The organism is Rhizobium sp. G21, from assembly GCF_014158035.1.
In the GTDB taxonomy this organism is placed as follows: domain Bacteria; phylum Pseudomonadota; class Alphaproteobacteria; order Rhizobiales; family Rhizobiaceae; genus Rhizobium_E.
Genome location: NZ_JACFXW010000001.1, coordinates 1815070 through 2042417 on the forward strand (window position 1 = coordinate 1815070; position 227348 = coordinate 2042417).

198 protein-coding genes, 2 tRNA genes, 1 other RNA gene and 30 pseudogenes (2 of these 231 only partly in view) are annotated in these 227348 nt (G+C 62.8%); 132 read left to right on the forward strand and 99 right to left on the reverse strand.

What is annotated here, in order from left to right; genetic code table 11:
- A protein-coding gene (locus H2O14_RS09260) for a calcium-binding protein (protein WP_182827419.1) crosses the window boundary here: on the forward strand, nt 1-486 show its end. Its footprint begins 492 nt before the window's first position; 486 of the gene's 978 nt are visible here — the last part of the coding sequence; the start codon falls outside the window, past its left edge; the stop codon is at nt 484-486.
- A 63-nt stretch (nt 487-549) separates the two neighbouring features.
- Here the strand turns inward: H2O14_RS09260 and H2O14_RS09265 are convergent, their stop codons facing one another.
- From H2O14_RS09265 to H2O14_RS09285, 5 genes are read right to left on the reverse strand one after another with little or no spacing between them, the layout of a single operon-like run.
- Nucleotides 550-1332: a heme ABC transporter ATP-binding protein gene (locus tag H2O14_RS09265; protein ID WP_182827420.1), complete on the reverse strand. Its 783-nt coding sequence runs from the start codon at nt 1330-1332 to the stop codon at nt 550-552.
- Between the two features lie 7 nt (nt 1333-1339).
- Nucleotides 1340-2428, reverse strand: a complete 1089-nt coding sequence (locus tag H2O14_RS09270; protein ID WP_182827421.1) for an iron ABC transporter permease — start codon at nt 2426-2428, stop codon at nt 1340-1342.
- A 10-nt stretch (nt 2429-2438) separates the two neighbouring features.
- The gene (locus H2O14_RS09275; protein ID WP_182827422.1) at nt 2439-3314 is read right to left on the reverse strand and encodes a hemin ABC transporter substrate-binding protein; all 876 of its coding nucleotides are present in this window, start codon (nt 3312-3314) and stop codon (nt 2439-2441) included.
- 9 nt (nt 3315-3323) lie between these two features.
- Nucleotides 3324-4376: a hemin-degrading factor gene (locus H2O14_RS09280; RefSeq protein ID WP_182827423.1), complete on the reverse strand. Its 1053-nt coding sequence runs from the start codon at nt 4374-4376 to the stop codon at nt 3324-3326.
- 38 nt (nt 4377-4414) lie between these two features.
- The gene (locus tag H2O14_RS09285; RefSeq protein ID WP_182827424.1) at nt 4415-4603 is read right to left on the reverse strand and encodes a hemin uptake protein HemP; all 189 of its coding nucleotides are present in this window, start codon (nt 4601-4603) and stop codon (nt 4415-4417) included.
- Nucleotides 4604-5373: 770 nt separating this feature from the next.
- Between H2O14_RS09285 and H2O14_RS09290 the strand changes: the two genes are divergently transcribed.
- From H2O14_RS09290 to H2O14_RS09325, 8 genes are all read left to right on the forward strand, one after another.
- Nucleotides 5374-6075, forward strand: a complete 702-nt coding sequence (locus tag H2O14_RS09290) for an energy transducer TonB (protein ID WP_182827425.1) — start codon at nt 5374-5376, stop codon at nt 6073-6075.
- A gap of 196 nt (nt 6076-6271) precedes the next feature.
- Nucleotides 6272-6523 carry an acyl carrier protein gene (locus H2O14_RS09295; protein WP_182827426.1) on the forward strand — a complete coding sequence of 84 codons (252 nt, stop codon included), beginning with the start codon at nt 6272-6274 and terminating at the stop codon, nt 6521-6523.
- Nucleotides 6523-7704 carry an acyl-CoA dehydrogenase family protein gene (locus H2O14_RS09300; protein ID WP_182829319.1) on the forward strand — a complete coding sequence of 394 codons (1182 nt, stop codon included), beginning with the start codon at nt 6523-6525 and terminating at the stop codon, nt 7702-7704. Before H2O14_RS09295 ends, H2O14_RS09300 begins: the two co-directional genes overlap by 1 nt.
- A 5-nt stretch (nt 7705-7709) precedes the next feature.
- On the forward strand, nt 7710-8618 hold the full coding sequence (locus tag H2O14_RS09305; RefSeq protein WP_182827427.1) for an amino acid--[acyl-carrier-protein] ligase: 909 nt from the start codon (nt 7710-7712) through the stop codon (nt 8616-8618).
- A 54-nt stretch (nt 8619-8672) separates the two neighbouring features.
- On the forward strand, nt 8673-9590 hold the full coding sequence (locus H2O14_RS09310; protein ID WP_182829320.1) for a DUF1839 family protein: 918 nt from the start codon (nt 8673-8675) through the stop codon (nt 9588-9590).
- Between the two features lie 69 nt (nt 9591-9659).
- Nucleotides 9660-12131, forward strand: a complete 2472-nt coding sequence (locus H2O14_RS09315) for a glycoside hydrolase family 2 protein (protein ID WP_182829321.1) — start codon at nt 9660-9662, stop codon at nt 12129-12131.
- A 103-nt stretch (nt 12132-12234) separates the two neighbouring features.
- On the forward strand, nt 12235-13281 hold the full coding sequence (locus tag H2O14_RS09320; RefSeq protein WP_182827428.1) for a glycoside hydrolase family 5 protein: 1047 nt from the start codon (nt 12235-12237) through the stop codon (nt 13279-13281).
- The gene (locus tag H2O14_RS09325; RefSeq protein WP_182827429.1) at nt 13278-14441 is read left to right on the forward strand and encodes a glycosyltransferase family 4 protein; all 1164 of its coding nucleotides are present in this window, start codon (nt 13278-13280) and stop codon (nt 14439-14441) included. Before H2O14_RS09320 ends, H2O14_RS09325 begins: the two co-directional genes overlap by 4 nt.
- A 1-nt stretch (nt 14442) precedes the next feature.
- Here H2O14_RS09325 and H2O14_RS09330 read toward each other — a convergent pair whose 3' ends face one another.
- Complete coding sequence (locus H2O14_RS09330) at nt 14443-15444, reverse strand: hypothetical protein (RefSeq protein ID WP_182827430.1); 1002 nt, start codon at nt 15442-15444, stop codon at nt 14443-14445.
- 162 nt (nt 15445-15606) lie between these two features.
- Between H2O14_RS09330 and H2O14_RS27315 the strand changes: the two genes are divergently transcribed.
- The gene (locus tag H2O14_RS27315; RefSeq protein WP_246697340.1) at nt 15607-15921 is read left to right on the forward strand and encodes a hypothetical protein; all 315 of its coding nucleotides are present in this window, start codon (nt 15607-15609) and stop codon (nt 15919-15921) included.
- Nucleotides 15867-18911 (forward strand): polysaccharide biosynthesis C-terminal domain-containing protein, encoded by a 3045-nt coding sequence (locus H2O14_RS09335; RefSeq protein WP_246697341.1) that lies wholly within the window; start codon nt 15867-15869, stop codon nt 18909-18911. The genes H2O14_RS27315 and H2O14_RS09335 overlap by 55 nt, the downstream gene beginning before the upstream one ends.
- Nucleotides 18912-18964: 53 nt before the next feature.
- Here the strand turns inward: H2O14_RS09335 and dnaJ are convergent, their stop codons facing one another.
- From dnaJ to H2O14_RS09355, 4 genes and pseudogenes are all read right to left on the reverse strand, one after another.
- Nucleotides 18965-20113, reverse strand: coding sequence for a molecular chaperone DnaJ (gene dnaJ, locus H2O14_RS09340; protein ID WP_182827431.1), 1149 nt, complete (start codon nt 20111-20113; stop codon nt 18965-18967).
- Between the two features lie 130 nt (nt 20114-20243).
- On the reverse strand, nt 20244-22154 hold the full coding sequence (dnaK, locus tag H2O14_RS09345) for a molecular chaperone DnaK (RefSeq protein WP_182827432.1): 1911 nt from the start codon (nt 22152-22154) through the stop codon (nt 20244-20246).
- Between the two features lie 269 nt (nt 22155-22423).
- Nucleotides 22424-24680: pseudogene (locus H2O14_RS09350) on the reverse strand (transglycosylase domain-containing protein).
- Between the two features lie 174 nt (nt 24681-24854).
- Nucleotides 24855-26240, reverse strand: a complete 1386-nt coding sequence (locus H2O14_RS09355; RefSeq protein WP_182827433.1) for a dipeptidase — start codon at nt 26238-26240, stop codon at nt 24855-24857.
- Between H2O14_RS09355 and H2O14_RS09360 the strand changes: the two genes are divergently transcribed.
- The 7 genes and pseudogenes from H2O14_RS09360 to H2O14_RS09390 all read left to right on the forward strand — a co-directional run bounded on the left by H2O14_RS09360 (nt 26224) and on the right by H2O14_RS09390 (nt 32115).
- Nucleotides 26224-26370: a hypothetical protein gene (locus H2O14_RS09360; RefSeq protein ID WP_182829473.1), complete on the forward strand. Its 147-nt coding sequence runs from the start codon at nt 26224-26226 to the stop codon at nt 26368-26370. The genes H2O14_RS09355 and H2O14_RS09360 overlap by 17 nt on opposite strands.
- A gap of 49 nt (nt 26371-26419) precedes the next feature.
- Nucleotides 26420-26803, forward strand: coding sequence for a methylglyoxal synthase (locus H2O14_RS09365; RefSeq protein WP_182827434.1), 384 nt, complete (start codon nt 26420-26422; stop codon nt 26801-26803).
- An 89-nt stretch (nt 26804-26892) separates the two neighbouring features.
- A pseudogene (locus H2O14_RS09370) lies at nt 26893-27836 on the forward strand (glucokinase).
- Between the two features lie 86 nt (nt 27837-27922).
- Nucleotides 27923-29695: an ABC transporter ATP-binding protein gene (locus tag H2O14_RS09375; protein ID WP_409526913.1), complete on the forward strand. Its 1773-nt coding sequence runs from the start codon at nt 27923-27925 to the stop codon at nt 29693-29695.
- The gene (gene dapB / locus H2O14_RS09380) at nt 29695-30522 is read left to right on the forward strand and encodes a 4-hydroxy-tetrahydrodipicolinate reductase (RefSeq protein WP_246697342.1); all 828 of its coding nucleotides are present in this window, start codon (nt 29695-29697) and stop codon (nt 30520-30522) included. The genes H2O14_RS09375 and dapB overlap by 1 nt, the downstream gene beginning before the upstream one ends.
- A gap of 27 nt (nt 30523-30549) precedes the next feature.
- Nucleotides 30550-31185, forward strand: coding sequence for a 2,3-bisphosphoglycerate-dependent phosphoglycerate mutase (locus H2O14_RS09385; protein WP_182827435.1), 636 nt, complete (start codon nt 30550-30552; stop codon nt 31183-31185).
- Nucleotides 31186-31245: 60 nt separating this feature from the next.
- On the forward strand, nt 31246-32115 hold the full coding sequence (locus H2O14_RS09390; protein ID WP_182827436.1) for an aldose 1-epimerase family protein: 870 nt from the start codon (nt 31246-31248) through the stop codon (nt 32113-32115).
- Here H2O14_RS09390 and H2O14_RS09395 read toward each other — a convergent pair whose 3' ends face one another.
- Nucleotides 32116-33000 carry a bifunctional helix-turn-helix domain-containing protein/methylated-DNA--[protein]-cysteine S-methyltransferase gene (locus H2O14_RS09395; RefSeq protein WP_182827437.1) on the reverse strand — a complete coding sequence of 295 codons (885 nt, stop codon included), beginning with the start codon at nt 32998-33000 and terminating at the stop codon, nt 32116-32118.
- A 70-nt stretch (nt 33001-33070) separates the two neighbouring features.
- On the reverse strand, nt 33071-33574 hold the full coding sequence (locus tag H2O14_RS09400; protein WP_182827438.1) for a DUF2244 domain-containing protein: 504 nt from the start codon (nt 33572-33574) through the stop codon (nt 33071-33073).
- A 70-nt stretch (nt 33575-33644) separates the two neighbouring features.
- Between H2O14_RS09400 and nth the strand changes: the two genes are divergently transcribed.
- Entirely contained in the window at nt 33645-34346 is a 702-nt protein-coding gene (gene nth, locus H2O14_RS09405; protein ID WP_182827439.1) for an endonuclease III, read from the forward strand.
- A 5-nt stretch (nt 34347-34351) separates the two neighbouring features.
- Here the strand turns inward: nth and H2O14_RS09410 are convergent, their stop codons facing one another.
- Entirely contained in the window at nt 34352-35062 is a 711-nt protein-coding gene (locus H2O14_RS09410) for a sulfate transporter family protein (protein WP_182827440.1), read from the reverse strand.
- Nucleotides 35063-35147: 85 nt separating this feature from the next.
- Here H2O14_RS09410 and H2O14_RS09415 point away from each other — a divergent pair, with 85 nt between their 5' ends.
- A complete protein-coding gene (locus H2O14_RS09415; protein WP_182827441.1) occupies nt 35148-35465 on the forward strand; it encodes a SelT/SelW/SelH family protein in 318 nt (105 codons plus the stop codon).
- 49 nt (nt 35466-35514) lie between these two features.
- On the opposite strand, the gene H2O14_RS09420 is transcribed toward H2O14_RS09415, so the two are convergent.
- Nucleotides 35515-35910 carry a BA14K family protein gene (locus H2O14_RS09420; RefSeq protein WP_182827442.1) on the reverse strand — a complete coding sequence of 132 codons (396 nt, stop codon included), beginning with the start codon at nt 35908-35910 and terminating at the stop codon, nt 35515-35517.
- Between the two features lie 309 nt (nt 35911-36219).
- On the opposite strand from H2O14_RS09420, the gene H2O14_RS09425 reads away from it, so the two are divergent.
- Nucleotides 36220-36304, forward strand: a tRNA-Leu gene (locus H2O14_RS09425).
- Between the two features lie 136 nt (nt 36305-36440).
- Entirely contained in the window at nt 36441-37319 is an 879-nt protein-coding gene (locus H2O14_RS09430; RefSeq protein WP_182827443.1) for a helix-turn-helix domain-containing protein, read from the forward strand.
- 7 nt (nt 37320-37326) lie between these two features.
- Here H2O14_RS09430 and H2O14_RS09435 read toward each other — a convergent pair whose 3' ends face one another.
- The 3 genes from H2O14_RS09435 to H2O14_RS09445 are packed head-to-tail and all read right to left on the reverse strand — an operon-like array spanning nt 37327 to nt 39252.
- Nucleotides 37327-37827: a heme-degrading domain-containing protein gene (locus H2O14_RS09435; protein WP_182827444.1), complete on the reverse strand. Its 501-nt coding sequence runs from the start codon at nt 37825-37827 to the stop codon at nt 37327-37329.
- A 58-nt stretch (nt 37828-37885) separates the two neighbouring features.
- Nucleotides 37886-38851: an NAD(+) diphosphatase gene (gene nudC, locus H2O14_RS09440; protein ID WP_182827445.1), complete on the reverse strand. Its 966-nt coding sequence runs from the start codon at nt 38849-38851 to the stop codon at nt 37886-37888.
- Nucleotides 38851-39252: an HIT domain-containing protein gene (locus H2O14_RS09445; protein WP_182827446.1), complete on the reverse strand. Its 402-nt coding sequence runs from the start codon at nt 39250-39252 to the stop codon at nt 38851-38853. The genes nudC and H2O14_RS09445 overlap by 1 nt, the downstream gene beginning before the upstream one ends.
- A 101-nt stretch (nt 39253-39353) precedes the next feature.
- Here H2O14_RS09445 and ffs point away from each other — a divergent pair.
- From ffs to H2O14_RS09460, 3 genes are all read left to right on the forward strand, one after another.
- An RNA gene (gene ffs, locus H2O14_RS09450) (signal recognition particle sRNA small type) lies at nt 39354-39451 on the forward strand.
- A gap of 112 nt (nt 39452-39563) precedes the next feature.
- A complete protein-coding gene (locus H2O14_RS09455) occupies nt 39564-41375 on the forward strand; it encodes a DNA polymerase III subunit gamma/tau (RefSeq protein WP_182827447.1) in 1812 nt (603 codons plus the stop codon).
- Nucleotides 41376-41390: 15 nt separating this feature from the next.
- The gene (locus H2O14_RS09460; protein WP_182827448.1) at nt 41391-41714 is read left to right on the forward strand and encodes a YbaB/EbfC family nucleoid-associated protein; all 324 of its coding nucleotides are present in this window, start codon (nt 41391-41393) and stop codon (nt 41712-41714) included.
- Here the strand turns inward: H2O14_RS09460 and H2O14_RS28835 are convergent, their stop codons facing one another.
- Nucleotides 41715-41987 carry a hypothetical protein gene (locus tag H2O14_RS28835; RefSeq protein WP_312858582.1) on the reverse strand — a complete coding sequence of 91 codons (273 nt, stop codon included), beginning with the start codon at nt 41985-41987 and terminating at the stop codon, nt 41715-41717.
- A 131-nt stretch (nt 41988-42118) separates the two neighbouring features.
- Nucleotides 42119-42604, reverse strand: coding sequence for a hypothetical protein (locus tag H2O14_RS28840; protein ID WP_312858583.1), 486 nt, complete (start codon nt 42602-42604; stop codon nt 42119-42121).
- A gap of 78 nt (nt 42605-42682) precedes the next feature.
- Here H2O14_RS28840 and H2O14_RS09470 point away from each other — a divergent pair, with 78 nt between their 5' ends.
- Entirely contained in the window at nt 42683-43255 is a 573-nt protein-coding gene (locus H2O14_RS09470) for a TetR/AcrR family transcriptional regulator (RefSeq protein ID WP_182827449.1), read from the forward strand.
- Between the two features lie 14 nt (nt 43256-43269).
- Here the strand turns inward: H2O14_RS09470 and H2O14_RS09475 are convergent, their stop codons facing one another.
- Nucleotides 43270-43887: an MOSC domain-containing protein gene (locus H2O14_RS09475; RefSeq protein ID WP_182827450.1), complete on the reverse strand. Its 618-nt coding sequence runs from the start codon at nt 43885-43887 to the stop codon at nt 43270-43272.
- A 55-nt stretch (nt 43888-43942) separates the two neighbouring features.
- Here H2O14_RS09475 and recR point away from each other — a divergent pair, with 55 nt between their 5' ends.
- The 14 genes and pseudogenes from recR (at nt 43943) to H2O14_RS09545 (ending at nt 59816) form a co-directional block, all read left to right on the forward strand.
- Nucleotides 43943-44548, forward strand: a complete 606-nt coding sequence (gene recR, locus H2O14_RS09480; RefSeq protein ID WP_182827451.1) for a recombination mediator RecR — start codon at nt 43943-43945, stop codon at nt 44546-44548.
- A 62-nt stretch (nt 44549-44610) separates the two neighbouring features.
- A complete protein-coding gene (locus tag H2O14_RS09485; RefSeq protein ID WP_182829324.1) occupies nt 44611-45834 on the forward strand; it encodes a lytic murein transglycosylase in 1224 nt (407 codons plus the stop codon).
- A gap of 152 nt (nt 45835-45986) precedes the next feature.
- Nucleotides 45987-46589 carry a ribosome maturation factor RimP gene (gene rimP, locus H2O14_RS09490; RefSeq protein WP_182827452.1) on the forward strand — a complete coding sequence of 201 codons (603 nt, stop codon included), beginning with the start codon at nt 45987-45989 and terminating at the stop codon, nt 46587-46589.
- 50 nt (nt 46590-46639) lie between these two features.
- Nucleotides 46640-48271, forward strand: a complete 1632-nt coding sequence (gene nusA, locus H2O14_RS09495; protein ID WP_182827453.1) for a transcription termination factor NusA — start codon at nt 46640-46642, stop codon at nt 48269-48271.
- 20 nt (nt 48272-48291) lie between these two features.
- Nucleotides 48292-48938, forward strand: a pseudogene (locus H2O14_RS09500) (RNA-binding protein).
- Between the two features lie 69 nt (nt 48939-49007).
- Entirely contained in the window at nt 49008-51794 is a 2787-nt protein-coding gene (gene infB, locus H2O14_RS09505) for a translation initiation factor IF-2 (RefSeq protein WP_182827454.1), read from the forward strand.
- A 690-nt stretch (nt 51795-52484) separates the two neighbouring features.
- Nucleotides 52485-52697 carry a hypothetical protein gene (locus H2O14_RS09510; RefSeq protein WP_182827455.1) on the forward strand — a complete coding sequence of 71 codons (213 nt, stop codon included), beginning with the start codon at nt 52485-52487 and terminating at the stop codon, nt 52695-52697.
- A 124-nt stretch (nt 52698-52821) separates the two neighbouring features.
- The gene (rbfA, locus tag H2O14_RS09515) at nt 52822-53232 is read left to right on the forward strand and encodes a 30S ribosome-binding factor RbfA (protein WP_182827456.1); all 411 of its coding nucleotides are present in this window, start codon (nt 52822-52824) and stop codon (nt 53230-53232) included.
- Between the two features lie 7 nt (nt 53233-53239).
- The gene (gene truB / locus H2O14_RS09520; protein WP_182827457.1) at nt 53240-54169 is read left to right on the forward strand and encodes a tRNA pseudouridine(55) synthase TruB; all 930 of its coding nucleotides are present in this window, start codon (nt 53240-53242) and stop codon (nt 54167-54169) included.
- 166 nt (nt 54170-54335) lie between these two features.
- Complete coding sequence (gene rpsO, locus H2O14_RS09525) at nt 54336-54605, forward strand: 30S ribosomal protein S15 (RefSeq protein ID WP_137156911.1); 270 nt, start codon at nt 54336-54338, stop codon at nt 54603-54605.
- A 226-nt stretch (nt 54606-54831) separates the two neighbouring features.
- Nucleotides 54832-56973: a polyribonucleotide nucleotidyltransferase gene (gene pnp, locus H2O14_RS09530; RefSeq protein WP_182827458.1), complete on the forward strand. Its 2142-nt coding sequence runs from the start codon at nt 54832-54834 to the stop codon at nt 56971-56973.
- A 118-nt stretch (nt 56974-57091) separates the two neighbouring features.
- Nucleotides 57092-58107 (forward strand): annotated as a pseudogene (locus tag H2O14_RS09535) (class I SAM-dependent methyltransferase).
- 237 nt (nt 58108-58344) lie between these two features.
- The gene (locus H2O14_RS09540) at nt 58345-59358 is read left to right on the forward strand and encodes a helix-turn-helix domain-containing protein (RefSeq protein ID WP_312858584.1); all 1014 of its coding nucleotides are present in this window, start codon (nt 58345-58347) and stop codon (nt 59356-59358) included.
- 212 nt (nt 59359-59570) lie between these two features.
- The gene (locus H2O14_RS09545) at nt 59571-59816 is read left to right on the forward strand and encodes a LuxR C-terminal-related transcriptional regulator (protein ID WP_182827460.1); all 246 of its coding nucleotides are present in this window, start codon (nt 59571-59573) and stop codon (nt 59814-59816) included.
- A 184-nt stretch (nt 59817-60000) separates the two neighbouring features.
- Here H2O14_RS09545 and fabI read toward each other — a convergent pair whose 3' ends face one another.
- From fabI to fabA, 3 genes and pseudogenes are all read right to left on the reverse strand, one after another.
- Complete coding sequence (fabI, locus tag H2O14_RS09550; protein WP_182827461.1) at nt 60001-60810, reverse strand: enoyl-ACP reductase FabI; 810 nt, start codon at nt 60808-60810, stop codon at nt 60001-60003.
- A gap of 5 nt (nt 60811-60815) precedes the next feature.
- Nucleotides 60816-62038, reverse strand: a pseudogene (gene fabB, locus H2O14_RS09555) (beta-ketoacyl-ACP synthase I).
- Between the two features lie 49 nt (nt 62039-62087).
- Nucleotides 62088-62603 carry a 3-hydroxyacyl-[acyl-carrier-protein] dehydratase FabA gene (gene fabA, locus H2O14_RS09560; RefSeq protein WP_182827462.1) on the reverse strand — a complete coding sequence of 172 codons (516 nt, stop codon included), beginning with the start codon at nt 62601-62603 and terminating at the stop codon, nt 62088-62090.
- A gap of 232 nt (nt 62604-62835) precedes the next feature.
- On the opposite strand from fabA, the gene irrA reads away from it, so the two are divergent.
- Nucleotides 62836-63261, forward strand: coding sequence for an iron response transcriptional regulator IrrA (gene irrA, locus H2O14_RS09565; RefSeq protein WP_182827463.1), 426 nt, complete (start codon nt 62836-62838; stop codon nt 63259-63261).
- A gap of 53 nt (nt 63262-63314) precedes the next feature.
- On the opposite strand, the gene H2O14_RS09570 is transcribed toward irrA, so the two are convergent.
- Nucleotides 63315-63950 carry a trimeric intracellular cation channel family protein gene (locus tag H2O14_RS09570; RefSeq protein WP_182827464.1) on the reverse strand — a complete coding sequence of 212 codons (636 nt, stop codon included), beginning with the start codon at nt 63948-63950 and terminating at the stop codon, nt 63315-63317.
- A 105-nt stretch (nt 63951-64055) separates the two neighbouring features.
- Here H2O14_RS09570 and H2O14_RS09575 point away from each other — a divergent pair, with 105 nt between their 5' ends.
- Nucleotides 64056-64538: a hypothetical protein gene (locus tag H2O14_RS09575; RefSeq protein ID WP_182827465.1), complete on the forward strand. Its 483-nt coding sequence runs from the start codon at nt 64056-64058 to the stop codon at nt 64536-64538.
- An 8-nt stretch (nt 64539-64546) separates the two neighbouring features.
- Here H2O14_RS09575 and H2O14_RS09580 read toward each other — a convergent pair whose 3' ends face one another.
- Together H2O14_RS09580 and H2O14_RS09585 are read right to left on the reverse strand one after the other, a co-directional pair.
- Complete coding sequence (locus tag H2O14_RS09580; RefSeq protein ID WP_182827466.1) at nt 64547-65332, reverse strand: YdcF family protein; 786 nt, start codon at nt 65330-65332, stop codon at nt 64547-64549.
- Nucleotides 65268-66527, reverse strand: coding sequence for a TMEM43 family protein (locus H2O14_RS09585; protein WP_182827467.1), 1260 nt, complete (start codon nt 66525-66527; stop codon nt 65268-65270). The genes H2O14_RS09580 and H2O14_RS09585 overlap by 65 nt, the downstream gene beginning before the upstream one ends.
- Before the next feature lie 194 nt (nt 66528-66721).
- Here H2O14_RS09585 and H2O14_RS09590 point away from each other — a divergent pair, with 194 nt between their 5' ends.
- Nucleotides 66722-68710, forward strand: a complete 1989-nt coding sequence (locus H2O14_RS09590) for a hypothetical protein (RefSeq protein ID WP_182827468.1) — start codon at nt 66722-66724, stop codon at nt 68708-68710.
- Nucleotides 68711-68989: 279 nt separating this feature from the next.
- Here the strand turns inward: H2O14_RS09590 and H2O14_RS09595 are convergent, their stop codons facing one another.
- Nucleotides 68990-69544: a c-type cytochrome gene (locus tag H2O14_RS09595; RefSeq protein ID WP_182827469.1), complete on the reverse strand. Its 555-nt coding sequence runs from the start codon at nt 69542-69544 to the stop codon at nt 68990-68992.
- 147 nt (nt 69545-69691) lie between these two features.
- Here H2O14_RS09595 and H2O14_RS09600 point away from each other — a divergent pair.
- From H2O14_RS09600 to H2O14_RS09610, 3 genes and pseudogenes are all read left to right on the forward strand, one after another.
- Nucleotides 69692-70440: pseudogene (locus tag H2O14_RS09600) on the forward strand (3-deoxy-manno-octulosonate cytidylyltransferase).
- A 30-nt stretch (nt 70441-70470) separates the two neighbouring features.
- Entirely contained in the window at nt 70471-71325 is an 855-nt protein-coding gene (locus H2O14_RS09605) for a prephenate dehydratase (RefSeq protein WP_182827470.1), read from the forward strand.
- Nucleotides 71326-71339: 14 nt separating this feature from the next.
- The gene (locus H2O14_RS09610) at nt 71340-71579 is read left to right on the forward strand and encodes an Lrp/AsnC ligand binding domain-containing protein (RefSeq protein ID WP_182827471.1); all 240 of its coding nucleotides are present in this window, start codon (nt 71340-71342) and stop codon (nt 71577-71579) included.
- On the opposite strand, the gene H2O14_RS09615 is transcribed toward H2O14_RS09610, so the two are convergent.
- Complete coding sequence (locus tag H2O14_RS09615) at nt 71566-71874, reverse strand: hypothetical protein (protein WP_182827472.1); 309 nt, start codon at nt 71872-71874, stop codon at nt 71566-71568. The genes H2O14_RS09610 and H2O14_RS09615 overlap by 14 nt on opposite strands.
- Before the next feature lie 169 nt (nt 71875-72043).
- Between H2O14_RS09615 and H2O14_RS09620 the strand changes: the two genes are divergently transcribed.
- The 3 genes from H2O14_RS09620 to H2O14_RS09630 all read left to right on the forward strand — a co-directional run bounded on the left by H2O14_RS09620 (nt 72044) and on the right by H2O14_RS09630 (nt 74085).
- The gene (locus tag H2O14_RS09620) at nt 72044-72670 is read left to right on the forward strand and encodes a ribonuclease D (protein WP_182827473.1); all 627 of its coding nucleotides are present in this window, start codon (nt 72044-72046) and stop codon (nt 72668-72670) included.
- A gap of 160 nt (nt 72671-72830) precedes the next feature.
- Nucleotides 72831-73496, forward strand: a complete 666-nt coding sequence (locus H2O14_RS09625) for a triacylglycerol lipase (RefSeq protein ID WP_182827474.1) — start codon at nt 72831-72833, stop codon at nt 73494-73496.
- Nucleotides 73432-74085 (forward strand): hypothetical protein, encoded by a 654-nt coding sequence (locus tag H2O14_RS09630; protein ID WP_182827475.1) that lies wholly within the window; start codon nt 73432-73434, stop codon nt 74083-74085. Before H2O14_RS09625 ends, H2O14_RS09630 begins: the two co-directional genes overlap by 65 nt.
- Here H2O14_RS09630 and H2O14_RS09635 read toward each other — a convergent pair.
- A complete protein-coding gene (locus tag H2O14_RS09635) occupies nt 74075-74401 on the reverse strand; it encodes a DUF6665 family protein (protein ID WP_182827476.1) in 327 nt (108 codons plus the stop codon). The genes H2O14_RS09630 and H2O14_RS09635 overlap by 11 nt on opposite strands.
- A 172-nt stretch (nt 74402-74573) precedes the next feature.
- On the opposite strand from H2O14_RS09635, the gene H2O14_RS09640 reads away from it, so the two are divergent.
- Nucleotides 74574-76322 carry a hypothetical protein gene (locus H2O14_RS09640; RefSeq protein WP_182827477.1) on the forward strand — a complete coding sequence of 583 codons (1749 nt, stop codon included), beginning with the start codon at nt 74574-74576 and terminating at the stop codon, nt 76320-76322.
- Nucleotides 76323-76403: 81 nt separating this feature from the next.
- On the opposite strand, the gene rpsA is transcribed toward H2O14_RS09640, so the two are convergent.
- From rpsA to H2O14_RS09665, 5 genes and pseudogenes are all read right to left on the reverse strand, one after another.
- Nucleotides 76404-78107 (reverse strand): 30S ribosomal protein S1, encoded by a 1704-nt coding sequence (gene rpsA, locus H2O14_RS09645; protein WP_182827478.1) that lies wholly within the window; start codon nt 78105-78107, stop codon nt 76404-76406.
- Nucleotides 78108-78238: 131 nt separating this feature from the next.
- Nucleotides 78239-78865: a (d)CMP kinase gene (gene cmk / locus H2O14_RS09650; protein WP_182827479.1), complete on the reverse strand. Its 627-nt coding sequence runs from the start codon at nt 78863-78865 to the stop codon at nt 78239-78241.
- A 138-nt stretch (nt 78866-79003) separates the two neighbouring features.
- Nucleotides 79004-80960, reverse strand: a pseudogene (locus H2O14_RS09655) (MacB family efflux pump subunit).
- A 2-nt stretch (nt 80961-80962) separates the two neighbouring features.
- Nucleotides 80963-82192, reverse strand: coding sequence for an efflux RND transporter periplasmic adaptor subunit (locus H2O14_RS09660; protein ID WP_182827480.1), 1230 nt, complete (start codon nt 82190-82192; stop codon nt 80963-80965).
- Between the two features lie 170 nt (nt 82193-82362).
- The gene (locus H2O14_RS09665) at nt 82363-82971 is read right to left on the reverse strand and encodes a glutathione S-transferase family protein (protein ID WP_182827481.1); all 609 of its coding nucleotides are present in this window, start codon (nt 82969-82971) and stop codon (nt 82363-82365) included.
- Between the two features lie 301 nt (nt 82972-83272).
- On the opposite strand from H2O14_RS09665, the gene H2O14_RS09670 reads away from it, so the two are divergent.
- Entirely contained in the window at nt 83273-83662 is a 390-nt protein-coding gene (locus H2O14_RS09670; RefSeq protein WP_182827482.1) for a TIGR02300 family protein, read from the forward strand.
- Between the two features lie 137 nt (nt 83663-83799).
- Nucleotides 83800-83875 (forward strand) — tRNA-Ala (locus H2O14_RS09675).
- Nucleotides 83876-84144: 269 nt separating this feature from the next.
- Here the strand turns inward: H2O14_RS09675 and H2O14_RS09680 are convergent.
- A complete protein-coding gene (locus H2O14_RS09680) occupies nt 84145-84639 on the reverse strand; it encodes a DUF1003 domain-containing protein (protein ID WP_182829325.1) in 495 nt (164 codons plus the stop codon).
- A 475-nt stretch (nt 84640-85114) separates the two neighbouring features.
- Here H2O14_RS09680 and H2O14_RS09685 point away from each other — a divergent pair, with 475 nt between their 5' ends.
- Nucleotides 85115-85783 carry a class I SAM-dependent methyltransferase gene (locus H2O14_RS09685; protein WP_182827483.1) on the forward strand — a complete coding sequence of 223 codons (669 nt, stop codon included), beginning with the start codon at nt 85115-85117 and terminating at the stop codon, nt 85781-85783.
- A gap of 191 nt (nt 85784-85974) precedes the next feature.
- Complete coding sequence (locus tag H2O14_RS09690; protein ID WP_182827484.1) at nt 85975-86688, forward strand: DNA helicase; 714 nt, start codon at nt 85975-85977, stop codon at nt 86686-86688.
- 25 nt (nt 86689-86713) lie between these two features.
- Here the strand turns inward: H2O14_RS09690 and H2O14_RS09695 are convergent, their stop codons facing one another.
- Nucleotides 86714-88138, reverse strand: a complete 1425-nt coding sequence (locus H2O14_RS09695) for a mannose-1-phosphate guanylyltransferase/mannose-6-phosphate isomerase (RefSeq protein ID WP_182827485.1) — start codon at nt 88136-88138, stop codon at nt 86714-86716.
- A 190-nt stretch (nt 88139-88328) separates the two neighbouring features.
- Here H2O14_RS09695 and lnt point away from each other — a divergent pair, with 190 nt between their 5' ends.
- From lnt to trmB, 4 genes and pseudogenes are all read left to right on the forward strand, one after another.
- Nucleotides 88329-89915: an apolipoprotein N-acyltransferase gene (gene lnt / locus H2O14_RS09700; protein ID WP_182827486.1), complete on the forward strand. Its 1587-nt coding sequence runs from the start codon at nt 88329-88331 to the stop codon at nt 89913-89915.
- A 147-nt stretch (nt 89916-90062) separates the two neighbouring features.
- Complete coding sequence (locus tag H2O14_RS09705; protein WP_182827487.1) at nt 90063-90485, forward strand: helix-turn-helix domain-containing protein; 423 nt, start codon at nt 90063-90065, stop codon at nt 90483-90485.
- A gap of 266 nt (nt 90486-90751) precedes the next feature.
- A pseudogene (gene metK, locus H2O14_RS09710) lies at nt 90752-91992 on the forward strand (methionine adenosyltransferase).
- Entirely contained in the window at nt 91989-92702 is a 714-nt protein-coding gene (gene trmB / locus H2O14_RS09715) for a tRNA (guanosine(46)-N7)-methyltransferase TrmB (protein WP_182827488.1), read from the forward strand. Before metK ends, trmB begins: the two are co-directional and overlap by 4 nt.
- Nucleotides 92703-92904: 202 nt before the next feature.
- Here the strand turns inward: trmB and H2O14_RS09720 are convergent, their stop codons facing one another.
- The gene (locus H2O14_RS09720) at nt 92905-93162 is read right to left on the reverse strand and encodes a DUF1150 family protein (protein WP_182827489.1); all 258 of its coding nucleotides are present in this window, start codon (nt 93160-93162) and stop codon (nt 92905-92907) included.
- A 52-nt stretch (nt 93163-93214) separates the two neighbouring features.
- Nucleotides 93215-93648: pseudogene (locus H2O14_RS09725) on the reverse strand (Hsp20 family protein).
- A 163-nt stretch (nt 93649-93811) separates the two neighbouring features.
- Between H2O14_RS09725 and H2O14_RS09730 the strand changes: the two are divergent.
- The gene (locus tag H2O14_RS09730; RefSeq protein WP_182827490.1) at nt 93812-94756 is read left to right on the forward strand and encodes a nucleoside hydrolase; all 945 of its coding nucleotides are present in this window, start codon (nt 93812-93814) and stop codon (nt 94754-94756) included.
- A gap of 231 nt (nt 94757-94987) precedes the next feature.
- Here the strand turns inward: H2O14_RS09730 and groL (H2O14_RS09735) are convergent, their stop codons facing one another.
- Together groL (H2O14_RS09735) and groES (H2O14_RS09740) are read right to left on the reverse strand one after the other, a co-directional pair.
- A complete protein-coding gene (gene groL, locus H2O14_RS09735; RefSeq protein ID WP_182827491.1) occupies nt 94988-96628 on the reverse strand; it encodes a chaperonin GroEL in 1641 nt (546 codons plus the stop codon).
- Between the two features lie 59 nt (nt 96629-96687).
- Nucleotides 96688-96984: a co-chaperone GroES gene (gene groES / locus H2O14_RS09740; protein WP_137153803.1), complete on the reverse strand. Its 297-nt coding sequence runs from the start codon at nt 96982-96984 to the stop codon at nt 96688-96690.
- Between the two features lie 164 nt (nt 96985-97148).
- On the opposite strand from groES (H2O14_RS09740), the pseudogene chrA reads away from it, so the two are divergent.
- From chrA to H2O14_RS09755, 3 genes and pseudogenes are all read left to right on the forward strand, one after another.
- Nucleotides 97149-98512 (forward strand): annotated as a pseudogene (gene chrA / locus H2O14_RS09745) (chromate efflux transporter).
- Between the two features lie 54 nt (nt 98513-98566).
- The gene (locus H2O14_RS09750) at nt 98567-99268 is read left to right on the forward strand and encodes a pyrimidine 5'-nucleotidase (protein ID WP_182827492.1); all 702 of its coding nucleotides are present in this window, start codon (nt 98567-98569) and stop codon (nt 99266-99268) included.
- A gap of 145 nt (nt 99269-99413) precedes the next feature.
- Nucleotides 99414-99932, forward strand: a complete 519-nt coding sequence (locus tag H2O14_RS09755; protein WP_182827493.1) for an EF-hand domain-containing protein — start codon at nt 99414-99416, stop codon at nt 99930-99932.
- Nucleotides 99933-99965: 33 nt separating this feature from the next.
- On the opposite strand, the pseudogene H2O14_RS09760 reads toward H2O14_RS09755, so the two are convergent.
- A pseudogene (locus H2O14_RS09760) lies at nt 99966-100840 on the reverse strand (LOG family protein).
- An 86-nt stretch (nt 100841-100926) separates the two neighbouring features.
- On the opposite strand from H2O14_RS09760, the gene dapD reads away from it, so the two are divergent.
- From dapD to H2O14_RS09775, 3 genes and pseudogenes are all read left to right on the forward strand, one after another.
- Nucleotides 100927-101784, forward strand: a complete 858-nt coding sequence (gene dapD, locus H2O14_RS09765; RefSeq protein ID WP_182827494.1) for a 2,3,4,5-tetrahydropyridine-2,6-dicarboxylate N-succinyltransferase — start codon at nt 100927-100929, stop codon at nt 101782-101784.
- 88 nt (nt 101785-101872) lie between these two features.
- Nucleotides 101873-103067 (forward strand): annotated as a pseudogene (gene dapE, locus H2O14_RS09770) (succinyl-diaminopimelate desuccinylase).
- Nucleotides 103024-103650, forward strand: a complete 627-nt coding sequence (locus tag H2O14_RS09775) for a hypothetical protein (protein ID WP_182829474.1) — start codon at nt 103024-103026, stop codon at nt 103648-103650. The pseudogene dapE and the gene H2O14_RS09775 overlap by 44 nt, the downstream one beginning before the upstream one ends.
- Here H2O14_RS09775 and truA read toward each other — a convergent pair.
- From truA to H2O14_RS09795, 4 genes are read right to left on the reverse strand one after another with little or no spacing between them, the layout of a single operon-like run.
- Entirely contained in the window at nt 103636-104430 is a 795-nt protein-coding gene (gene truA, locus H2O14_RS09780; RefSeq protein WP_182827495.1) for a tRNA pseudouridine(38-40) synthase TruA, read from the reverse strand. The two genes, H2O14_RS09775 and truA, sit on opposite strands and share 15 nt — an antisense overlap.
- Complete coding sequence (fmt, locus tag H2O14_RS09785; protein ID WP_182827496.1) at nt 104430-105365, reverse strand: methionyl-tRNA formyltransferase; 936 nt, start codon at nt 105363-105365, stop codon at nt 104430-104432. Before fmt ends, truA begins: the two co-directional genes overlap by 1 nt.
- Before the next feature lie 48 nt (nt 105366-105413).
- Nucleotides 105414-106145: an AraC family transcriptional regulator gene (locus tag H2O14_RS09790; RefSeq protein WP_182827497.1), complete on the reverse strand. Its 732-nt coding sequence runs from the start codon at nt 106143-106145 to the stop codon at nt 105414-105416.
- Entirely contained in the window at nt 106145-106468 is a 324-nt protein-coding gene (locus H2O14_RS09795; RefSeq protein ID WP_182827498.1) for a hypothetical protein, read from the reverse strand. Before H2O14_RS09795 ends, H2O14_RS09790 begins: the two co-directional genes overlap by 1 nt.
- 142 nt (nt 106469-106610) lie before the next feature.
- Between H2O14_RS09795 and H2O14_RS09800 the strand changes: the two genes are divergently transcribed.
- Entirely contained in the window at nt 106611-107354 is a 744-nt protein-coding gene (locus tag H2O14_RS09800) for a hypothetical protein (RefSeq protein WP_182827499.1), read from the forward strand.
- On the opposite strand, the gene def is transcribed toward H2O14_RS09800, so the two are convergent.
- Both def and H2O14_RS09810 read right to left on the reverse strand, forming a co-directional pair.
- Nucleotides 107355-107867, reverse strand: coding sequence for a peptide deformylase (gene def / locus H2O14_RS09805; RefSeq protein ID WP_182827500.1), 513 nt, complete (start codon nt 107865-107867; stop codon nt 107355-107357). It abuts the gene before it with no gap.
- Nucleotides 107868-107937: 70 nt separating this feature from the next.
- Nucleotides 107938-109449 (reverse strand): globin-coupled sensor protein, encoded by a 1512-nt coding sequence (locus tag H2O14_RS09810; protein ID WP_182827501.1) that lies wholly within the window; start codon nt 109447-109449, stop codon nt 107938-107940.
- Nucleotides 109450-109779: 330 nt separating this feature from the next.
- On the opposite strand from H2O14_RS09810, the gene H2O14_RS09815 reads away from it, so the two are divergent.
- From H2O14_RS09815 to H2O14_RS09835, 5 genes are all read left to right on the forward strand, one after another.
- Nucleotides 109780-110988, forward strand: coding sequence for a DNA recombination protein RmuC (locus tag H2O14_RS09815; RefSeq protein WP_182827502.1), 1209 nt, complete (start codon nt 109780-109782; stop codon nt 110986-110988).
- 54 nt (nt 110989-111042) lie between these two features.
- Complete coding sequence (locus H2O14_RS09820; RefSeq protein ID WP_182827503.1) at nt 111043-111939, forward strand: ribokinase; 897 nt, start codon at nt 111043-111045, stop codon at nt 111937-111939.
- Nucleotides 111940-112129: 190 nt separating this feature from the next.
- Nucleotides 112130-114361, forward strand: a complete 2232-nt coding sequence (locus tag H2O14_RS09825; RefSeq protein WP_182827504.1) for a methyl-accepting chemotaxis protein — start codon at nt 112130-112132, stop codon at nt 114359-114361.
- A gap of 727 nt (nt 114362-115088) precedes the next feature.
- Nucleotides 115089-115517 carry a hypothetical protein gene (locus tag H2O14_RS09830; protein WP_182827505.1) on the forward strand — a complete coding sequence of 143 codons (429 nt, stop codon included), beginning with the start codon at nt 115089-115091 and terminating at the stop codon, nt 115515-115517.
- A 174-nt stretch (nt 115518-115691) separates the two neighbouring features.
- A complete protein-coding gene (locus H2O14_RS09835) occupies nt 115692-116117 on the forward strand; it encodes a DoxX family protein (protein WP_182827506.1) in 426 nt (141 codons plus the stop codon).
- A 74-nt stretch (nt 116118-116191) separates the two neighbouring features.
- Here H2O14_RS09835 and H2O14_RS09840 read toward each other — a convergent pair whose 3' ends face one another.
- Nucleotides 116192-117019, reverse strand: coding sequence for an NAD(P)-dependent oxidoreductase (locus H2O14_RS09840; protein WP_312858664.1), 828 nt, complete (start codon nt 117017-117019; stop codon nt 116192-116194).
- 132 nt (nt 117020-117151) lie between these two features.
- Here H2O14_RS09840 and H2O14_RS09845 point away from each other — a divergent pair, with 132 nt between their 5' ends.
- The 3 genes from H2O14_RS09845 to H2O14_RS09855 are packed head-to-tail and all read left to right on the forward strand — an operon-like array spanning nt 117152 to nt 120258.
- Nucleotides 117152-118351: an FkbM family methyltransferase gene (locus H2O14_RS09845; protein WP_246697570.1), complete on the forward strand. Its 1200-nt coding sequence runs from the start codon at nt 117152-117154 to the stop codon at nt 118349-118351.
- Nucleotides 118348-119433: an FkbM family methyltransferase gene (locus H2O14_RS09850; RefSeq protein ID WP_182827509.1), complete on the forward strand. Its 1086-nt coding sequence runs from the start codon at nt 118348-118350 to the stop codon at nt 119431-119433. The genes H2O14_RS09845 and H2O14_RS09850 overlap by 4 nt, the downstream gene beginning before the upstream one ends.
- Before the next feature lie 12 nt (nt 119434-119445).
- On the forward strand, nt 119446-120258 hold the full coding sequence (locus H2O14_RS09855) for a cephalosporin hydroxylase family protein (RefSeq protein ID WP_182827510.1): 813 nt from the start codon (nt 119446-119448) through the stop codon (nt 120256-120258).
- 73 nt (nt 120259-120331) lie between these two features.
- Here the strand turns inward: H2O14_RS09855 and H2O14_RS09860 are convergent, their stop codons facing one another.
- The 7 genes from H2O14_RS09860 to rfbF form a co-directional block, all read right to left on the reverse strand.
- Nucleotides 120332-121408: a radical SAM/SPASM domain-containing protein gene (locus H2O14_RS09860; protein ID WP_182827511.1), complete on the reverse strand. Its 1077-nt coding sequence runs from the start codon at nt 121406-121408 to the stop codon at nt 120332-120334.
- A 95-nt stretch (nt 121409-121503) separates the two neighbouring features.
- Entirely contained in the window at nt 121504-122739 is a 1236-nt protein-coding gene (locus tag H2O14_RS09865) for a glycosyltransferase (protein WP_182827512.1), read from the reverse strand.
- A gap of 39 nt (nt 122740-122778) precedes the next feature.
- Nucleotides 122779-123999 (reverse strand): glycosyltransferase, encoded by a 1221-nt coding sequence (locus H2O14_RS09870; RefSeq protein ID WP_182827513.1) that lies wholly within the window; start codon nt 123997-123999, stop codon nt 122779-122781.
- 90 nt (nt 124000-124089) lie between these two features.
- On the reverse strand, nt 124090-125316 hold the full coding sequence (locus H2O14_RS09875; protein ID WP_182827514.1) for a class I SAM-dependent methyltransferase: 1227 nt from the start codon (nt 125314-125316) through the stop codon (nt 124090-124092).
- The gene (locus H2O14_RS09880; protein WP_312858585.1) at nt 125313-125663 is read right to left on the reverse strand and encodes a dTDP-4-dehydrorhamnose 3,5-epimerase; all 351 of its coding nucleotides are present in this window, start codon (nt 125661-125663) and stop codon (nt 125313-125315) included. The genes H2O14_RS09875 and H2O14_RS09880 overlap by 4 nt, the downstream gene beginning before the upstream one ends.
- 54 nt (nt 125664-125717) lie before the next feature.
- Nucleotides 125718-126956 (reverse strand): CDP-glucose 4,6-dehydratase, encoded by a 1239-nt coding sequence (rfbG, locus tag H2O14_RS09885; RefSeq protein WP_246697344.1) that lies wholly within the window; start codon nt 126954-126956, stop codon nt 125718-125720.
- Entirely contained in the window at nt 126956-127726 is a 771-nt protein-coding gene (gene rfbF, locus H2O14_RS09890) for a glucose-1-phosphate cytidylyltransferase (protein ID WP_182827515.1), read from the reverse strand. Before rfbF ends, rfbG begins: the two co-directional genes overlap by 1 nt.
- A gap of 285 nt (nt 127727-128011) precedes the next feature.
- Here rfbF and H2O14_RS09895 point away from each other — a divergent pair, with 285 nt between their 5' ends.
- Complete coding sequence (locus H2O14_RS09895) at nt 128012-128482, forward strand: GyrI-like domain-containing protein (protein ID WP_182827516.1); 471 nt, start codon at nt 128012-128014, stop codon at nt 128480-128482.
- Between the two features lie 2 nt (nt 128483-128484).
- Here the strand turns inward: H2O14_RS09895 and H2O14_RS09900 are convergent.
- Nucleotides 128485-130477 (reverse strand): annotated as a pseudogene (locus tag H2O14_RS09900) (CocE/NonD family hydrolase).
- Nucleotides 130478-130632: 155 nt separating this feature from the next.
- Nucleotides 130633-131582: pseudogene (locus tag H2O14_RS09905) on the reverse strand (LysR substrate-binding domain-containing protein).
- A gap of 130 nt (nt 131583-131712) precedes the next feature.
- Here H2O14_RS09905 and H2O14_RS09910 point away from each other — a divergent pair.
- Entirely contained in the window at nt 131713-132000 is a 288-nt protein-coding gene (locus H2O14_RS09910) for a DUF1127 domain-containing protein (RefSeq protein ID WP_182827517.1), read from the forward strand.
- 147 nt (nt 132001-132147) lie between these two features.
- Here H2O14_RS09910 and H2O14_RS09915 read toward each other — a convergent pair whose 3' ends face one another.
- A complete protein-coding gene (locus H2O14_RS09915; RefSeq protein WP_246697571.1) occupies nt 132148-132564 on the reverse strand; it encodes a hypothetical protein in 417 nt (138 codons plus the stop codon).
- 329 nt (nt 132565-132893) lie between these two features.
- On the opposite strand from H2O14_RS09915, the gene H2O14_RS09920 reads away from it, so the two are divergent.
- The 6 genes from H2O14_RS09920 to H2O14_RS09940 are packed head-to-tail and all read left to right on the forward strand — an operon-like array spanning nt 132894 to nt 137202.
- Nucleotides 132894-133229 (forward strand): hypothetical protein, encoded by a 336-nt coding sequence (locus H2O14_RS09920; protein WP_182827519.1) that lies wholly within the window; start codon nt 132894-132896, stop codon nt 133227-133229.
- Nucleotides 133230-133261: 32 nt separating this feature from the next.
- Nucleotides 133262-134074 (forward strand): hypothetical protein, encoded by an 813-nt coding sequence (locus tag H2O14_RS09925; protein WP_182827520.1) that lies wholly within the window; start codon nt 133262-133264, stop codon nt 134072-134074.
- Between the two features lie 4 nt (nt 134075-134078).
- Nucleotides 134079-135359, forward strand: coding sequence for a D-arabinono-1,4-lactone oxidase (locus H2O14_RS09930; protein ID WP_182827521.1), 1281 nt, complete (start codon nt 134079-134081; stop codon nt 135357-135359).
- Nucleotides 135356-136228, forward strand: coding sequence for an alanine racemase (locus H2O14_RS09935; protein WP_246697345.1), 873 nt, complete (start codon nt 135356-135358; stop codon nt 136226-136228). The genes H2O14_RS09930 and H2O14_RS09935 overlap by 4 nt, the downstream gene beginning before the upstream one ends.
- 8 nt (nt 136229-136236) lie before the next feature.
- Nucleotides 136237-136518 (forward strand): hypothetical protein, encoded by a 282-nt coding sequence (locus H2O14_RS27320; protein WP_246697346.1) that lies wholly within the window; start codon nt 136237-136239, stop codon nt 136516-136518.
- 18 nt (nt 136519-136536) lie between these two features.
- Nucleotides 136537-137202 (forward strand): metallophosphoesterase family protein, encoded by a 666-nt coding sequence (locus H2O14_RS09940; protein WP_182827522.1) that lies wholly within the window; start codon nt 136537-136539, stop codon nt 137200-137202.
- On the opposite strand, the gene H2O14_RS09945 is transcribed toward H2O14_RS09940, so the two are convergent.
- Nucleotides 137199-138899 (reverse strand): long-chain-fatty-acid--CoA ligase, encoded by a 1701-nt coding sequence (locus tag H2O14_RS09945; protein ID WP_246697347.1) that lies wholly within the window; start codon nt 138897-138899, stop codon nt 137199-137201. The genes H2O14_RS09940 and H2O14_RS09945 overlap by 4 nt on opposite strands.
- A gap of 151 nt (nt 138900-139050) precedes the next feature.
- Here H2O14_RS09945 and H2O14_RS09950 point away from each other — a divergent pair, with 151 nt between their 5' ends.
- On the forward strand, nt 139051-140106 hold the full coding sequence (locus H2O14_RS09950) for a lactonase family protein (RefSeq protein ID WP_182827524.1): 1056 nt from the start codon (nt 139051-139053) through the stop codon (nt 140104-140106).
- On the opposite strand, the gene H2O14_RS09955 is transcribed toward H2O14_RS09950, so the two are convergent.
- From H2O14_RS09955 to H2O14_RS09985, 7 genes and pseudogenes are all read right to left on the reverse strand, one after another.
- Nucleotides 140100-141059 carry a 2-hydroxyacid dehydrogenase gene (locus H2O14_RS09955; protein WP_182827525.1) on the reverse strand — a complete coding sequence of 320 codons (960 nt, stop codon included), beginning with the start codon at nt 141057-141059 and terminating at the stop codon, nt 140100-140102. The two genes, H2O14_RS09950 and H2O14_RS09955, sit on opposite strands and share 7 nt — an antisense overlap.
- A 10-nt stretch (nt 141060-141069) precedes the next feature.
- Nucleotides 141070-142697, reverse strand: a pseudogene (locus H2O14_RS09960) (ABC transporter ATP-binding protein).
- The gene (locus H2O14_RS09965; RefSeq protein WP_182827526.1) at nt 142694-143194 is read right to left on the reverse strand and encodes a PIN domain-containing protein; all 501 of its coding nucleotides are present in this window, start codon (nt 143192-143194) and stop codon (nt 142694-142696) included. Before H2O14_RS09965 ends, H2O14_RS09960 begins: the two are co-directional and overlap by 4 nt.
- Nucleotides 143191-143373 carry a hypothetical protein gene (locus H2O14_RS09970; RefSeq protein WP_182827527.1) on the reverse strand — a complete coding sequence of 61 codons (183 nt, stop codon included), beginning with the start codon at nt 143371-143373 and terminating at the stop codon, nt 143191-143193. Before H2O14_RS09970 ends, H2O14_RS09965 begins: the two co-directional genes overlap by 4 nt.
- Before the next feature lie 144 nt (nt 143374-143517).
- Nucleotides 143518-144641 (reverse strand): annotated as a pseudogene (locus H2O14_RS09975) (ABC transporter permease).
- Between the two features lie 2 nt (nt 144642-144643).
- On the reverse strand, nt 144644-145729 hold the full coding sequence (locus H2O14_RS09980; RefSeq protein WP_182827528.1) for a microcin C ABC transporter permease YejB: 1086 nt from the start codon (nt 145727-145729) through the stop codon (nt 144644-144646).
- A 121-nt stretch (nt 145730-145850) separates the two neighbouring features.
- A pseudogene (locus H2O14_RS09985) lies at nt 145851-147688 on the reverse strand (extracellular solute-binding protein).
- A 201-nt stretch (nt 147689-147889) separates the two neighbouring features.
- Between H2O14_RS09985 and mepA the strand changes: the two are divergent.
- The 9 genes from mepA (at nt 147890) to H2O14_RS10030 (ending at nt 155688) form a co-directional block, all read left to right on the forward strand.
- Nucleotides 147890-149023, forward strand: coding sequence for a penicillin-insensitive murein endopeptidase (gene mepA, locus H2O14_RS09990; RefSeq protein WP_182827529.1), 1134 nt, complete (start codon nt 147890-147892; stop codon nt 149021-149023).
- 76 nt (nt 149024-149099) lie between these two features.
- On the forward strand, nt 149100-150596 hold the full coding sequence (gene guaB, locus H2O14_RS09995; protein WP_182827530.1) for an IMP dehydrogenase: 1497 nt from the start codon (nt 149100-149102) through the stop codon (nt 150594-150596).
- Between the two features lie 207 nt (nt 150597-150803).
- Nucleotides 150804-151085 (forward strand): hypothetical protein, encoded by a 282-nt coding sequence (locus H2O14_RS10000; protein WP_182827531.1) that lies wholly within the window; start codon nt 150804-150806, stop codon nt 151083-151085.
- Nucleotides 151058-151849 (forward strand): calcium-binding protein, encoded by a 792-nt coding sequence (locus H2O14_RS10005; RefSeq protein ID WP_409526948.1) that lies wholly within the window; start codon nt 151058-151060, stop codon nt 151847-151849. The genes H2O14_RS10000 and H2O14_RS10005 overlap by 28 nt, the downstream gene beginning before the upstream one ends.
- Nucleotides 151850-151970: 121 nt before the next feature.
- The gene (locus H2O14_RS10010) at nt 151971-152312 is read left to right on the forward strand and encodes a hypothetical protein (RefSeq protein ID WP_210275435.1); all 342 of its coding nucleotides are present in this window, start codon (nt 151971-151973) and stop codon (nt 152310-152312) included.
- Nucleotides 152309-152572, forward strand: coding sequence for a hypothetical protein (locus H2O14_RS10015; protein WP_182827533.1), 264 nt, complete (start codon nt 152309-152311; stop codon nt 152570-152572). The genes H2O14_RS10010 and H2O14_RS10015 overlap by 4 nt, the downstream gene beginning before the upstream one ends.
- 178 nt (nt 152573-152750) lie before the next feature.
- Nucleotides 152751-153863, forward strand: coding sequence for a patatin-like phospholipase family protein (locus tag H2O14_RS10020; RefSeq protein WP_182827534.1), 1113 nt, complete (start codon nt 152751-152753; stop codon nt 153861-153863).
- Nucleotides 153864-153889: 26 nt separating this feature from the next.
- Nucleotides 153890-154672, forward strand: a complete 783-nt coding sequence (locus H2O14_RS10025; RefSeq protein ID WP_182827535.1) for a 3-hydroxybutyrate dehydrogenase — start codon at nt 153890-153892, stop codon at nt 154670-154672.
- Between the two features lie 137 nt (nt 154673-154809).
- A complete protein-coding gene (locus H2O14_RS10030; RefSeq protein WP_182827536.1) occupies nt 154810-155688 on the forward strand; it encodes a dienelactone hydrolase family protein in 879 nt (292 codons plus the stop codon).
- 5 nt (nt 155689-155693) lie between these two features.
- Here the strand turns inward: H2O14_RS10030 and H2O14_RS10035 are convergent, their stop codons facing one another.
- Nucleotides 155694-155930 carry a sulfurtransferase TusA family protein gene (locus H2O14_RS10035; protein WP_182829327.1) on the reverse strand — a complete coding sequence of 79 codons (237 nt, stop codon included), beginning with the start codon at nt 155928-155930 and terminating at the stop codon, nt 155694-155696.
- A gap of 125 nt (nt 155931-156055) precedes the next feature.
- Between H2O14_RS10035 and H2O14_RS10040 the strand changes: the two genes are divergently transcribed.
- Entirely contained in the window at nt 156056-156220 is a 165-nt protein-coding gene (locus tag H2O14_RS10040) for a hypothetical protein (protein ID WP_182827537.1), read from the forward strand.
- A gap of 232 nt (nt 156221-156452) precedes the next feature.
- On the opposite strand, the gene H2O14_RS10045 is transcribed toward H2O14_RS10040, so the two are convergent.
- From H2O14_RS10045 to H2O14_RS10060, 4 genes are all read right to left on the reverse strand, one after another.
- Nucleotides 156453-157442 carry a murein L,D-transpeptidase family protein gene (locus tag H2O14_RS10045; protein ID WP_182827538.1) on the reverse strand — a complete coding sequence of 330 codons (990 nt, stop codon included), beginning with the start codon at nt 157440-157442 and terminating at the stop codon, nt 156453-156455.
- A 188-nt stretch (nt 157443-157630) separates the two neighbouring features.
- Nucleotides 157631-158578 carry an acetyl-CoA carboxylase carboxyltransferase subunit alpha gene (locus tag H2O14_RS10050; protein WP_182827539.1) on the reverse strand — a complete coding sequence of 316 codons (948 nt, stop codon included), beginning with the start codon at nt 158576-158578 and terminating at the stop codon, nt 157631-157633.
- Nucleotides 158579-158630: 52 nt separating this feature from the next.
- Nucleotides 158631-159572: a site-specific tyrosine recombinase XerD gene (locus H2O14_RS10055; RefSeq protein WP_182827540.1), complete on the reverse strand. Its 942-nt coding sequence runs from the start codon at nt 159570-159572 to the stop codon at nt 158631-158633.
- Nucleotides 159573-159582: 10 nt separating this feature from the next.
- Nucleotides 159583-159732, reverse strand: a complete 150-nt coding sequence (locus H2O14_RS10060) for a hypothetical protein (RefSeq protein ID WP_182827541.1) — start codon at nt 159730-159732, stop codon at nt 159583-159585.
- A 177-nt stretch (nt 159733-159909) separates the two neighbouring features.
- On the opposite strand from H2O14_RS10060, the gene H2O14_RS10065 reads away from it, so the two are divergent.
- From H2O14_RS10065 to H2O14_RS10095, 7 genes and pseudogenes are all read left to right on the forward strand, one after another.
- The gene (locus H2O14_RS10065) at nt 159910-160506 is read left to right on the forward strand and encodes a shikimate kinase (RefSeq protein WP_182827542.1); all 597 of its coding nucleotides are present in this window, start codon (nt 159910-159912) and stop codon (nt 160504-160506) included.
- Nucleotides 160503-161621 carry a 3-dehydroquinate synthase gene (aroB, locus tag H2O14_RS10070; protein ID WP_182827543.1) on the forward strand — a complete coding sequence of 373 codons (1119 nt, stop codon included), beginning with the start codon at nt 160503-160505 and terminating at the stop codon, nt 161619-161621. Before H2O14_RS10065 ends, aroB begins: the two co-directional genes overlap by 4 nt.
- 162 nt (nt 161622-161783) lie before the next feature.
- Nucleotides 161784-162491 (forward strand): annotated as a pseudogene (locus tag H2O14_RS10075) (transporter associated domain-containing protein); the annotation flags it as partial.
- A gap of 54 nt (nt 162492-162545) precedes the next feature.
- Complete coding sequence (gene pgi / locus H2O14_RS10080; protein WP_182827545.1) at nt 162546-164159, forward strand: glucose-6-phosphate isomerase; 1614 nt, start codon at nt 162546-162548, stop codon at nt 164157-164159.
- A 52-nt stretch (nt 164160-164211) separates the two neighbouring features.
- Nucleotides 164212-165090, forward strand: a complete 879-nt coding sequence (locus H2O14_RS10085; RefSeq protein WP_182827546.1) for a LysR family transcriptional regulator — start codon at nt 164212-164214, stop codon at nt 165088-165090.
- Between the two features lie 148 nt (nt 165091-165238).
- Nucleotides 165239-167140 (forward strand): CASTOR/POLLUX-related putative ion channel, encoded by a 1902-nt coding sequence (locus H2O14_RS10090; protein WP_312858586.1) that lies wholly within the window; start codon nt 165239-165241, stop codon nt 167138-167140.
- 109 nt (nt 167141-167249) lie between these two features.
- A complete protein-coding gene (locus H2O14_RS10095) occupies nt 167250-168248 on the forward strand; it encodes an adenosine kinase (RefSeq protein WP_182827547.1) in 999 nt (332 codons plus the stop codon).
- Here H2O14_RS10095 and H2O14_RS10100 read toward each other — a convergent pair.
- Nucleotides 168238-168780: an SH3 domain-containing protein gene (locus tag H2O14_RS10100; protein WP_182827548.1), complete on the reverse strand. Its 543-nt coding sequence runs from the start codon at nt 168778-168780 to the stop codon at nt 168238-168240. The two genes, H2O14_RS10095 and H2O14_RS10100, sit on opposite strands and share 11 nt — an antisense overlap.
- Before the next feature lie 166 nt (nt 168781-168946).
- Here H2O14_RS10100 and H2O14_RS10105 point away from each other — a divergent pair, with 166 nt between their 5' ends.
- Together H2O14_RS10105 and H2O14_RS10110 are read left to right on the forward strand one after the other, a co-directional pair.
- On the forward strand, nt 168947-169951 hold the full coding sequence (locus H2O14_RS10105) for a D-glycerate dehydrogenase (RefSeq protein WP_182827549.1): 1005 nt from the start codon (nt 168947-168949) through the stop codon (nt 169949-169951).
- 270 nt (nt 169952-170221) lie between these two features.
- Nucleotides 170222-170925: pseudogene (locus H2O14_RS10110) on the forward strand (L,D-transpeptidase).
- A gap of 17 nt (nt 170926-170942) precedes the next feature.
- Here the strand turns inward: H2O14_RS10110 and H2O14_RS10115 are convergent.
- Nucleotides 170943-172158: pseudogene (locus H2O14_RS10115) on the reverse strand (polyhydroxyalkanoate depolymerase).
- A gap of 114 nt (nt 172159-172272) precedes the next feature.
- Here H2O14_RS10115 and H2O14_RS10120 point away from each other — a divergent pair.
- On the forward strand, nt 172273-172926 hold the full coding sequence (locus tag H2O14_RS10120; protein WP_182827550.1) for a glutathione S-transferase: 654 nt from the start codon (nt 172273-172275) through the stop codon (nt 172924-172926).
- A gap of 33 nt (nt 172927-172959) precedes the next feature.
- Here H2O14_RS10120 and H2O14_RS10125 read toward each other — a convergent pair whose 3' ends face one another.
- Together H2O14_RS10125 and rirA are read right to left on the reverse strand one after the other, a co-directional pair.
- Nucleotides 172960-173886, reverse strand: a complete 927-nt coding sequence (locus tag H2O14_RS10125) for a carbohydrate kinase (RefSeq protein ID WP_182827551.1) — start codon at nt 173884-173886, stop codon at nt 172960-172962.
- A 114-nt stretch (nt 173887-174000) separates the two neighbouring features.
- Nucleotides 174001-174462 carry an iron-responsive transcriptional regulator RirA gene (gene rirA / locus H2O14_RS10130; protein WP_182827552.1) on the reverse strand — a complete coding sequence of 154 codons (462 nt, stop codon included), beginning with the start codon at nt 174460-174462 and terminating at the stop codon, nt 174001-174003.
- Between the two features lie 233 nt (nt 174463-174695).
- On the opposite strand from rirA, the gene H2O14_RS10135 reads away from it, so the two are divergent.
- Nucleotides 174696-175685 carry a Fe(3+) ABC transporter substrate-binding protein gene (locus H2O14_RS10135; protein ID WP_246697572.1) on the forward strand — a complete coding sequence of 330 codons (990 nt, stop codon included), beginning with the start codon at nt 174696-174698 and terminating at the stop codon, nt 175683-175685.
- 93 nt (nt 175686-175778) lie between these two features.
- Here the strand turns inward: H2O14_RS10135 and H2O14_RS10140 are convergent, their stop codons facing one another.
- The 4 genes from H2O14_RS10140 to H2O14_RS10155 all read right to left on the reverse strand — a co-directional run bounded on the left by H2O14_RS10140 (nt 175779) and on the right by H2O14_RS10155 (nt 178997).
- A complete protein-coding gene (locus H2O14_RS10140; RefSeq protein WP_182827554.1) occupies nt 175779-177275 on the reverse strand; it encodes a CoA-acylating methylmalonate-semialdehyde dehydrogenase in 1497 nt (498 codons plus the stop codon).
- Between the two features lie 108 nt (nt 177276-177383).
- Nucleotides 177384-177905, reverse strand: coding sequence for a GNAT family N-acetyltransferase (locus tag H2O14_RS10145; RefSeq protein WP_182827555.1), 522 nt, complete (start codon nt 177903-177905; stop codon nt 177384-177386).
- Between the two features lie 9 nt (nt 177906-177914).
- Complete coding sequence (locus H2O14_RS10150; RefSeq protein WP_182827556.1) at nt 177915-178475, reverse strand: helix-turn-helix domain-containing protein; 561 nt, start codon at nt 178473-178475, stop codon at nt 177915-177917.
- Nucleotides 178476-178517: 42 nt separating this feature from the next.
- The gene (locus tag H2O14_RS10155; RefSeq protein WP_182827557.1) at nt 178518-178997 is read right to left on the reverse strand and encodes a hypothetical protein; all 480 of its coding nucleotides are present in this window, start codon (nt 178995-178997) and stop codon (nt 178518-178520) included.
- A 145-nt stretch (nt 178998-179142) separates the two neighbouring features.
- Between H2O14_RS10155 and polA the strand changes: the two genes are divergently transcribed.
- Complete coding sequence (gene polA / locus H2O14_RS10160) at nt 179143-182127, forward strand: DNA polymerase I (RefSeq protein WP_182827558.1); 2985 nt, start codon at nt 179143-179145, stop codon at nt 182125-182127.
- A 13-nt stretch (nt 182128-182140) separates the two neighbouring features.
- Here polA and H2O14_RS10165 read toward each other — a convergent pair whose 3' ends face one another.
- A complete protein-coding gene (locus H2O14_RS10165) occupies nt 182141-183559 on the reverse strand; it encodes a short-chain fatty acyl-CoA regulator family protein (RefSeq protein WP_182827559.1) in 1419 nt (472 codons plus the stop codon).
- Between the two features lie 171 nt (nt 183560-183730).
- Between H2O14_RS10165 and H2O14_RS10170 the strand changes: the two genes are divergently transcribed.
- From H2O14_RS10170 to H2O14_RS29375, 5 genes and pseudogenes are all read left to right on the forward strand, one after another.
- A complete protein-coding gene (locus tag H2O14_RS10170) occupies nt 183731-185263 on the forward strand; it encodes an acyl-CoA carboxylase subunit beta (protein ID WP_182827560.1) in 1533 nt (510 codons plus the stop codon).
- A gap of 152 nt (nt 185264-185415) precedes the next feature.
- Nucleotides 185416-185724 carry a hypothetical protein gene (locus H2O14_RS10175; protein WP_182827561.1) on the forward strand — a complete coding sequence of 103 codons (309 nt, stop codon included), beginning with the start codon at nt 185416-185418 and terminating at the stop codon, nt 185722-185724.
- A 24-nt stretch (nt 185725-185748) separates the two neighbouring features.
- A complete protein-coding gene (locus H2O14_RS10180) occupies nt 185749-186093 on the forward strand; it encodes a hypothetical protein (RefSeq protein WP_246697348.1) in 345 nt (114 codons plus the stop codon).
- Nucleotides 186090-187559, forward strand: a pseudogene (locus tag H2O14_RS27325) (acetyl/propionyl/methylcrotonyl-CoA carboxylase subunit alpha); the annotation flags it as partial. The gene H2O14_RS10180 and the pseudogene H2O14_RS27325, both read left to right, overlap by 4 nt.
- Complete coding sequence (locus H2O14_RS29375) at nt 187544-188092, forward strand: biotin/lipoyl-containing protein (protein ID WP_409526949.1); 549 nt, start codon at nt 187544-187546, stop codon at nt 188090-188092. The pseudogene H2O14_RS27325 and the gene H2O14_RS29375, both read left to right, overlap by 16 nt.
- A gap of 121 nt (nt 188093-188213) precedes the next feature.
- Here H2O14_RS29375 and H2O14_RS27330 read toward each other — a convergent pair whose 3' ends face one another.
- Together H2O14_RS27330 and H2O14_RS10195 are read right to left on the reverse strand one after the other, a co-directional pair.
- Nucleotides 188214-188564, reverse strand: coding sequence for a type II toxin-antitoxin system RelE/ParE family toxin (locus H2O14_RS27330; RefSeq protein WP_182827563.1), 351 nt, complete (start codon nt 188562-188564; stop codon nt 188214-188216).
- Nucleotides 188554-188886, reverse strand: coding sequence for a type II toxin-antitoxin system ParD family antitoxin (locus tag H2O14_RS10195; protein WP_409526914.1), 333 nt, complete (start codon nt 188884-188886; stop codon nt 188554-188556). The genes H2O14_RS27330 and H2O14_RS10195 overlap by 11 nt, the downstream gene beginning before the upstream one ends.
- Nucleotides 188887-188934: 48 nt before the next feature.
- Between H2O14_RS10195 and scpA the strand changes: the two are divergent.
- Nucleotides 188935-191071 (forward strand): annotated as a pseudogene (scpA, locus tag H2O14_RS10200) (methylmalonyl-CoA mutase).
- 8 nt (nt 191072-191079) lie between these two features.
- Nucleotides 191080-191490: a methylmalonyl-CoA epimerase gene (mce, locus tag H2O14_RS10205; RefSeq protein ID WP_182827564.1), complete on the forward strand. Its 411-nt coding sequence runs from the start codon at nt 191080-191082 to the stop codon at nt 191488-191490.
- Between the two features lie 730 nt (nt 191491-192220).
- Here the strand turns inward: mce and groL (H2O14_RS10210) are convergent.
- Together groL (H2O14_RS10210) and groES (H2O14_RS10215) are read right to left on the reverse strand one after the other, a co-directional pair.
- A pseudogene (groL, locus tag H2O14_RS10210) lies at nt 192221-193841 on the reverse strand (chaperonin GroEL).
- Nucleotides 193842-193897: 56 nt separating this feature from the next.
- Nucleotides 193898-194212: a co-chaperone GroES gene (gene groES / locus H2O14_RS10215; protein ID WP_182827565.1), complete on the reverse strand. Its 315-nt coding sequence runs from the start codon at nt 194210-194212 to the stop codon at nt 193898-193900.
- 268 nt (nt 194213-194480) lie between these two features.
- Here groES (H2O14_RS10215) and H2O14_RS10220 point away from each other — a divergent pair, with 268 nt between their 5' ends.
- The gene (locus H2O14_RS10220) at nt 194481-194753 is read left to right on the forward strand and encodes an usg protein (protein WP_182827566.1); all 273 of its coding nucleotides are present in this window, start codon (nt 194481-194483) and stop codon (nt 194751-194753) included.
- Nucleotides 194754-194759: 6 nt separating this feature from the next.
- Here the strand turns inward: H2O14_RS10220 and H2O14_RS10225 are convergent, their stop codons facing one another.
- From H2O14_RS10225 to H2O14_RS10245, 5 genes are read right to left on the reverse strand one after another with little or no spacing between them, the layout of a single operon-like run.
- Nucleotides 194760-195506 (reverse strand): GDSL-type esterase/lipase family protein, encoded by a 747-nt coding sequence (locus tag H2O14_RS10225; RefSeq protein ID WP_182827567.1) that lies wholly within the window; start codon nt 195504-195506, stop codon nt 194760-194762.
- Between the two features lie 48 nt (nt 195507-195554).
- The gene (locus H2O14_RS10230) at nt 195555-195962 is read right to left on the reverse strand and encodes a DUF2177 family protein (protein ID WP_182829331.1); all 408 of its coding nucleotides are present in this window, start codon (nt 195960-195962) and stop codon (nt 195555-195557) included.
- A gap of 24 nt (nt 195963-195986) precedes the next feature.
- Nucleotides 195987-196361 carry a DUF2147 domain-containing protein gene (locus tag H2O14_RS10235; protein ID WP_182827568.1) on the reverse strand — a complete coding sequence of 125 codons (375 nt, stop codon included), beginning with the start codon at nt 196359-196361 and terminating at the stop codon, nt 195987-195989.
- A 49-nt stretch (nt 196362-196410) separates the two neighbouring features.
- Nucleotides 196411-197205 (reverse strand): DUF1365 domain-containing protein, encoded by a 795-nt coding sequence (locus tag H2O14_RS10240; RefSeq protein WP_182827569.1) that lies wholly within the window; start codon nt 197203-197205, stop codon nt 196411-196413.
- Entirely contained in the window at nt 197202-198563 is a 1362-nt protein-coding gene (locus H2O14_RS10245) for an NAD(P)/FAD-dependent oxidoreductase (protein WP_182827570.1), read from the reverse strand. Before H2O14_RS10245 ends, H2O14_RS10240 begins: the two co-directional genes overlap by 4 nt.
- 185 nt (nt 198564-198748) lie before the next feature.
- On the opposite strand from H2O14_RS10245, the pseudogene H2O14_RS10250 reads away from it, so the two are divergent.
- The 3 genes and pseudogenes from H2O14_RS10250 (at nt 198749) to H2O14_RS10260 (ending at nt 201138) form a co-directional block, all read left to right on the forward strand.
- Nucleotides 198749-199572 (forward strand): annotated as a pseudogene (locus H2O14_RS10250) (DUF1295 domain-containing protein).
- Entirely contained in the window at nt 199569-200606 is a 1038-nt protein-coding gene (locus H2O14_RS10255) for a cyclopropane-fatty-acyl-phospholipid synthase family protein (protein WP_182827571.1), read from the forward strand. The pseudogene H2O14_RS10250 and the gene H2O14_RS10255 overlap by 4 nt, the downstream one beginning before the upstream one ends.
- 1 nt (nt 200607) lies before the next feature.
- Entirely contained in the window at nt 200608-201138 is a 531-nt protein-coding gene (locus H2O14_RS10260) for a hypothetical protein (protein ID WP_182827572.1), read from the forward strand.
- Between the two features lie 3 nt (nt 201139-201141).
- Here H2O14_RS10260 and H2O14_RS10265 read toward each other — a convergent pair.
- Both H2O14_RS10265 and H2O14_RS10270 read right to left on the reverse strand, forming a co-directional pair.
- Nucleotides 201142-201860, reverse strand: a pseudogene (locus tag H2O14_RS10265) (response regulator).
- A pseudogene (locus H2O14_RS10270) lies at nt 201857-203079 on the reverse strand (GAF domain-containing sensor histidine kinase). The pseudogenes H2O14_RS10265 and H2O14_RS10270 overlap by 4 nt, the downstream one beginning before the upstream one ends.
- 273 nt (nt 203080-203352) lie before the next feature.
- Here H2O14_RS10270 and H2O14_RS10275 point away from each other — a divergent pair.
- The 5 genes and pseudogenes from H2O14_RS10275 (at nt 203353) to H2O14_RS10295 (ending at nt 208716) form a co-directional block, all read left to right on the forward strand.
- Nucleotides 203353-204369: an ABC transporter substrate-binding protein gene (locus H2O14_RS10275; protein ID WP_182827573.1), complete on the forward strand. Its 1017-nt coding sequence runs from the start codon at nt 203353-203355 to the stop codon at nt 204367-204369.
- Nucleotides 204370-204442: 73 nt separating this feature from the next.
- Nucleotides 204443-205894 carry a sugar ABC transporter ATP-binding protein gene (locus H2O14_RS10280; protein WP_246697349.1) on the forward strand — a complete coding sequence of 484 codons (1452 nt, stop codon included), beginning with the start codon at nt 204443-204445 and terminating at the stop codon, nt 205892-205894.
- Nucleotides 205894-206835, forward strand: a complete 942-nt coding sequence (locus H2O14_RS10285) for an ABC transporter permease (RefSeq protein ID WP_182829332.1) — start codon at nt 205894-205896, stop codon at nt 206833-206835. Before H2O14_RS10280 ends, H2O14_RS10285 begins: the two co-directional genes overlap by 1 nt.
- Nucleotides 206832-207781: pseudogene (locus H2O14_RS10290) on the forward strand (ABC transporter permease). The gene H2O14_RS10285 and the pseudogene H2O14_RS10290 overlap by 4 nt, the downstream one beginning before the upstream one ends.
- Nucleotides 207782-207796: 15 nt before the next feature.
- Nucleotides 207797-208716 (forward strand): annotated as a pseudogene (locus H2O14_RS10295) (SMP-30/gluconolactonase/LRE family protein).
- 186 nt (nt 208717-208902) lie between these two features.
- On the opposite strand, the gene H2O14_RS10300 reads toward H2O14_RS10295, so the two are convergent.
- Together H2O14_RS10300 and H2O14_RS10305 are read right to left on the reverse strand one after the other, a co-directional pair.
- Nucleotides 208903-210435, reverse strand: coding sequence for a UxaA family hydrolase (locus H2O14_RS10300; RefSeq protein ID WP_182827575.1), 1533 nt, complete (start codon nt 210433-210435; stop codon nt 208903-208905).
- A 118-nt stretch (nt 210436-210553) separates the two neighbouring features.
- Nucleotides 210554-211456, reverse strand: coding sequence for a DMT family transporter (locus H2O14_RS10305; protein ID WP_182827576.1), 903 nt, complete (start codon nt 211454-211456; stop codon nt 210554-210556).
- A gap of 204 nt (nt 211457-211660) precedes the next feature.
- On the opposite strand from H2O14_RS10305, the pseudogene moeB reads away from it, so the two are divergent.
- Nucleotides 211661-212415 (forward strand): annotated as a pseudogene (gene moeB, locus H2O14_RS10310) (molybdopterin-synthase adenylyltransferase MoeB).
- A 7-nt stretch (nt 212416-212422) separates the two neighbouring features.
- Here moeB and H2O14_RS10315 read toward each other — a convergent pair.
- The gene (locus H2O14_RS10315; RefSeq protein ID WP_182827577.1) at nt 212423-213127 is read right to left on the reverse strand and encodes a Crp/Fnr family transcriptional regulator; all 705 of its coding nucleotides are present in this window, start codon (nt 213125-213127) and stop codon (nt 212423-212425) included.
- Nucleotides 213128-213393: 266 nt separating this feature from the next.
- On the opposite strand from H2O14_RS10315, the gene bcsA reads away from it, so the two are divergent.
- The 6 genes and pseudogenes from bcsA (at nt 213394) to bcsN (ending at nt 221025) form a co-directional block, all read left to right on the forward strand.
- On the forward strand, nt 213394-215658 hold the full coding sequence (bcsA, locus tag H2O14_RS10320; protein WP_182827578.1) for a UDP-forming cellulose synthase catalytic subunit: 2265 nt from the start codon (nt 213394-213396) through the stop codon (nt 215656-215658).
- Between the two features lie 177 nt (nt 215659-215835).
- Nucleotides 215836-216354 (forward strand): annotated as a pseudogene (locus H2O14_RS28445) (cellulose biosynthesis cyclic di-GMP-binding regulatory protein BcsB); the annotation flags it as partial.
- Nucleotides 216355-216357: 3 nt separating this feature from the next.
- Nucleotides 216358-217875, forward strand: a complete 1518-nt coding sequence (locus H2O14_RS10325) for a cellulose biosynthesis cyclic di-GMP-binding regulatory protein BcsB (RefSeq protein ID WP_409526950.1) — start codon at nt 216358-216360, stop codon at nt 217873-217875.
- Nucleotides 217872-218978 carry a hypothetical protein gene (locus H2O14_RS10330; RefSeq protein WP_182827580.1) on the forward strand — a complete coding sequence of 369 codons (1107 nt, stop codon included), beginning with the start codon at nt 217872-217874 and terminating at the stop codon, nt 218976-218978. The genes H2O14_RS10325 and H2O14_RS10330 overlap by 4 nt, the downstream gene beginning before the upstream one ends.
- Nucleotides 218979-218998: 20 nt before the next feature.
- Entirely contained in the window at nt 218999-220051 is a 1053-nt protein-coding gene (locus H2O14_RS10335) for a tetratricopeptide repeat protein (protein ID WP_182827581.1), read from the forward strand.
- Nucleotides 220051-221025, forward strand: a complete 975-nt coding sequence (gene bcsN / locus H2O14_RS10340) for a cellulose biosynthesis protein BcsN (protein WP_182827582.1) — start codon at nt 220051-220053, stop codon at nt 221023-221025. Before H2O14_RS10335 ends, bcsN begins: the two co-directional genes overlap by 1 nt.
- 4 nt (nt 221026-221029) lie before the next feature.
- Here the strand turns inward: bcsN and tam are convergent, their stop codons facing one another.
- Together tam and H2O14_RS10350 are read right to left on the reverse strand one after the other, a co-directional pair.
- Nucleotides 221030-221797 carry a trans-aconitate 2-methyltransferase gene (tam, locus tag H2O14_RS10345; RefSeq protein WP_182827583.1) on the reverse strand — a complete coding sequence of 256 codons (768 nt, stop codon included), beginning with the start codon at nt 221795-221797 and terminating at the stop codon, nt 221030-221032.
- A gap of 30 nt (nt 221798-221827) precedes the next feature.
- The gene (locus tag H2O14_RS10350) at nt 221828-222742 is read right to left on the reverse strand and encodes a LysR family transcriptional regulator (RefSeq protein WP_182827584.1); all 915 of its coding nucleotides are present in this window, start codon (nt 222740-222742) and stop codon (nt 221828-221830) included.
- Between the two features lie 96 nt (nt 222743-222838).
- Between H2O14_RS10350 and H2O14_RS10355 the strand changes: the two genes are divergently transcribed.
- The 4 genes from H2O14_RS10355 to H2O14_RS10370 all read left to right on the forward strand — a co-directional run bounded on the left by H2O14_RS10355 (nt 222839) and on the right by H2O14_RS10370 (nt 225604).
- Nucleotides 222839-224026 (forward strand): acyl-CoA dehydrogenase, encoded by a 1188-nt coding sequence (locus H2O14_RS10355; RefSeq protein WP_182827585.1) that lies wholly within the window; start codon nt 222839-222841, stop codon nt 224024-224026.
- Between the two features lie 357 nt (nt 224027-224383).
- Complete coding sequence (locus H2O14_RS10360; RefSeq protein WP_182827586.1) at nt 224384-224572, forward strand: hypothetical protein; 189 nt, start codon at nt 224384-224386, stop codon at nt 224570-224572.
- 138 nt (nt 224573-224710) lie between these two features.
- Nucleotides 224711-225172: an RrF2 family transcriptional regulator gene (locus H2O14_RS10365; RefSeq protein ID WP_182827587.1), complete on the forward strand. Its 462-nt coding sequence runs from the start codon at nt 224711-224713 to the stop codon at nt 225170-225172.
- A 237-nt stretch (nt 225173-225409) separates the two neighbouring features.
- Nucleotides 225410-225604: a hypothetical protein gene (locus H2O14_RS10370; RefSeq protein ID WP_182827588.1), complete on the forward strand. Its 195-nt coding sequence runs from the start codon at nt 225410-225412 to the stop codon at nt 225602-225604.
- A 4-nt stretch (nt 225605-225608) separates the two neighbouring features.
- Here the strand turns inward: H2O14_RS10370 and H2O14_RS10375 are convergent, their stop codons facing one another.
- From H2O14_RS10375 to H2O14_RS10385, 3 genes are all read right to left on the reverse strand, one after another.
- Nucleotides 225609-226460, reverse strand: a complete 852-nt coding sequence (locus H2O14_RS10375) for an Ldh family oxidoreductase (RefSeq protein WP_182827589.1) — start codon at nt 226458-226460, stop codon at nt 225609-225611.
- Nucleotides 226461-226759: 299 nt separating this feature from the next.
- The gene (locus H2O14_RS10380) at nt 226760-227125 is read right to left on the reverse strand and encodes a YbaN family protein (RefSeq protein WP_182827590.1); all 366 of its coding nucleotides are present in this window, start codon (nt 227123-227125) and stop codon (nt 226760-226762) included.
- A gap of 126 nt (nt 227126-227251) precedes the next feature.
- Nucleotides 227252-227348, reverse strand: the 3' portion of a protein-coding gene (locus tag H2O14_RS10385; RefSeq protein WP_182827591.1) for a pseudoazurin. It continues 350 nt past the right edge of the window; 97 of the gene's 447 nt are visible here — the last part of the coding sequence; its start codon lies beyond the right edge, outside the window; its stop codon occupies nt 227252-227254.

Genomic DNA, 227348 nt, shown 5'->3' on the forward strand with positions numbered 1-227348 from the left:
TTTGCAGATACGATCAGCGGCGGCAACGGCAACGATACGCTGGGCGGCGGCGCAGGCAACGACAAGATCTCCGGCGGTTCGGGCGTCGACAAACTCAGCGGCGGGACGGGCAACGACACCCTGACGGGCGGTGCGGGCAACGATACGCTCAAGGGAGACGCCGGAAACGATATCCTGAACGGCGGCGCCGGTGTGGATCGTCTCGTCGGGGGCGCCGGCAGGGACTCGCTCACGGGCGGTTCGAGCGCCGACACCTTCGTCTTCGCCAAGGGCGATGGAAAAGACACGATCACCGATTTCGCCGAAGGCGCTGCGGGCAAGGACGTGATCGAATTCGCCGACGGCCTGTTCAAGAACTATGCCGATGTGCTGGATTCCGCCAAGGACACCGCTGACGGCGTGCTCATATCTTATAGCGGCGGCAAGCTGTTGTTGTCGGATGTCGATCTGGCCGACCTGCACAAATCGGACTTCCACATCCTCTGATCCCGGGAAGAATAGAATGATCGAAAGACGCGGCTCGCCGACCGCGTCTTTTTTCGTTCGCCGTCAGGTCGCCTCGTCGGCGGGGAAGATCCTGAGTCGTCCGCCCTCGACGCGCACCGACAATGCGCAACCATAGACCGCTTCGAGAATATCTTCCTTGAAAACATCCGCCGGCGCGCCCTCCGCCGCCAGACGCCCTTGTCTGAGCATCAGCACATGATCGGCGAACAGGGCGGTGAGGTTGAGGTCGTGCATCACCGCGATGACACCGCCGCCGCTTCGCGCGAAATCCCGCGCCGTCCGCATCAGAGCCAGTTGATGCTTCACATCGAGGCTCGCGACGGGTTCGTCCAGCAACAGCCAGCGCGGTTGCCCATCAATCTCGGGACTGCTGATCTGGCAGAGAACGCGGGCCATATGCATGCGCGACTGCTCGCCGCCGGATAAGGCCAGCGCCGAGCGGTTCTCGAAGCCGGTGAGATCGACCGCCCCGAGTCGCTCGGCGATCAGGCGGTCAGCCTCCGCGCGCGAATGGACTTCGCCTGCGACAACCCCCATTTCCAGGACTTCCCGAACCGTGAACGGGAAGCCGAGCTGGATGGACTGCGACATCACGCCCCGGAGCCGAGCCTGTTCGCCCACCGCCAGCCTGGCAAGACTGCGGCCATTGATCGAGATTTCGCCGACATGGCGTCGGTCGCCCGAAATCGCTCTGAGCGTCGTGGTCTTGCCTGAGCCGTTCGGCCCAATGATCGCGGTTAGACGCCCGGGCTTCGCCTCGAAGCTGACATCGTCGACCACGCGTCGACCGCCGAGGTCGACCGATACGGATTGAAGCTTGATCATGACGCCGTCACAGGATGCGGCTCGCACGGCCGCGAAACAGGATCCACAGGAAGAAAGGCGCACCCATCAAGGCCGTGAGAATGCCGATCGGCAGTTCGGCCGGGGCGACCACGATACGAGCCGCGATATCGGCGCCGATCAGCAGCGTCCCGCCCAGCAGCGCAGAGGCAGGCAGAAGAAAGCGGTGGTCGGGCCCGATCGCCAAGCGCAGGATATGCGGCACGATGATGCCGACAAAGCCGATCACCCCACAGAAGGCGACCGCAACGCCGGTCATGGCGGCGACGAGGAAGATGCAGGCCTTCTTCAGCGTCTCGACCGGAACGCCCATATGCATGGCGGCGGCCTCGCCCAATGTGAAGGCGTTCAGGCCGCGCGCGAGGAAAGGCAGCATGATCAGCGAGGGCCCGACGACCCCCAGCGTGATCAACGCCTTGTCCCAACTGGCTCCAGCCAAAGATCCGAGACTCCAGAAGGAGATGTCGCGCAATTGCTGGTCCTCGGCCATATAGACGAGCAGACCCGTTCCGGCCATGGCGAGTGCGCCGATGGCGATGCCGGCGATCAGCAGGGTGGCGACCTGCGTTTCGCCGTCACGCGATGCGATCGCGTAGAGAAGCATGGTCACCGTCAAGCCGCCGACGAAGGCGGCGATCGGAATGAGGAACGGTCCCAGAAGAGAGGCAAGCGGCGCAAGCGCGCTCGCTCCCAGCACGATCGACCCGACAGCGCCGAGACTCGCGCCGGCGGAGACGCCGACGACGCCGGGATCGGCGAGCGGATTGCGGAACAGGCCCTGCATGATCGCGCCGGAGACCGCGAGGCCCGCGCCGGCCATCAAGCCGAGAATGGCTCTGGGCAACCGGATGTCGAGAATCATGATCCGGTCGCGGAGCGCCTCGACGCCGTCTTGCGGCGCGCTGGAGAGCCAATCATACAGGAACCGGGGCAGCGACGCAGAGCTTGCGCCGACCCCGATCGAAAAAACGGTGACGGCGAGAGCCAACGCCACGAGCGCCGCCAGGCCCAGGCGTTGCCGCAGCGGCATGGCGAGCGCTTTGCGGGACCGTCGCAGCCGCGCCGGGCTTGCAGCCATCGCGCTCGCCTCAACCGCCATAGAGCGCCTTCGACAGGGTGCGGATCGCATCCGCGGTGCGCGGACCGAAGCCGAGAGTGGATGCGCCATCCAGGCGCAGCAGCGAACCCGATTGGCCGGCCGGCGTGAGCTTGATGGCCGGATGAGACAGAACCTCTTCATCGGACGCGCCGGGACCGGCGCGGCTCATCATCAGGATCACGTCCGGCGCGGCGGAGATGACCGCCTCGTCATTGATCAGCTTGTAGCCATGAAAATCGCCGGCGACATTGACCGCGCCCGCCAGTTTCAATATGCCGTTCGCCGCCGTGTGATCGCCGGCGGCCATGATCTTGCCGCCCTGAAGGGTGAGCACGAAGAGGACCCGCTTGCGTTTGTCCGCTGGAACCGCATCGGCCGCCTTAACGGCTGCGTCGATATCGACCGAGATTTTCTTCGCCAGCGCTGCGGCCTCGGAGTCTGCGCCAAGCGCGGCGCCGACGGCGAGGATCTTGGCCGTAATCGCTTCGGCGTCATAGCCTTCGGGTACGGTCACCACGGGAATGGAGGACTTCCTGATGACATCGATGGCGGGCTTGGGGCCGCTGCCCTCGATCATCAGGATCGCAGACGGATTGACCGACAGCACGCCTTCCGGAGACAGTTGCCGCATATAACCCACATCCGGCAGCTTCATTGCTTCGCGCGGGAAAAGACTGGTGGAATCGCGGGCGATCAGAAGATCGCCCTTTCCCAGCGCATAAACGATCTCGGTCACCGCTCCGCCGATCGACACTATACGAGAGGGGTCAGCGATCTTCTCGCCCGCCATCCCCTGCCCGAGCGGCAGGAGGGCGAGAGACAGGGCGACGCCGGCGCCTCGGATTGCATTCATAAAAAACGACATGGCTTTCCCTTATGCTGCCTCGGCGGCGCTGGTGGTCGAGAGGCTTTCGACGAGCGAGCGCCATTCCGCCATCTCGGCATTGCCTTCCTTGCGCTTGCCGAAGAACTGGATGATCATTTCGCCATCGGCGTCATAAGCCTCGATCGAGGTGACATGGCCGTCCTTGGTGGGCTTGCGGACTGCCCATGCTTCCGCGATGTGGTCCATGCGCAGATGCAGGTGGAAGGACGGGTCCATGACATTGATCCATGGGCCCATCGGCTGAATGTTCGACACCGGACCGGTATGGATCTGCACAATGCCGCGATTGGCGACGAAGCACATCAGATTGACCTGGGTCTCGACCGACTTCTGGAAAAATTCGGCGATCACGCCATCGGTCAGTTTCCAGGCGAAGTCCTCGCCCACCGCGCGCACGGCGGCGCAGCGGTCGACGTCGAGCTTGCGCAACATGCCGAAGAATTCATGCGTGTCGGTCATCTTGCTCCACTGGTCGCGGAGTGCTGCAACGTCGAAACCGTCCTTGCGGCCGGAAGGAAGCTTCGTGAAGACTTCGGCCGTGAACTCCTGAGACTGATCTTCCAGCCGGAAATCCGCGACCAGGCGCTCATAGCCCTCGAGATTGGATTCCGGACGCAGATGGATCTTGTGGATCGCCTCGCCCGACTTGTCGAAATATTGCAGGCTGCGGCGCACCGTATCGCCGTCGGTCTTGGTCACGGCGAAGGCATGCGCCCAGACCCAATTGAAAATGCGCAGATCGATGTTTTCGCCGAGGGTCAGCGAGGTGCGCTCGCCGATCTCGATCTTCTCATAGACGCCGATCTTTTCGTGCACGGCGCTTTCGTTGCGGCTGAGCGCCATCACGACGCCGAGTTCCGGCGCGCGTTCGAGCATGCGATTGGGACTGGCGTCGATGCGAACGGCTGAAATCCCCACTTCCGCCGCCACCAAAGCCGCCTCGGAGACGCCGAGATTCTTGGCGATATCGCGCTCGCGCAGCTTTGAATTTTCGGTCCGATAGGCGCGGATTTCGGACGGCGTCGGCCCAATGTTGCTCATGTTCGATTCCTTCTATGCAATGTCCGCAGCGGCGGTGCTTATTTGTTGAGAATGAGTTTGCCCTGTTTGGTGATCTTCATCCGATAGGCCGAGCCGGCGTGATGGATGACGATTTCACGGTCGCCCATGAACAGGGTTTTCGTGTCGTATTCCCGCACATTGACATCGAGAGGGGCGGCTTGGGCTGCGCTTTCGCGCCCCGCCGGATCTCTGTCTCCACTCGGCATGATCAGCCTCTTTGTTCAGATCTTTGTTGACTTCCGTAGTCATATTTCTTAATCCACGCAATACCAGTGCGGGATAGTCAAGTTAAAATTTATCGATCGCGCCGTCGAATATTCGACCGCGCGCAGATGCGGGCCGGGGGATCGCTCCGTGTCCGAAAGGAGTGGGTCATGACGCAGACAGCTGACAGCGCGATCGTCCAGCTCAGCTCGCTCCGCTTCAAGCCCGCCAATTCCAATCAGGCCGATCGGTCGGGGTTTCGCATCAGTTCAACAATGTGCCGCGCTGCTCCTTCGCACGCGACGACGGCATCTCGCCCTATCTCGGATCGGAAACCGAGATAGATCGATATCCGTCTTCCGCCGTCGGCCTCGAACCCCTGCATGCGGACATTCCCCATCCAGCGCCCGAACCAGACAAGCCGCGGAGCGGCGCACATCGCAGATTGTTGCGCAGCGGCTTTGCGCTGTCCGTTTTCCTCCATGCCGGCGTCGCCCTGGCGCTGGGCGTGTTTGTCGCAAAAGCTCCGGACGACGCGCTGATCCAAGGCGAAACGGTGATTTCGCTGATCGTCCAGGGCGACGATTCCGACGTCGACGCGCGGGTTTCGGGAGACGAAACCGCCAAGGATCTGGAGGTCGAGGAACCGCAACAGGAAACTGTCGAGAAAGCCAAACCCGATCCTGCCCCTGTACCGAAGCCGGTCGAGCCGCCGCCGATTGCAAAAGTGGAGCCGGAGCCGCCGCCCGTTGTTCCGGCGACATCCGAACAAGTGCTCAAGGACGCGCCGATGCCAATGCTCGGCGCGGCACTCCCCGAGATTTTGACCGCGACGACGCCTGCCGAGGCGAAAGTGGCTGAGATCGCCAAACCGGTCGTTCAGGAGCCGCCGAAAGAGATCGAAGAGATCAAACCCGAGCCGCCCAAACCGATCAATCCACCAAAAGTCGAAACGAGGCCGGTCGAAGAGAAGAAGCCGGAGCCGCCTAAGCCAGTGGAAAAGGAGCCGGAACTCAAGAAGCCCGAGCCCAAGCCGGTGGTCGAAAAGGAAAAGCCCAAGACAAAACCCGTCAAGAAAACGGTGGCCAAGAAGGACCAGAAGAAGCGCAAGGGCCAGAACGCCAAGCAAGAATACAACGCCGATCGCGGCCGGACAGATGCCAAGAGCAGAGGGCAATCCAGCAAGGACGCCTCGAGAGGCGCCGCCAATCGGGAAGTCGGCAATGCGGCGGCCAGCAATTACAAGGGTCTCGTTCAAAAGAAGCTGAGCCGAGCGCAAAAACGCGTCCGGGTCCGCGGCGAAGGAAGCCTTGTGCTTTCATTCACCATAACGGCGAACGGCGGAGTATCAGGCGCACGCATTTCCCGCAGTTCCGGCGACCCCAAACTCGACCAAGCGGCTCTGGCTTTGTTGGATAGAGCCGCGCCATTTCCAGCCATTCCTGCGGAAACAGGCAAAAAAGCTGGAAAATGACCGTGCCGATCGAGTTCCGTTAGTCAAAGCGAGCGGAATGGTTAACGTTTCCTCACTCCGCTCATGAGCATTCGAGCAATCGGGGTCAGCCTCTTCTAACTATATGGATTAGCTAGATCTTATATCCTCCTGCGTATGGTGTGTGCCAATCCGGAATGAACGCCGGAACCACACAATTCCTTGGAGGATGTACGGAATGACCGAGACCATTCGCGAGATTCTGAAGAAGCATGCCAACCTGCCGATCGCCGCAGAGGACCTCGCCGACGGCGCCGATCTCTATGCAGCCGGTCTTTCATCCTTCGCCTCCGTGCAGGTGATGCTGGCGCTGGAGGAGAACTTCGACATCGAATTCCCCGACAGTCTTCTCAACCGCAAGTCTTTCCAAAGCATCGAAGCCATCGCTCGCACGGTGGATTCCATTCTGGACGGCAGAAAGGTGGCATGATGAACATTCCGGTCAACCTGTCGGCCGGCAGCCTTGTCGAGCGCGCCCAGCGCGTCGCGGCTGTCGCCAGGGCCCATGCGGCCGAAGTGGACCATGACGGTCGCTTTCCGGAGGAAGCCGTCAACGCCATGAAGGCGGAGCGCCTTCTGTCCATCCAGATCCCGACGGAGCTCGGCGGCGACGCTGCCTCGACCGGCGAGATCACCGAACTCTGCTCGATCATTTCCCAAGCCTGCTCGTCGGCGGCCATGGTCTTCGCCATGCATCACATCAAGCTTTCCAGCCTGGTGGAGCACGGCATGGACAGCGACTGGCATCGCAGTTTCATGCGCCGCGTCGTCTCCGAGCAGATGTTGATTGCTTCGGCCACCACCGAAGGCGGCATCGGCGGCAATCTGCGCAATTCGATCTGCGCGATCGAGGTCGACGGCGACATCTGCCGGCTGGAAAAGGACGCGACCGTCATTTCCTACGCCACAAAGGCCGACGCTATCCTGATCACCTCGCGCGCTCACAAGGATGCGGCGCCGACCGACCAGGTCATGACCGCCTTCACCCGCGACCAATACACGCTCGACAAGACCCAGGATTGGGACACGCTCGGCATGCGCGGCACCTGCTCGGAAGGCTTCCTGTTCAAGGGCGAAGCGCCCAAGGAGCAGATCTTCCCCAAGCCTTTCGCCGAGATCGCGGCGCAATCCATGCTGGCCAACAGCCATATCCTCTGGAGCGGCGTCTGGTATGGCATCGCGGTGGATGCGGTCAATCGCGCCCAGGCTTTCGTCCGTTCTGCCGCCCGCAAGCAGCCGGGCGTGGTTCCGCCGGGCGCCATTCGTCTCGCTGAGGTCTCCAACCTTCTGCAGATGATGAAGTCCAACGTCGTGGCCGCCATCAAGGCCTATGAAGAGGCGAAAGCCGATCCCGAAAAACTCTCTTCGGTCGCTTTCTCCGTGGCGATGAACAACGTCAAGATCGCCTCGTCCGAGTCGGTTCTGACCATCATCGACCATGCGATGCTGATCTGCGGCATCCTCGGCTACAAGAACGGCACGCCCTTCAGCCTCGGTCGCCACCTTCGCGATGCGCATTCCGCCCGCCTGATGATCTCCAACGACCGGATCCTCGGCAACACATCCACCATGCTCCTGATCCACAAGCAGGACACGAGCCTTCTGGGATAATGACAATGGATATGCAGGTTTCCTTTCTTGATCGCCTTTTTGAATCCGGTCTGCTGATCGACACCGGCGTCGACGGCCTCTATGGCCGCTCCGGCGAATTCGAAGACGTCATCGCCGCTTTCGAGCGGCTGATCGACCGCACCGGCGGCGGCGACGGCGCCGAGGCCATCCGGTTTCCGCCCGGCATGAACCGCGCCTATTTCGAGACCAGCGGTTACATGAAGAGCTTCCCTCAGCTCGCCGGCACGGTTCATTCCTTCTGCGGCAACGACCACGACCATCTGAGCCTGCTGCAATGCATGGAAGAAGGTAAGGACTGGACGAAGGAACAGAAGGCGACCGACATCGCGCTCACGCCGGCCGCCTGCTATCCGCTCTATCCGACCATCGCCAAGCGCGGCCCGATCGCGATGAAGGGCGGCCTCTACGACCTGCAGTCCTACTGCTTCCGGCATGAACCGTCCAAGGACCCCGCCCGCCAGCAGCTGTTCCGCATGCGCGAATATGTCTGCATGGGCACCGAAGCCCATGTGACCGATTTCCGCCAGACCTGGATGGATCGCGGCGTCGAAATGATGAAGTCGGTCGGACTCGATGTCGAAATCGACATCGCCAACGACCCGTTCTTCGGCCGCGCCGGCCGCCTGCTCGCCAACAACCAGCGCGACCAGAACCTGAAATTCGAATTGCTGATCCCGGTGACCTCGCAGGCCAACAAGACCGCCTGCATGAGCTTCAACTATCATCAGGACGCCTTCGGCTCCAAATGGGGTCTCAACCTTGAGGACGGCACGGTCGCGCACACCGCCTGCGTCGGCTTCGGCCTGGAGCGCATCGCGCTTGCGCTCTTCGCCAAGCATGGCCTCGACACCAAGCTGTGGCCGGAAGACGTCCGCAAGGTTCTGTGGGGCTGAGGCGATGGCCGCCGTCTTCCCCATCTCGATCCCCTCGCCTACCGGCCGCATGCCCTGCATTCGGCCGAGCGGGCCTGGCCGGAGACCAATTGCTATGTCGATCTGTGGATCGAGGCGCTGCACGCCATGGGCGCCCCGCCCGAGGCCATGCTCGGCTTCACGCTGACCCAGGATTTCGAGGGCGATCAGTTCACCTTCTTCAAGGTTCCGCTGGAAGACCTCGAAAGCCTCTATGACGTGAGGGTGACGGAACTGGCGATCTTCGACCGCGTCGAGGATCACATCTCCGAACAGATCGCGCGGGGCCGTCTCTGCCTTTTGGAGATGGACAGCTACTACATGCCCGACACGCAGGGCGTGGCCTATCGCACCGAACACGGCAAGACCACGATCGCCATCAATCGGCTGTCGGAGAAAGACAAGTCGATCGACTACTTCCACAATGGCGGCTTCCACCGCCTGGAGGGAGAGGATTTCGACGGCGTGTTCGGCAAGTTCTTGCCCGAAGGCGCAGCGCCCTTCCTGCCCTATACCGAATTCGCCAAACTGCCGGCCCGCTTGCCGGATGCGGCGCATGTCCGGCAGGAGGCGCATCGCCTGCTCCGGCGGCACCTGAAACGCATGCCGGAGCACAATCCGGTCGCCGCCTTCGCGCGGGTGTTTCCGATGCAGGTGAGCGCGCTCGCCGATCGTCCGTTCGAGTATTTTCACAAATACGCCTTCAACACGCTTCGGCAGTTGGGCGCGAATTTCGAACTGGCGGCGACGCATTTCGACTGGCTGGCGCCCGGCGGCGATCTCAAGGCCTCTTCCGACGCCGCGATGACCATCGCCAACACCGCCAAGACGGCGCAGTTCCAGCTGGCGCGCGCGCTGACGCGCAAGAAATACGACACGCTGGGACAGGCGCTGGCGCCGGCGGTTGATGCCTGGGATCACCTTAGGGAAACCATCGCCGCGCATATCAACTGATCCTTAACCATATCAGGAGACATCATGCCCCGGCGCAACGTCCGGGGCATGATTTTGACGGGGAACGACATGGGCGGCAGGGCAGTCATTTCGGAGATCCGGCATTCGCTCGCCGGCGAATGGGCGCTGGTCGTGTCCGATGCCGGCGCCTATGCGACGCCTTCCGACATTCCCGACAAGGCGCGCCAGATCCCGGCCCCCGTGCCCGGAACGGTGGCCGAAGCGCTGGAAAATGCCGGCCGCTTCGATCGCGCCCATCCCGTCAGTCTCAACGACCGCGATTTCTGGTATCTCGCAGCCCTCGACGGCCAGCCGCCCGGCCCGGCCCGACTGTTGCTCGACGGTCTCGCGACCATCGCCGAAGTCTATGTCAACGGTCGGCTGGTGCTGGAAAGCGTGAGCCAGTTCATCGCCCATGACGTTTCGGTTGTTCTCAAGGGACAGGGCCAGGACCAGATCGCCATCTGTTTTCGGGCGCTGAACCCGCGGCTGAAGGCGTCGGGTCCTCGCGCGCGCTGGCGTCCGCAAATGATCACACCGCCCGGCATGCGGCTGATCCGCGCCACCGCGCTCGGGCATATGCCCGGCTGGTGCCCGGATGTGGAGGCGGTCGGCCCCTTCCGTCCGATCCATCTCGTACGCTCCGCCGAAAACGAGATCGATGGCCTTCGCCTATCCGCCGGCCTCGATGAAAGAGGAGCCGGCGTGCTCGAGGTGAGCTTTCGCTTCGCCGCCCGCGCCGTCGATCTGCGCATCGCCTGCGGCGGCGTCTCCGCGCCGGTGCTCATCTCGGCGGAAGGGCTGCTGAACGCGCGTCTCGAAATCCCGGCGATAAAATCGTGGATGCCGCACACCCATGGGGAGCCTCATCTGTATGACGTCGATCTCGTCATCAATGGCGCGACGCACCAGATCGGTCGCGTCGGCTTCCGCAACATCGCGCTCGATCAGGGATCCGACGGCAAGGGCTTCGGCGTCGAGATCAACGGCATTCCAATATTCTGCCGGGGCGCCGTCTGGACCAACGCCGATATCGTCAGGCTGCCGGGTTCCCGCGAGGATTATCGACCGTGGCTCGAAAAGGCGCGCGACGCCGGCATGAACATGATCCGCATCGGCGGCACCATGACCTATGAGACGCCCGATTTCTTCGCGCTCTGCGACGAACTGGGTCTGATGGTCTGGCAGGACTTCATGTTCGCCAATTTCGATTACCCGGCCTCCGACCCGGCCTTCGCCAATCTGGTGCGACAGGAGGCGGTCGACCTCTTGTCGAGCATCCAGGGCTCGCCCTCGCTCACGGTGCTCTGCGGCGGCTCGGAAATGTTCCAGCAGGCGGCCATGCTCGGCATGCCCGAACGTTTCTGGAGCGGGCCTGTTACCGACGAGATCCTGCCTTCGGTCTATGAAGAGCTGCGCCCCGACGTCATCTATGCGCCGAATTCGCCGTTTGGCGGAGCCATGCCCTTTTCGCCCAATGAAGGCGTCACGCATTACTACGGCGTCGGCGCCTATTGCCGTCCGCTCGACGACGCCCGCCGCGCCGGGGTGCGCTTTTCGGCCGAAAGCCTCGCTTTCGCGCATGTGCCCGAGGCCGAGACGCTGGAAGAGCATCTGCCCGTCATGCCCGTGCATGATCCGCGCTGGAAGGCGCGCGTGCCGCGCGACCGAGGGGCCTCGTGGGATTTCGAGGACATCCGCGATAACTATCTGCAACTCCTCTATGGTCTCGATCCGGCGCGGCTGCGGCGCGAGGATGTCGGTCGCTATCTGACCCTGTCGCGCGCGACGACCGTGGAAGTGGTCGAAGCCGCCTATGCCGAATGGCGCCGGCCAGGCTCTCCGACATCGGGCGCGCTGGTCTGGACGCTGCAGGATCTGCTGCCCGGCCCGGGCTGGGGCGTCATCGACGCGACCGGCCTCGAAAAGCCAGTCTGGCATGGTCTGCGCCGGGCATTTCGTCCGGTGACCGTGGTCCTGTCGGACGAGGGGACGAGCGGACTCTACGCTCATGTGATCAATGAAACCGGAGCTTCCCGCGCGCTTACGCTCACCATCGCTTGCCTGCGAGACGGCCAGACGCCTGTGGTGAGCGGCAAGATCGACGTCGATCTGCCGCCCCGGGGAACCGCGAGTTTTGCCGCGACAGAGCTGTTCGGCGCGTTCTTCGACGCCGCCTACGCTTTCCGCTTCGGGCCACCGGGGCATGATGTCACTGTTGCACAGCTTTTCGATCGCACGATGGGCGATGAAATCGCCGCCACTTTCCATTTCCCTCATCAACGGAGTGCAGCCTTACACAAGGCGACCCTTTCGGCGCGTCTGACATGGGAAGCGGAGGTATGGACGCTTTATCTCTCGACGGATCGTCTCGCCCAATCGGTGCATTTCGACATGCCGGGCTGGCGCGCGTCGGACAACTGGATGCATCTTGCCCCAGGCCACGAGAAGCGGCTGACATTGACGCCGCAGGGCGAGACGCCGTCAGGCCAGCCCAGCGGTGCGATCAGGCATCTTCACGGCGGAGAGATCAGGTTTTGACGGATGGAACATTTCAGGGACCCGACACCGACATGCCGTTCATGACGGACGGATGGTCATGCGCCGCGGTTGACGCGGCCAACATTGAGAGAGGACGACCGGCATGCGCATGATGAGCTTTGCTGCCTTGGCTCTGGCGGCGACATTCGGCTTTCAGAGCTCGGCTCTGGCGGCCAAGGGATGCTTCCGGGGGATCAACCTGTCGGGTGCGGAATTCGGCGAACTCGGCGGCAAGGTCAACAAGGCCTATGTCTGGCCTTCCGACAAGACGGTGTCCTATTTCGCCGCCAAGGGCTTCGACACCGTGCGCCTGCCCTTCATGTGGGAACGGCTTCAGCCCAAGCTGATGGCGCCGTTCGACCCGGCGGAAGAGGGCCGGCTTCGAGAAAGCGTGGAGCTGATCAAGTCGCATGGCATGCGCGTCATTCTCGACCCGCACAATTACGCGCGCTACCAGGGAAAGCTGATCGGCTCCCCCGACGTTCCGCATGCGGCTTTCGCGGATTTCTGGGTCAAGCTCGCGACGCTCTTCGCCAATGACCCCGCGATCTATTTCGGGCTCATGAACGAGCCGAACAAGATGCCGGTGGCGCAATGGGTCGAGGCCGCCAATGCCGCCACCCTCGCAATCCGGCTCGAGGCGAAGGCCGGAAATCTCATCTTGGCGCCGGGCACCGCCTGGACAGGCGCCCATAGCTGGATGAAGGAGATCGACGGCGAACCAAACGGCGTGGCGCTGCTCAAATACAAAGACCCGAGCGACAATTTCGCCTTCGAGGTGCATCAGTATCTCGACGACGACTTCTCCGGCACCAAGGGCAACTGCTCGCGCGCCGATGACGCCGTCACGGCGATCAAGGATTTCACGAAATGGCTGAAGAGCAACGGATTCAAGGGCTTTCTCGGCGAATTCGGCGCACCGGGCGAACCGGCCTGCGTTGCGGGCCTTCAGGCCATGATCGACGTCGTCGAGGCGGACAAGGAGGTCTGGACGGGCTGGACCTATTGGGTCGCCGGCGATTGGTGGTCTGAAAGCGAACCGCTGAACATTCAGCCGACGCCGAACGGCGATCGGCCGCAACTGGCGGCAATGACGCCCACGCTCAGCGATTTCTCCGCCGAGGGCCGGAATTGCCCTTCGCTCCGATGAGCGCGCGCGACCTGGAGCCGCAAACGAACGAGCCTGCGGCCGCGCAGGGTCGGCTCGTAGTGCATGTGGTGCGTCAGTTCTGGCCCAATCGCGGCGGGCTGGAAGACGTGGTGCTGAATCTCTGCCGCCGCGCGGTCGACGCCGGCTATCGCATCCGTGTCGTCACGCTGAATTCGCTGTTCAGCGATCCCGAGCGTGCGCTTGCCGCCCGGGAAATGCTCGGCGATATCGAGATCGTGCGTATTCCATGGCGCGGATCCAGCCGCTACCCCATCGCGCCGTCGGTGCTCGATCATATTCGCGACGCCGATCTCGTGCATGTCCACGCCATCGACTTCTTCTTCGATTTTCTCGCCTTGACGAAAGCGCTGCATCGCAAGCCGATGATCGCCACGACCCATGGCGGCTTCTTCCACACGAAAAAATTCGCCGCCATCAAGTCGATCTGGTTCAATACGCTGACACGCTTCTCGTCGAGCCGCTACCGCTACATCGTCGGATGCAGCCGATCCGATATGGACATGTTCGCGCCGGTGGCGCGCCGTAACCTGCGTCTGATCGAAAATGGAGCCGATCTCTACAAATTCGCCGATCGCAGTTCGGCCCTGCCCCGCAAGACGATCGTCAGCATCGGCCGCTTTTCCGTCAACAAGCGGCTGGATCTGCTGATCGAAACGCTCGCGGTGCTCCGGCGGAGCGATCCTTCGTGGACGCTGGACATCGTCGGCCTGAATTCCGATCTGACCGCGCGCGACTTGGAAGACTCGGCGTCGAGCCTGGGCGTGCGAGACGCCGTCCATCTTCATGTCGGCCTGACGAACGAGGCCGTGGCGGAGATCATCGGTCGCGCTTCGATCTTTGCATCCGCCTCGAATTATGAAGGGTTCGGGCTGGTGGCCATCGAAGCCATGAGCGCCGGACTGATCCCGGTCCTTCAGCCGAACGCCGCCTATGAAGCGCTGGCAAAGAGGCATGACATCGTCAGACTCGCCGACTTCAGCGCGCCCGCCGCTGCAGCCCACACGCTCGAATCGATCTGGACGGATTTGCAAAAGGACGGGGCGCGCTTGCGCCAGGAGGCCATGGCCCAGGTGGCGCCGTATAGCTGGACGTCGGTCGCCCGTGATTATCTCGATCTCTACGAGCGCGCTCTTTCGTAACTCAGCGCATGGTCCGTTCGTAGAGCTCAAGATGCGCGCGCGCGATTTCGCGCCAATCTCTCGCCTTCAGTTCCCGCGCCAGAATGTCGGGGGCAGGCTGACGCTCCATCTGGCCCGACAGAAGCCGATCGACGACGCCCGACGCGTCGGCGGCGTCGGCAATGGCCAGCGTCGTTTGCCTCAGCCAAGCCGGCGTTTTGTCGGACTGCGTCGTCAGGAGTGTGACGCCATGGTCGAGGCATGCGAGCGCCGACCCTCTCTTGTCGGAGACGCCGTCCGGGAACGGCAGGAGCGCGATGCTCGCGGCGAGCAACTCCCGGGACACGTCGTCGGGAGGCAGATTGAGACGAAGCGTGACGCCCAGATCGCGGCTCCGATCCTCGACCATGGCCCGGAATTCGCCGTCGTCCTCGACCATCGCCCCGATCATCCGAACGTCGATCGGCGCCACCTTGCGTTTAAGATCGGCGACGGTGTCGAAAAAGATCTCGATGCCCTTGTTGCGGGAAATCTGCCCGAAATAGACGAGCCGTTCGCGTTGCTCCACGACTTCATCGACTTTGAGGATGTTGTTGCCGATCGGCAGCACGTGGAGAGGCGCATGACCGAAAGGAAAGGCGCTGTGGAAACCATCGCGCTCGGCTTCGTTGGAAAACAGGATGGTCCGGGCTTTCAACGCGTAAGGCAGGAAGATCAGTTTGCGCGGCAGGCTGAAGAGGCGAAACTCGTGGAGCGTCACGTAAACATCGGGCTCTATGACGGGCAACATGGCGGGAGCGAGGGAGTTTCCCATGGTGAGCGAAGGATATTGCAGATGCAACGCGGCCCCATGCCCGTGGTGTCGGCGTCGAATTCTGGCGATCTCGCCGGCCGACCATCTGCGCGGGCGTTCGATCACCGCCTCCGCGCCGATATCGAAAAACGCCTGCGCCAATTTCTCCGTGTAATCCGCGACGCCGCACATGAGATCGCCGGGTGAGGTGACGAGGAGAACGATCTTCAAGGTCTCGACTTTTCCTAAGGGTTTCTTGACTCTGACTTAAGACAGGCCCGCTTAAGATGGGGTAAAGTCTGCGCGTGCGAGCCTGCAAACCTCATGCATTGACCAAAATTTCAGCTCTAGCGCATAGACCACGCGAGCAGACACGGAATACAAGGCTGACGCATGTCTAAAAACATCATGGCGAACTCGATGCTCAATGCCGCGGCGGGTATGCTGCTGCTTGTCACCGGTTTTGTCTGCTCGATCGTCGCCGCGCGCCTGCTCGGCCCGGAAGCCAATGGCGTGATCGCCTTCTCGCTATGGTTCGCCACCACCGGCGCTCTCGTCGCCGAGCTCGGCACGGGCGTGCTGCTGATGCGCATGCTGCCCAAACTCAAGGTCGAGGGCTATGACGAAAAGCGGCGGCGCGGCTTCGCCGCCCTTTGCTCACCCCGACGCTCATTTCCACGGTGGTGCTGGCCGCGCTCTACGGCGTGATATTCCTCGGCTCGGAGGAGCTTCACTGGATCGACACGGGGCCCGAGGTCGCGCTGCTGACCGGCGGTCTGTTCGTGCTTCAGTCGATCGGGGCCTTCACCAAGAATTACCTGATCGGCGAACAAAGGCTCGGAGCCTTTTTCAAGCTTACCGCCATCGCGTCGGTGGTTCAGTTGACCACGGTGGCGGCCGGCGCGGTCTTTCACGGCGTCGAGGGCGCGCTGCTCGGTTATGCGGCCGGCCAAGCGGTCATGTTTCTCTACACATTGACGCTGATGTTCGAGCGCCGCGACTTCTGCGACACGCCGGCCAAATTCCTGGTGTCGTCGTCGCTGGCTTTGTCGGCCGGCTATGTGATCGACTCGGTGTTTCTCAACCGGATCGAGATCCTGTTCCTGCAGCAGTTCTGGGACGTGAAGATGGTCGGCTTTTACGCCGTCAGCCTGTCGCTCGCCAATCTGGCGCTACAGCTTCCGGTGCAGCTGACGGGAAGCCTGTTGCCCTATTACGCCGCCCAACGCCAGTCGAACAACGGCCAACAGATGAACGCCGATGTCTTCACATCCGTCATTCGCGCCCTGTTCTACCTCACCTTGCCGATGAGCCTCGGCTTGGCCGGGGTCGCAACCCCGCTGGTAACGTCGGTGTTCGGCGAGGAATTCGCGCCGGCCGGTCCGATGGTGGCGCTGATCGCGCTGTCGGCTCCGGCCTATGTGATGATGCAGATCCTCACCCAATATCTCTTTTCGCTCGACATGATGAAGAGCCGCTTGTTTGCGGGCCTGATCGGCAGCGTGGTGATCGTTGTCGGCTGCTTCGTCGCCGTTCCCGCTTTCGGAGGCGAAGGCGCGGCCATCGCTCGCCTCGCGGCCTTCACCCTGATGTGCATGGCGATGATCCGGATGACCGGCTTCGGCAAGAACCTCCACGGTCTTTACAGCGTGCTCGCCAAGGTGACGATCGCCTCGGCTCTGGTGGGCGGCGTGGCTTATGTCGTCTCCGATTTCGTTCCGGGCATCACGGGTCTCGTGCTCGCCATCGCGATCGGCTTCGTCGTCTATCCCGTCGCCCTCAGATTGACGCGGGCGATCCCGAGGGAAGACGGCGCAATGCTGCGCGCGCTCGCGGGCCGCGCGCCGGGAAAAGCGGGAAAAGCCGCCGGCAAAATCGTGCGCTGGGTGGCGCCGCGCACATTGGATGCGTCGTCGCCGCAGCCTAGCCTCGCCTTGGAAGCTCCCGGCGCAGGCCGTCAGGCAGCCCACGCCGTGGCCTTCGAGGGCAATGCGGGGCTCTACCAGCCGGAAGCCGAAGGTGTCGCCCGGCGTGACGCCGCAGTCCTTCTGCTCTCGCCCTGGGGGTTCGAAGAACTCTGCAGCCGCAAATTCTACCGTATTCTCGCCGAAGACCTTTCCGAAGCCGGCCTGCCCAGCCTGCGGTTCGACTATCCGGGCACAGGCGATTCCCGTGACCTGGCAGATCATGAAGGCATGGAGGCCTGGGAGGCTTCGATTATCGCCGCCGCGGCGAAACTCAGGGCGCTCACCGGGCTCGACCGCCTCATACTGATCGGCCAAGGTCCCGGCGCGGCGCTTGCCCAAAAGACGGCCGATCGGCTCGGCGAGATCGGCGCGATCGTGATGCTGGCGCCGATGCTGAGCGGCAGACTCTACCTCCGGGAAACGGCTCTGATGTCGACGGCGGTGGATCAGGCTCTCGGCCTTCGCGAAGATCAACGCGACAAGGTCCATGTGAGTATCGCCGGCTTCAAATTGCCGGAGGCGATCGCGACAGCGTTGAAAGCGATAAATTTCGGCTTGGCGCCGAAAGCGACGGCTCCGCACTATCTCTTGCTCTCTAAGCCTTCGTCCGGCGCGGAAGCGCAGCTCGCCGAGGCGCTCCGCCAGCAAGGCGCGTTCGCCGATGTCGAACCATTCACCGGTTATGAGACGCTGGTCGCCAACCCGACCATCCAGGTCATGCCGCTTCAGACGATCACGCGCATTGTGGATTGGGCGCTCGACAAGACGGGGCCGACACAGACACGCAGTGCCCGACCGGCCGGCGCCGATACTGTCAATACGGACGACTATGTCGAGACGGGCGTACGTTTCGGCGACGGCGAGCGGCTGCACGGAATCCTCTGCGAGCCCGTGGATGCACCGAACGGACTTCGCGCGCTCATTCTCAGCACCGCCTATGATCGCGCCTCGGGCTGGGGCCGAAGCGGGACGGACCTGTCGCGGAGTCTCGCGAAAGCCGGCATAGCCTCGCTGCGCTATGACGCCGCCAATGTCGGGGACAGCCCGCCGGTTTCGGGCGCCGCGCCGCAGGTCCTCTATTCTCCGGACCAGATTGTCGATGCGCGCCAGGCGATCGATGTTCTCGAAGCGCGATTGGGCGCGGGACCGCTGATCCTGTCCGGACGGTGCAGCGGCGCCTATGTCGCCTTGAGAACGGCCCATGCCGATCCGCGCGTCAGCGCCTTCATGGCCGTCAATCCCTATACCTATTACTGGGACCCGACCAAACCGGTGGACGGCGCGCTGACTTTCGTGCCCCGCAGCCTGGATGATTACGGCCAGAGGCTCGCAAGGGTCGATACGTTCAAGCGCCTCATGAAGGGCGATATCGACGTGCCCGCGGCGGCGCGCAACATCTCATTGGCGCTCTACAGGCGCCTGCTGGCGAAGCTGAAGCCTGTGTTGCGCTTCATCGATTCGGCCGGCCCCGTGCATCACGAGACCGTCGAGATGTTCCGCACCTACGCCCTGCGCGACACTTCGGCGATTCTCGCCTATAGCGAAGGGGATGTGGGCGTCGAGGCCCTGCGCAAGCATTTCGGCGACAATGGCGAAAAGCTTGCGGCCTTTCCGAACGTGAAGCTGGTGATGATTCCTGACGCCGATCACAATCTGACGCCGCAGGCAGCTAAGGATCAGGCCATGGCGGAGCTGATGGAGCTCGCGCGGCTCCATGCCGCTCCCAAATGAAAACGGCGGGCCGTTGACGGCCCGCCGCATCCTTTTCGAAAATCGCTGCGACGTCAGTCGCTCAGCGTGTCGAAGAAATCCTTCATCTTGGCGAAGAAGCCCGTGGATTCCGGATTGTTTTCCTTGGACGAGATCTTCTGGAATTCCTCCAGAAGCTCCCGCTGGCGCTTGGTCAGCTTCTGCGGCGTCTCCACCACGATCTGCACATAGAGATCGCCGGTCTGGTGCGAGCGCAAAACCGGCATGCCCTTGCCCTTCAGGCGGAACTGCTTGCCGGTCGGCGTGCCCTCGGGAACAGTGACGCGCGACTTGGTGCCGTCGAGCGTCGAGATCTCGAATTTGCCGCCGAGCGCCGCCGTCGCCATGGGAATGGTGACCATGCAATAGAGGTCGGCGCCGTCGCGTTTGTAGAAGGAATGCGGCTTGACCGACATGAAGATATAGAGATCGCCGGCGGGCCCGCCGCGCAATCCGGCCTCGCCCTCGCCCTGCAGGCGAATGCGGGTGCCGTCTTCGATGCCGGCCGGAATGTTGACCTGCAGCGAGCGCTCTTCCGTGACGCGGCCCTGGCCGTGACACTTGGTGCAGGGATCGCTGATGGTCTGGCCGCGGCCGTGACAGGTCGGGCAGGTCCGTTCGATCGAGAAGAAGCCTTGCGTCGCCCGGACCCGGCCGGAGCCGTGGCAGGTGCCGCAGGTCGTCGGCTTTGTGCCGGGCTTGGCGCCGGTGCCGGTGCAGACGTCGCAGGTGATGGAGGTCGGCACGCGAACCTGCGCCACCTTGCCCGCGAAGGCTTCCTCGAGCGAAATTTCCATATTGTAGCGGAGGTCGTCGCCACGCTCGCGGCCCTGAGCGCCGCCGCCGGCGCCGCGACGTCGCCCGCCGCCCATCATTTCCCCGAAGATATCCTCGAAGATGTCGGAGAAGCCTCCGGCGCCCGCGCCGAAGCCTGCGCCCGGACCGCCGCCGCCGCCCTGCTCGAATGCCGCGTGACCGAAGCGGTCATAGGCGGAACGCTTCTGCGGATCCTTGAGGGTTTCGTATGCCTCGTTGATTTCCTTGAACTTCTTCTCGGCGGCCGCATCGCCCGGATTTTTGTCGGGATGCCACTTCATCGCGAGCTTGCGGAAGGCGCTTTTCAGCTCCTTCTCGTCCGCCGTCTTGCTCACGCCGAGCGTCTCGTAAAAATCAGCTTTTGCCATGTTTGAAAACCATGCGCGCTAGCCGCGCATCACCACGTGGATTGAGGAACCGCCTCCGATCGGGCCCGACCCGAAGGGAAGCGGATTTGAAGAGGCCTGCAAGCTGGGCTTGCAGGCCGGCATTTCAGGTTCAGGCCGACTTCTTCTTGTCGTCGCTGACATCCTCATAATCCGCGTCGACAATGCCGTCGTCGTCCTTTTCGGCGCCGTCGCCGGCGCCGCCTTCGGCCTGCTGGGCCTCATACATCGCCTGACCGAGCTTCATGGACACTTCCAGAAGGTTCTGGGTCTTGGCCTTGACGTCTTCAGGATCGATATCCGCGCCTTCGATCGAAGACTTCAGAGCCTCGATAGCGGCCTGGATCGCGCCGCGGTCGGCTTCGGTCACCTTGTCGCCATAGTCCTTGAGGGACTTCTCGGTCGAATGAACAAGGCTTTCGGCCTGGTTCTTCGCCTCGACGCCCTCGCGACGCTTCTTGTCGGCCTCGGCATTGGCTTCGGCGTCCTTGACCATCTTTTCGATGTCGGCGTCGGACAGACCGCCGGAAGCCTGGATGCGGATCTGGTGCTCCTTGCCGGTGCCCTTGTCCTTGGCCGAAACCTGCACGATGCCGTTGGCGTCGATATCGAAGGTGACTTCGATCTGCGGCACGCCGCGCGGCGCCGGCGGAATGCCGACGAGGTCGAACTGGCCGAGCATCTTGTTGTCGCCCGCCATTTCGCGCTCGCCCTGATAGACGCGGATCGTCACGGCCTGCTGGCCGTCTTCGGCAGTCGAGAAGACCTGGCTCTTCTTGGTCGGGATCGTCGTGTTGCGATCGATCAGACGGGTGAAGACGCCGCCGAGGGTTTCGATGCCGAGCGACAGCGGGGTCACGTCGAGCAGCAGCACGTCCTTGACGTCGCCCTGGAGAACGCCGGCCTGGATGGCCGCGCCCATGGCCACGACTTCATCCGGATTGACGCCCTTGTGCGGCTCCTTGCCGAACAGCTGCTTGACGATTTCCTGCACCTTGGGCATGCGGCTCATGCCGCCGACGAGCACGACCTCGTCGATCTCGGCAGCCGAAACGCCGGCGTCCTTGAGCGCAGCCTTGCACGGCGCGACCGTGCGCTGCACGAGATCGTCGACCAGGCTTTCGAACTTGGCGCGGGTCAGCTTCATGGTCAGGTGCTTCGGACCGGTGGCGTCCGCCGTGATGAACGGCAGGTTGATTTCGGTCTGCTGCGAGGACGACAGTTCGATCTTGGCCTTTTCGGCGGCTTCCTTGAGGCGCTGCAGGGCGAGCTTGTCGTTCTTGAGCTCGATGCCCTGCTCCTTCTTGAACTCGGTCGCGAGATATTCGACCAGACGCATGTCGAAGTCTTCACCGCCCAGGAAGGTGTCGCCATTGGTGGACTTCACCTCGAACACGCCGTCGCCGATTTCGAGGACGGAGATATCGAAGGTGCCGCCGCCCAAGTCGTAGACGGCGATGGTCTTGCCTTCATTCTTGTCGAGGCCGTAAGCGAGCGCGGCCGCCGTCGGTTCGTTGATGATGCGCAGGACTTCGAGACCGGCGATCTTGCCGGCGTCCTTGGTGGCCTGACGCTGGGCGTCGTTGAAGTAGGCCGGAACGGTGATGACGGCCTTTTCGACCTTCTCGCCGAGATAGGCTTCGGCGGTTTCCTTCATCTTCTGAAGGATCATGGCGGAGACCTGCGAGGGCGAGTAGCCCGTGCCGCGGCTCTCGACCCATGCGTCGCCATTGCCGGCCTTGATGATCTTGTAGGGAACGAGGCCCTTGTCCTTTTCCACGGTCGGATCGTCGTGACGGCGGCCGATGAGGCGCTTCACGGCGAAGACGGTGTTTTCAGGGTTGGTGACCGCCTGGCGCTTGGCAGGCTGACCGACGAGACGCTCGCCTTCTTCCGTAAAGGCCACCATCGACGGGGTGGTGCGGGCGCCTTCGGAGTTTTCGATCACCTTTGCATCCTTGCCATCCATGATGGCGACGCAGGAATTGGTGGTTCCGAGGTCGATACCGATAACTTTTGCCATTTTCACTTCTCTCCTTGTAGCAGGCTGCAGGGACCCTTCAGGCGGCGTTCCCTCGCAACCCCCGTTTGGATGGGTACATTTGCGAATTTTTCGGAGCCGGAGCTCCTTGTATGCGGGGTATATAAGGAGGCATTTTTGCCTGTGCAAGGCGTCCACACAGGCTCGCCAAACCAATTTTCCTGCAAAGAAGCCAGAAAATCACGGCGGTTAGGCAAGCTCCCCCGCGAGCTTGCGCGGAGCTTTAGGCAAGGTCGCGCATGCGGCCGCGGCTATTGTTGCATGATGACGTCTAGCAGCGTCGAATTGGCGCGTCGCTGGGGCTGGCCGCCGGCGTTTTCACCGACATCCATGGGCGGCGTCAGGCCCGGATCGGCGTCGTTGCGTTCCTGGCGGATGACCTGTTCTATGTCTTGCGTCGGCAATCCCTGCGGGTCGACCTGCCGCCGACCGCCCGGCTGCTGCTGCTGCTCGCCATCGGCCCCGCCCAGGGCATGACTGATCATGTCGAACAGGCTGTCGCGGCGCTGCTCGTCGCCGCCGGTCGAAGCAATGAGGTCGGAGGAATCGCCGCCGATGCCCGGCAGCGGCTCGGGCTTGAGCCCCTGATGGGCGGCGGTCATGAACTGGCTCCAGACCTCGGCCGGCAGGCCGCCGCCCGTGACCTTCTTCATCGAGGCGCCGTCGTCATTGCCGAACCAGACGCCGGTGGCGAGATTAGAGGTGTAGCCCACGAACAGCGCGTCGCGGAAGGACTGCGTCGTGCCGGTTTTTCCGGCCGCCTGCCATCCGGCGAGTTTCGCCTTCTTGCCCGTGCCCTTGGTGATGACGCCCGCCATCATCATGTTCATTTCGGCGGCGATCTGCGGCGACAACACCTTGGGCGGCGTCTCGTACTTGTTCTCGTAAAGCACCCTGCCGGAGGCCGTGGTGATGCGACGGATGAGGTGCGGCGTCGCCTTGTAGCCGCCGTTCATGAAGGGCGCGTAGGAGGCGGTCAATTCGACCAGCGACACTTCCGATGTGCCGAGCGCAATGGAGGCGTTGTCCTGGATATCGGACTCGATGCCCATGCGATGGGCGAATTTCACGACATTGGCCGGCCCCGCCGTCATCACCAGTTGTGCTGCGATGGTGTTGAGCGAGTTGGCGAGCGCGTTTGCGAGAGACACAGGCCCACGATATTTGTTGTCGTAATTCTCAGGCGTCCATTTTCCGATGCGAACAGGCGCGTCGTTGAGAACGGAGGCCGGCGTCAGGCCGCGCTCGAGGGCTGCAGCGTAGACGAAGGGCTTGAAGGCGGAACCTGGTTGACGCTTGGCCTTGAAGGCGCGGTTGAATTGGCTTCTGGCGTAGTCGCGGCCGCCGACCACGGCGCGAATTGCGCCGGCGCCGTCGATCGACACCAGCGCGCCCTGGGAGACGCCCAGCCGTTTGCCATCCTTGGAAAGCGCCGCCTGCACCGCTTTTTCCGCAGCGCGCTCCAGCGTCCGGTCGAGCGTGGTGTCGACGACGACGTCCTCTTTCACGTCGCCGATCAATGCAGGCAGTTCGTCCATCACCATGTCGGCGGCGTAATGCTCGGCGCCGGACCAGTAGCTCTTGGCCTTGGGCGGCTGCTGGCTGGTGGCCATCTTCATGTCGTCGGCGCTGATATAGCCTTGCTCTTCCATCGCAGCGAGCACGAGCCTGGCGCGCTCCATGGCGCCCTTGGGATTCTTGGCCGGCGACAGCGCGGAAGGCGCCTTGAGCAGAGCCGCGAGGATCGCCGCTTCGGTGAGATTCACATCCCGGGCGGATTTGTTGAAGTAGCGGCGCGAGGCCGCCTCTACGCCATAGGAATTCGAGCCGAAGAACACGCGGTTGAGATACATCGCAAGGATCTGGTCCTTGGTGTATTTGCTCTCGAGCCAGAAGGCGAGCAGCACTTCCTGCACCTTGCGCTCCAGCGTCCGGTCCGGCGTCAGGAACATGTTCTTGGCGAGCTGCTGGGTGATGGTCGAGCCCCCTGCACCATCCGCCCCGACATGATGTTGCGCGCCATGGCGCGGGAGAAACCGATCGGATCGAAGCCGAAATGCGAATAGAAGCGCCGATCCTCGATCGCGATCACCGCCTCGGGAATATAGGGAGACATGGCTTCGAGGGGGATGGCCTCGCCGCCCGTCGAACCGCGATTGGCGAGCAGTTCGCCGTTGACGTCGACGATCTTGATGTTTGGCGGCCGGTCCGGCATGGCCCAGCTTTCGGCGTTGGGCATTCGTGAGCCGTAATAGATCAGCACGCCGGCGGCGGCGATGCCGCCCCAGAGGCAGAGAACCAGCGACCAATAGATCGCCCTGCGGATCAGCCCGAAAAAGCCGCCGCCGGATGAACGGGAGCGTCCGCGCACGGTTTTCGTCCGCTTCTTCACCGGCGCACGCCCTCCCCTCTCGCGGGGATCGGCGCGCAGCTCGTCGTCGCGACGTGCGCGTGAGCCCCCTCGAAGGAAGGTTCGATTCGTGTGCCGTTTCTAGATTTTCCCGCCATCAGATCCGATGTTTCGCTTGCCCGTGTCGTTGTCGACGGCCTGAACTTTAAATGTGGCGATTTAACGGGTCGTTAACTCTCGGGCTCAGCGAGAGCTTTGCCGCCGAAAGCATGCCGCCGCCCCGACCTCGCGATCGCGGCGACGATGTTTCAAGACGGTGCAATGTCGGTCGCTCAGGCGGCCAGCGCCGCCATGATGCGGATCCAGGAGCGAATGCCCTTGTGGAAGGAGCGCAGCTCATATTTTTCGTTCGGCGAATGAATGCGGTCGTCCGACAGGCCGAATCCGGCCAGCAGCGATTCCATGCCGAGCATGCGCTGGAAATCGCCGACGATCGGGATGGAGCCGCCCATGCCGATCATCACGGCGGGCTTTTCCCATTCCGCCGTCAGCGCCTCGCGCGCCTTGTTGAGCATCTGCGAATCATAGGGCAGCTGAATGGCGGGCGAGCCGCCATGCTGATGGAACTCGACGGAGCAATCAGCCGGGATCTTGGACTTCACGAAGGCGCGGAAGCTGTCGCGGATCTTGTCCGGATCCTGCTTGCCGACGAGGCGGAAGGAGACCTTGGCGGAGGCCTGGGCCGCGATGACGGTCTTGAAGCCCTCGCCGGTATAGCCGCCGGTGATGCCGTTGACCTCGGCCGTCGGCCGCGCCCAGGTGAGCTCCATGACGCTGCGGCCCTTTTCGCCCGAGGGGACGGAGAGACCGATTTCGCCGAGGAACTTGTCCGACGTCATGCCCAGGGTTTCCCACATGGCCTTGACGTGATCGGGCGTCTCCTCGACGCCATCATAGAATCCGGGCAGCGTGACCTTGCCGGTCTCGTCGTGCAGGCCGGCGAGGATGTCGGCGAGAATATGGATCGGGTTGGCGGCCGCGCCGCCGAAATAGCCCGAATGCAGATCGCGATCCGCGGCCTTGACCACGATCTCCTCGCCCACGAGGCCGCGCAGGCCGGCGGAGATGGCCGGCGTCTGGCTATCCCACATATTGGTGTCGCAGACGAGCGCAAAATCCGCCTTGAGCTCAGTGGCGTTGGCTTCGAGGAAGGGCTTGAGCGAGGGCGAACCGGATTCCTCTTCGCCTTCGAACAGGATGCTCACCTTCACCGGCAGCGCGCCATGCGCCTCCTTATAGGCGCGGCAGGCTTCGACGAAGGTCAGAAGCTGGCCCTTGTCGTCGGAGGTTCCGCGACCCGAAATCACCTTGCGGCCGTTGAGCTCGCGAATCTGGGGCTGGAACGGATCGGTTTCCCAGAGATTGACGGGATCGACCGGCTGAACGTCGTAGTGACCATAAAACAGCACGTGCGGCGCATCTTCCCGCGCGCCGGCATGATGGGCGACGACCATCGGATGGCCGGGTGTGGCGCGCACGGAGGCCTCGAAGCCGAGCGCCTTGAGATCGTCGACCAGCCATTGGGCGGCCGCCGCGCACTCGTCTTTATAGGCCGGATCGGTCGAGATCGACTTGATGCGGCACAGAGCAAACATTTTCTCGAGGCTGGAATCGAGATTGGCGTCGGCTTTGGACAGGACGGTGTCGATCATGCTCATGGCGATCCTCGCTGGTCGGAAACTGATTTGCCCTTGTTTAGCCGATCCGTCCGGCATTTTCGCCCTTGGCCACGGAAATTTTCTCCTGCTCGACTTTGCTCTTCTCAAATCGATTGAAATTCCTTTTTGAACTCATGGACAAATCCGATATAGGCTCAGGCTCGGACAGGGAGAGGCCGATGACGGTTCGCAAAACCATAGCGCTCATCGCGCATGACCAGAAAAAAGACGACATGGCCGCTTTCGCCAGCGAGCATCAGGCCGAACTCATGCGGTTCGACATCGTGGCGACCGGGACGACCGGAGGTCGGATTCTCGACGCATGTCCGACGCTCGCGGTCCAGCGCCTGAAGAGCGGCCCGCTCGGCGGCGACCAGCAGATCGGCGCGATGATCGCCGAAGGCAAGGTCGAGATGCTGCTGTTCTTCACGGACCCCCTCACCTCCATGCCGCATGATGTGGATGTCAAAGCCTTGACACGGCTCGCCACGGTCTATGACATACCGATGGCGCTGAACCGCGCCACGGCAGAGCTTCTCATCACCTGCTTCGACAAGGCATAATTTCCAGGCGGACACTTCATGGCGAGACAAGACGAACATTCCCCTTCCCTATTCTGGTGGGGGACATCGGCGGCACGAATGCGCGCTTCATGCTGCTGACGGACGCCGCCGCCGAGCCGCAGGTCTTCCCGATCCTGCAAACCGCCAAATATGACACGATCGACGACGCGATCCGTCAGGGGTGTTGCCCGAGGCCTTGGCTGCGCCGCGCTCGGCGATCCTCGCGGTGGCGGGACCGATCAACGGCGATGAAATTCCGCTGACCAATTGCCCTTGGGTGGTTCGTCCCAAGGCGATGATATCCGAACTCGGCTTCGTCGATGTCATGGTCGTCAACGATTTCGAGGCGCAGGCGCTGGCGGTCTCCACGCTCGGCGGCGACGATCAGGTCAAGCTCGGGCCGGGCGAGCCGCTCGAGGGTCATTCCAAAGTCGTGCTCGGTCCCGGCACCGGCCTCGGCGTCGGCGGCCTCGTGCATGCGCTCGACGCCTGGATCCCCGTGCCCGGCGAAGGCGGACATGTCGATCTCGGGCCGCGCAGCAAGCGCGATTACCAGATCTTCCCGCATGTCGAAGAGCTGGACGGTCGTATCTCCGCCGAGCAGATCCTATGCGGCCGCGGCCTCGTCAATCTCTACCGCGCCATCTGCATCGCCGATGGCCAGGAGCCGATCTTCACCGATCCCGCCGACATCTCGACCCATGGCCTGGCCGGCGACAACAAGGCGGCGTCGGAAGCGCTGTCGCTGTTCGTGACCTATCTCGGCCGCGTGGCCGGCGACATGGCGATGATCTTCATGGCGCGCGGCGGCGTCTATCTCTCGGGCGGCATTCCTCAGAAGATCCTGCCGGCGCTCGAAAAGCCCGAATTCCGCGCCGCCTTCGAAGACAAGGCGCCGCATCAGGCGTTGCTCGGCTCGATCCCGACCTATGTGGTGACGCATCCGCTTGCCGCATTGGCCGGCCTCTCGGCCTATGCCCGCGCGCCCGAGCGCTTCGGCGTGTCCACCGCCGGTCGTCGCTGGCGGAAATGACTGTTCAAGCGCCCGCGCCGGGGCTATAGCCCCGGACGCATCAGGCGAGGATAAAAAGCGTTGAGCGAAAAAAGCCGAACCAGACGGTGGACAGGGCGAAGATCTTCCCGGTGATCAAGCGCGTCTTCGCGGAGAACGCGCGTGATCACATCGCCGGCTACGCCTTCGCAATCGCCTGCCTGGTCACGGTGGCGGGCTCGACGGCCTTCACCGCCTGGATCATGGAATCGGTCATCAACGAGACTTTCGAGAACAAGCGCGCCGATCTCGTCTGGATCATCTGCCTGGCGATCTTCGTCGCCTTCGCGCTCAAAGGTCTCGCATCCTATGGGCAGGCGGTCGCGCTGCAGAAAATCGGCAATTCCATCGTGGCGCGGTACCAGAAGCGCCTGTTCAGCCATATGATGGCGCTGGACATCGGCTATTTCTCGGAATCCCGCTCGTCGCGTCTGTCGGCGACGGTCGCGCAGAACGTCAACGGCATCCGCGACACGCTCAACCTCACCATCACGTCGATCGCGCGCGATGCGCTAACCTTCGTGGCCCTGGTCGGCGTGATGATCTCCAAGGATCCGCTGCTGTCGATGGTGTTCTTCGCCGCAGCGCCTCCGCTATTTCTCGCCATGCGCGCCATCGCCAAGAAGCTGCGCGTCGCCTCCAAGGAAGCGGTGGAATTCAACGCGCATGTGATCGGCGCCATGCAGGAGACGATCCAGGGGCTGGCCATCGTCAAGGCCTTCACCATGGAAGACCAGTTGCGCCAACGGGTTTTCCGATTGATCGAGATGGCGGAGGGGCGCAGCAACCGTATCGCCCGCCTGTCGGAACGCACCTCGCCGCTGACGGATTCCTTCGCCGGGGCGGCGGTGTCGCTGGTCATCGGTTACGCCGCCTATCAGTCAATCTATCAGGGCCAGTTGCCGGGCGCCTTCATCGCCTTCATCACCTCGCTGCTGCTCGCATATGATCCCGCGCGGCGGCTGATCCGGGTGCAGGTGCAAATGGAGCGCGCCTACGTCAACGCCAAGATGATCTACGACATCCTGGACACGCCGATCCCGATGCGCGAGGAGCCGGACGCCAAGCCGCTCACCGTCACCGAGGGACGGATCGAATTCGAGAATGTCGTCTTCGGCTATGGCGACGAAGAGATCCTGCATGGCGTGTCCTTCACCGCGGACGGCGGCCGGACCACCGCCTTCGCCGGGCCCTCCGGCGCCGGCAAGTCCACCATCATCAGTCTCATTCCGCGCTTTTACGATCCGCGCGCGGGACGCATCCTGATCGACGGCCAAGATCTCCGTTATGTGACCAAACAGTCTCTGCGGGAAAAGCTCGCTTATGTGTCGCAGGCGGCGCTGCTGTTCGAAGGCACGATCCGCGACAATATCCGCTATGGCCGGCCCGACGCCACCGACGCCGAGATCGAGGAAGCGGCGCGGCTGGCTTACGCGCATGATTTCATCAGCGCCCTGCCCAGGGGATATGACACGCCGGTGGGCGAAAACGGCGCCAATCTCTCCGGCGGCCAGCGCCAGCGCCTGTCGATCGCCCGCGCGCTGGTTAGGAACGCGCCGATCCTGTTGCTCGACGAGGCGACTTCGGCGCTCGACAATGAATCGGAAGCCGCCGTCCAGAAAGCCTTCGACAACGCCATGAAGGGCCGCACTGTCGTGGTGATCGCCCACCGGCTGTCGACCATCGCCGGCGCCGACAAGATCATCGTCATGGAAGACGGCCATATCGCGGAACAGGGCACGCATGAAATGCTTGCGAAGGAAGAAGGCGGTCTCTACGCTCGCCTCAACCGGCTGCAGGGAAGACGAGACGAGCCGCGGATCGCGGCAGGGATAGAATGATGACCGAGACGAATACCAATATGAAGCTGGTCGTGGTGGCGGGCGCCGCCGGCCGGATGGGGCAGACGATCATTCGCGCCGTGCAGTCGACGCCGGGCCTCAAGCTGCATGCCGCGATCGAGCGCGAAGGCTCCAGCGCCACCGGCAAGGACGCAGGCGAAATCGCCGGCATCGGCCCGATCGGCGTGCCCGTGACCAATGATCCGCTAAAGGCTTTTCTCGATGCGCATGCCGTCATCGACTTCACCACGCCGGCCTCGACGATCGAATTTGCAGCGCTGGCCGCGCAGGCGCGCATCGTGCATGTGATCGGCACGACCGGCTGTTCGGAAGAAGACGAGGACAAGATCCGCGCCGCCAGCCGCCATGCCCGCATCGTCAAATCCGGCAATATGAGCCTCGGCGTCAATCTTCTGGGCGTGTTGGTGCGCCGCGCCGCGGCCGCGCTGGCCGCCGCCGACTGGGATATCGAGGTGCTGGAAATGCACCACAACAAGAAAGTCGACGCGCCCTCGGGCACCGCCCTGCTGCTCGGCGCAGAAGCCGCCAAGGGCCGCGGGATCGACCTGCTCGCCAACGCGGTGAAGGTGCGCGACGGCCATACCGGCCCGCGTGAAGCCGGATCGATCGGCTTCGCCACACTGCGCGGCGGCGGGGTCATCGGCGATCACTCCGTCATCCTGGCCAGCGATTCAGAAATGGTGACGCTGTCTCACCGCGCCGGCGACCGGTCGCTGTTCGCCAAGGGTGCGCTGAAGGCCGCCGAATGGGCTTATGACAAGAAGCCCGGACTTTACGACATGCTCGACGTGCTCGGGCTGGATTGATTTATAAACATCGAAGAGAGGAATCCCATGAGCGGAACTTTGGTGCTCGTCCGTCACGGCCAGAGCGAATGGAACCTGAAGAACCTTTTCACCGGCTGGCGCGACCCCGACCTGACCGAGCTCGGCGTCAGCGAAGCCACGGCTGGCGGTGAAGCACTTGCCGCCACCGGCATCAAGTTCGACGTGGCCTATACGTCGGCGTTGACCCGCGCGCAGCGCACCTGCCAGATCATTCTGGATTGCGTGGGCCAGAGCAGCCTCGAAACGATCAAGGACCAGGCGCTCAACGAGCGCGATTATGGCGATCTCTCCGGCCTCAACAAGGACGACGCCCGCGCCAAGTGGGGCGAAGAGCAGGTGCATATCTGGCGCCGCTCCTATGACGTTCCGCCTCCCGGCGGCGAAAGCCTGAAGGACACCGGCGCCCGCGTCTGGCCCTATTACATGACCGACATCCTGCCGCAGGTGCTTTCGGGCAAGACGGTGCTGGTGGCGGCGCATGGCAACTCGCTGCGTTCGCTGCTGATGGTGCTCGACCGTCTCGACCGCGAGAAGATCCTCGGCGTCAACCTCGCCACCGGCGTGCCGATGGTCTACAAACTGAATGCGGATTCGACCGTCAAATCCAAGGACGTGCTGGGCGATATGTCCGGCGCCCACTAAGGTTTCGAGGCGGGCTCCGGCCCGCCTTTTCGTTTCAAGCTCCGTCCGAAGGAGATCATTATGCCGAGCCTCACCCGCATCGAAAATCATGCGCTCGCAATCGAGGTGTCCTCGCTCGGCGCGGAGATGCAGCGCGTTACGTCCCGCGACGGCCGCAACTGGCTGTGGAACGGCGACGCCGCTTATTGGAACGGCCGCTCGCCGATCCTCTTCCCGATCGTCGGCAAGGCGATCGACAATCGGGTCGGCATCGGCGGCAAGGCTTATGAGATGAACCAGCATGGCTTCGCCCGCCGCAGCGAATTTACGCTCGCGGACGCAACGGAGACCGCTTGCCGCTACGAACTGACGGCAAGCGCCGCCACCCGCGCCGTGTACCCCTTCGATTTCCGGCTATCGCTCACCCATGCGCTGGAAGGCCATGCGCTGACGGTCGAGACCGTGGTCGACAATCTCGGCGACGAGGCCATGCCATTCGGCCTCGGCTACCATCCCGCCTTCGTCTGGCCGCTGCCGGGCGCCGAGGGCAGGCCGCATATGGTGAGCCTGGAAAATGCTGCAGAGCCGGGGCTATCGACGCTCGATGGCGGGCTGCGCAAGCCTGGTCTCTTCCCTTCGCCCTTCAAGGATGGCCATCTCGTGCTCGACCACGCGCTGTTTGCCGACGATGCGCTGGTGTTCCCCGAAGGCGCAGGCGACGTGCTGACCTACGCCGCCGAGGGCGGGCCGACCCTCAGATTCCGGTTCGAGAACCTGCCCAATCTCGCGCTCTGGACCAAGCCCGGCGCACCCTTCCTCTGCATCGAGCCCTGGCATGGCACAGCGCCCATGGTCGGCGACGGCGACGCGCTGGAGACGCGGCCCTATACGATGACGCTCGAGCCGGGCGGCTCGGCGCGCTTCGCCTTCAGCGTCGAATTCCCGCTCTGATCAGAGCTGGGCGGCTTCCCAGCCCAGCATCGCCCGCTTGCGGGTCAATCCCCAGTGATAACCCGTGAGCGCGCCGGATTTGCCGATGGCGCGATGGCAGGGCACGACGAAGGAAACGGGATTGCGCCCAACGGCGGCGCCGACGGCGCGAGAAGCTTTTGGCGCGCCGATCTTGCAGGCGATGTCGGAATAGGTCGAGAGACCGCCGAGCGGGATGTCCAGCAATTGCTCCCAGACCCGCACCTGGAAATCGGTGCCGATGAGGACGACGCGCAACGGCTCTTCCGCTCGCCAGCGCGCCGGATCGAAGATACGGGCGGCGTAAGGCGACAACGCCGGCTCGTCGGCGATGAAATGCGCCTCCGGCCAGCGTTGCGTCATATCCGACAGCGCCGCCTCGTCGCCGGCGGCGTCGGAGAAGCCGAGGCCGCATAATCCGCGATCCGTCGCCATCAGCAAAGCGCGGCCGAACTGCGAGGGGAAGAAGCCGTAGCGAATCTCAAGCCCGCGTCCTTGCGTCTTCCATTCGCCCGGCGACATCGCCTCATGGGTGACGAAGAGATCATGCAGGCGACCGGGGCCGGATAGCCCCAATTCGAAGGAGGCGTCGAGCAGAGGCAGACGCTCCTGGCCCAGGAGCCGTTTGGCGTGATCGAGGGTGACCGCCTGCAGGAACGCCTTCGGGGAAAGCCCCGCCCAGCGGGTAAAGGTCTTCTGTAATTCCTGCGGATCGCGGCCGATCGCGCGACCGATATCTTCGAGCGTCGGCTGGGCGCGGTAGTGATCGGTCAAATGGGCGATGACGCTGCAGACGGTCGTGTAGTCGTCTCCCTCCGGGGTGACGTCGAGCGCGGTGGCGGCATCAAAATGCGGGGCGATGGTCATGGGTTCATCCTCTCTCGCCCTGTTGTGGCACGGGCGCAGGAAGGCCGCCACCCGATTTGCGCAAACGCGGTCAGACGCGGCGCTTGATGTCGGCGAGCGCTGCGGTGAAAGCCTTTGCGAAGCTATCGCGCTCTTCGGGGCCGAGGAACTTGCCGAGCGTCGTGCGCCTGGCGCGCTCGACGACCGCCATGTCGGTAATGCCGAATTCTGCATGCCGCGCCACATCGAAGCGCGCCCAGAACGGGTTGTATTGGCTCTTGCGCACGAACCCGGCCGGGGTGACTTTGTGGATATCGAGTTGGTTGCGGCTCAACCGAACGATCTCCCTGGCCCGCGCAGCCCGATAGTTCAGCCAGAAAGCGCCGTAGAGAAGCGCGAGGTCCAGCCCGAAAAACATGGCGACCGGCAGCGCATTGGTGGCAAGGAAAAAAACCACGTTGATCAGCGTCACCGCTACGGACAGACCCATCAACACCCGAAAACCGATAGGGCCGAGAGAACGATGCGGCTTGAGCTCGGCGGTGAACACCGCCGGCTCCCCGTTGAACCCGCTTTCGACAGTGGCTAGAGTCATGGGCAAACTATAGGGCAAATATGACAAACAGCAAGACGACCGCCGCCGCCAGGCCAGCGACAAAAAGCCCGTGCGGAAGAAGAAATTCCGCTGTCCCTACGCGCCCGAGGAGATCGAGGAAATCTTCCGTCGCTTTTCCATCCAGCGGCCCGAACCGAAGGGCGAGCTCCATCACACCAACGCCTTTACGCTGTTGGTGGCGGTGGCGCTATCGGCGCAGGCGACCGACGCCGGCGTCAACCGCGCCACACGCCCGCTCTTTCCGCTGGTGGACACGCCGGAAAAGATGCTGGACTTCGGCGAAGAGCGACTGCGCGAGGCGATCAAGACGATCGGCCTCTTCCGCAACAAGGCGAAGAATGTCATCGCGTTGTCCCAGAGGCTGGTCGCCAATTTCGGCGGACAGGTGCCGCGCACCCGGGAGGAACTGGTGACGCTGCCGGGCGTGGGCCGCAAGACGGCCAATGTGGTGCTGTCGATGGCCTTCGGCATACCCTCGCTCGCCGTCGACACCCACATTTTCCGCATCGGCAACCGCTTGAAGATCGCGCCGGGCAAGACGCCCGACGAGGTCGAGGATAAATTCTTGTCGATCATCCCCGACCACTATCTTTTCCACGCCCATCACTGGCTGATCCTGCATGGCCGCTATTGCTGCAAGGCGCGCAAACCCGAATGCGAGAAATGCGTGATCGCCGATATCTGCAAATCGCCCGAGAAGAGCTGGGATGTGCCCGCTCCCCTCGTGGAGCTGCCGCCGCAGGTGTTTTGAGGCAATCAGCGGACCGCAGGCGATGTTGCCCTGAGCGCCTTGTGCAGATGGATCATCGTGGCGGCGGCAAACAGCGGCGTCAGCAGATTGAGGATGGGGATGAATAGGAACAGCGCGACCAGCAGGCCGGCCATCATGACCGAACCGCGATTGTTCTTTCGGAATTGACGCGCGCCTTCTACGCCGAGATGGCGCGACGCGGCGAATTCGAAATATTCGCGGCCGATGAGATAGCCGTTGACGACGAAGAAAATCACCAGATTGACGCCCGGCACGAGCAGCAGGAACAGCGCCAGGATGTTTGCTGCGACGACGACCAGAAAGAACTGCAACGACGACCAGAGAGACTGTCCGAGCGGCAGCGCCACGCCTGGCGCTTCACCGGGATAGTCGCGCTTCTCGATGATCTCGGCGGCGTCATCCAGGAAGAAGCCGGCGACGATGGCGCTGATCGGCGCTATGAGCATGGCGAGCGCGGCGGCGAGCCCCAGCGCCGCCAGCAGACCGGCGACGAAGGTCAGCCATCCAGCCCAGGACGGCAGGTCCGGCAGATAGGCCGCGACCCAGGGCATGATCACGTCCATGAAGACTTCCCGCAGGCCGAGCCACAGCGCCGCGAGCGCCAGAATGGTCAGGCCGAGCACTTTCCAGAACACGCCCCGGATTTCCGGCGCGAAAAGATCGGCCAGGGCGCGGCTGGCGGCAGTGAGGATCATCAGGCGTCTCCAACTTGATTTTCGGCAGATGTCGGCGCCCGCCCGCGGCTTTGCAAGGGCGCTTGGGTGATGGTATCACCGCGCCATGACTGAAAAACCTCGCATCACCATTCTCTACTGCACCCAATGCAACTGGCTTCTCCGGGCCGGCTGGATGGCGCAGGAGCTCTTGCAGACCTTCGGCCAGACCCTGGGCGAGGTGGCGCTCATTCCGGGCACAGGCGGAAATTTCGAGATCCGGGTCGATGAAGACCTCGTCTGGGAGCGCAAGCGCGACGGCGGCTTTCCCGGCCCCAAGGAACTCAAGCAGAGGATCCGGGACATTGTCGAGCCCGAGCGCGACCTCGGCCACACCGATCGCGCCGACAAGAACGCAACGTCGGCGTCTACGGGCGACCAATAAAAAGAGCGGCGTTTTGCGCGCCGCTCCCTCAGTCGTGTTGAGCCGCGCCTCAGCGATAGGGCGAACGGCAGACCTTGTAATAGCCGTCATAGGCCAGGAAGCGGTTGGTCGCGGGATTGTAGGACTGATAGCGATTGAGGCACCAGCGCACATGGGCGTTGCCGCCGGTGCGGACGATCACCCGCGGAGCCGGTCGCACGATCACCCGCGGCGCCACATAGACGGTGCGCGGACGATAATAACGCGGCCGAATCACGACGCGCGGGCCGGGACGATAGACGCGGCGGCAATTCCAGCGATTGCAGACCACTCTCGCCTTGGTGACGTCCGTGGTCTTTTCGACCTGGAGCGGCTGCATGGACGGCTGGGCTTCCGCGATCGTCACGGGAGCGGCTCCTGCCAGCGCGAGAACGCCGGCGATGATGAATTTGCTCAAATTCGGCATTTCAGATCCTCTCTTATTGTGAAGCGTTCCGCTTCTAGGTGTCCCTTGCGCCAGACGTTTGGCCGTCCCTTGTTATTCGCGGGAATATTCTTCCTGCGCTCAGCCTTTGCAACACAAATGTACCCGTCTTGGTTCCAAATATCACACGTCGGACATTTAGCATTTGCTTCAGATCATGGACGCAAAATTTTTTTGCGCCGCGGAAGTCTGGAAATCTCGACCCTCGGGTTCGATCGCCTTTTCGCAGCGCACATTTCTGCAAATTGTCTGTTGACACAAAACGGTCACGCGGCTACACGCTCCCTCGTCGCCCAGATGGCGGAATTGGTAGACGCGCAGGTTTCAGGTACCTGTGCCGCGAGGCGTGGAGGTTCGAGTCCTCTTCTGGGCACCAAATTCCCACCTATTTTCAATAGGTTAAAAAGCCCGCCGAAAGGCGGGCTTTTGCTTTGACATTTGTCATTTGCCTTGCGCGCCGACACGTTTCGCGCAAGATATCGTCATTACCCTCGCCACGGGAGAGCCGTGACATGCAAGACGCAAACATATTGGATCTCGATTTCCGCGAACCCGAATCGACGCCAGACTTCGAGCGTGTGGTCAACTGGCGCGGCTTCGCGCTTCAGCACACCAGCATCATGCTGCCGACCGAGTATGAATTCACCTGGACCGGCGCGACGCATTATTTCGCCGCCCATGATCTCGTCCTCGAGAGAGGCGAAATGCATGTCGACGGACTGGAGCCGATCTCCGGACGCGATCTGCGCAACAAGATGACCTATATTCCGGGCGGAAACTCGCTTTCCGGCTGGGCGGCGCCGGTCAACCGCAAAAACAGCTTCACCATCGTCAATTTCGAACCTGCGCTGATTGCCGAAGAACTGGAGCGCGACTTCTCGGAAAGCGCCTTCAAGCCGCAGGTTTATTTCGAAGACGAGCGCCTGGCCTCGACGATGCGCAAGATCGAGCGGCATCTGATCGAAGGCGGCTCGAATCTGCACCTCGAGACGCTCGGTCTGCTGGCCACGCTGGAGATCGCCGAATTCATGGTCGCGGAGACGCGTCACGTCTCCTTCCGCCGCGGCGGGCTCAATCGGATGCAGATGAAGATGCTCACCGAATATATCGACGCCCATCTGGCCGAAGACGTATCGCTCGACCGTCTGGCGGGTCTCGTGCGATTGAGCCGCTTCCATTTCTCCCGATCGTTCAAATCGGCGTTTGGCGTCTCGCCGGTGAAGTTCGTCACCGGTCGCCGGCTCGCCAAGGCGAAGCTGCTGCTGGCGGGACCGCGTCTTGGCCTTTCCGAAGTGGCCGCCGCCGTTGGTTTCGGCAGCGTCCAGCAATTCATCAAAGTGTTCCGCGAGGACACGCGGATGACGCCCGGCGAATATCGTCGGAGCCTTTGAACGGGTCTCAGATCTGCGGCAGATCGATCTTCAGATAGGCCGCGATCGCCTCCACCGCCATGCGGTGATCGTCGCGTTGCGGCAGGCCCGAAACGGTGAGCGCCGCGACGACCAGGCCGCCGCGTGAGAGGCGGATCGGGAAACTGCCGCCATGCGCCGCATAGTCCATGAGATCGAGGCCGATGTCCGGCCCGACGCTGCGCTGCTTCTCCGCAAGCGACTGGCCGTAAAGCAGGGAGGACTGACTGAAGCGCAGGGTGATATTGCTCTTGCGCCGCACCCATTCGTCGTTGTCTGCAGCCGAACCCTGCAGGCTGGCATGAAAGAGAATGCGGTTGGGCGTGCGAATATCGACGACCACGGGCGCGTGCTGCGTCCGGGCGATGGCCATGGTCATGCAGCCGAGATCGAAGGCGTCGTCTTCACTGAAATGCTGGAACACGGCCAGCTTTTCCTGTCGCTTCAGCGTTTCGAGCAACTCTGCTCCGGCGTCTTTCGTCTTGCTCATACAATCCTCCTCGGTAGCGTCTGCAATCCTGGCGCGACGATCTTCAAGATCTGCGGCGTCAAACCGATGGCCAATCCAGCCAGTCGCGAATCAATCGATAGGCCACCGCGCCGCTGACCGGAACGGTGATGTCTTCAGGGTGGACGCCGGCGATCATCGCGACCACCTCGTCCCGCGAAAACCAGCGGCAATCTTCCAGCTCCCGGGTGTCGCGAGAAATGGCCAGCGTGGCGGCTTCGGCGTAGCAACCGATCATCAGCGAATGCGGCATCGGCCAGGCTTGGCTGGCGTGATACCGCACGCAATCGGTTTCAATGCCTGACTCTTCCAGCGTCTCGCGGCGAACCGCCGCCTCGATGGTTTCTCCCGGCTCCAGAAAGCCTGCGAGGCAGGAATACATGCCGGGCGGAAAATGCGGCGAACGCCCCAACAGGCACCGATCGCCTTCGACGTCGATCGCCAGCATGATCACCACCGGATCGGTGCGCGGGAAATGCTCGGCGCCGCAGCCCGTGCATTTGCGCCTGTAGCCGCCGGCCTTCGGCTCGGTCTTTGCGCCGCAGCGGCCGCAAAAGCGCGCGCCGAGCGACCAGGCCATCATCGCCGAAGCCTGAGCCGCCTCGCCCAGCGCCGCGTCATTCAACAGCGCCTCACGCATCAGGGCCCTGCAATCGGCGAATTTGAGATGGTCGAGGGGTGTTTCGGGATCGACGCCGACCGGCGCCGCGAGCCGAGGCGCGCCGCTTTCCTCGAAACCGAGCAGGATCGCTTCATCGAAGTCCGGCTTCAGGTCCGGCAGTTCATAGGGCGCGAACAGGGGATCGATCACCTCGTTCTCATGCTTGAGGACGAGCTTGGCCCCCGCCAACGCATAAAATAGCGCGCCGTCGATGCGAATCGCAGCCTCGATACAATCGTCATCGCGATGCTCGGAGCGGCGATCGAGACGATTGCCGGAGAATGCGACGAGGCTCGAGGCTTCGGGATGCGGCCGGGGACTGTCGAAAATACTGCGGCTGCGCATCAGATCGCCTCCAGGATGCGGTTGGCGAAGGCGTCGATCTCTTCGGCGCCATAGGGTTCGCGGACGCCGTAGCCCCAGACCGGCGCCGGCCAGTTGGGATCGCCCGCATTGCGGGCCACGACATGCACATGCAGTTGCCGGACGATATTGCCGATCGCCGCGATGTTGACCTTGTCGCAGCCGGTGACTTTCTTCAAGGCCGCGCCGACCAGATTGGTTTCGAAGGTCAGCATGGCCTGGTCGAGCGGCGCGAGGTCGAACAATTCCGACAAACCGTCGCGCTGGGGAACCAGGATGAGCCACGGCCAACGACGATCGTTCATCATCCGGAGCTCACATAGTCCGATGCGAACGATCAATACGGAATCATTCGACAATCTCTCATCCAGCGTGAACGCCATGGGGACCCTTTCCCTATCCTGATCTTCTTTTTCCTCTCCAGATATCAGATAATTTCAAGATTGGCTTGCAATCAGAAAAGATATTGACGATATGGACGGCGGGAGGCTGGTGGTGGACGCGCCACTCGCCAACTTGGTCAGGTCCGGAAGGAAGCAGCCACAACGAGCTTCGGTACGGGTCATCGTGCCGGCCTCCCACCCTCTCTTTTCCCGTGGATCACAAGCAGGAACGGCCCGGCGGAATTTCCATTTTCCGCTCGGATGCTTTAGCCTGCGCCGGCGAAAAGATCGCGATCAAAGGCGGATGAAGCTTGAGCGCAGAGACTGACAAGACCGGCTACCGGGTTCTCGCCCGAAAATATCGCCCGAAGGACTTCTCCGACCTGATGGTCGGCCAGGAGGCGATGGTCCGCACGCTCACCAACGCGTTCGAGACAGGGCGCATCGCGCAAGCCTATATGCTGACCGGCGTCCGCGGCGTGGGCAAGACCACCACCGCCCGCATTCTCGCCCGCGCGCTCAATTACAAGACCGAAACGATCGACAAGCCGACCATCGACCTGCGCGAGCCGGGCCTGCATTGCCAGGCGATCATGGAAGGCCGCCATGTCGACGTGATCGAAATGGACGCCGCCTCCCATACCGGCATCGACGACATCCGCGAGATCATCGAGCAGGTGCGCTACAAGCCGGCCTCGGCCCGCTACAAGGTCTATATCATCGACGAAGTGCATATGCTGTCGACGGCCGCGTTCAACGGATTGTTGAAGACGCTGGAAGAGCCGCCGGAACATGTGAAATTCATTTTCGCCACCACCGAAATCCGCAAGGTGCCGGTGACCGTGCTGTCGCGCTGCCAGCGCTTCGACCTCAGGCGCATCTCGGCGGCGGATCTCACTCATCTGTTCAGCACCATCGCCGGGAAGGAAGGCATCCAGGCGGAGACCGAGGCTCTGGCGCTGATCGCCCGCGCCGCCGAGGGCTCGGCGCGCGACGGCCTATCGCTGATGGATCAGGCGATCGCGCATGGCGCGGGCGTGGTGGAGACGGACGCGGTGCGCGCCATGCTCGGTCTCGCCGATCGCGCCCGCATCGCCGATCTCTTCGGCCATGTCGTCAAGGGCGATGTGGCCGCCGCGCTCAACGAGTTTTCCGAACAATACGCCGCGGGCGCCAATCCGGTGGTGGTGCTGAACGATCTGGCCGATTTCACCCATCTGGTGACCAGGCTCAAATATATTCCCGACGCCGCCAACGACCCCTCGCTCTCCGAGATCGAGCGGGTGCAGGGGGCGGACTTCGCCAAATCCATCGCGGTGACCGCGCTGTCGCGGATCTGGCAGATGCTGCTCAAGGGCATTCCGGAAACGGAAAACGCCTCTCGCCCGTTCGGCGCGGCGGAGATGGTTTTGATCCGGCTCGCCCATGCCGGCTCGCTCCCCTCGCCCGAAGACGCCGCGCGGCGGCTGGCCGGCATGATCAACGGCGACGTGGGCTCACCGGCGCCCGCGCCGCGCGGCGGCAATGGCGGCGGCGCCCTGGCCATGGCGGTGTCGGACAACAGAAACTATCAATCCATGGCTCCATCGTCTCCGTCCGGCGGCGCGACCATGTTGCGCGCCGTTCCCTCATCCTCGCCGCAGCCGATGCAGGAAATGCGACCCTCGCCGGCCCCCAAGGCCGACGACGCGCCGAAAATCAATCTTCGCTCTCTCGCGGACGTCGCCCAGCTCGCCGGCGACAAACGGGACATGAAACTCAAAGCGCAGTTGCGTCAATTCGTGCGGCCGGTGCGCATGGAGCCCGGCAAGATCGAGCTGGCCTTGTCGCCCGACGCGCCGAAAAGCCTGGTCGGCGAGCTTTCGACGCGCCTGCGCGAATGGACCGGACAGCATTGGCTGGTGGTGATCTCGCGGGAACCCGGCGGGCTCACCCTCGTTGAGGCCGAAGCGAAGGAGCGCGACGACCGCGTGGCCGATGCGCGCGCCGACCCCGATGTCGCCGCCATTCTGGCGCGCTATCCGGGCGCGAAGATCACCGATGTGCGCGTCACGGCTGCGCCCGATGACGACAATGAAGACGCCGTCGCCGCTGACGAGGCGCTGGACGATTTCGACGAATAATAACAGGAGCGAATGATGAAAGACCTCATGGGCATGATGGGCAAGGTCAAGGAGATGCAGGCCAAGATGGAGAAAGTCCAGGCCGAGATCGCCGCCATGAGCATCGAAGGCAAGGCGGGCGGCGGACTGGTGACGGTCGTGCTCGACGGCAAGGGTCACATGACCTCGCTCAAGATCGATCCGTCCTTGTTCAAGGAAGACGATGTCGAGATCCTCGAAGACCTGATCGTCGCCGCCCATAAGGACGCCAAGGACAAGGGCGAAGCCCAGGCCCAGGAAAAGATGTCTGCGCTGACAGCCGGCATTCCGCTGCCGCCCGGCATGAAGTTCCCGTTCTGATCATTCTATCCGGCGATTGGGCCAGGGATTGACGCCCTGGCCCAGCCACAACAGCGTGTCGAGCCAGAAGCCCGCGGCGTGGTGGGCGCGAAACAGGTCGAAATGGCCGACCGACGCCTGGCCGAGATCATCGGGCTCCAGCATGACCGCCAGCCGGTCCGCACTGGTGTAGTAGGATAGAGACCGCCGCACCGCCGCAGGCGTGGCGAAGTCGTCGTCGGAAACGGTCACCGCCAGGATCGGCGCCGAAACGGCGGCGAACCGACCGCGCATATTCCGCTTTTCTCCTTCTGACGCTCCTCTTTCGATCTCTTTTCCTCGCAGCGCCCATTCGAGCGCGACGCCGCGCGGCAGGTCTTCGAGCCACCCTAACTTTCGTCCCGGAAAATAACCTGCCGCCATCGTCAGCATCGGCATGACGACATGCCATTTGAGAAATAGCGCACTGCGCCGCCCGGCGCGATAATCCGGCCAATAGGCATATTGCGCGCCGACAGTGAGCATACGGCTGATCTGGCCGGCATTATCGGCATAGCCGGGCAGAAAGCCGCCGATGGAATGCCCGACCACCAGAACCGGCAGATCCCACGCCGTCTGACGGACATGGGCGAGAACGGCCGCGAAATCCTTCTCCCCCAGTCACGCCAGCGATAGCCCGATCCGCGCAACCGCTCCGGACGCGAGAGGCCGATGCCGCGATAATCATAGGTCAGCACATGATAACCGTGTTCGGCGAGAAAGCGGGCATAGGCATGGTAGAAACGCGCCTGAACGCCGGTGGCGCAATTGACGACTACGACGCCCTGTTCATCGCCGAGCCGTCTCGGCCACCAGTGGCCGCCGAGGCGCATTCCGTCCTCACAGACGATCTCGACTGCTTCTGGCTCCATTCCGCACCTCCCCTCGCCTCTTCCAGAGTGGCGGAAATGGCGGCTTGTGTATACTCACTGGTCAGTATACTTTCGGCTATGACCGAGACAGACACGCGTGAAAAGATCATTGCCGCCGCCAACCGGCTGTTTTACCGAGAGGGCATTCGCGCCGTCAGCGTCGATGCGGTGGCGGCTGAAGCCGGCATTACCAAAAAGTCGCTCTATTATCACTTCAAGAGCAAGGACGACCTGGTCGCCGCTTATCTGGACTATCGCGACCAGCCGAGCCTGGGCGCGTTTCAAAAGCGGTTCGAGGCTTCAAAGGGCGCGCTGCCTGAGAGGATCGCCGGCCTGTTCGATCACCTCGCTGTCGCCGCCGCCGATCCGAAATGGAAAGGCTGCGGCTTCCTTCGCACGTCCGTGGAACTCGCCAACCTGCCGGGCCACCCTGCGATCGTGAGCGGCGCAGCCCACAAGAAGCGGCTGGAGGCTTGGCTTCAATCTGTTTTCGATGACGCCGGGCTGGCCGACGCCGAGGCGCTCGCCCGCCAGATCCGTCTTTTGATCGACGGGTGCTTCGCCGTAGTGATGCTGCATCGTGACCCCGGCTATATGCGCGAGGCCGGCGAGGCCGCGCGCTGTCTCGTCAATGCCGCTCTGGCGAAGTGAACGGGGTAGAGCCGCTATTTCGCGAGGATCATCACGCGCAGCCTTTCACCGATCGGCGCGGCGAGGAAGCGGCGCTTGGCATCCTCGTCCAACCGCTTGCCATGGGTGCGCATCAGTTCGGGCATGCCGATGCGGTCTCCGGCGACCGGCATGTAATCGACAGTGTCGCCTGCACGCACCACGCCCTCTTCGAGAACGCGGGCATAGGCGCCGGGGCGGGCCGCGGCGGCGTAGCGCTTGACCATCAGCGGATCGCCCATATGCGCGGCGAACGTGGCGCAGGGCGTGCGCGCGGATGTGATTTCGAGCAGCACGTCTCCGATCCGAAAACGGTCGCCGACCGCGACGTGGCGATTGTCGAGGCCTTCGATCAGCAGGTTCTCGCCGAAGGTTCCGGCAGGCAGGTCCCGCCCCAACTCCGACCGCCACCAGTCGTAGTCCACCGACCCCTCGATATAGACCGCCTGGTCGGCGCCGCCATGATATTTGCGGTTGATGATCCGGTCGCCGGCCAATCCCTCACGGCCGATCATCACGGGATGGTCGACGGGGCGTTTGTCGATGCCGCTCCTGCCGGAGGATTTCCCCGCCACGGGTTTGGCGTCGCCGATCGAAACTGCGAGCAGGCGCATGGTTTTTCCTCCGGGTGATTCACAGATCCTCGATAGATGCGCTAAAAGCCTCGGCATGGCAAAACGAGTCACCGGCCCCGAAATCGAAAAACTGATCCAGCTGCTGGCGAAAGTGCCGGGCCTCGGCCCGCGTTCGGCCCGGCGGGCCGCGCTGCATCTCGTCAAGAAGAAGGACCAGTTGCTGGGTCCCCTGGCCGGCGCGATGGCGGAGGCGCATCAGAAGGTGCGGATCTGTTCCTGCTGCGGCAATGTCGACACGATCGACCCGTGCACCGTCTGCACGGATGAGCGGCGCGACCACACCGTCATCATCGTCGTAGAAGACGTTTCGGACCTCTGGGCGCTCGAACGCGCCGGGGCCATGAACGCCGCCTATCACGTGCTCGGCGGCACGCTGTCGCCGCTCGACGGCGTCGGACCCGATGACCTCAACATACGTGGGCTGATCGAGCGGGTCATGGGCGGCGCGGTGAAGGAAGTCATCATCGCGGTGAACGCGACGGTGGAGGGCCAGACCACCGCTCATTACATCACCAGCCAGTTGGCTGGACTGGATGTGAAGATCACCCGGCTCGCACATGGCGTGCCGGTGGGCGGCGAACTCGATTATCTCGACGAAGGCACGCTGACGGCCGCGCTGCGCTCACGCACGTCGATCTGAGGAGGATTGCGATGAATTTTCCTGCCCGCTTCCGGGATGCGTCCGCATTGGCGAGAGGCTTGATGCTCGGCCTTACCCTGGCCATCGCCGCCACGGCGTCACCCGCCTCAGCAGTCTCACAGGCTGCGGTGGAAAAGCAGTTCAACGCCTGGATCGAGACGGAAATCTGGCCGGAAGCCGCCGCCGAGGGGATCTCCCGGCAATCCTTCGAACGCGCCTTCGCCGGCGTGCGCATCAACTGGAAACTGCCCGATCTCGTGCCGCCGGGAACCAAGCCGCCGAAAAAGAAGGCGCAGACGCAGGCCGAGTTTTCGAGCCCCGGACCTTATTTCAACGAGAAACGTCTGGCGGGCCTCGCCGCGACCGGCCGCGCCTATGCGGGATCGCACAAGCGGCTTCTTGCCCGCATCGACCGCGAATTCGGGGTGCCCGGCGAGATCGTGCTGGCGATCTGGGGTCGCGAAACCGGCTATGGCAGGGCCAAGATCACCGCGTCAGAAATGGACGTGCTGGCGACCATGGCCTTCATGTCCGAGCGCAAGCCGCTGTTCCGCAAGGAGTTGATCGCAGCGCTCACGATGGTCGAGCAGGGCGTCGATCCCGCTGTGATGAAGGGCTCCTGGGCGGGCGCGATGGGCCAGCCGCAATTCATGCCGACCTCCTACCTGAAATATGCGGTGGATTTCGACGGCGACGGCAAGAAGGACATCTGGAATTCCGTACCCGACTCGCTCGGCTCGATCGCCAATTATCTCCGGCTGAAGGGCTGGGAGGCACATCGCAGTTGGGGTTTTGAGGCGTCCATCCCGGCGAAAGTCTCCTGCGCCCAGGAAGGGCCGGATCTTTCCAAACCGATTGCCGATTGGGCCGCGACCGGGATCACCCACGTCACCGGCAAGGATTTCCCGCGCGACGAGATGAAGCGCGCCGGCATGATGCTGGTTCCGGCCGGGCGCCATGGTCCGGAGTTCATCGTCACGCCGAATTTCTACGTGATCAAGGAATACAACAATTCCGACCTCTATGCTCTGTTCATCGGCAATCTCGCCGATCGCATCGCCTATGGCTCAGGCGCTTTCCGGGCGGAATGGGGTTCGGTCGGCCATATGCTCCGTTCGGATGTCCTGGCGATGCAGAAGCGGCTCGCCGCCAGGGGTTACGATGTCGGAAAGGTCGATGGCCTGCCTGGCTACAAGACCCGCCGCTCCATCGGCATGTGGCAGCAGAAAGCGGGCCTCTCGCCCACCTGCTATCCGGACGAAACTCTGCTGAAGAAGATCCGCTGATCACGTTATGATCACTCGGACTGGCCGCCTCTTGCTTTTCGCTGCGCGAAAGAGTAAACAAACCTCAAATCTTGATCACGTCGATGAAGAGTGGGCCCCGCAAGGACCCGCTCTTTTTTATTAGCTCCGGTCTGCCGGGGAAACGAGCGCTTATGAACGATACGGTTATCGAACCGAGACTGATAGTCGAAACAGGCATCGATGCGCGCGTGGCGCAGATCATCGAGCCGGTCATTATGGAGCTGGGCTACCAGCTCGTTCGGGTGAAGCTGTCCAACCAGAACGGCCTGACCCTGCAGGTCATGGCCGAGCGGCCGGACGGCACAATGACCGTCAACGACTGTGAAGCGATCTCCATGGCGATCTCGCCGGTGCTCGACGTCGAAGATCCGATCGACAAGCAGTATAATCTCGAAATCTCCTCGCCCGGTATCGACCGCCCGATGGTCCGCAAGGGCGACTTCCTGAAATGGCAGGGCCACATCATCAAGTGCGAAACCTCGGTGATGGTCGAAGGGCGCAAACGCTTCAAGGGCAAGATCCTCGAGGTCACCGAAGAGGGCTTCGTGCTCGAACGCGACCAGATCGGCTACGGCGAAGAGCCGCAGGTGGCCATTCCTTTCGCCTCGCTGGCCGAAGGCCGGCTCATTCTCACCGACGACCTGATCCGTGACGCGCTCAAGGCCGACAAGGCCGCCCGCGCCGCCGCCAATCAGAACGACGCAGACGATGAAGACATGGAGGACGAAGGCTGATCGCCTTCATTCTCGATAGAAACTGACCATCAGAACGGAGACTTAAGACGATGGTAGTGAGTGCAAACAGGCTGGAACTCCTTCAGATCGCCGACGCGGTTGCGCGTGAAAAGTCGATCGACCGCGAGATCGTGCTGGCCGCCATGGCCGACGCGATCCAGAAGGCGGCGCGCTCGCGCTATGGCACGGAGTCCAACATCAAGGCCGACATCAACCCCAAGACGGGCGAGATGAAGCTGCAGCGTCTCCTGGAAGTGGTCGAACATGCGGAGGATTATTCCCGCGAGATCCCGCTTCTGCTCGCTCGCGACCGCAACCCCGACGCCCAGATCGGCGACTTCATCGCCGATCCCTTGCCGCCGATGGATTTCGGCCGCATCGCCGCCCAGTCCGCCAAGCAGGTCATCGTCCAGAAGGTGCGCGAAGCCGAACGCGACAAGCAGTTCGACGAATATAAGGACCGCATCGGCGAGATCATCAACGGCACCGTCAAGCGCGTCGAATACGGCAATGTGATCGTCGACCTCGGCAAGGGCGAAGGCATCATCCGCCGCGACGAAATGATCCCGCGCGAAGCCATGCGTCCGGGCGACCGCGTCCGCGCCTTCGTCTACGACGTGCGCCGCGAACAGCGCGGTCCGCAGATCTTCCTGTCGCGCACCCATCCGCAGTTCATGGTCAAGCTCTTCACCATGGAAGTGCCTGAGATCTACGACGGCATCATCGAGATCCGTTCGGTCGCCCGCGATCCGGGTTCCCGCGCCAAGATCGCCGTGATCTCCAACGATTCGTCGATCGATCCGGTCGGCGCCTGCGTCGGTATGCGCGGCTCCCGCGTCCAGGCCGTGGTCGGCGAGCTTCAGGGCGAAAAGATCGACATCATTCCCTGGTCGAACGATCCCGCCACCTTCATCGTCAACGCACTGCAGCCGGCGGAAGTCGCTAAGGTCGTGCTCGATGAAGACGCCGAGCGCATCGAAGTTGTGGTGCCGGACGAGCAGCTGTCGCTGGCCATCGGCCGCCGCGGCCAGAATGTCCGTCTCGCATCGCAGCTGACCGGCTGGGACATCGACATCATGACGGAGGCGGAAGAATCCGAGCGCCGTCAGAAGGAATTCAACGAACGCACCAAGCTGTTCATGGACGCCCTCGACGTCGACGAAATGGTCGGCCAGGTGCTCGCGTCGGAAGGCTTCGCGCAGGTCGAGGAACTCGCCTTCGTCGACTCCTCGGAAATCTCCTCGATCGATGGTTTCGACGACGAGACCGCGGAAGAGATCCAGAGCCGCGCTCGCGACTTCCTCGACCGTCTCGAAGCGGAAATGGACGCCAAGCGCCGTGAACTCGGAGTCGAGGACGAGCTCTACAAGATCGACGGTCTGAACGCGAGCATGCTGGTGGCGCTCGGCCAGGACGGCATCAAGACCATCGAGGACTTCGCCGGCTGCGCCGCCGACGACCTCGTCGGCTGGACGGAAAAGAAGAACGGCGAGACCAAGCGCTATGAAGGCTTGTTCTCGAAGCTCGACATTTCCCGCACCGACGCCGAGGCCATGATCGTCCAGGCGCGTCTCGCCGCCGGCTGGATCACCGAAGAAGATCTCGCTCGCGAGCAGGAAGCGCTCGCCGCCGAAAGCGGCGACGAAGGCGAAGACGACGCGGAAGAGCAGCTCGAAGGCTGAAGCCGAAGGAACGACAGCCGATGAAGGCCGACAGCGCCGAACAGGACGATGATTTCGTGAGCGAGCGCATGTGCCTCGTGACCCGCGAAACTCTGCCGGCCGAAGAGATGATAAGGTTCGTCGTCGCCCCTGACGGGGCGGTGACGCCGGATCTCAAGAAGACGCTGCCGGGACGCGGCTGTTCGATCAAGGCCGAGCGGGCGCTGGTGGAAAAGGCGGCGCGCAAAGGACTGTTTGCGCGCGCCTTCAAGAAAGAGGTCAAGGCGGGCCCGGAGCTCGCCGACCTTGTCGACCGTCTTCTCGTGACCCATATGACGGGCATGATGAACATGGCGCGAAAGTCAGGGAAATTCCTGTCGGGCGCCACGCGCGTGGACAACGCCGTACGCTCCGGCGAGGCGCTGGCCGTGTTTCACGCCACCGATGCGGCCGCCGACGGCGTGCGCAAAATCGCTCAGGCGCGCAAGGCCTGGGCATTGACGATGGAAGAAGAGGAGCCCCCGTCTTCCAGCTGCTTTCTTACCAGGAAATGCAGGAACTCTTGGGCGATAATGCATTTATCCACGCCGTAGCGCTTGCAGGGCAGGCCGGTGAGGGTGTAGTGAAGCGCGCGAAACTGCTCGATACCTATCGTGGCGGCAGTCGGCCTATTGCTTCAATCGAATGATGCCGCGATATCAGTAAGGCGAAGGGCGCCCGTGAACGCACGGTTATGCTCTGGAAAAACGGGACCGGAATGACGGACAACAACGACGACAAGACCCTCCATGTAACAGGCAAGAAGACTCTGACACTGAAACCGTCGGGCCTGAGCCAGGGAACGGTGCGCCAGGACATGGGTCGCGGGCGCACGAAGGCTGTTGTCGTGGAAACGCGCAAGCGCCGTCCCACGCGTCCTGAAGACGAAAAGCCCGTAACGCCCGTCGTTGCAGCCGCTCCCGCAGCGCCGCGCCCGCCGCAGCCGCAGGCCGCCGCGCAGCAACCCGCGCCGCGCATCCAGTCCGAGCCGCAGCGCCGTCCCGACCAGGGCCAGCAGCGCCGTCCGGACCAGAACAATCAGCAGCGTCGTCCCGACAATCAGCAACGCCGTCCCGATCAGGGCCGCCCGCAGCAGCGCACCGGCAATGTGTTGAAGGATCTGTCTCCGGGCGAGATCGAAGCACGCCGTCGCGCGCTCGCCGAGGCCGCAGTCCGCGACGCCGAGGAAGCGCGCCAGCGGGCCGAAGAAACCGCGCGTCGTGAAAAGGCCCTGGCTGAAGAAGCGGCGCGCCGCGCCGTCGAAGACGCCGAACGCGCCAAGATCGAAGCCGAACGCGCCGTCGAGGAAGCCAAGGCTCCGCCCGCCGCCGACGTCGCCGCTCCGGCGCAGCCGGCCCCGGTGGTCGCCCAGCCGTCTGCCGAACAGCCCCGTCGTGCGGACGCCGCTCCGCAGGTCCGTCGTCCCGACAGCCGCGCTCCGGCCGCCGCGCAACCCGCTGCGCCCGCCAAGACGCCGACTGGTCCCGCTCGCGGCCCGGCCGGTCGTGGTCGCCCGCAGGATGACGAAGAAGAACGTCGTGGCGGTCCCGCTCGCGGTAAGGTCGCCTCGCGCGTCGAGGCGCCGAAGCCGACCCGCAAGGTCGAAGACAACAGGCGCGCCCCGGCGAAGGTCGTCGTGACGGGAGACGACGACGACGGTTCGCAGCGCGGACGCTCGCTGTCGGCCATGCGCCGCCGGCAGGAGAAGTTCCGCCGCAGCCAGATGCAGGAAACCCGTGAAAAGGTGATGCGCGAAGTGATCCTGCCCGAGACGATCTCCATCCAGGAACTGTCTCAGCGCATGTCCGAGCGTTCGGTCGACGTCATCAAGTTCCTGATGAAGGAAGGCCAGATGCTCAAGCCTGGCGACATCATCGACGCCGACCTGGCGGAACTGATCGCCGTCGAATTCGGCCACACCGTCAAGCGCGTCTCCGAATCCGACGTCGAGACCGGCATTTTCAACCGCGAGGACGACGAAGGCGAAATGCTGCCGCGCGCTCCGGTGGTCACCATCATGGGCCATGTCGACCACGGCAAGACCTCGCTGCTCGACGCCATCCGCAACGCCAATGTCGTCTCCGGCGAAGCCGGCGGCATCACGCAGCACATCGGCGCCTATCAGGTCGAGAAGAATGGTCACAAGATCACATTCATCGACACGCCCGGCCACGCCGCCTTCACGGCGATGCGCGCCCGCGGCGCCCAGGTGACCGACATTGCGGTTCTGGTGGTTGCGGCAGACGACAGCGTCATGCCGCAGACGATCGAATCCATCAATCACGCCAAGGCGGCCGGTGTTCCGATCGTCGTGGCGATCAACAAGATCGACAAGCCGACTGCGAACGCCCAGAAGGTGCGCACCGAACTGCTTCAGCACGAAGTCTTCGTGGAAAGCATGGGCGGTGAAGTGCTCGATGTCGAAGTGTCGGCCAAGACCGGCCTCAACCTCGATAAGCTTCTCGAAGCCATCCTGCTGCAGGCCGAAATCCTCGACCTCAAGGCCAATCCGAACCGGACGGCCGAAGGCTCGGTGGTGGAAGCCAAGCTCGATCGCGGTCGCGGCTCCGTCGCAACCGTTCTCGTACAGAAGGGCACCCTGAAGCCCGGCCAGATCATCGTCGCCGGCGACCAGTGGGGCCGTGTGCGCGCGCTCGTCAACGATCGCGGCGATCACATCAAGGACGCCGGTCCGGCCATGCCGGTCGAAATTCTCGGTCTTCAGGGCACGCCCCAGGCCGGCGACAAGTTCGCCGTGGTCGAGAACGAAAGCCGCGCCCGCGAGATTGCCGAATATCGCCAGCGTCTGACGCGTGAAAAGGCTGTGGCCCGCCATGCCGGCCAGCGCGGTTCGCTCGAACAGATGATGACGCAGCTGACCGCCGCCGGCGTTAAGGAATTCCCGCTCGTGATCAAGGGCGACGTGCAGGGCTCCATCGAAGCCATTGCCGGCGCGCTGGACAAGATCTCGACCGACGAAGTCAGGGCCCGGATCGTTCATTCCGGCGCCGGCGCCATCACGGAATCGGATATTTCGCTCGCCGAAGCATCCAACGCCGCGATCATCGGCTTCAACGTCCGCGCCAATCCTCAGGCGCGCGACGCTGCGGAACGCGCCGGCATCGAGATCCGCTACTACAACATCATCTACGACCTGACCGACGACGTGAAGGCGGCCATGTCCGGCCTGTTGTCGCCGGAACGCCGCGAAACCTTCCTCGGCTATGCGACGATCAAGGAGGTGTTCAACATCACCAAGGTCGGCAAGGTCGCAGGCTGCCAGGTCACCGAAGGCAAGGTGGAGCGCGGCGTGGGCGTTCGCTTGCTGCGCGACAACGTGGTCATCCACGAAGGCAAGCTCAAGACCCTCAAGCGCTTCAAGGACGAAGTCTCCGAAGTGCAGGTCGGTCAGGAATGCGGCATGGCCTTCGAGAACTACGAAGACATCCGCGCGGGCGACGTCATCGAATGCTTCCGCGTCGAGCACATCACCCGCACGCTGTAACAGGCGTCGGTCAGAAACAATCAATGGCGGCTTCGGCCGCCATTTCTATTTGTGCAGAGCGCCTTATCGAGGGTCGAACTGACGGCGTCTGCGTTTTCCTCGACCGCCTCCCGGCCGCTGCACTGCAAGATCTTGCAATCCCGGCGCAAGCCTCGCGCGATGCAAGAGGGGTAATGTCTCTCTTGCGGCGTCTGGCGCCTGGAACATGATGATCCACCCCTATCAATGCCTGACGCCGCCAATTCATCGTTCAGGGGAAATCATCAATGCGTTACCAGGCTTGGCAACGGGTATTATCGGCTTCGTTCGAACGCCAGCCGAATGAGCATGCGGACGTCATCCTGTCTTCGGGCAACCGCTTGTCCTCGACGCGGGCGCCCCGCCTCAATCTCTTCACGGTCGGCGTCGCCACCGCATTCGGCCTTGCCATCGGGGCCGCGCTGGAGGCCTACAGGCGCTTCATCCTGCCGGACCTCGTCGGCCTGGACTCGGTGCCGCCCCTATCCGTCATCCTGCTGCAACTTCTGCCATTCCTCCTGTTGATTTCCGCCCTCATCCTGGGTCGCGCCTATTATCTCGAAGGCTTGAAGAAGCTTTCGCTCGCTTCGGAGATCGCCCCCGGGCGCCTTCATCGATATCGACGTCTACGAGACCGGCGTCGAGACGTCGTCCGGCGAAACCACTATATGGATGCCCTGGACCTCGATCCGCGAGATCAATGTCGGCAAGAAACGGATCGAACTGGTCGGTGACGGCTTCACCGCCTACTTCCCGGAACGAGCCTTTTCCGACAAGGCCGCCTATAGCGACGCCCTGCTGACATTTTCCAAGCTGCACCGGGCCGCCCGAAAGGCGTCGGACCAGCGCCTGGAGCCCGCTTTCGATCTTGCGCCGGCCGAATAAGCGCCAGGCAGCGCCCGCCGCCCAACCTAAACAGACTGCCTGCCTTGACGTTCAGCGATAAAAGGTTCATTGGACCCAGCTTGTAAGAAGTGGCGACCAAGATCGCCCGCTAGCCGGAAACACCATGACCAAAGCCACCACCTCGGCTCCCTCGCAAAGAATGTTGCGAGTGGGCGAACAAGTCCGTTCCGCTCTGACGCAGATTCTCCAGCGCGGAGATGTTCTGGATCCCGTGATCGACGGCGCGGTCGTCTCGATCACCGAAGTCCGCATGTCGCCGGATCTCAAGATCGCCACGGCCTATGTCGCGCCGCTCGGCGCCGCGAGCCACGACGCCGTCGTCGCCGCACTCAATCGCAACGCTCGCTTCATTCGCGGCAAACTGTCGCCAGCGCTCCGCCAGATGAAATATATGCCGGAAGTCCGTTTCCGCGACGACACCAGTTTCGAGAACTTCCGCAAGATCGACGAACTGCTGAAATCGCCCGAGGTCGCCCGCGATCTCGATCGTGACGACGCCGACGCAGACGAGTAAGCCTTCCATGTCCAAGCCCAGAAAGCCCAAAGGTCGGCCGATTTCCGGCTGGCTCATTCTCGACAAGCCGGTGGATTTCGGCTCGACCGAAGCGGTCTCCAAGATCAAGTGGTTGTTCAAAGCCCAGAAGGCGGGGCATGCCGGCACGCTCGATCCGCTGGCGTCGGGCATGCTGCCCATCGCTCTCGGCGACGCCACGAAGACCGTGCCTTACGTGATGGATGGCCGCAAGATTTATGAGTTCACCGTCGCCTGGGGTGAGGAGCGAACGACCGACGATCTCGAAGGAGAGGTTTCGAAGACCTCCGACAACCGCCCCGGCGAATCCGACATACGGGAGCGTCTTGCGCATTACACCGGCGTCATCGAGCAGATCCCGCCGCAATTCTCGGCCATCAAGATTGCCGGGGAGCGGGCCTATGATCTGGCCCGCGACGGCGAAATCGTGGATATTCCGGCCCGGGAGGTCGAGATCCACCGCCTCACTTTGTTGAAGGCCGAGACGGATCGCGCCTATTTCGAAGTCGAATGCGGCAAGGGCACCTATGTGCGGTCCCTCGCCCGCGATCTCGGCCGCGACCTCGGCTGCTACGGCCATATTTCGGAATTGCGTCGCACCTATGTCGCCCCTTTCGACGAAGACAAGATGACGCCGTTGGCCGACCTCGTCGCGCTCGAGGAAATCGAGGATATGGACGAACGGCTCGCGGCTCTCGACGCCTATCTCATCGACACGGCCGAGGCGCTTGCCGCCCTTCCCCACCTTCCCGTCAACGAGGATCAGGCGCGGCGCATCAAGTCCGGCAACCCCATCATTCTGCGCGGGCGCGATGCGCCGCTCCCCGCCCCCGAGGCCTACGCCACGATCAAGGGCGAATTGCTGGCCATCGGGGCGATCGAAGAAGGCGAGTTCAGGCCCAAGCGCGTGTTCGGCTGAGAACAGATGCAGATCGAGGGGCCGCGCGAGCGGCTCTTCCTTTTGTGACGTTTTCGTTTATACGCCGCGCAGGTTTGGGGAACTCCCGCTCCTGTTCACTGGCCAATGCTGGACGACATCCCGGCTTTGGGCGTCTTTCAAATCCAAAAAATGAAAGGATTTACCGATGTCGATCACTGCTGAGCGCAAGGCCGCCCTCATCAAGGAATACGCCACCAAGGAAGGCGACACCGGCTCTCCGGAAGTCCAGGTCGCGATCCTCACCGAGCGCATCAACAACCTGACCGAACACTTCAAGGGCCACAAGAAGGACAACCACTCTCGTCGTGGCCTTCTGACCCTGGTTTCCAGCCGCCGTTCGCTTCTCGACTACCTCAAGAAGAAGGACGCGGCCCGTTATCAGAAGCTGATTTCGGCCCTCGGCATTCGCCGCTAAGACTACCGGCGGGAGGCGCAAGCCTTCCGCCGTCTGCTTTTCCGGCCAGAAGCCGGAGCCACCGGGCGCAGATAGGCTGTCGCCCGGCACACTCACCGCCCATCATGGGGCAGGATTGCAGTCGGTTTCGCTCCATCGGGAAACCCGCCGCTGTCTTGCCCGTGATGTGCACTACTGGCGTCCCGCCGCGCAAGCCGCGAAAGGCCGCACACACGAAGGACCAACTATGTTCGAAACCCACAAGGTCGAAATCGAATGGGCAGGCCGCCCGCTGATCCTGGAAACGGGCAAGATCGCTCGCCAGGCTGACGGCGCCGTGCTCGCCACCTATGGCGAAACCGTCGTTCTCGCCACCGTCGTGTCCGCCAAGGAACCGAAGCCCGGCCAGGACTTCTTCCCGCTGACCGTGAACTATCAGGAAAAGACCTATGCCGCCGGCAAGATCCCGGGCGGTTACTTCAAGCGCGAGGGACGTCCGAGCGAAAACGAAACGCTCGTTTCCCGCTTGATCGATCGTCCGATCCGTCCGCTGTTCGCCGAGGGCTACAAGAACGACACCCAGGTCGTCGTCACGGTGATGCAGCATGACCTCGAAAACAATCCGGATGTGCTCGCTATGGTCGCGACCTCGGCGGCCCTGACGCTGTCGGGCGTTCCCTTCATGGGTCCGGTCGGCGGCGCCCGCGTCGGCTACATCAACGGCGAATATGTTCTGAACCCGCATCTCGACGAGATGGACGAAAGCGCGCTCGACCTCGTGGTCGCCGGCACGTCCGACGCCGTGCTGATGGTGGAATCGGAAGCCAAGGAACTCAACGAAGAGATCATGCTCGGCGCGGTCATGTTCGGCCATCGCGGTTTCCAGCCGGTGATCGACGCGATCATCTCGCTTGCGGAAGCCGCCGCCAAGGAGCCGCGTGATTTTACCGCTCCGGATCATTCCGCTCTCGAAGCCGAAATGCTCAAGCTGGTGGAAGACGAACTGCGCGCCGCCTACAAGAACACCGAAAAGGCCGTTCGCTACAGCGCCGTCGACGCCGTCAAGGCCAAGGTCAAGGCGCATTTCGTCGACGCCGAAGGCGCCAGCACCTACACGTCCGACGTCATCGGCTCCGTGTTCAAGGAGCTGCAGGCCAAGATCGTCCGCTGGAACATCCTCGACACCAAGAGCCGCATCGACGGCCGCGACCTGGAAACCGTTCGTCCGATCGTGTCTGAAGTCGGCATTTTGCCGCGCACCCATGGTTCGGCGCTGTTCACCCGCGGTGAAACGCAGGCGATCGTCGTCGCCACGCTCGGCACAGGCGAAGACGAGCAGTATGTCGATTCCCTGACCGGCATGTACAAGGAACGCTTCCTGCTGCACTACAACTTCCCTCCCTACTCGGTTGGCGAAACCGGCCGCATGGGTTCGCCCGGCCGCCGCGAAATCGGCCATGGCAAGCTCGCCTGGCGCGCCATTCGCCCGATGCTGCCGACGGCTGAGCAGTTCCCCTACACGCTGCGCGTGGTCTCCGAAATCACCGAGTCGAACGGCTCGTCCTCGATGGCCACGGTATGCGGCACCTCGCTCGCGCTGATGGACGCCGGCGTTCCCTTGGCGAAGCCGGTCGCCGGCATCGCCATGGGCCTCATCCTCGAAGGCGACCGCTTTGCGGTTCTCTCCGACATCCTCGGCGACGAAGACCACCTCGGCGACATGGACTTCAAGGTCGCCGGCACCGCCGACGGCATCACCTCGCTGCAGATGGACATTAAGATCGCCGGCATCACCGAGGAGATCATGAAGGTCGCTCTCGGCCAGGCTCAGGGCGGCCGCAAGCATATTCTCGGCGAGATGGCCAACGCCATTTCCGAGAGCCGCGGCCAGCTCGGCGAATTTGCTCCACGCATCGAAACGATGAGCATCCCGGTCGACAAGATCCGCGAAGTCATCGGCACGGGCGGCAAGGTGATCCGCGAGATCGTCGAAAAGACCGGCGCGAAGATCAATATCGAAGACGACGGCACGATCAAGATCGCCTCCGCTTCGGGTAAGGAAATCGAAGCGGCCCGCAAGTGGATCCATTCGATCGTCGCCGAACCGGAAGTGGGTCAGATCTATGAAGGCACGGTCGTCAAGATCGCCGATTTCGGCGCCTTCGTGAACTTCTTCGGTCCGCGCGACGGTCTCGTCCACATTTCGCAGCTCGCCTCCGAACGCGTCGCCAAGACCGGCGACGTGGTCAAGGAAGGTCAGAAGGTCTGGGTCAAGCTGCTCGGCTTCGACGAGCGCGGCAAAGTGCGCCTGTCCATGAAGGTCGTCGACCAGACGACCGGCAAGGAAGTCGCCGCCGAGAAGAAGAAGGACGGCGAAGACGCCGAATAAGCGTCTCTGTCCCTCATGACTTTGGGCGCGGGCTTCGTCTCGCGCCCTTTTGCTATCTATCATCGCGGCGAACCTGCGCGCAGGCGCGAGCGTGAAGCCCCGGAGGCCAGACACCCACATGACAAGAGACGCCGTCAAAACCCTTTTCCACCCCTTCGTGATCGACATGTTGACGCCGCCGATCGATGGCGAACGCACGCTCTTCCTCGGCGCCGAGACCGGCTACGACCTGCCCGAGGGCTTCTGCCCCGATATCCTCGCCGTCCAGCCCTTCAAGCCGCTGTACGAGGCGCTGAAGCGTCGAGGCGTCAATGTTCAGGCGGAAGTCGAGGGCGATGGCTACGACTACGTCCTGATCCTGATGAGCCGGCATCGCGGAGCCAACGAGAACTCTGTCGTGGATGCGCTCCGTCGATCCAATCCCGGTGCGCGCATCGTGCTCGCCGGGGCCAAGGAAGACGGCTCGCAATCGCTGCGCAAGCGGCTGAATGGGCTCGGCGTCGAGACCGAACATCTGGCCAAGCATCACGCCCAGGCTTTCTGGTTCACGCGGCCCGACGACATAGCGCCGCTGGCCGCAGCCTTGTCGACGCCGGACGTGGTGGTCGAGGGCAAATTCGTGACCGCGCCCGGCATGTTCTCGCATGCGGAAGTCGACGCCGGATCGCGCTTCCTGGCCCGCTACCTGCCGGAAGGCTATCGCAAGGCGGTCGCCGATTTCGGCGCCGGCTGGGGCTATCTGTCGGATGCGCTGCTGCAGAAATCGCCCGGCGTCGAGCGGGTCGATCTCTATGAGGCGGACTTCGCATCGCTGGCGGCCGCCCGGCGCAACCTGACCGCCGTCGGTTCCGCTTCCAATGTGCGTTTCTTCTGGCACGACCTAGCGCGGGAAGAGGTCAAGCATCACTACGATCTCATCATCATGAACCCGCCCTTCCACGAAGGGCATGCGACCGAACCTGGTCTGGGCCAGACCTTCATCAAGACCGCCGCCAAGGCGCTGAAGGGGGCGGCGAGTTGCTGCTCGTCGCAAATCGCGGCCTGCCCTACGAATCACTACTCGCCGAACTCTTCAAGAGCTCGGAAGAAGTGGCGCGCAACGCCCGATACAAGGTTCTGAAAGCGCGTCGTTAGGCGCGGCGGGCGGGGTCTGTCCACAGGCCTCTCCTCGCCTATCTGAGAGAAACCCTGGCGGGCGCTGAATCGGCAGCGCCCGTTTTCGTTGGTAAATAAATACATCTAATTGATTTATATATTTGTTTTGCGCGTCCTCGAAAAATCACACATGGACAGGATCAGTAACTTAGGATATTCTCATCTTACGCCAATAAATTAGCAGAACGCGCCATGTATCGGGGATCTCGCACCGAAGTGGATAAATATTCAGCGCCGTCCGGCCTCGCATCGTCGATCGGGGCAACGGCGGCCGAGTATGGCATCGACATCGTGCCGATCTGCAAAGCGCTCGAACTCGATCCCAACTCGTTCACCGATCTGACCGGCCGCGTCAGCATCGACCGAATGTGCCGCCTTCTGGAAACCTGCGCGCTTCTCGCTCACGATGAGGCGTTCGGGCTCAAGGCCACTGACAAGTTTGTGCCGGGCTCGACCGGTCCATATGGTTACGGCCTGATGATGGCGCCGACGGCGCTGGATTTCTTTCGCTTCATGGGCGCGCATCAGCAGTTCATCGCCGACACATCCTATTGTCGTTTCGTCGTCGACCGCACCTGCGCGGAGCTCACTTATACATTCTCGCCGCTGATCGTGAAGCGCGATCAGTATGTCGATTTGGGCCTGGCGCTGGTGCTGCAACGGCTGCGCACTTTTCTCGGACCGCAAACGGATTTGGTCGAAGTCGGGCTGGAGCGAAATAAACCTTCCGATCCGTCGCTTTATCGGGAAAAAATGTCCCGGAAAGTGGTGTTTGGACAGAGAATGAACTGGCTGCGTCTTCCGGCCGAGCTGTTTGATTTCCGTAATCCTTACGGCGACGAGAAGCTTTTCAGGTTGATGGATCTGCAGTGCCGCAGCCTTCGTCCGGAGCGCAGCGACACATTGAGCTTTCGTGACGAGCTCAAGGAATTCATCCTGTCGCGGGTCACGGACAATGCGATCGGCCTTGCCGAAGCCGCCGGTTATTTCCGCGTCTCCGAGCGAACGCTGCAACGCCGACTGGCGGAAGCGGGCACCAGCATCCATGATCTCCGCGACGAAGTGCGCAGGGAATTGGCGGAGCGGCTCCTGTCGCATACCGAGCTGAGCGCCGGGGAAATCGCGCATCGTCTCGGCTACTCCGCGCCGAGCGCCTTTTCGCGGTCGACGGTTCGCTGGTTCGGACAGACGCCTCGAGACTACCGGAAACACCAGGCCGGCAACGCCTGAGGTTAGACCCGAAGAGCCTAATCCGTCGGCAAAAGCTCAAAATAATGGCGCGCGCAGTCAATGAATTCCGCCGCGTCTTGAATTAGGACAGCCCGTATCGAAACGGGACGCTTACACTCCACCGACAAGACGAACGTTTCCAGCTGCCGAGCCCAGCTCGTCCAGCGCCGCATTGGGGAGGAATTAAAACAGACCAAGTAGATGGTAGAGTTATGAACAATCAAAACCGCGCATTGTCGATGCGCAGCACGCCTGATCTGAGTGACGCCGAACTGAATATTCTGCGTCTTGCCGCGAATGGCTACAATACCAACCGCATCGCCGAAGAGATCGGTCTGGAGTTCGAGCGAGTAAAGGCTGCGATGCAGTCGGCTCAATTCAAGCTCGGCGCCAAGAACGGCCTGCAGGCCGTCAGTATCGCCATCCGGTGCGGATATATCGGGATGGAGCGCCGTTAGCTCGATAACTGTCATCCCGTTGGCGTCGTGGGCGCCTTCCCATCGTCGCATCCACTCCTCCGGACTGCGACAGGAATGGTCCGAAGGCGGCGGACCGCCCACGCGTCCATAAAGAACCCGGCTCGCGCCTCCCGGCGGGCCGGGTTTCTTTGAACCCTGCAGACTCTCGAGACCCGCCTGCGGATCAGGATTCCTGATCGGCGCTTCGCAACTGTTCCAGCACCGGCATCGAGGTGATGTTGTAGCCGGAATCCACATAGTGGATCTCACCGGTCACACCCGTCGACAGGTCCGAAAGAAGATACAGCGCAGAACCGCCGATCTCGTCGATCGTGACGGTGCGGCGCAGCGGCGAATGCTTCTGCTGCCAGCTATACATGGCGCGGGAGTCGGAAATGCCGGCGCCGGCCAGCGTGCGCACGGGACCTGCCGAAATAGCGTTCACGCGAATGCCGCGCGGACCATAATCATTGGCGAGATAGCGAACGGACGCTTCCAGCCCTGCCTTGGCGACGCCCATCACATTGTAATTGGGCATGACGCGGGTGGAGCCGCCATAAGTCAGCGTCAGCATCGAGCCGCCGTCATTCATCATCTCGGCCGCCCGGCGAGCGATCTCCGTGAAGGAGAAGCAGGAGATGACCATGGTGCGCACGAAATTCTCGCGCGTGGTGTTGGCGTAGAGACCCTTGAGCTCCGACTTGTCGGAAAAGCCGATGGCGTGGACGATGAAATCCAGCTTGCCCCAGCGCTCGGCCAGCGCGTCGAACACGGCATCCACCGAGGCGACATTCTCGACATCGCATTCGAGCAGGAAATCGGAACCGATCTCCGCCGCAAGCGGACGGACGCGCTTGCCCAACGCCTCGCCCTGGAAGGTGAAGGCCAGTTCGGCGCCCTGGGCTGCCAGCGCCTTGGAAATGCCCCAGGCGATGGAGTGATTGTTGGCGACCCCCATGATGAGGCCGCGCTTGCCCTGCATGATCCCCGTCATCGCACTCATCCGTCGAAGCGTTCGAAAACGAGCGTGGCGTTGGTGCCGCCGAAGCCGAAGGAGTTCGACAGCGCCGTATCGATCTTGGCGTCGTCGATGCGGCTGCGCACGATCGGCATGCCTTCGAACTCCGGATCCAGCGTCTCGATATGAGCGCTTTCGCCGATGAAGCGGTTCTGCATCATCAGGATCGAATAGATGGCTTCCTGCACGCCGGCGGCGCCGAGAGAATGGCCGGTCAGCGACTTGGTGGACTGGATATGCGGGGCGTCGGCGCCGAACACTTCGCGGATCGCGCCGATTTCCTTGCTGTCGCCCACCGGCGTCGAGGTGCCATGGGTGTTGATGTAATCGACCTTGTTCTTCACGGTCGACAGCGCCTGGCGCATGCAGCGGATCGCGCCCTCGCCCGACGGAGCCACCATGTCGTAACCGTCCGAAGTCGCGCCATAGCCGGTCAGTTCGCAATAGATCTTCGCGCCGCGCGCCTTGGCGTGCTCCAGCTCTTCGAGGATCAGCACGCCCGCGCCGCCGGCGATGACGAAGCCGTCGCGATTGGCGTCGTAAGCGCGCGAGGCCACATCCGGCGTCTCGTTGAATTTGGACGACATCGCGCCCATGGCGTCGAACAGGTTGGACATCGACCAGTCGAGATCTTCGTGGCCGCCGGCGAACATCACGTCCTGCTTGCCCCACTGGATCATTTCGGCGGCGTTGCCGATGCAATGCGCAGACGTCGAGCAAGCCGAGGAAATCGAATAGTTGACGCCGTGAATCTTGAACCAGGTCGCCAGCGTGGCCGACGCCGTGGACGACATAGCCTTGGGCACCGCGAAGGGGCCGACGCGCTTGGGACTGTTGTTGTTGCGGGTGATGTCGGCGGCCTCGACGATCTGCTTGGTCGAAGGGCCGCCGGAGCCCATGATGATGCCCGTGCGCTCGTTATTGCCGATGTCGCCTTCTTCCAGGCCGGAATCGGCGATGGCCTGCAGCATGGCGACATGGTTCCACTGGCCGCCGGTCGACAGGAAGCGGGTGGCGCGGCGGTCGACCATGCCGGTCAGGTCGATCTTGGGTGCGCCCCAGACCTGGCACTTGAAACCATGTTCGGCGAAGTCGGGCGCATGAGTGATGCCGGACTTGGCGTTGCGCAGGAGTCGGTGACCTCAGCGGCGTTGCTGCCGATGGACGACACGATTCCCAGACCTGTGACGACGACACGTCTCATGATTTCAAACCTTCATCTATTGGTCATGGAGCCGGAGCGAGGAATTCGCTCAGGCCGCTTTTTCCTGGAAGAGACCCACGCGCAGGTCGCTCGCCTTGTAGATCACTTCGCCATCGGCCTTCATCCAGCCGTCGGCGATGCCGAGCACGAGACGGCCGCGCATGACGCGCTTGAAGTCGATGCCGTATTCCACCAGCTTGGTCTTAGGCGTCACCATGCCGGTGAACTTCACTTCGCCGGTGGAAATGGCGCGGCCCTTGCCGGGCTCGCCGAGCCAGCCGAGATAAAAGCCGGTCAGCTGCCACATGGCGTCGAGACCCAGGCAACCCGGCATGACGGGATCGCCCTCGAAATGGCAGGGGAAGAACCAGAGATCCGGCGTGATGTCGAATTCGGCGCGAATGAAGCCCTTGTCGTTGGGTCCACCGGTTTCGGAAATCTCGGTGATGCGATGAAACATCAGCATCGGGGGCAAGGGCAGCTGCGCATTGCCGGGCCCGAACATCTCGCCATGCGAGCAGGTGAGAATTTCCTCATAGGTGTAGCTGGACTTCTGAACGGCCATTAACGGCAATCCCCCTTGTGTATTTCCATGTCTTGGTCGCCGGGGCGACGAACGCCCGGGCGGATCTTGCTGCCGCCAATATAGGAAGAGAGGATAAAAAGCCAACCCAAAACACGGCTTTCCCGAGCGCGGCAGGGGCTTGAGGCCCGAATCCTGTTGAAAGCAGCGCAGCGAGAGGCTATATCGTTGACCAAAATAGTCTAAATATAGGCGGCTCGCGGAGCAGGCATTGATGGTCATGGAAGCTAAGACGATGACGGAAGCGAAATTGCGGGAGGCGGGGCTTCGGCCGACGCGGCAACGCGTCGCGCTCGCCGCCTCGCTGCTCTACGCCAAGGGCGACCGCCACCTGACCGTCGAGGAATTGCATGCCGAAGCCCAGGACGCCGGCATCGACGTGTCTCTGGCCACCGTCTACAACACGCTGCACCAGTTCACCGAAGCGCGCATGATCCGCGTGCTCGCCGTGGAAGGCAGCCGCACCTATTTCGACACCAATGTCTCCGACCACCATCACTTCTTCGTGGAAGGGCGCAACGAGGTGCTCGACATTCCGCAGAACAACATTTCCATCAACAATCTGCCGGCCCCGCCGGAGGGAATGGAAATCGCGCATGTGGACGTTGTGATTCGCCTTCGCGAGAAGACGAGAGCCTGACAGTCGGAATATCTCGGATACCAAAGCCGCCGTTTCCGGCGGCTTCGTCGTTTCTACAGGATATCGTTTGGGTTTCTGCCTGGCCGCGCTCTGTATACCGGGAAGGTCCAGCCGAAAATCAATGCGCCGCCGCGAATGACCAGGCATGTGGCCATCGCCGCGGCAAAACAGCTGAGTTGACTCATCCCCAGCGCCGAAGCTCCGGTAAACACCGCCGCGCCCGCCAAGGCCGCCGAAATGTAGATTTCCGGGCGCAACAGTACGGAGGGCTCGCCGGCGACGATATCGCGGAGCACGCCGCCGAACGCCGAGGTCAACATGCCCGTGACGATGGCCACGACGGGCGAGCCGGTGGCCGCCAACCCTTTGGCCGCGCCGAGCGCCGCATAGGCCGACAGCCCGATGGCGTCGAGCCAGAGCAACAGCTTGTAACGGCTTTCCAGAAGATGGGCGGTGAAATAGACGAGGATGCCCGACCCCAGGCAGACCAGCATGTAATTGGGATTTCTCACCCAGAACACCGGCAACTGACCGAGGATGACGTCGCGAAACGTGCCGCCGCCGATGCCGGTCAGCGCCGCCAGGAAAATGAACCCGACGATGTCGAGCTGCTTGCGGCTCGCCGACAGCGCGCCGGTGGCGGCAAACACCGCAATCGCCAGGTAATCGAGAAATTCAAGAATCGACATCGTCGCGCTCCCCGTCTCATCAGGCGCTTCTCATGCGCGATGTCAATTGCTTCGCGCAAGGCCGATATTGTCTGATGGCGCAGCCGAGCCGAGGAGATCTCAAGAATGGCGAGAACGGGACTATTCAACATCGCACGGCCTTTAGCCCTGGTCGCCGCTCTGTCGAGCGGCCCGATGACTGCCGTCGCCGATGAAGCGGACGCCGTGCGCGATCGCGAGCGGCAGGATTATGCCGTGTCCTGCCAAAGCGTGAAATTCATGCCCGAGGCGATCTGGACGGGCGACGTCAACAAGGATGGACTGACAGACGCCGTGGTCAAATCCTCGGCGATCGCCTGCGACAATAGCATCGGCGTCGAGTGCAACACGCTCGGTTGCCCGATCCGAATCTATGTCCAGACCGATGATGGACGGATGGCCTATATCGGCCAGGTCCGCGGCTTCGGCTACGAAGTCAGCTATCGCTACGGCATCCGCATTCTGGAATTCCGCATCGCCGGCAATCGCTGCCAGAAGGTCAACGCCGCAAAGTGCCTGATGGTGGCCCGCATCGACGGCCGCAAGCTGGTGACACTATCGACCGAATAAATCACCGCTCACGAGGGCTGTAGCCGCGGGCTTGATCCGCCCAGCTTGGCGCGCATGATGGCGAGCCATTCGCGCAGCGCCGTCGCGGTCAGTTGCGCATTCAGCGTCGGCTGGGTGAAATCGAGACCGAGGGCCACGCGGCCGCTGGAGCGGTAATCGCTCGGCCAGGGCGTAACGGTCACGCCCTGCGCCTCGAAAAACGAAACCGCGCGCGGCATGTGATAGGCGGACGTGATCAACAGACAGGACGACAGGCCGTCGCGCGCGAGCAGCGTCTTGGTGAAAGCGACATTCTCGGCGGTGTTGCGGGATGCGTCTTCGCGGACAAGACGGCTGGGATCGACGCCCATGGCCGCGAAAAAGGCCGGCGCGAGCTCGGCGTCGCCGGCGTAGTCGCCAGAAAAGGACCCGTCGCCGCCGGACACCAGGATTTTCGCCTCTGGACGCAGACGCGCGATGCGGGCCGCTTCGATGAAACGGTCGGCGGACTGGTTCATCTCCATGCCGCCGCGGCCGGCGGTCACTTCCAGGTCGAAGGCGCCGCCCAGCACGATCATGCAGGCGAGCGGCTCGGGCAGGTCCGGTCGCAGATAGACGGCTTCCAGACGCTGGAGCGCCCAGGCGCCGGTAGAGGTGAACAGCGTGACGAACATGATGCCGGCCGCGATCGAGGTAAGCGCGAAAGCCAGCCAGCGCCGCCCGAAAGCAAGGGCGGCGATGGCGAGGAGCTTAAACAGGAACGCGAGAGACAGGGGTTGGGCGACGAGCCAAAGGATCTTTCCCGCAACGAACATCCCGTCTCCCTTTCATTCCGTCAGGCGCGGCCGAAATTCGGCTCTGAAGCCGGCGCCGATTTCCGCCGGAGATAGCCGATGCCGAGGCGATCGCAACGCCGCCGCCGATGATGGCGAGCGCGAGCAGCGGCCGATAGGCGAACCAGCCGATCGCGATCACGGTGGGACCGACGATCAAGGTGAGGATGAGCGCGATCACACCGGTGCCGAAGCCGACGATAGACCCCAAGAACGGCAGGATGTCGGCGATGATGCTGAACAGGCCGAACAGCAGATTGAATCCGATCAACAGACCGATCATGCCGGCAGCCCGGATGATCCAGGTGATGATGGTGTTTTCAGTCTGGGCATGATCGAACATCGCCGCCGCGTCCTGGCGGCCGGCCTCGCTCAGGAAGATCTCACGACCGTTCGAGGTGGTGTAGGGCAGGATCTCGTCACCTTGCTGGCGTCCCACGAAACTCGCCTCCTTGAGATCGATGCGCTCGAAGGTGACCCGCATGTCGCCGACTTGCGGGGAAGTCGCGGAATTGCCGACATAAAGGCCGCCCTGGTTGAGCTTGACGGGACGGCTGGTGGCGATATTGGCGCCGATGCGCTCGGCGTCTTCCGCCGTCAGCGCCATCTTCGTGTTGTCGCCGAGATTGGCCGCCTCGTCGCCGGTGATCCGGAAGGCGCCCAGGCCCGCCTGATCGACGACGGAGCGGGCTCCGTCCACGGCGAAGGGCGGGTTTTCGTGACCGGACACCTTGAAGTCGGAGGAATCGACCGACGAACCCTTCCATTCCTTTTCATAGGAATAGGTCGTGGTGGTGGTCTCGCTGCCGCCGACACTCTTTTCCGACTTTGACTCGGATTTTTCCACCCATTGATACATTTCCACCTGGCGGGCGACGCCCACCGCCCCCGGCGCGGAAATGCCGAAATCGGGGTCTTCGACGGTGGATTGCACCGACACTGGCCCTGAAACATGGATGAGCTTGCCGTCATTGGCGCTGTCGATGCTGTTGGCGTCGATGGACACCACCAGCCCGGCGCCTTCGACCAGCGCGCGATAGGTGTTGATCGCCCTGCCCTCGTTGGTGAACAGGAAATAGATGGACACAAGGATGACGATGACGCCGATCAGGGTGCCGATCACACCGTTTTTCAGACGTGTGAACCACGACGTGGTGGTAGTTTCCGTATAGCTCATGACTTTCCCCATATGAAGCCGCCCGTGCCGATCGTTCGGCGCTTTGCCGAAACGTGTGTGGCGCTTCGATTATTCTGCCTTGCGCCAAGCTTACGGGATTCCCGTCTCTCAGGCGTTGCCTGAACGAATCCTATTGCAAACCACAAAAAGAGTTTCAAATAGAGATTCACTTTCTTTTTTGGGGACATCAGTAAATGGGCACGCAAATCGACCGATGGGTCGCCGTGATCAACGGCTTCTTCACCCGCTGGCACGGCGTCCTCTATGCCGTCTCGGCCTTTCTACTGGGCATATTTCTGAGTTGGCGGATCCTGTCGCTGGCGACGCCGCTCGGCGGCGTCGAAATCGCCTTCCTGGTCGTCTGCCTGGCGGGACTGGCGATCGGCCTGTGGATGCGCGGCGGCGAGATGCGCTTTCTATCCGTGCTCGCCGTCATCGCCGTCTATGCCGGCGGTTTCGCGCTGGCCGTCGCGATATGGCGCACGCTTCAGAAGGACTCCCAGGCGATCGAGGAATGGCAAGTCTGGCTGATCTTCACGTCGATCTTCATCTGCTGCTATTACGTGGCGATGACGTGGTTCCGTCCATCCCGGCGGCTCGACGGCATGACGCCGGATGAGCGCGAGGAGTATCTCGCCGCGCGTCGGGAGGAAACGCGCCGCAAGGCCGAACTCCGCAATCTCCCATCGCATGGCTGGTACCAGATTGCCTCCTTCGTCACGGGCGCTGCGATGATCGGCTCCTTCGCTACGACGGCGATCGGCTTCTATCACGAAATCGTCGATCCGCTCGATCCGCCGCTGGTGCAATACGGCATTCCGGTGGGCCTGTCGGCGCTTGCGGCGCTGATCATCTGGGCGGGATGGAACTTCGTCTTCCTGCGCATCCGTCTGGCGTCGAACATGGTCTCGCGCCTGTTCGGCTTCACGGTCGGCCTGATCGTGCTAGTGCCGCTGACGCTCGCCATCCACACCGTGTTCGGCATTATCGGCGTCGGCGGCGCCGAAGGGGTACGCGCTCACAATCTCTGGTATGCGGATGTGCTCGACGCCTATGAGCGCCGGGTCGACGGCGAGCGCGCCATCGAGGCCAATCGCCTGGCGGGCGCGCTTCAATATATGTCGAACCAGCTTCAGGCGGCCGCTCTGAACGAGGAGCGCACGGGCCAGGGCTGCGGCGCCGGCAAGGGCTCGCTCTGGACCTTCTACACCGACTCCGCCTCGCGCACCCAGACGATCGTCGACATCGTCACCACCCGCAAGAACGCCAATCAGGATATCAAGGCCAAGGTCGAGGATCTGCGCGCCCGCATCCGCCGTCCGGAAGCCAAGATCGAGGTCATCCAGCCGGAACTCGCCGCACAAGCCGACCAGATCCGCAAGCAGATCATGGAAACGGACAATTCATCGGCCATCCCCAGCGTCCGCACCTTCATCACCGAAACCCGGGCCACGGTGAATTCCGACGCCTTCTTCTCCGGCTGGTCGGCCTGCACGCTCGCCAAGAAGGACGTCATTCTCGCCCAGATCAACACGCTGATCGATTCGGTGGAGGAATCGATGCGCAGCGCCGAAAACGAGATCCGGGCGAAGAAGAACAGTACCGAATTCCGGATTCCGCCGGAGAACCGCATCGAGACGATTCCGTTTATCGACCGCTATTTCCATGGCGATCGGCGCGAACCGGTGCAGACGCCCGCCCAGGCCGCCGGCGACGTGCCGGTCTTCGTGCCGATGCGGCCCTTCTGGTCGGTGGTCTCCTATGCCGGCAGCCTGATGGGCTATATCGCGCTCCAGCTGGCGCTCGACTTTTCGCCGGCGGTGCTGGGCCTGCTGTTCGCCCTGCTCGCGCCCTTCCCGCGGGCCCGTACGCGGCTCGGCAGGGCCTGGGAAAACTATTGGGCAAAACGGATGGAGCGCTGGGCCCCGGTCGAGGACGAGCCAGCTTCCGTCACGCCACCCAAACCGGCTCCGCAAGAGCCCGCGTCGGAAAAAGAAGAGGCCGCTCCCCTCCAAGAAGCCGATATTCGCACGCAGGCGGAGGCTCCAGCCCCGCCAGCGTCAACGAGCCCCGAGCCCACGACTGCGCCACAACAGCGGCGGGAACCTTCTCTCGATTCGGAACCGACCATACCGGCCGAGACCATCGAAGGTCGTGACCGCAGCGACGACATCAGGCTTTGAGCGTTGAGGTGTTGTGAGGGCGCCGCACGGCGCTCCTCATCCGCATCCACCACCCGTCGGGCTGCGACGCTCTCAGCTTGCACGGAAACGGGCGGAAAGCCGCAGGGCGCACCAATCGTTCGGTAACACAATAATACGCCACCGGATGATCGTCGGCGCCCAGCCTCCCCGCCTTCGAAAACTCCGTTTGTCCCCATCATGTGAGCGTGGGTGGGAAACGTGGAAAGGCCCCGGGAACAACCCGAGGCCTTGAAAATCAGATCAGTCTTCGACTGCGGCTTACTTGGCCGGCGCAGGCAGCGGCGCATCGGACTTGGAGTTCAGGAAAGCGATGATGTCGGCGCGTTCCTGATCCTTCTTGTCGCCGGCGAAGCCCATGGCGGTGCCCTTGATGTACTTCTTCGGCGCGAGCAGGAAGTGGTTCAGGTGGTCGAAGCTCCAGACTTCCTTGCCGCCCTGCGAAAACTCCTTCATCGCACCGGAATAGCTGAAATCGGCGAGATGCGCGATGGGACGACCGACGACGCCGTAGAGGTTGGGGCCGACTTTGTTGCCGCCGCCCTTTTCGGTGCTATGACAGCTCGCGCATTTCTTGAACAAGGCTTCGCCGCGCGCCGCATCGGCGGTCGCCATGAGATCGGCAATCGGAACCATGGCGGGGGCGGCGTCGGCGGCCGGCTCTCCGCCTTCGGTGGGTTCGGCGGCGGCGATCTCAAAACCCGGCTTTTCCGGCACTTCCGAATGGAACAGGCCCTCCGAGGCGATCGAAACCGACATCAGCACGAAAACAGTCCCCAACAACGCGCCGATACCCATATTCACGTAAGAATTCATCTCGCAGAGCTCCCCTGTTGCCAGATCCCGTCCGGCGCACCTTGAAATCGCGCGGAACCTATGTCTTTTGGCTCCCATGCGCAACAGTAGTCAACCGTCAACGGTGAGACTAATTGACACTATTCTCGTGGAAAATGAAGGCCCGGCATGACGAATCCTGCGTATGAAAACACTCTCATCCTCATTCCGGCGCGGATGGCCTCCACGCGCTTGCCGGGTAAGCCGCTCGCCGATATTGGCGGGGCGCCGATGATCGTACAGGTTGCGCGACGCGCCACAGAAAGCGGCGTCGGCCGCGTAACGGTCGCGGTGGACCATCCCGACGTGTTCGAGGCCGTGCGAAGCGCGGGCTTCGACGTGGTGATGACCAGGGTCGATCACCAGTCGGGCTCGGATCGGATTTTCGAGGCGCTCGGGCACGCCGACCCCGAGGGCAAAGCCGAATTCATCGTCAATGTGCAGGGCGACCTGCCGACCATCGAGCCGGAATCGATCCGCGCCAGCTTGCGTCCGCTGGCGAATGCGGCAACCGACATCGCCACACTGACGGTCGAGATCAAGGACGAAGAAGAAAAGATCAATCCCAACGTGGTCAAAGTGGTTGGCTCGCCGCTGTCGGAGACGCGCCTGCGCGCGCTCTACTTCACCCGCGCCACGGCGCCCCATGGCGCAGGCCCGCTTTATCACCATATCGGCCTCTACGCCTATCGCCGCGCCGCGCTCGAAAAATTCGTCGCTTTGTCGCCTTCGACTCTCGAAAAAGGGAATCGCTCGAGCAGCTCCGGGCGCTGGAGGCGGGCATGCGCATCGATGTCGAAATGGTTGACGCGGCCCCGCTCGGCGTCGATACTCCCGCCGACCTCGAAAAGGCCCGGGCGATCCTCGCCGCGAAATAACAGCAAGAAGATTGGGCGGAAGCGCATATCATGATCACCACCACAAACCGCATCGCGTTCCAAGGCGATTACGGCGCCAATTCCGACATGGCCTGCCGGGACCAGTTTCCGGACATGAGCCCGCTTCCCTGCCCGACATTCGAAGACGCCTTCATTGCGGTGGAAACCGGCGACGCCGATCTCGCGATGATCCCGATCGAGAACACGCTGGCCGGCCGCGTCGCGGATATCCACCGGCTGCTGCCGGAATCGCGGCTGCATATCGTCGGCGAATATTTCATGCCGATCCGTTTCCAGCTGATGGTGCTGCCGGGCGTCACGCATGACGAGATCCGCACCGTGCACAGCCATATCCACGCGCTGGGCCAATGCCGCAAGATCGTGCGCCTGAACGGCTGGAAGCCTATTGTCGCCGGTGACACCGCGGGCGCCGCCAAGCTGGTCTCGGAGGAAGGAGATCGCTCCATGGCCGCGCTCGCGCCGCGCCTGGCCGCCGACCTTTACGGCCTAGACATCATTCAAGAAAATGTGGAAGACGCGGAAAACAACGTCACGCGCTTCGTGGTTCTGTCGCACAAGGCTAGGTCGATCCAGCGCGAAAGCCGCGATGAGAAGATCATCACAACCTTCATCTTCAATGTCCGCAACATTCCGGCCGCGCTTTACAAGGCGCTCGGCGGTTTTGCGACCAACGGCATCAACATGACCAAGCTCGAGAGCTATCAACTCGGCGGCAAGTTCATCGCCACCCAGTTTTATGCGGATATCGAAGGCCATCCGGACGATGAAAACGTCAGGCAGGCGATGGAGGAGCTGAAATTCTTCTCGACCGAGGTCCGGCTGCTCGGCACCTACAAGGCGCATCCCATGCGCGACACGCTCTGACCGGAGAGGAACCCATGACAACCTGCGTCTTCGTCCAATTGCAGTGCAAGCCGGGAAAGGCCTACGACGTCGCCGACCGCGTCTATGAGCGCGAGATCGCCTCGGAGATCTATTCGACCAGCGGCGAGTTCGACCTGCTGATCAAGCTCTATATCCCGGACGGGCAGGACATCGGCCATTTCATCAACAACAACATCCTGGGTATCGACGGCATATCGCGCTCGCTGACCACGATGACCTTCAAGGCCTTCTGACGATCCCGTCCGCGCCTTTATAGACGTTCCAGTCGTACAGGCGCGGCGGGTCGCGCGACTCCACCGTCACGCCGTTTTCCTCGCAGCGATAAATCCGCTCGACGACCGGGCCGGAGCGCCAGCTCCGGACGCCGACGCCGTCATGCACATCCCTGAGCGCCGTGGTGCAATTGAGCGACGGCTGCGGCTTGTCGTCGGGATCGACGACTCCGGGCAGGTTGGTGAAGGGATAGTCGCCGGCCATGGCGAGTCCCGGCGCGGCGGACAGAAGAGCGACAATCAGCAAGGCGCGCATGCGCGTGAACTCCGGTTTCCGCGTCCTATGTATGACGACCGGCTCCGCCATCCAATATGCTTTCGAACAACATCGATAACCTTTCGGTGAGGCTGCCGCGCGAAGCAGCATTCCGTTTCTTCATGCAATCGCATATATCCGAATGATGACACAGAAAACTGGAGCCGCCATGTCCGCCGACATCCGCCTGCACAAAGGCGACATTTCCACCGAGGCCGCCGCACGCTATGCCGGCGCGATCGCCATCGACACGGAAACGCTCGGTCTCGTGCCGCGCCGCGACCGGCTCTGCGTTGTGCAGCTCTCTTCCGGCGACGGCAGCGCCGACGTGATCCAGATCGCCGCAGGCCAGACCGAAGCGCCGAATCTCGTGGCCATGCTGGCCGATCCCGCGCGACAGAAGATCTTTCATTTCGGCCGCTTCGACATCGCCGTGCTGTTTCATACCTTCGGCGTGACGACGTCCCCCGTTTTCTGCACCAAAATCGCCTCGCGGCTCTGCCGCACCTATACCGACCGGCATGGCCTTAAAGACAATCTCAAGGAAATGCTGGAGATAGACGTCTCCAAGGTGCAACAGCAATCGGATTGGGCGGCGGAAACGCTGTCGCAGGCGCAGCTGGACTATGCGGCCTCCGACGTGCTGCATCTGCATGCGCTCCGCGACAAGCTGACGGCGCGTCTGGAGCGGGACGGCCGCATGGCGCATGCCGAGGCCTGCTTTCAATTTTTGCCGACCCGCGCCAAGCTCGATCTGCTCGGTTGGGAGGAGACCGACATTTTCGCGCATAGTTGAGATCAGGCGGCGTCCTTGGTCAATCAGTCCGCCGCGATCGACATTTCTTGGGTGAAACGCCGCGAACAGGCTATAGTCGACGCTCCATATCAGGGAGGTCGATATGTTTTCGAAATCTTTTCAAATGCTTGCGGCTGTTCTTACGCTCTCCGGCTTTCCCATGTCATCCCAGTCCAACGATTATCCTCCTGTCGTGTTCGTTCACGGCGACAGCGACACGGCCGGCCTCTGGATGGTCCAGATGTGGCGTTTCGAGAGCAACGGCTATCCACGCGACCGGCTTTTCCCCGTCGACATCCCCCATCCTTCGGCGCGCGGAGATGACGGAAAGGCGGAGCAGAACCGGTCCTCCACGGAAGATGCGGCGCGCGCCGTGGCGGCCACGGTCGACGAGGCGCTCGCGAGAAGCAAAGCCGGCAAGGTGGTGTTGATCGCCAATTCGCGCGGCTGCCAGACCTCCCGGAACTTCGTGAAGAACTTCGGCGGCGCGGACAAGGTCGCCGCCATGATCCTTACCGGCTGCGTGCACCGCGGCGTGTTCGTTGCGCCGGACTTCGCGCAGGGCTCCGAATACAACGGCGCCGGCGCCTTCCTGAAGGCCCTGAACGAACCGCCGGTGATCCCCGACGGCGTCCCGGTCACCATCATCAGATCCGACAGGTTCGATCTTTATTCCCAGCCGGACGGCAAATTCATCGGCAAGCCCGGCAAGCCGACGGGAGCGAATTTCGATTCGCCCGAGCTCGAGGGCGAGCAACAAAGTGATCGCCGGCGCGGATCATCGGGAGACCGGCTATTCGCCCGAGGCCTTCGCCATCATGTATAAGGCCATCACCGGCGCGGAGCCGGAAACCACCGCGATCGCGCCGGAGAACGCGCCGGTGCTTTCAGGCGTGGTTTCGGGTTTCGACAATGCGGCGCCGACCAATCTGCCGCTCGTTGGAGCGCGGGTCGCGATCTTCGAGACGGACAAGGCGACCGGAGCCGAGCGAGGCGAAGCCGTCTATGAGGCTTCCGTCGGCGAGGATGGCCGCTGGGGTCCGTTTACGGCCAAGCCGGGCCAGACCTATGAATTCGTCATCCGCGCGCCGGGTCTGCCGGTCCACCGGATCTATCGCTCCGCTTTCCCGCGTTCATCCGACGTCGTCAACATCAGGCTCTATCCCGCAGAGGGCGGCGACGGTCCCGGCATTGGAGTGATGCGGCCACGCGGCTACTTCGGACCGGATGACGCCGCCACCGCCAACGGCGCGGCTTTTGCCGAAATCGACAAGAGCGAGCCGGTGCCGCATGTATGGAAAGCCCGTGTCGCGGGCTCGCCGGGAGAGAGCGTGGTCGCCCGGTTCAACGAAGAAATGCTGGCGGGGCGGATTCCCGCCGCCGGCGAAAACGCCTGGATCGAACTCAGCTATTAGCCGCCGGACGCTTGACGCCGAGCCGGGCGATCACCTCGCCCGGTATGGCGTAACGCGCGATGATGTCGCGACCATTGCGCAATCCGCAGACTTCGCGCTGGATGAACAGCGCCTGCACCGCCTCGGCCGCGTCGTAGAGGAGTTTTTCGCGTTCAGCGCCGTCCGCGTGGCCCAGGCGCGCCAGCAATGCTTCCACCTTGAGCCCCGCCCGTCCCAGGCTGTCGGCGCGCTCCGACATCAACTCATATTCCAACAGGCCGAGAGCGGTTTCTCCCTGACGGGAGGGGGCGAGCGATTGTGGCGGACGAACGGACATGGCGTTAGCATTCCATTAAGCATAGTTTGCTAGTCTGTCCGACAGATATAGGCTTACCCAGGCGCGATGCAACTGCGCCGCCGCTAGTCAGCAGGAGGGATAGCCGGGGGCGACATGAGCCGCCCTAATGTCCCACCCCATGTTCCCCTTCCTCTCCATCGGGAGCAATGTGATGCTGACGCCTTTCAGTTCGGGCGTGACGCCCACTGCCAGTTTGAAGACCAACAACTCGGACCAGCGCATGTCGCCGGCTTTCTCGGGCGCGCAGCCGCTCGCCGAAGGCCCGACGCCCATCCAAATCGCACAGCCGATAATCGGCCTCGAACCCGAAGCTCTTCTGGCGAACGTCAAGACCGAAACCGCGACCGCGCTCAATCAAACCGTATTGCAGACCCTCGCCGCGGCCGTCGCGGCGCGAATGGGTGTCGAGCGCCTTCCGGACGAATTGCTGGAAGCATTCTTCGTTCGGCTGGCCGCGGCGATCGAACGCAAACCTTCGGCCGAGCAGGGAAAGATTGAAACCCGGGCTGGTCTAAAACCTTTGCAGATCCCGCTTTCCGACCTCGCCCCTGCGCTGAGGGACCCTTCCGGCCCGGTCGCGGCGCGCCTGACGGCCAAGGCGGAAGCGCCGATGGCGGCGCCGCAGAAGACGGCTGCCGCCGGCATAACCGATTCCTACCTCCAGACCGGTTCCACCCCGGCCCGCAGCGCCGAAACGGTCGCCATGAGCGAGCGCAATCGCCTGTCGACAGACACCGGAAACCTGCTGTTTCAGAACGCCGCGCCGAAGACCGGAGACGGCGAAGCCGACAACGCGTCGCAGACGCAATTCAGGACGCTGTTTGCGCCGGATGCGGCCGGCTTCGAGCGCGACGCGCCGAGGACGGCGCCGGCCCATGATGTGGCGAGACCCAACACGGTTGCGCGAAGGGGCGCGGGACCGGCGGCGAGCGGCCCAGAGGGCCCATCCGTCGCCGGTCCGGAGATCCCCCTCCCTGACGCGTCTGAAGAAAAGGTTACAGTCACAGGCGCGCCGGCGCGGAGCAACAAAACCGAAGCCGCCCCGCAGAGCACGCCGATCGCCCTCCCCGCAACGCCGGAAGCCGAGTCGAAGACAGCGCCCGTCGAAACACGACAAAGTCCCGTAGATAAAGAGCGGCCGACGCTTCAAGCCAAGCCGTCGTCCATATCTCCGGAACTCCAGCAGGCCTCCCCAGCGCGGGCGGACATCGCCGAGGCACAAGCAAAGACCGGGAGCGTCACGCCCATGAAAGACGCGCCCCGTGCGGGCGAGCGCCTCGCGCTGCCCGACATTCCTCCCCTCGATCCGCAGACGGAATTCGGAGAAAAAGTCGAGGACAATGACCTGCAGCGGAGGCTCTTTCGGATGCTGACGTCTGCGCCTGCGGCATTGGAGGATCGGTCGCCCGCCCTCCCGGATTTGCCGAACGTCCTAAGGGGCCGAAGCCAAGCCGAACTCAGGGAGACGACGGCCATGACGGAATCGGGCGAAGCGCTCGAACCTGCGGCCGAACGATCGGCGCGCTCACGTGACGTAATTTCCTCCACACTGCTGCCAACCTCGACCACGACATCACAGCCGGAGGCGACGCAACGGGCAGCCGCCGCGTCGCAGTTCGGCGTGCCGTTCGGATATGTGACGACGCCGCCCGGCAAGGATGCGTTCGAAGCCCGCAAGGCCGAAGACGGCGAAGGGCGACATCGGGAAGACGAGTCGAGCGACGAAGACGCCGACCAGAATCCGGAGACGCCGGACGAGCGTCGCGAGCGCCTGGCGCGCGAAGGCGTCGATCGTCTCCTGCAGCCTGAGGCGGAGCCGTCGCAGGAACTGACGGTCAATCGGGATTCGACCGAAGCCGATCGCGCCTTCGCCTATTATCAGCGCCTCGCCGGTTTCTGACGCGAGACCTGAAAATCTCCAAAAAAGAAAACCCCGCCGGCGGAAAGCCGGCGGGGTTCGCATGTCTCAGATCAGCAGAGCTTATTCGCCGCCGCGGTTCTTCAGAGCCGCGCCGAGAATGTCGCCGAGCGACGCGCCGGAGTCGGACGAGCCGAACTGAGCGACGGCTTCCTTCTCTTCAGCGATCTCGAGAGCCTTGATCGACAGCTGAACCTTGCGGTCCTTCTTGGAGAAGTTGGTGACGCGTGCGTCGACAACTTGACCGACCTGGAAGCGCTCGGGGCGCTGTTCGTCACGGTCGCGCGACAGGTCGGCGCGGCGGATGAACGACACCAGCTCTTCGTGGTTGACCAGCTTCACTTCGATGCCGCCATCGTTGATGGCGAGGACTTCGCACGAGACGACGGCGTTCTTGCGCAGATCGCCGGAAGTCGCGGCTTCGCCGACAGCGTCGCGGCCGAGCTGCTTGATGCCGAGCGAGATGCGCTCCTTGTCGACGTCCACATCGAGAACGACGGCCTTGACGACGTCGCCCTTGTTGAACTCTTCGATGACCTGTTCGCCCGGACGGTTCCAGTCGAGGTCGGAGAGGTGCACCATGCCGTCCACGTCGCCGTCGAGGCCGATGAACAGACCGAATTCGGTCTTGTTCTTGACTTCGCCTTCAACGACTGCGCCAGCCGGATGAGCGTTGGCGAATGCAGCCCACGGATTCTCGAGCGTCTGCTTGAGGCCGAGCGAGATGCGGCGCTTGGACGGATCGACTTCCAGAACCACGACGTCGACTTCCTGCGTGGTGGACAGGATCTTGCCGGGATGGACGTTCTTCTTGGTCCAGGACATTTCGGAGATGTGGATGAGGCCTTCGATGCCCGGCTCCAGTTCCACGAACGCGCCGTAGTCGGTGATGTTGGTGACAGTGCCGGTGATCTTCTTGCCGACCGGGTACTTCGCGCCGATATCGCCCCAGGGATCGGACTCGAGCTGCTTCATGCCGAGCGAGATGCGATGGGTTTCCTGGTTGATGCGGATGATCTGAACCTTGACCTGCTGGCCGATGGACAGGATTTCCGACGGATGGTTGACGCGACGCCATGCCATGTCGGTGACGTGCAGCAGGCCGTCGATGCCGCCGAGATCCACGAATGCGCCGTAATCGGTGATGTTCTTGACGACACCCTCGACAACCTGGCCTTCTTCGAGGTTCTGGACGATTTCAGAACGCTGCTCGGCGCGGGACTCTTCGAGAACCGTGCGGCGCGACACGACGATGTTGCCGCGACGCTTGTCCATCTTGAGGATTTCGAAGGGCTGCGGAACATGCATCAGCGGGGTGACGTCGCGGATCGGACGGATGTCGACCTGCGAACGCGGCAGGAAGGCGATGGCGCCGTCGAGATCGACGGTGAAGCCGCCCTTGACCTGGTTGAAGATCACGCCTTCGACGCGTTCGCCGGCGTTGAACTTGACTTCCAGCTTGGTCCAGCTTTCCTCGCGGCGAGCCTTCTCGCGCGACAGGACAGCCTCGCCCATGGCGTTTTCGATGCGATCGACGTAAACTTCGACTTCGTCGCCGACCTTCAGCGTGCCGTCCTTGGCGCGGGCGCCGAATTCCTTGAGCGCGATGCGGCCTTCGACCTTGAGGCCGACGTCAACGATGGCGACGTCCTTCTCGATGCCGGTAATGATGCCCTTGGTCACATAGCCTTCGGCGAGGTCGACCTTGGAAAAGGATTCTTCGAGGAGGGACGCGAAGTCCTCCTTCAGGGAGTTAGCTGCGGACATTGGTTCTCCAAACGGGCGACGTCTTGTCCAGAAGTCGCCGAAAGCGCCGGGGTTAGTGGTTAAACACAGGCCTTCCCCATAGTCCGGCCCTCAAAAACGGGGCAGATCCGGCGCGCGGAATACAGGAAAACCTATTTCAAGCGCTCGTCGATAATCGCTTTCGCTGCCTGAAACGCCGCCTCTATACCCATTTCGGACGTATCAATCAAGTGCGCATCAGCCGCTGGTTTCAACGGACTGTCGGCGCGGCCCATGTCGCGCGCATCGCGCCTGACGAGGTCGGCGAGTACGGTGTCGAAATCGCCCGAGCCGCCATTGGCGTGGATTTCATCCAGGCGACGCTGGGCGCGAACCTCGGGAGACGCCGTCACATAGAGCTTCACATCGGCATCGGGGCAGACCACAGTGCCGATATCGCGTCCATCGAGCACCGCGCCGGGCTCGCGACGGGCGAAACGGCGCTGCGCCTCGACGAGTTCGCGACGCATGTCCGGCATCACCGCAATGCGGGAGGCGGCTTCGCCGATCGCATGCTGCGACAGTACGGTCCGGTCGAGGCTGGACAGATCCAGCCGTCGCGCGGCATCCGCCGCCTGCGCCTCGCTGTCGAGCGGCAGCCCCTGATCCAGCATGGACTTGGCCACGGCGCGATAGGTCAAGCCCGTATCGAGATGATGAAAGCCATAGGCGTCCGCGATTTTCCGGGACAGCGTTCCCTTTCCAGCAGCTGCGGGGCCATCGATGGCTATTGTCGGCATTCCCAAACCCTGATCGTGGCAAGAATCATGAAACTGTCGCACTCACGCGGGTGTTTTCATAGGCAGAGACATGGGCCTTGCCAAGCGCAGGCGCAAAAATGCCGGGGCGACGCATCGTTTGTCGCGGCTACGGACGCGTCACGCCCGACTGAGGGCGACCACCGGATCGAGCCGCGACGCGTTGCGCGCCGGAAGGAAACCGAACAGGATTCCGATCAGCGTGGACACCACGAAAGCGCCGATGATCGACGGCGTCGAGTAGATGAACGCGAATTTGTCGGTGAGCAGCGAGACCAGTCCGCCGAGCCCGAAGGCCGTCGCCACCCCGAGAAATCCGCCGACGAAACAGACCAGCACGGCTTCCGTCAGAAATTGCTGCAGGATATCGGAGCGCCGCGCGCCGACCGCCATCCGCACCCCGATTTCCTGCACCCGTTCCGACACCGACACCAGCATGATGTTCATGACGCCGATGCCGCCGACCACCAGCGAGATCACCGCGATGGCCGCCACCAGCAAGGTCAGCGTCTCCGCCGTGGCCGTGATCGTCTGGCGGATCTGGTCGGTGTTGAAGATGAAGAAGTCCTTGGTTCCGTGGCGCGCCAATAGAAATTCCGTCGCCGCCTGTTCGGCGAGCGTGGTGCTGGCGTCGTCGGACACTTTGAGGAGAATCGAGCGAAGGCTCGTCTCCCCGTCAGCCGCGCCTGAACCGTGGTGAAGGGCAGATACACATTGAGATTGCCCGACCCGCCGAAGCTTTGTTCCTGCGGTTCGATGATGCCGATGATGCGGCAGGGCACCGCGCCCACGAGCAGGATCTGCCCGACCGCGTCCTCATCCGGAAACAGCGTCTTTCGGGTGTTGTCGTCGATGACCACGTCCTGGGCGCGGGCGTTCACGCTCGCAACATCGAAAAATCGGCCCGACGCGAGCGCGGCGTTGCGGACGCCGAAAAAGCCGGGGCCGACGCCGTTGACCAGCGCCGAGGCTTCCTGCGATCCACGCCGCAGGGTGAGACTTTTGGTGACCGTGGGTGTGACGCCGGCTGCGTAAGGCTGGGTCGCCAGCGCCTCCGCATCGGCGAGGGTGAGAGTCTGAACCTTTTCGGAGCGCACGTCGCCGAAATTCTTGCCGGGAAAAATCTCCAGCGTATTGGCGCCGAGACGCGATATTTCCTGCAGCACCAATTGTTGCGAGCCCGCGCCGATCGCCACCACGCTGACGACGGACGCGATGCCGATGATGATGCCGAGCATGGTGAGAAACGTGCGCAGACGATGCGCGTTCATCGCGATCAGGGCCATGCGGAAGGCTTCGCCGAACCGATCCAACCCGGCCATGACGGCGTTTCCCGCCGAAACTTTTCGTCGGGAATCTCCATCGGACACCGCCTCGGCCGCATCCGCCTCTTCCGTCCGGCGATCCGAAACGATCCGTCCATCGGAAATTTCCACCACGCGATGAGCGCGTCGGGCCACGGCCATGTCATGCGTGACGATGATCACCGTGTGGCCCTCGGCGTTCAGTTCTTCGAGGATCTTCAGCATCTCCTCGCCGGTCCTGGTGTCGAGCGCGCCGGTCGGTTCGTCGGCGAGGATCACGTCGGCGCCATTGATGAGAGCGCGCGCGATCGAGACCCGCTGTTGCTGGCCGCCCGACAGCTGGCCCGGACGGTGGCTCAGGCGCTCGCCCATTCCCAGCCGTTCCAGCATCGCCCTGGCGCGGCTGCGCCGCTCGGACGCCGACATGCCGGAATAGATCGCCGGGATCTCGGCGTTGGACAGGGCCGAGAGTTCGCCGAGCAGGTGATAGCGCTGGAAGATGAAACCGAAATGCTCGCGTCGAAGCTGGGCGAGTTCGTCCGGATCGAGATCCGAGGTGAGCCTGCCGCCGATGCGGTAGCCGCCGCCGCTCGGCCGGTCTAGGCAGCCGAGAATGTTCATCAGCGTCGATTTGCCCGATCCCGAGGGTCCGATGATCGCCACGAATTCGCCGGCCGCGATATCGAGATCGACATCTTTGAGCACCGTGATCACATCTTCGCCTGCGGGAATTCGCGGCGGACCTTGGTCAGGGAAATGAGCGGGTCGGTCATGGTCAGAGCCTCATCGGAGGCCGGCCGACGCCGTCCGTCGCAGCCGTCGTCGAGCCTCGGCTGGTCACGATCACGTCGCCTTCTTCCAGCCCTGACTTGATTTCCGTGCGCAGCTTGTCGCTCAGGCCGGTCTCCACCTCGCGGAATGCGATCGTCTTGTTCGGCCCGACCACCTCGACACGGCTCTTGCCTCCGGGTTTTGCCGGCGGCTGGATCGCCGAGGCCGGCGCCAGGATCACATTTTCGGCGCGCCCGAGCACGATATGCACCTGCGCCGTCATATAGGTCTTGAGAACGCCGTCCGTGTTGGGAACCGTGAAGCGGCCGAAATAATAGATGGCCTCCGACGTCGACGACGAACTGCCGACGCTGCTGGAGGAACTGGAGGTCGAGATCTCCGAATCCGAGCGCAGGCTGTCCGGCGCCGGGTCGATAGAATCGAGCTTGGCTTCCCAGCGACGCGCGCCGTCGCCGAGCACGGTGAAATAGACGTCCTGGCCCGGCTTCACATTGACGACATCGGCTTCCGAGATCTCGGCCTGGATCAGCATCCGGTCGATCTGGCCGAGGACGACGATGGTCGGCGCGGTCTGGGCGGCGTTGACCGTCTGCCCCTGTTGCGCCACGACCAGCAGGACGGTTCCATCCATCGGCGCGGTGACGCGGGTGTAACCCAGATCCACCCTTGCGCTGGCGACCGCCACTTGCGCCTCGGCGATCTGCGCATCGAGGGCGGCGATCTGCGCCCGCGCCGTAGACACCGCCGTCTGGGCGTTCTCGAATGCGTCTTGCGAGGTGGCGCGGCTGGCCAGCCCCTGTCGCGATCTCTCGAGCGCCGATTCGGCGTAAGTGAGCGTGGCCTGCTTTTCGGTGCGTTGCGCCCGCACATTGGCGAGCGCGGCCTCCGCCGTCTTCAATGCGTTCTGCTGGGTGAGACTGTCGATTTCGGCGACCAGATCGCCTTCCGAGACTTTCTGGCCGAGCGTCACATGCAGATCGGTGATACGGCCCGACGCCTGCGCGCCCACCGCCACGAGCCTTGCCGGCCGCACCGCGCCGGTCGCCAGGACCGCGACTTCGATGTCGCCCCGGGTGACCTTGGCGGTGATGACATTGGCGAGGGGATCGCCGGTTTCGGCCCTGTTGAGCCAGATATACCCCCGGCTGCCGCAATCAGCAGGATCGCCAGCGTCAGCCAGCCCGCCCATTTCTTCATCGTATTGGTACTCCATGGCGTCCGGCGCGACCGGTCCGCTCGTCCATGATCGCCGGGATGCGACCGGATAGTTCGGGACGAAACGCGCATTGTGTCTTGGATGGGATGTAGGCAGAGGCTTGGGGCGCGTCAAAGGCGAAGGCGAAACTCTTACAAAACTTTACCTCGTCGCGGCCGAACTTCGCTTCAGGCGAGCGCCCGGCGCACGGCGGGACGTTCTCCCATTCGGCGGTAGTGCTCGGCGATGCGCGGGAAGCCTGCGATATCGACGTCGTCGCTTTCCAGCCAGGTCGCGACGGTGAAGAGATAGGCGTCCGCCACGCTATAGGCTTGTCCCATTACGCAAGGGCCGCGAAACAAATCGCGCTCGATCAGCGTCATGCAGGCCGCCATGGTTTCCGGCACCTTGCGCTTCATGTCCTCCAGCGAGGACGGTTCCGACGCCCAGCGCGCGCCTCTCCTGCCATGGGCGTGTGCGACATGCACGGTCGAGGCGAGGTAGGCATTGAACGCCTGCATCTCGGCGAAGGCGAAGGGATCGTCGAGCGGCGCCAGCCCCGCCTCGGGAAATGCCTGTGCGAGATAGGGCAGCAACGCCGCGGTCTCGGTGAGCACGCCGCGATCCGTGACGAGCGCAGGCACCCGCCCCTTGGGATTGACCGCGAGATAGTCGGGCGAGGTCTGCTGTTGCGTGGAGAAATCCACACGGACCAGTTCATGGGGCGCCCCGATTTCTTCGAGGACGATTCGGACGGCCAGCGCGCAGGTGCCGGGCGTGAAGAAGAACGTGTACATGATCGGCCTTTCTCGGTATGGCGTCCATCCTTATCCTCCGAGGCGTCGGCATCGGCAAGAGCTGCGACGCCCGACGATAGGCCATAGACGCCGGAGACCGGAGAAAGCCGTATCGGCGGCCCCTGACTTTCGACCATAATCGAGGCGCGCCGCTGATTCGCGGGGCGATTAGGCTTTGACAGACGCGCCCAACAAAGATAAGGGCGTGATCCCTGAAAATGACCATCGCCGTTCGTGGCGCCCGCCGTTTCCGGCATTTCGGACGGCTTCTTTTCAAGCTTACCACTCAAGAGGTCTAGACGTGGCAAAACCCGAACTCGGAACCAAGCGCATCGACCCGGAAACGGGCAAGAAATTTTACGACCTGAACCGCGATCCGGTCGTGTCGCCCTATACCGGCAAGTCCTACCCGCTCTCCTTCTTCGAAGAGCATTCCGTCGCCAAGGTTCTGGAGAAGGACGAGGAAGAGGATGTGGCGGAAGTCGACACCGAAACCACGGAAGTCGAACTCGTCTCGCTCGAGGAAGCCGACGACGAAGCAGCCGGCTCCGAGGAAATTCCGGATCTCGGCGACGACGACGTGGATATCGGCGACGATGACGACGACACCTTCCTCGAACAGGACGAGGATGAGGACGAAGACGACATGACCGGCCTGATCGGCGTCGGCTCCGACGAAGACGAAGTTTGATTTTGCTGACTTTTCCGGGCCGATAAAAAAATCGGCCCGATTTCATTTTATCGCTTGCCAATCCGAATAAGCGACAATATACAGCGCCCACCGACACGGAAACGAGGTCGGGACCACCCGCCGGACACGGCAAGGATGGGGCTATAGCTCAGCTGGGAGAGCGCTTGCATGGCATGCAAGAGGTCAGCGGTTCGATCCCGCTTAGCTCCACCAAATTTTCTTCCCAGAACTCTCCGAAACTACGCCAGAATGGCACGACATTTTCGTCGGTTAGTCCCTCACATGCACCGGTGAACGCCGACCGCTCGCCGGCATCTCCCAAAGAGTATGCGCTTCCGCCTCGTCCGTCTTCCAAGCTGGGCTATACGGGCATCCGCGGCACGCCGATCTTCGCACGATGACTTCTCCCATCGCTTCAGCCGCGCCATGATCATCGACGGCTGCGTATCCACACTCCACGCCACGTCCCCTGTCGATTCCGGTCAGCGGGTCTGTTTTTCGATTTCGGACAGCACCTGTTCGGGCGGCACGTTCTTCTTGAGGTCCGTGAGTTCGTGAGCAGCCACCGTCACCGGCGCGTCCAGATGGCGCGAGATCGATTCGACCATGCTGATCAGCCGCGTCGTTTCATGTTCGGCGAGCAACGAAATCTGCAGGCTCAGTTCGGCGCGCTTGTCTTCCAGCGCAGCCATGCGGTTCTGGTTGATCATCACGAAGGTCGAGATGAAGATCGCCTCGACAGAAGCGACCATGGCGAGCGCCACGAAGGTGGGATCGAAGGCGGGAATCAGAGGCAACCAGCCGAGATTGACGACGATCCACAGTCCGAAAATCACGATGTGCAGATAGACGAAGGTCATGCTGCCGGCAAATGCGCTGATGCCAGCCGCGATTCGGGTCTGACGCGACCGTTTGCGGTCGTCTTCAGCCTTCCTCTGCGTCAGCGCTTCGATGTTGCGGGCGAGGATCGTGGACATGTCTTCGCCCGAGCCGCCGGCGGGGCTCTTGTCTGCGCGCGTCTCGAGGGCGTCCTGGGTCATGCGGTTTTCCGGTTTGGCTTTCACTCCGCACAACGCCTCGGGCCGACGGCCGTTCCCGCCACGGCGTTTTCCCATTGCGCACCGTTATTTTTTGGAGATGGCGGGCGACGCACGACTAGGGAGCAGTCGCCTGAAGCCGCGGTTCGGCGCGCGGTCTCGGCTTCCCCCGATCAGGCGCATGTCGCGCGGAGCTACACCAAATTCGAGTCGCACCCGCGCCCCCAAGACAGGCGAAGCTTGTGCGTTTGCATGACTATTTCGGAGACGGATTTTCTTGGTATGCCGCGCGCGGGCGCTTATAAGAAAAACTACATTAACGACTTGTATAGTTTTCTTAAGTCTTCATTTACCATGTTTGTTTACTTTTTGTCTCAGCGATCGACAGGGCGATCGCTTCACAGGGGCAAGTCCAATGGCCGCGCAGGCAACGAAAAGAATCATCTCTTCCGAGATTCAGCCGGAAACCTATTCACTTGAAGCGAAATACGCACGCTTCGACAAATTCCTGAAAAGCCTATGGAAGGACGTCTATCCCGAGACGGCCACCGAGCTTCACGACTCCATCACCGCCTCTTCCTACAAGGCGCTGAAAGAGGAGCATCCGTTGCCGCAAGGCGCCAAGGTTCTCGACATCGGCTGCGGCCAGGGCGTCGCGCTCAAGCATTTTGCGGCCGACAAGCTCGACGCCGTCGGCATCGCCATCGGCGAGGATGTGCGGATCTGCTGCGAAAAGGGCTACAACGCCGTCGAAATGGATCTGTCCTTCCTGGATTTCGAAGACGAGACCTTCGACATGGTCTGGTCGCGGCATGTGCTGGAGCACAGCATTTTCCCCTATTTCTCGCTGGCCGAAACCTATCGCGTGCTGAAGCCCGGCGGGGTGCTCTATATGGAAGTTCCGGCGCCCGACACCGCAGCCAACCATCAGACCAATCCCAATCACTATTCTGTGCTCGGTCGCTCGATGTGGCTCGAACTGATCCGCCGTGTCGGCTACTCCTCGGTGCGCGTCCGCGAAATCGGCTTCAACCTCGCCGCCGGCCCGGATCGGTACTGGAGCTTCACGGTCCGCAAAAAGTAACGGGGCGGACCGAACCGACACGATCCACCCGCTGGCGAAGCGGCAGTGAATCGCTTAAGCATCAGGCAGGCGCGGCCCGCGCCTCCCTCCCTCCGCCGGGGAAGCATGATCATGCCGGGCGCTTTTCGTTGGAACAGCCACGAGCGCTGCATAAGGAGGGGTTGCGGATCCGCTCGCTATGCGAGGTTCCGATGATTTATCCGATCTTTCTGCTCAAACGTCAGGCGCGGCGGCTGTCGCGCGCAAAGAATATCCCACTGCATGATGCGCTCGACGAGATCGCCCGGCGCGAGGGCTTTCAAGCCTGGAGCCATCTCTCATCCGCGACCATGCGAGACAGCGTACTCGAACCCGAGCTCGTTTCCGATCCCGGCGAATTGTTGTTGATCGCCGCGAGACCCGGCCATGGCAAGACATCGATGGGCCTCATCTGGGCCGCCGACGCCGTTCGATCCGGCCAAAGCGCATTCATCTTTTCACTGGAGGAGACGGAGCCCGCCATAAAGGCCCGTCTGGAGCGGCTCGGCCGCCCGGATGTCGCGGCGTCCGAACGGCTCAAGATCGATCTGACCGATGGGCTCGACGCCGATCACATCATCTCACGGCTCGACCACGCCCAACCCGGCGATGTCGCCGTCATCGATTATCTGCAACTCCTGGACCAGGACAGACGCTCCCCGCCGCTTGAGGCGCAGATCGCCCATCTTCGGGATCATGCGTTGTCCAAGCGCCTTCGGCTGGCATTCCTGTCGCAGATCGACAGACGATTTGAGCTTTCGGGCAAAGCTCTGCCCGACTATTCGGATGTCAGGCGGCTCGACAGGCTGGGGGCCAACCAGTTCGACAAAGCCTGCTTTCTGCACCGAGGCAGAACGAGCCTCGTGCGACTGTCGCCATGTAGCTGAACGGGCATTTCAGCGCGGGCGGACCTCAGATCCGCCCGAACGTGTCCTCGATACGGACGATGTCGTCCTCGCCGAGATAGGATCCCGTCTGAACCTCGACGAGCTCCAGCAGGATCTTGCCGGGGTTGGAGAGACGGTGCAACTCGCCCTGCGGAATATAGATCGACTCGTTTTCGCGCAGCATCTGCTTGGTGTCGCCGATCTGCACATCCGCCGTGCCGCGCACTACGATCCAATGCTCTGAGCGGTGGTGATGCTTCTGCAGCGAGAGCTGCTTGCCGGGCTTGACGAAGATGCGCTTCACCTGGAAACGTTCGCCCATCAGCACGGAGGTGTATCCGCCCCAGGGACGGTAACTGGTGCGATGCTCTTCCGTCAGCTTGGCGGTCGCCGGGTTCTTCATCAGATCCTTGACGACCTTGCCGACATCCTGCGCATCGGTGAGCTTGCCCACATAGACCGCGTCCTCCGACACCAGCACCACCGCATCCTCGACTCCATTAACCGCGACATGGGCGCTTTCGGAGAAGACGAAGGAATTCTTGGTGTTGTACAGATTGACCGGTCCGCGCGCGACATTGCCGTCCGCGTCGCATTCGCTTTCCTTCCACACCGCGTCCCAGGCGCCGAGATCCGACCACTGGATCGGCGACGGCGCGACCGAGGCGAGCTTGGTGTGTTCGAAGATCGCATAGTCGACGGAGATGTCGGGCGATTTGGCGAACTCGGCTTCGCCGAGCCGGACGAAATCGAGGTCGATGCGGGCATTGTCGACCGAGGCCTTGGCGGCCGCAAGGACGTCGGGCGCGAAGGCGGCGCATTCGCTGAGGAACACATCCGAGTTGAACAGGAACATGCCGGAGTTCCAGTAGTAGTTCCCGGTCGCCAGCATTTCCTTGGCGCGCTCTTCATTCGGCTTTTCGACGAAGCGCTGCACGACATGGGCGCCCGTGGCTTCCTTGGCTCCAGCCTCGATATAGCCGAAGCCCGTGGCGGGCGAGGTCGGCGTGATGCCGAAAGTGGCCAGCCGTCCGGCGCGCGCGGCGGCCGTGGCGGTGTCGATCGCCGTCACATAGGCGTCGTCGACGCGGATATTGTGATCCGAGGCCAGCACGTGCACGAGCCTCGGCCCATTTTTCGCGGCGATCAGCGCCGCGGCGGCGATCGCGGGCGCCGTGTTGCGGGCGATCGGCTCCAGGACCACCGCTTCGAGTTCGACACCGGCTTCCAGCGCCTGTTCGGCGACCAGGAAACGATATTCGGAATTGGTGACGACGATCGGCTTGCCATAGCGCTGGGGATCCTTGAGCCGCTTCAGGGTGAGCTGGAACAGGCTGTCGTCGCCGGTCAACGCCAGAAACTGCTTCGGCCGCGCCGAACGCGACATGGGCCAGAGCCGCGTGCCCTTGCCGCCGGCCAGAATAACCGGGACGATGAGATCTTGAGACATGTGAACCTTGCTCCCAATGAGGCCCGATCCGCTGCGCGGCAGGAAAGACGCAAGCAGACGGCCAAATCACGTTTCCAATCTTCATTGGCATATTCTTGCCTGTCGAAACAAGCATCTGCGTCAGACGGGACAAAGTGCGGCGAATGCTGCAAAACTTCGGCAATTGATTCGCATTTGAGGGAAAACGGGCATGGAGCGCATCGCGGCGATGGTCATGTTGAGCGCCGGATGGAGGCGTTTGGCGATCGCTCTCGCGGCGGGAGCGTTCGCGGCGTTGATGTTGCCGCCTTTCGGCCTGTTTCCAGCCGGCTTCGTGTCTTTCTCGGTTCTGGTCTGGCTGATCGACGGCGCGTCCGGAAATCCGGATCGCGGCGTCATCCTCAGGCGCTGGCCTTCTTTCCTGATCGGCTGGACCTTCGGGCTCGGCTATTTCGTCGCGAGCCTGTGGTGGACCGCCAATGCCCTCCTGGTGGACGCCGACGAATTCGCCTGGGCGGTGCCGCTGGCGGCTGTCGGGCTGCCCGCCTATCTCGCGATCTATCATGGCCTGGCGGCGGCGCTAGCCCGAATGCTCTGGACCGACGGCTTTCTGCGCATCGTGGCGCTCGCTGCGAGCTTCGGCCTCGCCGAATGGCTGCGCGGCGTCGTCTTCACCGGCTTCCCCTGGAACGCGGTCGGCCAGGGCCTGACCCCCTTCCCGCTGATGATGCAGAGCCTTGCTTTGGTCGGCGGACACACGATGAACATGGCGGCGGTGTTTGTCTTCGCCGCCCCGGCGCTGTTCGCCTCGTCTCGAGGCCGCGCGGCAGGCCTCAGCCTTGCAGCGCTGCTGTTTGCCGCGCATCTCGGCTACGGCGGTTATGCGCTTTACATCGCACCGCAGCCGGCGCAGACCGACCGCGTGGTCCGGCTCGTCCAGCCGGCCATTTCGCAGGCCGATAAGCTGGATGACGACCAGCGCGCTGCGGTGTTTCAGGCGCATCTCGATCTCACCAAGGCGCCGCCGGCCGAGGGCGGCAAGGCGCCGCGGTTGATCGTCTGGCCAGAGACCTCCGTGCCCTTCATTCTGACGCAGAGCCCGGATGCGCTGGCGCTGATCTCGGACGCGCTCGAAGATGGCCAGATCCTGTTCGCCGGAGCGGTGCGGGTGGAAGGCGGCGGGGCCGAGGAGCGCTATTACAACTCGATCTATATGATCGATTCCCAGGGCCAGATCATCGGCGCCGCCGACAAGGTGCATCTGGTGCCCTTCGGCGAGTTTCTGCCGTTCGAGGATTTCTTCCGCAAGCTGAACCTGCAGGCGGTCGCCGCCATGCCGGGCGGCTTCTCCGCCGCCCTCCAGCGCGGCATGCTGACGCTGCCCGACGGTTTCAAGCTGTTGCCGCTGATCTGCTACGAGATCATTTTTCCCTCGGAGATCACGGCTGAGGGCCCCGATGCGCCCGATGTGATCCTCAATATCACCAATGACGAATGGTTCGGCGTCAGTCCCGGTCCGTGGCAGCATTTCCTGCAAGCGCGTTTGGCGGCGGTGGAAACCGGCCTTCCGGTGATCCGTGACGCCAATAGCGGCATTTCCGCCGTCATCGATCCGAGAGGGAGAGTCACGGCCGGTCTCGCTTTTGGCGCAAAAGGTTTCATCGATACAACCATTCCGGCCAAGATCGACACAATTGTGCCAAAAGCCTACCGCACACTCCTCTTCGGGTTGTTGCTATTATCTAGTTTTTTGATTGTAATGCTTGCTCGCATGGGTTTTGTTTTCGAACGCAATTGACCAAAAACCCATGGAAAGGCATAGTGTAATCGACGAGTTCAGGAAAATGCTGGAACACGTCATCGATTAACGACATGCAACGTTCGGTTTGCGAATCCTCCCGTATTGGCGGCAGAACTGCAGGGCACACATCACCGGAACCAAAAAATGATAGAAAACAAGAAGAAACCGAATCCGATCGACATTCACGTGGGAAGCCGGATTCGCCTTCGCCGCACCATGCTGGGCATGAGCCAGGAAAAGCTGGGCGAGAGCCTGGGAATTACCTTCCAGCAGATCCAGAAATACGAGAAGGGCACCAACCGCGTCGGCGCCAGCCGGCTGCAGGCGATTTCGGGCATTCTCAATGTGCCAGTGTCATTCTTCTTCGAAGACGCTCCCGACGGAAATCCGGCCAATACCGCGTCGGGCATGGCGGAAGCCTCCAGCTCGAACTACGTCGTCGATTTCCTGTCGTCCTCCGAAGGTCTGCAGCTCAACCGCGCTTTCGTGAAGATCACCGATCAGAAGGTTCGCCGTAAGCTCGTCGACCTCGTCAAGGCTCTCGCCGCAGAGGCGGAAACCGAATAACGCCGCATCTGGATCGCGGGTTTCCGAAGCGAAGCCCGCATCCGGCCGCATCTGCGCGCGCCACCCTGTCGCAAACGAACATCCCGAAATCGCTGGTCCCTACACGCCGCGTCGCCTTCGACGCAGCGGTGAAACCGCCTCGCACCCCTCTCCGTTAACGAAGCGTATACAGCCTCATATAAAGATATATTTATGTCCTTCTACGCTTGTTTTTCCACAGGCGAATGACTACACATGCTTCGGTCTTTCATTGAGGGGAATCCCGCATGCGCTCCAGCTATCTGTTCACCAGCGAGTCGGTATCTGAAGGTCATCCAGACAAGGTCTGCGACCGTATTTCCGACGAAATCGTCGATCTCGTCTATCGTGAAGCCATCAAGACCGGCATCGACCCCTGGTCGGTCCGGATCGCCTGCGAGACGCTCGCCACCACCAATCGCGTGGTGATCGCCGGCGAAGTGCGGCTCCCCCGAGCCTGATGAAAAAGGACAAGAACGGCGTCGACCAGATCAATCCGTCCAAGTTCAAGGCCGCGGCGCGAAAGGCAATCCGCGACATCGGCTATGAGCAGGACGGCTTCCACTGGAAGACCGCCAGGATCGACGTGCTGCTGCATTCGCAGTCGGCCGACATCGCCCAGGGCGTCGACAACGCCGCCGACAAGCAGGGCGAGGAAGGCGCGGGCGACCAGGGCATCATGTTCGGTTACGCCTGCAGCGAAACGCCGGACCTGATGCCGGCGCCGATCTACTACTCCCACCGCATCCTGCAACTGCTCTCGGAAGCTCGCCGCAAGGGCGAAGGCGACGCCGGCAAGCTCGGCCCCGACGCCAAGAGCCAGGTGACGGTGCGCTATGTCGACGGCAAGCCCGCCGAGGCGACCTCCATCGTCCTTTCGACCCAGCATCTCGACGCGTCCTGGGATTCCCAGAAGGTCCGCAGCGTCGTGGAACCCTTCATTCACGAGGCTCTCGGCGACCTGCCTGTCGCCGAGGACTGCGCCTGGTACATCAACCCGACCGGCAAATTCGTCATTGGCGGACCCGACGGGGACGCCGGCCTCACCGGCCGCAAGATCATCGTCGACACCTATGGCGGCGCGGCCCCGCATGGCGGCGGCGCGTTTTCCGGCAAGGATACGACCAAGGTCGACCGTTCCGCCGCCTATGTCGCGCGCTATCTCGCCAAGAATGTCGTGGCGGCCGGTCTCGCCGATCGCTGCACGATCCAGTTGTCCTACGCCATCGGCGTGGCCCAGCCGCTGTCGATCTATGTCGATCTGCACGGCACCGGCAAGAAGGTCACCGAGGATCAGGTCGAGGCTGCGATCCGCAAGGTGATCGATCTGTCGCCGACCGGCATTCGCCGCCATCTCAACCTCAACAAGCCGATCTACGCGAAGACCTCGTCCTATGGCCATTTCGGCCGCAAGGCGGGCCGTGACGGGTCCTTCTCCTGGGAGAAGCTCGATCTCGTCAAGCCGCTCAAGGAAGCCCTGGCTTCGTGAGCGCGTCCGACGATCAGAACGAGCGCCCTTCGCGCGCGACCGAAGCGTTCTTCGGTCGGCGCAAGGGCAAGGCGCTCAGAGTCAACCAGCTTCGCGTGATGGACGAAACCCTGTCGGCGCTGAAACTCGATCTCTCCAAGCCTGCTCCATCTTCGCTGGCCGCTCTGTTTCCAGTTCCCGTTACGCAGATCCGGCTCGAAAGCGGCTTCGGCGGCGGAGAACATCTCCTTCATCGCGCGCTGGAAAATCCGGAGACGGGATTTATCGGCGTCGAGCCCTTCGTCAATTCCATGGCGAAACTGCTGGCGCGGGTCGAGGAGCAAGACATTCGCAACATCCGCGTCTTCGACGACGATGCGACGCTGGTGCTCGATTGGCTGCCCGAGGCCTCGATCGACCAGATGGATCTGCTCTATCCCGATCCCTGGCCGAAAAAGCGCCATTGGAAGCGCCGCTTCGTGTCGGACGTCAATGTCGAGCGGTTCCATCGCGTCATCAAGCGGGGCGGACATTTCAGCTTCGCGTCCGACATCGACACCTACGTGAACTGGACGCTCGAACATTTCGACCGCCATCCCGGTTTCGAATGGACGGCGCGCAACGCCGGCGACTGGCTGACGCCCTTTCCCAATTGGCCGGGCACACGATACGAAGCAAAAGCCCGGCGTGAAGGTCGCTCCTCGGCCTATCTCACCTTCCGTCGCCTCTGATTTTCATTCTATCGAAATCTGGAAACGCTTCGCGCGGCCGCATCATCCCGTGCGGCTGCCTTTTCGGCGCGGCATGATCCATCACGCCATCGTCGCCCTGCCCGCCCGTCGCGCCATCCAGCAGTTGAGGCGCGAGCATGGGATCGGGTCCGTCGGGAAGACCGCATGCCCGGCATATCGACCGGGCTGCGGCAATTCTCTGTCAGTGAAGGCTGACTGTCTGCAGATCATCCTCTGCGGCCTTGAAGAAGGTCGAGGAGCGGTTGTCAGTCAGCAGGATCGGCGTGCCGTCGGCGCCGAACAGCGCCCAGAGATCGAGGCCCGGATTGAGGTTCGGGGCTTCCGGGAAAACGCGCGACACGTCTTCAGAACGCATCTTGCGGATATAGCCGAGCTTACCAGCGCCGAGATGCGCGAACTCGCTACGTGTCAAGCTATCCAGTGTGGGTCTAGCGGCCATTCTATTGCCTCCTTCATGCTTCGGAAGACGCGGGGCCAATCCCGTCCAACCATCATTCTGAAACAGAGATGTTAATTTTTCGCACAAGTTTTTCGGGTTCCGGCCTGATGAGGTCGACCGAGAGAAGTCCGTTCTTGAGGCTGGCCCCGATGACCTGCATTCCATCCGCCAGCATGAAGCAACGCTGGAACTGGCGGGAGGCGATGCCGCGATAGAGAAACTCCCGCTCGCCCTGTTCGGCCTGGCGACCGCGGATGATCAACTGGTTCTCTTCGGTGGTCACATCGAGATCGTCTTCGCCGAAACCCGCCACGGCGAGCGTGATGCGCAGGCGTTCGGGCTCGCCGGCGGGGGCGTCGGCCTTCAGACGTTCGATATTGTACGGGGGTAGCCGTCATTGTTCTTGGCGAGACGCTCCAGCGTCTTCTCCATGGCGTCGAAGCCCAGAAGAAGCGGGCTGGCGAAAGGGGCAATGCGCGTGTTCATTCCGTTCATGTCCTTGGCTGCAAGCGACAATCGCCGGGCCTCGTTCAAGCGTCCGGCAGAACGACATATGGTGACTTGGCGATAGAGTTGCAAGACGCTTGCGCTCGGGGCGCCCACAGGCAATAGTCGCCGAGAAATCAATAAGAAGAGGACCGGCGCCGACATGGCCAATCCGAGAAAGATCATCATCGACACAGACCCCGGCCAGGACGATGCAGCCGCCATCATGCTCGCGCTCGGCTCGCCGCAAGAGCTCGACCTTCTCGGCGTCACGACGGTCGCCGGCAATGTGCCGCTGTCGCGCACGCAGACCAACGCCCGCATCGTCTGCGAGTTTGCCGGTCGTCCCGACGTGAAGGTCTTCGCCGGCTGCGAGCGTCCCTTGAAGCGGCCGCCGGTGACGGCGGAATATGTCCATGGACCGACCGGCCTGGATGGTCCCGAACTCTTCGAACCCACCATGCCGCTGCAGGCGATGAACGGCGTCGACTTCATCATCGACACGCTCCGGACGCATGAGGCGGGGACCGTGACGCTCTGCACGCTCGGGCCGATGACGAATGTGGCCACCGCCTTCCAGCGCGCGCCCGACATCATCGCGCGCGTGAAGGAAGTGGTGATGATGGGCGGCGCCTATTTCGAAGTCGGAAACATCACGCCGGCGGCCGAGTTCAACATCTATGTCGATCCGGAAGCCGCAGACATCGTTTTCAAGTCCGGCGTGCCCATCGTGATGATGCCGCTCGACCTGACGCACAAGGTTTTGACGTTGAAAGCGCGTGTCGAAAAGATCCGCGCGCTGGGCAACCGCGCGGGCGTGGCGCTCGCCGATATGCTCGATTTCTTCGAGCGTTTCGACGTCGAGAAATACGGCTCCGACGGCGGGCCGCTGCATGACCCGACCGTAATCGCCTATCTCATCAAGCCGGAAATCTTTTCGGGTCGCCACTGCAATGTCGAGATCGAACTTGCTTCTGAACTGACGCTGGGCATGACCGTGGTGGACTGGTGGCGCGTGACCAAGCGCGAGAAGAACGCCATGGTGATGAAGGATATCGACGCCCAGGCCTTCTTCGACCTGTTGACGGAGCGGGTCGGACGCCTTTGATTGCATCCGTAAGCGAGTTAAAGCGGTCTCAGGAAACTGGGGCCGTTTTTTTATGCCAACAAATGAAAAGGGAGCGGCCCGAAGACCGCTCCCCAATTCTGATCGGCAGATCAGAGTGATAGGCTTGCGCCTATCACATCATGTCCATGCCGCCTGTTCAGCGCGCTTGACGCGCTGAACCATCCCAGTTGATGGGCGGCTTTATGGACGTGTGTGATAGGCTAGCGCCTATCACATCATGTCCATGCCGCCCATGCCGCCCATGCCGCCCGGCATGCCGCCGGCAGCTTCCTTCTTCGGAAGTTCGGCGATCATGGCTTCGGTGGTGATCAGCAGCGAAGCAACCGAAGCTGCGTTCTGCAGAGCGGTGCGGACAACCTTGACCGGGTCGACGATGCCCATGGTGATCATGTCGCCGAATTCGCCGGTCTGGGCGTTGTAGCCGAAGTTGTCGTTGTCCTTTTCGAGGATCTTGCCGACGATGATGGAAGCTTCGTCGCCAGCGTTGTCTGCGATCTGGCGAACCAGGGACTGCAGGGCGCGACGGACGATGTTGATGCCAGCTTCCTGGTCGTCGTTGACGCCCTTGACGGTGATCTTGGTCGAGGAGCGCAGGAGAGCGGTGCCGCCGCCGGGGACGATGCCTTCCTGAACGGCAGCGCGGGTCGCGTTGAGCGCGTCGTCGATGCGGTCCTTGCGTTCCTTGACTTCGATTTCCGTGGAGCCGCCGACGCGGATCACGGCAACGCCGCCAGCGAGCTTGGCAAGACGTTCCTGCAGCTTTTCGCGGTCGTAGTCGGAGGTGGTTTCTTCGATCTGGGCCTTGATCTGGGCGACGCGGCCTTCGATGTCGGACTTCTGGCCGGCGCCGTCGACGATCGTGGTGTTTTCCTTGGAGATCGAAACCTTCTTGGAACGGCCCAGCATGTCGAGGGTGACGTTTTCAAGCTTGATGCCGAGGTCTTCGGAGATCACGGTGCCGCCCGTCAGGATGGCGATGTCTTCGAGCATGGCCTTGCGGCGGTCGCCGAAGCCAGGAGCCTTGACGGCGGCGATCTTCAGGCCGCCGCGAAGCTTGTTGACGACGAGGGTGGCGAGAGCTTCGCCTTCGACGTCTTCAGCGATGATGAGCAGCGGCTTGCCGGTCTGGACGACGGCTTCGAGCACCGGCAGCATGGCCTGGAGGTTCGAGAGCTTCTTTTCGTGCAGCAGGATGTAAGCGTCGTCGAGATCGGCGATCATCTTTTCTGCGTTGGTCACGAAATAGGGGCTGAGGTAGCCGCGGTCGAACTGCATGCCTTCGACGACTTCGAGTTCGGTTTCGGCGGTCTTGGCTTCTTCGACGGTGATGACGCCTTCGTTGCCGACCTTCTGCATGGCTTCGGCGATATCAGCGCCGACCTGCTTGTCGCCGTTGGCGGAGATCGTGCCGACCTGGGCGACTTCTTCCGACGTGGAGATCTTCTTGGCCTTGGCCTGGAGATCCTTGACGACTTCCGAGACGGCGAGATCGATGCCGCGCTTCAGGTCCATCGGGTTCATGCCGGCGGCAACGGCCTTGGCGCCTTCGCGAACGATGGCCTGGGCCAGAACGGTGGCGGTGGTGGTGCCATCGCCGGCGATGTCGTTGGTCTTGGACGCGACTTCGCGGACCATCTGGGCGCCCATGTTTTCGAACTTGTCTTCGAGTTCGATTTCCTTGGCGACAGAGACGCCGTCCTTGGTGATGCGCGGAGCGCCGAAGGACTTGTCGATGATGACGTTACGACCCTTCGGGCCGAGCGTGACCTTTACAGCGTCAGCGAGGATGTCGACGCCGCGCAGCATCTTTTCGCGCGCGTTACGGCCAAACTTGATTTCTTTAGCAGCCATTTTGGAAAACTCCCGGGCTCATTGCCCATTGGTTTGCTTGAATTTGACGAGATCGGCAATCAGCCGATGATGCCCATGATGTCGGATTCCTTCATGATCAGAAGGTCTTCGCCATCGAGCTTGACTTCGGTGCCCGACCACTTGCCGAACAGGACGCGGTCGCCGGCCTTGACGTCGAGAGCGACGAGATTGCCCTTGTCGTCACGAACGCCGGAGCCGACGGCGACGATTTCGCCTTCCTGCGGCTTTTCCTTGGCGGTGTCGGGGATGATGATGCCGCCCTTGGTCTTTTCTTCGGATGCAACGCGGCGAACGACGACGCGGTCATGAAGCGGACGGAAATTGGTGCTTGCCATTGTCTGTTTCCTCGATCAAATGACATTACCGGGTCAGGCCCGGGGAAAGGTTGTTAGCACTCCCTCCTGTGGAGTGCTAGCGGCCTGGATTTAGGTTCGAGGCGGGCGAGAGTCAAGGTTCCGCCGTCGGAAAAATATTTCGACAAGGTAAATGCGGGACCAGAATGAGCGATCTCGAACAGCTCCCCGCACGCCCCGCCCATCCGAGTTTCGGCGACGCCGTGCGCGTCTGGGGCAGGATCGGCGTGCTCAGCTTCGGCGGCCCGGCCGGACAGATCGCCCTGATGCATCGCGAACTCGTGGACGAGCGGCGCTGGATCTCCGAAAGCCGCTTTTTGCATGCGCTCAATTTCTGCATGTTGCTGCCGGGCCCGGAAGCGCAACAGCTCGCGACCTATATAGGCTGGCTTCTACATGGCTGGCGCGGCGGTCTGATGGCCGGTCTGCTCTTCGTCGCGCCGGGTTTCCTGGTCATTCTCGCTCTTTCCGCCATCTACGCCGTCTGGGGCCAGACCGGGCTGCTGGACAGCGCCTTCATGGGCTTGAAGGCGGCTGTGCTGGTGATCGTCGTCGAGGCGCTGATCCGTGTCGGCAAACGGTCGCTCAAGAACAATGTGATGCGCGCCGTCGCAATCACGGCCTTCGTTGCGCTCTTCGCCTTCGCGGCGCCCTTTCCTCTGGTGATCCTCGCGGCGGCGCTGATCGGCTATGCCGGCTTCCGCTTCGCGCCAGATGTGTTTTCAGCCGGGGGCATCACGCCGCCGGCGCGGATCTGCCGGCCGTCATCGATGCGGATCATCCGGGACGGCCGGCCAGTTGGCGCGGCTCGCTTCTCGCCACGCTCGTGTGGACGACGCTATGGGCCGCCCCTTTCGGACTTCTCTTCGCCTTCGGCCTCGAATCGAGCGTTTATGTCGACATCAGCCTGTTCTTCTCGAAAATGGCCGTCGTCACCTTCGGCGGAGCCTATGCGGTTCTCTCCTATGTCGCGCAACAGGCGGTCGATCATTACCAATGGCTGAAGCCGGGCGAGATGTTGGATGGACTCGGGCTCGCCGAGACGACGCCGGGGCCGCTGGTTCTGGTGCTGAGCTTCGTCGGTTTCATCGCCGGATTTCGCGGATCAGGCGCGTTGTCGCCGCTCGCGGGCGGCGCGCTCGGGGCGACGCTCACGACCTGGGTGACCTTTGCGCCCTGCTTTCTCTGGATTTTCCTCGGCGCGCCCTGGATCGAGCGACTGCGCGCCAATCGGGCGCTCTCGGGAGCGATGACCGCCATATCGGCGGCGGTCACCGGGGTGATCTTCAATCTGGCGCTCTGGTTCGCAACGCATGTCGTCTTTGGCCGGCATGTCGCGATCGAGGCCGGCCCCTTCCGCATGAGTCTTCCGGACCCGACGTCGGTGAATCTCGTCCAACTTGCGCTGACGATGCTGGCGGCCATTGCACTTTTCAGGTTCAGGCTCGGCGTGTTCAGGACGCTGGCCCTTCTCGCCGGCGCCGGCGTGCTGGTCGGGCAGGCGTTCTGATCGGCGTAGCCGAAGAGACTTGCCAATTTTCCGATCCCTGTCATAACCCGTGGCATGACCGACAAACGCGCCTTGCCTCAAAAATCCGATTTCGCCCATGTCACCGAATGGGTGTTCGACCTCGACAACACGCTCTATCCGCATCACGTCGATCTCTTCGCACAGATCGACCGCAATATGACCGCGTTCGTGGCGGAGCTTCTCGACCTTGCGCCCGAGGACGCGCGCAAGCTGCAGAAACAGTATTATTATGACCACGGCACGACATTGCGCGGCTTGATGCATCATCACGGCATCGAGCCGGCGGCCTTTCTGGAAGCCGCCCATCGCATCGACTATTCGGGGCTGGCCGTGGACGAAGGCCTGAGCGAGGCGATCAAGGCGCTGCCGGGACGAAAATTCATTCTCACCAACGGCACGGTCAAACATGCCGAGGAAGCCGCCCGAGCGCTCGGCATTCTCCATCATTTCGAAGACATCTTCGATATCGTCGCGGCGGATTTCGTGCCGAAGCCGGCCGGTTCGACCTACGACAAATTCGCGAGCCTGCACCGGGTGGAAACCCGAAAAGCCGCGATGTTCGAGGATCTTCCGCGCAATCTCGAAATCCCGCGCGCGCTCGGCATGAAGACGGTGCTGATTGTTCCGCAGAGCAAGGAACATTATCTCGAACGGTGGGAAATCCCCGACGAGAACGATCCGACGATCGATCACATCACGGACAATCTCGCGGATTTTCTCCGCGCCGTCGTCTGATCCCGAAGCTGAACGGGTCATTCAGGCCCTGTTCAGCGCCCTTCCTCTATTCATGTCGTCAACGTCGCAGCCGGATATCTCAGGCGCGGCGATGACAAAGCCGGTTCCTCCCCTGCCCGGCCACGACCAGAGAAAGGTTGACATCATGAACGCCAAGACCCTCATCGCCTCCACACTCGCGCTCGCCGTCGCAGCCTCCAGCGGCGTCGCGTTTGCCGCATCCACCACGCCGACCGGCGCCGCAAAGGATCCCGCCAAGCGCGAACAGCGCGTCGCCTTCATGATCAAGCGGCTCGACGCCGACAAGGACGGCAAGGTTTCCAAGCAGGAAATGCAGGCCGCGATGAACGCCACCCTTTCGGTGGTGGATTCCAACAAGGACGGGTTCCTGTCGAAGCAGGAAGTCGAAGCCGGCAAGGACGCGCTCAAGGCCTATCGCCAGAAGGTGAAGGCCGAACCGAATGCGGCGCCCGTAAAACCGGCCCGGCTGCCGAATGGCGTGATCAAGCATTTCGACCGGATCGACGCCAACAAGGACGGCAAGCTGTCGAAAGAGGAGCTCGACCGCGTCGCCGACCGCATGTTCCAGCGCCGCGACGCCAACAAGGACGGCTTCATCACCGCCCAGGAATTCCTGGCCAAAAAGGGCAAGAAGCAGGGCTGACCCGCTTCAAGCCATGACCTCGCGGCGTCTCCGTCAGGAGGCGCCGTTTTCCTTTTCATAGAAACGCTTCATGATGGCGCAGGCTTCTTCGGCGGTGTTGACGAAGCTGATCAACTCGACATCCTCGGGGGCGATCGTTCCGAATTCGGCCAACGCGTCGAAATCGACGACCCTGCGCCAGAACTGCTCGCCGAACAGGATCAGCGGCACTTTCGCCATGCGACCGGTCTGCATCAGCGTGATTGTTTCGAACAATTCGTCCAGCGTTCCGAAGCCGCCCGGAAACACCGTCACCGCCTTGGCGCGCATCAGGAAATGCATCTTGCGAATGGCGAAATAGTGGAAGTTGAAGCTGAGCTCCGGGGTCACATACGAGTTCGGCGCCTGCTCATGCGGCAGCACGATGTTGAGCCCGATCGACGGCGCGCCGACATCGTCAGCGCCGCGATTGCCGGCTTCCATCACGCCCGGGCCGCCGCCGGTGACCACGACATACTCCTTGTAGTCATGGCCTGCGGACCATTCCGAGCACAGGCGGGCGAATTTGCGCGCTTCTTCGTAGAAAACCGAGGCTGCCTCGAGATTGGCTTTCTGTCCAGCGTTCTTGGCCGCCCAAGCCTTCTGGCCGGGGGCGGGAATGCGCGCCCCGCCGAACATGACCACCGTCGAGCGGATGCCATATTCGGTCAGCATCATCTCGACCTTGAGCAATTCGAGCTGCAGCCGGACCGGGCGGAGCTCTTCGCGGCAGAGAAAATCGTTGTCTGCGAAGGCGAGGCGATAGGCGGGCGACAGCGATTGGGGGTTCCGGGGATGCGCTCGGCGCGCTTGAGGTCGCTGCGGCTGCTGCGCAAGGGATCCCACACGCCGTCCTTGCGCCTGAGTTCGTCGGTTTTCCCCTTTGCCATGCTTATTTCCATCCGCTATAGAGCCGCGACCGGCCCAGTTTTTCGCTATTCTGGCAGGATAATCCTTCAAAGCTTAAGGAATTCCCATGACCGTCCATGACCTCGCCTCGCTCGAAAAGACCATCGACGCCGCCTTCGACAATCGCGATTCCGTCTCGACCTCGACCACGGGCGAGATCCGCGACGCCGTCGAAACCGCGCTGAACCTGCTCGACGCCGGCAAGGCGCGCGTGGCGACTCGCGGCGAGGACGGCTCCTGGACCGTGCATCAGTGGCTCAAAAAGGCGGTTCTGCTCTCCTTCCGCCTCAACGCCATGGAAATCATCAAGGGCGGCCCGGGCGATTCCACCTGGTGGGACAAGGTGCCGTCGAAATTCGACGGCTGGAGCGCCAACGAATTCGAGAAGGCAGGGTTCCGCGCCGTGCCGAACGCCGTCGTCCGTCGCTCGGCCTATATCGCCCCCAACGCCATCCTGATGCCGTCCTTCGTCAATCTCGGCGCCTATGTCGGCGAGGGCACGATGGTCGACACCTGGGCCACCGTCGGCTCCTGCGCCCAGATCGGCAAGCATGTGCATCTTTCGGGCGGCGTCGGCATCGGCGGCGTGCTGGAGCCGATGCAGGCCGGCCCGACCATCATCGAGGACAACTGCTTCATCGGCGCCCGCTCTGAAGTCGTCGAAGGCTGCATCGTGCGCGAAGGCTCGGTGCTCGGCATGGGCGTGTTCATCGGCAAGTCCACCAAGATCGTCGACCGCGCCACCGGCGAGGTGACCTATGGCGAAGTGCCGCCCTATTCCGTCGTCGTCGCCGGCTCGATGGGCAGCGGCAACCTCATGCCGAACGGCGTCGTCGCGCCCAATCTCTACTGCGCCGTCATCGTCAAGCGCGTCGACGCCCAGACCCGCTCCAAGACCGGCATCAACGAATTGCTGCGTGATTGAGGCGCAGCGACGCCATGCGGCGCGCTGCCTGGCGCGCCGTTTTTTTCCCCGTGACAGAGCCGCCGTCATCGGCTAACGCTTGGCCATCATGCCTGTCACCGATCCGATTGAAAATCTTCAAAAGCTCATCCGTTGCCCTTCCGTGACGCCCGACGAGGGCGGCGCGCTGGCGCTGCTCGAATCCCTGCTGACGCCGCTCGGCTTCAAGGTCGAGCGCATGACGATGAGCGAGGCGGGAACGCCCGATATCGTCAATCTCTATGCACGGCTCGGCGATGACGGCCCGCATCTGATGTTCGCCGGCCATACCGATGTCGTGCCTGTCGGCGACGAGGCCGCCTGGAGCCATCCGCCCTTCGGCGCCGAGATCCATGACGGCCTGATGTTCGGACGCGGCGCCGTCGACATGAAAGGCGGCGTCGCCTGCTTTGCCGCCGCTGTCGCCCGCCATATCGAAAAGCACGGGCTCCCCAAGGGATCGATTTCCTTCCTGATCACCGGCGACGAGGAAGGCCCCGCCGTCAACGGCACGGTGAAACTGCTGGAATGGGCGCATGGCCGGGGCGAGCGCTGGGACGGCTGCCTGGTGGGCGAGCCCACCAATCCCGAGCAACTCGGCGACATGATCAAGATCGGCCGTCGCGGCTCGGTCTCGGGCGCAGTCACGGTGCATGGGGTGCAGGGCCATGTCGCCTATCCGCATCTCGCCGACAATCCGGTGCGCTCGGCGCTCGCCATGGCGACCGCGCTGATGGAGACGCCTTTCGATCACGGCACGGATGATTTCCAGCCGTCGAACATGGAAGTGACGACGATCGACGCCGGCAACAAGGCGACCAACGTCATTCCCGCCAAGGTCGGCTTCGCCTTCAACATCCGCTTCAACGACGCCTGGACGGCCGACACCGTCAAAGCCGAGATCGTCCGCAGGCTCGACCAGGCCGCTGCATCCTCGCCCTTGCGGCCCGGCCGCGAGCCGGCGCGCTACGATCTGGGCTGGGCCGAGCGGCCGAGCCATGTGTTCCTGACCCGCGACGAGCGGCTGATCGGCACGCTGTCGCGCGCCATCGAAGCGGCATACGGGGACCACGCCCAAACTGTCGACCACGGGCGGCACGTCGGACGCCCGCTTCATAAAGGATTACTGCCCGGTGGTCGAGTTCGGCCTGGTCGGCCAGACCATGCATATGGTCGACGAGCGCGTGAGCGTGTCGGAACTCGAAGCGTTGACGCGGATCTATGAAACGTTCATCGCCGACTGGTTCAGAGATGCCGGGGCGTGAGGAAGTCATCTATTATCTGAATGGCCTGTGGCTGCTGATCCGCGGCCGCAGCGAGGGCTTTCAGTGGCTCGACCTGAGCGACCGCGGTTTCTGGCGGTCATGGTGGGCGATTTTCTATTGCCTGCCGCCCATTCTCCTCGATCTCTGGGGAACGCGGGCCGTCTATCTCCAGGGCATGCCGGAAAACACCCATCTCGGCAATGGTTTCTGGTCGGGCCTGCTGTTTCTCGACCTTCTGTCCTGGACCGCGCCCTACGCCATTCTCTACGCCGCCATGAGCGCCGCAGGCTATGCCTCGCATTTTCGTCCAGCTGTCGTTCTTCTCAACTGGCTGAGCGTCCCGGTGCAATGGGCGCTGATGGCCATATCCGTCTCGCTGATCGTTGCGCCCGCCAATGTCGATCTGCAAGCCTCGATCGCGCTCGTTCTCTACCTCGTCTCCGGCTATGCGCATGTCATGGTCATGCTGCAGCTGACCGAACGCAAGGCGCTGCCGGCCACGGCTTTCGTCATCGCCATCACGGCAGGTTCGATGCTCACCCAATATTACGCCATCGACGCGCTCGGTCTATCCTTCGGCTGACTCGTCGTCATCGAGCGTCAGAAGCGTCGACAGGTCGCCGTAATCCACCTGCATGAAAAACAGACCATGCGGCGGCGCGACCGGTCCACAGCGGGCGCGATCACGCGCGAGCAGCGCCTCGCGAATGTCGAGTGCGCTCCATTTCCCCTCGCCCACCATCTTCAATGTGCCGGCGAAGGAGCGGATCTGATTGTGCAGGAAGCTCTGCGCCGAGGCGCGGATCTCGACATAGTCGCCGTTGCGCGTGACATCGACCCGCTCGATCGTGCGGCGCGGGTTCTTCGCCTGGCAATGCGACGAGCGGAAGGTGGTGAAATCGTGATAGCCGACGAATTCCTGCGCCGCCTCATGCATGCGCTCCGCATCGAGCGGCTTCTTCACATGCCAGGCGCGCTCGGCGTCGATGGCCGACGGCGCCATGCGGTTGATGATGCGATAGAGATAATGGCGTTTTGTGGCGGAGAAACGAGCGTCGAAGGTGGTCGGGACCTGCTCGGCCGAGAGAATGGCGACCCGCTCCTCCTCCATGGCGAGATGGGCGTTGACGGCATTGGCCACGGTCGCCGCCTTCCAGTCTCGGCTCAGATCGACATGGCAGACCTGGCCGAACGCGTGAACGCCGGAATCGGTGCGGCCGGCGGCGCGCAGCGACACCTCTTCGCCGCTCATCGCGAAAATGGCCTTTTCGATGGCGCCCTGCACCGATTTGCCGTTGTCCTGCCGCTGCCAGCCGACATAGGGCACGCCGTCATATTCGACGATCATCTTGTAACGCGGCATCAGCCGATCCTCGCGCCTGGGGCGATGGGAAGCCCGCGCAGGAAATCGCCCGCGTCGAGCGGCTTGCCTCCCGCCTTCTGCAGCCTCAGCAGGCGCACCGCGCCTTCGCCGCAGGCGATAGTGAGACGATCATCCAGCGCCACGCCGGGCTCGCCCGCGCCCGAGGCGCGCTCGGAGGCTAGCACTTTCACACGCTCGAGCTTGCCGCCGAACTCCGCCTCGAACCAGGCACCCGGAAAGGGCGCAAGGCCGCGGATATGGTTGTGCACCTCGGCGGCGTTTTTCGTAAAGTTGATGCGCGTCTCGTCCTTGCTGATCTTGGCGGCGTAGAGCACGCCGTCTTCAGGCTGCGGCGTGAGCGTCAGTCTTCCCGCCTCGAGCGCAGCCATCGCCTCGACCATCAGGCCTGCGCCGATCTCCGACAAGGCGTCATGCAGTTCACCGGCGGTCATTGTCTCGGAGATAGCGATCTCGCGGGTCATCGCCACCGGGCCGGTGTCGAGCCCCTTGTCCATCTTCATCACCATCATCCCGGTCTTTGCATCTCCGGCCATGATGGCGCGCTGGATGGGCGCGGCGCCACGCCAGCGCGGCAGAAGCGAGGCATGGCCGTTATAGCAGCCCAGCCGCGTGCCCTCCAGGATCGAGACCGGCAGCAGCAATCCATAGGCGACGACGATGGCGACATCGGCCCCGAGCGCCTTGAACGCTTCCACATCCTCGGCCGCCTTGAAGTTTACCGGCGTGCGCACTGGAATGCCCAAATCTTCGGCTGCCTTATGGACCGGCGACGGCGTCAGTTCCAGCCCGCGCCTCCCCGCCGGCCGCGGCGGTTGCGAATAGACGGCGACGATGTCGTGACCTGCGGCGTGCAACGCTTTGAGCACGGGCGCGGAAAAATCGGGCGTTCCCATGAAAATGATTCTGAGCGGCATGGCTGATCTCCGGCTGATCGCCCCTTCAAGCCTCTTGAGCGGAGAAGATCAAGCCCCTTGGCTCCCGACCGCGCGTCGCCAGTCGCTCGGGCTCTGGCCCGAGACGCGCAAAAATTCGCGATTGAAGTTGGATTTGGTCATGAACCCGGCCTCGAGCGCGATCTGCACGACGCTTTCCTCTGTGTCGCGCAACAATCGCTGGGCCTCCTTTACGCGGAAGCCGTTCACATATTGCGAGACGGACACGCCATGGCAGCGATTGACGGCGCGAGAAACGGCGCGGGTGGTTTTGCCGAGCTTGCGCGCGAGCCTGACGAGATTGAGTTCCATATCGCGATAGAGCGCGTTTTTCTCCATCAGCGCGTCGAGAGCGCGTGCGATGGCCCGGTCTTCCTCGTTGGCCGCCGAGGAGGAGGAAGGCGTTTCTCCGCGCTCTCCCTCCCCGCCGGCATCGTTGTCTTCCGGCTTGTCCATCCGCGCCGGATCGACAAGCGCGGCCGCGGTCGACAAGACGATCAGACTGACCGTCGTTCCGAACGAGATGATCGCCCCCGAATACCGGCCGGCGAACACAGCGAGATCGAGACTGATCAGCATGTCGGACAACGCCGAGGCGATCAGCGTCGCCCCCGTGATCTGCAGCGCCCGATAGGACGTGACGACGCCGTCGAGACGCGACGAGATCAGCCGGTCCGGTCCGCCGCGACTCATCGCCAGCAGCAGCACGCCATAGGCGAGGAAATCGAGAATGATCACCGCGCCGACCCAATCCCGCGACATCAACAGCAGACCGGAAACCAATACCGGCCAGAGCGCATGCGGCCAGTCCGCGAGACCCGGCCGCGCCGCTCCCCCGTCAATCCGCGAAACGCCAGGAACGCAGCAGGCGGCAGGATGCTCGCCGTCGTCGCCATCACCGGCTGCAGCGCCGTCGCGCCATATCCCCAACGCGCGCCCACCAGAATGGACTGGAAGGCAAACAGCGTCATCAATGCGACGAAGGCGAATGCGTCGTCGCCCCGCTCACGCGCGATCCGCGCATAGCGAACCGCAAAGACCGCAAGGAACAAGGCGACGACAAAGGGAAGCGGCAGCAGAATCATCGGCAGTCCATCGGCAAATACAGAAGTGCGATGCTTCTGTCCTTAATCGCGATCCTGCGCGACCTCAAACGCGTTTCAGGTCGCCGTTTCCAGCTGCATCGTCATTCTCGTCTCCATTCTTCATCGCAACAGGAGGCGCAGCATGCGCAAGAAAACTCTCTTCCTTGGACTGGCCGCGAGCGTCGCGGCAGTCATCGCCCTCGACGCCGCCGTGTCGCTCTGGACGTCGCAAGCCCGGGCCTCAGATCCCGTCGATCTCTCGAGCGTCAACCGCGTCGAAGTTCGCGGCGCCGCAAGCCGCGTGACGGTGAACACGGACGCGGCCGCTCCGTTCGAAGCCAAACTCTTGGGAACCCGAAGCGGCTGGGGCGCTCTCTGGCGTTCGAGCTGGTTCGACGAGGGTTGCGCCATGACGGGCTCCATGCGCGTCGAACGCGGTTCGCTGATCGTCGACACCGGCGATGCGCCCTTTGACTTCGATTGGGACGATTGCCGGCTGGAGCTCGAGGCCAATCTCAGACCGGACGCCGCCGTGCTGATCGACCAGCGCGCCTCGGCCATCAAGCTCGCCGGCGACTTCTCGGTGCTGGATATCAAGTCTGATGCCGGAGATGTCGATGTCGAAGGGCATGCCGATGCGATCTCACTGTCCGGCGCAGCGCTCAGGGCCCGGATCGCCTTCGACGAGGTGGCTAAATCAGAAACCATCCGACTGATGGGCAAGATGATGGATGCGACGCTGATCTTTCCGGCCGGTACGGCCATCAGCTATGTGGTGCAGTCAGTCGCATCCTATATCGACAGCGCGCTGCCCAACACGCCGGGAGCGAAACCGGAGATCCAGATCCGCGGCGACATGGTCAGGACCACGATCCGCGAGCAATGATCAGGCGCGGAGCTTGGCGGCCTTGGTGAATTTCTTGATCACCATCTCGCGCTTCAGGCGCGAGATATGGTCGATGAAGAGCACGCCGTTCAGGTGGTCGATCTCATGCTGCAGGCAGGTGGCCAACAGGCCTTCGGCCTCGATTTCCTGCGCCTTGCCGTCGAGATCCACGTAGCGAACGCGGATGGTCGCGGGACGTTCGACCTCGGCGTAGTAATCCGGGATCGACAGGCAGCCTTCTTCATAGCTGGACCTGGCGTCGCTCGACGACAGGATTTCAGGATTGATGAAGACCTGCGGCTTCTTTTCCTCGCCCTCTTTGTGAAGGTCGATCACCACGACACGCTTGGGAACGCCGATCTGGATGGCGGCCAACCCGATGCCGGGCGCGTCATACATCGTCTCCAGCATGTCGGCGGCGAGCGTCCGCACCTCCGGCGTCACGTCTTCGAACAGGGCCGAAGTCTGGCGGAGGATCGGGTCGGGCAAAATAATGAGCGGCTTGATCGTCATTTCGCCTCCATAATACAGCCGCCCGGCTTGCGCAACAGGCCGGGCGCTTCCCTTCGGCACGAAGTGAACGTCAGGCGGCCTGACGTGCGGCGCTCGTCGCTCGCTTCGCGTCGCGGGTGGGTTCGCCGGTCTTGAATTCGTCGAGAACACCGTTGAGCCGCTCGACTTCGGCGGCGAGCGCGCGCACTTCGCCCGAGCTTTTCTCCACCATGCCGGCATTCTGCTGGGTGATCGTATCGAGGCTGCTGATCGCGGCGGATACTTCCTTGAGGCCGGACGACTGTTCGTCTGCGGCGGACGCGATATCGGAAATGATCCTCGTCAGTTCGACGATGCGCGTCGTGATGTCGCCGAGCGACTCGCCGGAGCGATTCACCAGGGAAACGCCTGTTTGCACCTGGTTCGAACTTTCGGCGATGATGCCCTTGATCTCCTTGGCGGCGTTGGCCGAGCGCTGCGCCAATTCCCGGACTTCCTGGGCGACGACGGCGAAACCGCGACCCGCCTCGCCCGCCCGCGCGGCTTCGACGCCGGCGTTGAGCGCGAGCAGATTGGTCTGGAAGGCGATTTCGTCGATGACGGTGATGATCTTGGAGATCTCGGTCGAGGATTTTTCGAGCGCGCTCATGGCCGCGACGGCTTCGAGCACGGTCGCGCCCGAGGTCTTGACCACTCCGAGCGTTTCCTGCGCCACGCTGGACGCCGTGCGAGCGCTGGTCGCAGTCGAGGTGACGTTTTCCGACAGTTCATGGAGCGCGGCGGAACTCTGTTCTATGCTGGCGGCCTGCTGCTCCGTCCGACCGGAAAGGTCGTTGGTCGCCTTGGCGATTTCCTGCGCGCCGTCGAGAATCTGTTGAGCCGCGATGCGGACGTTTTCCATCGACTGCCGGAGCGCTTCCACGGCGTTGTTGTAATTGCCGGCCATGGCGCCGAATTTTTCCGGCATCTCGCTGGCGAAACGCGTCTGGAGATCGCCGGCGGAAAGCATTTCCAGCATCCGCCCCAGCTTGCTCATCGCATCGGTCTGCTCCGCCTCGGCGGCGGCTCTCTCGCGTTCGGCCCGTTCGCGCTGCGACGCCAGTTCATCGAGATAGACGCTGATGGCGTAATCCATGTCGAGCAGCGCCGCCTTGACGATCACGGAAATGTCTTCAGCGACCGACTTGTTCTTGGACTTCGAGAAAAAGCCGCTCTGCTTCCTGGCCACAACGCCATGGATCAATTGTTCCAGCACCAGCGCATAGCCGGCGATATAGAGCCGGGGCTCGAGGCCGATCCGGGCATGCGTCTTGCCGATCGCGGTCACCCCATTGACATAGGCGTCATCCAGCGCGCCGGAGGTGATGATGGCCCAATGCTTCGCCTGAGCGCTCTTCGCTCCGCTGATATGGGACTCGTTCTTGAAGAACCGGGCGGTTTCGGGATTGGCGCGCACCTTGGCGTAGAACATGTCTAGGGCGGGGCCGATGAGTTCGGACACCAGCGGACTGAGCTTCTGCAACTCCTTCTGCGCCGCCGCATCCACCCCCAGAAAATCCAGTCTTTGGCGAAGCGCGGTCGTGTGTTGAGACGAAGAAGTCATGATGCGGAATCCCCACGGATTGAGTTGTATGTCGGCAGCCCGTTAACTTTTGAGGGTAGGCCCGATTGGTTAATCGTATATTAGTTATGTCTTATTAGTTTTCCTAAAAATACTCCGAGAAACCCCTAGCCATGTCGCGCATATCGAACATGTCCTAAAGAGTAGCCGGTGTTTCTGCGGCAATCTTGATCAAGATCAAAACAATGTCGCGCCGCCTTTCGGGTGATCGTTGCTTTCCATATTTGGTTTACAAAAGGTTAATATCAGGCCTCCATAAGCATGTTCCCGTTTTGATCTGGATTGAATCCGCGAATCTGCTAGGATTGCTTCATGAACGCATTCCTGACGACGCCTGGTATCGGGCTGGACATGATCACGCCGACCCACGCCGTTCTCGCCGTCGGCGCCGCCATTGCCATATCGGGGCTTCTGCTGCTCCGATCGAGACGCCGGAGGCTGGAGGCGGAAGAGCTCGCGGACGCGCTCGAGGCGAAGGCGGAGGACGACGCGCTCAGGCTCAACCAGATCCTCAAGGCGCAGACGGAAATGCAGGGCCGTATCGCGGCGATGACCGAAATGTTCGGCGCGCGCCAGGCGGAGTTCAACCAGACGGTCAATCAGCGGCTCGACGGCATGACGCAGCGGATCGGCGCCACGATTACCGAACAGACCCGCGCCACGCATGAAAACCTCCGCCGCCTTCAGGAACGGCTGGCGGTGATCGACACCGCCCAGACCAACATCCAGACGCTGGCGAAGGACATCGTTTCGCTGCAGTCGATCCTGTCGAATAAGCAGACGCGCGGAGCCTTCGGTCAGGGACGCATGGAGGCGATCATCGCCGATGCGCTTCCACAAGGCGCCTATCGCTTTCAGGCCACGCTTTCGAACGGCGCGCGTCCCGATTGCCTGATCCGCATGCCGAACGGACAGCCGTCGCTGGTGATCGACGCCAAATTTCCACTCGAAGCCTGGAATGCGATGCGCGAGGGTAGTCCAGACCGGGTCAAGGCGGCGGCTCAGCAATTTCGCCGCGACATGGAAGTCCATATCCGGGATATCGCCTCGAAATATCTGCTGTCCGGCGAGACGCAGGACACGGCCTTCATGTTCGTGCCGTCCGAATCCATCTTCGCGGATCTGCACGAGCGGTTCGAAGCCGTGGCGCAGACCGCTCATCGCAGCCGGGTCGTCATCGTCTCTCCGTCCCTCCTGCTCCTGTCGATCCAGTTGATCCAGTCGATGCTGAAGGACCAGCGCATGCGCGAACAGGCGCATGTGATCCAGGCCGAGGTCATCAGACTGATGGAGGATGTCGGTCGCCTCGACGATCGGGTGCGCAAGCTGCAGGGGCATTTCCTTGCGGCTCAGAAGGACGTCGACATGGTGATCGCGGCCACCGACAAAGTATCGCGACGCGGGCAGAAAATCGAAGCGATGGAGTTCGACGCGCCGGAGACGCCGGTCGAGCCTCCGGCGCAGAAGGCGGCCGAGAGCAAGACCGGCCTTCTCAAGCTGAGGCTGGTTGACGAGGACTGAGCGGCGGGCGACAAAGGGCGCATCAAGAAAAACAAGCGACCTGCGGGAAAAACCATGATCACAGTCCTCGGCTCCATCAATATGGACCTCATCGCCAATGTGCCGCGCCTGCCGAAGCCCGGCGAGACGGTGACCGGCGACCGCTTCACGACCGCGCCGGGCGGCAAGGGCGCCAATCAGGCGCTGGCGGCTCGGCGCGCCGGCGCACAGGTGGCGATGGCCGGCGCTTGCGGCGAGGATGAATTCGCCGGCCCCGCCCTCACTTATCTCCGGTATGACGGCGTCGACCTGGCGCGCATCAAGAGCGCCGCCACCGCGACCGGCGTCGCGCTGATCTTCGTCGGCGGCGATGGCGAAAACGTCATCTCCATCATTGCCGGGGCCAACGGAACGGTCGGCGTGGAGGACGCCGAAGCGGCTGTCGGGTCGATGAAACGTGGCGACATCCTGATGTTGCAGCTGGAAATTCCGGCGGCGACCATCGAGGCCGCGCTTGCCGCCGCCCGCGCCCGCGGGGGCCGCACGCTGCTGAATATCGCTCCCTTCACAGAGGACGCGTCCCGGCTCGCGGCGATGGCGGATTACGTGATCGCCAATGAAACCGAATTCGAACTGCTTGTCGGCCGTCCCGACCTTTCGGCGACGCAGCGCAAGGAGGCCATGGAAGCCCGCCACAAGCAGTTCCAGCAAACGCTCATCGTCACTCTCGGCGCGGACGGCGTCGCGGCCATGCACAAGGGCGCATATCTGACGGCGGCCGGCCTCGACATCGACCCTATCGACACGGTCGGCGCCGGCGACACCTTCTGCGGCTATTTCGCGGCCGGGCTGGATGCCGGCCTCAATTTCGAATCATGCCTGCGTCAGGCGGCCGTAGCCGGGTCGCTGGCCTGCACCAAGCCCGGCGCCCAGCCTTCCATCCCCTTCATAGCCGAGCTGCGCAATATTTGAGCAGCAATATCAATATTTCCGCATTTCGGCCGGGAGAGCGGTGCTTTTCCGGCCATTTTATATGACAGGTTTATGAAATCTAATATGGTCGCGGCAAAATTTAGCGAATTGGAAACATGTTGCGACTGATCATGGCGCAGTTGTCGAAGACAGGGTGTCCACCCCGTCGTCTCCCGAGGTTAGACCGCCAATGACGTCCTTTGCGCCGAAATCACTCGCCATGAAGCTCCTTCTTGTCACCGGAGCGACGATCGCAGCCTTGCTGATCGCATCGAATTTCTTCCTGATTTCCCAGACCCGTGATCGCGTGCAGTCGCTGATCCAGAACCAGGCGGAGACCGAAGCAAAATCCATCGCCTCGCTCATCGCCGGGCAGACAAGCGAACTCGCGAGCGCGGCCCGCACCATGACCGGGGTCATCGGCCGCGCGCATCAGGACAAATCGCTCGACCGCAAAGGCGTGATCGCCATTCTCCAGGCCAATCTCGAACAGCACCCCATGGCCTTCGGCAGTTGGTTCGCCGAAGAACCAAAGGCCTTCGACGGCCGCAAGGACGACGTGAAGAACCAGAAGGATCTCGGAGCCAATGAGGAGGGGATCTTCACGCCCTACTGGTCCAAGGGCAAGACGGGCGAGGCCTTCTATTCGACGTTCCGCGCCGATTATCCGGCAGAATGGTATGCGGTCTCGGCAAAAACCCTCAAGGGCTCGATCACCAAACCCTATCGCGCCGAAGGCACCGAAGTTCCGACCCTGATGAGCTCGATCTCCTATCCGGTGCTGTCCAACGGCAAGCTGATCGGCGTCGGCGGCGTGGACGTCTCGCTGCGCATGCTGGCGGACTCGCTTTCGGCGCTGAAGCCGTTCGGCACCGGTCGCGTGATGCTCGTGTCTCAGGACGGCAAATGGCTCGTCGCGCCGCAGCCGGAGCAAATGATGAAGGCCTATGACGGCGCCGCGCCCGAGGTGGTGGCGTCCGCGATGCAGTCCGGCAAGCTGGCCGAAATCGACGATCTCGACGGCGCAGACGGCGAGAGCTTCAACCGCCTTGTCTATCCTTTCGCGCTTCCGGGCCTCGGCGTCAGCTGGGTGCTGCTGATCGACGTTCCGCAATCGGCGCTGGCCGGCCCGGTGCGCGACCAGACGATCATGATGGTCGCCGGCGGCGTCGCCCTGCTGCTCGCGGTTCTGGGCGGCCTCTATTACGCCGTCCGCGCCTTCGTTCAACGGCCGATCCGCGGCATCATCGCCGACGTCGCCAGGCTGGAGAACGGCGACTATGCGCATACCGTCTCCGGCCAGCAGCATACCGATGAAACCGGGGATGTGGCGCGCGCGCTGGAAGGCTTCCGCCACAAGCTCGCCCGCTCTCAGGAGGTCGAGCGCGAATCCGAAGCGCATCGCCAGGCGAGCGAGACCGAACGCTTCAGGACCGAGCACGAGCGGGCCGAGAACGCCCGCGTTCAGACCCTCGTGGTGACGGAAGTCGGCAAGGCGCTCGAAAAACTGTCGAGCGGCGACCTGACCTGCCGGATCGACGGAGCCTTCCCCGGGGAATATCAGAGCCTGCGCGACAACTTCAACTCCGCCGTGGAGAGCCTCGAGCAGACGGTGCAGATGGTCAACGCCGCAGTCGGCGCGATCAACGGCGGCACGACCGAAATTTCCAACAGCGCCAACGATTTGTCGCGTCGCACCGAACAGCAGGCTGCGCAGCTGGAGGAAACCGCGGCGGCACTCAACGAACTGACCGAACAGGTGCAATCGAGCGCCGAAAACGCCCGAAACGCCGCGAGCGCGGTGCAGAAGGCTTCGAACGACGCCGAGCATTCCAGCAAGATCGTCCAGAGCGCGATCGGGGCGATGCACGGCATCGAGCAGTCGTCGGGCCAGATCTCCAACATCATCGGCGTCATCGACGAAATCGCCTTCCAGACCAATCTGCTCGCCTTGAACGCCGGCGTGGAAGCCGCCCGGGCCGGAGAGGCCGGCAAGGGCTTTGCGGTGGTGGCGCAGGAAGTGCGCGAACTCGCCCAGCGATCTGCGACCGCCGCCAAGGAAATCAAGACGCTGATCAGCGCCTCCGAAGCGCAGGTTCATGACGGGGTCAATCTGGTGGCGCAGACCGGCGAAACGTTGCAGGCGATCGCGCAGCAGGTTTTGCAGATCAATGGCTTGATCAAGATGATTTCGGTCTCCGCCAGCGAGCAGGCGACGGGCCTCAAGGAGATGAACTCCGCCATGCACCAGATGGACCAGGTGACGCAGCAAAACGCCGCCATGGTCGAAGAAACGACGGCGGCCTCGATGACGCTCAGCGAGGAAGCCGAGAGCTTGAAGAACCTGGTCGCCCGCTTCCGCACCTCCGGCTCCGCCGGCGCAAACACACTGCAGGCGGTCGCGCGCCGCATGCGGGCCTGACGGGCCGCAAGTGTTTCGCGACGTCGGCGAAAGACCTGCCTTTCACCGACGTCGACAGGTTGAGAATGGATCACCGTCGAACTCGGATGCAGGCGACCATGTTGACAGAAGGAGCGACGAAACCCAACCCTGCGCGAAAGATGTTGGATGCCTCTCATTTAGACTTGATGAAAAACTCACCATCAATATATCGGCGATGCTGCCTCCCAAATGAAGACAAGTAAAAGCGATCTGTCAAAAAACTTGGAATCGTCTAATTTTTTCGTCTTCGTCGTTTGAGTGGAGCATTTAAAAACTGAATATTCATCAGGCGTTTCGAAGCAAATTTGGATTATTTCTCGATTTTTTCTTATTTTTATCTGTGAGGCGTATTGAATTTGTTTATATATCATGGAATTATGATTTCGAACTTTAGCAAAGATTGGGACGACCGGTAGTTTTTCCCGAGTAAACATGACCGAACCCTATTTCAAAGCGACGATTAGGGTGTTATTCATGGCTTGTGCGGATGCTAAAACAACTTATAAAAGAGCACCGAATCATCATGATGCGCGGCGCCGGGCATATTGTGACAATGTAGGTTTCCGGCCTATACGTATCTGGTTTGTGGTGACTTAATCGTAGACATAGGCGCGCCCTCGTATTTTGAATTGGTCGATGCGACCGAGGGTACGCGGTTTGTGGTGTTCAACCCATATGTTGAATCATTGATCGGGCAGGAATCGACGTGTTCAGGATTTCGAAATCGACAAGCTTTCTTCGTCAATCCCTCGTAGCCGATCTCGGCGACAGCGATGTCCACGACATCGATCGGTTCTGCTCGACGGAAGCCTGGGTTGGCGATCTGGCGAACGGTTTATTCCAGATCGGCCGGGTGAGTGGTTATTTTCACGGACTCGAGCAAGGTGAATGCGGGCTTCTGACGCTGCTGCGCTGCTACGAGCCGAATGATCGCGTCCATATTCTCGAACTGCTGGAAGACGCGTCGTCTTCCCCGTCGTCCTTCTGTTTCTCGACCTATATCATCTGCGGTCCGGAAGAAAGGCAACCGGTCATGTGCGTCGGGGAATCGATGGGTTTCGGCGATACGGTCCACGGCGCCATGCGCGGCGTGTTCATTTTTCCGCGGATCATTCCTGCTCAAGGGTCTCATTGAGCGCCGCAGGCGCAGCGGCTCTTCTCATCTGGGGTCGTTGCTCTTCCGGAGCGATCGTATCGTTTCGGATTCCAATTGGACTGTTCACAATATAGAGACAAAACGTCTTCAGTCTCGGATATATCTTAAACAATTAAGACGTGGTTTAGTCCCTCCATCGAAATGGAGAGTCCAATGACCAACAACATCCTCATTCTCATCGCGCGTATCCTTCTGTCCTTCATGTTCATCATGGCCGGCTTCGGCAAGTTGATGGATCCCGGTCAGACAGCCGGCATGATCGCCGGAGCCGGCATGCCGGCCGCCACAGCGCTGGCCTATCTCGCCGGTCTGTTCGAACTCGTGGCTGGTCTCGCCGTGCTCATCGGCTTCCAGACCAAGATTGCCGGCTTCGCTCTGGCCGTCTTCTGCGTGTTCACGGGCGCCGTGTTTCACAGCGGCACGATCGCCGTTCCCGGCTGGCCGGAAGCCGCGCTCGGCTGGCTGAACGCGCTGAACTCGATCATGCTGATGAAGAATATCACGCTTGCCGGCGGCTATATCCTGCTCGCCGTGGCTGGCCCCGGCGCCTATTCGGTCGACGCCCGTCGCGCCGGCTGAGCACGCCCGACAGCTTCAGAACAGGCGGCGGGGGACAACCTCCGCCGCTTCTCATTTGTCCGCCGGTGCACGGTTCAATGTTCGACGACGTTGCAAACCCCGGCAACCGCCTGCGGATCGCGCGGATGCACCTGCGCGGCGCCGAAGCTGAGCAGGTGTCGCGCGCCGTAGAGATCGGCGATCCGCTCTGCCGCGTCCCGCAAAGTCACCGGCTCGCCGGAGCAAACATTGACGACGCCCGTCTGGCCGGTGTCGACCAACCCGGCCACGTCGGCTCCGGCGATCTCGACATCCAGGAAGTCGCGGATCTTGTCGCCTGCCGACAGGATCATCTGCTCGCCGGCCCCGAGCCTGCGATGCAGGCTCGGGAAGAGGCGCGCCGGATGCTCCCCCTCCCCGTACAAATAGAACAAGCGCGCCCAGGCGAAATCCACGCCCGCCGCCGCAAACCGACGACGCGCGGCAAGATAGAGGGCGAGTTTCGCCGCAGCATAGACGGTGACTGGACCGAGCGGAGATGTTTCGGTGATCGCGGCGTTGGGCAGCCGATATTCGAAACAGGTGCCGACCCCGATGAACCGCCGCGCGCCGGCGCGACAGACCGCATCGGCGAGCCTAAGGCTGCCTCGCAGGCAACGGATATTTTCCGCAGAATCGAGATACAGGCCGGGCTCGACATACCAGGCGGCATGGATCACGGCGTCGACACCTTCGAGCCGCGACAGCCACCAATCCTCGTTCTCGTCGAAGAGATCGAGGGTCGGCACGATCTCGATCCGCCCCACGAGGTCACTGGGGTTCACGCGCCCCGGTCGGGCCGTCATCCGTACGGCGTGACCGCGGGCCAGGAGCGACTTGACGATCTGGCGCCCCACAAAGCCGGTCCCACCTGTCACAAGCACCGTTTTCAAGCAATCCTCCGGTTTCATTCTCGAAATGGCGATATCAGTCCGATGAATAGCTCCGTGCAAGGATGGTGGGAATATGGTGGGCGTCGTTAACCAGAGATTCGTAGGATGCCGCAGCTATTGGATATGACAGGCAGCGCCCGGATGCGGCATGGCGCGCGCGCGTTTTCCACCCTGCCCGGCGTCGTCCGATCGGTGGGTCTTCTCGAAGAGATCGCCAATGGATCGCCTTACGTCGCGCCCATTCGCGACGATCTTCGCATCGGCCTGTACGGGGCCGGCGATTTCGGCCGCATGGCGCTGGATGTGCTGACGGCGCTTTGGATCAAGCCCGCCTTCCTCATCGACCGAAATCCCGACGCCGCTCGCCGCAATCCCGTCTTCGACGGCATTCCCATCTACGCCCCGGAGGAGACGCCGGACGCGCTGAAGGACCAAGCGCAGATCCTGGTGACGGTGGCGACGGCGGCCTATGCGCCGATCGAGAGCGCTCTTTACGACCATGGCTTTCAGCATGTCGCCCCGTTCTACGATTATTCCGAACGCTATCGTCACATTCATCCCCTGTCCAACGGCTGGCGGTTCGAAGGACTGGCGGCGCATGACCAGGCAATGATCGTCCATGTCCTGCAGGGCCTGGAAGACGACGTGTCGCGCGCCCACCACCTGCAATTTCTCGCTTGGCGCAGACTGCGCCAGGAGTGGACCTTCGACGGCGCGCCCATCGATCCATCCAATCGCTATTTCATTCCGGAAGTGGAGACGCTTCTGGGAACGGGCGAACACTTCGTGGATGCCGGCGCGTATCGCGGCCATGTTTCGGTGGATTTCGCACGCCGTCGGCCCGACTGGGACAGCATTGCCGCGATCGAGCCGGATCCGCTCAATCGCGCCGAAATGGAGCGAGGCTTCGCAGCCGCGTTCCAGGATCTCAACAAGCAGCCGATGCGCCTCGATTGCGCACTCGGCGCGGCCAATGGCGAAGCCGCCTTCCACCATGGCCTGGGTTACGCCTCGCAGCTTTCGGCCACCGGCGGGTTGTTGGCGCGCTTGCGCGCGCTCGACGACCTCGATCTCGCGCCGAGCTTCCTGAAGCTCCACCTCGAAGGCGGCGAACTCGACGCCCTCAAGGGCGCCAGCCAAACACTGGCCAAACACCGCCCGATCATCGCCGCCACCATCTATCACAACGACGACGGCGTCTGGCGCACGCCGCTCTACCTGATGCAGACGCTGAAAAATTATCGCTTTCTCCTTCGGCTCCACGCCTGGTGCGGCACGGGCGCGGTGCTCTACGCCCTGCCTCGCGAAAGGTCGGAGGCATGACGCCCGATTTCGACAGGCTGGCCGACTGGGCGGCGCAGGTGCGGCAGTCCGCGCCGGACAGCGTGCTGACGGGCGCGAGGCCCGCGGCGCTCTATGGCTACGGTTTTCTCGGGCGCTTCGCCCACAAGGACCTTCAAAGCCGGGGCGTCAGGCTCCAATGCGCCTATGACGGCAAGCCGGAGCTCGATGGACAGGTCGTCGACGGGCTCGACATCCGCTCTCCCGCGCATCTCGCCGCCGACGAACCGGCCTTCGTCTTCATCAGCGCGCGGCATGCGGTGCGCGAAGTCTCGGCCAAGCTTGCCGCGATCGGCATCCCGCATGTTTCAGTCGACGCCCATTATGTTGCGCACGATATAGACGCCTACAAGCAGATTCACGACGACTGGCTGGACGACGACCGATCCCGAGAAACGCTGCGGGCCGTGATGGCGACCATGCTGACGGGCGACAAGGCGCATGTCGCAGCCCAGTTCGAGCGCGACCAGTATTTCTGCCTGCCGCAGTTCTGCGGGTCGGAAAAAGAAATCTATGTCGACGCCGGCGCTTATGTCGGCGACAGCCTCGAACGCTTTCTCTGGAGCCAGAACGGCGTCTTTCATCGCGCCCTGTGCTTCGAGCCGGGCATGCGACAGTTTCGGGCGCTCGCCAATCGCCGCCGCCGGCTGCTCAGCGAATGGGCGCTCGACGAGGATCAGATTACCGTCATTCCCGCAGCGCTCGGCGAGAGTGACGAAACGGGGTCGGCGGCGAGCAGCAGCGGCGACATGACCAGCCTGGCGCTGTCGAACGCCGGCGAGCACCCGTTCAAGATCCTGTCTCTCGACGCGCATCTCGCCGGCGAGCGGGTGAGCCTGATCAAGGCGGATGTCGAGGGCATGGAAATGCCGCTGCTCAAGGGCGCGGCCGAGACCATTCGCCGGCACAGGCCCAAACTCGCCATCTGCGTCTATCACTACCCCTCGGATATTCCGGTCATCAGCCGGGCCATCAAATCGCTCGTTCCCGACTATCGTTTCGCGCTTCGGCATCACTCGCCGCAGTTCATGGAAACGGTGCTCTACGCCTGGATCGAGACCTGAAAGGAAGCCGTCATGGATCCCGTCGAACATTTCCGCCAACTGGTCGCCAACAATATCCGCAAGATTGGCGAAGACAGAGATTTTCTCGGCCTGTCCAATATCTGGGTGCGGGAATCGATCCGGCATGGCTATGCGCAGAATTTCACCTGGCTCGGACGTCCCGTCATCCAGGTGCCGCAGGACCTCTACGCGATCCAGGAACTGATCTGGGCCTGCCGACCCGACCTGATCATCGAGACCGGCATCGCCCATGGCGGCTCGCTGGTGACCTCGGCTTCGATGCTGGCGCTCATGGATTATTGCGACGCCGTCGTCGAAGGCAAGGTGCTCGACCCCAAGGCGAGCCGCCGCAAGGTGGTCGGCGTCGACATCGACATCCGCGCCCATAACCGTTCCGCGATCGACGCTCATCCGATGCGTCACAAGATCCACCTGATCGAGGGCTCCTCCGTCTCTCCGGAGGTGATGGCCCAGATCGAGCAGCATGCCCAAGGCTATGAACGGGTCATGGTCTTCCTCGATTCCAACCATACGCATGAGCATGTGCTCGAGGAGTTGGAGCTTTACGCGCCCTATGTGAGCAAGGGCTCATACTGCGTGGTCTGGGACACCGGCGTCGAGGACCTGCCGGAAGGTTTCACCGCCGACCGCCCCTGGGGCAAGGGCGACAACCCCAAGACCGCCGTCTGGGAATACCGCAAGCGTCTGGAAAGCGAGGGCCGCAAGGGCCGCGACGGCGAGCCGCTGAATCTCGACATCGACCTGACGATCGAACACAAGATCGCCATCACCGCGTCGCCGGATGGGTTCCTGAAGCGGGTGTGAGACAAGCCACGCTTGGCAACGAGAAAAGCCGGGTCGAACGCCCGGCTTTTTCACGTCATAGGGATATGTGGAGCTATTCCGCCGCCTGCGCAGCGCTCGGCGGCACGATCGCCGCATCCAGCTGCCGCCTGATATCGGCGGGCAGTTGCGAGACGTCGACGGCGGTGCGGTTGCCGCAGCCGGCGCAGAGCTTGATGTCGTTGCAGCCGCCGTTCAGATGCTTGCGGCGGATCTCGTAGAGCGCAACCGAATCGACGACTTCGAGGATCGAGCCGCCCAGATGCGCCTTGGTCGGAGGAAGCTCCTCCATCAGATGCCCGACGGTCAGGCCGTTGAACACGTCGGAGCAGCAGGCCGAAACCTTGCCGTTGTGCATGACATAGAGAAGGTAGAAGGGGATTTCGCAAGGGGCGGCCATGCCGTCCTTGCCGTCCAGCATGCCCTTGCCGACATCGACCAGCGGCTGTTGCTTGAGATGCACGACATTGGACTTTCGCGCGGCTTCCGCGAATTCATCGAACACAGAATCCGAATCCGCCTGGGTGATGCCGTAGGAATTGTCCTCCTCGGCTGCGAAATATTTGATGTAGAGTTCGGTCCTGCCTTCGGCTTCAACGACCGGAATGACGGCGCGGAGATTGGCGAGCACCCGTTCGGCGTAGTCGCCGACTTTCACCGTATTGTATTTGTCGCGGTCCAGCGTATCGACGCTGATATGAATCTCGTCGAGGCCGGCGGCGATCAATTCCCGCGCCTTGGCCTCGTTGAGCAGAATGCCGTTGGTGATGACCCGGGTCTTGAGCGCGAAGCCTTCTGACTTCACCCTGGCGATCATCGCGCCGATCTTCTTGTTGAGCAACGGCTCGCCATTGCCGTGAAACTGGATCATCGCCAAAGGCCCGCGTTCGGCGACATAGACGCGGAGATCCGCCAGGATCTTTTCCCAGGTCTCTTCCTTCATCACGCCGGCGTGCTCGCGGAATTTCGGCGCGCGGCCGGAATGGGCGTCGCAGAAGGTGCATTTGAGATTGCAGGCCGAGGCCGCCTCGATGACCAGCGTCAGGATCTTGCGATCGAGCAGGGCGGCGGTCAGATTGCGCGCCCGGATCGCCATGAATTGCGGATCCTTGGCTTGCTGGAATGTCAGCATGTCGACGTTCCTCTCCGCCTCGGTGACAGCGCGTCTTTCGGCTGCGTTAACTATAGGTCCGCAAATGCAAACAAAGCTTTTATGCCGGACCCTGATCATGCGCGCTTTTTCGCCTTTTCGTCGACCACGAACTGGAAGTCGGCGACGATCTCTCCGACCGGCAGAAGCGCCGACGAGACGAAGCGATAATAATCCTCGCATGTTCGGCAATGGGGGTTGTCGGCGTTGACGACGAGCAATCTGTCGGGCGTCAACCCGGAAAAGGGAGGCAGCTTGCCCGGCCGTTCGGGATAGACCGGCTTGAATTGCCGCAGATATTTACCACCCTTCCATTTGGAGAAGGCGGTGCGGTAGCGGGCGACGGTGATCTCGAAATCCTCGGCCGAGGCGGCGGCCGCGCACTGGTTCATGCAGGCCTGGACGAAATTGTCCTCGAAGCCGGAAAAGGCGACGCCATGGCGCTTGGAGAACCAGTGATGCACCATGCCAATGCAGGCCATCAGACCGAAACGACTCTTGAAAGGATAGTCCTTGAAGCAGTCCATCTGGTCGAGCGGCGCATCGAGCTCCTTGTCGAACAACGCCTGCTTCGCTTCCTGATCCTTGAGGCTCTTGATGCCCGCGGTGTTGGACATCGGGCAGACGCCGAGCACCGACAGCGGCCGGGCGCAATGGACGAAGCCTTTGCCGTTGGCGATGATCTTGTAGATGCTCTCATAGTCGACCACGGGAAATTCGAAGAAGGCGCCGCCGTAGCGGGCCTTGATGCGATCGATGAGTTTGCGCGAAACCGCGCCATGGTAGATCGAAAATCCGGAGACGATGATATTGCTCGCCTGGCGGAAGCGATAGGCGCGATCCTTGATGAGGTCATGCGAGACGTCATGCACCGCCGTCAGCGTCTGGATGATCTGTCCGGAGGCGGGTTTTTCGCCGTCTGGCCAGGTGTAGAAGAGTTTCGCCCAGTCGATGGCTTCGACGCCCGGCCGCTCCGCCTCGATCTTGAGAATGACGCCGGCTGCGTCCGGGTCGGCGTAATCGTCGTCGCCGATGAAGGTCACCCAACGCCCCGTCGAGGCCTCCATGGCGACATTCCAGTTTTCCAGCATCGAACGGGTCTTCTCCCCGCTCGTCACATAGCGAATGCGCGGGTCGTCGCGCCGCGCATGCATGAAGTCGTCCATGATTTGGGGCTGGTCGGAATTGTCGACGAAGACGAATTCCACATCGCTTCGATCCGATCGCAGCAACGCCTCGATCGTCTGCTTGAAATAGGGCTGACGGTTGCGGGACGGCACGCAAATGGACAAGACGGGCTTTGACGCCGGCATGGGGAAACTCCGTGATCGCCGGAGACTAGCCGTTTTGGCTTAAGCGAAACTGGCTGTCGTCGAAGGACGATCCGCCGGCTCGATGAGAAATGTCAAGCTTTCGAACGGCTCGACGATCTGGCGGACAAATCGCAGCGCCTGGGCCGGCGTATCGGCCACGGTTTCGTCGATATAGAGCGTGCCGCCGCGCAGGCCGGTCAAAGCCTGAGCCTGTTTTCGGCTGCGATAGCACGGTCGGAATTCCGCGAGCCACCGTCCGTCTTCGAACGCCGCGAGCGCCGAGCGGCAGGCCACCACCTGCTGGTCGAAGCCGTCTCGACCGTCGCCGTTTTCACAGTCGCGGACCAGGGCCTTTACGAAGTTTTCCTGCCATCCGCCATAGTCGACCCCATATTTCTGCTTGAACCAGTGCTGGACGCCGAGGATGCAGCCGGCGACGCCGAGATGAGGCCCGAACGGAAATCCGCTGATCCACTCGCTGGCCTCTTCGCCGGCGCCATGCTCGGCGATCATGGCCCGATGATTGGCCCGGGACCGGGTGAAATCACCGGCGGCGGCGGAATTGCTTTCCGCGGAGACGCCCGCCACCGAAAAGGGCCGCTCGACATAGAGAAAGCGCGTCGCATCGACGGCGAGCTTGCACGACCATTCGTAATCGACCACGGCATGTTCGAACAGGTCGCCATAGCGCCTGGCGATTTTCTCGACCAGATCGCGTCGGACGGCGCCGTGATAGATGGAATAGGCGCTCGACGGAACATGGCTCGCGCCGCGCCAGCCGAAAAGCCTGTCGAAAAACTGGGCGCGCGGGGTCTCGGCGGCGCGGTTGCCGAGTTGCAGCGCCATATTGCCGGGGATGCGGCGACTGTCCGGCCAGGCAAAGGACAGCCGGTTCCAACCGATGCAATCGACATCGGTCGCTCTCGCTTCGATCGCGTCGAGGCAACCGACCATGTCGAGATCGAAAAAATCGTCGTCGCCGATGACGACGATCCAGTCGCCCCGGCAGGCCGCGACGGCGCGGGTCCAGTTGGCGGGCATGGACAGGCCGCGGTCGGCCGGCGGCAGATAGGTCAAACGAGGATCGTCGACGGTCGCAGCGAACGCAGCCAGCGACAGGGCCGCATCCGAATTGTCGGCGAAAATGATCTCCACATCCCGTCGGGGATTGCCGAGGAGATCGACGAGCGTGCGTTGCGCGCAAGCCGGGCGGTTGCGCGTGGGAATGCAGAGCGACAGTCGCGGCCTGCGATCAGGCATGAGCCCGGCGCGGCCCCTTCTTTGGAGCCTCGACTGCGATGTCGACCGGCTTGAGGATCGGGGCGACGGCGTCGATGACGGCGAGAGTCGTCACATCTCCCGGAGCGTCGGTATGGCTGTCGCGAACTTCCCATCCCAGTCTCTGATATAGGAAAGCTGCGTCATGATTTCGTTCTGGATGTTCCATGGCAGTATCACCACCCTGTCGGGCCTTTCGGCTTTCAGCCTCGCTTCGTCGACCACGGGAATCCGGCTGCCCGGCAGGAACGCGCCCTGCTTGGCCGGGTTTTTATCCACCACGAACGAGAGAAGGTCGCGCTTGACGCCGCCGAAATTCAGAAGCGTATTGCCCTTCGCCGCCGCGCCATAGGCCGCGACTTTGAGGCCCTTCCGGCGGCAATCGATCAGATAGACCACGACATCGTTTCGCACCCGCTCCGCCTCGGCCTGGAATCCCGTATAGAATTCAGCCGAAAGCAGCCCCGCTCGTTCCTCGGTCGCCATCATCATGCCCACGGAGGCTTGCTCAGGCCTTGAGCGCGCGTCCGTACGGCAGGCGAAGACCCTGAGGCTGCCGCCATGCCACGGCGTCGTCTCGACATCGAAGATCCGAAGACCATTTGCGTCGAAAACCCGCTTGACCGCATGCAGCGAGAGATAGGAGTAGTGCTCGTGATAGGCGGTATCGAACTGCCGCTCCTCGACCATATTGAGCAGATGCGGGAATTCGAACGTCGCCACGCCTTCCGGCTGAAGCAGGCAGGCGAAGCCGGAGACGAAATCGTTGATATCCGGCACATGGGCGAGCACATTGTTGGCGGCCATCAGGTCGGCGCTCCAACCCTGGGCTTTCAGGCGTTCGGCGAGCGCGAGCCCGAAGAACTCTTCGACGACGTCGAGGCCCTTGTCTCGGGCGGCCGCGGCCGTGCTCGCAGTCGGCTCGACGCCCAGACAGGAAAAGCCGGCCGCCTTGGCGTATTGCAGGAGATAGCCGTCATTGGCGGCGATTTCGACCAGTCGCGCCCCATCGGCAAAGCCGAATCGCGCTTTCATCGCCGTCACATAGGCCTCGGCATGCTTGAGCCAGGAGGTGGAGAACGAACTGAAATAAGCATAGCTGTCCGAGAAGAACGTCTCGCGGCTGGCGAAATCCTCGGTCTGGGTCAACAGGCAGGTCGAGCATGTCCTGATCACCAGCGGATACCAGAGTTCGGGTTCTGCGAGTTTTTCCGCCGAAAGGTAGGAATTGGAGGGCGGCGCCGTCCCCAGATCGAGAAACGGCCAGAATGTCTCGCCGCCGCAATGCCGGCATTTCATGGTTCTATTCCTTCGAAGTCCTCGCCGAGCAGGGGATGGGTCCGGTCCCGCTCCGACAGGTTTGCGAGTGGCAACGGCCAGTCCACGCCCAGTCGAGGATCGGCGAGATTGAGCGCCCCCTCCGACTCCGCCTGATAGGGGGCGGAATGGGCGTAGAGCAACTGGACGTCGTCGCTCAGCGCCTGAAAGCCATGGGCGAAGCCTTCGGGGATCAGGAGCGAGGCGCAATTGTCGGCGGTGAGTTCAGCGGCGAAATGCTGCAGGAATGTCGGCGAGCCCTTGCGGATGTCGACGGCGACGTCGAGCACCGCCCCGCGCAGGCAGGTGACGAGCTTGGCGTCGGCCACGGGCGGCTTCTGGAAATGGAAGCCGCGCGCTGTCCCCGCTTCAGCGTAACCGTTTCATTGACCTGGGCGATGCCGCCGAGCCAGCCATAGGCCTTCAATCCCTCGGCGTCGAACAACCGGCTGAGATGTCCGCGATCGTCGGCGAGCCGCTTGCGTTTCAAGAGGATCAGGCCCGAAAGCGGCGTGCGGCTGGCGTCGAAACGACCGGTCATGCGGATGTCCTTTCCTTGGCCCCGGCGCGCGCCGCCTCGCCTCGAAGGCGTCGATGTCGTCGCCGCACAGAGTTTCGGCGGAGACGCCGCCGGCGAGGCCTTTGTACCAGCGCCAGGTCCGGTCGATCGTCTCGTCGAGATCGAAGCGTGGCGCAAAGCCAAGTTCGGTTCGGGCGCGATCACTGTCGAGCGTCAAGAGCCCTGCTTCATGCGGCCCCTCGCCGCCATCGCCCCAGCGGATGCGCGAGAGGTCGAAATGATCGGACGAACGCTCCAGGAGGTCGCGCACGCTGGCGGCGCTTTCAGAACCCGGACCGAAGTTATAGGCAGGCCCGGCGCAGGGATCGCGCCATAGTCTCTCCGCCAGCAGCAGATAACCATGCAGCGGCTCGAGCACATGCTGCCAGGGCCGCACCGCTTGCGGCCGTCGGATGTCCAGCGCGCCTCCGGTCTCGAACGCCCTGATCACATCCGGGATCAGCCTGTCGTCGGCCCAGTCGCCGCCGCCGATGACGTTGCCGGCCCGCGCCGTGGCGACGCCGATCTGGCGCGGAAGAAAATATGACCGTCGATAGCTCGACGTGACGATGTCGGCCGCCGCCTTCGAAGCGGAATAAGGATCATGTCCGCCCAACGGATCGGTTTCAGTGAACGCCTTGCCGGTCTCGGCGTTCTCGTAGACCTTGTCCGTGGTTATCGAAACGATGACGCGCGGGCTGCCGATCGAGCGCGCCGCGTCCAACAGGTTGGCCGTGCCCTGCACATTGGTTTCGAATGTGTCGAGCGGGTCGCGATAGCCGGCGCGAACCAAAGGCTGCGCGGCCAGGTGCAGGATGATGTCGGGTTCGACCGCTTGGATGCGTGCCTTCACCGCGTCGCGGTCACGGATATCGACGATGTCTGAGCCATGCCTCGATCCGCCCAGCAGCAGATGCAACGCCGGGCGATCCGAGGCGGGATCGAGCGCCAGTCCCGCAACCTCGGCCCCCAGTCGCTTGAGCCAAAAGGCGAGCCAGGCGCCCTTGAAGCCGGTATGTCCCGTCAGAAGGACGCGCTTTCCGCGCCAGAAGTCTGCGTCCATCACCACACCTTCCAGGGTGGATTGCCGGACGCCCAGAGATTTTCGAGCTGGATCTTGTCGCGCAGCGTATCCATCGGCTGCCAGAAGCCCTTGTGGAACCAGGCCTTCAGTTGTCCGTCCGCGGCGAGGCTGCCGAGAGGTTCGCCCTCGAAACTGGTGGCGTCGCCTTCGATGCGATCGATGACGCTGGGATCCAGGATGAAGAAGCCGCCATTGATGAAGCCGCCCTCGCCTTCGGGCTTTTCGACGAAACCGGAGACGTCGTCGCCTTCGAAGCGCAGCGCGCCGAAGCGGGCCGGCGGACGCACCGCGGTGACGGTCGCCAGCTTGCCATGGCTCTTGTGAAACGCGATGGTCGCGGAAATGTCGGTGTCCGCCACGCCGTCGCCATAGGTGAAGCAGAAGGGTTCGTTCGGATCGAGATAGGCGGCGACGCGTTTCAGGCGACCGCCGGTCATCGAATTCTCGCCCGTATCCACCAGCGTGACACGCCAGGATTCGGCGTTCTGACGATGGAACTCCAACCTGTTCGCGCCGAGATCGAAGGTGATGTCGGACATGTGCAGGCTGTAATTTGCGAAGTATTCCTTGATCATATAGCCCTTGAAGCCGCAGCAGATCACGAAATCGCGCACGCCATGCGCATAATAGATTTTCATGATATGCCAGAGTATCGGCCGGGAGCCGATCTCGACCATGGGCTTGGGACGCGTATGCGTTTCCTCGGCAAGTCTGGAGCCGAGCCCGCCCGCCAAAATCACAGCCTTCATGTCTGCTTCACCCGCGAATCATCCTGCCGCTCGATGGGCCATCTGTCCAAGTCTTGGGCCAAGAAGCTTATGCGGGCCTAAAGCTCTTGCCGGAAGCGGGAAAGGCGCCTATCAGATAATGTATTTTCGGCAACTGGAATATTCGCGCCGATTTAAAGCCGACAGCCCCGCAAGAGAGCGACCCGCCCAATGTTGTCCATGCCGCAGAAAATCCATATCAAGCGACAGAACTTCATTTCCCTGCGATCGAGGCTTTCGGCGCGTTTGATAAGCCAGCAGTGTCGGGTGTTCTTCCACGAGGCGAAGGAAGAAGCGGTCAAGCAAGGCGTCAAGGACATCGGCGCCGCGTTCCTGCGGCTGGAAACCTTCCGTGATTTCGACAATCTCGAAGCCGATTTCGGCTTTTTCACCGACAGGCCCATGCGCGCCAACGGCCCCTTTCATGCCGGCAGCCTGCCGGCCGCCGACTATCTGCAGGCGAGTTGGCACGGCCCCTATGATCGTCTGCGCGACGTTCATGTGATCGCCATCCAATGGGCCAATTACATGAAGTACACGATCGACAGCACGCGTGACGAGAAGGGCCTGCATTTCGGCTGTCTTCTCAACATCTTCAAAGTCTGTGATCTGACCGAGCCGGATTCGTCGAAATGGGAGACGGACATCCTGTTCCGACTGCGGCGGCGCCAGAGGGGAGAGGCGCCGGCGCCCTTCGTCCACTCGCTGCCGCCGCCTGTCCCGGTCGAGTCCGCCTGATCTCACATTTGATCGCGCGGGACGGTCTTGGCATAGGACTTGCGGAAGAACTCGTCCTCCCCGTCGATCGCCACGACTTCGGCGTCGATGATCCAGTCGGTGGCGGTGCAGGCGATGCGCGCCGTCGAGATCGTGCGCACGAACCAGTTGGGCCGCGACATGTCGCAGGTCCACACCGAGACGCCGCTCATCGAGGTCGGGTCGTTGTCCGCGATCGTCCAGAGCTCTTCGCGCAATTGCCGGCTCGACAGTCCCGTGCCGGGATGTTCGTGCAGACCGGTGTCCTCGTGGATGCGGTATTCGGTGCGGGCATGGGTCAGGTCACGCGTCACTGTTCGGCTGGTGTCGCCAGGCGCATGCTCGATATAGGTCGGCAGCGGCGACGGATCTTCCGGCTCCTTCATGACGATCCGCTCGGCCTCGCCCAGCTTCGGCAGCATGAGTTCGACCGAGCCGAGGTCGATATCGAGCGTCACGTCGGTCGGCGGCGGCAGGATCATCGGCCAGTAAGCGGTCGACAGCGACAGCCGGATGCGATGCCCCGGCTCGAACCGGTAACCGCAGGCGTCCAGCGTCAACTCGATCTCCGTGTCTTCGCCGGGGACGAGCGGTTCGGGGCGCTCGTTGGAAATCCGGTGCGCCAGGTTTAGAACCCCGAAGCTGACGCGCAACGCCGTCCCGTCAGGATGGACGTCGACCAGGCGGGCGCAGAGATTGGCGAGCTCCGCATCGGCTTTCAGCGTGAGACGAACGACGGGCATGCCGAGATAGTCGTAGGCTTCCGTCAGCGGCGCGGTTTCGAACACCAGCGAACCGGCGTCGTCGCCTCTCTGGTCGACCGCCATTTCGGCGTCCGGCTTCAGGGTGAAATATTCACCCGACGCCGTGCCGGTGGCGAGCGGCGAACGGAGTTCGATCCGTTCCTCGGCCCGGGCTGCGCCGTCGATAAACAGCGTGCGAGCGCCGTCGAGCCGGAGCACGTCCATCTCGGGCGCGGTCCAACGGGGTTTGGCGATCCAGAAGCCCGGGTCGAAATCGCGACGCGGCGCCGGCTTGACGGCGTCCATGATATAGGCGCGCACCTGCGGCAGATCTTCGGCGCCGTTCTCCTCGCCTTTCAACCATCGGCTCCACCAGCGGATCGCTTCGCCGAGAAAATCGGCCCGCGGCTTGGGCCAGGCGAAATGCGGATATTTATGCACCCAGGGGCCGATGATCGCCTTGGACTTCTCGCCAAGTCCCTCGACCGCCTTCAGGGGCGTATTGCGGTAACCGTCGGCCCAACCGGCGATCACCAGCGTCGGAATTTCGACGTCGTCGAAATTCTCGCAGATAGACCCATGTTTCCAGAAGTCGTCGCGACGCTGATGCTCGAGCCATTCCTCCATGAAGAAAGGTTCGGCGTCGAGCCGCTCCTGCCACATTTCCTTCAGCGATTGCCGGTCAGTTCCGGATCGGGCGAGCGCGACTGATAGGCGAGCATGGTCGCCGCCCAGGACAATTGCGCCGAGAGATGGCAGCCGTTCTTATAATGGATGTCGTCGTTGTAGCGATCGACGGTCGAGGCGATGGAGATCACCGCCTTGAGCGCAGGCGGCCGCAACGCCGCGACCTGAAGCGAATTGAAGCCGCCCCAGGAAATACCCATCATGCCGACCGAGCCGTTGCACCAGGGCTGCTCGGCGATCCAGGCGATGAGTTCGCAGGCGTTGGCAAGTTCGAGCGGCGTGTATTCGCCGTCGATCACGCCGTCGGATTCCCCGAACCCCTGATATCGACCCGGACGCCGGCGATGCCGGCTGCAGCGAAGACCGGATAGGTGGATTCGTCGCGCGGGCTGGTCCCGTCCCGCTTGCGATAGGGCAGGAATTCGAACACCGCCGGAACCGGATCGGCCTCGGCATCGTCCGGCATCCAGATGCGGGCCGCCAGGCGCGTGCCGTCCTTGAGCGTGATCCATTGATTTTCAATCGTGGTGAAGGAGCGGTCGGCCATGGTGTTTCCGTCATGTGAAAGGAGCAGTCGTCTCGGCGACGACTCTAGGATCCGGGGCGCCGAATGTCATTTCAAATGCGCCCCGGTCAGGCCGATTTGCGGCCTGCTGATATGATCATAACTTCGTAATATGCGCCATCCGCCGACGCCAAACCTCACCAGCCGGGCAGCATATGCCCCGCCTTCAGACGCGGCATGCGAGGCCACATCTTCACGTCGCGATCGAGCTCGTCGTCGACATTGGCGGGCGTGATATTGTCGAGGCAGGCGGAGATATGGGCGGTAATGGCGTTGGTCAGCGAGGTCGACAGGCCCGTGCGCTTCATGATGCCGATCTGCACCGGCGCGAGCGGCGGAAGCCGTCCGGCTGCCCCAAAACCTTCATGCCGGTGCGCAGCGCCGATTCCGGCAGCACCGACACGGCCATGCCGGCGAGCACGGCGGCCGCGACGACGGTGGACGACCAGCTGGTGAAAAGGATCTGATATTCGCGGCCGATGGAATCGAGCGAGGCGCAGGCGAGCCGCCGCCACTGGCAATCGCGACGGCCCAACGCCAGCGGCACCGGGGCGTTGTCCGGCAGCGGGTGGTTGGCCGAGGTCACCCAGCAGAGCGGTTCGGTGCGGACCACTTCAGATTCGCGCTCCAGCGGATTGTGGGTGACGAGCGCGATATCGAGTTCGCCGCGCGCCATTTTCTCCGCCAGCGCCACCGAGGGCTCGCATTCGATATACAGTTCGACGTTTGGATGCGATCGCGCGAAGCGCTGGATGATCTCCGGCATATAACGGTCGGCATAATCATCGGGCGTGCCGATCCTGAGCGTGCCTTCGAGACGGTTGTCGTCGAAGGCGGCGACCGCTTCGTTGTTGAGGCGGATCATCCGCCGGGCGTAATTCAGGAGCTTCTCGCCTTCGGGCGTCAGGCGGTTGCCGCGGCCGTCCTTCACGAACAACGGCTTGCGGATGCGTTCCTCCAGCCGCCGCATCTGCATCGACACCGCCGATTGGGTCTTGAACACACGTTCGGCGGCCTTGGTGAAACTGCCCGCGTCTGCAATCGCGACGAAGGTCTGCAACTGATCGATATCAAGCGGCGTGGACATGCGCACCCCCTACACATAAGAACCGTTGATGATAACGATTAGAAACATTCGTTGGACTGATCAATAGGATTCTTTTTATCTGGCCATCATCGAGACAGACGATGGCGATGGCCCGACCGGGGAGAGTTCAATGGCGACGCGCGACACATATGCGGCAAGCGCAGAGTCCGGCATAAAAATTTTTTTTTTGCAGAACTGGACGGTACTCCCCTTGCGCGGGCTTGTGCAAATCTATCGGACGTACAAAAACCGTCGCGTGATTGCGTCGATGCGCGACTTCGATGACGCGCAACTGGCCGACATCGGCTTGAACCGGCGCGACATCGACGATGCTTTGGAACGGGCGTTCAGGGATAACCCCTACGCCGCTCTGATCCAGGCGCGCGACAAGACCGTCCGCGGCATGCGCCGCTTCTGAGAAATTTCGCCTTTGCTGAAAGGCGCACGCGTTTCCCCGCAGGGTTTCGCCAAGCAGACCCTGCCATTTGCCCGGTCGCATTGCCTCCCAGCGATGCACCGGGTTTTTTCTGCCGATTTCCCGGGCGCGGGCTCCGTGATCCGGATCTCAGCGCGCGAATGCGGCGAGCTGGGTCCGGATCATGATCTTGTAGTCGTTGATGACCGCATCGGCTTCGTCGGGCCCGAGCGAAAGGGCCAGTCGCACAGCTCCGCTCGCCAGCTGGAACATCAGGAACGTCACGCGCTGAAACGCCTCGAATTGCTCTTCGGCGATGAACGGTCGTGCGCTCTGCGAAAACTGGTCGGCGTGGCGGCGCGTGGCGGCGATATCGGCGCCCTTGGAGCTCTTGTCGGCCTGGACGGCGTTGACCATGTCGAGAATGGCGGGATCGCCGACAATGCGGCGGTAGTAATAGTCGAGCAAGGCGACGGCGGCGTTGCAGATCTCGTCGAGATCTCCGGCTTTTCCAAGACCGCTGCCGAGAACCGAATCCAGTTCCGAGATCCATTGGTTATGCAGCATCGACACGATGGAGGACTTATTGGGAAAATACTGATAGAGCGAGGAGATCGGTCCCCGGCCAACGCCGCGATTTCCCGCATCTTGACCGCGTCGATTCCTTTTCTCCGATCAATTGCTTGGCGGCGGCCAGTATTTCCTCGACGCGCTCCCGACTGCGATCCTGTTTCGGAGAACGCCTCAAATTGGAATCCAGATCCTGCATGCCTCAGCGGCCCTTCCCTCTGCGCCCCTACTTGACAAAAAGATGATCAACTGTCAGCTTCTTTATAAGGGGAATATAAACAAAACCAATTGAGCAATCCGCAAGAAAAAGCAAGCGGGGGATGGGCGTGCAGATGGGTAATGGCGCATCCATGCGCCGAGAACTGACGTCATGGCGTCGAAGCGACCTCGCATCATCCATGGCCGTCGGCTCTCTGGGCGCCCTGTCGCTGGGGTTGCAGCCGGTTCTGCTCGGAGGGCTCTTCACTGAGGGACGGGCGACATTCGATGAAATCGCCATTCTCGCTACATTGGAAATGCTGGCGATCGGCCTTGGATCGGCCATGCTGAACCTGATCGGCGGGCCTGGGTCGATGCGGCTGAAGGCGTCCGTTCTTTTGGTCCTGACGGCTGCCGCCCATACCGCGACAGCCTTTGCACCGAGCCCCTGTGGCTCATCCTGATCCGGGTCTTTGCGGGGTTCATGCAAGGCGGGTTGATCGCAGTCGCGATCGAACTCATTGCCCGAAGCCCGGCGCCCGGTCGCAATGGCGGCTGGTTCATCATCGTCCAGACACTGGCTCAGAGTCTCGCCGCGGCGGTCATCGCGCTGGCGATCGCGCCGGCCTGGGGCTCCACCGGCAGCTTCGTCTTCCTGACCGGCGTCACTCTCGCCGGCCTCCTGATCGCGCCGCGCCTGCTCGACGACTATGGTCCGCTCTCGGCGGACGCTGCGCTTCGCCCCCATGCGATGCTCGCGCTTCGTCCGGCCCTGGCGCTTCTCTCCATCTTCACCCTCTATATGTTCACAGGATCGATCTGGGCGTTTCTCGAGCCGCTCGGCGCGCAGAACGATGTCCCTTCGGCGACGGTCGGCCTGATCGTGTCGGTGTCGCTCCTGGCCCAGGTCGCCGGAGCCGTCGCCGCCACTGCTCTGGAGCCGAAGATCCCCTTCGTCGGCATGCTGACGCTCTCGGCGCTGGTCGCGGTCGGCATCGGAGCCGCTTTCACCCGAGAGGTTTCGCTGCCCTTTTTCTGGCTGCTGTCGCTGTCTTCGGGCTTCCTGTTGTTGTTCGTCACCCCCTGGCAGATCGCCATGACGGTGGCGGCGGACGGCACGCGGCGAACCGCGCTGCTCACGCCCGCCGCACAATTGTTCGGCGGCGCGCTCGGACCCGCCGGAGCTTCGTTTTTCGTCACCGGGAGCGACTACAGGCCGATCGCCGTGTTCGCCGGCGCATCGGCCCTGGTCAGTCTGGCGCTGACGCTGTCTTTCGGCTTCGCACGATCAGGACGCAAAGGATTTTGACACGATGAATGCGCCGCAAATCTGGTCGAACTGGTCGGGCTACGTGACCGCCCGCCCCCAGCGTTTCGAGACGCCTGGGACGGTCGAGGCGCTGCAGGAAATCGTGAAATCGGCGCCCGGTCCTATCCGCGTCGTCGGCTCCGGCCACTCCTTCACGCCGCTGGTTCCGAGCGACGGCACGATCCTGTCGCTCGATCATATCGAAGGCCTGGTGACCCACGACGACGAGAACTGCCGCGCCACGGTCCGCGCCGGCACCAAACTCGGCAATCTCACCAGGATTCTCGACGGCGTCGGCCAGGCGCTGGCCAATATGGGCGACATCGACAAACAATCGATCGGCGGCGCGTTGGGCACCGCCACCCATGGCACGGGCTCGACGCTCGGCGCCTATCACACGCTGCTGCAGCATATGGAGCTCATAGACGGACATGGGGAGAAGCGCGTCTTCACCCTTGAGGCGGATGGCGAGATGATGAACGCCCTCGGCGTCAGTCTCGGAGCCTTCGGCATCGTCAGCGCCGTGACGCTCAACAATCTGCCGACCTATCGGATGCGCAAGCGCCGCTGGGTGCTGCCGATCGGCGACATGATCGCCAATTTCCATTCGATGATGACCGCCCACCGCTCGGCCGAGTTCTATTTCGTCCCCTATTCCGGCCATGCGATGTTCCTCGCCAGCGACATCACCGACGAGCCGGTGACCTCGAGACCGCTGGAGGATGATGAAGACGGACTGAAGACACTGAAATTGGCGCGCAATCTCTTGAAGTGGTTTCCCTGGCTGCGCCGCAGGTTGATTTCGGATGCGATGCGCAAATTGCCGCGCGAAGACTATGTCGAGAATTGGCTCAAAGTGTATACCAGCGACCGGCAGACCCGTTTCAACGAAATGGAATATCACCTGCCCGTCGAAGAGGGTCCCAAGGCCTTGGCCGAAATCATCGAACTTACAGAGAAGCGCTTTCCGGAAGTCTATTTCCCGATGGAAGTGCGCACAGTGGCCGCGGACGAGATCTGGCTCAGTCCTTTCTACAAGCGACAGACCTGCTCGATCGCCATCCATCATGACGCCGCCGAAGATCCCATCGCCTTCCAGCGCGCCGCCGAGCCGATCTTCCGCCGCTATGGCGGCCGCCCGCATTGGGGCAAGATGCATACGCTGACCGGCGCCGATTTCGCCAAGCTCTATCCCCGCTGGAAGGACGCAATGGAGGTGCGGCGCATGCTCGATCCCGACGGAAGGTTCGTTTCTCCTTACATAAAACGGCTGATCGAAGCATGAGCGACGCCTCTTATTTTGACGGGCTCGGCCGGGCTCTGACGGACGCCGGCCGGTTTCAGCCGACGCTCGTCATCGATCGCGACCGGCTGGACGCCAACGCCGATATCGCAGCGCGCAAGAAGCCGCAAAGTCATGGCCTGCGCCTGGTCGACAAGTCGCTCGCCGTTCCCGCGCTTCTGGCGCGCCTAATGACGCGTCTCGGGACACAGCGGGTGATGAGTTTCCACCTGCCGATCACCCGCGCTGTCCTGACCGCCCATCCCGACGCCGAAATCCTGTTCGGCAAGCCGATGCCGGCCGCCGCCCTGAAGCAGGCGCTGCAGCAGGCGGGCGCCGAGGAGCGGCAGGCGTTGACCCGTCGAGCCGTCCATCTCGTCGACAGCCCCGAGCGTGCGAAAGCCTATGCGGAGATCGCCGCCGCGTTCGACCTCGATCTGCGCGTCGCGGCCGAAATCGATGTCGGCATGCATCGCGGCGGTTTCGCTTCGGCGGCGGAGATGAAATCCGCCTTTTGCGGACCTCAATTCTCTCGCCTGCATCTGGAAGGCGTGATGGGCTACGAGGCCCATATTCCGAAACTGCCGGGCTTCGCCGGCGGCCCTGCAGGCGAACGCGCCCGCGTGCTCGAGCGCTATAGAACATTCGTCGATGCTTTGGCGCCGGGAGAGCGCGGTATCCTCAATATCGGCGGCAGCAACACCGCGCTTGGTTACGGACCTGATCTCGCCAACGAGATCTCCATGGGTTCAGCCTTTCTCAAGCCGACCGATTTCGACAGCGTGGAGCTCACCGATCTCTTGCCGGCCCTGTTCATCGCCACGCCGATCCTCAAGCGGGTCAAGGCGCAACTGCCCGGCCCGTCCTTTTAACCAGCCTGATGCAGACGCTCGGAAGGTTTCCGCGCGAGGGCTGCTTTCTCTATGGCGGCAAATGGATGGCGACGGCCGTTCATCCCGATGGGATGCGGGAGAATGCGCTTTGGGGGCAAAGCTCCAACCAGCAATTCATGGCGCTGCCGAACGGCTCCATGGCGCGGGAAGGCGATTTCGCCTTTCTCCGCCCGAGCCAGAGCGAAGCGGTGCTGCAGCAATTCGGCCCGATCGCGGTTTACTCGGGCGGAGAGATCGTGGAAGACTGGACGCCGCTGCCACCCGGCTGATTGGCCCGAAAGATCATCATGAGCGTCACCATCGCCATCGGCGACATCCATGGCTGCCTGAATGAGCTCGCCAGCCTTCTGGACATCATCGACCTCGCCTATGACAAAGGCACGGTGGTCTTTCTCGGCGACTATGTCGATCGCGGCCCCGACAGCGCCGGGGTGATCGAACGCGTCATGGCCGGGCCACGCTCCCGCGACTGGCGCTGGATCGCATTGCTGGGCAATCACGAGCGCATGATGCTCGACGCGCTCGAAGGTCGAGACCGGGAAGGCTTCTGGCTGCGCAACGGCGGCGAGGAGACGCTGCAATCCTATCGCGGCGAGGTTTCGCAGACGCATCGCCTTTGGCTTGCGCAGCGTCCGCTGCTGCATGTCGATCCATTCCGCGTTTTCGCTCATGCCGGCCTCGACCGGAGCAAGTCTCTCGAAGACCAGGACGAGAACACGCTGATCTGGCGCAGGCCACACCCCGAAGACGACCATGGCGATTTCTTTGGTCGTCATCTCTGCCACGGCCATACGCCGCGTGACGAAAATCCCGTCACGCGCGGCGGGCGCAGCAATATCGACAGCGGCTGCGTGTTCGGCGATCGCCTGACGGCGGCGGTGTTCGACGATCATGTTCCGGGCGGACCGGTACGATTCATCGCCGTATCCAGTCGCTATCGCTGGTCGGGCTAGGTGCGCAATTCCTTTCTCAGGATCTTGCCGACATTCGATTTCGGCAGGCTGTCCCTGAATTCGATATGCCTCGGACGCTTGTAGTTGGTAAGTCTCGACGCACAATACTCCTTGATTTCCGCCGCGGTGAGATCGGGATTCTTGCGCACCACGAACAGTTTCACCGCCTCGCCGGAATGTTCGTCGGGCACGCCGATTACCGCCGCCTCCATCACGCCGGGATGGGACGCCACCACTTCTTCAACCTCGTTGGGATAGACGTTGAAGCCCGAGACGATCACCATGTCCTTCTTGCGATCGACGATGCGGATATAGCCGTTCTCGTCCATCACGCCCATGTCGCCCGAGCGGAAGAAGCCGTCCGGCGTCATCACCTTGGCGGTTTCCTCGGGCTTGTTCCAATAGCCGGACATGACCTGCGGCCCGCGGATGCAGATCTCCCCGACCACGCCGAGCGGAACCTGCCTGCCGTCGTCATCCTGGATCTGGATATCGGTCGAGGGCAGCGGCAGGCCGATCGTGCCGGTGAAGGAGCCCGCGTCGAGGCGATTGACCGTGGCGATCGGCGAAGTCTCGGACAGGCCGTAGCCTTCGGAAATCGGGCAACCGGTCACCGCTTGCCAGCGCTCGGCCACCGGCCTCTGGCAGGCCATGCCGCCCGCCAGGCTGAGAATGAGCTTGGAAAAATCGAGCTTCTTGAACTCCTCGTTGTTCACCAACGCATTGAAGAGCGTGTTGAGGCCGGGGAAGACATGGATCTTCTCCGACCGCAGCACCTTGACGAAGGCGGGAATATCGCGCGGATTGGGGATCAGCACATTGCGCGCGACCTCCTTCATGCCCATCACCAGATTCACCGTCAGCGCGAAGATATGGTAAAGCGGCAGGGGGCAGATGAAGGTGAAATCCTCGGGCTTCCCAGCCCGCCGGTAGAGCACGGACAACCAGACCGACGTCTGCTCCGCATTGGCGAGAATATTGCCATGGGTCAGCACCGCGCCCTTGGCGACGCCGGTCGTGCCGCCGGTATATTGCAGGAAGGCGACATCGGCGGCAGAGACGTTTTCGGCGCGAAAACGCATCGTCTGCGCCTCGGCCATCAGGCTCTTGAACGGCACATGGCCGGGCAGCGTCCAGAGCGGCACCAGCTTCTTGACCTTGCGCACCACGAAATTGACGAGATGGCCCTTGAGGCCGAGGAGATCGCCCATGGTGGCGACAACGACCGTCTCCACGCCGGTGCCCGGCAGAGACTGCTGTACGGTGGCGGCGAAATTCTCGAGCGTGAACAGAAGTTTCGCGCCGGCGTCCTTGAGCTGATAATTCAGTTCGCGCGGCGTGTAGAGCGGGTTGACATTGACGGCGACGAAGCCCGCGCGAAGCACCGCGAGCGCGACCACGGGAAATTGCAGGATATTGGGAAACATGATGGCGACACGATCGCCGTGCTTCAGCCCTTTCTGTTGCAGCCAGGCCGCCACCTGTCGCGACATCACGTCGATATCGCCGAAACTCAGCGTCTTGCCCATGCAGGTGAAGGCCGGCTTATGGCCGTTGCGGCTGACGACGTCCTCGAACAACTCGCCGAGCGAGGCGTGCTTCAGGGGCTGGATTTCGGACGGAACGCCCTCGGGATAGGACTTGAGCCACGGCCTGTCGCCGGGCATCGGCTGCAAGCTCGAATCGAATGCGTTCATTGTTTCCTCCCAGCGCACTTTTGACATCCTGCGCTCTCCTCGACAGAATGTTAATCGCCTTTGCTCCTCACGCAAGCAAAGACTAGTTGACATTGACGTAAACGTCAACGCGTAGCTGACAGGCGCTCGCGTTTCACGATCGGAAAAGCTGATGAGTCCAGAATCCCATCTGTTGATATGCTGCGCCGCGCCAGGCGCGGGCGCGCTCGCGATCCATCGCCTCGGCGGCGCGACGACAGAATTTTCGGCTGCCCCCAACCCGTCCTTTCTGGCGGCGTCAGGCAAGACCCGGTCGATCTATGTGGCCAGCGAAAGACCCGAGGGGCCGGGGCTGGCGACGGCTCTCGGCTGGCAGCAGAACAGGCTCGCGGCGCTGAGTTCTCAATCGACCGGTGGGCACGCCGCCGTACATCTCTGCCTCGACAGGACTGAGCGTTTTCTGTTCGTCACCAATTACCAAGCCATGTCTGCGCCCAGCGACGCCTCCCTCGCCGCCTTTGCCTTGACCGACAGCGGCGACCTGGCCGATGCGATCGCGCGTTTCACGCATCGAGGAAGCGGCCCCGACCATGCGCGCCAGCAAGGACCACATTGCCATTCGGTCGCCATCAGCCCCGACAATCGCCGCCTCGTCGCCGCCGATCTCGGCGCGGACAGATTGTTTACCTATCGTTTCGACAGCAAGGCGGGACGCCTGACGGTCGAAGGCGAGACCGAAACCCCTGCGGGCGCCGGACCCCGCCACGCGATATTTCATCCCAATGGACGGATGCTCTATGTCACGGGAGAGCTGGATTCGACTGTTCTCGCCTTTTCGGTCAGCGATGAAGGACTGCGACCGGCGGCCAGCCTGCCCGCCACGCATCGCAAGCCCAAAAGCCGGAACTACCCCTCGGGCGTTCTCGTAACGCCCGACGGCCATCATCTGCTGGTCGCCAATCGCGGCGCCGATACGATCGCGGTGTTCTGGATCGATCCGCAAAGCGGCTTGCCGACATTGAAGGCGGAGTATGAGTGCGGCGGCGGCGGATTTCCGCGCGCCATCCGTTTCGATCGGGCCGCCCGGCGCCTCGCGGTCGCCAATCAGAAAACCGACGCCGTGGCCTTGTTCGACTGGGACTTCGCCGAGGGGAAACTGTCAGCGGAGCCGACCGCGGTGATCCCGGTGAAAGCCCCGCTCGACATGCTGTTCGTCAATCCTCAGTAACCTGCGCCTCGCGCCACCACATGCTCCAGCGCCTCGCCGCGCTCGAAACGGTCGATCTGCCGTTCGACATGGGCAAACAGCGCCGAGACATCCGAATCCGCCGCCGAATGCGGCGTCATGATCACATTGGGCAGTGTCCAGATCGGCGAGGTCTCCGGAAGCGGCTCGACCTCGAACACATCGAGCGAGGCGGCCTTGAGCAGGCCCGACTGCAACGCTTCCACGAGATCGGCCTCGACCTGGCTGCCGCCGCGGCCGGCATTGATGAACACCGGACCGCCGAGCGCGCCGTCGCGCTTCAGCTTCGCAAACAGATCCCGGTTATAGAGGCCGCGCGTCTCCGCCGTTAGCGGAAGGAGGCCGACGAGCATGTCGGACTGGCCGAGGAAGCGGTCGAGATCGGCCTCCGCATGCATGGCGACACCATCGACCGCTTTGCCGCTTTTCGACCAGCCGATGACCTTGAAGCCCATGGCCTTGAGCTTGTGGGCGGCGTCAGACCCGAGCACACCCATGCCCATGATGCCCACCGTGAGATCGGCCGCCTCGGGTTGCGCCAGCGGCTTCCAGACGCCCGCGCGCTGCTGGGCGTCGTAAGCGAGGTGCTGGCGCAGATGCATCAGGCACTGCATCACCACCCATTCGCTCATGCGCGTGGTCAGGGTGTGGTCGACGAAGCGCACCAGCGGCAGATCGGGCAGGCCGGGCAAGGTCAAAACATGATCGACGCCCGCCCCACCGGAAAACAGCACTTTGAGATCCTTGGCGCGCGCGAAGAGATCGTCGAGCGGCTTCCAGAGCAGAGCGTAGGAAATGCCAGAGAGATCGCGATCGCGCTGGGCGGGGTCGGCGCGGTTGATCACCTCGCGGCCCGAAAATGCGGTCTTCAACCCCTCCGCCACCTGATCGGGGTGAAAGCGGAGATCGACGATGATGGGGCTTTTGGTGGTCATGCGAAACCTGTCACTGGCGGATGGCGGCGGTCTTGACCGCCTCGATGTTGAAGGCGGCGGCGAGAAGGGCCTTGGTGTACTCCTCGCGCGGATTGGCGAACAAGTCCCCGGCCGGGCCTTTTTCCACCACCTGGCCATTGCGCATCACGATGATGTCGTTGGCCAGCGCCCGGACGACCTTGAGGTCGTGGGAGATGAACAGATAAGCGAGCTGATGCTTGACCTGCAGGTCGCGCAAGAGATCGACCACCTGCGCCTGCACGCTCATATCGAGCGCCGAGGTCGGCTCGTCCAGCATCACGAATTTCGGCTTCAGCACCATGGCGCGGGCGATGGCGATGCGCTGGCGCTGGCCGCCGGAGAATTCATGCGGATATCGGTGGCGCGTCTCGGGATCGAGCCCTGTTTCGGCGAGCGCTGCGGCGACCGTGCGGTCGCGCTCGTCCGCCGTCAGTTGTGGCTCATGCACCAACAGTCCCTCGCCGACGATATCGGCCACCGACATGCGCGGGCTCAGCGATCCATAGGGGTCCTGAAAGACGATCTGCATCTGACGGCGCAGTGGCCGCATTTCGGCGAAGCCACGTCCCTGAATATCCTGTCCGACAAAGGCGATGCGGCCCTGCGACGAAATCAGCCGGGTAAGCGCCAGCCCGAGCGTCGTCTTGCCCGAACCGCTCTCTCCGACGATCCCAAGCGTATGGCCAGCCTTCAGCGTGAGATCGACGCCATCCACCGCCTTCACATGATCGGTCACGCGCCGCAGGAAGCCGGTCTTGATGGGGAACCATACCTTGACGTCGTCGGCTTCTATCACGATCGGCTTGTCGGCGTCTGTCGGCGGCGGCTCGCCCTTGGGTTCGGCGGCCAAGAGCTTGCGGGTATAGCCGTGCTGGGGATTGGCGAAGATCTCGGCCGTCGGCCCCATCTCGACGATCTTGCCCTTGGTCATCACGCAGACTCGGTCGGCGACCTTGCGCACGATGCCGAGATCATGGGTGATGAACAGGATCGACATGCCATGCTCGCTCTTGAGCTTGCCGAGCAGTTCGAGGATCTGCGCCTGCACGGTCACGTCGAGCGCGGTGGTCGGCTCGTCGGCGATCAGCAGTTCCGGACGGTTGGCGAGCGCCATGGCGATCATCACGCGCTGGCGTTGCCCCCGACAATTCATGCGGATAGGCCGTCAACCGCTTTTCCGGATCGCGAATGCCGACCTGGGTCAACAGTTCGATGACGCGGGCGCGGGTGGCCGCGCCCCGGATCGGCTGGTGCAGTTCGAGGATTTCGCCGATCTGCCGCTCGATCGAATGCAGCGGATTGAGCGAGGTCATCGGCTCCTGGAAGATCATGGTGATGTCGTCGTCCGCGCACCTTGCGCAGCGCTTCCGGCTGGGCGCTGAGCAGATCCTGCCCCTTGAACAGGATCTGGCCCGAAGGGTGCGACGCCGACGGATAGGGCAGCAGCTTCAGGATCGAATTGGCGGTCACCGATTTTCCGGAGCCGGATTCGCCCACCAGCGCGACCACTTCACCCTTCGCGATGTCGAAGCTGACATGATCGACGGCGATCGACGTGTTGCCGCCCTGATGAAAGGCGACGGAGAGATCGCGAATGGAAATCAGCAGCTCGGTCATCGTGTGAGATCCTCGAGAATGGCGGCCAAAGTCGGCGCATCGGGCCGGATCACCGGCGCGGGCGTCAGCGCGACGCCAGTTAGGGGATGAATGGCGGGCTCGCCGGCGTTGATGCCTTCGTCCTGCGTCAAGAGATGCGAACAGCCCGCCTGCATGGCGGTTGCGACGTGAATGGCGTCAGGCAGTTTGAGCGACCGGCGGGCGGCGCGGAGGGCGGCGGCGAGATCGAGAACCTGCTCGGAAACTGGAACGACGGAGAGCCAGTAACTGCCCGCCTTCAGTCCCGCGTAAAACTGCGCCGCAGCATAGGCGCGTTCTCGATAGGGTTTAACCAGCAACTCCGAAAATGTCAGAGCGCTGGTGAGAAACCGGGGAGCGGTCTCCGACCGGCGATGTCCCGCGATCACTTCGCGCAGAGCATCGCCTTTTCCGAATTCGTCTTCGAGAAAGGCGATCAATATGTTGGTGTCGAGATACACCAGCGGGAACAAGGTCATTCCTCATCCCATTCATCGCGCAGGGCTCTGATGTCAGCCACCGCGTCTTCCAGAGACCTGGGCTCCCTCAGCGAGGCTCTCGCCTGCTGCAGCGTCGTCCAGAAATCCTCACCCTCGCTACGACCCAACGGGGCATTCTCCACCTGTCGGGCGGCGCCCTCCTCGATCACCAGCCGCACCGTCTCCACCCCGGAAACTGCGCGCGCAGATCCTCGGGCAATTGCGAAACGGGATAGTGCTCGCGCACGATCTTGTTCATCGGCGGCCTCCTGATCTGGACCACCCCGACACTAAAGCCAAAACCATCGGAAAGCGAGAGTTGCTCATCCGAAGGTCTTTCTCGGGTCGAAAGCGTCGCGCACCGCTTCGCCGATGAAGATCAGCAGCGACAGCATGGCGGCGAGCGTGAAGAAGGCGGTGAAGCCCAGCCAGGGCGCCTGCAGGTTCGATTTGGCCTGTCCGACCATTTCCCCCAGCGAGGGCGAGCCGGGCGGCATGCCGAGACCGAGGAAATCCAGCGCCGTCAGCGTGCTGATCGAGCCCGACAGGATGAAGGGCAGGAAGGTCAGCGTCGCCACCATGGCGTTGGGCAGGAGATGCCGCCACATGATGACGGCGTTGCCGACGCCGAGCGCGCGGGCGGCCCGGACATATTCGAAATTGCGGGCGCGAAAGAATTCCGCCCGGACGATGCCGACAAAACTCGTCCAGGAGAACAGCAAGAGAATGCCGAGCAGCACGAAAAAGCCGGGCGGCAGGATCGAGGCCATGATCAGCAGGATGTAGAGCACCGGCATCGACGACCAGATTTCGATGAAGCGCTGGCCGATCAGGTCGGTCATGCCGCCAAAATAGCCCTGGATCGCGCCGATGGTGACGCCGAACACGGCCGAAGCCGCCGTCAGCGCCAGGCCGAACACCACCGACAGCCGGAAGCCGTAGATAATCCGGGCGAACACGTCGCGCGCCTGGTCGTCGGTGCCCAGCCAGTTCATGTTGCCGAGCGTGCAGTTGGGATCCTTGTCGCCGAGCGGATAGGCCGAACAACGCTGCTCCTCCGGCATCAGCCAGAAGGGTTTGGTCGGCGCGGACGTGGGCACATAGGTGTTGGCGGTCAGATAGGAATAGCGGATCGGCGGCCAGATCATCCAGCCGTTCTCCTCGATCTTTTCCCGCACCAGATCGGTCTTGTAATCGGTGGTCGGCAGGAAGCCTTCCTCACCGAGAAGGTCGCCTCTTCGTAATCCTTCACGATGGGCGCATATAACTGGCCCTTGAAGGAAACGAGGATCGGCTTGTCATTGGCGATGACTTCGGCGAACAACGACAGGCCGAAGATCAGCATGAAGATCCAGAACGACCAGTAGCCGCGGCGGTTCGCCTTGAAATTGGCGAGGCGGCGCTGGTTGACCGGCGACAGCCGGGGCTTTTTGACGGTCTCGGCCATGATCACACCTCCCGCTTTTCGAAATCGATGCGGGGATCGACCCAGGTGTAGATCAGGTCGGAGAGAAGACCGACGACCAGTCCGAGCAGCGAGAAGATGTAGAGCGTGCCGAACACGATCGGATAGTCGCGCTTGATGATCGCCTCATAGCCCATGCGTCCCAGGCCATCGAGCGAGAACAGGTTCTCGATCAACAGCGAACCGGTGAAGAAAGCGGAGATGAAAGCGGCGGGAAACCCGGCGATCACGATCAGCATCGCGTTGCGGAACACATGACCATAGAGGACCCGATGCTCCGTCAGCCCCTTGGCGCGGGCCGTCACCACATATTGCTTCTTGATCTCGTCGATGAAGGAATTCTTGGTCAGCAGCGTCGTGGTGGCGAAGGAGGAGATCAGCAACGCCGAGATCGGCAGCGTCAGATGCCAGATATAGTCGACGATCTTGCCGCCGATGCTCATCTGGTCGAAATTGTCCGAGGTCAGGCCGCGCAACGGAAACCAGTCCAAGAAGGACCCTCCGGCGAACAGCACCACCAGCAGGATGCCGAACAGGAATCCCGGCACCGCATAGCCGATGATCACCACGCCAGACGTCCAGACATCGAAGCTCGATCCGTCCGACACCGCCTTGCGAATGCCGAGCGGAATTGAAATCGCGTAAGAGAGCAGGAGCACCCAGACGCCCAGCGAAATCGACACCGGCAGCTTCTCGACGATCAGATTGACGACGCTTTCGTCGCGGAAGAAGCTCTGGCCGAAATCGAAACGGGCGTAATTCCACACCATCTCGCCGAAGCGTTGCCAGGCGGGCTTGTCGAAGCCGAACTGCTTTTCCAGCTTGGCGATCAGCTCCGGATCGAGCCCTTGGGCGCCGCGATAGCGTCCGGAACTGTCGGACGCTTCATTGAAGGACAATTCGTTACCGCCGCCCGAAAGCCGGTCGCCGCCGTTCTGGTTGGTCAGATCGGCGATCATCTGTTCCACCGGTCCGCCGGGGGCGAATTGCACGATGATGAAGGACAGAAGCAGGATGCCGAGCAGCGTGGGGATGATCAGCAGAAGTCGCCTCAGAATATAAGCGGCCATCTCAGCTCTCCCGGTTCGGGCCGCCGCGAAGCGGCGTGACTGTCAAGATCTGCAACGAGGTCTCCATGACGGATTGGTCAGATATCGCGCTTCCACTAGCCTCAAAAGCTTTCGCCAGGCTTCATTGGCCCTTGGCCCACCAAATCGAGGGAAAGCCGGAGGAATAATGCGGCAATTCCTCGGGGCGCTCGAACTTGTCCCAATAAGCGATGCGGCTGGTTCGCAGCGTATAGGACGGGACGATGTAATGATTGTGCAGGAGAACACGGTCGAGCGCTTTGACGGCGGCCACCTGGTTGTCGCGATCGGGCGCAAAGATGATCTTGCGGATCAGCGCGTCGATGGCGGGATTGGCGATGCCGGCATAGTTCTGCGTGCCCTCGGCGGCGGCGGCTTTCGAGCCCCAGTATTCGGCCTGTTCGGAGCCGGGATTGAGGCTCTGCGCCCAGCCCTGATACATCACGTCGAAATCGCGCTTGCGCCAGCGTTCGGTGAATTGCGAGGCGTCGACGGAGCGCACCGTGGCAGTGACGCCGATCTTTTTGAGATTGGCGGCGAAGGGCAACGCCACGCGCTCGATGATGTTGGAGCTGAGCAGGATCTCGAACTGAAAGGGTTTGCCGGTTCGGGCGTTGACCATGCGGCCGCCTTTCAGCTCCCAGCCGGCCTCTTTGAACAGACCGAGCGCCTTGCGCAGATTCTGCCTGAGCTTGCCTTCGTCGCCCGCGACAGGATTGGAATAGGGCGTGGTGAAGACGCTCGGCGGCACCTCGTCCTTGAGCGCTGTGAGAAGGTCGAGCTCCTTGCCCTGCGGCAGTCCCGACGAGGCCAGCTCCGAGCCGAAGAAATAGGAATTGATGCGGCTATACTGACCATAGAAGATCGTTCGCTTCAGCGTCTCGAAATCGAAAGCGTAGTTCAACGCCTCGCGGACCCGCGCATCCTGGAATTGCTCGCGACGAAGATTGGGGATGAAGCCGACCATCACGCCGGATGAGCGGTAGTCGTTGGGCAGCTCTTCTTTCTTGACCTTGCCCTGTTGCACGGCCGGGAAATCATAGGCGGTCGCCCAACGCTTGGCTTCGTTCTCGGCCCAGAAGTCGCTGTCGCCGCTGCGGAAGGCTTCGAATTCCACGTCGATATCGGCGTAATAGGTGTATTCGATCCTTTTGAAATTGTTGTAGCCGATATTCACCGGCAGGTCCTTGCCCCAATAATCGTCGCGAAGCTCGAAGGTCAGCGTCGAGCCGGGGAGATCGCCACGAGCTTGTAGGGGCCGGAGCCCATCACCGGCTCCAGCGTGGTGGCGGCGACGTTGCGCTTGACGCCGCGGGCGTCGGCTCCCTCCCACCAATGTTTCGGCACGATGGTCAACTGCCCGACGGTGGCGACGAGGTCGCGATTGTTCTTTTCGTCGAAGGTGAACTTCACCTCGCGCTCGCCGGTCTTCTCGGCCTTGATCACATGCTGGTAATAGAACGCCTTGGCGGGATCGAATTCCTTCACCTTGTCGAAGGAGAAGATCACATCCTCGACGGTGATGAGCTTGCCGTCGGCCCAGGCAGCCTTGGGATGGAGACGATAAGAGACCGAGGAATAGTCCTCGGGATAGGAGACGCTTTCGGCGATCAGCCCATAGGTCGACAAGGGTTCGTCGAGCGAAGGCTTCATCAGGGTTTCATAGACCAGCGCCGCGGCCGGCAAAGCAAGGTTACCCTTGTTGGGGATCGGATTGAGCGAATCGAACACGCCGAATTCCGACATGCGCAGCACGCCCCGCTTGGGCGCGTCGGGATTCACGTAATCGAAGCGGCTGAAGCCCGGCTTGTATTTCAGCTCTCCCAGGCTGGAAACGCCGTTGGTCCAGAACCCTTCCTCGGCAGAGGCCGGCGCTGCGGCCAGCCCCGCAATCAGCGCGATGGCCGGGGTGAGTATTCCCAAACGTGCGAAAAAGCCCATGAAAAACGCCTGCTGTTCGATGTTCGAATCTTGCTTATTATCTTATGTGAAAAAATGATCGTGGCAAATTTGCCATTCCCGCGCGTCCTTTTCCCCGCAAATCGGCGCGACGGCCAATTTCAGCCAAGTTTGATGTATTCTGATCCGCAAATCACCTGCCGGCTGCGGCGGTCGCTACGGCAAAGGAAGGATGCGTCATTGATGCGGAAGATCATGAAGGCGGGGCTGGGCGCGATTTTGATAGCGGCGAGCGCGCTCGGCGCCGTCGCGGACGAGACCACGCCCGCCAAGCAATTGTTCGGCAAGGTCACGCTGCCGTCGCGGGGGCAAGCGGCGTCGATCGGCTTCTACGCCAAAGGCTGCCTGTCGGGCGGCGTCGCCATTCCGGTCGACGGGCCGGCCTGGCAGGTGTTGCATCTGTCGCGCAATCGGCGCTGGGGCAATCCGCGCATGATCTCGCTGCTCGAGCGGCTCTCCCATGACGGCCAGGAAAAGGCCGGCTGGTCCGGTCTCCTGGTCGGCGACATCTCGCAGCCGCGCGGCGGCCCCATGCTGACGGGGCACGCCTCCCACCAGATCGGGCTGGACGCCGATATCTGGCTGACGCCGATGCCGAACCGGCAGCTTTCCTATCAGGAGCGCGAGACGTTTCCGGAAAACTCCGTGTTGCGCAAGGGTGCGCTGACCGTCGATCCCAACAAATGGACGCCGGCGCATGCCCGCATCATCATGACGGCGGCGAGCTATCCGGAAGTCGAACGCGTCTTCGTCCATCCCGGCATCAAGAAGAAGCTCTGCGAGACCTGGCGGGGCAATCGCGCGCTTCTGTCCAAGGTTCGGCCGATCTACGGCCATCATTATCACTTCCATATCCGCATGAAGTGCCCGCCGGGCGCCAAAGGCTGCACCGACCAGGCCGATCCGCCCGATGGCGACGGCTGCGGCAAGCCGCTCGCCTGGTGGTTCACCGACGAACCATGGGGGAACAACAAGCCGAAAACGCCGCCGAAGAAGCCGGCCAAGCCGGTAAAGCCACGCCAGTTGACGCTCGCCAGTCTTCCAAAGGCCTGCGCCATTGTGCTCGGCGCGCCCTCTGTCGGGGCCGCCGCAAGGGCGGATTACGAACCCGCGACGAGCGCTGCCGCCGATCCGGTTCCAATTGCAGCCTATGCCGCGGCTCCATCGGCCGGAGACGACTTCTCGGCTTTTGCTCTGATCGGCCCCGCTCCCATTCCCGGGCGCGACCGCTCGATCAGTAATCAGCTCTTCGCGCCTGCGAAAATTCATGGAACTTTCATGCGGGAGGCAGTTCCCTTCCCGCATTTTCCGTGTTAGCAGCCCTCGTCATCTTCCGAAAGGTTTTCCCGCTTGCGGCGTCCCGGCCGCATCGGCCAGGTATAAGGAACATGGCATGGCCCGCATCATTGAGACCATCACCGGCCTAGAGGCCCTCACCTTCGACGATGTGCTCTTGCAGCCCGGACATTCCGAGGTCATGCCGGGCCAGACCAACATCACCACGACCATCGCCCAGGACATCGAACTGAACCTGCCGCTGCTGTCTGCGGCGATGGACACGGTCACCGAAGCCCGTCTCGCCATCGCCATGGCGCAATCCGGCGGCCTCGGCGTCATCCATCGCAATCTCTCGCCCGAAGAACAGGCCGAACAGGTCCGCCAGGTCAAGAAGTTCGAGAGCGGCATGGTTGTCAATCCCGTCACCATCGGCCCCGACGCCACGCTCGCCGAAGCGCTCGGCCTGATGAAGGCGCACGGCATTTCCGGCATTCCGGTGGTCGAAAACCACAATAGCGGCCGCACCGGCCGCCTCGTCGGCATTCTCACAAATCGCGACGTCCGCTTCGCCAGCAATCCCAATCAGAAGATCTATGAGCTGATGACGCGGGAGAACCTGATCACGGTGCGGGAGAACGTCGATCAGGCCGAAGCCAAGCGGCTGCTGCATCACCACCGCATCGAGAAGCTCCTGGTGGTGGACGACGCCGGCCATTGCATCGGCCTCATCACCGTCAAGGACATCGAAAAGTCGCAGCTCAATCCGAACGCCTCGAAGGACGCCCAGGGCCGCCTGCGCGCCGCCGCCGCCACCTCGGTCGGCGAAGACGGCTTCGAGCGCGCTGAGCGCCTGATCGACGCGGGCGTCGACCTGCTCGTCATCGACACCGCGCATGGCCATTCCCAGCGCGTGCTCGACGCCGTGACCCGCGCCAAGAAGATCTCCAATTCCGTGCGCATCATGGCCGGCAATGTCGCAACGCCCGCCGGCACGCAGGCGCTGATCGACGCCGGCGCGGACGCGGTGAAAGTGGGCATCGGCCCGGGCTCGATCTGCACCACCCGCATCGTCGCGGGCGTCGGCGTGCCGCAGCTCGCCGCCATCATGGGCGCGGTCGACGTGGCCCGCAAGGCCGGCATTCCGGTGATCGCCGACGGCGGCATCAAATTCTCGGGCGATCTCGCCAAAGCCATCGCCGCCGGCGCTTCGGCCTGCATGATAGGCTCGCTGCTGGCCGGCACCGACGAGAGCCCCGGCGAGACCTATCTCTACCAGGGCCGCTCCTTCAAGGCCTATCGGGGCATGGGCTCGGTGGGCGCCATGGCGCGCGGCTCGGCCGACCGCTATTTCCAGGCGGAAGTGCGCGACACGCTGAAACTGGTTCCCGAAGGCATTGAAGGCCAGGTTCCCTACAAGGGACCGGTTTCCGCCGTGCTCCACCAGCTCGCAGGCGGCCTGCGCGCCGCCATGGGCTATGTCGGCGGCGAGACCATTCCCGACTTCCAGGACAAGGCGACCTTCGTGCGCATCTCCGGCGCGGGCCTGCGCGAGAGCCACACCCACGGCGTGACCATAACCCGCGAAAGCCCGAACTATCCCGGCGGGGCGTGAGCCCCTATATCACTCCCAATTATAAAAACCCCGCCAAGCCGTTGGCGGGTTTTTTCGCGCCTGCAATCGGATAAGGTTGAGTGAGGTAAACGCAATATATTCAGGTGGATAGTTTTGAACTGGTCTTGCTGGTTCAGAGATATCGAACAATACTCGTATGCAACTTAAATTAGATTTCATTTGCATACGCTTGAGAGGAATACGCGAATGGCTGTCACCAAAGGCTTCGTCACCCGTGGAGATGACACAGCAAACACATTGTTCTTCGACTATGTTATTCACGAAGACGAATCCGTAGACGTCTACAATATTATCTATGCCGGAGCCGGAAACGACACGCTGTGGGGAAACACCGATCGCGAATACGGCGTAGGCGTTGCTCTATTTGGCGAGGATGGTGACGACGAAATCTGGGACGGCGATACGTCGGACACTCTGTCGGGGGACGTGGAAATGACACAATCTATTATGATGGAGGCGATGACGTAATCAATGGCGGCCAAGGTTATGACATCCTTGACCTCACATCGGTAACCTCGAAAACTTCCGCCTTTAAGTTGGACAACTTGAATTTTAGCGGCATCGAGAAACTGGTGATTGATGAGGCTGTTTCCGTTTCTAATTTTGACCTAGAGACCTTTAGAGAGATAGCGAGTCAGTCCTCAGATATTCCAAGCATACGTTTTAGAGAAGCGGCCGCAATCGACTATCTCAATCTCACGGGCAAGCCCAAGAATTGGTATGTCTCCGGATCCAAATACGATGACGTTCTGGATTTTTCTAAAAATACTGTCCGCGTCTACCTTGATGGGGGAAGCGGAGACGATATCCTGAAAATCGGCGCAAGCGGCAACATTTCGGGTGACAGCGGAGATGATGCCATATTTGGCAGCGCTGGGAACAACCAGCTGAATGGCGACGTCGGAAACGACACTCTAATTGGCGGCGAGGGCAACGACCGCTTGGACGGCGGGGCAGGCAATGACAGGCTCAACGGCGGCGCCGGGAAGGATAAACTCATCGGCGCCGCGGGAAATGACCTAATCTTCGGTGGTGACGGCGATGACCAGATTTATCTTGAGAGCGGAGTCAACACCGGATACGGCGGCGCAGGTGACGATTACATCTCCTACAGCGGCTCTGAGGCGCAACTTCTGAAAGGAGAGGCCGGAAATGACACTTTTCGGATCGGGTCGGCATCGAACAAGGTGGTGACAGTGTCAGGGGAGAGGGAAGCGACGTCCTGCTGGTGACTGGCCCGAACATCTCCAATCTGTCGCTGAGGGGGTCGAAATCCTTGATCTCAGCGAGACGTCTCGCCTAAAGGTTGATCCGACTGCGTTTGAGACTATCGAAAAGTTTCGAGGTACGGATTTGCGAAAAATACTTGAGTTTTCGTCCGCCGCAGACTTCACTTGGCTCAAGGGTTTCTCAAAACCCGAAGATTGGAAAATCTTCGGCTCGGACGATTCCGACAAGATCGATATGACGAATGCGAGTGGATCGTATTGGACGATTGATGGCCGGAGCGGCGACGATCTGATCATCGGCTCCTCAAGGTCTGTAGAATACACCTATTTGAACGGCGGCGCGGGGAATGACACCCTGATCGGAGGAGCGGGAAACGAAAACTTCGACGGCGGGGCTGGAAGCGACGTCATCAAGAGCAATGGCGGCATCGATACTTTGAGTTTAAAGTCAGGGGGTCAGACTTGATCGTATTGGAAAAAGGATTCGACGAGCTCCTTGTATACGACTTATCCACCCTTGGAAAAGAACAAGATAAAATCGATTTATCCGAATTTTCCATTGTCGAAGATTTCAAGGATTTGACTGAAAACCACGCTGTTGAATGGTTTAAAGATTCAACGCTCAAACATTTAGACAACACGACCATTGACTTGGGGAGAGATAGAGAATTGGTTTTAAAGGGAGTTGCTATAGAGGATCTGCAGGAGTCTCAGTTTATTTTCTGAGCCACAAAGAGAATAATGAATGGGCATCGGGCGACCCAGGATCTGTCGCCCGATCGAGCCTGACATCCCCTGAGGCAACCGCCCATCGATATTGCGACAATTTAATTTGTGCAGCGCACATCGAATTTCCATATGCTCCAGGTAACGTCGCTGTCGTCGACGACTGGAAGGACCGAGCATGGAGAATGGACACGACAAGAAGATCCTGGTGCTGCAGGGCGGCGGCGCGCTCGGCGCGTATCAGGCGGGCGCCTATGAAGCGCTGCATGTCAGCGGCGTCAGGCCGGAATGGATCGCCGGCATTTCGATCGGGTCGATCAATTCCGCCATCATCACAGGCAGTCCGGTGGAGAAGCGCGTCGAGCATCTCAGGCAGTTCTGGGAAAAAGTCTCCTCCGGCCCGTCCGCCCTGCCCTTCATGCTCGACCAACCGGCGCGCAAATGGTTCAACGAATATTCAGCCGCGCTCAATGCGCTGACGGGCGTCAACGGCTTCTATCTGCCGCAGGCTTTTCTGCCTTTGCAATACCTGACCAAGCCCGAGGCGCGGATCAGTCTCTACGACACGACGCCGTTGATCGACACGCTCGATGAGCTCGTGGATTTCGACCTGATCAACCGCCGCAAGGTCCGGCTGTCGGTGGGGGCGGTCAATGTGGTCAACGGCAACTTCGCCTATTTCGACAATTTCCAGGACAGGATCACCGCCCGCCACATCGCCGCTTCCGGCGCGCTGCCGCCGGGATTTCCGCCCGTGGAGATCGACGGCAATTTCTATTGGGACGGCGGGCTGGTGTCCAACACGCCGCTGCAATGGGTGATGGACCAGCGCAAGACATCCGACGATCTCTGCATCTTCCAGGTCGACCTGTTTTCGGCGCGCGGCCGCATGCCGCAGGATATTTCCGACGTGCTGGCGCGCGAGAAGGAAATCCGCTTTTCGAGCCGCACGCGCATGAACACCAACGAGGCGGCCCGTAACGAGCGGATCGACAAGGCCATCCGCCGGCTGCTCAAGAAGCTGCCCGCCGACCTCGCCGACGACCCCGACGTCAAATTCCTGCGCCGCCAGGAGGATATGGGCGCGGTGACCGTCGTGCACCTGATCTACCGGCGCAAGGCCTATGAGACCCATTCCATGGACAACGAGTTCTCGCGGCTGACCATGGAGGAGCATTGGAAGGCGGGCTATGACGACGTCATGGAAACGCTGTCCTGCGAGAGCTGGAGACATCGTCAAATTCCCCAAGATGGCTTCGTCGCCATCGATCACTGGAAGAGCTGGGCGTAACGCGCCGCAAGCATGAGGAGAAAGCCATGACACTGAAGGACAAAGTCGCCATCGTCACCGGCGCCGCCAGCGGCCTCGGCTACGGCATCGCCAAGCGCTATGTCGAGGAAGGCGCGCGCGTCGCCATCGCCGATCTCAAGATTGACGCCGCCAACGCCGCCGCCGCGGAACTCACCAAACTGGGCCCCGGCGAAGCCATCGGCGTGGAGATGGACGTGACCAATGAGGACGCGGTCAATGCCGGCGTCGCCAAGGTCGCCGAGACCTGGGGCCGCGTCGACATCCTCGTCTCCAACGCCGGCATCCAGATCGTCCACAAGATCGAGGAGTTCCCCTTCGCCGACTGGAAGAAGATGCTCGCCATCCATCTCGACGGCGCCTTCCTCACCACCAAGGCCTGCATTCCGCTGATGCAGAAGCAGGGCGGCGGCGCGATCATCTATATGGGCTCGGTGCATTCCAAGGAGGCCTCGCCGCTGAAGGCCGCCTATGTGACAGCCAAGCACGGGCTGCTCGGCCTCGCCCGCTCGGTCGCCAAGGAAGGCGGCCCCTTCAAGATCCGCTCCAACGTCATCTGCCCGGGCTTCGTGCGCACGCCGCTGGTCGAGAAGCAGATCCCGGAACAGGCCAAGACGCTGGGCATTTCCGAGGAGGAGGTGGTCAAGAAGGTGATGCTGGGCCAGACGGTCGACGGCGAATTCACCACGATCGAGGACGTCGCCGAAGTCGCGCTGTTCTTCGCCGGCTTCGAGACCAATGCGCTGACCGGCCAGTCGGTCATCGTCAGCCATGGCTGGCATATCGAATAACCAGTTGAAACAAGCCGGGCGCCCGTCCGGTTCCATCACATTGTTTTGACGAGAGCGTCGGCATTCTTCGGCGCTTTCGCCTCGATTTTCGCGCCTTGTCCGGGTCATTGTCGCCTTCAGCCATGAAGGAGGCCGCCATGGACAAGCCGAAAATCACCCAGGCGATGATCGACGCCTATGACGAATACACCCATCTGACGCTCGACCGGCGCGATTTCATGCGCAAGCTGCAGCTGTTGGCGGGCTCCGCCGGCGCGGCCGCCGCCATTGCCCCGCTGATCGGAGCGAGCGCCGCACAGGCGGAAATCATCGCTCCCGACGACGACCGGCTGGAAACCGCCACGACCACCTATCGCGGCGCGCCCGGCGAAATCTCGGCCTATATCGCCGCGCCCAAGGACAGGCCGGGCAAACTGCCGACCGTGATCGTGATCCACGAAAATCGCGGTCTCAACGATCATATCAGGGATGTGACCCGGCGGATGGCGCTCGAAGGCTTCCTGGCGATCGCGCCCGACCTCCTGTCGCCGTCGGGCGGCACGCCCGCCAACGAGGATCAGGCGCGGGAGGACATTTCCAAGCTCGACCAGCCGATGACCACGTCAAACCTGATGGCGGCCATGGCGTTTCTGAAGACGCATCCGCGCTCCACCGGCGCGATCGGCGCTGTCGGCTTCTGCTGGGGCGGCAAGCAGGTCAATCTCCTCGCCGCCGCCGCGCCTGAACTCAAAGCCGCCGTCGCCTATTACGGCGCGCAGCAGCCGCCGGTCGAGGATGTGCCGAAAATCAAGGCGGCGCTTCTCTTGCATTACGCCGGCCTCGACGACCGCATCAACAAGGGCATCGACGCCTTTAAGCAGGCGCTGGACGCCGACAAGAAGGATTTTCAGATCTTCATCTATGACGGCGTCAACCACGCCTTCAACAACGACACGTCGGCGGCGCGCTACGACAAGAAGGCCGCCGATCTCGCCTGGTCGCGCACCGTCGAATTCCTGAAGCAGAAACTGGTCTGAGGCCGTCAGCCGCGGCGAATGAGGAAGACATGCCCTTGTTCGCCGCGCTCCTGGGCAATCAGCGTATGACCGTCCTCACGGCAGAAATGCGGAATGTCCAGCCCCGCCAAAGGATCGGTCGTCAGGACGCGCAGCAGCGCGCCGCTTGACAGCGAGGCCATCGCCTTTCGCGATTTCAACACCGGCAAAGGGCATTTCAGACCCTTGAGATCGAGCACGAGATCGGGCTCGCCCGGAAGCATCACCAGACTTTCCAGAACGGCTTTTTCTGCTCGGGCGCGGGGGCGGTCTGCAAGGGCGCCGTGGGCTGTTCCGCAGAGGCGAGCTGTCCGGCCGGCGTCGCAGGCTTGGGAGCGACGACGGGGACTTGGCCGTCGCCGCTCTGGCGGCTTTTTCAGCCGGCGCAGACGCTGTTGCGGCCTGCGGCATGGCGGCGGCGGGATCGGCGCTGGCCTGCTGTGTCGGCGCGCTTTGCGGCGGCTTGCGGCGGAAGAAGGACCAGACGGACGTGTCGTCCTGCGCAGCCGGCTGAGCGGCGGCCTGCATGACCGGCTTGATCGGATTGGGCTCGGGGATCGGCGCCTTGACGCGTCCCTGGGCCTTGGCCAGCCGTTCCTCTTCCTTGCGCTTGGCGTCCGCAGCCTTCTTGCGCGCTTCGAGTTCGGCGACCGAGATATACTCGACCTTCGGCGGCTCGTTGTTCTTGATCGCCTCGACCTTGGCGTAAGCCGCCGAATAGCTGGTGACGGTGTCCGAGGTCGGCGTCAGCTTGGCGGAGGGATCGACGAGCACATATTCGGCGTCGTTCGGAATGTTCTTCTTTTGCCCATCCGCCGCTCGAGGCGTTCCTGCGCCTTGCGATCGAATTCGGCCACGTCCTTCCAGTCGTTCGGACCCCACTTGGCCGAGGCCTTGGCGAATTCGGTCTGGTAGGTCTTGTCATAGGAGGCGTAGGCGCTCAGCAGCGCCTGCGGCGTGGAATCGGCCGGGCACTTGCCCGCGGCGCTGAAACGACCGCCGGTCTGGTTGAAGACATATTTCTTCTCGCAGACCTCGACTTCCGGGGGCCGCTTGGTGATCTCGAAATAGTCGTAGCCGGTCTTCAGGTTCTGCCAGAACGGAAAATGCTCTGACGAACGGTGCTTGGCCATGTTGTCGGCCGTCATGCGGAAGGGGAAAGCCTGGATCTGAAACGCCTTCTGCCCGCCGCGGAAGGAGTCGCGCGCGAAAGCGTAGATCTGTAACACGGCGGCGTCCGACATCGAATAGCAGCCAGACGACGAGCAGGCGCCGTGCACCATCAGATTGCTTCCAGAGCGTCCATAGGCGCGATCATATTTGTTGGGATAGCCGATGTTGAACGACAGGTAATAGCTGGAATTCGGGTTCATCTGGCCGGGCGCGACGGTATAGAAGCCCTCCGGCGCCTGGCGGTCGCCTTCCTTCTTCTTCGGCCCCAGCTGGCCCGACCAGGCGCAGATCGGATAGCTGGCCACGAGCTGGTAGCGGTTGTTCACATCCGCCTTCCAGATCTCCATCACCTCTTCTTCCTTGAAGATGCGCATCATGATCGGGGAGGAGGTGGAAATGTTCAGCTTGCGGAGCTTCTGCTGCATCTTGGCCGGCAGAGGATGTTCGACGCGATTGTTGACCGCGACGATTTCGAGCGTGTCCTGGGTGCAACCAGCCAACGCTCCGAGAGCGAGAACCATCGCCAAACCCATGCCGATACGCTTTGCAACCATGTCCGCCATCACATAAAGGGCCCCTGAGCAGGCCGGGAATCACGTCAGCTACGCCTTATAGAGCAGAAACCGTTAACGGAATATTCACATCCCGTTAATCATATCAAAGCCCTAGCTCTGATACGGGCGCGCTTTCGGCGACGCGGCAAGAGAGCGGCGCGAATATGGCCGAGTTTTGGCGACGAAGCGCGAAAAGCTTACAGATTACGTCCCATTTCGAGAAATTTCTGCCGGCGCTCGGCGCGCAGATCATTTTTCTGCGCCAGTTCCGTCAGAGCCGAAGCGATCACGTCGCCGGTGGCGGCGATGACGCGCTCCGGATCGCGATGGGCGCCGCCTACCGGCTCCGGGATGATTCCATCGATGACGCCGAGCGCTTTCAGGTCCTCGGCGGTGATCTTCATGTTGGAGGCGGCTTCCTTGGCGCGGGCGGAATCGCGCCAGAGAATGGAGGCCGCGCCTTCCGGCGAGATCACCGAATAGATCGCATGTTCGAGCATGTAGACGCGATTGCCGGTGGCGATGGCGATGGCGCCGCCCGAGCCGCCTTCTCCGATCACAACCGAGACGATCGGCACGCGCGCGTTCAGGCATGTTTCGGTGGAGCGGGCGATGGCTTCGGCCTGGCCGCGCTCTTCCGCGCCGACGCCGGGATAGGCGCCCGCGGTGTCGACCAGCGTCACGATCGGCATATTGAACCGGTCGGCGAGCTCCATGATGCGGATCGCCTTGCGATAGCCTTCGGGTCGCGCCGAGCCGAAATTGTGTTTGAGGCGCGATTTGGTGTCGCTGCCTTTTTCCTGGCCGATCAGCGCCACCGGCTGGCCGCGGAAGCGTGCGAAGCCGGCCTGGATGGCGTCGTCATTGGCGAATTTGCGGTCGCCGGCCAGCGGCGTGAATTCGGTGAACAGCGCCTTCTGATATTCGACGAAATGCGGCCGCTGCGGATGGCGCGCAACCTGGGTCTTCTGCCACGGCGTCAGCTTGGAATAGATGTCGGCCATGGCGTCGCGGGCGCGGGCTTCCAGCCGTCCGATCTCTTCCGACGTGTCGATGCTCTCGTTCTCGGTCGCGATATTCTTGAGTTCGAGAATCTTGCCTTCGAGATCGGAGATCGGTTTTTCGAAATCGAGATAATTGTACATCAGCTTCCGTTCCGGCTTTCCAGTTCAGCGTCTGGCCGTGGGTTTTGCGGGTCTAATCCCTGTTTTTGGCCTGTTTGGCAAGAGGGTGATGCGTTTCCACCAGTTCCCTGAGCTTTTCATCCAATACATGGGTATAGATTTGTGTCGTGGAAATGTCGGAATGTCCCAACAGTTCCTGAACCACGCGGAGATCCGCGCCATGGGCGAGCAGATGGCTGGCGAAGGCGTGGCGGATCACATGCGGCGACAGTCTGTCGACCGAGATGCCGGCGCGGGCGCCGAGCGCCTTGAGATCGCGCGCGAAGACCTGGCGGGCGAGATGACCCGAAGCGCTGTCGGCGGGAAACAGGAAGTCGAACTCGCGGTCGCCATGGATGCGCCGGAGCTCCTCTCCGAAGGCCGCCAGCGCCGCGATCGCCGCCCGGGTCAGCGGAACCAGCCGATCCTTGTTTCCTTTGCCCTTGATGATCAGGAAGCGCTCTTCCTCGGCCAGCACGCGGGCCGGCAGCGAGACGAGTTCGCTGACGCGCATGCCGGTGGCGTAGCAGAGTTCGACGAGCGCGAGCAGCCTGAGACGGTCGAGCCTGCCCGGCCCTTCCGCCTTCGCCTCTTCGGCGGCCAGCGCCAAGAGCTTGTTGACCTCGTTCTCGCTCAGCGTCTTGGGAAGGGCGCGACCTTTCTTTGGAGCGTCGAGAATGCCGGTCGGGTCGTCGCCGCGCAGATTTTCGGCATAGAGGAACTTATAGAACTGACGGATGGCCGACAGCCGGCGCGCCTGTGAGGAGGCCTTGTAGCCCTCCTGGGTCATATGGGAGAGAAAGGCCTTCAGATCGTCCGAACTCGCCGTCAACAAAGTGGCGCCGCGCGTTTTCAGGAAAGCGCGGACTTCGTCGAGGTCCTTCTCATAGGAGACGAGCGTGTTGTGCGCCGCGCCGCGCTCGGCGCTCATCATCTCCAGAAAGGCTTCCGCATGCGCCGCGGAAAGATCGTTCATGACTTTTCCCTCATGGCGCGGGATTGGTGCGGGCGGCCGGGATTTCGATCACCGCCGGCCGTTCGCGCGGCTCCACCAGATAAGCGAGCGAAAACAGGATGGCGTAGACGAACCCGATGAGAATGGCGCACCAATAAAGAAATCTGAAAAGGGTGGGCATGGGCCTCGACATCCGGCGGACTTGCAGACAGACCGCGAAACTAGTTCCCCAACTCTTTACAGAGTCCTTCGAAATTGAGCAAATCCCGGAGGTCCTTCCCGCCGCCGCTTGACGCAAGCGCGAGTTTTTCCGATAGGAACCAAAGATGATGACGGCCGCGGCCGGGGAAAGGGTCAGATGGACGTGTTCAGCCACGCCGGCGACGACAGCGCCGAACGCGCACGCCGGGCGCTCGGCAAGCGCAATCTCGTTCTCGTCGGGCTGATGGGGGCGGGAAAATCGGCGATCGGCAAGATCGTCGCCCATGAACTCGCCATCCCCTTCGTCGATTCCGACCATGAGATCGAGCGCGTTTCGCGCATGACCATCTCCGAACTTTTCGCAGCCTATGGCGAACCGGAATTCCGCAAGCTCGAAAGCCGGGTGATCCGGCGGCTGCTCCGCACCGGCCCGCGCGTGCTGTCGACCGGCGGCGGCGCCTTCATGACGGCGGAGACTCGCGACGCCATTCGCCACAACGGGTTGTCGCTCTGGCTCGACGCCGATCTCGAAACGCTGTGGGAGCGGGTGAGCAAGCGCGACACCCGGCCGCTGCTGCGCACCGAAAATCCCAAGAAGACGCTCGAAGACCTGATGATCGCCCGTTACCCGACCTATGCCGAGGCGCATCTGAAGGTAAAATCGCGCGACGTAAAGAAAGAACAGGTGGCGGACGAGGTGATCGCGGCGATCGCCGGAACCCTTCCTGAGCCCGAGAATGGAAAAGACCCATGAGCATTGAGGCCGCCCGCACCGTCCATGTCGATCTCGGCGACCGCGCCTACGACATTCTGATCGGGCCCGGCCTGATCGCCAAGGCGGGGGACGCCATCGCCAGCCGCCTCAAGGGCAAGCGCATGGCGGTGATCACCGACGAGCATGTCGGCGCGATCTATCTCGGCCCCCTGACCGAGAGCCTCGCGGCTCAGGGCATCACAGTGCATCCGCTGACCCTGCCCGCCGGCGAGAAGACCAAGAGCTATGAACATCTGATGGCGGTGACCGATCACGTGCTCGACGCCAAGATCGAACGCAACGACGCGGTGATCGCGCTGGGCGGCGGCGTGATCGGCGATCTCACCGGCTTTGCGGCCGGCATCGTGCGCCGCGGAACCCGCTTCATCCAGATCCCGACCTCGCTGCTGGCTCAGGTCGATTCCTCCGTCGGCGGCAAGACCGGCATCAATGCCCGCCAGGGCAAGAACCTCATCGGCGTCTTCCACCAGCCCGATCTCGTGCTGGCCGACAGCGACACGCTGACGACGCTCTCGCCGCGGGAATTCCGCGCCGGCTATGCCGAAGTCGCCAAATACGGCCTGATCGACAAGCCCGATTTCTTCGAATGGCTGGAGAACAACTGGCGCGACGTCTTTGCCGGCGGCGACGCCCGCATCCAGGCCATCGCCGTGTCCTGCCAGGCCAAGGCGGATGTCGTGGCCGCGGACGAGCGGGAAAACGGCCTGCGCGCGCTGCTCAATCTCGGCCACACGTTCGGCCATGCGCTGGAAGCCGCCACCGCTTACGATTCCGCCCGGCTGGTGCATGGCGAAGGCGTGTCGATCGGCATGGTGCTCGCCCATCAGTTCTCGGCGCGCATGAATCTGGCGAGCCCCGATCTCGCGACCCGCGTCGAAGCGCATCTCAGGGCGGTCGGCCTGCCGACGCGCATGGACGAAATCCCCGGCGAACTGCCGCCGGCGGAAGCGCTGCTGGAGGCCATCACCCAGGATAAGAAGGTCAAGGGCGGCAAGCTCACCTTCATCCTGACCCGGGGCCTGGGCGAAAGCTTCGTCGCCGACGACGTGCCGGCCTCCGAAGTCCTGTCGTTTCTCCGGGAAAAGCGAGGCTGAGCCATGCGCGAGACCGGCCTCTGGCGACGTCTCTGGCTGTCCCTGATCGGGCGGCCCGACCCTGTCACAGAGGCCGAACGCCATGACGACAGCGCTCCCGCGCCGCAGAATGGGCGCAACGGCGCGCAAAACGGCCGCGAGAAACCGCAGGGCTGGGCCGAACTCGACGAACGCGAAATCGCCGACATCCTCATCCACCGCACCCGGATGAAGGCGCTCAACGCCGACGATCCGCCCGAGGTCAATATAAGGGCGATCCTCGACAGCCCCTTCACCCGCATGCCGGTGTGGCGCGGCTCGATCGACAACATCATCGGCGTCTTGCATTCCAAAGACCTGCTCAGGGCGCTCGCCGAACCCGGCGCGACCGCCGAGACGCTCGACATCGTCAAGATCGCCGACAAGCCGTGGTTCGTGCCCGAAACCACCAGCCTGCGCGACCAGCTCGGCGCTTTCCTCAAGCGCAACACGCATTTCGCCATCGTCGTCGACGAATATGGCGACATGCAGGGCATGGTCACCATGCAGGACATTCTCGAAGACGTGCTCGGCGACATGACCGACGATCGCGACATCGGCCTACAAGGCGTCCGCAAGGAGGCCGACGGCTCCATCGTCGTCGACGGCGCCGTCACCGTCCGCGATCTCAACCGCGCCATGGGCTGGAGCCTGCCCGACAGCGAGGCCACCACCATCGCCGGCCTCGTCATCCACGAGTCCCGCTCCATTCCTGACGAACGTCAGGCCTTCACCTTTCACGGCAAGCGCTTTATCGTGATGAAGCGGTTGAAGAACCGCGTCACCCGCCTGCGCATCCGTCCCGCCGAGGCAGTTGCGACCGCCAAGACCAAGCGCGCGACGCAGCCTTGATACAATCGATTGAAATGGCTAGTTTCCGGCCAGCATGAACACCGGGAGAAGACCGTGCACACTATCCTCGCCAAGTTGAAGGAAGCCGCCCAAGCCACGAAGGCCACCGATATCCGCGCCGCCTTCGCCGCCGATTCCGGTCGATTCGACGCCTATCACGCCTGGTTCGAAGATCTGCTGATGGATTATTCGAAGACGGCGGTGAACACCGAGATCATGGCGCTGCTCACCGAACTCGCCGCCGCCGCCGATGTCGCCGGCAAGCGCGAGGCGATGTTCAAGGGCGAGATCATCAACTTCACCGAAGGACGCGCCGTTCTCCACACCGCGCTGCGCAACCGCTCCAACGCGCCCGTGCTCGTCGACGGCCGGGATGTGATGGGCGACGTCAACGCGGTCATCGCCGCAATGGGCAAATTCGCCGAAGGCGTCCGCTCCGGCGCCATCACCGGCGCCACCGGCAAGAAGATCACCGATGTCGTCAATATCGGCATCGGCGGCTCCGACCTCGGCCCGGTGATGACGACGCTGGCGCTCGCGCCCTATCACGACGGCCCGCGCCTGCATTACGTCTCCAATATCGACGCGGCCCATATCGCCGACACGCTCAAGCTTCTCGATCCCGAGACCTCGCTGTTCATCGTGGCGTCCAAGACCTTCACCACCATCGAGACGATGACGAATGCGCAGACGGCGCGCGCCTTCATCGCCAAGGCGCTCGGCGAAGGCGCGGTGCAGCACCATTTCGCCGCCGTCTCGACCGCGCTCGACAAGGTCGCCGCCTTCGGCATCGATCCCAGCCGCGTGTTCGGCTTCTGGGATTGGGTCGGCGGCCGCTATTCGATCTGGTCGGCCATCGGCCTGCCGCTGATGATCGCCATCAGCGAGAAGGCCTTCGGCGAATTCCTCGACGGCGCGCATGCGATGGACAACCACTTCCGCTCGGCGCCGCTCAACAGAAATATCCCGATGCTTCTCGGCCTTATCGGCTATTATCAGCGCAACGCGCTGGGCTACACGTCGCGCGCCGTCATTCCCTATGACCAGCGCCTCAGCCGCTTTCCGGCCTATCTGCAGCAGCTCGACATGGAATCCAACGGCAAGGGCGTGACCATGGACGGCAGCCCGGTTGACGGCTCCTCCGGCCCCGTCGTCTGGGGCGAGCCGGGCACAAACGGCCAGCACGCTTTCTTCCAGCTCCTGCATCAGGGCACCGACACGATCCCGGTCGAATTCATGATAGCCAAGACCGGCTTCGAGCCGGAGCTGCGCTATCAGCACGAACTTCTGATGTCGAATTGCTTGGCGCAATCGCAGGCGCTGCTGAAGGGCCGTACGCTGGAGGAAGCCAAGGCGCAGCTTTCCGGCATGGGCTGGGATCAGGCCAAGATCGACCATATCGCGCCGCATCGCGTCTTCACCGGCAACCGCCCGTCGATCACCTTCGTCTATGACCGTCTGACGCCGTTCGCGCTCGGCCGCCTGATCGCGCTCTACGAGCATCGCGTCTTCGTCGAAGGCGTTCTGTTCGGCATCAACTCTTTCGACCAATGGGGCGTCGAACTCGGTAAGGAACTCGCGACCGGCCTTCTGCCCGTGGTGCAGGGCAAGAAGGGAACGGACGGACTCGATTCTTCGACCGCCGGCCTCGTCGCCGCTCTGTCCTGATTTTGAACCCGCGCGGGGGCCTATCGCTCCCGCGCTTCTCCGGTGAGCGCCGATGAATTGGGACGACATCCGCATCTTCCTCGCCGTCGCCCGAACCGGCCAGATTCTCGCCGCCTCACGGCGCCTCGGCCTCAATCACGCCACGCTGTCGCGGCGACTGACATCGCTGGAAGAGGCGCTGGAGACCCGGCTGTTCATCCGCCGCACCAATGGCTGTGAACTCACCGCCGAAGGCGAGACTTTCCTTCTGTCCGCCGAACGGATGGAAAACGAAATGCTGGAGGCGCAGGCCCGGCTCGGCCGCACCGACGCGGCAATCGCCGGCACGGTGCGCATCGGCGCGCCGGATGGGTTCGGCGTGTCCTTTCTCGCCCCGCGCATGGGCCGGCTGATCGAGCGGCATCCGGAACTGCGTATTCAGTTGGTGCCGGTGCCGCGCTCCTTTTCGCTCTCCAGCCGCGAGGCCGATATCGCGGTCACGCTCGAGCGACCGGAACAGGGCCGGCTCGTCTCCTCCAAGCTCACCGACTACACGCTGGGTCTCTACGCATCGCGCGGCTATATCGAGCGCTTCGGCATGCCCGTCGACGGCGAGGACCTCAAGTCGCACCGACGCATCGGCTATGTCGAGGACCTGATCTTCTCGCAATCGCTGAACTTCACCGGCGAAGTGATGCGCAACTGGTCGGCGGGCTTCGAGATCTCCTCGGCGATCGGCCAGACCGAGGCCGTCAGGGCCGGCGCAGGCGTCTGCATCCTTCATAATTACATCGCCCGCCAGCATGGAGATCTCGTTCGGGTGCTGCCTGACGTTTCAATCACCCGCAGCTACTGGACGATCTTTCATGAAAGCGTCCGCGATCTCGCCCGTGTCCGTATCGTCGCGGACTTTCTGCATGAGATCGTGCGCGAGGAAAAAGGCGCCTGGTGAGGGTCATTCGGCGGTCGGCAGGCCATTAGCCGACGAATAAACCACGCCTGTTAACCGTCATTTTTGGGTATGGTTTCAAAGTCTTGCGCTTTCGTCGGCGATAGTGCTGTAACGCCGGCGAAAGCCGCAGCGGTTCTCGGGGGCACGCGTGAAAAACAACGTCAAATTTACCAGCAAACTTCGCTATTGGTTCGACCAGACCATGGCGGCCGGCACAGGCGCGCTGATCGGCTGGCTCGGCATCATCTCACTGGTCATCATCATGGTGTTCGGCGCGATCATCTCGCTGACCGGCCTCACCCAGGCGGACGGCGAGGCGCTGACTTTCGCCGAGGCCATGTGGGAGTCGCTGATGCGCACGCTGGACGCCGGCACGATGGGCGGCGACACCGGCTGGGTGTTCCGTTTCGTGATGCTGCTTGTCACGCTGGCCGGCATCTTCGTCGTCTCGACCCTCATCGGTATTTTGTCTTCCGGCATCGAAAGCAAGCTGGACGAGCTGCGCAAGGGCCGCTCGCAGGTGCTGGAAGAAGAGCACACGATCATCCTCAACTGGTCGCCGTCGATCTTCGACGTGATCTCCGAACTCGTTATCGCCAATGAGAGCCGCCGCAATCCGCGCATCGTCATCATGGCCGATCGCGACAAGGTGGAGATGGAAGACGAAATCTCCGCCAAGATCGACGACCTCAAGAACACCAAGGTGATCTGCCGCTCGGGCGATCCCACCGATCTCACCGATCTCGCGATCGTCAACCCCAATGCATCGCGCTCGATCGTCATCCTGTCTCCGGATGCCGCCGATCCCGATTCCAGCGTCATCAAGACCATTCTCGCCATCACGCAAAATCCGCATCGCCGCACCGAGAAATACCGGGTCGCGGCTGAGATCCGCGACATCGACAATGCCGAACTCGGCGCGATCGTCGGCGGAGACGAAACGCAACTGGTGCTGGCCGACGACCTGATCTCGCGCATCGTCGTTCACTCCAGCCGTCAGCCTGGCCTCAGCGCCGTCTACACCGAACTGCTCGATTTCGACGGATCGGAAATCTATACGATCGACGCCGAACCGCTCGCCGGCCGCTTCTATGGCCAGGGTTGCCTGGCGTTCGAGACGTCGACCCTGATTGGTCTCGTCACCGCCGACGGCAAGGTCGAGCTCAATCCGGCGAAAGACCGCAAGATCCTCCCGGACGAACGCCTGATCGTCATCGCCGAAGACGACGACGCCATCGAAGTCAAAGGCCTGCAGGGCGGCATCGACACGTCGATGTTCAACGCCGCCCGAACCGATGCGATCAAGCCCGAGCGCACGCTGCTTCTCGGTTGGAATCGCCGCGCGCCGTTGATCGCCACGGAACTGTCGCGCTTCGTGGCGCCCGGCTCGGTGCTGACGATCGTCGCCGATACGCCTGATCTCGCCGGCAAGACCGCGGGCATTCGTCTCGCTTCCGACAATCTCACCCTCGACATTCGCCACGCCAATTCGTCCTCACGGGCTGTAATCCGCGCCCTCGATCCGCTGTCCTACGATCACATTCTGGTGCTCGGCTACAACGAGGATCTCGATCCGCAGCCGGCCGACACGCGCACGCTGGTCACGCTGCTGCATCTGCGCCAGATCGCCGAGGAAGCCGGTCGCCGCTCCAGCGTCGTCTCCGAAATGATCGACGTGCGCAACCGCGAACTGGCCGAAGTCTCCAAGGCCGACGACTTCGTGGTCAGCAACAAGCTGGTCAGCTTGATGCTCGCGCAGGCGGCCGAGAACGAGTTCATGGCGCGCATTTTCGGCAGCCTGCTCGATGAAGAGGGCGCGGAACTCTATCTCCGCCCGGCGTCCAATTACGTGCAACCAGGCGCGACGGTGGATTTCTACCAGTTGACGCTGGCCGGCCTGATGCGCGGCGAGACCGTGATCGGCTATCGCCAGCGCGGCGTTGCCGCTGACGATCGCCGCCTTGGCGGCGTCAAGATCAATCCAGTCAAGACCCAGAAGGTGACGTTCTCCGAGGGCGATCAGGTGGTCGTGCTGGCCACCAACGGCTGACAGAGTGACATTTTTGCGGAGGGCGGCGTTTCTCGCCGCCTTCCGCCCTTTTCCGGACATCGGAAATAAGCCATAGCTTGCATGAAAAAGAACCCTGCAAGGCTTGGCAATGACAGCTTTCGATGTGCTCACGATCGGCAATGCGATCGTCGACATTCTCTCCCGCTGCGAAGAAGATTTTCTCGTCGACAACGAGATCGCCAAAGGCGCGATGAATCTCATCGACGCCGAACGATCGGCGCTGCTCTATTCGCGCATGGGGCCGGCGATCGAAGCCTCGGGAGGCAGCGCCGGCGGCAACACCGCGTCGGGCGTCGCGAGCTTCGGCGGCAAGGCGGCCTATTTTGGCAAGACCTCGAAAGACAAGCTCGGCGAGATCTTCGCTCACGACATGAAGGCGCAGGGCGTGCATTTCGCCACCCCGCCGCTCGGCGGCACGCCGCCCACCGCGAGCTCGATGATCTTCATCACCCCCGACGGCGAACGCTCGATGAACACCTATCTCGGCGCCTGCGTCGAACTGGGCGTCGAGGACGTCGAGCCGGAGGTGGTCGCCAAGTCCAAGGTCACCTATTTCGAAGGCTATCTCTGGGATCCGCCGCGCGCCAAGCAGGCGATCCGCGAATGCGCCCGCATCGCCCATGATAACGGCCGCGAAGTGTCGATGACGATGTCGGACAGTTTCTGCGTCGATCGCTGGCGCGACGAATTCCTCGACCTCATGCGCTCGAAGACCGTCGACATCGTCTTCGCCAATCGCGCCGAACTGCTGGCGCTCTACCAGACCTCGGATTTCGACGGCGCGCTCGACATGATCGCTCGGGATTGCGACCTCGCCGCGGTGACGCTGAGCGAAGAAGGCTCGATCATCGTCGCCAAGGGCGAGCGCATTCCGGTTGAGCCGCTGAAGGTGGACACGGTGGTGGATACGACCGGCGCGGGCGATCTCTATGCAGCGGGGTTCCTGTTCGGCTACACCAACGGTTTCGGCCTGCCGGATTGCGGTCGCCTGGGCAGCCTCGCCGCGGGCCTGGTGATCCAGCATATCGGACCGCGCGTGCAAAGCTCTCTGCGCCAGGCCGCGCTGGACGCCGGCTTTATTTTGTAAAGGCTTCGCCCGGATAGGCGCCCCAGATTTCGGCCTGGCTCACCCAGCCCTCGACGCCCTGGGCCTCGCCGTGGCACCATTGACCATTGCATTCGTCGATCTTGATGACCACGCCCGGCTGCAGCCGGGCGACGACGCCGGCGCTCTCACGCGAATCGCCGCGCATGTTGACGAACACATCAGCGCCCTTGTTGCGCATCCAGGGGGCCGCGAGCGCGCTGCGGTCGCCCGACAGCAGAGAATGAAACACCCAACCTTCGGCGCCCTCGGCGTCGCGAATGCGCCGCCAATTGTCATATTCCTGGATCACCTCCACCGGCAGGCCCGACTTGGTGTAGAGCCAGGAGACCGCATAGTCCTGCCCCGGCCCGACGCGCAGATTGACCTTCCTGGCCTTGAGCGACACGAAACGCGGCAATGGCAGGCCGGTCGACCCCTTGGCCGCCTGGGCGAACGCCTCCATCGGCGCCGCAAGACCGGCGGAGAGAGCGAGCAGGGCGACGATGAAAACTGCTGATTTGCGCTTTGTCATATGGACACTCCGGCCAGACCACTTGCCGGGGAAGAACAGGGCCGGACGCCGCCCTCGCAGAAGGAAGCGATTGTTTTCACAGGCGGGTCTGATTAAGACTATGCTTACCGCCGGGAGCATCGCCCAACTTGGTTAACGGGCCGTCAACAGGATCGCGGAAGCTCGCATGTCGAACAAGAAAAAGCCTCTGGTCTACATTACCCGCAAGCTGCCCGATCCGGTGGAAACCCGGATGCGCGAATTGTTCGAGGCCGAGCTCAATATCGACGACAAGCCGCGATCGCGGGCGGAGCTCGTCGCCGCCATGGAACGGGTGGATGTCCTTGTCCCCACCGTCACCGACCGAATCGACGCGGAGCTGATCGAGGCCGCCGGGCCGCAGCTCAAGCTGATCGCCAGCTTTTCCAACGGCATCGACCATATCGATGTCGAGGCCGCCGCCCGCAAGGGCATCACCGTCACCAACACGCCGAATGTGCTGACCGAGGACACCGCCGACATGGCGATGGCGCTGATCCTCTCCGTGCCGCGCCGGCTCGCCGAAGGCGCGCGCGTGCTGACCGACCGCAAAGGCGACTGGGAAGGCTGGTCGCCCACCTGGATGCTCGGGCACCGGATCTGGGGCAAGCGGCTGGGCATCATCGGCATGGGCCGCATCGGCACGGCGGTGGCGCGGCGCGCCAAGGCCTTCGGCCTCGCCATTCATTACCACAATCGCCACCGGGTCAGCCCGCAGACAGAGGCGTCGCTCGAAGCCACCTATTGGGACAGTCTCGACCAGATGCTGGCTCGCGTCGACATCGTCTCGGTCAATTGTCCCTCGACGCCCGCGACCTATCACCTGATGTCGGCGCGACGGCTGGCGCTGATGCAGCCGACCAGCTATCTGGTCAACACCGCCCGCGGCGGCGTGGTGGACGAGACGGCGCTGATCAAATGCATCCGCGAGGGCAAGATCGCCGGCGCCGGCCTCGACGTGTTCGAGAACGAGCCTGTCGTCAATCCGAAGCTCCTGAAGCTCGCCCATGAGAACAAGGTGGTGCTGCTGCCGCATATGAGCTCGGCGACCATCGAAGGCCGCATCGACATGGGCGAGAAGGTGATCATCAACATCCGCACCTATTTCGACGGCCACCGCCCGCCCGACCGCGTGCTGCCGCGCCGCGCCTGAGCGAGCCCCGGTCGGCGCCGCATCGAAATGGCGCGACCTGTTCTGGCGATGGAGCGGCGAGAGCTCGGAGACGTCGGCCAGCGACTCGTCGATCCCGATCATGGCTCGTCGCGATGATCGCTGTCGCGATGATCGCTGTCGCGATGATGTAACAGCCCGACGCGGAACAGACTCAATGCCGCAAATGTGATGGCCGTCGCCGGGACGCCGGCGAAAGCGGGGCGCTAGACAGGAGACGTTCTTCCTCCCCGGAAATTGAATCGAGTCGTTATGTCTACAAATATCGTCACTACACGCCGCAGCATGCTGTTCGGCATGGCCTCGGCCACGGCCGTCCTGGCCGGCTGCGCCACCGAGCGTTCGCGGATCGCCAATCCCCCGCGCCGCAGCCGGTCACGCGTCCGGTCACCACTCCCTCCGACGCCGAACTGGCGGTGATGTACGGACCGGTGTCCGACGGCGGCTTCCTGATCCCGGCCATCCCCTACCAGCAGATGGACCCGAAATTCTATCGCCAGCGTGTCGTCGACCCCACCGGCGAAGCGCCTGGCACGGTGGTTGTCGATACGCCCAAACGCTTCCTCTATGTCGTCGAACCCGGCGGCACCGCCATGCGCTACGGCGTCGGCATCGGCCGCGAGGGTTTCGCCTGGCAGGGCGAAGGCGTCATCCATTGGCGCCAGGCATGGCCACGCTGGAAGCCGCCGCGGGAAATGGTGGCGCGCCAGCCGGAGCTCGAGCGATATTCCATTGAGAACGGCGGCATGGAGCCGGGTCTCAAGAACCCGCTCGGCGCCCGTGCGCTGTACATCTTCCAGAACGGGCAGGACACGCTCTACCGCCTGCATGGCAATCCCGAATGGCGCTCGATCGGCAAGGCCGTATCGTCGGGCTGCGTGCGGCTGATCAATCAGGACGTCATCGATCTCTACGAGCGCGTTCCCTATCACGCCCGCATCGTGGTGTGGCAGTAACGCGGCTTGCGGCAAGCCTATTCCATCATCAGGATATGGTTGCGGACGACGGGATAGATCTCGTTGTCCCAGCGCCGGCCGTTGAAGACGCCGTAATGGCCGACATTGGCCTGCAGGTGATGGCGCTTGAGATGCGGACGAAGCGACGCACAGAGATCATGCGCCGCCGCCGTCTGGCCGAGCGCGCAGATGTCGTCGCGGCCGCCTTCGACCGTCAACAACGCCGTGCGGCGAATCTTGCCGGGATCGACTTTGCGGCCGCGATACTGGAACTGGCCGGTCGCCAGTTCGGCGCGGTGGAAAATGCGGTCGATGGTTTCGATGTAGAATTCCTCGGTCAGATCCAGCACTGCGAAATATTCGTCGTAAAACGTCTTGATCTTCTCGGCCGCCTCGATCTCGCCGGCGGCGAGGTGGTCGTATAGTTTCTGATGCGCCGTCTTGTGGCGGTCCATGTTCATCGCCATGAAGGCGGTCAATTGCAGAAAACCGGGATAGACCCGCCGCCCTCCCCCGCCATAGCGGTAGGGCACGGGCGAGATCACCGACTGTTCGAACCAGGCCAGCGACTTCGACACGGCGAATTCATTGACCTCGGTCGGGCTTTCGCGCGGATCGATCGGTCCCGCCATAAGCGTCATCGAGCGCGGCGTGGCGGGATTGTTGTCCTCCGACATCACCGCCACCGCCGCCAGCCCCTGCACGCAGGGCTGACAAACCGCGAGGATATGGCCGCCCGGCCCGATCTCCTCGAGAAAGCGGATCACATAGGCGATGTAATCCTCCACCCCGAAGGAGCCGGCGTTGATCGGCACGTCGCGGGCGTTCTTCCAGTCGGTGATGTAGACGTCGTGATCGCGCAGCAGCGTTTCCACCGTGCCGCGCAGCAGGGTGGAGAAGTGGCCGGACAGCGGCGCGATCACCAGCACCTTCGGCTGCGGCATGTCGATGTCCTTGCGGAAATGCAGGAGATCGCCGAAAGGCAGGCTGAGAGCGACCTCCTCGGTCACCGAAAGCCTCCGCATTTCCGGCCGGCACGCGGCGGATGTCGAAGGGCGGCCGGGTGTGGCTGAGTTCGTAGCGCGACACCATTTCCAGCGCCGCCAGCCAGTGCCGGCCGAGCGCATGATCGCGGATGGGGAAATTGGCGGAGAGCCAGTCCATCCATCCCCGCGCCATCGTCCTCAGCGGCGCGACCATGTCGTCCTGGAACTGGTAGGCCTGATAGAGCATCGCCACACCTCTGCTTCGGCTGCGAAAGCCATTGTGCATTGCAAAAAACTAGTGCATTTTTACGGGCAAGACCAGCAAATACTGCGTGCAGACTTGCACGGGCGGGAGGCCGTGATGAGCGAAACGACTCTGACGATATCCTCTAAGAATTATTCCTCCTGGTCCATGCGCGGCTGGCTTCTCTGCCGCATGGCGGGCCTGGAGTTTCAGGAGCGGCCCGTCGACATCGACGAGAGCGCGCGGCGCGAATTGCTGCTGCTGTCGCCGTCCGTGCTCGTGCCGCGGCTCAACCACAATACGGTCAGCGTCTGGGATACGCTGGCGATCGGCGAATATCTCGCCGAAATCAAGCCGAAGGCGGGGCTGCTGCCCAAGGATGTCGCCGCCCGCGCCCATTGCCGCGCCGTCTCCGGCGAAATGCATTCCGGCTTTCACAATCTTCGCTCGGCGCTGCCGATGAACATCAAGGCCCGTCACGAGCGTTTCAAGGTGTTCGCCGGCGCGCGCCCCGATATCGAGCGGATAAAGGCGATCTGGACGGAGTGTCTCGCCGCCTATGGCGGCCCCTGGCTGTTCGGCGACAAGCCGACCATGGCCGACGCCATGTATGCGCCGGTCTGTTCGCGCTTTCTCACATACGCTGTGGATCTCGAAGCGCCGCTCGCCGCCTATCGCGACCGGGTGATGGACTGGCCGCTGGTCAAGGAATGGATCGAGGGCGCCCGGGCGGAAGCCGACGAGATCATCGAACTCGAAGTCGAGTTTTGACACGCCACGAGGGCGTCTCGGACTTCTTACCGGTCAGAGACCGATTTCATGCGACCAGGGCGGATTGGCGCCGGCGCGCGACACGGTCACCGCCGCCGTCTTGGCGCCCAGCGCCAGCGCGTTGCGCACCGCCTGCTCCGAAAGATTGGCGACCGCCGCCTTGGTCAGCAAGCCGTCGCGCTTGAGCGAGGCGAGAACGCCCGCGTCGAACGTGTCGCCTGCGCCGATCGTGTCGACTACGGTGACTTTCTCGCTGGGAACTTCGACCTTCAGCGTGCTGGTGTAACCGACAGCGCCGTCGGCGCCCTTAGTGATCACCACCAGCTTGGCGCCCATGGCGATCCATTCCTTGGCGAGCATGTCGTGGTCGCCGGGCATGCCGAACCAGTCGAGATCCTCGTCCGAAAATTTCAGGATGTCGGATTTGGCCGCCATGCGCAGGATGCGCGCCATATGGTGCTGCTTGTCGTTGATGAAGCCGGGGCGGATGTTCGGGTCGAGCGAGATCACGCGGGAATCGGCCTCCCGCATCAACAAAGCCTCATAGGTCGCGCCGCAGGGATCGGGGATCAGGCTGATCGCGCCGAAATGCAGCGCCTCGCAATCCTCACCCAGCGTCGGCAGATCGTCGACCGACAACATGCGCCCGGCGGTGTTCTCGTCATAGAAGGCGTAAGTGGCCGAACCGTTGACCAGCTTGACGAAGGCGACCGTGGTCGGTCGGTCCGACAGCGCGCAGAGGCTGAAATCCACTTTCGACGCCGTCAGCGTTTCGCGCAGCACGTCGCCCAGCATGTCGTTGGAGAGGCCGGTGAAGAAGGCGGTCTCGATGCCCAGCCGCCCGAGCGCGATCGCCGTGTTGAAAATGGCCCCGCCCGCATAGGGCGCATAGGCGTTTTCTCCGAGCGTCGACTGCCTCGGCAGCATGTCGATCAGGGCTTCTCCGCAGCACAGGATCATCTCTCGTCCCTCCCAAGGTCGCGCTAACAATTCAAACGATTTAGAGGACTGCGCAAAAAAATCCAGATCCTTCGGACCTGGATTCTGGCATTTGCTCATCAACTGGGTATTTGCTCAGGCCGCGGCGTTGGCGGGCGGCATTTCTTCCAGACCGAGCAGGAAGTTGATCTGCGGCCGCGCCTTGACGAGGTCGTCGATCGTGTATTCCGACAAAACGTCGAAGAAGGCGTTGAGCGCGCGACGCAGCGCCGAATTCAGCCCGCAGCTGTCGATCAACGGACAATCGGCGGCGCCGTCGTCGAAGCATTCCGCCATGGAAAAATTCTCTTCTGTCACGCGGACGACGTCGAGCAGCGTGATCTTGTCTGCGGCGCGCCCAAGGCGAACGCCGCCATTACGGCCCCGCAAGGTCTCGACCAATCCGGCCTTATGCAGAGGCTGCAGGATCTTGAAGAGAAACAGTTCGGAGACGTTGTAGGCCCGCGCTATTTCCGGGATGCGGCTCAGATTGGGGTCGTTGGCGGCGCAGTACATCATGATGCGCACCGCGTAATTGGTCTGCTTGGTCAGCCGCATGCGAAGGCTCCCTGGCTGGTTTCTTGCCCTCTATATAGACCCTCCCGTAGTTTGGAACAATTCCAAAAACGTGAAAATCACAATCATGTTATAGGCTTTTCGCCGCATTGACAGTCTCATTTCGCACTTTTAAGCAGGCCTCCAATAAATTAAACGAAAATAGTCAACTTTAGGAGCGCAACATGGGCGGAAACGTGAAACTGGCCGGAGTCCTGACGGGCCTCTCCATCGTGATGAGCGCCGGCGCGGCGTATGCCGATGGCGAAGTCAACATCTATTCCTATCGTCAGCCCGAACTGATCCAGCCGCTGCTCGACGCTTTCACCAAGGAAACCGGCATCGCCACCAATGTGCTTTTCCTCGACAAGGGCCTGGTCGAGCGCATCCAGGCCGAAGGCGAAAACTCGCCGGCCGACGTCATCCTCACCGTCGACATCGCTCGCCTGACCGAAGCCAAGGAAGGCGGCGTAACCCAAGCGGTGGTCGACGAGACGATCAACAAGGATATTCCCGTCAAGTATCGCGACGCCGACAATCAATGGTTCGGCCTCACCACCCGCGGCCGCGTCGTCTATGCCTCCAAGGATCGCGTCGCTCAGAACGACATCACCTATGAGGAGCTCGCCGATCCCAAGTGGAAAGGCAAGATCTGCATTCGCGACGGCCAGCACTCCTATAATATCGGCCTGTTCGCCTCGATGATCGCCCATCACGGCGCCGAGTTCACCGAGACCTGGCTGACCGGCCTCAAGAACAATCTCGCACGCAAGCCCAACGGCTCGGATCGCAGCCAGGCCAAGTCGATAGCCGCCGGCGAATGCGACGTCGCGCTCGGCAACACCTATTATGTCGGCGTCATGATGACCAACGACAAGGAGCCGGAACAGAAGGAATGGGTGAAGGCGATGAAGGTCCTCTTCCCCAACGCCAATGACCGCGGCACGCATGTCAACATCTCCGGCATGGCCTTGGCCAAATATGCGCCGAACAAGGACAACGCCATCAAGCTGATGGAATTCCTGTCGTCCAAGCCCGCCCAGGAAATCTATGCCGAGCAGGTGTTCGAATATCCGGTGCTGCCGGGCGCCGAGCCGTCGGCCGTGGTCAAGAGCTTCGGGACCATCAAGCCCGACCAGATGCCGCTGACCGACGTCGCCAAATACCGCAAGCAGGCGTCCGAACTGGTCGACAAGGTCGGCTTCAACGACGGCCCGTCGCAGTAAGCCTCTCTCGGTTCTTCAGAATACCAGCTTGAATGAAAAAGGCCCGCCGGAAGCGCTTCCGGCGGGCCTTTTGATTTTCTACGATAATCGCGCTTACTTCATCGTCGGCATGACGAATTCGGCACCGTCCTTGATGCCCGACGGCCAGCGGCTGGTCACCGTCTTGGTGCGGGTCCAGAACTTGATCGAATCGGTGCCATGCTGGTTGAGGTCGCCGAAAGACGACGACTTCCAGCCGCCGAAGGAGTGGTAGGCGAGCGGAACCGGGATCGGCACGTTGACACCGACCATGCCGATATTGATGCGGGATGCGAAATCGCGGGCGGCGTCGCCGTCGCGCGTGTAGATCGCGACGCCATTGCCGTATTCATGCTTCATCGGCAGGTCGAGCGCTTCTTCATAGGTCTTGGCGCGCACGACAGACAGCACCGGTCCGAAGATTTCGGTCTTGTAGATGTCCATGTCGGGCGTGACATGGTCAAACAGGCAGCCGCCGACGAAATAGCCGTTTTCATAGCCCTGCAGCTTGAAATCGCGGCCGTCGACGACGAGCTTGGCGCCGGCTTCGACGCCGCTGTCGATCAGGCCGAGAATGCGATCGCGCGCCTCCTTGGTGACGACGGGACCCATATCGGCCTTGTTATCGGTGTAGGGACCGATGCGGAGCGATTCCACCATCGGCGTCAGCTTTTCGATCAGGCGGTTGGCGGTGTCTTCGCCGACCGGCACAGCCACCGAAATCGCCATGCAGCGCTCGCCGGCCGAGCCGTAGCCCGCGCCCATCAGCGCCTGCGCCGCCTGGTCGAGATCGGCGTCCGGCATGATGATCATGTGGTTCTTGGCGCCGCCGAAGCACTGGGCGCGCTTGCCGTTCATCGCCGCCGTGCCATAGACATAACGGGCGATCGGGGTCGAGCCGACAAACGAGATCGCGCCAATATCGGGATGGGTCAGCAGGCCATCGACGGCCGACTTGTCGCCGTTGACGACGTTCAGGATGCCGGCCGGCAGGCCGGCTTCGATCATCAGTTCGGCGAGGCGGATCGGCACGGACGGGTCGCGCTCGGACGGCTTGAGGATGAAGGCGTTGCCGCAGGCGATGGCCGGCGCGAACATCCACATCGGGATCATGGCCGGGAAGTTGAACGGCGTGATGCCGGCGCCGACGCCGACGGCCTGGCGGATCGAATACATGTCGATATTCGGGCCAGCGCCTTCGGTGAATTCGCTCTTGGACAGATGCGGAATGCCGATGACGAATTCGCAGACTTCGAGGCCGCGGACGATGTCGCCCTTGGCGTCTTCGATCGTCTTGCCATGCTCGGAAGAGAGCAGAGCGGCGAGCTCATCCATGTTGTCGTTGAGCAGCTGCACGAATTTCATGAAGACGCGGGCGCGGCGCTGCGGATTGGTGGCGGCCCATTTGGGCTGCGCGGCCTTGGCGTTCTCGACGGCGGCGTTCAGTTCTTCGGCGCTGGCGAGCGAGACTTCAGCCTGGATTTCGCCGGTGGCGGGGTTGAAGACGCCTTGCTTGCGGCCCGAAGTTCCGGCGACCTGCTTGCCGCCGATGAAATGTCCGATCTGACGCATGGATGTTCCTCCGTAAATTATTTGTCTGGCGGGCATCATGCGCTATAATTTCAACAAAACAAGAAGAGGAACTGCGCATCCATTGTGCGCATTTTATAGTCCCAGATGTCAGGCAAGCTGCTTGTACATATACGTGCAGGCGTCATAGACATCCGCGAAAGGATCGCGGCTATAGCCGGGAATGATCCCTGCGACCTCGAAACCCGAGGCGCGATAGAGCGGTTCGCCCTTGTCGCCGGAGCGAGTGTCGAGCGTCAGCAGCGTGAGCCCCTTGTCGCGCGCGACCTGCTCCACCGCCGCCATCAGCGCCTTGCCGATGCCGCGGCGCTGGTAGGCGGGATGCACCAGCATCTTCTTGACGTCGGCGCGATGGGCCTGGTTGGGCGGCGTGTCGGCGTCGAGTTGCACCGAACCGACCACGCGGCCGCCCTCCATCCAGCCGAGCACGGTCAGCAAGCCGTCGTCCATCCGCGCCAGCACCTTCTTGCGCCAGAAGCGTTCGGCGTCCTCGATCGCATAGGGCATCACGAAATTGACGCTCGCGCCATCCATCACGCAGGCATGCAGGAGGTCGGACAACTCATTGATGCGAACCTCGATATCGGCGGCGGAAAGAGGGACAATGCTCATGTGAAAACCTCAGACGATAAACAGGAGATAATGCGCGCCCTCGACATCGTCGGCGCGGAAGCTGGAGGGGCCCGATATCTTGTAGCGCAGGCAATCGCCCGGTCGGAGATCATAGGCGCGGCCTTCGATCGTCAGTGTCAATGCGCCCGCCATGATGATCAGGTGATGTTCGAGGCCGGGGCGCGGCGGCAGCTGATAATCGATCCGGGCGGCTGGCCTCAGCCGGCATTCCACCACTTCTCCCGACAGGCTCGCGGCCGGCGGCGAGACCGAACGGCGTTCGAAGCCGAGGCTGGCGTCGGTCCAGACCGGTTGGTTCTCGGGCCGGACCAAAGGCGTGAACGCGTCCTCCACCATGCGCATCAGCCGCGACATCGGCATGCCATAGGCGCCGCAGAGACGGCCGAGCACATTGGCGGTCGGGCTGACCTCGGCCTTTTCGAGGCGGGACAGCGTGGCGCGACTGACCCCGCTTCTTTCCGCAAGGTCGTCGAGCGACCAGCCGCGCTCGGCGCGCAGCGCTTTCAATCGTTGGGCAAGTTGGGCGTCGAGGGGATCAATTTCTTCCATAAACGAGAAATAATCTCATTTATGAGAAATCGTCAAGCCTGATCACATCACGAGATGGGCGAGCCTGTCGGCATAGGCTTTGGCCGCCTCGTCATTGGCAAAGCCGACGAACAGCATGGCGTAGCGGTTTTCCTTGGGCTCGCCGCGCCTGCGGCTGGTCATGTCGATCTGGAAAGTGGGATGGGCGAAATTCTCGCTCAGCGCCTTCATCGGCGGCACGCCGCGGGCGATGGGCGCGCGGCCGTTCCAGGCGAGAAACTCGCCATTGGCCATGAAGGCGTCGAAGGCTGCGAAAAAGGCGTCGCGGTCGGAGGCGAACTTGCCTTTGTAAGCGTCGTCGCCGATCTGGAAGCGCTCGTCGCGCATGGTCGGCTTGACCGTGACCTTGCTGAAGATGGGCTGGCGGTTGAGCGCGATGCCGCATTCCATGGCGAACTTCACCAGGGCGGGCGACCCCGAGCGATAGTCTCCGACCGTCTCGGCGATCGTCCGAACCAGTCCCGCCTGCGGTGCGAAGGCCATGCGTCTTCCCCTTTTTCGATGGGCAAGGACATAGCACACCTGATGACGCGGGCAAGAGCGCAGCGCATCACGCAAGCGCCCATTTCTCCGCCCTGCCGACCGCTTCGTCTTTCCGACTCTTTCGCCGCATGCTAACAGCAGACCCATGAAAAACGGTGATCATCTTTTCCTCGTCGACGGGTCCGGCTTCATCTTCCGGGCCTTCCATGCGCTGCCGGCGCTGACCCGCAAGTCGGACAAACTGCCGGTGGGCGCGGTGTCGGGCTTCTGCAACATGTTGTGGAAGCTGCTGGTCGATGCGCGCAACACCGATGTCGGCGTCACGCCCACGCATTTCGCGGTGATCTTCGACTATTCCTCCGCCACGTTCCGCAAAGAGATCTATCCCGACTACAAGGCCAACCGCTCGGCCCCGCCCGAGGATCTGATCCCGCAATTCGGCCTGATCCGCGAGGCGACGCGCGCCTTCAACCTGCCCTGCATCGAAACCGAGGGCTATGAGGCCGACGACATCATCGCCACTTACGCCCGCCAGGCGGAAGCGGCCGGCGCCGAGACCACCATCATCTCCTCCGACAAGGATCTGATGCAGCTGGTGACGCCGCGCGTGCATATGTATGACGCGATGAAGGACAAGCAGATCTCGATCCCGGAAGTGATCGAGAAATGGGGAGTGCCGCCCGAAAAGATGATCGACCTGCAGGCGCTGACCGGCGACAGCACCGACAACGTGCCCGGCGTGCCCGGCATCGGCCCGAAGACGGCGGCGACATTGCTTGAACAGTTCGGCGATCTCGACACGCTCATCGCCCGCGCCGCCGAAATCAAGCAGGAGAAGCGCCGCGAAAGCATCCTCGCCGCCCGCGATCTCCTCCAGGTGTCGCGCCAACTGGTGACGCTGAAGACCGATGTGCCGGATCTCATGCCGCTCGAGGATCTCGTGCTGCATCCGCAGGACGGTCCGAGGCTCGTCGCCTTCCTGAAAACGATGGAATTCACCACGCTCACCCGCCGCGTCGCCGAGGCGACCGGCGCGGACGCGGCCGAAATCGAGCCCGCCTCGGTCAAGATCGAATGGAGCGGCGCAGCCCACGGCCCGGATCTCGATCCGGCCGCCACAGACGGCAAGCCCGCCAAGACCTCCACTGCGGCCAAGCCTGCGAGCGACGCGTCGGCCACAGGCGTCGGCGGCGACCCCGTCTTCACCCCGAAGGCGCTGGCGGACGCCCGCATCCAGGCCTTCGCCTCGAGCCCGTTCGATCCCTCGACCTATGAGACCGTGCGCGATACGGCCCGACTGGCCGCTTGGGTGGCGCTCGCCCGCGAAACCGGCCTCGTCGCCTTCGACACCGAGACGACCTCCCTCGACCCGATGCAGGCGGAGCTCTGCGGGGTCTCGCTCGCCGTAGCCGACAACGCGGTCAATTCTTCAGGCGCCGTGATCCGAGCCTGCTATATCCCGCTCGGGCACAAATCCGGCCGCGGCGACCTTCTCGGCGGCGGCATCGCCGAGGGCCAGATCCCGCTGCGCGACGCGCTGGCGATCCTCAAGCCGATGCTGGAGGATCCGGCGATCCTCGTCGTCGCCCAGAACATCAAATATGACTGGTTGATGATGAAACGCCACGGCGTCGAGGTCGCCCGTTACGACGACACGATGCTCATGTCCTATGTGCTCGACGCCGGCGCGACGCTGCACAACATGGACACGCTGTCGGAGCGCTGGCTCGGCCACAAGCCGATCGCTTACAAGGATGTCACCGGCTCCGGCAAGAACGCCGTGACCTTCGATTTCGTCGACATCGACAAGGCCACCGCTTACGCCGCCGAGGACGCCGATGTGACGCTGCGGCTCTGGCATGTTTTGAAGCCGCAGCTCGCCGCCAAGGGCCTGACAAGCGTCTACGAACGACTGGAGCGGCCGCTCGCCACCGTGCTCGCCAGCATGGAAGCGCGCGGCATTTCCATCGACCGGCAGATTCTCTCGCGTCTCTCGGGCGAACTCGCCCAGTCCGCCGCCCGCATCGAGGATGAAATCTATCAGCTCGCCGGCGAGCGCTTCAACATCGGCTCGCCCAAGCAGCTCGGCGAGATCCTGTTCGGCAAGATGGGTCTGGATTCCGGCGGCGGCAAGACCAAGACCGGCCAATGGTCGACCTCGGCGCAGGTGCTGGAAGATCTCGCCGCCGCAGGCCATGACCTGCCGCGCAAGATCGTCGACTGGCGCCAGATCACCAAACTCAAGAGCACCTATACCGATGCGCTGCCGTCTTATGTGAACCCCGAGACCAAGCGGGTGCACACCTCCTACGCCATGGCCGCCACCACCACGGGCCGGCTGTCGTCGTCGGAGCCGAACCTGCAGAACATCCCGGTGCGCACCGCCGAGGGCCGCAAGATCCGCACCGCCTTCGTGGCCGAGCCGGGTCATGTGCTGATCTCGGCCGACTATAGCCAGATCGAACTGCGCGTGCTCGCCCATGTCGCAGACATCCCGCAGCTGACGCGCGCCTTCGCCGAAGGCATCGACATTCATGCAATGACGGCGTCGGAAATGTTCGGCGTGCCGGTCGAAGGCATGCCGTCGGATGTGCGCCGTCGCGCCAAGGCAATCAATTTCGGCATTATCTACGGCATTTCAGCCTTCGGCCTCGCCAATCAGCTCAGCATCGAGCGGTCGGAAGCCGGCGATTACATCAAGCGCTATTTCGAGCGCTTCCCCGGCATCAAGGCCTATATGGAAGAGGCCAAGGCCAAGGCGCGCGAGCTGGGCTATGTCGAAACCATCTTCGGCCGTCGCATCCACTATCCGGAGATCCGCTCGTCCAATCCGTCCGTTCGCGCCTTCAACGAACGCGCCGCGATCAATGCGCCGATCCAGGGCTCGGCGGCCGACGTCATCCGCCGCGCCATGATCAAGATGGAGCCGGCGCTGGACGCGAAACTCAAGGCGCGCATGCTGCTGCAGGTGCATGACGAACTGATCTTCGAGACCACCGAAGACGAGGCCGACCGCGCCATCCCCGTCATCCGCGAGGTGATGGAAAACGCCGCCTTCCCGGCCATCGAGATGAGCGTGCCGCTCGCCGTCGACGCCCGCGCCGCCAGAAACTGGGACGAGGCGCACTAAGGAGCAGACGCGCTCAGTTCTCCCTGAGCGCATAGGGCAACGCGGCGCGGCGATCGTGATCAATCACGAGCCGACCCTTGAGCGGCGGCATGGCGCGGCTGGGACACTGGCCGCGTTCGCAGATGCGGCAGGAAATGCCGATAGGGTCGAAGGCGGCGCGGTTGTCCAGATCGAGATCGTCGGCATAGACGAAGCTGTCGGCATAGGAAATCTCGCAACCCAGCGCGAGCGCGTAATGCTGTTGCGGCTTGCGGAAGCCGCGCCCGCCCTTGGAGATCTGGGTGGCGAAACAGAGATATCGCACCCCATCCGGGGTCTCCGCCAATTGCCTTATGATGCGGCCCGGCTGTTCAAAGGCCTGATGCGCGTTCCATAGCGGACAGGCGGCGCCGAAACGGGCGAATTGCAGCTTGGCGGCGGAATGGCGCTTGGTGATGTTGCCGGCGCGGTCGATGCGGGCGAAGAAGATCGGCACGCCCTTGGCCCCCGGCCGCTGCAGCGTCGACAGGCGATGACAGACCTGCTCCAGGCTCGCGCCGAAGCGCATGGCGAGCAGATCGAGATCATGCCTCAATGCCCTCGCCGCCTCCATGAACACCCGATAGGGCAGGATGAGAGCGCCGGCGACATAGTTCTGCAGGCCGATGCGACAGATCTCGAAAGCCTCCGTGGTGCGGAAGCCGGCATTGCGGGCGATCTGGTCGATCATGTCGGGCAGAGACAGTTGCGCGATCTGCAGCGCCATCTGGAAATCGCGGGTGGCGGCGGGCAGATAGGCGTTGAGGGTCAGGATCTTCGCCTGCCGGTCATAGCTGCGGATCATGTCGTCCTCGGCGAGAGCCTTGCGAATGCGCACCCCATGCGCACGCTCCAGAAAAGCGGCGAGCGGCGCGCTCGGATCGGCTTCGCCGAGCCCGATCTCAGCGGCCAGCCGTTCGGCGGCGATATCGAGATCATGGATGTAATTGTCGACGAAGTGAAAGAAGTCGCGCACCTCTTCATAGGGCGTGTTTTCGGCGATGCCCGGCGAACGTCCCAGCGTGTCGTCGATGCTCGCCAGCTGTTCGGAATTGTGCCGGTAGGCGCGATGGCAGGCGATCAGCGCATGCGCAACGCCGGGCGCATTTTGCGCCACCAGCTTCAACTCCTGCAGGCTCGCCGATTGCGCCTCGAACAGCGGATCGTTCAGCGCCTCGGTCAGCGCCGAGAGCAGCCGGTCGCCTTCGCCCGCCGAGAGATCGGAGAGATCGACCCGGAATTTCTCCGCCAGCGCAATCAGCACGGCGGCGGAGACGGGACGCTGGTTGTTTTCGATCTGGTTGAGATAGCTGACGGAGATGCCGATACGCTCGGCGAATTGCGCCTGCGTGGCCTTGTTGATCTGCCGCAACTCCCGAACCTTGCGGCCGATATAGAGTTTTCCGATCGCCATTGTCGCATCTCTCCGCCATTGTCGTCGCCAGACTTGCGCATTTTTCGCAAATTCGCAATTCTCAGTTCGTCGTATTGCAAACAGCACAAGTTCGCCTGTTCAACTCTAGGAGCAGGCGTGGTTCGGACGTAAAGGGAAATGAGTATGCCGAGCGGGAAGGGTGGGAGCCACATGCGCGAGATTCTCGAACAGCTGGAAGACAGACGGGCCGCAGCGCGGTTGGGCGGCGGCGAGCGCCGCATCGCCACCCAGCATTCTAAGGGCAAGCTGACCGCGCGCGAGCGGCTGGACGTGCTGCTCGACGAAGGCTCCTTCGAAGAATACGACATGTATGTCACCCATCGCTGCGTCGAATTCGGCATGGAGCAGGACAAGATCCCCGGCGACGGCGTCGTCACCGGATGGGGCACCATCAATGGCCGCCTCGTCTATGTCTTCAGCCAGGATTTCACCGTGTTCGGCGGCTCGCTGTCGGAAACGCACGCCCAAAAGATCTGCAAGATCATGGACATGGCCGCCCGCAACGGCGCGCCGGTGATCGGACTCAACGATTCCGGCGGCGCGCGCATCCAGGAAGGCGTGGATTCGCTCGCCGGTTACGCGGAAGTGTTCCGCCGCAACGCCGAAGTCTCCGGCGTCATTCCACAGATCTCGGTGATCATGGGTCCCTGCGCCGGCGGCGCGGTCTATTCGCCCGCCATGACCGACTTCATCTTCATGGTGCGCGACAGCTCCTACATGTTCGTGACCGGCCCCGACGTCGTGAAGACCGTCACCAACGAGATCGTCACGGCCGAAGATCTCGGCGGTGCCAAAACCCATACATCGAAATCCTCCGTGGCCGACGGCGCCTTCGACAATGATATCGAAGCGCTCCTCAAGATCCGCGATCTCTTCGATTTCCTGCCGCTCAACAATCGCGAGAAGCCGCCGGTGCGGCCCTTCCACGATGATCCGGGCCGGCTGGAAGCGCGACTGGACACGCTGATCCCCGACAGCGCGGCCAAGCCCTACGACATGCGCGAACTGATCCTGGCGATCGCCGACGAAGGCGATTTCCACGAGATCGGCGAGGCCTTCGCCCGCAATATCCTCACCGGCTTCATCCGGCTCGAGGGCCAGACGGTCGGCGTGGTGGCCAATCAGCCGATGGTGCTGGCAGGCTGCCTCGATATCGACGCCTCGCGCAAGGCGGCGAAATTTGTGCGTTTCTGCGACGCCTTCAACATTCCGCTGCTGACGCTGGTCGATGTGCCGGGCTTCCTGCCGGGCACGGCCCAGGAATATAACGGCATCATCAAGCATGGCGCGAAACTCCTGTTCGCCTATAGCCAGGCCACCGTGCCGATGGTGACGCTGATCACCCGCAAGGCCTATGGCGGCGCCTATGACGTCATGGCCTCCAAGCATATCGGCGCCGATGTCAATTATGCCTGGCCGACCGCCGAAATCGCCGTGATGGGCGCCAAGGGCGCGACCGAGATCCTCTATCGCTCTGAGCTCGGAGACGCCGAAAAGATCACTGAGCGCACCCGCGCCTATGAGGAGCGCTTCGCCAATCCCTTCGTCGCCGCCGAGCGCGGTTTCATCGACGAGGTTATCTGGCCGCATTCCTCGCGCAAACGCATCGCCCGCGCCTTCGCCATGCTGCGCTCCAAGAAGCAGGAGAGCCATTGGCGCAAGCACGACACGATGCCGCTCTGAGGGATCAGCCCGATGAACTCCTCCCCCGCATGGCCGCTCAGGGAATTGACAAGCGTCAAGTCATTGATGCGCCTACAGGTTTTTAAGCGGGCGCTTTACAACAGCGGCATTCCGCCGCACACTGTCCTCCTGCTGCTCTCGGGAGGATGGCGATGGCGGAGAGAAAAATCCTGACGCGCGAGGAGGCGCGAAAGGACCACGAGGCCATGTTGCGCTTCATGGCGATGCGGTTTGCGCTGGGACTGTTGGTCGGCCTGATCTGCGCAGGCTCCATTTTCTTGTTGGATGTCGGCGGCTTGGGCTCGCGGCTCGCGCGGGCCTCAGATCCGATCATTCCGGTGTTTCTGATCGCGGTTCCCATGGGCCTCACCTTCGGGGCCGTCGCGGTCTGCATCGCCATCTGGGTGTTGCCCTATGAAGCGAAATATCAGGAACGCGAGACCGGCCGGGACCCCTTCTGACGGCGCACAGCAAGGCGGGTCGCGATGAGGACCGCCATCATGGGAATGAAGCCGAAACTGACACAGACCGAAGCCCGCGCCGATCACTGGCGCATGCTGCGTTTCATGGGCCTGAACGCCGCCTTCGGCGTGTTACTGGGCCTGATGATCGCGGCCCTTCTCATTCTGCTCGATATCGGCGGGATCGGCAGCCGCATCGCGCGCGCCGAGACGCCCATCCTTCCCATCATCCTGATCGCCGCGCCGCTCGCGCTGACCTTCGGCGCGGCGGTCACCGCTTCGGCGATCTGGATGATGCCCTATGACAGCAAATTTCGCGCGGAAAACGACAACAAGCCCGGCCGCGGCGAGGGAGACGAAGACGCATGATCAAGAAAATCCTCATCGCCAACCGCGGCGAGATCGCCTGCCGCGTCATCCGCACGTCGAAGAAGCTCGGCATCGCCACCGTCGCGGTCTATTCCGACGCCGATCGCGACGCCATGCATGTGAAGCAGGCGGATGAGGCGGTGCATATCGGCGCGGCGCCGTCCGCCCAGTCCTATCTCGTCATCGACAAGATCATCGAAGCCATCAAGGCGACCGGGGCGGATGCGGTGCATCCCGGCTACGGCTTCCTTTCGGAAAACCGCGCCTTCGCCGAACGGCTGGAGAAGGAAGGCGTGACCTTCATCGGCCCGCCGGTCGGCGCGATCGAGGCGATGGGCGACAAGATCACTTCCAAGAAGCTCGCCGCCGAAGCCGGCGTCTCCACCGTTCCCGGCTATATGGGCCTGATCGCCGACGCCGACGAGGCGGTGAAGATCTCCAACGAGATCGGCTATCCCGTGATGATCAAGGCCTCCGCCGGCGGCGGCGGCAAGGGCATGCGCATCGCTTGGAACGAGGCCGAGGCGCGCGAGGGCTTCCAGTCCTCGAAGAACGAGGCGCGCAATTCCTTCGGCGACGATCGCATCTTCATCGAGAAATTCGTCGACCAGCCGCGTCATATCGAAATCCAGGTGCTCGGCGACAAACATGGCGAGGTGATCTATCTCGGCGAGCGCGAATGCTCCATCCAGCGCCGCAACCAGAAAGTCGTCGAAGAGGCCCCCTCCTCCTTCCTCGACGAGACGACCCGCCGGGCGATGGGCGAACAGGCCGTCGCGCTTGCGAAAGCCGTGGGTTACCATTCCGCCGGCACGGTAGAATTCATCGTCGACGGCCAGCGCAATTTCTACTTCCTCGAAATGAACACCCGCCTGCAGGTTGAACACCCGGTGACCGAGCTGATCACCGGCATCGATCTGGTCGAGGAGATGATCCGCGTCGCCAATGGCGAAAAGCTGCGGCTGAGCCAGGACGACGTGACGCTCAACGGCTGGGCGATCGAAAGCCGGCTCTATGCCGAAGATCCCTATCGCGGCTTCCTGCCGTCGATCGGCCGGCTGACCCGCTACCGGCCGCCGCAGGAAGGCCATCTCGCCGACGGCACGATCACCCGCAACGACACCGGCGTGTTCGAAGGCGGCGAGATCTCGATGTATTACGATCCGATGATCGCCAAGCTCTGCACCTGGGCGCCGAACCGCGGCGAGGCGATCGAGGCCATGGCCCGGGCGCTCGACGATTTCGAGGTCGAGGGCATCGGCCACAACCTGCCCTTCCTGTCGGCGGTAATGGCGCATCCGCGCTTTTACTCCGGCAATATCACCACCGCCTTCATCGCCGAGGAATGGCCGGAGGGTTTCAAGGCGTCGAGCCCGACATGGATCAGGCCCGCATCCTCGCAGCCATCGCCACCTTCGCCCATCTCACCGACGAACAGCGCAAGACCAAAATCTCCGGCGCGCTCGCCAATCACGCCCGCGCCGTGGGAACGAGCTTCGTCGCCACCGGCGGCAAATATTATTGGCCGGTGGGCGCCAGCCTCGAGGCCGGCGACATGGCGCTGAACTTCGACGACGACGTCGCCTTCACGGTGCAATCGGACTGGACGCCCGGCGACCAGCATGGACGCTTTTTCATCAACGGCCAATCCTATGGCGTCAAGATCGCCAAGTCCTCCACCGGCTGGCGGCTGCGTTTCCGCGGCATCGATCTCGTGCATCAGGTGATGACGCCGCGCGTCTTTGAACTCTCGCAATTCATGCCGGTCAAGAAAGCCGCCGACACCTCCAAGCAGCTGCTCTGCCCGATGCCGGGCGTCATCACCCAGGTTCTGGTGAAGGACGGCGACACGGTGGAAGCCGGCCAAAGCCTCGCCACCGTCGAGGCGATGAAGATGGAGAATGTGCTGAAGGCGGAGCGCCGGGCGGTGGTCAAGGCGGTGAAAGCGTCGGTCGGCCAGAGTCTGGCCGTCGACGAGGTGATCATGGAGTTCGAGTGAGATGGGATTTCGGATGACGAGGCTGACGGCGCCGTTGCAATCTTCTCTCCCGGTGACCGTGACACGGAGCCTCTGGCCAGCAGATCAGCAGGGTCTGCGTGAAGGATTGGACTTACACGCATCAAGGCGTTTGATGGAGGCGCTTCACAATGTGTTGCGCATGGTCCTGCCCTCCAAAAAAGACTGCAAGCACTTGAATCTGGCGAAGTTCGGCCTGGACCAAAAAATAGAATATCGCCCGGTCTTTGGTGACCCAGCGGAGATCCGGCAGAAGCTCGGGCAACAATGTTCCCTGGTGTGGAGCCGCGCCGAGGCGCATCATCTCAACTTCAATGCGGCGCACGCGACGCTCAGCATGTTCAACAGCATCCGAAATGGGCTCGCCCAACGCGGTGTAAGACGTCACCAGAAACCGGAATATCGACACGAGGTCTCGGTCGATCTCTCTGGTTCTGGTGACTTCAAAGACCATAAGTCGCCCGCTGTGCGGCAATCAGCTCGTCCAGATGCTTCCTGCTTTCTTCAGCGTTCAAGAAGGGTCCTTTTTGCCTCTCGACCAGCAGCTCTCTCAGGGCCGCAAGCTCAGCTTCATGCGACTCGTGCCGTTCACGCAGGAGCTCAAGGCCCCTTTGCACAACGGCGCTCACACTTGAATACTGACCTTCTTCGACCAGCCGCCTTGCAAAGCTGTCTTGCTGCTCGGAAATCGAGACCGACGCTTTCACTGACATTTCGCCGTCCTCCTGTTGGGGATTCAATTTACTACTCCATAGCAAATGCGTCAATTCGGACATGGTTTTGCGCCGATTGTCCCTCAGTGACGCCTGTCGAGGATTGATCTCATGTCCGCCAAGACCATCGACGACTGGAACCGCCTCGCCGAGCGCGAACTCAAGGCCTCCCCGAGACGCTGACCTGGAAGACGCCCGAGGGCATCGACGTGAAGCCGCTCTACACCGAGGCGGACACGGAGAACCTCGGCCATCTCGGCGCCCTGCCCGGCTTTGCGCCCTTCACGCGCGGCCCGCGCGCCACGATGTATACAGGGCGGCCCTGGACGATCCGGCAATATGCCGGCTTCTCGACCGCCGAGGAATCCAACGCCTTCTATCGCAAGGCGCTCATGGCGGGGCAGAAGGGTCTGTCGGTGGCCTTCGACCTCGCCACCCATCGCGGCTATGACAGCGACCATCCGCGCGTCACAGGCGATGTCGGCAAGGCGGGCGTGGCGATCGACAGCGTCGAGGACATGAAGATCCTGTTCGACAAGATCCCGCTTCAGGACATGTCGGTGTCGATGACCATGAACGGCGCCGTGATCCCCATCCTCGCCAGTTTCATCGTCGCCGGCGAAGAGCAGGGCGTGGCGCGGGCAGATCTCTCGGGCACGATCCAGAACGACATTCTCAAGGAGTTCATGGTCCGCAACACCTATATCTATCCGCCCGAACCCTCGATGCGGATCGTCGCCGACATCATCGAATATACGGCGCGGGAAATGCCGAAATTCAACTCGATCTCGATCTCCGGCTATCACATGCAGGAGGCCGGGGCGACATTGGTGCAGGAACTGGCCTTCACGCTGGCCGACGGCCGCGATTATGTGCGCGCCGCGCTCGCCAAGGGGCTCGACGTCGACGAATTCGCGGGGCGGCTGTCCTTCTTCTTCGCGATCGGCATGAATTTCTTCATGGAGGCGGCCAAGCTGCGCGCCGCGCGCCTCCTCTGGTCGCGGATCATGGCGGAGTTCAATCCGAAGAAGCCGTCCTCGTCGATGCTGCGCACCCATTGCCAGACCTCGGGCGTGTCGCTGCAGGAGCAGGACCCCTATAACAACATCATCCGCACCGCCTATGAGGCGCTGGCGGCGGCGCTCGGCGGCACGCAATCGCTGCACACCAACTCCTTCGACGAGGCGATCGCGCTGCCGACCGAGTTTTCGGCCCGCATCGCCCGCAACACCCAGCTGATCCTGCAGCATGAGACGGGCGTCACCAAGGTCGTCGATCCCCTGGCCGGCTCCTATTATGTCGAAAGCCTGACTTCGGAACTGGCGGAAAAGGCCTGGGCGCTGATCGAGGAGGTCGAGCGCCTGGGTGGCATGACCAAGGCGATCGACACCGGCCTGCCCAAGCGGCTGATCGAGGAAGCCGCCACCCGCCGTCAGGCCGCAGTCGACCGCGGCGAGGAGGTGATCGTCGGCGTCAACAAATATCGCCTGGCCGAGGAAGCCGAAATCGAGACGCTCGACATCGACAATCGCGCCGTCCGCGAGGCGCAGATCCGCCGGCTCGAAAAGACCCGGCAGTTGCGCGACGCCAAAACTTGCGAAGCGGCGCTCGCCGCGCTCGAACAAGTCGCCAGATCCGGTCAAGGCAATCTGCTCGCGGCGGCAGTGGACGCAGCGCGGGCCCGGGCCAGCGTCGGCGAGATTTCCGACGCCATGCGCCGCGTCTTCGGCGATTACGAGGCGGTTCCGGAAGTCGTCTCCGACATCTATGGTCCGGCGAGCGCCGAGGATCCGGAATACCGTCAGATCGCCAGCCGGTTGGCGGAGTATGTGGCGAAGCAGGGCCGCAAGCCGAAGATCCTCGTCGCCAAGCTCGGCCAGGACGGGCATGATCGCGGCGCGAAAGTCATCGCCTCGGCCTTCGGCGATATCGGCTTCGACGTGGTCGCGGGCCCCTTGTTCCAGACGCCGGCGGAAGCCGCCGATCTCGCCATCGGCAAGGGGTCGACGTGGTCGGCGTCTCCTCGCTGGCGGCCGGGCACAAGACACTGCTGCCGGAACTGGTCGCTGACCTGAAAGCCAAGGGCGCCGGCCATATCATCGTGGTCTGCGGCGGGGTCATTCCGCGCAAGGACTATCAGTTCCTCTATGACGCCGGCGTCGCCGCGGTGTTCGGCCCCGGCGCCAATGTGGTGGATGCGGCCCGCGCCGTGCTCGACCTCGCCGAAGGCAAATTGCGCAACGAATAGGACCTGCCATGCTCGGACGCATCAATCATATCGCGCTCGCCGTGCCCAATCTGGACGTGGCGATCGCGCGCTATCGCGACAGCCTCGGCGCCACGGTGTCGGAGCCTCAGGCGCTGCCGGAACACGGCGTCACGATCGTCTTCGTCAGTTTCGAGAATTCCAAGGTGGAACTCTTGGAGCCGCTCGGCGAGTCCTCGCCGATCGCCGCCTTCCTGACAAAAAATCCCGATGGCGGCATGCATCACATCTGCTACGAGGTCGCCGACATCAGGGCGGCGCGGGATCATTTGCTGGCGGCGGGCGCCCGCGTGCTCGGCGGCGGCGAACCGAAGATCGGCGCGCATGGCAATCCGGTGCTGTTTCTGCATCCCAAGGACTTCTTCGGGACGTTGATCGAGCTGGAAGAGGTCAGGGCTTAAGCGGCATTCCACTCGCAGTTCGACAACGACGGCCATGTCGCTGTTGCGCGGCTTTACAGTCTTTAAAATCAGGGTCGGTTCAAAGAGCAGGCGCGGATCATCGCTCCGCCGCGTCATCACGCCCGGAGTTATCCGTCATCCTCTCGCTTCGCCCATGAGGGCTCGGCCGGGGCGCGAAGAACGCCTCGTTTGTTTAGTTTTAATATGACGCTCGTCGCGCCCCGCATTCGGCGGTTTGTGCCTCGAACTTGACGCTCGTCGCCGCAGGTCGAGCCTGCGGGTAATCCGCCTCTAAAGCGGGCCTTACTGTAACGTCCCTTTCGAGACGCCACCCTGGGGGACGCTTTCACGCCCAGGTCCCCAGTCTTCGGGGGTCGTCGTTTCTCGAAGCCCTGGAGAAAAGGATGCACGTCGTCCCCCTTCCCCAGCGCCGGCCCCATCTCGCCGCGACGCCTCACGGTGTAGCCGATGATGGACGAGGGATAGGATAAAGGGCGTGAGATGGTGGGGGATGAAAATATTTTCGAGAGGGTGATTTTTTGAGGAAGGCCCTCCCCCACCCCTCCCACAGGGGAGGGGCTTAACCTGGGGCTGCCGCCGGCGTCCCACAGTTCAGCCTAGCGGAGGAGAGGTCGCGTGGGTTTTGGAGGGTGAGGCGGCGCAAGCCCCTCCCCCTTGTGGGGAGGGGTTGGGGAGGGGTTCTCCCCCTGCCGACCTGTCGTCCGTCCGATCAGTAGTCCATGCCGGCGGGCATGGCGGGAGCCGTTTCCTTCTTCGGCTTTTCGGCGATCATGGCTTCGGTGGTGATCAGGAGACCGGCCACGGAGGCGGCGTCCTGAAGCGCGGTGCGCACCACCTTGGCGGGTCGATGACGCCCTGGGCGAAGAGGTCGCCATAGTCGCCGGTCTGGGCGTTCCAACCATAGGAGAAGTCGGTCTTCTCGCGCAGCTTGCCGACGATGATCGAGCCTTCGGCGCCGGCGTTTTCGGCGATCTGGCGCACCGGGGCTTCGATGGCGCGGCGGATGATGTCGACGCCGACGCGCTGGTCTTCATTGGCGGTCGCGAGGCCGTCCAGCGCCTTGACCGAACGCAGCAGCGCGACGCCGCCGCCCGGCAGGATGCCTTCCTCGACGGCTGCGCGGGTGGCGTGCAGCGCATCGTCGACGCGGTCCTTCTTCTCCTTGACCTCGACTTCGGTGGAGCCGCCGACGCGGATCACCGCCACGCCGCCCGCGAGCTTGGCGAGGCGCTCCTGCAGCTTCTCGCGGTCGTAATCGGAGGTGGTTTCCTCGATCTGGGCGCGGATCTGGGTCACGCGGCCGTCGATCTCGGTCCTGGAGCCGGCGCCGTCGACGATCGTGGTGTTTTCCTTCTCGATCGAGACTTTCTTGGCGCGGCCGAGCATGGCGAGCGTGACATTTTCCAGCTTGATGCCGAGATCTTCCGAAATGACCGTGCCGCCGGTGAGGATGGCGATGTCCTCCAGCATGGCCTTGCGGCGATCGCCGAAGCCCGGCGCCTTGACGGCGGCGACCTTGAGACCGCCGCGCAGCTTGTTGACCACCAGCGTCGCAAGCGCTTCGCCTTCGACGTCTTCGGCGATGATCAGCAGCGGCTTGCCGGACTGCACCACGGATTCGAGCACCGGCAGCATGGCCTGCAGGTTCGACAGCTTCTTCTCATGGATCAGGATATAGGGGTCGTCGAGCTCGACGCGCATCTTGTCCTGATTGGTGATGAAATAGGGCGAGAGATAGCCGCGGTCGAACTGCATGCCTTCGACGACTTCGAGCTCGGTCTCGGCGGTCTTGGCTTCCTCGACGGTGATCACGCCCTCATTGCCGACCTTTTCCATGGCTTCGGCGAGATAGCGACCGATTTCGGCGTCGCCATTGGCCGAGATCGTGCCGACCTGGGCGATCTCCTCGTTCTTGGAGATCTTGCGGGCGTTTGCCTTGAGGTCCTTGACGACAGCGTCGACGGCGAGGTCGATGCCGCGCTTCAGATCCATCGGGTTCATGCCGGAGGCCACGGCTTTCGCGCCTTCGCGGACGATGGCCTGGGCGAGCACGGTGGCGGTGGTGGTGCCGTCGCCGGCGAGATCATTGGTCTTGAGGCGACTTCGCGCAGCATCTGTGCGCCCATATTCTCGAACTTGTCCTCGAGTTGGATTTCCTTGGCGACCGACACGCCGTCCTTGGTGATGCGCGGCGCGCCGAAGGACTTGTCGATCACGACATTGCGGCCCTTGGGACCGAGCGTCACCTTCACCGCATTGGCGAGGATGTCGACGCCGCGCAGCATTTTCTCGCGCGCATCGGTGTTGAATTTCACGTCTTTCGCAGCCATGGGTCACTCCTTCATAGGCAGCAGTTTATGACTGTATGGAATTTGGGATGAGGCGATCAGGCGGCCTTCTTGTCCGCCACGGGGGTCTCGATGACGCCCATGATGTCGGCTTCCTTCATGATCAGCAGCTCCTCGCCGTCGATCTTGATTTCGGTTCCCGACCACTTGCCGAACAGAACGCGGTCGCCGACACGCACGTCGAGCGCCACGACCTGGCCCTGCTCGTTGCGGGCGCCCGGGCCCACGGCGAGAACTTCGCCTTCCTGCGGCTTTTCCTTGGCGGTGTCGGGAATGATGATGCCGCCCTTGGTCTTTTCCTCGGACGTGACGCGACGAACGACGATACGATCATGCAACGGTCTGAACTTCATGTTTTCCTCCTGGACAAACACAATGCTTGCTTTCCCCTCGCCCGGACCGGCGGAGGACCGGACGGGGCGTCGGACCCGCTCCCGGCGTCCGACGCGCAGAGATCTGGTTTTGCGGTTTTTCGTTTTCAAGAGGGAGGAATCAAAAAAATCAGCACTCGCGCAAAATGGCTGCTAACAACATGATTTATAACGGTCTTTTGTCATTTTTCTATTGCAATGCGCCTCCCGCGTGGCACAATTTCTGCGTTGACTACGAGAGGGAAACCGCATGAAGGCTACGCATGACTTCACCCTTCAGATGGAAGGGTATGGTTTGACCACCGCCCATATTCTCTACCGAATGCCCGATTTCAGATCCGTGCTGCAGACCTATCTCTGGCAGGATTACGATCTCGCCCCCGATTTCCCGCAGATGCGCAAATTCCTCGACTTCTGGGAGAAAAAACTGGATGGGGCGCTGCATTCGGTCCGCTACAGCCACAAACGGCTGATCGGTCCCAACGAATGGCGGCGGATCGACGGCGAGATCGTCTTGCACTGATCACGTTCAGCGCGCGAGAGCCGAGAAGATCACCTCATAACCGGCGCGACGGAAATGGCCGTAGTCGTCGGCATAGTTGCCGCAGGTCGGGCGCTTCGAGTCCGACGGCGCGTCGCCGGCCGAGCAGGTCAGCCGGGCCGTATCGATTTCGACGAAACGCATGCGGTCACGACCGGCTGCCCAGGCGCCGAGTTCGGCGTTGAGGGCCTTGCGGTCGACGTCGCGGAACCGGAAATCCGCGCCGCGCGGCGGCACGGCGACGAGATCGAGCCGCGCCTTCGGCCAGACGACCAGCGCCTTCTCGGCAACCTTGCGAATGCCGGCGGCGATGGCGCAGGGCGGCATGTAGTCATAAGTGAGATTGTTGGTGCCGACCAGCAGCACGACGCGTAAAGCCTGTGGCGCGCGGCCCTGCATGCGCTCCAGCAACCACAGGGCATGCTGGGTCATGGCCCCGCCGACGGCGGCGTTCCACACCAGGCGCGCGCCGAATTGCCGGCGGATCTGATCCTCGGGCCAGTTGGCGAGCAGGGAATCGCCGATCAGCACGATGTCGGCGCGCCCGGGCGCATTGGCGAGCAGGTCGTCGGCGCGCTTCAGCCCATGCGGCCATTGATAGGGCACGGGGTCGGTGGCCACCCGGACGGCATAGGGATCGCAACCCCTCTCGGACGCCGAGGCCGCCATCGGCAGGCAGACGAGCGCGGCCAGGGTCAGCGCCCGCTTTGCATGATCGGCAGTGATCGTCAGCACTCTTCGCATCTGCAAAAGATGCTATCGTCGGCGCGCGGACGCAAGGGGTCAGACACCGGTGAACATCCGCGTCGCCTTGTAGCCGATCACCGCCGACGACGCGGAGAGCACCGTGCCCCAGAACAGGTCGGCGACCGTGAGCAGCGTCGACCAGTTGCGCAGCACCGATTGGCTCGTCAGGTCATAGGTGGCGTAAGCCGCAAAGCCGAAGAACGCGCCATGCAGCAGCGCCACTTTCCAGTCCCCGGCCGCCAGCGCCGGCCGGATCGCGAAGAACACCAGCGCGGCGATGAAGATCAAGTAGAAGGCGATCGCCGGCCCGAGGCGGAACTGGTCGGCGAGCATATCGCCCATGACGGGGCGGTAGAGCCGGTTGGCCATGGTGGTCAGCCAGATCGAGTCGATCACCGCAAAGGCGATGCCGGTGGAAAGATAGGCGACGGCGGCGGTTTTGATCGACAGGGCGGCCATGAAATATCCTCAGTTGATGCGCGTCCAGCCGACGCCCTTGCACAAGAGGCCGCCGAGAATGCAGCCTTCCGTGGTCATGGACGTGTCGTTGACGGTGAGATTGATGCGGTAGCTGCGGTCGCGCTGCGGATCGAAGGCGGTGCCGGACAGTTTTCCCGGACCGGTGGGCTTGACGCTCATCACCAGCTTGTCGCCGGTCTTTTCATCCTCGGTGCCCGGCTTGATCCAGGTGTTGATGGCGCAGAGATCGCCGCCGCAGCGGACGATTTTGACGCGCGCCTTGCCGTCGCCGCGGGCCCAATTGCCGAACAGCTTGTCATCGGCGGCGTGGGCCGACGCGCTCAGAGCGGCAAGCGCGGCGAGGGTCGAAATCAATGCTTTCATGACGCTTCTCCTCTTTGATCGCACATACGACGGCGTGGGCGGGAGCGGATCACTCCGCCGGCTGCACCGGCAAATCGCCCACCGACACGGGGTCGGCCGGCGGAGCCGGACGCGGCCTGAGACGAACGCCCTTCAGCCAGATCTTCAACGCTTCCCAATGAATGCCGCCGACCACGCGCAGCGTGAGAAGCGGGATCATGAAGAACGCTTTCAAAAGCGCCGCGTCGGTGAGTTCGGCGCGCTTGGCCAGATGCCGGGCGGTCAATACGAGGCCTTCAGCATCCGACACGTCGATCTTCACCGCGAGACGGTCGTCCGGAGGCGTAACGCGGAAACGGTATTTGAGATCCATCTCCATGAAGGGCGAGACGTAAAAAGCCTTGTCGCAGCTCTGTTCGATCTCTCCGGAGGCGTCGCCATGGACCGGAATGATGTAGGCGTGGCGTTGTCCGAAGGTGTTGTCGACCTCCCAGAGGATCGCGGCGAGGCCGCCGTCGGCGCGATGGCAGAAGAAGATGCTGAGCGGATTGAAGGCCCAGCCGAGCAGTCGGGGCATGGTCAGGAGCGTGATGCGTCCGCCGTCGGGCTCGACGCCGCACAGCCGCATGGCCGCCTCGACCTGGCCACGCAGATCGCGGCCCGACCTGTCGCCGCGATCGGCGCGGCGGAAGGAAAACAGGTTGAAGCGGTCGACGGAGAAGAACTTCAGCTTTTTGTCCAGCGCGTCGAGTTCGTCGAGGTCGATCAGCAGCGAATAAATGCGATAGGCGAGGCTGTGCCGGCGCGGCTTGACGCGCAGATGCGTGACATGACCAGGAAAGAGCGCCGAGCGAAAAGCCGTCACGCCATCGCCTCCGTCCTGATCGGCAGGGCCAGCGGCCGACGCACGATGCGGGCCGATTCCGCCTGCACCTGCCAGGGACGGCGGAGACCGCCGAGATCCTCGGCCACCGCGAGGCCGGCCTGCAAGCCATCCTCATGAAAACCTGCGCCGAAATGGGCGCCGCAGAACCAGGTGTTGGAATGTCCCTGCAGCGACCACAATTCCTGCTGGGCGCGCTGGGTGCCGACATCGAAGATCGGATGTTCATACATCTGCCGGAGATGGACGCTGTCGGGATGCGGTTCGCGGCAGGGATTGAGCGTGACGAAGGTCGGCGGCGCAGACCCCAGCGGCTGCAGCCTGTTCATCCAATAGGTCACCGACAGGCCGCGCTGGCCGTCGCGATTGTCGGCGAGATAGTTCCAGGCCGACCAGGCGAAGCGGCGCTTCGGCATCAGGCTGGCGTCGGAATGCAGCACCGCCTCGTTGCGCGAATAACGGAAGGCGCCGAGCAGGCGGCGTTCGTCCTCGGTGGGATCGGCGAGCATGGACAGCGCCTGATCGGCATGAGTGGCGACGACGACGTCGTCGAAGCGGCGGACGCCGCCCTTCGCATCGCGGATCTCGACCGCGCCGCCCAGCCGCTTGATCGAGGCGACCGGGGTGGAGGTGAGAATGCGGTCGGCGAAACGAGCGCTGAGGCGCTGCACATATTCGCGGCTGCCGCCCTGGACCGTGCGCCATTTCGGACGGTTCACGACATCGAGCAAACCATGATTGCTGCAGAAGCGCACGAATGAGGCGGCGGGATAATCGCCGACATCGAGCGCCGGCGTCGACCAGATGGCGGCCGCCATGGGATAGAGATGATCCTCGCGGAAACTGCGGCTGTAGCCGTTGCGCTCGAGATAGTCGTCCAACGTGATGTCGCCCATCGCGGGCAGGTCGCGCGGGGCGTTTCGGTAGAAGCGAAGAATGTCGGACAACATGCGCCAGTAGCGCGGCTTGAACGCGTTGGACGGCTGGGCGAACAGCCGGAACAGGTCCGAGCCCGAATATTCGAAGGCGCCGCCGTTCATGGAGACGGCGAAGGACATGTCGGTTTCGACATTGGGCGCATCGAGCGTTTTGAACAGCGCGGTGAGATTGGGATAGGTGCGTTCGTTATAGACGATGAAACCGGTGTCGACCGCAACGCGTTGACCGGCATGATCGAATTCCACCGTGTTGCTGTGGCCGCCGACCCGATCGGCGGCTTCGTAGACGGTGACGCTGTGACGCTGGGAGAGCAGCCATGCCGCCGACAGCCCTGAAATCCCGGTTCCGATCACTGCGATATCCAGCGGTCTTTCGCCGAGGCGTCGTTCCATAAAGGCCATAGGGGTCTGCGCTCCAGTCTGTTTGCATCGCCATTGTCTACGCAGCGGCTTGCGCGACAGTTTCATCGCCGACGATTTTTTGACGGATGATCGTGGCGAAGCCGAAATGCGCAGCGAGAGAACCGGTTGCAGGCCGGCTGCGTAAACAGAAACAATCCATTTCCATCAGCCTCATGAGGCGGACCATGACTGTCACCGGCGCAATACTCCTCGCGATCATGATGAGCCTGTTGATGACGATCGCCTGGGCGGCGCAGCGGCGCACCGGATCGAGCGGCTGGATCGATTCCATCTGGTCCTTCGCCGTCGGCATCGGCGGCGTCACTGCCGCCCTCATCGCCGAAGGCGGGGACGGGACGCGGCGCTGGGTTGCGCTCGGCGTGATCGGGCTCTGGTCGCTGCGGCTCGGCCTGCATATCGCTGCGCGCACACGCGGCGCCGGCGAAGATCCGCGCTACCAGGCGCTGATCGAGGAATGGGGCGACCGGGCCGGGATCAGGCTGTTTCTGTTCCTGCAGGTGCAGGCTGTGTGCGCGCTGGTGCTGGCGCTGGCCGTCTATGCGGCGGCCGCCAATCCGGCAGCCTTCGGTCTCCTCGATATCCTCGCGGTGTCGGTCGCCGTGATCGCGATTGCGGGGGAAGCAGTGTCCGATTGGCAGCTCTCCCGCTTCCGCAGAGACAATCACGGCAAGGGAAAGATCTGCGAGGCCGGGCTTTGGGCCTATTCCCGCCACCCGAACTATTTCTTCGAATGGCTGGGCTGGTGCGCCTGGCCGCTGCTCGCCCTCGATCTCTCGGGCGCTCATCCGGTCGGCCTGAGCGCATTCGCGGCGCCGGCGCTGATGTATTGGCTGCTCGTGCATGTCTCTCGGGCATTCCGCCGCTCGAAGCGCATATGCTGCGCTCGCGCGGCGACGCCTTCCGGGCGTTGCAGGCCCGCGTCAACGCCTTCTTTCCCGGCCCGCGCCGTGATCAATCCCAAGCCGCCATCAAGGAAGCCCGCTCATGAACCTGATCGCTCTCGCCATCAATGCGGCCGAACGCGTCGCCCTTCCCGACAGCCTGACGCTGGCCGGCATCGACTTTCTTTGCGGTCGCACCAAGCGGCGGCTGGCGGACACGCCGGAAAGCGAGGAAGAAGCCTTTGCCGCCTCGATGAAATACTATCCGGTCGCCACCCATACCGGCGAGGCCAACGAGCAGCATTACGAAGTGCCGTCCGAGTTCTTCGAGCTGGCGCTCGGGCCGCGGCGGAAATATTCGAGCTGTCTCTATCCCAACGAAACGACCACGCTGGCCGAGGCGGAAGTGGCCGCTCTCGCCGAGACGGTTCGGCATGCGGATCTCCGGGACGGACAGGACATTCTCGAACTCGGCTGCGGCTGGGGTTCGTTGTCGCTCTATATGGCCGAAACCTTCCCCAACGCCCGCATCACGGCAGTCTCCAACTCCCGCACGCAACGCGCCTATATCGAAGGCCAGATGGATGCGCGGGGGCTCAAGAACCTGACCGTCATCACCAAGGACATGAACGAATTCTCACCCGAGGGCGGCTACGACCGGGTCGTTTCGGTGGAAATGTTCGAGCATATGTCCAACTGGCAGGCGCTTCTGGAACGAGTTCGCGGCTGGCTGAAGCCGGATGGACGGCTGTTCCTGCACGTCTTCACCCACAGGTCCCGCTCCTACCGCTTCGACCACAACGACCCGGCCGACTGGATCGCCCAGCATTTCTTCACCGGCGGCATCATGCCGGCGCATGATCTGCCCAAGCGCTTTTCCGACCTGTTCGAGATCGACGAGGAATGGCGCTGGTCGGGCATGCACTACCGCCGCACGGCGCTGCATTGGCTGGAGAATTTCGACGCGCATTCGGCCCGCATCGACGAGATCTTTCGCGGCGTCTATGGGGCGGACGCCGCTCTCTGGAAGCGTCGCTGGCGGCTGTTCTTTCTCGCGACCGCCGGACTGTTCGGCCATGCGGGCGGCGAGGAATGGGGTGTGGGCCACTACCGGCTTAAGCCGGTGCAGACGAGCGCTTGAGATGACCCTGCCGCAACAGGCCGGCGCGGCTGACGATGCATTGTTGACTCAGGCGAGCGTCACCGTCGCCTGGGTGATCCTGCTCAACAAGCCGTTCTACCCGCTCTATGTCTGGTGGTTCGTCGGCGAGGGCACATTGACCTCCTGCCTGACCATGCTCGGAGCACCGCTGTTTGCGCTGGTGATCTGGCTTTCCCGGCGCAACGATCTTCATGCGCGGATCGCGCTGCCGATCGCCGGCGCCGTTGATACGATTGCGGAGACCTACCTGTTCGGCGCAGCGTCAGGCACGGAACTGTTTCTCATCGCCTGCATGATGATCATCGCGCTGTCGTTCCGGCAGAGCGAGGCGCTCATCAAGCGCGGGCTCGCCATCGCGCTGTTTGTCGCCTTCGTCCTGTTCCATGGCCGCACCGGCGGGCCGCTCTATCCCTGGACGGAAGACCAGATCGCCACGCTGCGCAACATCAACATCTTCGCCGTGGCGGGCCTGACGGCCTTTCTGGCGCTGCGCTATCCCAATCGGGCGTGACGCTCAGCGGCCCGCGAGCCATTCCGCCAGTTCGGCTTCGGCCCGTTCCAGAGCCGAATAATTCAGGAGCTTTCGCAGGAAGGCGACGGTGACGGCGCGGGCGCGGAGATTGAAGCGGCTCTCCTCGCTGTCGGTCATCGGCTGGTAGACGTCGAGCTTCTCATAGAGCTGCTGCAGCCGGTTCTGCACCGAGCGCAGCGAAAGATTGCGCCGTTTGGCGATGGCGCGGTCGGTGAGGCCCAGCGCGATGTCGATCAGAATTTCATATTCGCTGTCGGTGAAGCCGTTGGCGTGGCCGAGGCTCTTCTGCTGCAGCCCGCGCACTTCGCGATCGATCACGCATTGGCTCTCGATGAAGATGCTGCGCAAAGCGAGTTTCAGACGGTCGTCGGAGGCCGATTTCAGCACATAACCATAGGCCGCGCCCGGCGGCACGATGCGGAGACGCCGCGCACATAGGCTTCGTCGGCATAGTTCGACCAGAACAGGATGCGGGTGTCGGGCCGCTCCTTCCAGATCGTGCGCGCCGCCTCGATGCCGTTGCGGGCGCTCATCTGCAGATCCATCACCACATGGGCGGATTTGTTTTCGCGGGCGAGTTTTTCGCCGGCGCCGCCATTGTCGGCCTCCAGCACCTGTTCGCATTCCGGCAGCGCCGAGCGCACCGCCTCATGCAGATAGGACCGGTGCAGCGGATCATCCTCGACGATCAGGACTTTCATTCCACCGCCTCCCGCGCGGCGAGCGGCAGGCTGACCTGCACGGTCGAGCCGCGATTGTCGCGGTTGCGCATGATCTCGAAGCGGGCCGAAATCAGCCTGGCGCGGGTGCGCATATTGTCGATGCCGGCGCCGCTGCGCTTGGCGGCGGGCGGAATTCCGACGCCGTTGTCGCGCACCTCGATGATCAGCGCGCGACCGGTGCGCCGCAACCGCACGGTGATGCGGTCGGCATGGGCGTGGCGGATGGCGTTGTTGATCGCCTCCTGGGCGATGCGAAAGAGAGCGGTGGCCACCGGCTGGTCGAGCGCGTCGATCGCGCCGGGGAATCGTCGATCAGCTCCCAGTGGAAGGCGAGCCCGCTGTCGCGCGTCGAGCGCTCCAGATGGTTCTCCACCGCCTGCGCGAAGCCGAACAGCTGCAACACCGTAGGCCGCGCCGTCTCGATGATCTCGCGCAGATCCTGCATGCAATGCTGCAAGCCGCGAAACAGCGGGTCGAGCGCCTCGCCCGTGACATCCGGCTGGCGGGTCAGCTGCTCCATGCGCCGGGCGAGCCGGGTGAGATCGGCCAGCGTCTGGTCGTGCAGGTCCATGCCGATGCGCTGGCGTTCCGCCTCCAGCGCTTCGGTGAGCTTCAGCGCGCCCTGGCGCAGGCCTTCTTCGCGGGCGCGGGCCTCGGCCTCGACGATCGCCGAGCGCTTGGCCTGGTCGGCGGCGCGCAGCGCGAAGAAATAGGGAGCCAGCAGATCGGCGATGGCCCGGGCCTTTTCGACATCGGCGACGCTGTAGAGTCCCGCCTGCCGGCTGGAGCAGGAAAAGGCGCCGATGATGTCGCCCTGCACCTTCAAGGGCACATGCAGCCGGCTCCTGAGCAGACCTTCGAGGATGGGGCCGTCGAACGCGCCCTCGAAATGAAAGCGTGGATCGGCGCAGGCGTCGTCGGTGAGCAGCATGTCGACTTCGCCGAACAACAGTGTGCGGATCGGGCTGCCGTCGAGCGGTGCCGGAGGCCTGCGGCCCCAGTCGGTCTCGAAGCCGCTTTCGTAAGCCGTATGGAACAGACCATCCGGCGTGGTGATGCAGACATCCATGTGATCATGCGGGATGATATGGCTGATTTCCTGCGCCACCGCATGGATGGCCGAGCTGAAATCCAGCTGCCCGGCCAGCAGGCGCGAGATCGTCAGATACTGGCTGAGCAGCGGCGTCGTGTCGAGCATCGCGGAATCCTCCCTGCCGCCGGCGTCTCTCCTCCCGCCGGTTGCGAACCAGCCGAACATAGCGCTTCGAGGGGCGCGTCCGTCTTGCAGGATCCCGCAAATTTTCTGCGCTTTCCCGCAAGGTCGCTGCCGTGAACCGCCTATACAGGCCGCGCCGAATGCTCCATCATGGCTTTACTGAGAGCGATGGCCTCAGTGCAAGAACTATTTCGGACGCCGGGAGGACGGCGCCGGAAGCCGGCGAGAGGAGCCGGTTCAACAGGGAGGAAGATGATGACGTTCAGGACGCTACTCCTGGCGACAGCCGCCGTGCTGTCCGCCGCAATGCCGCTTTCCGCCTCGGCCGACACGTCGGGCAAGAAAATCGCGCTCTCCAACAATTACGCCGGAAATTCCTGGCGTCAGGCGATGCTGACGAGCTGGGACAAGGTGACCAAGGAAGCCGTGAAGGCCGGCGTGGTCGCAGCCGCCGACCCCTTCACCACCGCGGAAAACCAGGCCACCGAACAGGCCGCGCAGATCCAGAACATGATCCTTCAGGGTTATGACGCGATCGTGATCAACGCCGCCTCTCCGACCGCGCTCAACGGCGCCGTCAAGGAAGCCTGCGACGCCGGCATCACCGTCGTGTCTTTCGACGGCATCGTGACCGAGCCCTGCGCATGGCGCATCGCCGTCGACTTCAAGGAAATGGGTCGCAGCCAGGTCGAATATCTCTCCAAACGCCTGCCGGAAGGCGGCAATCTGCTCGAAATCCGCGGTCTGGCCGGCGTCTTCGTCGACGACGAGATCTCGGCGGGCATCCATGACGGCGTCAAGCAGTTCCCGCAGTTCAAGATCGTCGGCTCCGTGCATGGCGACTGGGCGCAGGACGTGGCCCAGCGCGCGGTGGCCGGCATCCTCCCAAGCCTGCCCGAAATCGCCGCCGTGGTGACCCAGGGCGGCGACGGCTATGGCGCCGCCCAGGCCTTTGACGCCGCCAAGCGCAAGATGCCCACCATCGTGATGGGCAATCGCGAGGACGAGTTGCAGTGGTGGAAGCAACAGAAGGACGCCAACGGCTATGAGACCATGTCGGTCTCCATCGCGCCGGGCGTTTCCACGCTCGCCTTCTGGGTCGCCCAGCAGATCCTCGACGGCAAGGACGTCAAGAAAGACCTCGTGGTGCCGTTCCTGCGCATCGACCAGGACAATCTCGAGCAGAACCTCGCCAACACCCAGAAGGGCGGCGTCGCCAACGTGGAATATTCCCAGGCCGACGCCCAGAAGGTGATCGAAGCCGCCAAGTAAGGCGTCGCAATCCAACGGCTCGGGCTTCTCGGTCCGGGCCGTTTTCGTCTCTCGTCAATGGATCATCATCATGATGGCCGAACGTTCAGCCGTGGTCGCCGCCAAAGGCGTCAAGGTTCATTTCGGCGCGGTGCGCGCGCTCGACGGCGTCGATCTCGACATCCGCCCCGGCGAATGTCTCGGCTTGGTCGGCCATAACGGCGCCGGCAAATCGACGATCGTCAACGTCATCAATGGCGGGCTGACCCCGCAGGACGGCGAGCTCGCCTATAATGGCGCGGCCAGCGCCGGCGGCATCGCGGCCGCCCGCGACAACGGCGTGCGCTGCGTCTTCCAGGAATTGTCGCTCTGCCCCAACCTGACGGTGGCGGAAAACACCCGCGTCATGCATGCCGATCTCGGCGGCTGGAACTGGCGGAGCCGCGCGCTCAAGCTGGTCAGCGAAAAGCTCGCCGACATTTTCCCCGGCAATGCGGTGGATTGTACGGCGGCCGTCGGCGATCTCTCCATCGCCGAGCGGCAGATGGTGGAAATCGCCATCGCCTTCACCAGCGTCTCCAAGCCTGCGCGCCTGGTCATTCTCGACGAGCCGACATCCTCGCTCGACGCAGGCCTCGCCGCCCAGCTGATGGCCTATGTGAAGCGTTTCGTCTCCGAAGGCGGCGCCGTGCTGCTAATCTCGCATATTCTCGGCGAAATCTTCGACGCCTCCAACCGCATCGTGGTGATGAAGGACGGCCGCGTGGTCGCCAGCCGTCCGACGCATGACTTCAGCGTCAACTCACTGGTCGAAGCCATGGGCAGCGTCGTGCGCGACAATGCCCGCAGCGCCCGCACGGCCCGCGCCGACGCCGAAACCGTCATTTCGCTTGGCGCCCGCCACGGCTCCGCCATTGCCTTCTCCGCCCGTCGCGGCGAGATGATCGGTCTCGCCGGCCTCGGCGGCCATGGCCAGACCGAGATGTTGCTCTCGCTCCACAAGGCCTTCAGCAGCGACTGGATGCCGGGCCGCGGCCGCGACATCGCCTTCGTCGCCGGCGACCGGGCGCTCAACGGCACCTTTCCGCTCTGGAGCATCCTCAAGAACCTGTCGATCGCCTCGCTCGGCGGCTTGTCCAAAGCGAGCTTCGTCGACGCTGGGAGCGAGCGCTCTGTCGGCGACAGCTGGAAGAAACGCATCGAGATCCGCACCCCCGACATGGACAACGGCATTCTGTCGCTGTCGGGCGGCAACCAGCAGAAGGTGCTGTTCGCGCGCGCTTTGGCGACGCCGGCCCGCATCGTGCTGATGGACGATCCGATGCGCGGCGTCGATGTCGGAACCAAGCAGGAGGTCTATTCCATCCTGCGCAGCGAAGCCGAAGCGGGCCGCACCTTCATCTGGTATTCGACGGAGATGGATGAAATCTGCCTCTGCGACCGGGTCTATGTGTTCCGCGACGGACGCATCGCCGCCGAGCTCACCGGCGACGAGGTGACGGAAGAACATGTGCTGACCGCCTCATTCGAAGGAGAAGCCGCATGATGGGCCTTTCGGCCAACACGATCCGCCAGATCGTGCCGGCGCTGTCGCTGGCGGCGCTCTTGGCGGCGGTGTTCTATCTGCAGCCGCGCGCCATGAGCTATGTCGGGCTGAACCTGCTGTTCAATCTCGCCGTGCCGATCGCGCTGGCGACGCTCGCCCAGATGATGGTGATGGCGGTCAACGATCTCGACCTGTCTATCGGCACCTTCGTCAGCTTCGCGGCCTGCGTCGCGGCGACCTATCTGCAGACATCGCCCGTGCTGGGGATCGCCATTCTCCTCGGCGCCGTCGCGGTCTACGCCGCGCTGGGGGTGATCATCCATCTGCGCGACCTTCCGGCGATCGTGGTGACGCTCGGCATGAGCTTCGTCTGGGGCGGGCTGGCCGTGCTGATCCTGCCCGCGCCGGGCGGCTCGGCGCCGGACTGGGCCCGCTGGCTGATGACGTCGAAGCCGCCTTTCGCGCCCATGGCCATCGTGGCGAGCGTGCTGATCGCGCTCATCGCCCATCTCGTGGTGATGAGATCGAGCTTCGGCGTGCTGGTGCGCGGCGTCGGCGGCAACGCACGCTCCGTCGAGCGTTCGGGATGGTCGGTGATCGGAATCCGCGCCGGCGCCTATGCGCTCGCCGCCGTGCTCGCCATTCTCTCCGGCATCGCGCTGGTGGGGCTGACGACCTCCGCCGACGCCAATATCGCGCTGCGCTACACGCTTCTGTCGATCGCCGGCGTCATTCTCGGCGGCGGCGAATTCGTCGGCGGCCGCGTCTCGCCCGTCGGCGCGGTGATCGGCGCGCTGACGCTGACGCTGGCCGGCTCCTTCCTCTCCTTCCTCCGGATCTCGCCGGATTGGCAGATCGGCGCGCAGGGCGCGATCCTCATCATCGTGCTCGGCCTGCGGCTGCTGCTCAACCGCGCCGAAAAACGGGAGAAACGGCCATGACCTCCGCGATCGGCTTGATCCGCCGTCCCTGGATCTGGTCCTTCCTGGCCACGATTCTGGTGTTCATCGTCACCGCGCTGTTCACAGGCGGCGCGAGCTCCTTCGGGCTCGGACAGGCGGCGCTGACATTTGCGGCCTTCTCCGTGATCGTCGGCCTCGGCCAGATGTTCGTGATCACGCTCGGGCCTGGCAATACCGATCTGTCGGTGCCCGCCACGATGACGCTCGCCGGCACGCTGTCGCTCAAATATATGGACGGCGCCGAAGGCACGATCCTGATGGGTCTCGGCGTCGCCATTGTCTGCGGGCTCGCCATCGGGGTGGCCAATTACGCGCTGATCAAGGCGCTGCGCATTCCGCCGATCATCGCCACCTTGTCGATGAGCTTCGTGGTGCAGTCGACCGCGATCTGGTCGAACCGTGGCCTGCGCGTCAAGCCGCCCGAAAGCCTCGCGAGCTTCACGACCTCCGATATCGGCGGCGTGCCGAATGTGGCGATCGTCGCCTTCCTTCTGACGGTGGCCGGCTGGCTGCTGCTGGAAAAGACCATTTACGGGCGCTGGATCTCGGCGATCGGCCAATCCTCCTTCGCCGCCCGCATGGCCGGCATTCCGGTCGACGGCGCGCGCTTCGTCACCTATGTGCTCTGTGCGGTGCTGGCCTCGATCGCAGGCTTCCTGCTGGCGAGCTTCTCGGGCGGGGCGGCGCTGAACATGGGCGCGGAATATCTGCTGATGTCGATCGCCGTGGTGGTGATCGGCGGCACGGCGGTGGCGGGCGGCAATTCGAATGTGCCGGGCATCTGGGGGCGTCGCTCTTCATGTTTCTCGTCGTGTCCATGCTCAACACCTATGGGTTCGGCGCCGGGGCGCGCCTGATCCTGACAGGACTGATCATCATCGCGGTCATTCTGGTCGCGAGCGGCGGCGCGATGAAGCGGCGATAGCAATTGGGGGACATCATGGCGTCGGAACACCCGTCCATCTACGAAATCCACGACGATCGCTTCCGCTACCTGACGGTCGGCAGCGCAGGTCTCGACCAGCTCTATTCCGGCTGCCGCTGGGCCGAGGGCCCGGTCTGGCTGGCCGACCAGAACTGCCTGCTGTGGAGCGACATCCCCAACCAGCGCATGCTGCGTTATGCGCCCGATGGAACCGTGTCCGTGTTCCGCGACAACAACAATTTCGTCAACGGCAACACCCGCGACCGGCAGGGACGGCTGGTCTCCTGCGAACATGGCGGCCGTCGCGTGATCCGCACGGAGCCGGACGGATCGATCACCACCATCGCCGACCGGCATGACGGCAAGCGGCTGAATTCGCCCAATGACGTGGTGGTGAAATCCGACGGCTCGATCTGGTTCACCGACCCGACCTACGGCATCCTGTCGGACTACGAAGGCTACCGCGCCGATCCCGAGCAGGAAGGACGCAACGTCTATCGCGTCGACGGGACGACGGGCGTCATCAGCGTGGTCGTCGACGATTTCCTGCAGCCCAACGGGCTGGCTTTCTCGCCCGACGAGACCAGGCTTTATGTCGCCGATTCCGCCGTCAGCCACGATCCCACGGCGCCCAGCATCATCAGGGTGTTCGATGTCGAGGACGGCGTGCGGCTGACCAACGGCCGCGTCTTCTGCCATATCGACAAGGGCCTGCCCGACGGCTTCCGGTCGATGTCTCCGGCAATGTCTGGACCAGCGCCGGCGACGGCGTGCACTGTTTCAGCCCAGAGGGCGATCTCCTCGGCAAGATCCTGACGCCGCAGGCGGCGGCCAATCTCTGCTTCGGCGGACCGCGGCGCAACCGGCTGTTCATCACCGCGACGACATCGCTTTATGCGGTGTATACGGCGACGACGGGCGCGCAATATCCGTAAGGACTTACTGACCATCCATAAATGCCCGTCAGCGCCGGACAACATCGCCGCCGTCATGCTCGGGCCCGTCCCGAGCATGTGCAACGCTTTCATTTTGCTCGACGGCTCAGATCCTCGGCACAGGGCCGAGGATGACGGAGGAGAGGGTATGCGCCGCCTCAGGCGGCGGCAGCGGGCCCTTTCCTCTCAGGTGATCGCGCCGACCTGCCAGGGCACGAATTCGTTGTCGCCGTAATCATAGATCTCGCTCGACGTCTTCTTGCCCGAGGCGACGGCGATGATGTCTTCGAAGATCCGTAGACCCGCGGCCTCGATCGTGTCCTCGCCGGTGACGATCGCGCCGCAATTGATGTCCATGTCCTCCTCCATGTGGTCATACATGTCGGTATTGGTGGCGATCTTGATGCAGGGGGCGGGCTTGAAGCCGGAGACGGAGCCGCGGCCGGTGGTGAAACAGATGACATTGCAGCCGCCGGCGACCTGGCCGGTGACGGCGGCGGGGTCGTAGCCGGGCGTGTCCATGAACACGAAGCCGGATGCGGTGACCGGTTCGGCATATTCATAGACGGCCTTCAACGGCATCGAGCCGCCTTTGGCGACTGCCCCCAACGACTTTTCGAGAATGGTGGTCAGGCCGCCCTGCTTGTTGCCGTAGGAGGGGTTGTTGTTGAGTTCATCGCCGTTCCTGGCAGTATAATCGCGCCACCAGTCGATGCGGTCGAGCAGTTTCTTCGCCACGTCGGGGGTGACGGCGCGGCGGGTGAGCAGATGTTCGGCGCCGTAAATCTCCGGCGTCTCGGCCAGAACAGAGGTCGCGCCGTGACGCACCAGCAGGTCTGAGGCGACGCCGAGGGCGGGATTGGCCGAAATGCCGGAATAGCCGTCGGAGCCGCCGCATTCCAGAGCCAGTTTCAGGCCCGACAGCGGCTGTTCGGTGCGCACCGCCTGATTGACGATCGGCAGCATCTCCTTGATCATCTCGATGGCGGTCTCGATGGTCTTGCGGGTGCCGCCGGTCTGCTGGATGGTCATGGTGCGCAGGAGCGCGCCTTCGGCGATCTGGTAATGTTCGAGGATCGGAGCGATCTGGTTGGTCTCGCATCCCAGGCCGATCATCAGCACGCCGCCGAAATTGGGATGGCGGGCATAGCCCTGAATGGTGCGGGTGAGGATGCGATAGCCTTCCGACTTGGTGTTGATCGCGCAGCCGCCGCCATGGGTGAGCGCCACGACGCCATCGACATTGCCGAAACCTTCGAGCCCGCCCATGCGGTTGAAATGATCGGCGATGTAGCGCGACACTGTGGCGGAACAGTTCACCGAGGAGATGACGCCGATATAGTTGCGGGTGCCGACATGGCCGCCGCCGCGATCGAAGCCCATGAAGGTGCGCCGCTCATTGAGCGGCAGCAGATCCTCGGTGAGTTGGCCGGCGCCCATCTGGTAATCATGCTCGGAGGGCACCATGGCCAGATTGTGCAGATGGATATGCTCGCCGGCGGCGATATCGGCGGTGGCGACGCCGATGACCTGGCCGAACTTCAGCACTTCCTGGCCCGATCGGATCGCCTTCAGCGCCACCTTGTGGCCGCGGCCGATGAAGTCCTTCGCCAAGAGATCCTGATAGCCGGTCGCTTCGCCCTTGCCGATCTTGGCCCTGGCCACGCCGACATCGTCGAGCGGATTGAGAATGATGATGGGCGCCGATGCCGAGGTCATGGCGAACTCCTCCCTGTTTTTTGTCCATAGAAGACAATTAGAGCGAGGGGCCTGCGCGTCAAGGCCGGCAGGATGGCGCAGGCGCTTGTTTTTATTGTTTCTTCAAGACAGAAAGACGCTATTCGGGCACGGTCGGCAGCACCGTCTCGGCCTTTTTCAACCGCTGCTCGCGGAAGAAGATGAACAGTCCCGAGGCGACGATGAGGGCGGCGCCCAGCATCATCGGCAAGGTCGGCGTGTCGCCGAACACCAGCCAGCCGAACAGGATCGCCCAGAACAGCAGCGTGTATTGCAGCGGCGCGACCGTGGCGGCAGGGGCGATCTTCAACGAATAGGTCATCAGCATATGGGCGAGCATGGCGACGACGCCGAGCAGCGCCATCCACAGCAGATCGAACACCGTCGGCGTCACCCATTCGAAGGGCACGGTCGCAGCGCCCACGATGGTCGCGCCGGCCATCTGCCAGAACACCAGCACAGTGCCCGAGGTGTTGCGCAGGAAGCGGCCCAGCATCAGCATGACCGAGAAGAACATCGTGCCGACGATCGAGATCACCGCCGGCATGGTGAACATCGCGCTGGACGGATTGAGCGCGACCAGCACGCCCGAGAAGCCGATGGCGATGGCCAGCCAGCGCCGCCAGCCGACATGCTCGCCGAGAAACAATGGCGAGAGCGCGGCGATATAGATCGGCGCGGCCAGCCAATAGGTCATGACATCGGCGAGCGGCAGATAGGAGACGGCGAGATAGAAGGCGAAGACCTCCGCCGTGGCGAGAGCCGCGCGCAGGATCTGCAGACCGGGTCGTTCGACCTGCACCACCTGGCGGAAACCGCCGCGCCACAGGAACGGCAGAAGCACCAGCACCGCGGCGAAACTGCGCAGAAACAGCAGCTGGCCCACCGAATAGGTGGCGACCAGCCACTTGCCCATCACGTCGTTGATGGAGAACATCAGCATGCCCAGGAGCATGGCGGCGACTGCGGTGGCCGTGGCGGCCTGCGGACGAGGAAGCGACATAGGAAACTGCCTTTCGGGATCGTCAGTCCATGCGGTCGAACCGGAGAAAAGGCAAGCCGCGACCGACATATGCGCGGAATAAATTATCGACAGAAAGCGCCGCATGGCCTTTCCTTGATTTTCCTGCGCTTTTCTTGTTGACGCGGCGGCGGCGCCGCGCTTGTTAACACATTCGAAATCACGCAGGCCCGACCCGAGACCGATATGACCGACGATCCGCTTTCAACCGCCGAAATCGAGCGATACCAGCGCCATATTTTGCTGCCGGAGATCGGCGGGCAAGGGCAGCAAAGGCTGAAGGCGGCGGCGGTCCTGGTGATCGGCGCGGGCGGACTGGGCTCGCCCGTCATCGAATATCTGGCGGGGGCGGGCGTCGGCACGATCGGCATCGTCGACGACGACCGGGTGTCGCTGTCCAATCTGCAGCGACAGGTCATCCACGGCACCGACCGGGTGGGCGAGAAGAAGACCCGCAGCGCCGCAGCCCGGGTGCGCGACATCAATCCGCATGTCGCCGTCAACCGGCATGAAACGCGGTTCAACGCCGACAGCGGTCCGGGGCTGGTGTTCGGCTACGACCTGATGATCGACGGGTCCGACAATGTCGAGACGCGCTACTGCGCCGCCGAGGCCGCCGAGCGCGCCGGCGTGCCGCTGGTGTCGGGCGCGGTGGGACGTTTCGACGGATCGGTGACCGTGCTCGCGCCGCATCTCACCGGCGCCGACGGCAAGCCCAACCCCGCTACAGCGACCTCTTCCCCGAACGGCCGCCCGAGGGCATGCTGCCGGCCTGCGCCGAGACGGGCGTGATCGGCGCGCTGACCGGGGTTATCGGCACGCTGATGGCGATGGAGGCGATCAAGGTTCTGACCGGCGCCGGAGAGCCGCTGATCGGGCGGCTGCTGCTCTATGATGCGCTGGCCGCGCGCTTCGACACGATCCGCTACCGGCGGAAATAACGTCGTCTCAATCCTCGTCGGGCTCGGCCACGGCTCGCAGCTTGCGGGTGCGCAAGAGAATAGAGGCGCCCTTGCGCTCGATGGCGCCCTTTTCCTCCAGCGACAGGATGGCGCGATTGATCTTGGGCCGGGAGGCGCCGACGACGCTGGCGATTTCCGACTGCGACAGACCAATCTTCAGCACCGCCTCTTCCGGCGGCTCCTCGCCGAGGATCTGTCGCATCGTCAGAAGGAAGAAGCGGGCGACGCGGGAATCGAGATCGTAGAGCGCCAGCGTTTCCAGCTGCTCGTTGGTTTCGCGCAGCCGCCGGCAGAGAAAGCGCATCACCGCCTGCATGGCGGCGGGATTCCTGGCGAGAAAGGCCGAGAAATCAGCCTTGGATACGACATAGCCCTCGGTCGCCACCGAGGCGGTCGCATCCGCCGAGCGCGGTTCGCCGTCGATGACGGCCATTTCGCCGAGAAGAGCGCCCTCCTCCATGTGCCGAAGCGTCAGCTCGCGTCCCTGGGGCGTGATCAGCGACAGCTTGATGCGGCCCGAGGCGACCAGGATCATGTAATCGCCGGGATCGCCGCGCTGGAAAATCACCGCGCCTGCGGTCCATTTGCGCTGCTGGGCGAGGCCGCGCACCTCCTCGATCAGTGCGGGGGTGAATTCCTCGAAGATCGGAAAGGATCGCCAGAAGGCGACGCTCTTGGGGCTTTCGGCCATGCGGGGCTCCGTTGGTGCTGAAAACGGGCGGCTGTCGAACAGACGCGTCAGAAAATACTCATGGTTTACAAGGTTTCAACAGGGTGTTGCGTCATTTCCTTTTGCCGGCGCCGAATTAACCCAAGCTTTACCACTTCGTCTTGTTTTAGCCGTCTCCGATGAACCTTTCCAGCCGATTTACCTTTTGGGCAGCTTTTGGCGACATAGGATCATCCTGTCTCGGAATGGGCCATGAAGGCCTTTGGGTGATGGGGCATGGAGAGCTTATGGCGCGCGTGTTTTTCTCGATTATGGGAATTGTAGCCGGCACAGCAGGGCTTGCGCTGCTGTTTTTGCCGATCAGCCTGCAGGCGCAGCTGGTGCTGAGCTTCGGCGCTCTCGGTTGCATGTTCTTCACCATGAGCCGTCCGGACAACAAGATCTTCCGCATGATGTCCTTCGGTTTCGTCGGTCTTCTGGCGTTGCGCTACGGTTACTGGCGCACCGTGGAAACCCTGCCGAGCATCTACGAACCCTGGAACTTCATACCGGGCTTCCTGCTCTATCTCGCCGAAATGTATTGCCTCGCGATGCTGTTCGTGTCGCTGTTCATGCTGGCCGATCCGCTGAAGCGGCAATCGCCGAGCCTGCCCAAGATCGAGGACCTGCCGACCGTCGACGTCTTCGTGCCGAGCTACAACGAGGACGCCGAACTGCTCGCGGTCACGCTCGCCGCCGCCAAGGCGATGGCCTATCCCAAGAACAAGCTCAAGATCTATCTGCTCGACGACGGCGGCACGGACGCCAAGCGCAACGACCGCGATCCCCGCAAGGCGCTGGCCGCCATCCATCGTCACGAGCAACTCAGGGCGCTGTGCGACGCCATGGGCGTGATCTATCATGCCCGCAAGGAAAACAGTCACGCCAAGGCCGGCAACCTGAACGAAGGCCTGAAGATCTCAAACGGCGAACTCGTGGTGGTGTTCGACGCCGACCATGCGCCAGTCAGGGATTTTCTCAAGGAAACCGTGGGCTTCTTCCGCGAGACGGAAAAGCTGTTCCTCGTCCAGACGCCGCACTATTTCCTCAATCCCGATCCGCTCGAGAAAAACCTGCAGACTTTCGCCCGCATGCCGTCGGAGAACGAAATGTTCTATTCGATCATGCAGCGTGGGCTGGACAAGTGGGATTCGTCCTTCTTCTGCGGCTCGGCGGCCGTGCTGTCGCGCAAGGCGCTCGAGACCACCAATGGTTTTGCCGGCCAATCGATCACCGAGGATTGCGAGACGGCGCTGGCGCTGCATTCCCAAGGCTGGCATTCGATCTATGTCGACAAGCCGCTGATCGCCGGCCTGCAGCCGGAAACCTTCGTGTCCTTCATCGGACAGCGGGCGCGCTGGTGCCAGGGCATGCTGCAGATCCTCATCCTCAACCGTCCCTTCCTCGCCAAGGGACTGAAGATGCAGCAGCGCATCTGCTATGCCGGCATCAACCTGTTCTGGCTGTTTCCGCTGTCGCGGCTGGCCTTCATGTTCTCGCCGTTGCTCTACATCTTCTTCTCGCTGGAAGTGTTCCAGTCCAACATCACCGAATTCGCCTCTTACGCGCTCACCTATCTGGTCGCCTCCTATGCGCTGCAGAGCTATCTCTATGGCCGCGTGCGCTGGCCCTGGGTGTCCGAGCTTTATGAATATGTGCAGTCGGTGATGCTGTTCGGCTCGATCGTCTCGGTGGTGCGCAATCCGCGCAAGCCGACCTTCAACGTGACCGCCAAGGGCCAGACGCTCGACAAATCCGGCATGAGCCCGATCGCCAAGCCCTATTTCGCGATCTTCTTCATCCTGCTGGTCGCCGCGCTCTATTCCGGCTTCCGCTATATGACCGAGCCGCTCTCAGGCGATCTCCTGATGATCGTGGCCGGCTGGAACCTGATCAATCTGGCGCTGGCGGGCGCAGCGCTCGGCGTGGTGGCCGAACGGCGCGAACTCCGGCGCAACCAGCGCCTGCCCGTCAAGCGGCATGCGCTGATGCGGATCGGCGAGACGCTGCATTCGGTGATCGTGCGCGACGCCTCGAGCGGCGGCGTGGCGGTGGAATTTCTCGACGGCGAGCCCAAGACCGCCGAGATCGGCCAGCTCGCGGGCCAATTGGAGCTGAGACGCGGCGGCGAGGCGATTTCGGCCGACATGGTGCTGCGCGGCGTCAGGCGCTCCCCGGACGCGCCGACCGCCTGGGGTTTCGCCTATCGCGAACGGACGCCGTCGACCTTCGCCGTCATCGCCGACCTCATGTATTCGAAACAGGCCGTGCTGCAGGACCGGCTGAACCGGCGACAGGTGCGGCTGGGCTTCTTCGCCGGCACCGTGAAATTCGCCGCCTGGACCTTCTCGGAAACATTCCGGGCGCTGCGCTATTCGCTCGGCTGGATCGGCGAGAGCGCGGTGACGTCCGAACCCGACGCGCCCATCCAGATCAAGCCCGCCAGCGTGAAGATGACGCCGGTGGAGATCGAAGCCGAACTGACCAGAGCCGCGGGAGGCGCCCGTGCGTAAGTCGACGACCCTCCTCGGCGCCGCCCTCCTCGCCTGCGTCGCATCCGCACAGGGATTGGCTGCCGACAACCCGCTCCTGCCGCAGAATAGCGCGGGCGTGAGCATCGCCCCCGCCACACAGTCTGCGACGATCGCAACCGGAAACGGCCTGACCCCTTCCTCGAGGCTTCGACGCGCTTTCGCCTGAGCGGCGAGAGCGACACGGCGGAATTCACATTCTGGGCCAGCAAAGCCGAGGCGCAGGCCGGCGGCGAGATCGTGCTCTCCTACAAGAACGCCGTGTCGGTGCTGCCGGACACCGGGCTCGCCAGCGTCGAGATCAACGGCAAGGCGGCGGGCGAGTTCAAGATCGCCTCTCCCTTCGACTTCACCGCCCGGAGCTTCAAGGCCGCGCCGGGTCAGCTGCGCGCCGGCTACAATGTCGTGCGTGTCAAGGCGCGGCAGCATCACCGCGTCGATTGCGCGCTCTCGGCCACCTACGAATTGTGGACCGACGTCAATCCGGCGCGGAGCGGCTTCAGGTCGTCCAACGCCGGCATCGTCACGACATTCGCCGATCTCGCCAAGGCGGGACGGCTCGAAAACGGCGCGACGGACCTGCGCGTGGTGACCGCCGCCAAGACCGACGCCGGACTTCTGAACGCCGCGTCGAGCGTGGCGCAGGCGGTCGGCCTCTATCTGGGGCGGCCGGATCTCGCCGTGAGCCTGTCGGATCGTCCGGGCCGGGGTCCGGGGATCGACCTCTATCTGATGATCTCGGGCGACGCGGGCGTCAGCGTCGCGCCGGGCGGAGAGCCGGGCCGTATCGCGCTGACTTTCCGTGCGCCCAACGTCGACGGCCTTCACGATCTGCTGGTCGCCACGGTGAAGAAGGAGATGATGGCGGGCCTGCGCGACCTCAACGCCCGCAAGCGCTTCGGCGAGATCAGGCTCGACGCGGGCAAGACCGCGACGCTCAAGGACATGGGTTTCCGCAGCGAGACCTTCGCCGGCCGGATGATGCGGACGCGCTTCGACATGACCATGCCGGCCGATTTCTATCCCGCCGATTACGGCTCCGTGGCGCTGAAGCTGAGCGCGGCGACCGCGCCCGGGCTCGAGCCGCAATCGCAGATGCTGGTGCGGGTCAACGACGTCGTCGTCAACGCCTTCCCGTTCCGCGACACGGACGGCCAGAACTTCGACGAGAAGCTGATCGAACTGCCGCTGCGCGCCTTCCGGCCCGGCGTCAACAGGGTGGAAATGCTGGCGGAATTGCCGCGCGCCTCGGACCGGACCTGCGCGCCCGACGCGCGCGACGAAGACAAGCCGCGCTATATTCTGCTCGACAAGACCAGCATCGGCGTGCCCGAGCTCGCCCGCGTGACCCGCCTGCCCGATCTCGGCGCCATGGCGGGCGTCGCCTATCCCTATGGCGACGGCAAGCCCTTCCCAGTCTATCTCGATCAGGCGACGCCGGAGACGGCGGGCGCCGCGCTGACGCTTTTGGCGCGGCTCGCTCAATCGGCGCAAGCGCCCGTCAACGCCGATTTCAGGATCGGCAAGCCGACCGGCGAAGTCGCCGGCGACGCGCTGGTGCTGATCGGTTCGGGCGATGCCCGGGAGCAAAACGCCGCAGCAGAGAGCGCGGCTCCCACGTCGGTGAGCTTCGAGGAAACCGGCGCGATCGACGTCACGTCCACCGGCGGCGAGGACCAGCTCATCGCCGCCTTCCGGCAATCGGCAAGCGATGCGGACACCGAACTCTCCTGGTCGAGCCGCTTCGGCGCGATGGCGGACAGGCTCGGCGCCCGCTTCAAGCGCTGGCTGAACTATCAATCTGAGACGGCGGGCGCGCCCGATCTCGGAAATGCGCTGGTGACCGTTGCGCAGACGGCCTCCGCCGGCGACGGCGCGACGACGGAAATCCGCGCCAACACGCCGGAAGACCTCGCATTCGGCGTCCAGAGGCTGGCGAGTTCGGAGATCTGGCCGCAACTGTCGGGCGGCTCCGCCGCCATTTCGGCCGATGCGACGACGCTCGCCGCCCTCACTGGTCCCTCGCCCCGTTTCAGCGACGTGACAGAGCAGAGCGTCGGCAACTATCGCCGCATCGCCGCGGCCTGGCTGTCGGACAATTTCAAGATCTATGTCGGACTGGTGATCGCGCTGATCGGCGTCTTCGCCGCCTGGCTGGGTTTCGTCGTCCAACGCAAGGGCGCGAGGAGCGACGCATGACCCGGTCCATCCTGTTCGCAAGCGTCTGCGCTGTTTGCCTGACGGGCACGGCCCGCGCCGCCGATCCCGCCAGCCCGCTCCTGACGCCCGCGCCGGCCGCCGCCCCTGTGGCGACGACGCCGAAGATGGCCCAGCCAGCGGTTATCACCCAACCCGTGACCGTGTCCGAGAAGGCCGTCGCCGGCCCCGACGCCATCGAACTGGCGGCGCTCTATTATTACGCCCGCAGCAAGGAAGAGGCGCGGCTGAAGGCCGAGTTCGCCCGGCTGCAATATAAATATCCCGGCTTCGAGATGCCCTCCGACCTCTACCAGCCGGCGGCCAAGCCGGTGGACGAGAGCAAGCTCTGGACGCTCTATGGCAAGGACGACTTCGCCGGCGTCGATGCGGAACTCGCGCGGCTTGCTGCGGAGCGCCCGGAATGGAAGCCAAGCGCGGATTTCCAGGCCAAACTGGCGCGCAAGAAGATGCGCTTCGCCGTAACAACAGCCGTGAAGTCGCGCAACTGGCAGAGCGCGGCCGCCGCCGGCGCGACGATCGATCCGGCGACGGAGAAAGAGGTCGATCTGGTCTGGGACATGATCGACGCCTATTCGGCGCTCGGCGATCGCGAGCGGCTGGCGCGCTTTTACCGCGCGCTGATGTTCCGCGATCCCGCCCATCAGATCCCCAAGGCGGCCCTCATCGCCACCATCAAGAAATCCACCCGCGACTTCACCTCCGAGGATGTGCGCGGCGTGATGGCGGTGTTCGCCGCCGATCCGGTGATCAGCGCCGGCCTCGCCGGCGTCGCCACGGATCTCACCCGCAAGGCGGTGGCGGAGTTCAATACAGACAAGTCGAAGACCGAGCCTCTGGCCAAGGCCGATATCGACGCACTGTCCGCCGCGGCGACGGAAGGCAAGGCGCCGGCCGATTTCTCGCTGCTCGGCTGGTATTATCTGAAGATCAAGGAGCCCGCCAATGCCGGCGCCTGGTTCCGCCGCGCCATCGAGGTCGAGCCGACCGTCGATCACGCCAAGGGCCTCTATCTGGCGCTGATGGGACAGGCGCGCGACCAGAGGAGGCGTACGAACTCGCCGTCATTTACAAGGATGCCCTGATCGCCGATCCGGTGTTCCTGATGAATGCTCTGGCGGCGCGGATCTCCGGGCCGCATGCCGACAGCGTCAAGCCCGAAGCGGTGGCCGCTTATGCCGAAGCGATCCTGGCGGCCAAGAGCGGGCCGCATGCCGAAATCCTCGCCTGGTACGCCTATAACAGCGGCCAGTTTCCCGCCGCCCGCGCCTGGTTCGACAAGGCTTTCGCCTGGGAGCCGAATGAAGCGCGGCTGAAGGGTCTCGCGCTTTCAGAAGGGCAGCTGGGCGATCGCGCAGCGCTGGTGGCGCTCTATAAAGCCTATGGAAAGACCTATCCGACCATCTGGGACGACGTGCATCTCGCCAAGAAGGGCGCGCGGCGCGCAGCGGCGAGACCGGTGATCGACCGAATGCAGGTGGGCGCGGTCGAGACGAAAACCGAGACGCGCGAACCCGATTTCATCGAGGCCTCTCCCCGACGGGAGCAGCCCGCGGGGACGCAGCCGAGGCGCGGCGGGCGTGTCGTGGCTGCCAGCGGCTTCGACGCGCTTCTGGGGCAGAAACGCTATGGCGACTGCGTGGCGGCGATCGCATCGCGCGAGGCGTCGCAAGGGCTCCGGCCCGGCGACCAACTGGTCAAAGGCTGGTGCATGATGGGCCTGAAGCGCAATTCCGAAGCGCAGGCCGCGTTCAGCGCCGCGCTTGCAGGCGGCGGCAAGACGCAGAGCGACGCGGCCTACGGCCTGACGCTCGCGCTGTTGCGCAACCAGATGACCAGCGAGGCGCAATCGGTGATCTCGCTCTATCCGCTGGGCGCCGCCCGCGACAAGGAAATCCGGCTGGAGATCTTCTGGCAGATGGCGCGCGCCGCTTTCGACCGCAAGGATTACCGCCAGTCGCTCGATGCGCTCAACGAACGCATCCGGCTGGCGCCCGAGCCGGTCGACATGACGCAGATGCGCGCCTGGGCGCATTACAATCTCGGCAACAAGGCCGAAGCCAAGGCGATCTTCGAGACGCTGGCCGACTATGTCGATGACGGCGGTGTCAGGCGGGGTCTTGCCGCCACCACCGGCGGAACTGTGGGAGGGCGCTGATGGCCGTGCGTTTTCATCATGTTGTCGTGATCGCAGCGTTCGCTGCGCTGACGGGTTGCTCCACCTCCGGGCCGGATCCTTATCTGACCACGCAAGCGGTGTCGGCCAAGCCGCAATCCTCTGTCTCCACCGTCGCGCCGCAATTCGCCGCCGCGCAATTGCCGCAGCTCGCAGGCCCTGCCCTCCTCGTGCGGCAGTCGCTGGATGGCGATCGCTTCCGACAGGAGATCGTCTACGCCAACCGCACGGCGCTTTCGGGCGAGAACCTGCTGACGGTGATGGCGGGACCGCCGAAAGAAAACTCACTCCTGCAGCCGCCGAGCACTGCCGACGTCCGTCGCGAGATGCGCGCCATGCTGCCGGCCAGCGTCTCGGCGCGGATGGGGGCGACGCTCGGCGCCAATATCAACGGCGGGTACGGCTATGCGACTGCGGCTCTGCCCGGCGGCGGCGCCTGCCTCTATGCCTGGCAGCGGATCAAAAGCGTCAACGCCAGTGACAAAACCGGTTTCGCCGGCCTGACCGACGACCGCATCGCCGCTCAGATCCGGCTGCGCTATTGCGACCCGGCGCTGAACGAGGCCCAGATACGCCTGCTGATGGACGGGCTGACGATGCGGCCGATCAGCGGCGCGACGATCGACATGCTGCGCTATGCAGCGGGTAGCGGCGTCAATGCGGCGATCGCTCCGCAGCCGGCGATCATCGCGCCGGCTGCGGCGGCCGAGCCCGTGGCCGTGTCGAAGCCGCTATCGCGCAAGATGAAGGTCGAGGCGCAGGCAAGCGACGATTGGCGGCAGGACGCCGAGGACGCCGTCGTGACGCTTCCGAGCGACGAACAGCCGGGACCCGTTACCCAGGCGGCGGCGCTGGTGCCGCTTCCCGAAGAGGGCGCGAGCGCGACCGTAAAGCCGAAGCCAGCGGCGGCGGAGTTGCCCTCCACCCCCGCCATCATGGTTCCCCTACCCGAATGAGGTTTCACGTTCTGATCGCGACGATGAACAGCCGGGGAAAGGCGAGCAGCACCCGGCCATCCTTTCGCGCCAGATAGGCGCGGGCGATGCGCGCCGTATAGTCGGCGAGGAAATCCGCCCGCATGTCCTCCGGAACCCTGTCGAGATAGGGCCGGAGACCGGTGGCACGCACCCAGTCGACGATCGCCTCCGGGCCCGTCATCACGTGATAATAGGTGGTGCGCCAGACGTCGATCCGGATCGATTTGGGCGCCAGACGATCGTAATAGCTCTCGGCCGAAGGCAGCGGCTTGCGACGGACACTTTCGATGAAATGGCTGCGCCAGCGACCGGCCTCGGCGCTCTCCTCCATCATCCGATGGCTCGGCTCGTCGAGATTGTCGGGCATTTGCACGGCCAGCGCGCCGCCGGGGACGAGATCGTCCAACAATCGTTCGAAAAGCGCTGGATGATCGGGAAGCCATTGAAACACCGCATTGGCGAAGAACAGGCCGGCGGGCGCGCTGGGACGCCAGTCGGCAAGATCGGCCTTGAGGAACGGCGTGTCCGGCAGCCGGCGCTGGGCGGATGCGAGCATATCATCATCGCTGTCGAGACCGCAGACGCGGCTTTTGCCAAAACGGTCGATCAGCAGTTCTGTGGAATTGCCCGGGCCGCAGCCGAGATCGAAGATAGAGGCGTCGCCGATCTCGGGAACGCGCGCCAGCAGTTCACGGGCGGGCCTGGTGCGTTCATCCTCGAATGCCAGATAGCGCTCAGCCGACCAGGCCATGGGAACCTCCTCTGCCGGCGACCGCCGGCTCTAATGTTGCCGCTCGGCCTCGAAGGTCCGGACCTGGCCGATCAGCCAATCCGAAAAGGCCTTGACCGGCGGATATGAGACTTTGGCGAGCGGCCGCACCAGATAATAGGCGCTCTGGCTGCGGACACGGTGATCATAGGCCGTAATCAGCTGACCGCTCCTCAACTCCGCCTCGATGAGAAACACCGGCATCAACGCCACGCCGAGGCCGGCGATGCAGGCCTGGGCGACATTGGAAAACTGCTCGAACCGCATGCCGCCGCTGGATTTGAGATCGACGCCGAGACTGCCGAACCAGTGCTCCCAGGCGCCGGGCCGCGAAGCCATCTCCACGCGCGGAAGGTTGATCATATCCTCAGGCCTGACCACCGGATTGCGGGCGAGAAAATCCGGACTCGCAATGGGGATCACATCCTCATGCATCAGGAACTGGCAATCGGCCCCCGGCCAATCCGGCTGACCGATATGGATGGCGGCGTCGATCTCCTCGGCGTCGAAATCGAAGCGGCGGATGCGGGTGGCGAAATTGATGATGATCTTGGGGTTTTTCGCGACGAAATCGGGGATGCGCGGCATCAGCCAGCGGGTGCCAAAGGTGGGCAGAATGGCGAGGCTGAGCCGGTTTCCGGCCGAGTTCGACATGGCTTCCAGCGACAGAAGCCTGATCTTGCGCACAACCTCGGCCACGCCCTCGGCATAGGTCTTGCCGGTTTCGGTGAGCACCACGCCGCGGCCGTTGCGGTGAAAGAGCCGGACGCCCAGTTGCTCCTCGAGAATGGCGATCTGGCGGCTGATCGCCCCCTGGGTCAGCGACAATTCATCGGCGGCCGCCGAAAAGCTGCCGAGCCGCGCCACGCAATCGAAGGCGGCGAGCGCGGCGGTGGAGGGAAGGAGGCGGCGTTGGGTCATGGACATCGGCTATTCCTAAAGCTGATATCCGCCGGAGTAAATATGGCTTGTCGTCGAAGTATCCGAAAGGCAGGATCGGACAAAATTCTTCAGGAGTGAGAGATGAGCGACAAGTCCGCCTTCAACTGGGAAGATCCTTTCCTTCTCGACGACCAGCTGTCCGACGAAGAGCGGATGATCCGCGACAGCGCCAAAGCCTTCGCCGAGGCGGAATTGCTGCCGCGCGTCAGCGAGGCCTATCTCGACGAGAAGACCGACGCCGGCCTGTTCAAGCTGATGGGCCAGGCCGGCCTGCTCGGCGTGACGCTGCCGGAGAAATACGGCGCGGCTGAAGCTTCCTATGTGGCCTATGGATTGGTGGCGCGCGAAGTCGAACGCATCGATTCCGGCTATCGCTCGATGATGAGCGTACAGTCGTCACTGGTGATCTATCCGATCTACGCCTATGGCTCGGAGGAGCAGAAGGACAAATATCTGCCCGGCCTGGTCTCCGGCGACCTGATCGGCTGCTTCGGCCTGACCGAGCCGGACGCCGGCTCCGACCCCGGCGGCATGAAGACCCGCGCCGAAAAGATCGACGGCGGCTACCGCCTGCGCGGCGCGAAAATGTGGATCTCCAATGCGCCGATCGCCGATGTCTTCGTGGTCTGGGCGAAATCGGAGGCGCATGACGGCCAGATCCGCGGCTTCATCCTCGAAAAGGGCATGAAGGGCCTCTCCGCCCCCAAGATCGGCGGCAAACTGTCGCTGCGCGCCTCGGTCACCGGCGAAATCGTCATGGACGGCGTCGAAGTCGGCGAAGACGCGCTGCTGCCGAATGTGTCCGGCCTCAAGGGCCCGTTCGGCTGCCTCAACCGCGCCCGCTACGGCATTTCCTGGGGCGTGATGGGCGCCGCCGAGGATTGCTGGCTGCGCGCCCGCCAATACGGCCTCGATCGTCACCAGTTCGGCAAGCCGCTCGCCGGCACGCAGCTGTTCCAGAAGAAGCTCGCCGACATGCAGACCGAAATCGCGTTGGGTCTGCAGGCCTCGCTGCGGGTCGGCCGGCTGATGGACGAGCACAAGTTCGCGCCCGAGATGATCTCGATCGTCAAGCGCAACAATTGCGGCAAGGCGCTCGACATCGCCCGCCAGGCCCGCGACATGCATGGCGGCAACGGCATCCAGATCGAATATCACGTGATGCGCCACGCCCAGAATCTCGAAACGGTGAACACTTATGAAGGCACGCATGACGTCCATGCGCTGATCCTGGGACGGGCGCAGACGGGCATTCAGGCGTTTTTCTGATCCGGCTTTCAAATCCGGCACTCCATGGCGGCCCGCGCGGCCGCCATTTCCGTTTCAGGCGAGGCAATTTTTTCGGCGCGCGCCGATTTTAGACGAACGATCCTCTCAAGGTTGACTTTTTGAAATCTACTAAATTTGTGTATTTATCCGTTTATGTTATTCTCTCCCTGTCTTCGGGTGGTCCGGAGCGGAACGGGAAAGGATGAAGCCATGCCACGGAAAGATAGCGAAGGCTTACACTCTCACCTCGTTGTCACCCTCTCCTGTCGAATGCGTGGAATGTTCTGAAATGATGACATTCAACACAGGAACAAGCCGGGCGAAGCCACGTTGTGGCCCGGGGTATGGAGACGGATCATGCAGAAGCAGGTTGTCGAGCTGGCCGGAGAGCCGGTCGGGATCGCCATTCGGGACGGGGAATCGCTGAGATTTCTCGCAGTCAAATATCACGCGATGGATGCGGACGGGCAGGTGTTTCCGTCGCTTTCGGCGATGAAGTTCGCGCTTTCGCAACTCGCCATGCGGCAAAGACGCAGCGCGGCCTGAGAATTGTCGTGAAGAAGCAGATTTTTTCAGAGGATTTCATATAAAAACAACTTGGGGCGCCTTATTTAGGCTATGAGGCCTTCATAGACGGCGAGCGCCGCTCTATGAAGGCGGCGTTCGTGGTTGGATTGGTGCGGTATGCTGACGAATAAGGGAAAATACGGGCTGAAGGCGCTGATCGCCTTGGCGAAACTGCCTCCGGGCGAAACCTTGTTCAGCGGCGAGATCGCACTGGCCAACAATATTCCGAAAAAGTTTCTGGACACGATCCTGCTGGAATTGCGCAATGCCGGCATCGTCCGTTCCAAGAAGGGGCCGACCGGCGGCTATTCGCTGTCGCGCCCGGCCGCGGAGATCCGTGTCGGCCACGCCATCCGCGTCATCGACGGTCCGCTCGCCCCGATCCGTTGCGCCAGCCGCACGGCGTTCGAATCCTGCGACGATTGTCCCGATCCGGCCTCGTGCCTGGTGCGCAAATCGATGACCGAAGTGCGCGACGCCGTCGCCGAGATCCTCGACACGATGACGCTGGAGCGGCTCGTATCGGGCGATTACGCCGAGTCCGACAGCGGTCTGATGTTGGAAAAAGAGGCGTCCTGATCGCGTCGATCTGACATCGCCTTGACGCACAGTAGAATTCGAAGGCCGTTTCGCCCCGGGGCGAGGCGGCCTTTTTGGTGTTGTTTTTCGGGGAGTTAGTCGCGTTCCGCCAAGGGTTCGGCGACCTGCGTGCGCCTCACGGCGCGGGCTGTTCGACAGCGACCGCAAGATTTGCGCTTTACAGCAAGAAATATGGCGGCATTATGGCTTTGTTCATCATCCGTTAGGAGATCGGCAATGATCAGCATGAATGGCTTCACACTGGGTTTCTTCATTCCCAAACAGGAATCGGAACACAAAGCCGTCAGAACGACCAAATCCGGCGACGACAGGGATGCCCGACCGGCCCGGCGTGAGACCACCGGACCGTCTCTCGACGAAGACGACCAGGAGCCGTCGCCCCTGTTCCACTACGCCTATCGCTTCTTCTGAAACGTCAGATGTTGCGTTCGGTATAGGCCTTGATGCGGTCGTAAAGCGCTTTGTCGATCGTCAGGCCGTTCTTCAAACCGCGCTTGAGATTGGCGGCGCGGCGGTCGTTGGGCATGCGGGCTTCAGGCTGTGAGGTGATCGAGGCGATCAGGCGTTCGATCTGCTTTTCGAACAGACCGCCGGAAAACATTTTCGGCTCGAGCGCGATGAAGAACTGGCCGGAGCCGACCGGCAATCCGTCGTCGTCGGACATCGACCCCATTTCCACGCCCCGATTGGCGCCGGCGAGCGCCGCCGACATGGCTTCCACCACGAGACCGAGCGCAAACCCCTTGGGCCCGCCGAACGGCGCGAGCATGCCGTCGAGCGCCGCCTTGGCGTCGGTGGTCGGCTGGCCGCCGCGTTCGTAGGCGACGCCGGCCGGCAGGGCCTCGCCCTTTTCCGCCGCCCGCTTCACGGCCGTCCAGGACGAGGCCGACGACGCCATGTCGACGAGGAAGGCGACGCGCCCCTTGCGACCGGGCGCGGCGAAGGAGAAAGGATTGGTGCCGATCACCGGATTGCGGCCGCCGACCGGCGCCATCACCGCCGGCGAATTGGCGAAGCCGAGCGCCACCAGCCCCTGCTGGGCGAGATAGCCGGTGTGGAAGCCGAGCGTGGCCGCATTGTAGGAATTGTGCACGGCCATGGCCGCCACGCCATATTCCTGCGCCGCCGGCACGAGATGGGAGAAGCCCTTCTCGATGGCCGGATGGGCGAAACCGTTCTTGGCGTCGACGCGGAAAGACACGAGCGACATGCGCTTGACGGCCGGATTGGCGGCGCCGTCGACCTGCCGCTTTCGACATGGGCGCAATAGGTCGGCAACCAGTCCATTCCGTGTCCTTCGAGACCAGACAGTTCCGTCTCCAGGATCGCGTCGGTAAAGTAGCGCGCATTGCGGGCCGCCACGCCCGCGCCGATCAGCGCGTCGAAGATCAGGTCGGACGCCTTGTCCACGCTCAATTTCACCACGCCGCTCATATCGCTCTCCTGTCAGACGTCCGAAGTCATGAAGGCGATAACGGGCGGGGCGCTCTGCTTCAAGCCCTCGACGCGAATCAATGCGCCGGATCGGCAGGCAAACGGCCGATTGCGGCTGCCGGATGCCATAAGTCAGCCGATACGACCTTCATTGCGTGTCGCGACGAAGACCGCGGAGGCTGACAATATGCCGCCCACGACCAGCGACACCCAGAGCGGCGGATGTATTAGCAGGAGAAGGCTCGCGAAACTCACCGCCATCATGCCGATGGCCAGCACCTTGGCGCGGCGGGGAATGGACCGGTTGTCCCGCCAGGCATGCAAAGGCGGTCCGAAGACGCGATGCTCATACAGCCAGCGTTCGAAACGCGGCGACGCCCGCGCAAAGAGCCAGGCCGCCAGGAGGATAAACGGCGTGGTCGGCAGCAACGGCAAGAAAATGCCGATGACGCCGAGAGCAACGCACAGCCAGCCGACAATGATGAGTATGATCCGCATGCGCCGCATCTCTCGAGAATCGCGAACGGCCTTTTACGCCGAACTCCGCCGTTTTGCTACGGCGGAGGCAATCATGCGGATCAATCTGGGCGAGGCGACGGCGGCGCGCCGCCGCCGGAGAAAAATTCACAGGCCGGCGGCGGCGATCTCGGCGTCGAGACGCTCGCGGGCCTTCTTCGGCAGCTTGGCGGTCTTGATGGCGTCGAGATTGGCGGGCGCATCG

Excerpts from the sequence above, each read along its gene's own strand:
- H2O14_RS09265 (WP_182827420.1), bottom strand. The coding sequence starts at position 1,332 with ATGATCAAGCTTCAATCCGTATCGGTCGACCTCGGCGGTCGACGCGTG.
- H2O14_RS09270 (WP_182827421.1), bottom strand. The coding sequence starts at position 2,428 with ATGGCTGCAAGCCCGGCGCGGCTGCGACGGTCCCGCAAAGCGCTCGCC.
- H2O14_RS09275 (WP_182827422.1), bottom strand. The coding sequence starts at position 3,314 with ATGTCGTTTTTTATGAATGCAATCCGAGGCGCCGGCGTCGCCCTGTCT.
- H2O14_RS09280 (WP_182827423.1), bottom strand. The coding sequence starts at position 4,376 with ATGAGCAACATTGGGCCGACGCCGTCCGAAATCCGCGCCTATCGGACC.
- H2O14_RS09285 (WP_182827424.1), bottom strand. The coding sequence starts at position 4,603 with ATGCCGAGTGGAGACAGAGATCCGGCGGGGCGCGAAAGCGCAGCCCAA.
- H2O14_RS09295 (WP_182827426.1), top strand. The coding sequence starts at position 6,272 with ATGACCGAGACCATTCGCGAGATTCTGAAGAAGCATGCCAACCTGCCG.
- H2O14_RS09300 (WP_182829319.1), top strand. The coding sequence starts at position 6,523 with ATGAACATTCCGGTCAACCTGTCGGCCGGCAGCCTTGTCGAGCGCGCC.
- H2O14_RS09305 (WP_182827427.1), top strand. The coding sequence starts at position 7,710 with ATGGATATGCAGGTTTCCTTTCTTGATCGCCTTTTTGAATCCGGTCTG.
- H2O14_RS09315 (WP_182829321.1), top strand. The coding sequence starts at position 9,660 with ATGGGCGGCAGGGCAGTCATTTCGGAGATCCGGCATTCGCTCGCCGGC.
- H2O14_RS09320 (WP_182827428.1), top strand. The coding sequence starts at position 12,235 with ATGCGCATGATGAGCTTTGCTGCCTTGGCTCTGGCGGCGACATTCGGC.
- H2O14_RS09325 (WP_182827429.1), top strand. The coding sequence starts at position 13,278 with ATGAGCGCGCGCGACCTGGAGCCGCAAACGAACGAGCCTGCGGCCGCG.
- H2O14_RS27315 (WP_246697340.1), top strand. The coding sequence starts at position 15,607 with ATGTCTAAAAACATCATGGCGAACTCGATGCTCAATGCCGCGGCGGGT.
- dnaJ (WP_182827431.1), bottom strand. The coding sequence starts at position 20,113 with ATGGCAAAAGCTGATTTTTACGAGACGCTCGGCGTGAGCAAGACGGCG.
- dnaK (WP_182827432.1), bottom strand. The coding sequence starts at position 22,154 with ATGGCAAAAGTTATCGGTATCGACCTCGGAACCACCAATTCCTGCGTC.
- H2O14_RS09355 (WP_182827433.1), bottom strand. The coding sequence starts at position 26,240 with ATGAGCATGATCGACACCGTCCTGTCCAAAGCCGACGCCAATCTCGAT.
- H2O14_RS09365 (WP_182827434.1), top strand. The coding sequence starts at position 26,420 with ATGACGGTTCGCAAAACCATAGCGCTCATCGCGCATGACCAGAAAAAA.
- dapB (WP_246697342.1), top strand. The coding sequence starts at position 29,695 with ATGACCGAGACGAATACCAATATGAAGCTGGTCGTGGTGGCGGGCGCC.
- H2O14_RS09385 (WP_182827435.1), top strand. The coding sequence starts at position 30,550 with ATGAGCGGAACTTTGGTGCTCGTCCGTCACGGCCAGAGCGAATGGAAC.
- H2O14_RS09390 (WP_182827436.1), top strand. The coding sequence starts at position 31,246 with ATGCCGAGCCTCACCCGCATCGAAAATCATGCGCTCGCAATCGAGGTG.
- H2O14_RS09395 (WP_182827437.1), bottom strand. The coding sequence starts at position 33,000 with ATGACCATCGCCCCGCATTTTGATGCCGCCACCGCGCTCGACGTCACC.
- H2O14_RS09400 (WP_182827438.1), bottom strand. The coding sequence starts at position 33,574 with ATGACTCTAGCCACTGTCGAAAGCGGGTTCAACGGGGAGCCGGCGGTG.
- H2O14_RS09410 (WP_182827440.1), bottom strand. The coding sequence starts at position 35,062 with ATGATCCTCACTGCCGCCAGCCGCGCCCTGGCCGATCTTTTCGCGCCG.
- H2O14_RS09415 (WP_182827441.1), top strand. The coding sequence starts at position 35,148 with ATGACTGAAAAACCTCGCATCACCATTCTCTACTGCACCCAATGCAAC.
- H2O14_RS09420 (WP_182827442.1), bottom strand. The coding sequence starts at position 35,910 with ATGCCGAATTTGAGCAAATTCATCATCGCCGGCGTTCTCGCGCTGGCA.
- H2O14_RS09430 (WP_182827443.1), top strand. The coding sequence starts at position 36,441 with ATGCAAGACGCAAACATATTGGATCTCGATTTCCGCGAACCCGAATCG.
- H2O14_RS09435 (WP_182827444.1), bottom strand. The coding sequence starts at position 37,827 with ATGAGCAAGACGAAAGACGCCGGAGCAGAGTTGCTCGAAACGCTGAAG.
- nudC (WP_182827445.1), bottom strand. The coding sequence starts at position 38,851 with ATGCGCAGCCGCAGTATTTTCGACAGTCCCCGGCCGCATCCCGAAGCC.
- H2O14_RS09445 (WP_182827446.1), bottom strand. The coding sequence starts at position 39,252 with ATGGCGTTCACGCTGGATGAGAGATTGTCGAATGATTCCGTATTGATC.
- H2O14_RS09460 (WP_182827448.1), top strand. The coding sequence starts at position 41,391 with ATGAAAGACCTCATGGGCATGATGGGCAAGGTCAAGGAGATGCAGGCC.
- H2O14_RS28835 (WP_312858582.1), bottom strand. The coding sequence starts at position 41,987 with ATGCGCGGTCGGTTCGCCGCCGTTTCGGCGCCGATCCTGGCGGTGACC.
- H2O14_RS28840 (WP_312858583.1), bottom strand. The coding sequence starts at position 42,604 with ATGGAGCCAGAAGCAGTCGAGATCGTCTGTGAGGACGGAATGCGCCTC.
- H2O14_RS09470 (WP_182827449.1), top strand. The coding sequence starts at position 42,683 with ATGACCGAGACAGACACGCGTGAAAAGATCATTGCCGCCGCCAACCGG.
- H2O14_RS09475 (WP_182827450.1), bottom strand. The coding sequence starts at position 43,887 with ATGCGCCTGCTCGCAGTTTCGATCGGCGACGCCAAACCCGTGGCGGGG.
- recR (WP_182827451.1), top strand. The coding sequence starts at position 43,943 with ATGGCAAAACGAGTCACCGGCCCCGAAATCGAAAAACTGATCCAGCTG.
- H2O14_RS09485 (WP_182829324.1), top strand. The coding sequence starts at position 44,611 with ATGCTCGGCCTTACCCTGGCCATCGCCGCCACGGCGTCACCCGCCTCA.
- rimP (WP_182827452.1), top strand. The coding sequence starts at position 45,987 with ATGAACGATACGGTTATCGAACCGAGACTGATAGTCGAAACAGGCATC.
- nusA (WP_182827453.1), top strand. The coding sequence starts at position 46,640 with ATGGTAGTGAGTGCAAACAGGCTGGAACTCCTTCAGATCGCCGACGCG.
- infB (WP_182827454.1), top strand. The coding sequence starts at position 49,008 with ATGACGGACAACAACGACGACAAGACCCTCCATGTAACAGGCAAGAAG.
- H2O14_RS09510 (WP_182827455.1), top strand. The coding sequence starts at position 52,485 with ATGCCCTGGACCTCGATCCGCGAGATCAATGTCGGCAAGAAACGGATC.
- rbfA (WP_182827456.1), top strand. The coding sequence starts at position 52,822 with ATGACCAAAGCCACCACCTCGGCTCCCTCGCAAAGAATGTTGCGAGTG.
- truB (WP_182827457.1), top strand. The coding sequence starts at position 53,240 with ATGTCCAAGCCCAGAAAGCCCAAAGGTCGGCCGATTTCCGGCTGGCTC.
- rpsO (WP_137156911.1), top strand. The coding sequence starts at position 54,336 with ATGTCGATCACTGCTGAGCGCAAGGCCGCCCTCATCAAGGAATACGCC.
- pnp (WP_182827458.1), top strand. The coding sequence starts at position 54,832 with ATGTTCGAAACCCACAAGGTCGAAATCGAATGGGCAGGCCGCCCGCTG.
- H2O14_RS09545 (WP_182827460.1), top strand. The coding sequence starts at position 59,571 with ATGAACAATCAAAACCGCGCATTGTCGATGCGCAGCACGCCTGATCTG.
- fabI (WP_182827461.1), bottom strand. The coding sequence starts at position 60,810 with ATGACGGGGATCATGCAGGGCAAGCGCGGCCTCATCATGGGGGTCGCC.
- fabA (WP_182827462.1), bottom strand. The coding sequence starts at position 62,603 with ATGGCCGTTCAGAAGTCCAGCTACACCTATGAGGAAATTCTCACCTGC.
- irrA (WP_182827463.1), top strand. The coding sequence starts at position 62,836 with ATGGTCATGGAAGCTAAGACGATGACGGAAGCGAAATTGCGGGAGGCG.
- H2O14_RS09570 (WP_182827464.1), bottom strand. The coding sequence starts at position 63,950 with ATGTCGATTCTTGAATTTCTCGATTACCTGGCGATTGCGGTGTTTGCC.
- H2O14_RS09575 (WP_182827465.1), top strand. The coding sequence starts at position 64,056 with ATGGCGAGAACGGGACTATTCAACATCGCACGGCCTTTAGCCCTGGTC.
- H2O14_RS09580 (WP_182827466.1), bottom strand. The coding sequence starts at position 65,332 with ATGTTCGTTGCGGGAAAGATCCTTTGGCTCGTCGCCCAACCCCTGTCT.
- H2O14_RS09585 (WP_182827467.1), bottom strand. The coding sequence starts at position 66,527 with ATGAGCTATACGGAAACTACCACCACGTCGTGGTTCACACGTCTGAAA.
- H2O14_RS09590 (WP_182827468.1), top strand. The coding sequence starts at position 66,722 with ATGGGCACGCAAATCGACCGATGGGTCGCCGTGATCAACGGCTTCTTC.
- H2O14_RS09595 (WP_182827469.1), bottom strand. The coding sequence starts at position 69,544 with ATGAATTCTTACGTGAATATGGGTATCGGCGCGTTGTTGGGGACTGTT.
- H2O14_RS09605 (WP_182827470.1), top strand. The coding sequence starts at position 70,471 with ATGATCACCACCACAAACCGCATCGCGTTCCAAGGCGATTACGGCGCC.
- H2O14_RS09610 (WP_182827471.1), top strand. The coding sequence starts at position 71,340 with ATGACAACCTGCGTCTTCGTCCAATTGCAGTGCAAGCCGGGAAAGGCC.
- H2O14_RS09615 (WP_182827472.1), bottom strand. The coding sequence starts at position 71,874 with ATGCGCGCCTTGCTGATTGTCGCTCTTCTGTCCGCCGCGCCGGGACTC.
- H2O14_RS09620 (WP_182827473.1), top strand. The coding sequence starts at position 72,044 with ATGTCCGCCGACATCCGCCTGCACAAAGGCGACATTTCCACCGAGGCC.
- H2O14_RS09625 (WP_182827474.1), top strand. The coding sequence starts at position 72,831 with ATGTCATCCCAGTCCAACGATTATCCTCCTGTCGTGTTCGTTCACGGC.
- H2O14_RS09635 (WP_182827476.1), bottom strand. The coding sequence starts at position 74,401 with ATGTCCGTTCGTCCGCCACAATCGCTCGCCCCCTCCCGTCAGGGAGAA.
- H2O14_RS09640 (WP_182827477.1), top strand. The coding sequence starts at position 74,574 with ATGCTGACGCCTTTCAGTTCGGGCGTGACGCCCACTGCCAGTTTGAAG.
- rpsA (WP_182827478.1), bottom strand. The coding sequence starts at position 78,107 with ATGTCCGCAGCTAACTCCCTGAAGGAGGACTTCGCGTCCCTCCTCGAA.
- cmk (WP_182827479.1), bottom strand. The coding sequence starts at position 78,865 with ATGCCGACAATAGCCATCGATGGCCCCGCAGCTGCTGGAAAGGGAACG.
- H2O14_RS09660 (WP_182827480.1), bottom strand. The coding sequence starts at position 82,192 with ATGGAGTACCAATACGATGAAGAAATGGGCGGGCTGGCTGACGCTGGC.
- H2O14_RS09665 (WP_182827481.1), bottom strand. The coding sequence starts at position 82,971 with ATGTACACGTTCTTCTTCACGCCCGGCACCTGCGCGCTGGCCGTCCGA.
- H2O14_RS09680 (WP_182829325.1), bottom strand. The coding sequence starts at position 84,639 with ATGTCCACGATCCTCGCCCGCAACATCGAAGCGCTGACGCAGAGGAAG.
- H2O14_RS09685 (WP_182827483.1), top strand. The coding sequence starts at position 85,115 with ATGGCCGCGCAGGCAACGAAAAGAATCATCTCTTCCGAGATTCAGCCG.
- H2O14_RS09690 (WP_182827484.1), top strand. The coding sequence starts at position 85,975 with ATGATTTATCCGATCTTTCTGCTCAAACGTCAGGCGCGGCGGCTGTCG.
- H2O14_RS09695 (WP_182827485.1), bottom strand. The coding sequence starts at position 88,138 with ATGTCTCAAGATCTCATCGTCCCGGTTATTCTGGCCGGCGGCAAGGGC.
- lnt (WP_182827486.1), top strand. The coding sequence starts at position 88,329 with ATGGAGCGCATCGCGGCGATGGTCATGTTGAGCGCCGGATGGAGGCGT.
- H2O14_RS09705 (WP_182827487.1), top strand. The coding sequence starts at position 90,063 with ATGATAGAAAACAAGAAGAAACCGAATCCGATCGACATTCACGTGGGA.
- H2O14_RS09720 (WP_182827489.1), bottom strand. The coding sequence starts at position 93,162 with ATGGCCGCTAGACCCACACTGGATAGCTTGACACGTAGCGAGTTCGCG.
- H2O14_RS09730 (WP_182827490.1), top strand. The coding sequence starts at position 93,812 with ATGGCCAATCCGAGAAAGATCATCATCGACACAGACCCCGGCCAGGAC.
- groL (WP_182827491.1), bottom strand. The coding sequence starts at position 96,628 with ATGGCTGCTAAAGAAATCAAGTTTGGCCGTAACGCGCGCGAAAAGATG.
- groES (WP_137153803.1), bottom strand. The coding sequence starts at position 96,984 with ATGGCAAGCACCAATTTCCGTCCGCTTCATGACCGCGTCGTCGTTCGC.
- H2O14_RS09750 (WP_182827492.1), top strand. The coding sequence starts at position 98,567 with ATGACCGACAAACGCGCCTTGCCTCAAAAATCCGATTTCGCCCATGTC.
- H2O14_RS09755 (WP_182827493.1), top strand. The coding sequence starts at position 99,414 with ATGAACGCCAAGACCCTCATCGCCTCCACACTCGCGCTCGCCGTCGCA.
- dapD (WP_182827494.1), top strand. The coding sequence starts at position 100,927 with ATGACCGTCCATGACCTCGCCTCGCTCGAAAAGACCATCGACGCCGCC.
- H2O14_RS09775 (WP_182829474.1), top strand. The coding sequence starts at position 103,024 with ATGAAACGTTCATCGCCGACTGGTTCAGAGATGCCGGGGCGTGAGGAA.
- truA (WP_182827495.1), bottom strand. The coding sequence starts at position 104,430 with ATGCCGCGTTACAAGATGATCGTCGAATATGACGGCGTGCCCTATGTC.
- fmt (WP_182827496.1), bottom strand. The coding sequence starts at position 105,365 with ATGCCGCTCAGAATCATTTTCATGGGAACGCCCGATTTTTCCGCGCCC.
- H2O14_RS09790 (WP_182827497.1), bottom strand. The coding sequence starts at position 106,145 with ATGTCGCGGGATTGGGTCGGCGCGGTGATCATTCTCGATTTCCTCGCC.
- H2O14_RS09795 (WP_182827498.1), bottom strand. The coding sequence starts at position 106,468 with ATGATTCTGCTGCCGCTTCCCTTTGTCGTCGCCTTGTTCCTTGCGGTC.
- H2O14_RS09800 (WP_182827499.1), top strand. The coding sequence starts at position 106,611 with ATGCGCAAGAAAACTCTCTTCCTTGGACTGGCCGCGAGCGTCGCGGCA.
- def (WP_182827500.1), bottom strand. The coding sequence starts at position 107,867 with ATGACGATCAAGCCGCTCATTATTTTGCCCGACCCGATCCTCCGCCAG.
- H2O14_RS09810 (WP_182827501.1), bottom strand. The coding sequence starts at position 109,449 with ATGACTTCTTCGTCTCAACACACGACCGCGCTTCGCCAAAGACTGGAT.
- H2O14_RS09815 (WP_182827502.1), top strand. The coding sequence starts at position 109,780 with ATGAACGCATTCCTGACGACGCCTGGTATCGGGCTGGACATGATCACG.
- H2O14_RS09820 (WP_182827503.1), top strand. The coding sequence starts at position 111,043 with ATGATCACAGTCCTCGGCTCCATCAATATGGACCTCATCGCCAATGTG.
- H2O14_RS09825 (WP_182827504.1), top strand. The coding sequence starts at position 112,130 with ATGACGTCCTTTGCGCCGAAATCACTCGCCATGAAGCTCCTTCTTGTC.
- H2O14_RS09835 (WP_182827506.1), top strand. The coding sequence starts at position 115,692 with ATGACCAACAACATCCTCATTCTCATCGCGCGTATCCTTCTGTCCTTC.
- H2O14_RS09845 (WP_246697570.1), top strand. The coding sequence starts at position 117,152 with ATGACAGGCAGCGCCCGGATGCGGCATGGCGCGCGCGCGTTTTCCACC.
- H2O14_RS09850 (WP_182827509.1), top strand. The coding sequence starts at position 118,348 with ATGACGCCCGATTTCGACAGGCTGGCCGACTGGGCGGCGCAGGTGCGG.
- H2O14_RS09855 (WP_182827510.1), top strand. The coding sequence starts at position 119,446 with ATGGATCCCGTCGAACATTTCCGCCAACTGGTCGCCAACAATATCCGC.
- H2O14_RS09860 (WP_182827511.1), bottom strand. The coding sequence starts at position 121,408 with ATGCTGACATTCCAGCAAGCCAAGGATCCGCAATTCATGGCGATCCGG.
- H2O14_RS09865 (WP_182827512.1), bottom strand. The coding sequence starts at position 122,739 with ATGCCGGCGTCAAAGCCCGTCTTGTCCATTTGCGTGCCGTCCCGCAAC.
- H2O14_RS09870 (WP_182827513.1), bottom strand. The coding sequence starts at position 123,999 with ATGCCTGATCGCAGGCCGCGACTGTCGCTCTGCATTCCCACGCGCAAC.
- H2O14_RS09875 (WP_182827514.1), bottom strand. The coding sequence starts at position 125,316 with ATGAAATGCCGGCATTGCGGCGGCGAGACATTCTGGCCGTTTCTCGAT.
- rfbG (WP_246697344.1), bottom strand. The coding sequence starts at position 126,956 with ATGGACGCAGACTTCTGGCGCGGAAAGCGCGTCCTTCTGACGGGACAT.
- rfbF (WP_182827515.1), bottom strand. The coding sequence starts at position 127,726 with ATGAAGGCTGTGATTTTGGCGGGCGGGCTCGGCTCCAGACTTGCCGAG.
- H2O14_RS09910 (WP_182827517.1), top strand. The coding sequence starts at position 131,713 with ATGGCGACGCGCGACACATATGCGGCAAGCGCAGAGTCCGGCATAAAA.
- H2O14_RS09915 (WP_246697571.1), bottom strand. The coding sequence starts at position 132,564 with ATGCTGCATAACCAATGGATCTCGGAACTGGATTCGGTTCTCGGCAGC.
- H2O14_RS09930 (WP_182827521.1), top strand. The coding sequence starts at position 134,079 with ATGAATGCGCCGCAAATCTGGTCGAACTGGTCGGGCTACGTGACCGCC.
- H2O14_RS09935 (WP_246697345.1), top strand. The coding sequence starts at position 135,356 with ATGAGCGACGCCTCTTATTTTGACGGGCTCGGCCGGGCTCTGACGGAC.
- H2O14_RS27320 (WP_246697346.1), top strand. The coding sequence starts at position 136,237 with ATGCAGACGCTCGGAAGGTTTCCGCGCGAGGGCTGCTTTCTCTATGGC.
- H2O14_RS09940 (WP_182827522.1), top strand. The coding sequence starts at position 136,537 with ATGAGCGTCACCATCGCCATCGGCGACATCCATGGCTGCCTGAATGAG.
- H2O14_RS09945 (WP_246697347.1), bottom strand. The coding sequence starts at position 138,899 with ATGAACGCATTCGATTCGAGCTTGCAGCCGATGCCCGGCGACAGGCCG.
- H2O14_RS09950 (WP_182827524.1), top strand. The coding sequence starts at position 139,051 with ATGAGTCCAGAATCCCATCTGTTGATATGCTGCGCCGCGCCAGGCGCG.
- H2O14_RS09955 (WP_182827525.1), bottom strand. The coding sequence starts at position 141,059 with ATGACCACCAAAAGCCCCATCATCGTCGATCTCCGCTTTCACCCCGAT.
- H2O14_RS09965 (WP_182827526.1), bottom strand. The coding sequence starts at position 143,194 with ATGACCTTGTTCCCGCTGGTGTATCTCGACACCAACATATTGATCGCC.
- H2O14_RS09980 (WP_182827528.1), bottom strand. The coding sequence starts at position 145,729 with ATGGCCGCTTATATTCTGAGGCGACTTCTGCTGATCATCCCCACGCTG.
- mepA (WP_182827529.1), top strand. The coding sequence starts at position 147,890 with ATGCGGAAGATCATGAAGGCGGGGCTGGGCGCGATTTTGATAGCGGCG.
- guaB (WP_182827530.1), top strand. The coding sequence starts at position 149,100 with ATGGCCCGCATCATTGAGACCATCACCGGCCTAGAGGCCCTCACCTTC.
- H2O14_RS10000 (WP_182827531.1), top strand. The coding sequence starts at position 150,804 with ATGGCTGTCACCAAAGGCTTCGTCACCCGTGGAGATGACACAGCAAAC.
- H2O14_RS10020 (WP_182827534.1), top strand. The coding sequence starts at position 152,751 with ATGGAGAATGGACACGACAAGAAGATCCTGGTGCTGCAGGGCGGCGGC.
- H2O14_RS10025 (WP_182827535.1), top strand. The coding sequence starts at position 153,890 with ATGACACTGAAGGACAAAGTCGCCATCGTCACCGGCGCCGCCAGCGGC.
- H2O14_RS10030 (WP_182827536.1), top strand. The coding sequence starts at position 154,810 with ATGGACAAGCCGAAAATCACCCAGGCGATGATCGACGCCTATGACGAA.
- H2O14_RS10035 (WP_182829327.1), bottom strand. The coding sequence starts at position 155,930 with ATGCTTCCGGGCGAGCCCGATCTCGTGCTCGATCTCAAGGGTCTGAAA.
- H2O14_RS10045 (WP_182827538.1), bottom strand. The coding sequence starts at position 157,442 with ATGGCGGACATGGTTGCAAAGCGTATCGGCATGGGTTTGGCGATGGTT.
- H2O14_RS10050 (WP_182827539.1), bottom strand. The coding sequence starts at position 158,578 with ATGTACAATTATCTCGATTTCGAAAAACCGATCTCCGATCTCGAAGGC.
- H2O14_RS10055 (WP_182827540.1), bottom strand. The coding sequence starts at position 159,572 with ATGAACGATCTTTCCGCGGCGCATGCGGAAGCCTTTCTGGAGATGATG.
- H2O14_RS10060 (WP_182827541.1), bottom strand. The coding sequence starts at position 159,732 with ATGCCCACCCTTTTCAGATTTCTTTATTGGTGCGCCATTCTCATCGGG.
- H2O14_RS10065 (WP_182827542.1), top strand. The coding sequence starts at position 159,910 with ATGGACGTGTTCAGCCACGCCGGCGACGACAGCGCCGAACGCGCACGC.
- aroB (WP_182827543.1), top strand. The coding sequence starts at position 160,503 with ATGAGCATTGAGGCCGCCCGCACCGTCCATGTCGATCTCGGCGACCGC.
- H2O14_RS10085 (WP_182827546.1), top strand. The coding sequence starts at position 164,212 with ATGAATTGGGACGACATCCGCATCTTCCTCGCCGTCGCCCGAACCGGC.
- H2O14_RS10095 (WP_182827547.1), top strand. The coding sequence starts at position 167,250 with ATGACAGCTTTCGATGTGCTCACGATCGGCAATGCGATCGTCGACATT.
- H2O14_RS10100 (WP_182827548.1), bottom strand. The coding sequence starts at position 168,780 with ATGACAAAGCGCAAATCAGCAGTTTTCATCGTCGCCCTGCTCGCTCTC.
- H2O14_RS10105 (WP_182827549.1), top strand. The coding sequence starts at position 168,947 with ATGTCGAACAAGAAAAAGCCTCTGGTCTACATTACCCGCAAGCTGCCC.
- H2O14_RS10120 (WP_182827550.1), top strand. The coding sequence starts at position 172,273 with ATGAGCGAAACGACTCTGACGATATCCTCTAAGAATTATTCCTCCTGG.
- H2O14_RS10125 (WP_182827551.1), bottom strand. The coding sequence starts at position 173,886 with ATGATCCTGTGCTGCGGAGAAGCCCTGATCGACATGCTGCCGAGGCAG.
- rirA (WP_182827552.1), bottom strand. The coding sequence starts at position 174,462 with ATGCGGCTGACCAAGCAGACCAATTACGCGGTGCGCATCATGATGTAC.
- H2O14_RS10135 (WP_246697572.1), top strand. The coding sequence starts at position 174,696 with ATGAGCGCCGGCGCGGCGTATGCCGATGGCGAAGTCAACATCTATTCC.
- H2O14_RS10140 (WP_182827554.1), bottom strand. The coding sequence starts at position 177,275 with ATGCGTCAGATCGGACATTTCATCGGCGGCAAGCAGGTCGCCGGAACT.
- H2O14_RS10145 (WP_182827555.1), bottom strand. The coding sequence starts at position 177,905 with ATGAGCATTGTCCCTCTTTCCGCCGCCGATATCGAGGTTCGCATCAAT.
- H2O14_RS10150 (WP_182827556.1), bottom strand. The coding sequence starts at position 178,475 with ATGGAAGAAATTGATCCCCTCGACGCCCAACTTGCCCAACGATTGAAA.
- H2O14_RS10155 (WP_182827557.1), bottom strand. The coding sequence starts at position 178,997 with ATGGCCTTCGCACCGCAGGCGGGACTGGTTCGGACGATCGCCGAGACG.
- polA (WP_182827558.1), top strand. The coding sequence starts at position 179,143 with ATGAAAAACGGTGATCATCTTTTCCTCGTCGACGGGTCCGGCTTCATC.
- H2O14_RS10165 (WP_182827559.1), bottom strand. The coding sequence starts at position 183,559 with ATGGCGATCGGAAAACTCTATATCGGCCGCAAGGTTCGGGAGTTGCGG.
- H2O14_RS10170 (WP_182827560.1), top strand. The coding sequence starts at position 183,731 with ATGCGCGAGATTCTCGAACAGCTGGAAGACAGACGGGCCGCAGCGCGG.
- H2O14_RS10175 (WP_182827561.1), top strand. The coding sequence starts at position 185,416 with ATGGCGGAGAGAAAAATCCTGACGCGCGAGGAGGCGCGAAAGGACCAC.
- H2O14_RS10180 (WP_246697348.1), top strand. The coding sequence starts at position 185,749 with ATGAGGACCGCCATCATGGGAATGAAGCCGAAACTGACACAGACCGAA.
- H2O14_RS27330 (WP_182827563.1), bottom strand. The coding sequence starts at position 188,564 with ATGGTCTTTGAAGTCACCAGAACCAGAGAGATCGACCGAGACCTCGTG.
- H2O14_RS10195 (WP_409526914.1), bottom strand. The coding sequence starts at position 188,886 with ATGTCCGAATTGACGCATTTGCTATGGAGTAGTAAATTGAATCCCCAA.
- mce (WP_182827564.1), top strand. The coding sequence starts at position 191,080 with ATGCTCGGACGCATCAATCATATCGCGCTCGCCGTGCCCAATCTGGAC.
- groES (WP_182827565.1), bottom strand. The coding sequence starts at position 194,212 with ATGAAGTTCAGACCGTTGCATGATCGTATCGTCGTTCGTCGCGTCACG.
- H2O14_RS10220 (WP_182827566.1), top strand. The coding sequence starts at position 194,481 with ATGAAGGCTACGCATGACTTCACCCTTCAGATGGAAGGGTATGGTTTG.
- H2O14_RS10235 (WP_182827568.1), bottom strand. The coding sequence starts at position 196,361 with ATGAAAGCATTGATTTCGACCCTCGCCGCGCTTGCCGCTCTGAGCGCG.
- H2O14_RS10245 (WP_182827570.1), bottom strand. The coding sequence starts at position 198,563 with ATGGCCTTTATGGAACGACGCCTCGGCGAAAGACCGCTGGATATCGCA.
- H2O14_RS10255 (WP_182827571.1), top strand. The coding sequence starts at position 199,569 with ATGAACCTGATCGCTCTCGCCATCAATGCGGCCGAACGCGTCGCCCTT.
- H2O14_RS10260 (WP_182827572.1), top strand. The coding sequence starts at position 200,608 with ATGACCCTGCCGCAACAGGCCGGCGCGGCTGACGATGCATTGTTGACT.
- H2O14_RS10275 (WP_182827573.1), top strand. The coding sequence starts at position 203,353 with ATGACGTTCAGGACGCTACTCCTGGCGACAGCCGCCGTGCTGTCCGCC.
- H2O14_RS10280 (WP_246697349.1), top strand. The coding sequence starts at position 204,443 with ATGGCCGAACGTTCAGCCGTGGTCGCCGCCAAAGGCGTCAAGGTTCAT.
- H2O14_RS10285 (WP_182829332.1), top strand. The coding sequence starts at position 205,894 with ATGGGCCTTTCGGCCAACACGATCCGCCAGATCGTGCCGGCGCTGTCG.
- H2O14_RS10300 (WP_182827575.1), bottom strand. The coding sequence starts at position 210,435 with ATGACCTCGGCATCGGCGCCCATCATCATTCTCAATCCGCTCGACGAT.
- H2O14_RS10305 (WP_182827576.1), bottom strand. The coding sequence starts at position 211,456 with ATGTCGCTTCCTCGTCCGCAGGCCGCCACGGCCACCGCAGTCGCCGCC.
- H2O14_RS10315 (WP_182827577.1), bottom strand. The coding sequence starts at position 213,127 with ATGGCCGAAAGCCCCAAGAGCGTCGCCTTCTGGCGATCCTTTCCGATC.
- bcsA (WP_182827578.1), top strand. The coding sequence starts at position 213,394 with ATGGCGCGCGTGTTTTTCTCGATTATGGGAATTGTAGCCGGCACAGCA.
- H2O14_RS10330 (WP_182827580.1), top strand. The coding sequence starts at position 217,872 with ATGACCCGGTCCATCCTGTTCGCAAGCGTCTGCGCTGTTTGCCTGACG.
- H2O14_RS10335 (WP_182827581.1), top strand. The coding sequence starts at position 218,999 with ATGAATGCTCTGGCGGCGCGGATCTCCGGGCCGCATGCCGACAGCGTC.
- bcsN (WP_182827582.1), top strand. The coding sequence starts at position 220,051 with ATGGCCGTGCGTTTTCATCATGTTGTCGTGATCGCAGCGTTCGCTGCG.
- tam (WP_182827583.1), bottom strand. The coding sequence starts at position 221,797 with ATGGCCTGGTCGGCTGAGCGCTATCTGGCATTCGAGGATGAACGCACC.
- H2O14_RS10350 (WP_182827584.1), bottom strand. The coding sequence starts at position 222,742 with ATGTCCATGACCCAACGCCGCCTCCTTCCCTCCACCGCCGCGCTCGCC.
- H2O14_RS10355 (WP_182827585.1), top strand. The coding sequence starts at position 222,839 with ATGAGCGACAAGTCCGCCTTCAACTGGGAAGATCCTTTCCTTCTCGAC.
- H2O14_RS10360 (WP_182827586.1), top strand. The coding sequence starts at position 224,384 with ATGCAGAAGCAGGTTGTCGAGCTGGCCGGAGAGCCGGTCGGGATCGCC.
- H2O14_RS10365 (WP_182827587.1), top strand. The coding sequence starts at position 224,711 with ATGCTGACGAATAAGGGAAAATACGGGCTGAAGGCGCTGATCGCCTTG.
- H2O14_RS10370 (WP_182827588.1), top strand. The coding sequence starts at position 225,410 with ATGATCAGCATGAATGGCTTCACACTGGGTTTCTTCATTCCCAAACAG.
- H2O14_RS10380 (WP_182827590.1), bottom strand. The coding sequence starts at position 227,125 with ATGCGGATCATACTCATCATTGTCGGCTGGCTGTGCGTTGCTCTCGGC.